This is a genomic window from Agrococcus terreus (genome assembly GCF_014645235.1).
Taxonomy (GTDB): domain Bacteria; phylum Actinomycetota; class Actinomycetes; order Actinomycetales; family Microbacteriaceae; genus Agrococcus; species Agrococcus terreus.
The window spans coordinates 555,658-782,559 of record NZ_BMLM01000001.1; the positions used below are offsets into that span (position 1 = coordinate 555,658).

Annotated in this window: 202 protein-coding genes, 5 tRNA genes and 1 riboswitch (2 of these 208 cut by a window edge); of the genes, 127 read left to right on the forward strand and 80 right to left on the reverse strand. The window is 73.2% G+C overall.

What is annotated here, in order from left to right; translation table 11 throughout:
• The 9 genes from glmS to IEW90_RS02825 all read left to right on the forward strand — a co-directional run.
• A protein-coding gene (glmS, locus tag IEW90_RS02775; protein ID WP_188715814.1) for a glutamine--fructose-6-phosphate transaminase (isomerizing) crosses the window boundary here: on the forward strand, window positions 1-1,052 show its 3' portion. 793 nt of this gene lie to the left of the window's left edge; 1,052 of the gene's 1,845 nt are visible here — the last part of the coding sequence; the start codon falls outside the window, past its left edge; it ends in the stop codon at window positions 1,050-1,052.
• A 65-nt stretch (window positions 1,053-1,117) separates the two neighbouring features.
• Window positions 1,118-1,483 (forward strand): holo-ACP synthase, encoded by a 366-nt coding sequence (locus tag IEW90_RS02780; protein ID WP_188715816.1) that lies wholly within the window; start codon window positions 1,118-1,120, stop codon window positions 1,481-1,483.
• Window positions 1,483-3,345 (forward strand): tRNA (adenosine(37)-N6)-threonylcarbamoyltransferase complex ATPase subunit type 1 TsaE, encoded by a 1,863-nt coding sequence (tsaE, locus tag IEW90_RS13780; RefSeq protein WP_229679461.1) that lies wholly within the window; start codon window positions 1,483-1,485, stop codon window positions 3,343-3,345. The genes IEW90_RS02780 and tsaE overlap by 1 nt, the downstream gene beginning before the upstream one ends.
• Window positions 3,342-3,920: a tRNA (adenosine(37)-N6)-threonylcarbamoyltransferase complex dimerization subunit type 1 TsaB gene (tsaB, locus tag IEW90_RS02800; RefSeq protein WP_188715819.1), complete on the forward strand. Its 579-nt coding sequence runs from the start codon at window positions 3,342-3,344 to the stop codon at window positions 3,918-3,920. Before tsaE ends, tsaB begins: the two co-directional genes overlap by 4 nt.
• Window positions 3,917-4,360 carry a ribosomal protein S18-alanine N-acetyltransferase gene (gene rimI, locus IEW90_RS02805; RefSeq protein WP_188715821.1) on the forward strand — a complete coding sequence of 148 codons (444 nt, stop codon included), beginning with the start codon at window positions 3,917-3,919 and terminating at the stop codon, window positions 4,358-4,360. Before tsaB ends, rimI begins: the two co-directional genes overlap by 4 nt.
• Window positions 4,357-5,421, forward strand: coding sequence for a tRNA (adenosine(37)-N6)-threonylcarbamoyltransferase complex transferase subunit TsaD (gene tsaD / locus IEW90_RS02810; RefSeq protein ID WP_188715824.1), 1,065 nt, complete (start codon window positions 4,357-4,359; stop codon window positions 5,419-5,421). The genes rimI and tsaD overlap by 4 nt, the downstream gene beginning before the upstream one ends.
• 257 nt (window positions 5,422-5,678) lie before the next feature.
• Window positions 5,679-6,056: a DUF4190 domain-containing protein gene (locus IEW90_RS02815; protein ID WP_188715826.1), complete on the forward strand. Its 378-nt coding sequence runs from the start codon at window positions 5,679-5,681 to the stop codon at window positions 6,054-6,056.
• 156 nt (window positions 6,057-6,212) lie between these two features.
• Window positions 6,213-7,295, forward strand: coding sequence for a hypothetical protein (locus tag IEW90_RS02820; protein WP_188715828.1), 1,083 nt, complete (start codon window positions 6,213-6,215; stop codon window positions 7,293-7,295).
• A gap of 3 nt (window positions 7,296-7,298) precedes the next feature.
• Entirely contained in the window at window positions 7,299-7,580 is a 282-nt protein-coding gene (locus IEW90_RS02825; RefSeq protein WP_188715830.1) for a hypothetical protein, read from the forward strand.
• Window positions 7,581-7,669: 89 nt separating this feature from the next.
• Here the strand turns inward: IEW90_RS02825 and IEW90_RS02830 are convergent, their stop codons facing one another.
• Window positions 7,670-8,833 carry a class I SAM-dependent methyltransferase gene (locus IEW90_RS02830; protein ID WP_188715832.1) on the reverse strand — a complete coding sequence of 388 codons (1,164 nt, stop codon included), beginning with the start codon at window positions 8,831-8,833 and terminating at the stop codon, window positions 7,670-7,672.
• 172 nt (window positions 8,834-9,005) lie between these two features.
• Here IEW90_RS02830 and groES point away from each other — a divergent pair, with 172 nt between their 5' ends.
• A complete protein-coding gene (gene groES, locus IEW90_RS02835; RefSeq protein ID WP_188715834.1) occupies window positions 9,006-9,302 on the forward strand; it encodes a co-chaperone GroES in 297 nt (98 codons plus the stop codon).
• A 101-nt stretch (window positions 9,303-9,403) separates the two neighbouring features.
• On the forward strand, window positions 9,404-10,321 hold the full coding sequence (gene rarD, locus IEW90_RS02840) for an EamA family transporter RarD (RefSeq protein WP_188715836.1): 918 nt from the start codon (window positions 9,404-9,406) through the stop codon (window positions 10,319-10,321).
• A gap of 14 nt (window positions 10,322-10,335) precedes the next feature.
• Here the strand turns inward: rarD and IEW90_RS02845 are convergent, their stop codons facing one another.
• Entirely contained in the window at window positions 10,336-11,484 is a 1,149-nt protein-coding gene (locus tag IEW90_RS02845; protein WP_188715838.1) for an AI-2E family transporter, read from the reverse strand.
• Between the two features lie 228 nt (window positions 11,485-11,712).
• On the opposite strand from IEW90_RS02845, the gene IEW90_RS02850 reads away from it, so the two are divergent.
• On the forward strand, window positions 11,713-12,984 hold the full coding sequence (locus IEW90_RS02850; protein ID WP_188715840.1) for an ABC transporter substrate-binding protein: 1,272 nt from the start codon (window positions 11,713-11,715) through the stop codon (window positions 12,982-12,984).
• A gap of 340 nt (window positions 12,985-13,324) precedes the next feature.
• Here IEW90_RS02850 and IEW90_RS02855 read toward each other — a convergent pair whose 3' ends face one another.
• From IEW90_RS02855 to IEW90_RS02870, 4 genes are read right to left on the reverse strand one after another with little or no spacing between them, the layout of a single operon-like run.
• On the reverse strand, window positions 13,325-14,104 hold the full coding sequence (locus tag IEW90_RS02855) for an ABC transporter ATP-binding protein (protein ID WP_188715842.1): 780 nt from the start codon (window positions 14,102-14,104) through the stop codon (window positions 13,325-13,327).
• The gene (locus IEW90_RS02860) at window positions 14,101-15,120 is read right to left on the reverse strand and encodes an ABC transporter ATP-binding protein (RefSeq protein ID WP_188715844.1); all 1,020 of its coding nucleotides are present in this window, start codon (window positions 15,118-15,120) and stop codon (window positions 14,101-14,103) included. Before IEW90_RS02860 ends, IEW90_RS02855 begins: the two co-directional genes overlap by 4 nt.
• Window positions 15,113-16,129: a branched-chain amino acid ABC transporter permease gene (locus tag IEW90_RS02865; RefSeq protein WP_188715846.1), complete on the reverse strand. Its 1,017-nt coding sequence runs from the start codon at window positions 16,127-16,129 to the stop codon at window positions 15,113-15,115. The genes IEW90_RS02860 and IEW90_RS02865 overlap by 8 nt, the downstream gene beginning before the upstream one ends.
• A complete protein-coding gene (locus IEW90_RS02870; RefSeq protein ID WP_188715847.1) occupies window positions 16,129-17,502 on the reverse strand; it encodes a branched-chain amino acid ABC transporter permease in 1,374 nt (457 codons plus the stop codon). The genes IEW90_RS02865 and IEW90_RS02870 overlap by 1 nt, the downstream gene beginning before the upstream one ends.
• Window positions 17,503-17,745: 243 nt before the next feature.
• Between IEW90_RS02870 and guaB the strand changes: the two genes are divergently transcribed.
• A complete protein-coding gene (guaB, locus tag IEW90_RS02875; RefSeq protein ID WP_188715849.1) occupies window positions 17,746-19,254 on the forward strand; it encodes an IMP dehydrogenase in 1,509 nt (502 codons plus the stop codon).
• 126 nt (window positions 19,255-19,380) lie between these two features.
• Here the strand turns inward: guaB and IEW90_RS02880 are convergent, their stop codons facing one another.
• Window positions 19,381-20,205 carry a hypothetical protein gene (locus tag IEW90_RS02880; RefSeq protein ID WP_188715851.1) on the reverse strand — a complete coding sequence of 275 codons (825 nt, stop codon included), beginning with the start codon at window positions 20,203-20,205 and terminating at the stop codon, window positions 19,381-19,383.
• A gap of 230 nt (window positions 20,206-20,435) precedes the next feature.
• Here IEW90_RS02880 and IEW90_RS02885 point away from each other — a divergent pair, with 230 nt between their 5' ends.
• The 4 genes from IEW90_RS02885 to IEW90_RS02900 all read left to right on the forward strand — a co-directional run bounded on the left by IEW90_RS02885 (window position 20,436) and on the right by IEW90_RS02900 (window position 25,208).
• Window positions 20,436-21,320, forward strand: coding sequence for a DUF4097 family beta strand repeat-containing protein (locus tag IEW90_RS02885; RefSeq protein WP_188715853.1), 885 nt, complete (start codon window positions 20,436-20,438; stop codon window positions 21,318-21,320).
• Entirely contained in the window at window positions 21,317-22,129 is an 813-nt protein-coding gene (locus IEW90_RS13960) for a PadR family transcriptional regulator (RefSeq protein WP_188715855.1), read from the forward strand. Before IEW90_RS02885 ends, IEW90_RS13960 begins: the two co-directional genes overlap by 4 nt.
• Window positions 22,130-22,239: 110 nt before the next feature.
• Entirely contained in the window at window positions 22,240-23,364 is a 1,125-nt protein-coding gene (locus tag IEW90_RS02895; RefSeq protein WP_188715857.1) for a GuaB3 family IMP dehydrogenase-related protein, read from the forward strand.
• Between the two features lie 53 nt (window positions 23,365-23,417).
• The gene (locus IEW90_RS02900) at window positions 23,418-25,208 is read left to right on the forward strand and encodes a glycerol-3-phosphate dehydrogenase/oxidase (RefSeq protein WP_188715858.1); all 1,791 of its coding nucleotides are present in this window, start codon (window positions 23,418-23,420) and stop codon (window positions 25,206-25,208) included.
• Window positions 25,209-25,316: 108 nt separating this feature from the next.
• Here IEW90_RS02900 and IEW90_RS02905 read toward each other — a convergent pair whose 3' ends face one another.
• Entirely contained in the window at window positions 25,317-25,742 is a 426-nt protein-coding gene (locus IEW90_RS02905) for a DUF4259 domain-containing protein (protein WP_188715860.1), read from the reverse strand.
• Between the two features lie 121 nt (window positions 25,743-25,863).
• Here IEW90_RS02905 and IEW90_RS02910 point away from each other — a divergent pair, with 121 nt between their 5' ends.
• The 3 genes from IEW90_RS02910 to guaA are packed head-to-tail and all read left to right on the forward strand — an operon-like array spanning window position 25,864 to window position 28,816.
• On the forward strand, window positions 25,864-26,715 hold the full coding sequence (locus tag IEW90_RS02910; RefSeq protein ID WP_188715862.1) for an SURF1 family protein: 852 nt from the start codon (window positions 25,864-25,866) through the stop codon (window positions 26,713-26,715).
• A gap of 11 nt (window positions 26,716-26,726) precedes the next feature.
• Complete coding sequence (locus tag IEW90_RS02915) at window positions 26,727-27,245, forward strand: DUF3817 domain-containing protein (protein WP_229679462.1); 519 nt, start codon at window positions 26,727-26,729, stop codon at window positions 27,243-27,245.
• A complete protein-coding gene (guaA, locus tag IEW90_RS02920; RefSeq protein ID WP_188715865.1) occupies window positions 27,245-28,816 on the forward strand; it encodes a glutamine-hydrolyzing GMP synthase in 1,572 nt (523 codons plus the stop codon). The genes IEW90_RS02915 and guaA overlap by 1 nt, the downstream gene beginning before the upstream one ends.
• 179 nt (window positions 28,817-28,995) lie before the next feature.
• Here guaA and IEW90_RS02925 read toward each other — a convergent pair whose 3' ends face one another.
• Window positions 28,996-29,955 (reverse strand): ATP-grasp domain-containing protein, encoded by a 960-nt coding sequence (locus IEW90_RS02925; protein WP_229679463.1) that lies wholly within the window; start codon window positions 29,953-29,955, stop codon window positions 28,996-28,998.
• Between the two features lie 154 nt (window positions 29,956-30,109).
• On the opposite strand from IEW90_RS02925, the gene IEW90_RS02930 reads away from it, so the two are divergent.
• The 7 genes from IEW90_RS02930 to IEW90_RS02960 all read left to right on the forward strand — a co-directional run bounded on the left by IEW90_RS02930 (window position 30,110) and on the right by IEW90_RS02960 (window position 36,069).
• Window positions 30,110-30,772, forward strand: a complete 663-nt coding sequence (locus IEW90_RS02930; protein WP_188715868.1) for a hypothetical protein — start codon at window positions 30,110-30,112, stop codon at window positions 30,770-30,772.
• An 81-nt stretch (window positions 30,773-30,853) separates the two neighbouring features.
• Entirely contained in the window at window positions 30,854-31,288 is a 435-nt protein-coding gene (locus IEW90_RS02935; protein WP_188715869.1) for a YciI family protein, read from the forward strand.
• A gap of 15 nt (window positions 31,289-31,303) precedes the next feature.
• Window positions 31,304-32,584: an RNA polymerase sigma factor gene (locus IEW90_RS02940; RefSeq protein WP_188718002.1), complete on the forward strand. Its 1,281-nt coding sequence runs from the start codon at window positions 31,304-31,306 to the stop codon at window positions 32,582-32,584.
• Window positions 32,585-32,725: 141 nt separating this feature from the next.
• The gene (locus tag IEW90_RS02945) at window positions 32,726-34,018 is read left to right on the forward strand and encodes an aminotransferase class V-fold PLP-dependent enzyme (RefSeq protein WP_188715871.1); all 1,293 of its coding nucleotides are present in this window, start codon (window positions 32,726-32,728) and stop codon (window positions 34,016-34,018) included.
• Complete coding sequence (gene sufU / locus IEW90_RS02950) at window positions 34,015-34,458, forward strand: Fe-S cluster assembly sulfur transfer protein SufU (RefSeq protein ID WP_188715874.1); 444 nt, start codon at window positions 34,015-34,017, stop codon at window positions 34,456-34,458. The genes IEW90_RS02945 and sufU overlap by 4 nt, the downstream gene beginning before the upstream one ends.
• Before the next feature lie 96 nt (window positions 34,459-34,554).
• Entirely contained in the window at window positions 34,555-35,544 is a 990-nt protein-coding gene (locus tag IEW90_RS02955) for a bile acid:sodium symporter family protein (RefSeq protein ID WP_188715876.1), read from the forward strand.
• A gap of 126 nt (window positions 35,545-35,670) precedes the next feature.
• Window positions 35,671-36,069, forward strand: a complete 399-nt coding sequence (locus tag IEW90_RS02960) for a VOC family protein (protein WP_188715878.1) — start codon at window positions 35,671-35,673, stop codon at window positions 36,067-36,069.
• Between the two features lie 51 nt (window positions 36,070-36,120).
• Here the strand turns inward: IEW90_RS02960 and IEW90_RS02965 are convergent, their stop codons facing one another.
• Window positions 36,121-37,089 (reverse strand): Bax inhibitor-1/YccA family protein, encoded by a 969-nt coding sequence (locus IEW90_RS02965; protein ID WP_188718003.1) that lies wholly within the window; start codon window positions 37,087-37,089, stop codon window positions 36,121-36,123.
• Window positions 37,090-37,272: 183 nt separating this feature from the next.
• Between IEW90_RS02965 and IEW90_RS02970 the strand changes: the two genes are divergently transcribed.
• The gene (locus IEW90_RS02970; protein ID WP_188715880.1) at window positions 37,273-38,250 is read left to right on the forward strand and encodes a glycerophosphodiester phosphodiesterase family protein; all 978 of its coding nucleotides are present in this window, start codon (window positions 37,273-37,275) and stop codon (window positions 38,248-38,250) included.
• Window positions 38,251-38,350: 100 nt separating this feature from the next.
• Complete coding sequence (locus IEW90_RS02975; protein ID WP_229679598.1) at window positions 38,351-40,687, forward strand: ATP-dependent helicase; 2,337 nt, start codon at window positions 38,351-38,353, stop codon at window positions 40,685-40,687.
• Window positions 40,688-40,873: 186 nt separating this feature from the next.
• On the opposite strand, the gene IEW90_RS02980 is transcribed toward IEW90_RS02975, so the two are convergent.
• Window positions 40,874-41,044, reverse strand: coding sequence for a hypothetical protein (locus tag IEW90_RS02980; RefSeq protein WP_188715881.1), 171 nt, complete (start codon window positions 41,042-41,044; stop codon window positions 40,874-40,876).
• 156 nt (window positions 41,045-41,200) lie between these two features.
• Here IEW90_RS02980 and IEW90_RS02985 point away from each other — a divergent pair, with 156 nt between their 5' ends.
• Genes IEW90_RS02985 through IEW90_RS03005 form a run of 5 tightly spaced genes read left to right on the forward strand, consistent with a single transcriptional unit; the run spans window position 41,201 to window position 47,385 of the window.
• Window positions 41,201-42,367, forward strand: coding sequence for a peroxidase-related enzyme (locus tag IEW90_RS02985; RefSeq protein ID WP_188715884.1), 1,167 nt, complete (start codon window positions 41,201-41,203; stop codon window positions 42,365-42,367).
• Between the two features lie 47 nt (window positions 42,368-42,414).
• The gene (locus IEW90_RS02990; protein WP_188715886.1) at window positions 42,415-43,491 is read left to right on the forward strand and encodes an ABC transporter substrate-binding protein; all 1,077 of its coding nucleotides are present in this window, start codon (window positions 42,415-42,417) and stop codon (window positions 43,489-43,491) included.
• A gap of 2 nt (window positions 43,492-43,493) precedes the next feature.
• Entirely contained in the window at window positions 43,494-44,606 is a 1,113-nt protein-coding gene (locus tag IEW90_RS02995; RefSeq protein WP_188715888.1) for a FecCD family ABC transporter permease, read from the forward strand.
• Window positions 44,603-45,385, forward strand: coding sequence for an ABC transporter ATP-binding protein (locus IEW90_RS03000; RefSeq protein ID WP_188715890.1), 783 nt, complete (start codon window positions 44,603-44,605; stop codon window positions 45,383-45,385). Before IEW90_RS02995 ends, IEW90_RS03000 begins: the two co-directional genes overlap by 4 nt.
• A 14-nt stretch (window positions 45,386-45,399) precedes the next feature.
• On the forward strand, window positions 45,400-47,385 hold the full coding sequence (locus tag IEW90_RS03005) for an FAD/NAD(P)-binding protein (RefSeq protein ID WP_229679465.1): 1,986 nt from the start codon (window positions 45,400-45,402) through the stop codon (window positions 47,383-47,385).
• A 225-nt stretch (window positions 47,386-47,610) separates the two neighbouring features.
• Here the strand turns inward: IEW90_RS03005 and IEW90_RS03010 are convergent, their stop codons facing one another.
• From IEW90_RS03010 to IEW90_RS03025, 4 genes are all read right to left on the reverse strand, one after another.
• Window positions 47,611-48,003 (reverse strand): VOC family protein, encoded by a 393-nt coding sequence (locus tag IEW90_RS03010; protein ID WP_188715892.1) that lies wholly within the window; start codon window positions 48,001-48,003, stop codon window positions 47,611-47,613.
• A 110-nt stretch (window positions 48,004-48,113) separates the two neighbouring features.
• Complete coding sequence (locus IEW90_RS03015) at window positions 48,114-49,784, reverse strand: tripartite tricarboxylate transporter permease (protein ID WP_188715895.1); 1,671 nt, start codon at window positions 49,782-49,784, stop codon at window positions 48,114-48,116.
• Complete coding sequence (locus tag IEW90_RS03020; RefSeq protein ID WP_188715898.1) at window positions 49,784-50,329, reverse strand: tripartite tricarboxylate transporter TctB family protein; 546 nt, start codon at window positions 50,327-50,329, stop codon at window positions 49,784-49,786. Before IEW90_RS03020 ends, IEW90_RS03015 begins: the two co-directional genes overlap by 1 nt.
• Window positions 50,326-51,351 carry a Bug family tripartite tricarboxylate transporter substrate binding protein gene (locus tag IEW90_RS03025; RefSeq protein WP_188718006.1) on the reverse strand — a complete coding sequence of 342 codons (1,026 nt, stop codon included), beginning with the start codon at window positions 51,349-51,351 and terminating at the stop codon, window positions 50,326-50,328. The genes IEW90_RS03020 and IEW90_RS03025 overlap by 4 nt, the downstream gene beginning before the upstream one ends.
• Before the next feature lie 193 nt (window positions 51,352-51,544).
• On the opposite strand from IEW90_RS03025, the gene IEW90_RS03030 reads away from it, so the two are divergent.
• The 4 genes from IEW90_RS03030 (at window position 51,545) to IEW90_RS03045 (ending at window position 55,362) form a co-directional block, all read left to right on the forward strand.
• Window positions 51,545-53,128, forward strand: coding sequence for an ATP-binding protein (locus IEW90_RS03030; RefSeq protein WP_229679466.1), 1,584 nt, complete (start codon window positions 51,545-51,547; stop codon window positions 53,126-53,128).
• Window positions 53,125-53,796 carry a response regulator gene (locus tag IEW90_RS03035; protein WP_188715903.1) on the forward strand — a complete coding sequence of 224 codons (672 nt, stop codon included), beginning with the start codon at window positions 53,125-53,127 and terminating at the stop codon, window positions 53,794-53,796. Before IEW90_RS03030 ends, IEW90_RS03035 begins: the two co-directional genes overlap by 4 nt.
• A gap of 73 nt (window positions 53,797-53,869) precedes the next feature.
• Complete coding sequence (locus IEW90_RS03040; RefSeq protein ID WP_188715906.1) at window positions 53,870-54,364, forward strand: transporter substrate-binding domain-containing protein; 495 nt, start codon at window positions 53,870-53,872, stop codon at window positions 54,362-54,364.
• Complete coding sequence (locus IEW90_RS03045; protein WP_188715908.1) at window positions 54,361-55,362, forward strand: cation diffusion facilitator family transporter; 1,002 nt, start codon at window positions 54,361-54,363, stop codon at window positions 55,360-55,362. The genes IEW90_RS03040 and IEW90_RS03045 overlap by 4 nt, the downstream gene beginning before the upstream one ends.
• Here the strand turns inward: IEW90_RS03045 and IEW90_RS03050 are convergent.
• The gene (locus IEW90_RS03050; protein WP_188715909.1) at window positions 55,359-56,069 is read right to left on the reverse strand and encodes a VIT1/CCC1 transporter family protein; all 711 of its coding nucleotides are present in this window, start codon (window positions 56,067-56,069) and stop codon (window positions 55,359-55,361) included. The two genes, IEW90_RS03045 and IEW90_RS03050, sit on opposite strands and share 4 nt — an antisense overlap.
• A 202-nt stretch (window positions 56,070-56,271) precedes the next feature.
• On the opposite strand from IEW90_RS03050, the gene sucC reads away from it, so the two are divergent.
• The 3 genes from sucC to IEW90_RS03065 all read left to right on the forward strand — a co-directional run bounded on the left by sucC (window position 56,272) and on the right by IEW90_RS03065 (window position 58,823).
• The gene (gene sucC, locus IEW90_RS03055) at window positions 56,272-57,438 is read left to right on the forward strand and encodes an ADP-forming succinate--CoA ligase subunit beta (RefSeq protein ID WP_188715911.1); all 1,167 of its coding nucleotides are present in this window, start codon (window positions 56,272-56,274) and stop codon (window positions 57,436-57,438) included.
• A gap of 14 nt (window positions 57,439-57,452) precedes the next feature.
• Window positions 57,453-58,352, forward strand: a complete 900-nt coding sequence (sucD, locus tag IEW90_RS03060; RefSeq protein WP_188715914.1) for a succinate--CoA ligase subunit alpha — start codon at window positions 57,453-57,455, stop codon at window positions 58,350-58,352.
• Window positions 58,353-58,514: 162 nt separating this feature from the next.
• Complete coding sequence (locus IEW90_RS03065) at window positions 58,515-58,823, forward strand: hypothetical protein (protein WP_188718117.1); 309 nt, start codon at window positions 58,515-58,517, stop codon at window positions 58,821-58,823.
• A 69-nt stretch (window positions 58,824-58,892) separates the two neighbouring features.
• On the opposite strand, the gene IEW90_RS03070 is transcribed toward IEW90_RS03065, so the two are convergent.
• Entirely contained in the window at window positions 58,893-59,714 is an 822-nt protein-coding gene (locus IEW90_RS03070; protein WP_188715916.1) for an MBL fold metallo-hydrolase, read from the reverse strand.
• Between the two features lie 169 nt (window positions 59,715-59,883).
• Between IEW90_RS03070 and IEW90_RS03075 the strand changes: the two genes are divergently transcribed.
• Window positions 59,884-60,711, forward strand: coding sequence for an endonuclease domain-containing protein (locus tag IEW90_RS03075; protein ID WP_188715918.1), 828 nt, complete (start codon window positions 59,884-59,886; stop codon window positions 60,709-60,711).
• A 108-nt stretch (window positions 60,712-60,819) separates the two neighbouring features.
• Here IEW90_RS03075 and IEW90_RS03080 read toward each other — a convergent pair whose 3' ends face one another.
• Window positions 60,820-63,042, reverse strand: coding sequence for an NADP-dependent isocitrate dehydrogenase (locus IEW90_RS03080; RefSeq protein WP_188715920.1), 2,223 nt, complete (start codon window positions 63,040-63,042; stop codon window positions 60,820-60,822).
• A 177-nt stretch (window positions 63,043-63,219) separates the two neighbouring features.
• Here IEW90_RS03080 and IEW90_RS03085 point away from each other — a divergent pair, with 177 nt between their 5' ends.
• From IEW90_RS03085 to IEW90_RS03110, 6 genes are all read left to right on the forward strand, one after another.
• The gene (locus tag IEW90_RS03085; RefSeq protein WP_188715922.1) at window positions 63,220-64,905 is read left to right on the forward strand and encodes a cell division protein PerM; all 1,686 of its coding nucleotides are present in this window, start codon (window positions 63,220-63,222) and stop codon (window positions 64,903-64,905) included.
• Window positions 64,906-64,915: 10 nt separating this feature from the next.
• Window positions 64,916-65,527 (forward strand): phosphoribosylglycinamide formyltransferase, encoded by a 612-nt coding sequence (purN, locus tag IEW90_RS03090; protein WP_188715924.1) that lies wholly within the window; start codon window positions 64,916-64,918, stop codon window positions 65,525-65,527.
• Window positions 65,524-67,248 (forward strand): bifunctional phosphoribosylaminoimidazolecarboxamide formyltransferase/IMP cyclohydrolase, encoded by a 1,725-nt coding sequence (gene purH / locus IEW90_RS03095; RefSeq protein WP_188715926.1) that lies wholly within the window; start codon window positions 65,524-65,526, stop codon window positions 67,246-67,248. The genes purN and purH overlap by 4 nt, the downstream gene beginning before the upstream one ends.
• Before the next feature lie 25 nt (window positions 67,249-67,273).
• Window positions 67,274-67,831 (forward strand): P-loop NTPase family protein, encoded by a 558-nt coding sequence (locus IEW90_RS03100; protein WP_188715927.1) that lies wholly within the window; start codon window positions 67,274-67,276, stop codon window positions 67,829-67,831.
• A gap of 365 nt (window positions 67,832-68,196) precedes the next feature.
• Window positions 68,197-70,068 (forward strand): ABC transporter ATP-binding protein, encoded by a 1,872-nt coding sequence (locus tag IEW90_RS03105; RefSeq protein ID WP_188715928.1) that lies wholly within the window; start codon window positions 68,197-68,199, stop codon window positions 70,066-70,068.
• On the forward strand, window positions 70,065-71,870 hold the full coding sequence (locus tag IEW90_RS03110) for an ABC transporter ATP-binding protein (RefSeq protein ID WP_188715929.1): 1,806 nt from the start codon (window positions 70,065-70,067) through the stop codon (window positions 71,868-71,870). Before IEW90_RS03105 ends, IEW90_RS03110 begins: the two co-directional genes overlap by 4 nt.
• A 65-nt stretch (window positions 71,871-71,935) precedes the next feature.
• Here the strand turns inward: IEW90_RS03110 and IEW90_RS03115 are convergent, their stop codons facing one another.
• Complete coding sequence (locus tag IEW90_RS03115; RefSeq protein WP_188715930.1) at window positions 71,936-72,382, reverse strand: GNAT family N-acetyltransferase; 447 nt, start codon at window positions 72,380-72,382, stop codon at window positions 71,936-71,938.
• Between the two features lie 52 nt (window positions 72,383-72,434).
• Window positions 72,435-73,418: a 1-phosphofructokinase family hexose kinase gene (locus IEW90_RS03120; RefSeq protein WP_188715931.1), complete on the reverse strand. Its 984-nt coding sequence runs from the start codon at window positions 73,416-73,418 to the stop codon at window positions 72,435-72,437.
• A gap of 109 nt (window positions 73,419-73,527) precedes the next feature.
• Here IEW90_RS03120 and imuA' point away from each other — a divergent pair, with 109 nt between their 5' ends.
• From imuA' to IEW90_RS03150, 5 genes are all read left to right on the forward strand, one after another.
• On the forward strand, window positions 73,528-74,199 hold the full coding sequence (imuA', locus tag IEW90_RS03125; RefSeq protein WP_188715932.1) for a DnaE2-dependent mutagenesis accessory factor ImuA': 672 nt from the start codon (window positions 73,528-73,530) through the stop codon (window positions 74,197-74,199).
• Between the two features lie 121 nt (window positions 74,200-74,320).
• On the forward strand, window positions 74,321-75,433 hold the full coding sequence (locus IEW90_RS03130) for a hypothetical protein (RefSeq protein ID WP_188715933.1): 1,113 nt from the start codon (window positions 74,321-74,323) through the stop codon (window positions 75,431-75,433).
• Between the two features lie 83 nt (window positions 75,434-75,516).
• Window positions 75,517-77,787 carry a collagen-like triple helix repeat-containing protein gene (locus IEW90_RS13790; protein ID WP_229679467.1) on the forward strand — a complete coding sequence of 757 codons (2,271 nt, stop codon included), beginning with the start codon at window positions 75,517-75,519 and terminating at the stop codon, window positions 77,785-77,787.
• A 118-nt stretch (window positions 77,788-77,905) separates the two neighbouring features.
• The gene (locus IEW90_RS03145; protein ID WP_188715936.1) at window positions 77,906-79,516 is read left to right on the forward strand and encodes a DNA polymerase Y family protein; all 1,611 of its coding nucleotides are present in this window, start codon (window positions 77,906-77,908) and stop codon (window positions 79,514-79,516) included.
• 105 nt (window positions 79,517-79,621) lie between these two features.
• Window positions 79,622-83,011, forward strand: a complete 3,390-nt coding sequence (locus IEW90_RS03150; protein WP_188715937.1) for an error-prone DNA polymerase — start codon at window positions 79,622-79,624, stop codon at window positions 83,009-83,011.
• A gap of 60 nt (window positions 83,012-83,071) precedes the next feature.
• On the opposite strand, the gene IEW90_RS03155 is transcribed toward IEW90_RS03150, so the two are convergent.
• From IEW90_RS03155 to IEW90_RS03165, 3 genes are all read right to left on the reverse strand, one after another.
• Window positions 83,072-85,600, reverse strand: coding sequence for an ExeM/NucH family extracellular endonuclease (locus tag IEW90_RS03155; RefSeq protein ID WP_188715938.1), 2,529 nt, complete (start codon window positions 85,598-85,600; stop codon window positions 83,072-83,074).
• A 123-nt stretch (window positions 85,601-85,723) separates the two neighbouring features.
• The gene (gene purU, locus IEW90_RS03160) at window positions 85,724-86,578 is read right to left on the reverse strand and encodes a formyltetrahydrofolate deformylase (protein WP_188718007.1); all 855 of its coding nucleotides are present in this window, start codon (window positions 86,576-86,578) and stop codon (window positions 85,724-85,726) included.
• 6 nt (window positions 86,579-86,584) lie between these two features.
• A complete protein-coding gene (locus IEW90_RS03165) occupies window positions 86,585-86,884 on the reverse strand; it encodes a DivIVA domain-containing protein (protein ID WP_188718008.1) in 300 nt (99 codons plus the stop codon).
• Window positions 86,885-86,927: 43 nt separating this feature from the next.
• Here IEW90_RS03165 and IEW90_RS03170 point away from each other — a divergent pair, with 43 nt between their 5' ends.
• Window positions 86,928-88,157, forward strand: a complete 1,230-nt coding sequence (locus IEW90_RS03170; RefSeq protein ID WP_188715939.1) for an MFS transporter — start codon at window positions 86,928-86,930, stop codon at window positions 88,155-88,157.
• 5 nt (window positions 88,158-88,162) lie between these two features.
• On the opposite strand, the gene solA is transcribed toward IEW90_RS03170, so the two are convergent.
• Complete coding sequence (gene solA, locus IEW90_RS03175; RefSeq protein WP_188715941.1) at window positions 88,163-89,347, reverse strand: N-methyl-L-tryptophan oxidase; 1,185 nt, start codon at window positions 89,345-89,347, stop codon at window positions 88,163-88,165.
• A gap of 160 nt (window positions 89,348-89,507) precedes the next feature.
• Window positions 89,508-89,586: riboswitch (ZMP/ZTP riboswitch) on the forward strand.
• A gap of 51 nt (window positions 89,587-89,637) precedes the next feature.
• Between solA and glyA the strand changes: the two genes are divergently transcribed.
• Both glyA and IEW90_RS03185 read left to right on the forward strand, forming a co-directional pair.
• Window positions 89,638-90,969: a serine hydroxymethyltransferase gene (gene glyA / locus IEW90_RS03180; RefSeq protein WP_308421849.1), complete on the forward strand. Its 1,332-nt coding sequence runs from the start codon at window positions 89,638-89,640 to the stop codon at window positions 90,967-90,969.
• Window positions 90,966-91,853 carry a bifunctional methylenetetrahydrofolate dehydrogenase/methenyltetrahydrofolate cyclohydrolase gene (locus IEW90_RS03185; RefSeq protein ID WP_188715945.1) on the forward strand — a complete coding sequence of 296 codons (888 nt, stop codon included), beginning with the start codon at window positions 90,966-90,968 and terminating at the stop codon, window positions 91,851-91,853. The genes glyA and IEW90_RS03185 overlap by 4 nt, the downstream gene beginning before the upstream one ends.
• 269 nt (window positions 91,854-92,122) lie before the next feature.
• Here IEW90_RS03185 and IEW90_RS03190 read toward each other — a convergent pair whose 3' ends face one another.
• Together IEW90_RS03190 and IEW90_RS03195 are read right to left on the reverse strand one after the other, a co-directional pair.
• Window positions 92,123-92,617, reverse strand: a complete 495-nt coding sequence (locus IEW90_RS03190) for an SRPBCC domain-containing protein (protein WP_188715948.1) — start codon at window positions 92,615-92,617, stop codon at window positions 92,123-92,125.
• Window positions 92,618-92,700: 83 nt separating this feature from the next.
• Window positions 92,701-93,240 (reverse strand): gamma carbonic anhydrase family protein, encoded by a 540-nt coding sequence (locus IEW90_RS03195; protein ID WP_188715949.1) that lies wholly within the window; start codon window positions 93,238-93,240, stop codon window positions 92,701-92,703.
• 63 nt (window positions 93,241-93,303) lie between these two features.
• Between IEW90_RS03195 and IEW90_RS03200 the strand changes: the two genes are divergently transcribed.
• The 3 genes from IEW90_RS03200 (at window position 93,304) to IEW90_RS03210 (ending at window position 95,755) form a co-directional block, all read left to right on the forward strand.
• Window positions 93,304-93,681, forward strand: coding sequence for an A1S_2505 family phage non-structural protein (locus tag IEW90_RS03200; RefSeq protein ID WP_188715951.1), 378 nt, complete (start codon window positions 93,304-93,306; stop codon window positions 93,679-93,681).
• 191 nt (window positions 93,682-93,872) lie between these two features.
• Window positions 93,873-94,778, forward strand: a complete 906-nt coding sequence (locus IEW90_RS03205; protein ID WP_188715953.1) for a carbohydrate ABC transporter permease — start codon at window positions 93,873-93,875, stop codon at window positions 94,776-94,778.
• Window positions 94,775-95,755, forward strand: coding sequence for a carbohydrate ABC transporter permease (locus tag IEW90_RS03210; RefSeq protein ID WP_188715956.1), 981 nt, complete (start codon window positions 94,775-94,777; stop codon window positions 95,753-95,755). The genes IEW90_RS03205 and IEW90_RS03210 overlap by 4 nt, the downstream gene beginning before the upstream one ends.
• Window positions 95,756-95,823: 68 nt before the next feature.
• On the opposite strand, the gene IEW90_RS03215 is transcribed toward IEW90_RS03210, so the two are convergent.
• On the reverse strand, window positions 95,824-97,188 hold the full coding sequence (locus IEW90_RS03215) for an ABC transporter substrate-binding protein (RefSeq protein ID WP_188715958.1): 1,365 nt from the start codon (window positions 97,186-97,188) through the stop codon (window positions 95,824-95,826).
• A gap of 132 nt (window positions 97,189-97,320) precedes the next feature.
• Window positions 97,321-97,397, reverse strand: a tRNA-Leu gene (locus IEW90_RS03220).
• Between the two features lie 79 nt (window positions 97,398-97,476).
• On the opposite strand from IEW90_RS03220, the gene IEW90_RS03225 reads away from it, so the two are divergent.
• On the forward strand, window positions 97,477-98,409 hold the full coding sequence (locus tag IEW90_RS03225) for an aldose 1-epimerase family protein (RefSeq protein ID WP_188715960.1): 933 nt from the start codon (window positions 97,477-97,479) through the stop codon (window positions 98,407-98,409).
• 138 nt (window positions 98,410-98,547) lie between these two features.
• Here IEW90_RS03225 and IEW90_RS03230 read toward each other — a convergent pair whose 3' ends face one another.
• Both IEW90_RS03230 and IEW90_RS03235 read right to left on the reverse strand, forming a co-directional pair.
• On the reverse strand, window positions 98,548-98,751 hold the full coding sequence (locus IEW90_RS03230) for a hypothetical protein (protein ID WP_188715962.1): 204 nt from the start codon (window positions 98,749-98,751) through the stop codon (window positions 98,548-98,550).
• A gap of 362 nt (window positions 98,752-99,113) precedes the next feature.
• Window positions 99,114-99,186 (reverse strand) — tRNA-Lys (locus tag IEW90_RS03235).
• A 108-nt stretch (window positions 99,187-99,294) separates the two neighbouring features.
• Between IEW90_RS03235 and IEW90_RS03240 the strand changes: the two genes are divergently transcribed.
• The 8 genes from IEW90_RS03240 to pstB all read left to right on the forward strand — a co-directional run bounded on the left by IEW90_RS03240 (window position 99,295) and on the right by pstB (window position 105,901).
• On the forward strand, window positions 99,295-99,486 hold the full coding sequence (locus IEW90_RS03240; RefSeq protein ID WP_188715964.1) for a hypothetical protein: 192 nt from the start codon (window positions 99,295-99,297) through the stop codon (window positions 99,484-99,486).
• Between the two features lie 187 nt (window positions 99,487-99,673).
• On the forward strand, window positions 99,674-100,093 hold the full coding sequence (locus IEW90_RS03245; protein ID WP_188715966.1) for a hypothetical protein: 420 nt from the start codon (window positions 99,674-99,676) through the stop codon (window positions 100,091-100,093).
• A 68-nt stretch (window positions 100,094-100,161) separates the two neighbouring features.
• On the forward strand, window positions 100,162-100,794 hold the full coding sequence (locus IEW90_RS03250; RefSeq protein ID WP_188715968.1) for a DNA-directed RNA polymerase subunit beta: 633 nt from the start codon (window positions 100,162-100,164) through the stop codon (window positions 100,792-100,794).
• A 68-nt stretch (window positions 100,795-100,862) separates the two neighbouring features.
• Window positions 100,863-101,456, forward strand: coding sequence for a hypothetical protein (locus tag IEW90_RS03255; RefSeq protein ID WP_188715970.1), 594 nt, complete (start codon window positions 100,863-100,865; stop codon window positions 101,454-101,456).
• A gap of 437 nt (window positions 101,457-101,893) precedes the next feature.
• Window positions 101,894-102,997, forward strand: a complete 1,104-nt coding sequence (pstS, locus tag IEW90_RS03260; protein WP_229679468.1) for a phosphate ABC transporter substrate-binding protein PstS — start codon at window positions 101,894-101,896, stop codon at window positions 102,995-102,997.
• Between the two features lie 103 nt (window positions 102,998-103,100).
• Window positions 103,101-104,024 carry a phosphate ABC transporter permease subunit PstC gene (gene pstC / locus IEW90_RS03265; protein ID WP_188715975.1) on the forward strand — a complete coding sequence of 308 codons (924 nt, stop codon included), beginning with the start codon at window positions 103,101-103,103 and terminating at the stop codon, window positions 104,022-104,024.
• Window positions 104,025-104,027: 3 nt separating this feature from the next.
• A complete protein-coding gene (gene pstA, locus IEW90_RS03270) occupies window positions 104,028-105,116 on the forward strand; it encodes a phosphate ABC transporter permease PstA (protein WP_188715977.1) in 1,089 nt (362 codons plus the stop codon).
• A gap of 5 nt (window positions 105,117-105,121) precedes the next feature.
• A complete protein-coding gene (pstB, locus tag IEW90_RS03275) occupies window positions 105,122-105,901 on the forward strand; it encodes a phosphate ABC transporter ATP-binding protein PstB (RefSeq protein WP_188715979.1) in 780 nt (259 codons plus the stop codon).
• 139 nt (window positions 105,902-106,040) lie between these two features.
• Here the strand turns inward: pstB and IEW90_RS03280 are convergent, their stop codons facing one another.
• The 4 genes from IEW90_RS03280 to IEW90_RS03295 all read right to left on the reverse strand — a co-directional run bounded on the left by IEW90_RS03280 (window position 106,041) and on the right by IEW90_RS03295 (window position 110,751).
• Complete coding sequence (locus IEW90_RS03280; RefSeq protein ID WP_188715981.1) at window positions 106,041-106,994, reverse strand: NUDIX hydrolase; 954 nt, start codon at window positions 106,992-106,994, stop codon at window positions 106,041-106,043.
• A complete protein-coding gene (locus tag IEW90_RS03285) occupies window positions 106,991-109,243 on the reverse strand; it encodes an RNA degradosome polyphosphate kinase (RefSeq protein WP_188715983.1) in 2,253 nt (750 codons plus the stop codon). The genes IEW90_RS03280 and IEW90_RS03285 overlap by 4 nt, the downstream gene beginning before the upstream one ends.
• 78 nt (window positions 109,244-109,321) lie before the next feature.
• On the reverse strand, window positions 109,322-110,113 hold the full coding sequence (gene mshD / locus IEW90_RS03290; protein ID WP_188715986.1) for a mycothiol synthase: 792 nt from the start codon (window positions 110,111-110,113) through the stop codon (window positions 109,322-109,324).
• A complete protein-coding gene (locus IEW90_RS03295) occupies window positions 110,110-110,751 on the reverse strand; it encodes a winged helix-turn-helix transcriptional regulator (protein ID WP_188715988.1) in 642 nt (213 codons plus the stop codon). The genes mshD and IEW90_RS03295 overlap by 4 nt, the downstream gene beginning before the upstream one ends.
• Window positions 110,752-110,868: 117 nt before the next feature.
• Between IEW90_RS03295 and IEW90_RS03300 the strand changes: the two genes are divergently transcribed.
• From IEW90_RS03300 to ygfZ, 4 genes are all read left to right on the forward strand, one after another.
• Window positions 110,869-111,129 carry a hypothetical protein gene (locus tag IEW90_RS03300; protein WP_188715989.1) on the forward strand — a complete coding sequence of 87 codons (261 nt, stop codon included), beginning with the start codon at window positions 110,869-110,871 and terminating at the stop codon, window positions 111,127-111,129.
• Between the two features lie 64 nt (window positions 111,130-111,193).
• Window positions 111,194-111,316 (forward strand): hypothetical protein, encoded by a 123-nt coding sequence (locus IEW90_RS13905; RefSeq protein WP_268236810.1) that lies wholly within the window; start codon window positions 111,194-111,196, stop codon window positions 111,314-111,316.
• A 2-nt stretch (window positions 111,317-111,318) separates the two neighbouring features.
• Window positions 111,319-111,936: a nitrobindin family protein gene (locus tag IEW90_RS03305; protein ID WP_188715991.1), complete on the forward strand. Its 618-nt coding sequence runs from the start codon at window positions 111,319-111,321 to the stop codon at window positions 111,934-111,936.
• The gene (gene ygfZ, locus IEW90_RS03310; protein WP_188715993.1) at window positions 111,933-112,991 is read left to right on the forward strand and encodes a CAF17-like 4Fe-4S cluster assembly/insertion protein YgfZ; all 1,059 of its coding nucleotides are present in this window, start codon (window positions 111,933-111,935) and stop codon (window positions 112,989-112,991) included. Before IEW90_RS03305 ends, ygfZ begins: the two co-directional genes overlap by 4 nt.
• A 210-nt stretch (window positions 112,992-113,201) precedes the next feature.
• Here ygfZ and IEW90_RS03315 read toward each other — a convergent pair whose 3' ends face one another.
• The 3 genes from IEW90_RS03315 to IEW90_RS03325 form a co-directional block, all read right to left on the reverse strand.
• Complete coding sequence (locus IEW90_RS03315) at window positions 113,202-116,012, reverse strand: glycoside hydrolase family 30 protein (RefSeq protein ID WP_188715995.1); 2,811 nt, start codon at window positions 116,010-116,012, stop codon at window positions 113,202-113,204.
• Window positions 116,013-116,266: 254 nt separating this feature from the next.
• Complete coding sequence (locus tag IEW90_RS03320) at window positions 116,267-117,277, reverse strand: LacI family DNA-binding transcriptional regulator (protein ID WP_188715996.1); 1,011 nt, start codon at window positions 117,275-117,277, stop codon at window positions 116,267-116,269.
• Between the two features lie 31 nt (window positions 117,278-117,308).
• Window positions 117,309-118,145: a class I SAM-dependent methyltransferase gene (locus IEW90_RS03325; RefSeq protein WP_188715998.1), complete on the reverse strand. Its 837-nt coding sequence runs from the start codon at window positions 118,143-118,145 to the stop codon at window positions 117,309-117,311.
• A gap of 112 nt (window positions 118,146-118,257) precedes the next feature.
• Between IEW90_RS03325 and IEW90_RS03330 the strand changes: the two genes are divergently transcribed.
• Entirely contained in the window at window positions 118,258-119,007 is a 750-nt protein-coding gene (locus tag IEW90_RS03330) for a phosphoglyceromutase (protein ID WP_188716000.1), read from the forward strand.
• A 66-nt stretch (window positions 119,008-119,073) separates the two neighbouring features.
• Here IEW90_RS03330 and phoU read toward each other — a convergent pair whose 3' ends face one another.
• The gene (gene phoU, locus IEW90_RS03335; RefSeq protein WP_188716002.1) at window positions 119,074-119,763 is read right to left on the reverse strand and encodes a phosphate signaling complex protein PhoU; all 690 of its coding nucleotides are present in this window, start codon (window positions 119,761-119,763) and stop codon (window positions 119,074-119,076) included.
• 173 nt (window positions 119,764-119,936) lie between these two features.
• Here phoU and IEW90_RS03340 point away from each other — a divergent pair, with 173 nt between their 5' ends.
• Together IEW90_RS03340 and IEW90_RS03345 are read left to right on the forward strand one after the other, a co-directional pair.
• Entirely contained in the window at window positions 119,937-121,082 is a 1,146-nt protein-coding gene (locus IEW90_RS03340; protein ID WP_188716004.1) for a sensor histidine kinase, read from the forward strand.
• Window positions 121,079-121,759 carry a response regulator gene (locus tag IEW90_RS03345; protein WP_188716006.1) on the forward strand — a complete coding sequence of 227 codons (681 nt, stop codon included), beginning with the start codon at window positions 121,079-121,081 and terminating at the stop codon, window positions 121,757-121,759. Before IEW90_RS03340 ends, IEW90_RS03345 begins: the two co-directional genes overlap by 4 nt.
• 65 nt (window positions 121,760-121,824) lie before the next feature.
• Here IEW90_RS03345 and IEW90_RS03350 read toward each other — a convergent pair whose 3' ends face one another.
• Window positions 121,825-122,367 (reverse strand): hypothetical protein, encoded by a 543-nt coding sequence (locus tag IEW90_RS03350; protein ID WP_188716008.1) that lies wholly within the window; start codon window positions 122,365-122,367, stop codon window positions 121,825-121,827.
• 234 nt (window positions 122,368-122,601) lie between these two features.
• Here IEW90_RS03350 and IEW90_RS03355 point away from each other — a divergent pair, with 234 nt between their 5' ends.
• Together IEW90_RS03355 and ispD are read left to right on the forward strand one after the other, a co-directional pair.
• A complete protein-coding gene (locus IEW90_RS03355; RefSeq protein ID WP_188716011.1) occupies window positions 122,602-123,090 on the forward strand; it encodes a CarD family transcriptional regulator in 489 nt (162 codons plus the stop codon).
• A 171-nt stretch (window positions 123,091-123,261) separates the two neighbouring features.
• Complete coding sequence (gene ispD / locus IEW90_RS03360; RefSeq protein WP_229679469.1) at window positions 123,262-124,425, forward strand: 2-C-methyl-D-erythritol 4-phosphate cytidylyltransferase; 1,164 nt, start codon at window positions 123,262-123,264, stop codon at window positions 124,423-124,425.
• A gap of 22 nt (window positions 124,426-124,447) precedes the next feature.
• Here the strand turns inward: ispD and IEW90_RS03365 are convergent, their stop codons facing one another.
• A complete protein-coding gene (locus IEW90_RS03365; protein ID WP_188716013.1) occupies window positions 124,448-124,738 on the reverse strand; it encodes a DUF4287 domain-containing protein in 291 nt (96 codons plus the stop codon).
• Window positions 124,739-124,793: 55 nt separating this feature from the next.
• Here IEW90_RS03365 and cysS point away from each other — a divergent pair, with 55 nt between their 5' ends.
• Both cysS and rlmB read left to right on the forward strand, forming a co-directional pair.
• Complete coding sequence (cysS, locus tag IEW90_RS03370) at window positions 124,794-126,203, forward strand: cysteine--tRNA ligase (RefSeq protein ID WP_188716015.1); 1,410 nt, start codon at window positions 124,794-124,796, stop codon at window positions 126,201-126,203.
• On the forward strand, window positions 126,200-127,186 hold the full coding sequence (gene rlmB / locus IEW90_RS03375; RefSeq protein ID WP_188716017.1) for a 23S rRNA (guanosine(2251)-2'-O)-methyltransferase RlmB: 987 nt from the start codon (window positions 126,200-126,202) through the stop codon (window positions 127,184-127,186). Before cysS ends, rlmB begins: the two co-directional genes overlap by 4 nt.
• A 13-nt stretch (window positions 127,187-127,199) precedes the next feature.
• Here the strand turns inward: rlmB and IEW90_RS03380 are convergent, their stop codons facing one another.
• Both IEW90_RS03380 and IEW90_RS03385 read right to left on the reverse strand, forming a co-directional pair.
• Entirely contained in the window at window positions 127,200-128,519 is a 1,320-nt protein-coding gene (locus tag IEW90_RS03380) for a DUF4032 domain-containing protein (RefSeq protein ID WP_188716019.1), read from the reverse strand.
• Window positions 128,520-128,617: 98 nt separating this feature from the next.
• Window positions 128,618-129,694: an ABC transporter ATP-binding protein gene (locus IEW90_RS03385; protein ID WP_188716021.1), complete on the reverse strand. Its 1,077-nt coding sequence runs from the start codon at window positions 129,692-129,694 to the stop codon at window positions 128,618-128,620.
• A 174-nt stretch (window positions 129,695-129,868) separates the two neighbouring features.
• On the opposite strand from IEW90_RS03385, the gene IEW90_RS03390 reads away from it, so the two are divergent.
• Window positions 129,869-130,759 (forward strand): DsbA family protein, encoded by an 891-nt coding sequence (locus tag IEW90_RS03390; protein WP_188716023.1) that lies wholly within the window; start codon window positions 129,869-129,871, stop codon window positions 130,757-130,759.
• On the forward strand, window positions 130,759-131,742 hold the full coding sequence (locus IEW90_RS03395; RefSeq protein ID WP_188716025.1) for a DsbA family protein: 984 nt from the start codon (window positions 130,759-130,761) through the stop codon (window positions 131,740-131,742). The genes IEW90_RS03390 and IEW90_RS03395 overlap by 1 nt, the downstream gene beginning before the upstream one ends.
• Here IEW90_RS03395 and IEW90_RS03400 read toward each other — a convergent pair.
• Window positions 131,742-131,814, reverse strand: a tRNA-Thr gene (locus tag IEW90_RS03400). The two genes, IEW90_RS03395 and IEW90_RS03400, sit on opposite strands and share 1 nt — an antisense overlap.
• A gap of 38 nt (window positions 131,815-131,852) precedes the next feature.
• Here IEW90_RS03400 and IEW90_RS03405 point away from each other — a divergent pair.
• Together IEW90_RS03405 and IEW90_RS03410 are read left to right on the forward strand one after the other, a co-directional pair.
• The gene (locus IEW90_RS03405) at window positions 131,853-132,380 is read left to right on the forward strand and encodes a GNAT family N-acetyltransferase (protein ID WP_188716026.1); all 528 of its coding nucleotides are present in this window, start codon (window positions 131,853-131,855) and stop codon (window positions 132,378-132,380) included.
• Window positions 132,380-133,309, forward strand: a complete 930-nt coding sequence (locus IEW90_RS03410; protein WP_188716028.1) for a DMT family transporter — start codon at window positions 132,380-132,382, stop codon at window positions 133,307-133,309. The genes IEW90_RS03405 and IEW90_RS03410 overlap by 1 nt, the downstream gene beginning before the upstream one ends.
• A 37-nt stretch (window positions 133,310-133,346) precedes the next feature.
• Here IEW90_RS03410 and msrB read toward each other — a convergent pair whose 3' ends face one another.
• On the reverse strand, window positions 133,347-133,745 hold the full coding sequence (gene msrB / locus IEW90_RS03415) for a peptide-methionine (R)-S-oxide reductase MsrB (protein WP_188716030.1): 399 nt from the start codon (window positions 133,743-133,745) through the stop codon (window positions 133,347-133,349).
• A 72-nt stretch (window positions 133,746-133,817) separates the two neighbouring features.
• Here msrB and IEW90_RS03420 point away from each other — a divergent pair, with 72 nt between their 5' ends.
• The 4 genes from IEW90_RS03420 to groL all read left to right on the forward strand — a co-directional run bounded on the left by IEW90_RS03420 (window position 133,818) and on the right by groL (window position 136,912).
• Complete coding sequence (locus IEW90_RS03420; RefSeq protein ID WP_188716032.1) at window positions 133,818-134,168, forward strand: DUF3263 domain-containing protein; 351 nt, start codon at window positions 133,818-133,820, stop codon at window positions 134,166-134,168.
• A complete protein-coding gene (locus IEW90_RS03425) occupies window positions 134,165-134,728 on the forward strand; it encodes a LytR C-terminal domain-containing protein (protein WP_188716034.1) in 564 nt (187 codons plus the stop codon). The genes IEW90_RS03420 and IEW90_RS03425 overlap by 4 nt, the downstream gene beginning before the upstream one ends.
• Window positions 134,729-134,861: 133 nt before the next feature.
• Window positions 134,862-135,110 carry a cold shock domain-containing protein gene (locus IEW90_RS03430; RefSeq protein WP_373284702.1) on the forward strand — a complete coding sequence of 83 codons (249 nt, stop codon included), beginning with the start codon at window positions 134,862-134,864 and terminating at the stop codon, window positions 135,108-135,110.
• A 182-nt stretch (window positions 135,111-135,292) separates the two neighbouring features.
• Window positions 135,293-136,912 (forward strand): chaperonin GroEL, encoded by a 1,620-nt coding sequence (gene groL, locus IEW90_RS03435; protein ID WP_188716035.1) that lies wholly within the window; start codon window positions 135,293-135,295, stop codon window positions 136,910-136,912.
• 88 nt (window positions 136,913-137,000) lie between these two features.
• Here the strand turns inward: groL and IEW90_RS03440 are convergent, their stop codons facing one another.
• From IEW90_RS03440 to IEW90_RS03465, 6 genes are all read right to left on the reverse strand, one after another.
• Window positions 137,001-137,291 carry a WXG100 family type VII secretion target gene (locus tag IEW90_RS03440; RefSeq protein ID WP_188716037.1) on the reverse strand — a complete coding sequence of 97 codons (291 nt, stop codon included), beginning with the start codon at window positions 137,289-137,291 and terminating at the stop codon, window positions 137,001-137,003.
• Window positions 137,292-137,351: 60 nt separating this feature from the next.
• Window positions 137,352-138,884: a sensor histidine kinase gene (locus IEW90_RS03445; protein WP_188716039.1), complete on the reverse strand. Its 1,533-nt coding sequence runs from the start codon at window positions 138,882-138,884 to the stop codon at window positions 137,352-137,354.
• 75 nt (window positions 138,885-138,959) lie between these two features.
• The gene (locus IEW90_RS03450; protein ID WP_188716041.1) at window positions 138,960-139,655 is read right to left on the reverse strand and encodes a response regulator transcription factor; all 696 of its coding nucleotides are present in this window, start codon (window positions 139,653-139,655) and stop codon (window positions 138,960-138,962) included.
• A 54-nt stretch (window positions 139,656-139,709) separates the two neighbouring features.
• The gene (locus IEW90_RS03455) at window positions 139,710-141,365 is read right to left on the reverse strand and encodes a DNA repair helicase XPB (RefSeq protein ID WP_188716043.1); all 1,656 of its coding nucleotides are present in this window, start codon (window positions 141,363-141,365) and stop codon (window positions 139,710-139,712) included.
• A gap of 113 nt (window positions 141,366-141,478) precedes the next feature.
• Entirely contained in the window at window positions 141,479-143,134 is a 1,656-nt protein-coding gene (locus IEW90_RS03460; protein WP_188716045.1) for a helicase-associated domain-containing protein, read from the reverse strand.
• A gap of 13 nt (window positions 143,135-143,147) precedes the next feature.
• Complete coding sequence (locus IEW90_RS03465; protein ID WP_188716047.1) at window positions 143,148-143,459, reverse strand: hypothetical protein; 312 nt, start codon at window positions 143,457-143,459, stop codon at window positions 143,148-143,150.
• Window positions 143,460-143,555: 96 nt separating this feature from the next.
• Here IEW90_RS03465 and IEW90_RS03470 point away from each other — a divergent pair, with 96 nt between their 5' ends.
• Window positions 143,556-143,936 carry a cold-shock protein gene (locus tag IEW90_RS03470; RefSeq protein ID WP_188716049.1) on the forward strand — a complete coding sequence of 127 codons (381 nt, stop codon included), beginning with the start codon at window positions 143,556-143,558 and terminating at the stop codon, window positions 143,934-143,936.
• Window positions 143,920-144,723 (forward strand): DUF3027 domain-containing protein, encoded by an 804-nt coding sequence (locus IEW90_RS03475; RefSeq protein WP_188716051.1) that lies wholly within the window; start codon window positions 143,920-143,922, stop codon window positions 144,721-144,723. Before IEW90_RS03470 ends, IEW90_RS03475 begins: the two co-directional genes overlap by 17 nt.
• A 77-nt stretch (window positions 144,724-144,800) precedes the next feature.
• Here the strand turns inward: IEW90_RS03475 and serC are convergent, their stop codons facing one another.
• Complete coding sequence (gene serC / locus IEW90_RS03480; RefSeq protein ID WP_188716054.1) at window positions 144,801-145,904, reverse strand: phosphoserine transaminase; 1,104 nt, start codon at window positions 145,902-145,904, stop codon at window positions 144,801-144,803.
• A 74-nt stretch (window positions 145,905-145,978) separates the two neighbouring features.
• On the opposite strand from serC, the gene IEW90_RS03485 reads away from it, so the two are divergent.
• The 7 genes from IEW90_RS03485 to IEW90_RS03515 all read left to right on the forward strand — a co-directional run bounded on the left by IEW90_RS03485 (window position 145,979) and on the right by IEW90_RS03515 (window position 153,977).
• Entirely contained in the window at window positions 145,979-146,650 is a 672-nt protein-coding gene (locus tag IEW90_RS03485; protein ID WP_188716056.1) for an iron-dependent transcriptional repressor DtxR, read from the forward strand.
• 223 nt (window positions 146,651-146,873) lie between these two features.
• Complete coding sequence (locus tag IEW90_RS03490; protein ID WP_188716058.1) at window positions 146,874-147,644, forward strand: C40 family peptidase; 771 nt, start codon at window positions 146,874-146,876, stop codon at window positions 147,642-147,644.
• 100 nt (window positions 147,645-147,744) lie between these two features.
• Window positions 147,745-148,512 (forward strand): NlpC/P60 family protein, encoded by a 768-nt coding sequence (locus tag IEW90_RS03495; RefSeq protein ID WP_188716060.1) that lies wholly within the window; start codon window positions 147,745-147,747, stop codon window positions 148,510-148,512.
• 121 nt (window positions 148,513-148,633) lie between these two features.
• A tRNA-Arg gene (locus IEW90_RS03500) sits at window positions 148,634-148,708 on the forward strand.
• A gap of 109 nt (window positions 148,709-148,817) precedes the next feature.
• Window positions 148,818-149,867 carry a lipid II:glycine glycyltransferase FemX gene (locus tag IEW90_RS03505; protein WP_188716068.1) on the forward strand — a complete coding sequence of 350 codons (1,050 nt, stop codon included), beginning with the start codon at window positions 148,818-148,820 and terminating at the stop codon, window positions 149,865-149,867.
• Window positions 149,868-149,949: 82 nt separating this feature from the next.
• A complete protein-coding gene (locus IEW90_RS03510; protein WP_188716069.1) occupies window positions 149,950-153,726 on the forward strand; it encodes an AAA family ATPase in 3,777 nt (1,258 codons plus the stop codon).
• Entirely contained in the window at window positions 153,723-153,977 is a 255-nt protein-coding gene (locus tag IEW90_RS03515) for a hypothetical protein (RefSeq protein ID WP_188716071.1), read from the forward strand. The genes IEW90_RS03510 and IEW90_RS03515 overlap by 4 nt, the downstream gene beginning before the upstream one ends.
• Window positions 153,978-154,567: 590 nt before the next feature.
• Here the strand turns inward: IEW90_RS03515 and mscL are convergent.
• The 3 genes from mscL to IEW90_RS03530 are packed head-to-tail and all read right to left on the reverse strand — an operon-like array spanning window position 154,568 to window position 155,847.
• Window positions 154,568-154,981 (reverse strand): large conductance mechanosensitive channel protein MscL, encoded by a 414-nt coding sequence (gene mscL, locus IEW90_RS03520; protein ID WP_188716073.1) that lies wholly within the window; start codon window positions 154,979-154,981, stop codon window positions 154,568-154,570.
• Window positions 154,982-155,020: 39 nt separating this feature from the next.
• A complete protein-coding gene (locus IEW90_RS03525) occupies window positions 155,021-155,245 on the reverse strand; it encodes an FmdB family zinc ribbon protein (protein WP_188716075.1) in 225 nt (74 codons plus the stop codon).
• A 2-nt stretch (window positions 155,246-155,247) separates the two neighbouring features.
• The gene (locus IEW90_RS03530) at window positions 155,248-155,847 is read right to left on the reverse strand and encodes a 5-formyltetrahydrofolate cyclo-ligase (RefSeq protein WP_229679470.1); all 600 of its coding nucleotides are present in this window, start codon (window positions 155,845-155,847) and stop codon (window positions 155,248-155,250) included.
• A gap of 97 nt (window positions 155,848-155,944) precedes the next feature.
• On the opposite strand from IEW90_RS03530, the gene IEW90_RS03535 reads away from it, so the two are divergent.
• The 4 genes from IEW90_RS03535 (at window position 155,945) to IEW90_RS03550 (ending at window position 162,761) form a co-directional block, all read left to right on the forward strand.
• On the forward strand, window positions 155,945-156,610 hold the full coding sequence (locus tag IEW90_RS03535) for a GNAT family N-acetyltransferase (RefSeq protein WP_373284704.1): 666 nt from the start codon (window positions 155,945-155,947) through the stop codon (window positions 156,608-156,610).
• 75 nt (window positions 156,611-156,685) lie between these two features.
• Complete coding sequence (locus IEW90_RS03540) at window positions 156,686-157,804, forward strand: coiled-coil domain-containing protein (protein ID WP_188716080.1); 1,119 nt, start codon at window positions 156,686-156,688, stop codon at window positions 157,802-157,804.
• Window positions 157,805-157,971: 167 nt separating this feature from the next.
• A tRNA-Ala gene (locus IEW90_RS03545) sits at window positions 157,972-158,047 on the forward strand.
• 217 nt (window positions 158,048-158,264) lie between these two features.
• Window positions 158,265-162,761 carry a lamin tail domain-containing metallophosphoesterase family protein gene (locus tag IEW90_RS03550; RefSeq protein WP_188716082.1) on the forward strand — a complete coding sequence of 1,499 codons (4,497 nt, stop codon included), beginning with the start codon at window positions 158,265-158,267 and terminating at the stop codon, window positions 162,759-162,761.
• A 46-nt stretch (window positions 162,762-162,807) separates the two neighbouring features.
• Here IEW90_RS03550 and IEW90_RS03555 read toward each other — a convergent pair whose 3' ends face one another.
• On the reverse strand, window positions 162,808-163,194 hold the full coding sequence (locus IEW90_RS03555) for a hypothetical protein (protein ID WP_188716083.1): 387 nt from the start codon (window positions 163,192-163,194) through the stop codon (window positions 162,808-162,810).
• A gap of 111 nt (window positions 163,195-163,305) precedes the next feature.
• Here IEW90_RS03555 and IEW90_RS03560 point away from each other — a divergent pair, with 111 nt between their 5' ends.
• Window positions 163,306-163,941, forward strand: a complete 636-nt coding sequence (locus IEW90_RS03560; RefSeq protein ID WP_188716086.1) for an arsenate reductase/protein-tyrosine-phosphatase family protein — start codon at window positions 163,306-163,308, stop codon at window positions 163,939-163,941.
• A gap of 98 nt (window positions 163,942-164,039) precedes the next feature.
• Here IEW90_RS03560 and IEW90_RS03565 read toward each other — a convergent pair whose 3' ends face one another.
• The 3 genes from IEW90_RS03565 to IEW90_RS03575 form a co-directional block, all read right to left on the reverse strand.
• Window positions 164,040-164,630, reverse strand: a complete 591-nt coding sequence (locus IEW90_RS03565; protein WP_188716088.1) for an NADPH-dependent FMN reductase — start codon at window positions 164,628-164,630, stop codon at window positions 164,040-164,042.
• 94 nt (window positions 164,631-164,724) lie between these two features.
• A complete protein-coding gene (galE, locus tag IEW90_RS03570; RefSeq protein ID WP_188716090.1) occupies window positions 164,725-165,735 on the reverse strand; it encodes a UDP-glucose 4-epimerase GalE in 1,011 nt (336 codons plus the stop codon).
• Between the two features lie 105 nt (window positions 165,736-165,840).
• Window positions 165,841-166,596, reverse strand: a complete 756-nt coding sequence (locus tag IEW90_RS03575; RefSeq protein ID WP_188716092.1) for an HAD-IIB family hydrolase — start codon at window positions 166,594-166,596, stop codon at window positions 165,841-165,843.
• 162 nt (window positions 166,597-166,758) lie between these two features.
• On the opposite strand from IEW90_RS03575, the gene IEW90_RS03580 reads away from it, so the two are divergent.
• Entirely contained in the window at window positions 166,759-167,427 is a 669-nt protein-coding gene (locus IEW90_RS03580; protein WP_188716094.1) for an arsenate reductase/protein-tyrosine-phosphatase family protein, read from the forward strand.
• On the opposite strand, the gene IEW90_RS03585 is transcribed toward IEW90_RS03580, so the two are convergent.
• Genes IEW90_RS03585 through IEW90_RS03595 form a run of 3 tightly spaced genes read right to left on the reverse strand, consistent with a single transcriptional unit; the run spans window position 167,415 to window position 170,515 of the window.
• The gene (locus tag IEW90_RS03585) at window positions 167,415-168,416 is read right to left on the reverse strand and encodes an LCP family protein (protein WP_188716096.1); all 1,002 of its coding nucleotides are present in this window, start codon (window positions 168,414-168,416) and stop codon (window positions 167,415-167,417) included. The two genes, IEW90_RS03580 and IEW90_RS03585, sit on opposite strands and share 13 nt — an antisense overlap.
• Before the next feature lie 40 nt (window positions 168,417-168,456).
• Entirely contained in the window at window positions 168,457-169,977 is a 1,521-nt protein-coding gene (locus tag IEW90_RS03590; RefSeq protein WP_188716098.1) for a hypothetical protein, read from the reverse strand.
• A gap of 49 nt (window positions 169,978-170,026) precedes the next feature.
• On the reverse strand, window positions 170,027-170,515 hold the full coding sequence (locus IEW90_RS03595) for a VanZ family protein (protein ID WP_188716100.1): 489 nt from the start codon (window positions 170,513-170,515) through the stop codon (window positions 170,027-170,029).
• A gap of 153 nt (window positions 170,516-170,668) precedes the next feature.
• Here IEW90_RS03595 and IEW90_RS03600 point away from each other — a divergent pair, with 153 nt between their 5' ends.
• A complete protein-coding gene (locus IEW90_RS03600) occupies window positions 170,669-172,549 on the forward strand; it encodes a glycosyltransferase family protein (RefSeq protein WP_188716102.1) in 1,881 nt (626 codons plus the stop codon).
• Window positions 172,550-172,579: 30 nt separating this feature from the next.
• Here IEW90_RS03600 and IEW90_RS03605 read toward each other — a convergent pair whose 3' ends face one another.
• Both IEW90_RS03605 and IEW90_RS03610 read right to left on the reverse strand, forming a co-directional pair.
• Window positions 172,580-172,777 carry a hypothetical protein gene (locus IEW90_RS03605; RefSeq protein ID WP_188716105.1) on the reverse strand — a complete coding sequence of 66 codons (198 nt, stop codon included), beginning with the start codon at window positions 172,775-172,777 and terminating at the stop codon, window positions 172,580-172,582.
• 83 nt (window positions 172,778-172,860) lie between these two features.
• Window positions 172,861-173,634: a DUF6270 domain-containing protein gene (locus IEW90_RS03610; RefSeq protein WP_229679471.1), complete on the reverse strand. Its 774-nt coding sequence runs from the start codon at window positions 173,632-173,634 to the stop codon at window positions 172,861-172,863.
• A gap of 167 nt (window positions 173,635-173,801) precedes the next feature.
• Between IEW90_RS03610 and wecC the strand changes: the two genes are divergently transcribed.
• The 9 genes from wecC (at window position 173,802) to IEW90_RS03655 (ending at window position 186,066) form a co-directional block, all read left to right on the forward strand.
• Complete coding sequence (gene wecC / locus IEW90_RS03615) at window positions 173,802-175,046, forward strand: UDP-N-acetyl-D-mannosamine dehydrogenase (RefSeq protein WP_188716109.1); 1,245 nt, start codon at window positions 173,802-173,804, stop codon at window positions 175,044-175,046.
• Between the two features lie 42 nt (window positions 175,047-175,088).
• Window positions 175,089-177,341 (forward strand): glycosyltransferase family 4 protein, encoded by a 2,253-nt coding sequence (locus tag IEW90_RS03620; protein ID WP_188716110.1) that lies wholly within the window; start codon window positions 175,089-175,091, stop codon window positions 177,339-177,341.
• 138 nt (window positions 177,342-177,479) lie between these two features.
• Complete coding sequence (locus tag IEW90_RS03625) at window positions 177,480-178,880, forward strand: glycosyltransferase family 61 protein (RefSeq protein WP_188716112.1); 1,401 nt, start codon at window positions 177,480-177,482, stop codon at window positions 178,878-178,880.
• 172 nt (window positions 178,881-179,052) lie between these two features.
• Window positions 179,053-180,291, forward strand: a complete 1,239-nt coding sequence (locus IEW90_RS03630; protein ID WP_188716114.1) for a glycosyltransferase family 4 protein — start codon at window positions 179,053-179,055, stop codon at window positions 180,289-180,291.
• Between the two features lie 70 nt (window positions 180,292-180,361).
• Window positions 180,362-181,687: a nucleotide sugar dehydrogenase gene (locus IEW90_RS03635; RefSeq protein WP_188716122.1), complete on the forward strand. Its 1,326-nt coding sequence runs from the start codon at window positions 180,362-180,364 to the stop codon at window positions 181,685-181,687.
• Between the two features lie 24 nt (window positions 181,688-181,711).
• Window positions 181,712-182,407, forward strand: coding sequence for an acyltransferase (locus IEW90_RS03640; protein WP_188716124.1), 696 nt, complete (start codon window positions 181,712-181,714; stop codon window positions 182,405-182,407).
• The gene (locus IEW90_RS03645) at window positions 182,404-183,513 is read left to right on the forward strand and encodes a DegT/DnrJ/EryC1/StrS family aminotransferase (protein ID WP_188716126.1); all 1,110 of its coding nucleotides are present in this window, start codon (window positions 182,404-182,406) and stop codon (window positions 183,511-183,513) included. The genes IEW90_RS03640 and IEW90_RS03645 overlap by 4 nt, the downstream gene beginning before the upstream one ends.
• A gap of 2 nt (window positions 183,514-183,515) precedes the next feature.
• Window positions 183,516-184,538: a Gfo/Idh/MocA family protein gene (locus tag IEW90_RS03650; protein WP_188716128.1), complete on the forward strand. Its 1,023-nt coding sequence runs from the start codon at window positions 183,516-183,518 to the stop codon at window positions 184,536-184,538.
• Between the two features lie 121 nt (window positions 184,539-184,659).
• Window positions 184,660-186,066: a glycosyltransferase gene (locus IEW90_RS03655; protein WP_188716130.1), complete on the forward strand. Its 1,407-nt coding sequence runs from the start codon at window positions 184,660-184,662 to the stop codon at window positions 186,064-186,066.
• A 22-nt stretch (window positions 186,067-186,088) separates the two neighbouring features.
• Here the strand turns inward: IEW90_RS03655 and wecB (IEW90_RS03660) are convergent, their stop codons facing one another.
• Complete coding sequence (gene wecB / locus IEW90_RS03660; protein WP_188716132.1) at window positions 186,089-187,153, reverse strand: non-hydrolyzing UDP-N-acetylglucosamine 2-epimerase; 1,065 nt, start codon at window positions 187,151-187,153, stop codon at window positions 186,089-186,091.
• A 274-nt stretch (window positions 187,154-187,427) separates the two neighbouring features.
• On the opposite strand from wecB (IEW90_RS03660), the gene IEW90_RS03665 reads away from it, so the two are divergent.
• From IEW90_RS03665 to IEW90_RS03680, 4 genes are all read left to right on the forward strand, one after another.
• Complete coding sequence (locus tag IEW90_RS03665; protein WP_188716134.1) at window positions 187,428-189,173, forward strand: hypothetical protein; 1,746 nt, start codon at window positions 187,428-187,430, stop codon at window positions 189,171-189,173.
• A gap of 70 nt (window positions 189,174-189,243) precedes the next feature.
• Window positions 189,244-190,614: a glycosyltransferase gene (locus tag IEW90_RS03670; RefSeq protein ID WP_188716136.1), complete on the forward strand. Its 1,371-nt coding sequence runs from the start codon at window positions 189,244-189,246 to the stop codon at window positions 190,612-190,614.
• Window positions 190,615-190,670: 56 nt separating this feature from the next.
• Complete coding sequence (locus IEW90_RS03675) at window positions 190,671-191,996, forward strand: D-glucuronyl C5-epimerase family protein (protein ID WP_188716139.1); 1,326 nt, start codon at window positions 190,671-190,673, stop codon at window positions 191,994-191,996.
• A 256-nt stretch (window positions 191,997-192,252) separates the two neighbouring features.
• The gene (locus IEW90_RS03680; RefSeq protein WP_188716141.1) at window positions 192,253-195,228 is read left to right on the forward strand and encodes a glycosyltransferase; all 2,976 of its coding nucleotides are present in this window, start codon (window positions 192,253-192,255) and stop codon (window positions 195,226-195,228) included.
• A gap of 147 nt (window positions 195,229-195,375) precedes the next feature.
• On the opposite strand, the gene IEW90_RS03685 is transcribed toward IEW90_RS03680, so the two are convergent.
• From IEW90_RS03685 to IEW90_RS03705, 5 genes are all read right to left on the reverse strand, one after another.
• The gene (locus IEW90_RS03685; protein WP_188716143.1) at window positions 195,376-196,893 is read right to left on the reverse strand and encodes a hypothetical protein; all 1,518 of its coding nucleotides are present in this window, start codon (window positions 196,891-196,893) and stop codon (window positions 195,376-195,378) included.
• A 311-nt stretch (window positions 196,894-197,204) separates the two neighbouring features.
• Window positions 197,205-198,356: a non-hydrolyzing UDP-N-acetylglucosamine 2-epimerase gene (gene wecB / locus IEW90_RS03690; RefSeq protein WP_188716145.1), complete on the reverse strand. Its 1,152-nt coding sequence runs from the start codon at window positions 198,354-198,356 to the stop codon at window positions 197,205-197,207.
• 20 nt (window positions 198,357-198,376) lie between these two features.
• Complete coding sequence (locus tag IEW90_RS03695) at window positions 198,377-199,213, reverse strand: ABC transporter ATP-binding protein (protein ID WP_188716147.1); 837 nt, start codon at window positions 199,211-199,213, stop codon at window positions 198,377-198,379.
• The gene (locus tag IEW90_RS03700) at window positions 199,206-200,168 is read right to left on the reverse strand and encodes an ABC transporter permease (protein WP_188716149.1); all 963 of its coding nucleotides are present in this window, start codon (window positions 200,166-200,168) and stop codon (window positions 199,206-199,208) included. The genes IEW90_RS03695 and IEW90_RS03700 overlap by 8 nt, the downstream gene beginning before the upstream one ends.
• Before the next feature lie 75 nt (window positions 200,169-200,243).
• Window positions 200,244-201,992 (reverse strand): glycosyltransferase, encoded by a 1,749-nt coding sequence (locus tag IEW90_RS03705; RefSeq protein WP_188716152.1) that lies wholly within the window; start codon window positions 201,990-201,992, stop codon window positions 200,244-200,246.
• Between the two features lie 28 nt (window positions 201,993-202,020).
• Between IEW90_RS03705 and galU the strand changes: the two genes are divergently transcribed.
• The 4 genes from galU to rfbA all read left to right on the forward strand — a co-directional run bounded on the left by galU (window position 202,021) and on the right by rfbA (window position 205,554).
• The gene (galU, locus tag IEW90_RS03710; RefSeq protein WP_188716153.1) at window positions 202,021-202,914 is read left to right on the forward strand and encodes a UTP--glucose-1-phosphate uridylyltransferase GalU; all 894 of its coding nucleotides are present in this window, start codon (window positions 202,021-202,023) and stop codon (window positions 202,912-202,914) included.
• Window positions 202,915-203,007: 93 nt separating this feature from the next.
• Complete coding sequence (locus IEW90_RS03715) at window positions 203,008-203,352, forward strand: histone-like nucleoid-structuring protein Lsr2 (RefSeq protein WP_188716155.1); 345 nt, start codon at window positions 203,008-203,010, stop codon at window positions 203,350-203,352.
• Window positions 203,353-203,497: 145 nt separating this feature from the next.
• Window positions 203,498-204,664, forward strand: a complete 1,167-nt coding sequence (locus IEW90_RS03720; protein WP_188716164.1) for a nucleotide sugar dehydrogenase — start codon at window positions 203,498-203,500, stop codon at window positions 204,662-204,664.
• Window positions 204,665-204,678: 14 nt separating this feature from the next.
• Window positions 204,679-205,554 carry a glucose-1-phosphate thymidylyltransferase RfbA gene (rfbA, locus tag IEW90_RS03725; protein ID WP_188716166.1) on the forward strand — a complete coding sequence of 292 codons (876 nt, stop codon included), beginning with the start codon at window positions 204,679-204,681 and terminating at the stop codon, window positions 205,552-205,554.
• A gap of 5 nt (window positions 205,555-205,559) precedes the next feature.
• Here rfbA and IEW90_RS03730 read toward each other — a convergent pair whose 3' ends face one another.
• From IEW90_RS03730 to IEW90_RS03760, 7 genes are all read right to left on the reverse strand, one after another.
• Window positions 205,560-206,297 (reverse strand): SGNH/GDSL hydrolase family protein, encoded by a 738-nt coding sequence (locus IEW90_RS03730; protein ID WP_188716168.1) that lies wholly within the window; start codon window positions 206,295-206,297, stop codon window positions 205,560-205,562.
• Window positions 206,294-207,622, reverse strand: a complete 1,329-nt coding sequence (locus IEW90_RS03735; protein ID WP_188716170.1) for a maltokinase N-terminal cap-like domain-containing protein — start codon at window positions 207,620-207,622, stop codon at window positions 206,294-206,296. The genes IEW90_RS03730 and IEW90_RS03735 overlap by 4 nt, the downstream gene beginning before the upstream one ends.
• Before the next feature lie 45 nt (window positions 207,623-207,667).
• Window positions 207,668-209,371, reverse strand: a complete 1,704-nt coding sequence (locus IEW90_RS03740) for a CAP domain-containing protein (RefSeq protein ID WP_188716172.1) — start codon at window positions 209,369-209,371, stop codon at window positions 207,668-207,670.
• An 89-nt stretch (window positions 209,372-209,460) separates the two neighbouring features.
• Entirely contained in the window at window positions 209,461-210,510 is a 1,050-nt protein-coding gene (locus IEW90_RS03745; RefSeq protein WP_188716174.1) for a DUF4349 domain-containing protein, read from the reverse strand.
• Window positions 210,511-210,606: 96 nt separating this feature from the next.
• Window positions 210,607-211,632: a TetR/AcrR family transcriptional regulator gene (locus tag IEW90_RS03750; protein ID WP_188716176.1), complete on the reverse strand. Its 1,026-nt coding sequence runs from the start codon at window positions 211,630-211,632 to the stop codon at window positions 210,607-210,609.
• Entirely contained in the window at window positions 211,629-212,462 is an 834-nt protein-coding gene (locus tag IEW90_RS03755) for an aldo/keto reductase (protein ID WP_188716178.1), read from the reverse strand. The genes IEW90_RS03750 and IEW90_RS03755 overlap by 4 nt, the downstream gene beginning before the upstream one ends.
• A gap of 235 nt (window positions 212,463-212,697) precedes the next feature.
• A complete protein-coding gene (locus IEW90_RS03760) occupies window positions 212,698-213,885 on the reverse strand; it encodes an MFS transporter (protein WP_308421852.1) in 1,188 nt (395 codons plus the stop codon).
• 134 nt (window positions 213,886-214,019) lie between these two features.
• Here IEW90_RS03760 and IEW90_RS03765 point away from each other — a divergent pair, with 134 nt between their 5' ends.
• Window positions 214,020-214,535 carry a hypothetical protein gene (locus IEW90_RS03765; protein ID WP_188716182.1) on the forward strand — a complete coding sequence of 172 codons (516 nt, stop codon included), beginning with the start codon at window positions 214,020-214,022 and terminating at the stop codon, window positions 214,533-214,535.
• Here IEW90_RS03765 and hrpA read toward each other — a convergent pair.
• The gene (gene hrpA / locus IEW90_RS03770) at window positions 214,526-218,437 is read right to left on the reverse strand and encodes an ATP-dependent RNA helicase HrpA (protein ID WP_188716184.1); all 3,912 of its coding nucleotides are present in this window, start codon (window positions 218,435-218,437) and stop codon (window positions 214,526-214,528) included. The two genes, IEW90_RS03765 and hrpA, sit on opposite strands and share 10 nt — an antisense overlap.
• Window positions 218,438-218,851: 414 nt before the next feature.
• On the opposite strand from hrpA, the gene IEW90_RS03775 reads away from it, so the two are divergent.
• Both IEW90_RS03775 and IEW90_RS03780 read left to right on the forward strand, forming a co-directional pair.
• Window positions 218,852-219,637 (forward strand): hypothetical protein, encoded by a 786-nt coding sequence (locus tag IEW90_RS03775; protein ID WP_188716186.1) that lies wholly within the window; start codon window positions 218,852-218,854, stop codon window positions 219,635-219,637.
• A gap of 80 nt (window positions 219,638-219,717) precedes the next feature.
• On the forward strand, window positions 219,718-220,191 hold the full coding sequence (locus tag IEW90_RS03780; RefSeq protein WP_188716189.1) for a cupin domain-containing protein: 474 nt from the start codon (window positions 219,718-219,720) through the stop codon (window positions 220,189-220,191).
• A 109-nt stretch (window positions 220,192-220,300) separates the two neighbouring features.
• Here IEW90_RS03780 and IEW90_RS03785 read toward each other — a convergent pair whose 3' ends face one another.
• Window positions 220,301-221,260 carry a hypothetical protein gene (locus IEW90_RS03785; RefSeq protein WP_188716191.1) on the reverse strand — a complete coding sequence of 320 codons (960 nt, stop codon included), beginning with the start codon at window positions 221,258-221,260 and terminating at the stop codon, window positions 220,301-220,303.
• 151 nt (window positions 221,261-221,411) lie between these two features.
• Between IEW90_RS03785 and IEW90_RS03790 the strand changes: the two genes are divergently transcribed.
• The gene (locus IEW90_RS03790) at window positions 221,412-223,202 is read left to right on the forward strand and encodes a DEAD/DEAH box helicase (RefSeq protein ID WP_373284705.1); all 1,791 of its coding nucleotides are present in this window, start codon (window positions 221,412-221,414) and stop codon (window positions 223,200-223,202) included.
• Window positions 223,203-223,205: 3 nt separating this feature from the next.
• Here the strand turns inward: IEW90_RS03790 and IEW90_RS03795 are convergent, their stop codons facing one another.
• Together IEW90_RS03795 and IEW90_RS03800 are read right to left on the reverse strand one after the other, a co-directional pair.
• Window positions 223,206-223,853, reverse strand: a complete 648-nt coding sequence (locus tag IEW90_RS03795; protein WP_188716192.1) for a hypothetical protein — start codon at window positions 223,851-223,853, stop codon at window positions 223,206-223,208.
• A gap of 114 nt (window positions 223,854-223,967) precedes the next feature.
• A complete protein-coding gene (locus IEW90_RS03800) occupies window positions 223,968-224,588 on the reverse strand; it encodes a hypothetical protein (protein WP_188716195.1) in 621 nt (206 codons plus the stop codon).
• A 211-nt stretch (window positions 224,589-224,799) separates the two neighbouring features.
• Here IEW90_RS03800 and IEW90_RS03805 point away from each other — a divergent pair, with 211 nt between their 5' ends.
• The 3 genes from IEW90_RS03805 to IEW90_RS03815 all read left to right on the forward strand — a co-directional run.
• Window positions 224,800-225,570, forward strand: coding sequence for a GVDTG sorting domain-containing protein (locus IEW90_RS03805; protein WP_229679472.1), 771 nt, complete (start codon window positions 224,800-224,802; stop codon window positions 225,568-225,570).
• Window positions 225,571-225,584: 14 nt separating this feature from the next.
• On the forward strand, window positions 225,585-226,250 hold the full coding sequence (locus IEW90_RS03810) for a sortase domain-containing protein (RefSeq protein ID WP_188716196.1): 666 nt from the start codon (window positions 225,585-225,587) through the stop codon (window positions 226,248-226,250).
• Between the two features lie 66 nt (window positions 226,251-226,316).
• On the forward strand, window positions 226,317-226,902 hold the 5' end (the start) of the coding sequence (locus IEW90_RS03815; protein WP_188716198.1) for an MmgE/PrpD family protein. The gene runs 920 nt beyond the window's last position; 586 of the gene's 1,506 nt are visible here — the first part of the coding sequence; it begins with the start codon at window positions 226,317-226,319; its stop codon lies beyond the right edge, outside the window.

The following is a 226,902-nucleotide window of genomic DNA, read 5'->3' on the forward strand; positions in this document are numbered from 1 at the left end:
CCGTCGCGAACACGCTTCGCGGCCGCCTCGTCGACGACTCGGTCGCGCTCGAGCTGGGCGCGCTCGACGACGCGGTGCTCCGCGACCTCGACCGCATCGTCATCGTCGCGTGCGGCACGGCGGCCTACTCCGGCCTCGTGGGCAAGTACGCCATCGAGACGTGGGCGCGCATCCCGGTCGAGGTCGACCTCGCGCACGAGTTCCGCTACCGCGACCCCGTGCTCACGCCCCGCACGCTCGTCATCTCGATCTCGCAGTCGGGCGAGACGATGGACACGAAGATGGCCGTGCAGCACGCCCGCGCGCAGGGCGCCCGGACGCTCTCGATCTGCAACACGCAGGGCTCGACCATCCCGCGCGAGTCGGACGCCGTGCTCTACACGCACGCCGGCCCCGAGGTCGCGGTCGCGTCGACGAAGGCGTTCCTCGCGCAGGTGATCGGCCAGCTGCTCTTCGGCCTGCACCTCGCGAAGGTGCGCGGCACGATCGACGACGCGGCGATCGCCGAGGTCGTCGGCGAGCTGCGGGAGCTGCCGGACGAGCTGCGCCAGGTGCTCGCCGAGCAGGACCCCATCAAGGAGCTCGCGCACTGGATGAGCGACACCCGCTCGGTGCTCTTCCTCGGCCGCAACGTGGGCTACCCCGTGGCGCTCGAGGGCGCGCTGAAGCTCAAGGAGATCAGCTACATCCACGCCGAGGGCTTCGCCGGCGGCGAGCTGAAGCACGGCCCGATCGCGCTCATCGAGCCCGGCCAGGTCGTGTTCGTCGTGGTGCCGAGCCCGCGCCACGAGCCGCTGCTGCACTCCAAGATCGTCTCGAACATCCAGGAGATCCGCGCCCGCGGCGCCCGGGTCATCGTCGTCGCCGAGGCGGGCGACGCGGCGGTGCTGCCGTACGCCGACATCGTGCTGCGCGTGCCGCTCACGCTGCCCATGCTCGAGCCGGTGCTGCAGGTCGTGCCGCTGCACATCTTCGCCCTCGAGCTCGCCACCGCGAAGGGCCTCGACGTGGACCAGCCGCGCAACCTGGCGAAGTCCGTCACGGTCGAGTGAGCGCCCGGCGCGAGGCATGACGGAGCGCCGACGATGATGGAGCACCGGATGGCGGAGGCCCGCGGATGATCGTGGGTCTCGGCGTCGACGTCGTCGACCTCGCGCGCTTCGAGCGGGCGGTGTCGCGCACGCCGCGCCTCAAGGAGCGGCTGTTCGCGCCCGACGAGCTCGTCGTCGACGGCCGCGAGCGGCCGCTGCGCTCGCTCGCCGCCCGCTTCGCCGCGAAGGAGGCCGCGCGGAAGGCGCTCGGCGCGACCGCGGGGATGCGCTGGGTCGACCTCGCGGTCGTCACGGGCCCGGAGGGCGAGCCGATCCTCGACCTGCGCGGCACGGCGGCCGAGCGCGCCAGGGCGATCGGCGCGGCGCGCGTGCACGTCTCCATGAGCCACGACGCGGGCGTGGCGACCGCGACGGTCATCGCGGAGTCGTGATGCGCGTCGAGGTGGACCCGGCCGCGATCGCGGCGAACGTCGCGCTGCTGCGCGAGCGCGTCGGCGTGCCGGTCTGCGGCGTCGTGAAGGCCGACGGCTACGGGCACGGCGCGGTGCTCGCCGCGCGGGCGATGCTCGAGGGCGGCGCGACGATGCTCGGCGTCGTCGACCTCGCGGAGGCCGTGGCGCTCCGCGACGCCGGCATCGACGCCCCCGTGCTCGCGTGGCTGCACGCGCCGGGCGTCGACCTGCGCGTCGCCGCCGACCGCGACGTCGAGGTCGCGGTGAGCTCGATGGCGCAGCTCGAGGCCGCCGCTGCGGCCGGCGCGGCCATCCACCTCAAGCTCGACACCGGGCTCGGCCGCAACGGCGTCGCCCGCGGCGACCGCGCCGAGGTGCTCGCGCGCGCCGCGGCGCTCGCGGCCGGCGGCGCGCGCATCCGCGGCATCATGTCGCACCTCGCAGGCACGAGCCGCGAGGCCGACCGCGCGCAGGTCGCCGACCTCCTCGCCGCCGTCGGGCTCGCCGGCCTCGGGCCGGTCGTGCGGCACATCGCGAACTCCGCCGGCGCCATCGCGCTGCCGGAGGCGCGGCTCGACATGGTGCGCATCGGCATGGCCGCGTACGGCGTCGATCCCGAGGGGCCGAGCGGCGGCTGCGGCGCCGCCGAGCTGGGCCTGCGCCCGGCGATGCGCGTCGTCGTCGACCTCGCCGGCGGCCGGGCCGACGCGGGCCTCGACGCCGGGCTGCTCCCGGCGATCGGCGCCCCGCTGCTCGTCGGCTCGCGGCGCGCGCGCGTGCTCGCGGTCGACCCGTGCGGCCTCCAGGTGCAGCCGCTCGACCGCTCCGCGCTGCCGCTCGACGGCGAGGCGGTGCTGTGGGGCGACCCGGCCCGCGGCGAGCCGAGCGTCGACGACTGGGCCGAGGCGGCCGGCACGATCGGCTACGAGGTCGTGACGCGCATGGGCGCCGCGGCGCGCGGCGCCGACGTCGTCCGCCCCGCCGAGGGCCTCGCACCCCGACGGGCGCTCGAGCTCGGGCTCGACGGCGAGCCGCGCCGGCTGCTCGGCGAGCTCGTGGGCGTCAAGCGCGTCGAGGGCGGCCTCGGCGTCTCCTACGGCGGCACGTACGTCACCGCCGCCCCCACGACGCTCGCGCTCGTCGGCCTCGGCTACGCCGACGGCGTCACCCGCAGCGCCACCGGCCGACCGGTCGCGCTCGACGGCGCCGCCCGCCCCGTCCGCGGCCGCATCGCGATGGACCAGCTGGTGCTCGACCTGGGCGGCGCGGACGCCGCGGTCGGCGACCCGGTGGCGATCGAGCACGCCTCGGCGCCCGAGCTCACGGGCATGATCGGGCCGCGCGTCGCCGTCGAGCTCGCGGGCACCGTGCACGACGCCGACGCGATGGAGGCGCTCGGCGAGCGGATCGGCGCGGCGCTCGTCGCCGGCGACGCCGTGCTGCTCGTCGGCCCGCTCGGCGCGGGCAAGACCACCCTCACGCGCGGCATCGGCCGAGCGCTCGGCGCGCGGGGCACCGTGCAGAGCCCGACCTTCGTCATCGCGCGCACGCACCGCACGGAGGCCGGACCCGACCTCCAGCACGTCGACGCGTACCGGCTCGGCGACGAGGCCGAGCTCGACGACCTCGACCTCGACCTCGAGGGCGCCATCACCGTCGCCGAGTGGGGCGCTCCGCTCGAGCACGCGCTCGAGAGCCGGCTGCTCGTCGAGATCGCCCGCGGCTCGGGCCCCGACGCGGACGACGAGGAGGACTCGCCGCGCGAGGTGCGCATCAGCGGGCGCGGGCCCGCGTGGGACGGGGCGCGCATGCGCGCGCTCGCTCGAGGAGGAGCATCGTGATCCTGGCCGTCGACACCTCGCTGGGCACCTCGGTCGCCGTGCTCGACGGCGACGAGGTGGTGTTCGCCGAGCGCGCGGACGACGCCCGGCGCCACGCCGAGCACCTGGGCGGCATGCTCGAGCGCGCGCTCGAGGGCCGCCGCGACCGCATCGAGCTCGTTGTCGCCGGCATGGGGCCGGGCGCGTTCACCGGGCTCCGCGTCGGCATCGCGGCGGCCCGCGCCGTCGCCCTGGGCCTCGGCGTGCCGTGCGAGGGCGTCGCGAGCCACGCGGGCGTGACCCAGGGCGACGCGCAGGTCACCACCGACGTCCGCCGCCGCGAGCGCGCCTGGAGCCTCGTCGAGGCCGGGCTCGTCGTCGACGGGCCGCACCTCGCCCCCGCCGACGCCGTGCCGGATCCCGGGCGCCCGGGCCTCGCGCGCATCGACGCCGACGCGATCGACGCCGCGCTCCTCGCCCGCGCCGCCGCGCGCGGCGCCGCCCGCATCGAGCAGGCGCTCTACCTGCGCGAGGCCGACGCGGTCGCCTCCGCCGGCCCCAAGCGCGTCAGCCAGCCGACGGCGGGGCGATCGTGATCCTCCGCACCGCCGACCCGGCCGACCTCGATGACATCATGCGGATCGAGCAGGCGTCGTTCGGCCCGAGCGCGTGGGACCGCTCCACGATGGCGCAGGAGCTCGCGAGCGAGTGGGGACGCTACGTCGTGGCCCTCGACGAGCACGGCAGGATCCTCGGCTACGCGGGCCTGCGCGCCGTCGGCGTCGAGGGCGACGTGCAGACGATCGCGGTCTCGGAGGAGGCGCGCGGCCGCGGCGCGGGCCGCGCCCTGCTCGAGGAGCTGCTCGCCGAGGGAGGCCGGCGCGGCGTGCGCGAGCTCTTCCTCGACGTGCGGGCCGACAACGACGTGGCCCGGCGCCTCTACGCATCCGTCGGCTTCCGCGAGATCGGGATGCGGCCGCGGTACTACCAGCCGGAGGACGTGGACGCCGTGGTGATGAAGCGGGAGGCGCGATGAGCGCGGAGCAGCGGGCGCCGGTGGTGCTCGGCATCGAGACGAGCTGCGACGAGACGGGCGTGGGCATCGTGCGCGGCACCGAGCTGCTCGCGAACCGGATCGCGTCGTCGATGGACCTCCACGCCCGCTTCGGCGGCGTCGTGCCCGAGATCGCTGCCCGTGCGCACCTCGAGGCGATGGAGCCCACCATCCGCGCCGCGCTCGACGACGCCGGGCTCGACCTCGACGAGGTCGACGCGATCGCGGTCACCGCGGGGCCGGGCCTCGCGGGCGCGCTCATGGTCGGCATCGGCGCCGCGAAGGGCCTCGCGACCGCGCGGGACCTGCCGCTGTACGGCGTCAACCACCTGGTCGGGCACGTCGCCGCCGACGTCCTGTCGGGCGAGCCGCTCGAGCTGCCGACCATCGCGCTGCTCGTCTCGGGCGGCCACACCTCGCTGCTGCTCGTGCGCGACCTCGCGGGCGACGTCGAGCTCCTCGGCGAGACCATCGACGACGCGGCGGGCGAGGCCTTCGACAAGACCGCGCGGCTGCTCGGGCTCAGCTACCCGGGCGGGCCGTCGATCGACGCCGCCGCGGTCGGCGGCAACTCCGCGGCCGTGCGGCTGCCGCGCGGGCTGACGGCGCCGAAGGACCGCGAGCGGCACCGCTTCGACTTCTCGTTCTCGGGCCTCAAGACCGCGGTGGCGCGGCACGTCGAGCGCGCCGAGGCCGCGGGGGAGCCGCTCGCGACCGCCGACGTCGCGGCGAGCTTCCGCGAGGCGGTCGTCGACGTGCTCGTCGCCAAGGCGCTCGACGCGTGCGCCGAGCACGGCATCCCGCGCCTGCTGCTCGGGGGCGGCGTCGTCGCCAACCGGCGCCTCCGCGAGGTCGCGGTCGACCGCTGCGCCGCCGCCGGCGTCGCGCTGCGCATCCCGCCGCTCGACCTCTGCACCGACAACGGCGCGATGATCGCCGCGGTCGGCGCGATGCTCGTCGCGCGCGGCGACGGCCCGAGCCCGCTCGGGTTCGCGGCCGAGTCGACGCTCGACGCGAGCGTCGTGCAGGTCGTCGACGCCTGAGCGCCACGGCGCGGCCGACGCTGGCGCGACGCACAGGCGTCCGTGGGAGGCTGGAGCGGCAGGCCGGGCGGACGCCCGGGGAGCGCGAGCAGGGGGAGCGGATGAGCGCGTCGTGGCAGCCGGGACCGCAGGGGGCCGGGCAGCAGGCCGCTGCGCAGCACGCGCCGGGTCCACCGATGCCGGTGCAGGCGCCGCCGCCCCAGCAGGCATGGGCGCCCGCCCATCCGGGTCAGGCCGGTCCTCCGCAGGTCGGCCGGGTGCAGGGCGCCTGGCCGCAGCACGGCGTGCCCCTCGGTGCGCCGCAGCCCGGCTGGCAGCGGCCGCAGCAGCCCGCGCAGCGCTGGAGCTCGCCCACGCACCCCGGCCCCCGCACCGACCTGCTCGCGGTGCTCGCGATCATCGCCTCGGCGACCGGCACGACCGTGCTGCTCGGCCTCGGCAGCATCGCCGGCATCGTGCTGGGCGCGATCGCGCTCGGCCGCATCCGCCGCTCCGGCGAGGACGGCCGGCTGCTCGCGATCTGGGCCATCGCGCTCGGCGGCGCGACGATCGTCGGCATCGTGTCGATGGCCGTCACGGGCGTCTCGCTCTTCACCCGCCTCATCGAGCAGCTCGGTCCCGCGCTCGGCGTCTGACCGGCGGGCGCCGCGGCGCGGTCCGGCCGGCGTGACGACGCGTGACGATCCTCGGCCCGGATCCAGGCTTCCGCCGACGGACGCGCGGTACGGTGGCCTCGCGCAGCCGTGCCTCGGCCCGTGCGACGCGCAGCCCGTGCGCCCCAGGAGGATCTCGTGAGCGATCAGCACCCCCCGACCGACGACCGCTTCCGCCGTCCCGACGGCCAGGACGGCGAGGCGCAGCCCGCCGCCGACTTCGGGCAGCAGCCGGAGCAGGCGCCGTCGTTCGGCCAGGCGCCCGAGGCGCCCGCGCCGCAGCAGGCCGAGCAGCACTGGTCGCAGCCTGCCGCCGAGCAGACCGCCGCCGGGCACGAGGCACCTGAGGCGGCCCAGCCCGCGGCGCCGCAGCAGCCCGACTACGGCCAGCACTGGGGCCAGCCCGCGCCCGAGCAGGCCGCGCCCGCCTCCGGCTCCCACGGCCAGGCGTACGGGCAGGAGTCGCAGAGCGCCCCCGCCTACGGCCAGGCCCCGCAGCACTCGGCGCCGGGATACGGCGCTCCCGAGCAGGCGTCGCACGCGCAGTCGGAGGCCGGACAGGCCTCGGCCCCGTACGGGCAGGCCGCGCCCGCCTACGGCCAGGACCCCTACGGCCAGCAGGCCTCGCCCGGCTACGGGCAGCAGTCCGCGCCGGCCTACGGGCAGCAGTCCGCGCCGGCCTACGGGCAGCAGTCCGCGCCGGCCTACGGGCAGCAGTCCGCGCCGGCCTACGGGCAGCAGAGCGCGCCCTACGCGCAGCCCGGTCAGGGCTACGACCAGGGCGCCTACGGCCAGCAGGCGCCCGGTCAGCAGGCATACGGCCAGCAGCCCTACGACCAGAGCGCGCCCGCCGATCCGGCCTACAGCCAGTCGTACGGCCAGCCCGCCTACGGGCAGGCGGCTGCCTACGGCGATCAGGGCTTCGGCCAGCAGGGGTACGGCCAGGCGCCGGCGCAGCGCAGGTTCAAGGGCATCACCGTCTGGGCGCTCGTGCTCACGGGCCTCGGCGTGCTCGGCACGCTCGCGTTCGGCCTCGGCCTCCTGCCGGCCCTCGCGGGCGCGATCCTCGGCTTCGTGGCCGTGCGCAAGAACCCCGAGGCCAAGCCGTGGCCGCTCATCGCCGGCATCGTGGGCGCCGTCGCGGCGCTCGCGTCGGCGATCCTCTTCACCGTGAACATCGTCAACGCGATCGCCTGGATCGAGTACTACTCGGCGTTCTGAGCCGTGCTCGATCCCGCTCCGGCCGCTGGCGGCAGGCTGTCGTCGCTCACGGCGCTCGCGCTCGTGCTGTCGGGGCTCGGGCTCCTCGCGTCGTTCGCGAGCGGGCTCGGGCTGCCGCTCGCGTTCGCCGGCGCGGTGTGCGGTGCGGTCGGGCTCGTCGACCGCCGCGAGGACCGGCCCTGGCCGCTCGTCGCGGTGCTGGCCGGAGCGCTCGGCACGGTGGTGGGGCTCGTGCTGCTGATCCTGGCCGTGGCCGCGTTCCTCGAGCCGCTGCGCGCCGCGTAGGCGCGGGCGGTCCGTCGAGGGCGGGCTCCTCGGGGCCGGTCGCCTCAGGGCCGGTCGCCTCAGGGCCGCTCGGTTCAGGGCCGCTCGGGTCAGGGGCGGTCGGCGAGGATCGCGCGGTGCCGCCCGGCGATGCGCGTCGCGATGAGCGTCGCCCGCGCGTCGCCGCGCAGCTTGAGCCGCTTCCGCAGCGCCGCCGGGTCGAGGTCGGCGCCGCGCTTCTTGATCTCGAGCTCGCCGATGCCCAGCTCCCGCAGCCGCTGCGCGATGCGCCGCTCGTCGAGCGGCATCGTCTCGCGCACGCGGAAGGCCTGCGCGAGCGGCGTCTCGACGTGGGCGTCGGCCGAGAGGTAGGCGATGCCGTCGCTCACGCCGCGCGCCCCGATCCGCTCGGCGAGCGCGCCGATGAGCTCGGCCCGGATCACGGCGCCGGCCGGCTCGTAGAGCCACTCGCCGAGCTCGCCCTGCTCGGGGTGCTGCGGCTCGCCGACGAGCTCGGCCGCGCCGGCGTCCGAGAGCACGAGGGCGCTGCGCGGCACGCCGGCGCGCGCGAGGGCGCCCGTCCACACCACCGTCTCGACCGTCTCGCCCGCGTCGGTCACCCACTGGAGCTCCGCGTCGGCGGGCAGCAGCGCGCGGTCGATGCCGGGGGCCAGCTTCACGCCGGCGGGCCGCTCGGCGGCGCGCGCGAGGACCGCGTCGAGCGCGGGCGACCAGTCGGCGGGGTCGGCGAGCCGGGTCGCGCCGTCGCGCCGGGCCGGGTCGAACCACAGCGCCTCCGCGTCGACGGGGGTCTCGAGCGCGTCGCCGTGGACCACGCGCGCCGACCAGGGCGCGAGGTTGTACGCGGCGAGCGCCGCGGTGGCCTCGTCGCGCTCGACGGCCGTCACCTCGAGGCCGAGCGTCGCGAACGCGAGCGAGTCGGCGCCGATGCCGCAGCCGAGGTCGGCCACCGAGCGGATGCCGGCCTCGCGCATCCGGCCCGCGTGGTGCGCCGCGACCCGCAGGCGGGTCGCCTGCTCGAGCCCGGCCTCGGTGAAGAGCATGGCGCCGGCGAACTCGCCGAACCGCCCGGCGGCGCGACGGCGCAGGCGCGCCTGGGTGAGCACGGCGGCGACGAGCCGCGGGTCGTGGCCCTCGGCGCGCAGCCGCGCGACCTCCCGCACGACGTCGCGCTCGCCGAGCCCCGCCTCCACGCGGTCGAGCAGCGCGAGGCCCTCGCGGGTCAGCAGCAGCCGCAGCTCGTCGACGTCCATCGCACCATCCTGGCATCGCGCGCCGGCCTGCCCGCGGGGCGTCCGCGCGCGAGGTCCGCCGCGGGCGAACGGCTGGCACTCATGTTGACCGAGTGCCAGCGCGCGGCGTAGGCTCGCTCTGGTGTCCGGCCCATCCGGACGCGCCCCACAGTCTGACAAGAAAGAGGCAACCGTGTCGGTTTCCATCAAGCCGCTCGAGGACCGCATCGTCATCCGTCAGGTCGAGGCCGAGACGACGACCGCCAGCGGCCTCGTCATCCCTGACACCGCCAAGGAGAAGCCCCAGGAGGGCGAGGTCGTGGCCGTGGGCCCCGGCCGCTTCGACGACAACGGCAACCGCGTCCCCGTCGACGTGGCCGTCGGCGACCGCGTGCTCTACTCGAAGTACGGCGGCACCGAGGTGAAGTTCGGCGGCGACGAGTTCCTCGTCCTCTCGGCGCGCGACGTGCTCGCGATCGTCGAGCGCTGACAGCCAGCAGCAGCTGACGCGGCGGCGCCCCCGATCGGGGGCGCCGCCGTCGCGGTTCCACCCGGAGCCGCGGCAGGCCCGGATGCGCGTGAGGAGCGACGATGGGAGAGCCGGATCGGACCCGGGCCGGGATCGGCTACGCGGTCTTCGCCTACGCCTTCTGGGGCGTCGTGCCCGTCTACGTGCAGCTCATGCGCGGCATCGACGGCTTCGAGCTCATCGGCTGGCGGCTCGTCGCCTCCGTCGTCGTCGCCGTCGCGCTCGTCATGATCACCCGGGGCTGGGCCAGGCTCGCCGCCGTCGCGCGCAGCCGCCGAGACCTGGGCCTCCTGTCGCTCGCGGGCCTCACCGTGCTCGCCAACTGGACGGCCTTCGTCGTCGGCATCCTCAGCGACAGGGTGCTCGAGACGAGCCTCGGCTACTTCCTCAACCCGCTCGTGAGCGTCGTGCTCGCCGTGCTGTTCCTCGGCGAGCGGCTCAGGCCGCTGCAGTGGACCGCGGTCGCCGTCGGCGCGGTGGGTGTGCTCGTCATGGTCGTCGCGTACGGCGAGGTGCCGTGGGTCGGCCTCACGGTCGCCGTCTCGTTCGGGTTCTACGGCCTCATCAAGAAGCGCCTCTCGGGCGAGGTCGACGCCCTCTCCGGCTTCACGATCGAGACCGTGGCGGCGCTGCCCGCCGCGCTCGTCATGATGGGGGTCGCCATCGCCCTCGGCGGCGTCACGCTCGGCGCCAACGGCGCGGTCGGCGTGTGGGCGACGGCCGGCTTCGGCCTCGTCACCGCGGTGCCGCTGCTCGCCTTCGCGGCCGCCGCGCGCCGCGTCTCGCTCACGGCGCTCGCCTTCACGCAGTACCTCGCGCCGATCATCTCGTTCCTCTTCGGCGCATTCGTCATGCACGAGCCCATGCCGCTCGAGCGCTGGATCGGCTTCGGCCTCGTCTGGGCGTCGCTCGTGCTCGTCTCGATCGAGCTGCTCCGGCGTCGGATGCGCAGGCCGCGGCCGGAGCCCGCGGCCGCGTAGCGCGGACCAGGGGCCTAGGCGATCTCGGGGCGCTTCTGCCGGAACATGCGGGCGGGCCGGTCCTCGCCGTCCCACACCTGCACGATGCCCCACGCCACGGCGGCGACGGGCACCGAGAGCACGGCGCCGACGATGCCACCGAGCACCGTGCCGATCGTGAGCGCGATGAGCACGACGAGGGCGTGCAGCTTGAGGGTGCGTCCCATGACGACGGGCTGCAGGAAGTTGCCCTCGAGCTGGTTCACGGCAATCACGGCCGCGAGGATGACGAGCGCGACGATCGGCCCGTTGGCGACGAGCGCGACGAGCGTCGCGAGCGCGCCCGCGAGCGTCGCGCCGACGATCGGGACGAAGGCGAGCAGGAAGACGAGCACGGCGAGCGGCAGTGCGAGCGGCACCTGCGCGAACGCGAGCACGACGCCGATGCCGACCGCGTCGACGAGCGCCACCGTGGCGGTGCCCCGCACGTAGCCGCCGAGCGTGTCGACGGTCCGGCGGCCGATGCGCGTGCCGCGCTCGTAGGCCGCGCCCTCGAACGGCCGCAGCAGGAACTCCCAGATGCGCGGCCCGTCCTTGAGGAAGAAGAACAGCACGACGACCATGAGCACGAGGCCCGTGACGAAGCTCGCAGCGGCGCTCACGCCCGCGACTGCGCCGGACCCGAACTGGGCGCTCGTGAGGAACTCCACGATCGCGTCGCGCGCCTGCTGGATCTGCTCGTCGGTCGGTGCGAAGGGCAGCGTCGAGACCCATTCGAGCACCCGGTCGAAGCCCTCGGTGGCCTGCTCGGCGAGCTCGCCGAACTGCGAGCGCACGGCGCTGACGATGAGCCAGACCACCCCGCCCAGCACGACGACGATGCCGAGCAGCGCGAGCGTCGTGGCGAGCAGGCTCGGCACGCCCTTCGCACGCATCCAGCGCATCGCCGGCTCGAAGGCCGAGGCGAGGATGAGCGCGATGGTGACGGGGATGATGACGAGCGAGAGCTGCGTCATCGCGAACACGACCGCGGCGACGGCGATGAGGACGATGATGCCCTGCAGGGCGCGCGTCGCGAACCTGCCGAAGCCGTCCTGCCACAGGGAGGCTGCTGCCTCCGACGGCACGGCGGCCGCGGCCGTCGATCCTGCCTCGCGCCTCGTGGCGCGGCTCCTCCAGAACATGCGTGCCCCCTTCGTGCGGTCGACGCTATCCGGGGTCGCCTGAACCTCCCGCTGGGTCAATCCTGAGCCCGCGGGAGGAGGCCGCTCCGACCGGGCCGGAAGGGTCCGCGCGTGCGCCAAGACCGTTACCAGGACGTAACGCAAACCTGCGTTCCCACGAGTGTTCCTCGCCTACTGTGAATGCAACCGTCCGCGCCAGCGGACGAACTCCAGCACATGAGGAGCACCATGCAGTCCTTCCTTCGCACCACGGGCAAGCCCCGTCGGCTCGCGGCGCTCGGCGCCGCGACCGCCGGCGTGCTGCTGCTCGCCGCCTGCTCCGGCGGCGGCGCGCCCGCACCGTCCGGTTCCGCAGGCCCCGACGAGGGCGGCGAGGTCGACACCTCGCTCGTCATCGGCTCGATCCTGCCCCAGACCGGCAACCTCGCGTTCCTCGGCCCGCCCGAGTTCGCGGGCGTGAACCTCGCGGTCGCCGACCTCGAGGCCGCGGGCTACGAGTTCGACGTGACGCACGAGGAGCGCGACTCCGGCGACACCACGACCGACATCGCCACGCAGTCGGCGGGCGAGCTCATCCAGGCCGGTGCCGATGTCGTCATCGGTGCTGCGTCGTCGGGCGTCTCGTTCACCTTCATCGACCAGCTCGTCGACGCGCAGGTCGTGCAGATCTCGCCGGCGAACACGTCGCCCGACTTCTCGGACTACGAGGACGACGGGTTCTACTGGCGCACCGCGCCGTCGGACGTGCTGCAGGGCCGCGTGCTCGGCAACCTCATGGTCTCGGACGGCGCCGCGAGCGTGGGCTTCATCACGCTCAACGACCCGTACGGCACGGGCCTGCAGTCGAACGCCCAGGCGGCGGTCGAGGCGGCCGGCGGCGAGGTCGTCGCCAACGAGCTGTACAACCCGGGCGACACGAACTTCCAGACCGTCGTCCAGACGGTCGTCAACGCGCAGCCCGACGCGATCGCGATCATCGCCTTCGCCGAGACGGCGCAGATCGTGCCGGAGCTCGTGACGAACGGGTTCCCGTCCGCCGGCATGTACTTCGTCGACGGCAACCTCTCGAACTCGTACGAGTTCGCGGAGGGCACGCTCGAGGGCGCCAAGGGCACGCTGCCCGGCAACCCGGCCGACGACACCTTCCAGGACCGCCTGCTCGAGATCGACCCGTCGCTGACCGACTTCTCGTACGGCCCCGAGTCGTACGACGCGGTCATCCTCGCTGCGCTCGCCGCGGCGCAGGGCGGCTCGGCCGACTCGATCACCATCCGCGACAACCTGCAGTCGGTCTCCGAGGGCGGCACCGAGTGCACCGAGGTGGCGGAGTGCCTGCAGCTCATCGCCGATGGCGAGGACATCGACTACAACGGTCCGTCCGGCCCCATCACTTTCGACGAGAACGGCGACCCGACCGAGGCGTACATCGGCATCTACCAGTACGGTGCCGACAACCAGTACACCTTCCTCAACGCGGAGTTCGGCTCGCTCAACGAGTGATCTGACCTGCACCACGAGAGGGCCCCGCTCCGGCGGGGCCCTCTTCGTGCGTGCGCCGTCGGTCGCTCCTCCGCTGGATGCCCTTCCGCACCGCTGACCGCCCCCAGCGGTCGCCGTACCGCTGTTCGTCTCGCTGGTCGAGGAGCTGCCGGCCGCGTCTCGAGACCACCTGCGCCTCTCCGCTGGTCGAGGAGCTGCCGGCGCTGCCGGCCGCGTCTCGAGACCACCTGCGCGGCGAGGTCTTCGCGGAGCTGCGGCTTCGCTCAGCCGGCGGAGCGCAGGGCGGCCGCACACGCAGGAGGGGCCTCGCCGCGGCGAGGCCCCTCCGTGCGATCCGAGGTCAGGCGTTCGGGTCGACCACCGGATGCGAGGTCGTCCTCGCCTTCTCCTCGACGTCGGTCGCGAGCGTGCCGAGGTACAGCTGGATGACCTTCGGGTCGTTGAGCATCTCGCGGCCCGTGCCCGTGTACGCATCCTTGCCCTGGTCGAGCACGTACGCGCGGTGCGCGATCTGCAGGCAGCGGCGCGCGTTCTGCTCGACCATGACGATCGTGACGCCGTGGCTGTTGATCTCGGCGACCCGCAGGAACGTCTCGTCCTGGCGCACCGGCGAGAGACCGGCGCTCGGCTCGTCGAGCAGCAGCACCGCCGGGTCCATCATGAGCGCGCGGCCCATCGCGACCATCTGGCGCTCGCCGCCCGAGAGGCTGCCGGCGCGCTGGCGGCGCCGCTTCACGAGCTCGGGGAAGAGGCCGCCGACGAACTCGAAGCGCTCCTTGAACACCTTCGGCTGCTGGAACAGGCCCATCTCGAGGTTCTCCTCGATGGTGAGCGAGGGGAACACGTTGTTGTTCTGCGGCACCATGCCGACGCCCTTGCCGACGAGCTTGTCGGCCTTCAGGCCGGTGATGTCGTCGCCGTTCAGCACGACGCTGCCGCCGCGGATGCTCACCTGCCCGAAGACGGCCTTGAGGAGCGTCGACTTGCCGGCGCCGTTCGGGCCGATGATGCCGATGAGGTCGCCCTGGTTGGCCACGATCGAGCAGCCGTTGAGGATGTTCACGCCCGGCAGGTAGCCGGCCACGAGGTCCTTCGTCTCGAGGACGGGGGTGGGGGTCATCGCTGCTCCTCCTCGGGGCGCTGCTCGGGCGCGGCCTCGGCCGCGGGCGCCTCGGGCTCGGGCGTCGCGGCCGGCTCGTCGCCCGCCTCGATGCCGTCGGCCTCGAGCTCCGCGTCGCGCTCGGCGTCGGCCTCCTCGTGGATCTGGGCGACCTGCTGGTTGGTGAGCGTGCCGAGGTCGGTGTCGTGGTGGGCGCCCAGGTAGGCGTCGACGACGGCCTGGTCCTGCATGATCGTCTCGGGCGGGCCCTCGGCGACGACCTTGCCCTCGGCCATCACGATGACCCAGTCGGAGATGTGCCGCACCATGTGCATGTCGTGCTCGACGAAGAGCACGGTCATGCCGTCGTCCTTGAGCCCCTTCACGTGGTCGAGCAGCGACTGCGTGAGCGCTGGGTTCACGCCGGCCATCGGCTCGTCGAGCATGACGAGCGTCGGCTCGCTCATGAGCGCCCGGGCCATCTCGAGCAGCTTGCGTTGGCCGCCCGAGAGCGACGCCGCGTAGTCCTCGCGCTTCGCGTCGAGCTTGAAGCGCGCGAGCAGCTGGTCGGCGCGCTCGACGTTGGCAGCCTCCTGCGCCTTCCACAGCGGCTTCAGCAGCGCCGCGAACAGCCCTTCGCCGCGCTGGTCGCGCGCGCCGAGCAGCATGTTCTGCAGCACCGTGAGGCGGCCGAGCGACTTCGTCAGCTGGAACGTGCGCACCATGCCCTTGCGCGCGACCTTGTGGCTGGGCACTCGGGCGAGCGACGAGCCCTCGAACGACCACTGGCCCTGGTTGGGCCGGTCGAAGCCGGTGAGCAGGTTGAAGAAGGTCGTCTTGCCGGCGCCGTTCGGCCCGATGAGGGCCGTGATGTGCCCGCGCGGGATCTCGACGTGGGCGACGTCGACGGCCGTGAGGCCGCCGAACTGGCGCACGACGCCGTCGGCGACGACGATCGGGTCGACCTTCTTGCAGCCCGGTCCGACCTCGCCGTCGACGAGGGGATGGGTCCTGGGAGTCGTGGTCGTGTCAGACATTGAACGACAGCTCCTTCTTGTTGCCGAGGATTCCCTGTGGTCGGAAGACCACCAGCGCCATGAGCGCGAGGCCGACGAGCACGAAGCGCAGCTGGCCGGCCTGCGAGCCGGTCATGGCGCCGAAGATGCCGAGGCCGTGCAGGAGGTTGATGAGGCCGCCGGTGAACGACAGCAGCACCCAGAAGAGGATCGAGCCGAGCAGCGGGCCGAGGACCGTGGCCGCGCCGCCGAGCAGCAGCGCCGTCCAGATGTAGAAGGTCATCGTCGTCGCGAAGTTGTCCGGCTGGACCGCCCTGGGGAGGATGAACATCACGCCGGCCAGGGCGCCCATCGTGCCGCCGAGCACGAGCGCCTGCATCTTGTAGCCGTAGACGTTCTTGCCGAGCGAGCGCACGGCGTCCTCGTCCTCGCGGATGCCCTTGATGACGCGGCCCCACGGGCTGCGCATGAGCAGCCAGACGAGGATGAGCGCGACGATGACGAGGCTCCAGGCGATGATGCGCACCCAGGTGTCGTAGGCGGTGGCCGTCCACGGCCCGAACCCGTAGGTCGTGCCGGTGAGCGGGTTCATCGCGTCGATGTCGCCCTTGTAGTCCTGGCCGCGGAGGCCCTGCGAGCCTCCGGTGACGGCCGTGAGGTCCTGCGTGCGCACGGTGAACCGGATGATCTCCGCCGCCGCGATCGTGACGATCGCGAGGTAGTCGCCGCGCAGGCGCAGGGTCGGGATGCCGAGGATGAGCGCGAAGATCACCGCGGCGACGATCGCGACGAGGATCGCCGCGATGAAGGACAGCCACGAGGGCCAGCCGAGCGTCGCCGTCGGGTCGACCATCATCGTGAAGATCGCGAACGCGTACGCGCCGATCGCCATGAAGCCGGCCTGGCCGAAGTTCAGCAGGCCCGAGTAGCCGAAGTGGATGTTCAGGCCGATCGTGGCGAGCGCGAAGGCCGCCGTCGTCGGCGAGAGGATCTCGCCGGCTGCGGTGTTGAGGATGGAGAGGAAGTCCATCAGCCGATCCTTTCCCGACGACCGAGGATGCCCTGGGGACGCACCAGGAGCACGAGGATGAGCACCAGCAGGGCCACCGCGTAGCGGAGGTCGGGTGCGATGAACAGGGTCGCGAGCTCGGTGACGAGGCCGATGACCAGGGCGCCGACGAGCGCGCCGAACGCGCTGCCGAGGCCGCCGAGGGTCACGCCCGCGAAGAGCAGCAGCAGGATCGTGAAGCCCACGTCCCACTTGATGTTCGCGCCGATGAAGTACGTGTAGAGGATGCCGGCGAGGCCAGTGAGCACGCCCGCGAGGACCCACACGATCCGGATCACGCGGTCGACGTCGATGCCGGATGCCGCGGCGAGGCTCGCGTTGTCGCTCACCGCGCGCGTGGCCTTGCCGATGCGGGTGCGCGTGAGGAACAGGCCGACGCCCAGCAGCACGACCACCGAGACGGCCATGCCGACGACGTTCGACATGGTCATGTTGACCGGGCCGACCTGCACGACGATGCCGCGGTCGACGCGGAGCTGCTCCGTGCCGCCGCCGATGAGGAACTGGTAGAAGTACCGCAGCGCGATCGAGAGGCCGATCGTCACGATGAGCACCTGCACGAGGCCCACGCGCCGCCTGCGCAGCGGACGGAAGATCGCCGCGTCGTGGAACCATCCGAACGCGGCGGCCGCGACGAGCGTGAGCACCACCGAGATCCAGACCGGGAGCCCCACGAGGGTGGTCGCCGCGTAGAACGCGATGCCGCCGAAGGTGAGCATCTCGCCGTGCGCGAAGTTGTTGACGCCCGTGGTGCCGAAGATGAGGGTGATGCCGATCGCGGCGAGCGCGAGGAGCAGGCCGAAGCTGACGCCGGAGATGATGCGCGCGAGCAGCTTGGAGCCGAAGTCGTTCGACGCGGCGCCCGTGGAGGCCTCGCCGCTGCCGGCGTCGCCGCCGGGGTCGGAGCTGCCGGTGCCGCCGGTGCCGCCCTCGCCGCCCGTGCCCGTGTTGCCGCCGGTGCCGCCCGACGGCGTCGGCGCGGAGCCGCCGCCCGTCGGCTCGCCGAGCGGGAAGAGCACGCCGTTCGCCGAGGACGAGGCCGTGAGCTCGCGGCTCTCGAAGGAGGGGTCGCGGAGCGTGACGCCCTCGGGGAGGGTCGACGGGTCGATCGAGACCGTGTACGTGCCCTGCTCCTGGAGGCCCACGAGCCAGCGCCCGTCGGCGCCGGTGGCGACCGTCTCGTCGACGCCGTTGCCGCTGACGGTGATCTCCACCCCCTCGAGCGGCGTCTGGCCGTCGCGGACGATGCCGTTGAAGTTGTACGGCGCGGGCTGGCCGGTCTCGGCCAGGGGGGCCGCGGCTGCTGCGGTGGCACCGCCTGCCGCCATGGCCATGACGGCCAGGGCGACGGCGATCGCTCGCCGCAGCCCGCTCCGTCGCGGTCTGCTGGACGTCTTCACGTGTCCTCCATGCTGTGGGGCTGCGGCGCACAAGGGAATGCGGCTCGCACGATGCCCGTTACATCGGTGGTGACACAGTAGCGGCGCCGGAGGCCGCCGCTGACCGAAACTCGACGTTCCCTTGGCCTTGTCACGGTGATGCCGCGGGACCGTAACCGAATCGATACGATGAGAGCGATGGAGATGCGCAATCCGTTCGGCCCGATCGGCCTGACCTACGACGACGTCATGCTGCTGCCGGGCCGCACCGATGTGATCCCGAGCGAGGCGGACACCGGCACGCGGCTCTCGCGCCGCATCCCGCTCGCGATCCCGCTCGTGTCGAGCGCGATGGATACCGTGACCGAGGACCGCATGGCGATCGCCATGGCGCGCCAGGGCGGCATCGGGATCATCCACCGCAACCTCGGCATCGCCGACCAGGCCGCGATGGTCGACCGGGTGAAGCGCTCGGAGTCGGGCATGATCACCGACCCCGTGACGACGCATCCCGACGCGACGATCGAGGAGGTCGACCGCGTCTGCGGCGAGTACAAGGTGTCGGGCCTGCCGGTCGTCGACGCCGAGGGCACGCTCGTCGGCATCGTCACCAACCGCGACATGCGCTTCGTGCCGCGCGACGAGTTCGCGACGACGCTCGTGCGCGACGTCATGACGCACGCGCCGCTCGAGACCGCGCCCATCGGCATCAGCCGCGAGGACGCGTTCGCGATCTTCCACCGCACGAAGCTCGAGAAGCTGCCCCTCGTCGATGAGCAGGGGCGCCTCGGCGGGCTCATCACCGTCAAGGACTTCGACAAGACGGAGCAGTACCCGCACGCCACGAAGGACGCGCACGGCCGACTCCGCGTCGGCGCCGCGATCGGCTTCTTCGGCGACGCCTTCGATCGGGCCGTGGCGCTCGCGGAGGCCGGCGTCGACGCGATCGTCGTCGACACCGCGAACGGCGAGAGCCAGGGCGTGCTCGACATGGTCGCCAGGCTCAAGGCCGACGAGCGCTTCGCCGAGATCGACATCATCGGCGGCAACATCGCCACCTACGAGGGCGCGAAGGCGCTCATCGAGGCGGGCGTCGACGCCGTGAAGGTCGGCGTCGGCCCGGGCTCCATCTGCACCACCCGCGTCGTCTCGGGCGTGGGCGTGCCGCAGGTGACCGCGATCTACGACGCGGCGCGCGCCGCGCACGACCTCGGCAGCGACGTGCCGATCATCGCCGACGGCGGCCTCCAGTACTCGGGCGACATCGCGAAGGCGCTCGTGGCGGGCGGCTCGTCGGTCATGCTCGGCTCGCTGCTCGCCGGCACGAACGAGAGCCCCGGCGACCTCGTGCTCGTCAACGGCAAGCAGTTCAAGTCGTACCGCGGCATGGGCTCGCTCGGCGCGATGCAGACGCGCGGCAAGAAGACCTCCTACTCGCGCGACCGCTACTTCCAGGCCGACGTGCCCTCCGACGAGCAGCTCATCGCCGAGGGCATCGAGGGCCAGGTGCCGTACCGAGGCGGCCTCGCGACGGTGGCGTACCAGCTCGTCGGCGGCCTCCGGCAGTCGATGTTCTACGTGGGCGCCCGCACGATCGGCGAGGTGAAGGCGAAGGGCCGCTTCGTGCAGATCACCGCCGCCGGCCTCAAGGAGAGCCACCCCCACGACATCCAGATGGTCGTGGAGGCCCCGAACTACCGGCGCTGACCCGGCCGCCTCGCGAGAGGTACGCATCACCGACAGGTGCCCCGCTGGACGGCGGGTGCTGGTCCACCAGCACCCCTCGTCCCGCGGGGCACCTGTCGTTCTCCACACCACGGTCGGACGGGTGCATCAGCGACGCTCGGCGCCTGGCACGGTGCGCGCATGGACCTCCCGCTCATCCGCTCGCGCGGTGCCGAGATCGTGCGCGTCGATCGCGACGCGCGACTCCGGCGGGTCCGCCGCGGCTGGTACGTCGACGCCCGAGATCACGAGATGGCGGATCGGCGCGATCGGTACCTGACCGCGATCGCGGCGGTGGCCGCCGCGAGGCCCGCCGTTATCTTCGCGAGGGAGTCCGCGCTCGCCCTCGCGGGCCTCCCGTTCGGCGCGCCCGTCGACGTGTTCACGATCGGCGACCCCGCGACGTCCGGCCGGAAGGCCGGCGTGCGGCACTCGCACGTGCAGGTCGACGGGGACCACGTCGTGGTGGAGGACGGGATCGCGCGTTGCTCGTCCGGCTTCGCCCTGGCGGACCTGGCGCGTCGCGGGCGACAGGTGGATGCGGTCTCCGCGCTCGACGCGGCCCTGGCAGGTGGCCTCGTCGAGCTGAGTGCGGTCGCGGCGGCGCTCGAGCTCCAGGGTCCGCGCGGGCAGCGTCGCGCCTCGTGGGTGCTCGAGTTCGCCGACGCACGATCCGAGTCGGTGGGGGAGTCCTGGAGCCGCGTCCTGCTGCACCGGCTCGGTGCGCCGACGCCGGAGCTGCAGGTGCGCATCCCGACCGTCCTCGGCGATCGCTTCGCCGACTTCGGGTGGGAGCGTCGCGACCGACGCCTGCTCGCCGGCGAGTTCGACGGCTTCGTGAAGTACGGCAGGCTCGCCGAGGGGCGCGGCGAGCTGCCGGCGGACGCGCTGTTCTGCGAGAAGCGCCGCGAGGATGCGATCCGAGCGTCGCACGATGTCGGGCGCTGGGTCTGCAGCGACCTGCTCGCGCCCACGAGGCTCGCTCGCATCCTCGTTGCTGCTGGCCTTCCGGTGCGCTCGACGCCACTCCCGGGCTGTCGGCAAAGGGGCGTCAGGGAGCGCCGGCGCGGGCGAGAAGTGGGGGTTGCAGGGGGCGGAGACGCGATATATCGTGAGTTGCAGCAAGACGCGATATATCGCAAATGGAGCCTAGGGAGGCGAGCATGGAGCAGCAGGACGGCCGCTGGGGCCAGCAGGGCGACGGCGACACGAGGCCGCGCAGCGCATCGGGCGCCTCGGCGTCGGGTGCCGACAGCATCACCGAGCGGTGGACGATCCAGGAGGGCCAGAGCCGGGTCATCGACATCGACGCCGTCCACGCGCTCAAGGTCGGCATCGTCGGCGGCAGCGTCGACATCGTCGGCCACGACGAGGCGACCGCGCGCGTCGAGGTCCACCGCGTCGAGGGCCCGGACCTCGCGGTCTCGCTCGAGCAGGGCCGCCTCCAGGTGGCGCACATGCGGATGTCCTGGGACGACGTGTGGTCGTCGATCCGCTCGCTCGCGGGCGGCCGGGCGCGCGTCGAGCTCTCGATCCTCGTGCCGCGCGACGTCGACCTCACGCTCGGCCAGGTGACCGCATCCGGGCTCATCTCGGGCCTCCAGGCCCGCGCGAGCGCCAGCACGGTCTCGGGCGCGCTGCAGGTGGAGTCGCACCGCGGCCCGCTCGACGTCAACACCGTCTCGGGCGACGTCGAGGCGTCCGATGTCGCGGGCCGCGTGAACGTGCACAGCATCTCGGGCGAGGTGGCGATCTCGGGCGCGCTCGAGGAGGCCGGCGTCGACACCGTCAGCGGCGACGTGCTGCTCGACGTGCACGGCTCGCCGCGCGCCATCTCGGTGAACGCCGTCTCGGCCGACGTGGCCGTCCGGCTCGACGCCGACCAGGGCGCGCGCGTCTCGACCCGCACCGTCTCGGGCCGCGGCACGGTCGGCGGCCGCGCGCTCCCGAAGCGCGGCGGCAACGAGTCGCTCGAGGGCCGCCAGCCGTTCGGGCTCTCGGCCAACACCGTCTCGGGCGCCGTCACGGTCGTCCGGAGGGACGTGTGAGCCCCGCGGTCTTCGGCCACGGCGCGCTGCGCCTGTACCTGCTGAGCCTGCTCGCCGACGCGCCGCGCCACGGCTACGAGCTCATGCAGGCGCTCGAGCAGCGCTTCGGCGGCACGTACTCGCCGAGCGCGGGCACGATCTACCCGCGCCTCGCGAAGCTCGAGGAGGAGGGGCTCGTCACGAAGACGGTGGAGGGCCGGAAGGCCACCTACGCCATCACCGACGCCGGCCGCGCCGAGCTCGCCGCCCGCGAGCACGAGCTGCGCGACCTCGAGGCCGAGATCACCGACTCCGTGCGGCGCATGGCATCGGAGGTGCGCGAGGGCGTGCGCAGCGCGATGCGATCGCTGCGGGCCGACCTCGCGGCGGCCGAGCGGGATGCGCGCGACGACGCCCGGGATGCGGCCAGGGATGCGCGGCGCGACGCCCGCGATGCCGCGCGCGACGCGCAGGACGCGGCACGCGACGCCCGCCCCGGCGCCGACGAGCCGTGGACGTTCGGCTTCACGTGGGGCACGGGCTCCGGCTCCTCCGCCCCTGTCGCGGACGGCTTCGTGCCGAACCCCGGCTCGCCGCCCGCGCCGAGCCCCGGTCCGCGGCCGGCGCCGCCCTCGGCGCCCGACCCCGACGACCGCCTCGGCGCGCGCCTCGCCGCCCACGACATCGACCTCCGCCTCGCGGCGTTCCGGCAGGAGGTGCGCAGGCTCGCTCGGCGCGACCGGGCCGAGCGCCTCTCGGCCGACGCGGCCGCCCGCGTCGCCGCCGAGCTCGACGGCGCGCTCGCGCGGATCCGCGACATCCTGCGCTGAGCCGCTCCGAGCCGCCCGCCGTGCCGTCGCCCGCCCCACCGCGCCGCGCCGCCTCCGAGGCAGCCGTGAGCCTGGGCGTCGGCGTCGGGAGGCGGCGATAGGCTGGGCGGGTGACGGAGATCGAGATCGGCCGCGGCAAGCGGGCACGCATCGGCTACGGGTTCGACGACATCAGCGTCGTCCCCTCGCGCCGCACCCGCGACAGCGACCTCGTCTCGCTCCAGTGGCAGATCGACGCGTTCAAGTTCGAGATCCCGGTGCTCGGCGCCCCGACCGACTCGGTCATGAGCCCCGCGACCGCGATCGCCCTCGGCCGCTCGGGCGGCCTCGGCGTGCTAAACCTCGAGGGCGTCTGGACCCGCTACGACGACCCGGAGCCGCTGCTCGCTGAGATCGCGGGCCTCCCCGCCGACCTCGCGACGAACCGGATGCGCGAGATCTACGCCGAGCCCATCAAGCCGGAGCTCATCACCGCGCGCCTCCAGGAGGTGCGCGACGCCGGCGTCGTCGTCGCCGGCAGCCTGAGCCCGCAGGCCGTGCAGGAGCACTACGAGACCGTGCTCGCCGCGGGCGTGGAGCTCATGGTCATCCGCGGCGCCACCGTGAGCGCCGAGCACGTCTCGGCCGACGCCGCGGCGCCCCTCAACCTCAAGCAGTTCATCTACGAGCTCGACGTGCCGGTCGTGGTCGGCGGCGTCGCCACCTACACGGCCGCCCTGCACCTCATGCGCACGGGCGCCGCGGGCGTGCTCGTCGGCTTCGGCGGCGGCGCGGCCTCGACGAGCGAGAAGGTGCTCGGCGTCGCGGCGCCGATGGCGACCGCCGTGAGCGACGTCGCCGCGGCCCGCCGCGACTACCTCGACGAGTCGGGTGGCCGCTACGTGCACGTCATCGCCGACGGCTCGCTCGGCACCTCCGGGCAGATCGTCAAGGCCCTCGCGGTCGGCGCCGACGCCGTCATGCTGGGCACCGCGCTCGCCCGCGCCACCGACGCCCCCGGGCGCGGCTGGCACTGGGGCCCGGAGGCGCACAACCAGAAGCTCCCGCGCGGCAACCGCGTGCAGGTCGACCAGGTCGGCCCGCTCGACGTCGTGCTGGGCGGCCCCGCCCCCGTGGCGGACGGCACCGCGAACCTGATGGGCGCGCTCCGCAAGGCCATGTCGACCACCGGCTACAAGGACCTCAAGGAGTTCCAGCGGATCGACGTGGTGCTGGAGGCGAACCCGCCGCGGTAGAGGCATCGCCGCTCCGACCCGTCGGGCCGGGCGACGCAACGGATGGAGGATCCATGGCTGAGACCACCAACAGCGTCAGCCGGTCGAGGAAGCTCGGCCCGGAGGAGCGCGCGGCCGCGATCGCGTCGATGCGCGAGCGCGAGGTCGACGTGCTCGTCATCGGCGGCGGCATCGTCGGCGCGGGCGCCGCGCTCGACGCCGTCACGCGCGGCCTGCGCGTCGGCCTCATCGAGGCGCGCGACTTCGCGTCGGGCACGTCGAGCCGCTCGTCGAAGCTCATCCACGGCGGCATCCGCTACCTGGAGCAGCTGAACTTCGGGCTCGTGCGCGAGGCGCTCATCGAGCGCGGCCTGCTGCTGCAGCGCATCGCGCCGCACCTCGCGAAGCCCGTGCGGTTCCTGTACCCGCTGAACACGCCGCTCATCGAACGCGCCTACATCGGCGCCGGCATGGCGATGTACGACGCGTTCAGCTACACCGGCTTCATGAAGCCCGGCGTGCCGCTGCACCGCCACCTCACGAAGAAGCAGGTGCTCAAGCAGATCCCCTCGCTCGACCCGAACGCCTTCGTCGGCGGCCTCACGTACTACGACGCGCAGGTCGACGACGCGCGCTACGTCGCCGAGCTCGCGCGCACCGCCTCCTTCTACGGCGCGCACGTCGCGAGCCGCGTGCGGGCGGAGGGCTTCCTCAAGGTGGGTGAGCGCGTCGTGGGCGTGCAGGCGCACGACTACGAGACGGGCGAGCAGTTCGAGATCCGCGCGAAGCAGGTCGTGAACGCGACGGGCGTCTGGACCGGCGAGACGCAGGCGATGGTCGGCGCGCGCGGCGAGTTCAAGGTGCGGGCGTCGAAGGGCGTGCACCTCGTCGTGCCGCGCGACCGCTTCCACTCCGAGATGGGCATGATCCTCCGGACCGAGAAGAGCGTGCTCTTCGTCATCCCGTGGGGCCGGCACTGGATCATCGGCACGACCGACACCGACTGGAACCTCGACCTCGCGCATCCTGCAGCGACGGCGGCCGACATCGACTACATCCTCGACCACGTCAACGAGGTGCTCGCCGCCAAGCTCACGCGCGCGGACGTCGAGGGCGTCTACGCCGGCCTCCGCCCGCTGCTCGCCGCCGGCGACGGCTCGTCGACCGCGAACCTCTCGCGCGAGCACCACGTCTCGCACACCGTGCCGGGCCTCGTGCTCATCGCGGGCGGCAAGTGGACGACCTACCGCGTGATGGCGAAGGACGCGATCGACGAGGCCGTGAGCGCGATGGACGGCAAGGTGCCCGAGTCGTGCACCGAGCAGATCCCGCTGCTCGGCGCCACCGGCTACCGCGCGGCGTGGAACAAGCGCGCCAAGATCGCCCGCGCGTTCGGCGTGCACAAGCACCGCGTCGAGCACCTGCTGAACCGCTACGGCGTGCTCACCGACGAGCTGCTCGACATGATCCGCCAGGATCCGCAGCTCGCCGAGCCGCTGCCGGGCGCCGACGACTACATCGGCGCGGAGGTCCGCTACGCGTGCACGCACGAGGGCGCGCTGCACCTCGACGACGTGCTCGCCCGCCGCACGCGCATCTCGATCGAGTCGTGGGACCGCGGCGTCGCCGCCGCTCCCGTCGCGGCGCGGATCATGGCGGATGCGCTCGGCTGGGACGAGGAGCGCGTCGAGCGCGAGATCAACACGTACAACAAGCGCGTGGCCGCCGAGCTCGCGAGCCAGGAGCTGCCGGACGACGCGTCGGCCGACCGGGCGCGCCTGGAGGCGCCCGAGATCGTGCCGCTGAGCGCGCTCCCGACCGCCGCCGACACCGTCGGCACGCGGCCGGAGCCCGCCCAAGGGTGACGACCAGCGGTGACGTCCTGCGCTGACGACCAGCGCTGAGGAGGCCCGAGCACGACGGAGGGCGGCCCCACCGGGTGGGGCCGCCCTCCGTCGTCGTCGCGGGCACGCTCAGGGGGCGTCGGCGCCCTCGTCCGGCTCGCCGCGCAGCCGGTCGCGCAGCCGCTCGGCTGCGGCGATCGGGGCCGTCTCGTCCTCCTGGGCCCAGGCCTCGCGCCACCCGGAGCCCTCGGCGAGCGCGGCGTCGAGCGCGGCGACCGCGGCCGCCCGCAGCTGGTCGTCGATCGCCGGCGGCGTCGGGTGCGGCGGCTCCTCCGCCCAGTCGACCTCGACGGCGTCCCCGCCCGGCATCCCGGACGCCAGCCAGGCCGCCGCGGCCACGGCCGTGCTCGCCTCCGGCAGGTCGGCGGGCGCCTCGCCCGTCGCGGCGGCGAACGTCTCGAGCAGCAGCGCGGTCCGGTCCTCCGCGGCCTCCAGCTCCCACGCCCAGTCGGCCGCGTCGTCGTTCTCGAACGGTCCCGTGCCCCATGCACCCATGTGCGCTCCTCGCTCGGTGGCGGCATCGCAGCCGCCTTCGCCGCCATCGTGCCGCGCCGCCCGCCCGGCCGCCCCGCGCCACGCTGGCGCGCCCGCCGCGCCGGTAGGATGGGGGGTGCTGATGCGCGCCCCCATCCCCACCTTCAAGCAGGTCGCCCTGCGACCGCAGTGGATCGGCGTGCTCATCGGGTGCCTGCTCGTCTCCGGCATCTTCGCGCTCCTCGGCCAGTGGCAGATCGAGCGGGCCGTCGAGCAGGGCCAGCGCGACGAGCGCGACACCGAGACGGCCGTGCCGCTCGCGACGATGGCGCAGCCGGGGGAGCCGCTCACGACCGACGCCGGCGGCCGGATGGTGTCGCTCGTCGGCGACGACACCGCCGACTACCGGGTGCTCGCCGGCCGCAGCCAGGAGGGCCGCGTCGGCTGGTGGATCACCGGCCGCGCGCTCGTCGAGCAGCCGACGGGCGAGCCCGCCTCTCTCGCCGTCGCGTGGGGCTGGAGCGCCTCCGAGGCGGACGCCCGCGAGACCGCCGAGGCGCTCGCCGCCCACGCCGGCACCGTCGGCCCCGGCACGATCGTCGGCCGCTACCTGCCGTCCGAGGCGCCCACCGACGGCGACATCCGCGAGCACACGCGCGAGGCGATGAGCGTCGCCGCCCTCGTCAACGAGTGGCCCGGCTGGAACGCGCGCGCCTACACCGGCTACCTCGTCGTCGACCCGGCCGCGTCCGAGGTCGCCGTCGTCGGCGACGAGCCGATCGTCTCCCGCCCGCCCGAGCAGAACACCCAGCTCAACTGGCTCAACGTCTTCTACGCGATCGAGTGGATCGCGTTCATGGGCTTCGCCCTCTACCTCTGGTACCGCCTCGTGAAGGACGCCCGCGAGCGCGATATCGAGGCGATCGAGGAGGCCGAGCAGGCGGAGGCCGCAGCAGCAGCGCCCGGGCCGGGCCCGGACCGGGCCGACGGATAGACTGGAGCACCGTGCCGAAGCCCATCGACCAGATCCCGCAGATCCGATCCGCCACCGCCCTCTACCGCGTCATGTCGTGGGTCACGGGCGTGTTCCTGCTGCTGCTCGTCATCGAGATGGTGCTGAAGTACTCGCCCACGCACGTCGAGCTGTTCGCCGGCGGCTCCGGCGGGCTGCTGTGGTTCGCGCAGGTGGTGCCGCTGCCCACCTGCGAGTGGTGGTCGCTGTTCGTGCCCGGCGGGCAGGGCTGCGAGATCCAGTCGCTCGGCGACGGCTTCAACATCTCGCTCGCGATCCTCATCGTCCACGGCTGGATCTACGTCGTCTACCTCGTCGCCTGCTTCCGCCTCTGGAGCCTCCTGCGCTGGCCCTTCGGCCGCCTCATCGCGATGGCCCTCGGCGGCGTCGTGCCGTTCCTTTCGTTCTTCGTCGAGCACAGGATGCACCGCGTCGCGCTCGACGACGTCGCGCGCCTCGAGGCCCAGCGGGCCGCGCGCGCCGACGCCGCGCCCACGCCCCAGGAGGCCTGATGTCCGACACCGCCCAGCGACCCGTCCTCGTCGTCGACTTCGGCGCCCAGTACGCGCAGCTCATCGCCCGCCGCGTCCGCGAGGCCGACGTCTACAGCGAGATCGTGCCCCACTCGATCACCGCCGAGGAGGTGCGCGCGAAGGACCCCGTGGGCATCGTGCTCTCCGGCGGGCCCTCGAGCGTCTACGCCGAGGGCGCCCCGCGCCTCGACCCCGAGATCCTCGAGCTCGGGGTGCCGACCTTCGGCATCTGCTACGGCTTCCAGGTGATGGCCGCGCAGCTCGGCGGCGAGGTCGCCCGCACCGGCAACCGCGAGTACGGCTCCACCGCCGTCACGGTCGGCGACGCCGGCAGCCTGCTCGCCGGCCAGCCCGACGCGCAGACCGTCTGGATGAGCCACGGCGACGCGGTCGCGAAGGCGCCCGAGGGCTTCGAGGTGCTCGCCTCCACCGTCGACACCCCCGTCGCCGCCTTCGAGGACCGGGACCGCCGCATGGCCGGCGTGCAGTGGCACCCCGAGGTGCGCCACTCCGAGCACGGCCAGCGCGTGCTCGAGTCCTTCCTCCACGACATCGCCGGCATCGACCGCGACTGGCGCACCGGCAACGTCATCGAGGAGCAGGTCGCCCGCATCCGCGAGCAGGTCGGCGACAGCAAGGTCATCTGCGGCCTCTCCGGCGGCGTCGACTCCGCCGTCGCCGCCGCCCTCGTGCACCGCGCCGTCGGCGACCAGCTCACGTGCATCTTCGTCGACCACGGGCTGCTGCGCCAGGACGAGCGCGAGCAGGTCGAGCAGGACTACGTCGCCTCCACCGGCGTCCGCCTCGTCACCGTCGACGCGCGCGAGCAGTTCCTCACCGCGCTCGCCGGCGTCACCGACCCCGAGACGAAGCGCAAGATCATCGGCCGCGAGTTCATCCGCGCGTTCGAGGCCGCCGAGCGCGACCTCGCCGCCGAGGCCGCCGCCGAGGGCGAGCCCATCCGCTGGCTCGTGCAGGGCACCCTCTACCCCGACGTCGTCGAGTCCGGCGGCGGCGCCGGCACCGCCAACATCAAGAGCCACCACAACGTCGGCGGCCTCCCCGACGACCTGCAGTTCGAGCTCATCGAGCCGCTCCGCGCCCTCTTCAAGGACGAGGTGCGCGCCATCGGCCGCGAGCTCGGCCTCCCAGAGGTCATCGTCGGCCGCCAGCCCTTCCCCGGGCCCGGCCTCGGCATCCGCATCATCGGCGAGGTCACCGAGGACCGCCTCGACACCCTCCGCCGCGCCGACGCCATCGCCCGCGCCGAGCTCACCGCCGCCGGCCTCGACGGCGAGATCTGGCAGTGCCCCGTCGTGCTCCTCGCCGACGTGCGCTCCGTCGGCGTCCAGGGCGACGGCCGCACCTACGGCCACCCCATCGTGCTGCGCCCCGTCTCGTCCGAGGACGCCATGACCGCCGACTGGACGCGCCTGCCCTACGACGTGCTCGCCCGCATCTCGAACCGGATCACGAACGAGGTGGAGGAGGTCAACCGGGTCGTGCTCGACGTGACGTCGAAGCCGCCGGGGACGATCGAGTGGGAGTGAGGTGTGTGGGCCGGCGCTGATCGCCTGGTCTGCTCCTCAGCTCAGACAATGACGAAGTCCGGAAGCCCCGTTGGGGCCTCCGGACTTCGTCATAACTCGCACCCCGCAGACCAGGCGATCAGCGCCTCCGTGCTGGCTGGGGCGTCGAGCACGCCCCGGTTGTGGGGAAGGGAAGGGGATCAGGCGGCGCGGAGCGCCACCTGATCCCTGGCGAGGGCGGCGAGGAAGGTGGCGACGGCCTCGGCGGCGCCTCGCTCGCCGAGCTCGGCCTCCACGTCGGGGGAGTAGTTCGTGTTCGTGTTGATGTCGTAGGGGACCGTGCGGCCGTCGATCGTCTCGATGAACTCGACACCGGCGATCTCGACGCCCTCGCGCGCCAGCAGCGCCTCGAGGTCGCGGATGAGCGGATGCTCGGCCGTGACCTCCGGGCGCAGGCGGAAGAGGGAAGCGGGCTCCGCCTCGGCGGCGTCGTCGGCGCCCGGCACGCGGCAGGCGTCTGCCGGGCACAGCTCGAAGCCCTGGCTCGTGTCGACGCGCACCGCGTACCGGAAGCGGCCGCCCACGAACTCGGCGCGCGTGATCGACGCGTCGCGGCCGACGAGCAGCTCCTGCACGAGCGCGATGCCGTCGACCGGCCGCTCCAGCTCGCCCGCGGCGAGCGCCGCGTCGAGCTCCTCCGGGGTGTCGAAGCGCCGCACGCCGAGGCCCTTGCCGCCTCGATTGTGCTTCGTGATGAAGGGGCTGCCGATCTGCCGGGCCGCGGCCGCGAGCGCGGCGTCCGAGGTCGCGGCGATCGTGCGCGGCACGTCGAGCCCCGCTGCCCGCAGCAGCGCGTGCTGGCGCACCTTGCTCACCTCGAGCGCGGCCACCCGGCTGCCGTTCACCACCCGACGGCCCTGCGCCTCCGCCCACGACAGGATCGCCGTGGCCGTGTCGAAGGCGTGCGGCACGCCGCGCGTGTGCGCCGAGGCGCTCAGGCGCGACCACACCACCGCATCCGGCGCGACGCCGTCGAGGTCGATCGCGCGCTCGCCGAGGTGCCACGGCTCGAGCGCGACCCCCTCGGCCTCGAACGCGCGGCGGAACGGCGGCAGCCACTCCTCGTTGTCGTGGAGCACGACGACGGTCGGTCGGGTCACGGGGTCCTCCTCGGATCGCGATCGGGATCCTCCAGCCTGCCGCGCACCGCCTGGGCGCGCGACCGGCGTGACGAAGCGTGACGGCGCCGGCCCGCCCGAGCCGGATGCGCGTCCGTCGTCGCGCGTCGCCGCCCGCGAGGAGCATGATGGGCGCATGAGGCCGCACCCGGCGCGCGTGCGCTCGGGTCGCAGGGCGGCCCGGCGCCTGCTCCTCGTGGGCTTCGCCGCCTGCGCCGTGCTGAGCCTCGTGCCCGTCGACTGGATGCGCGAGCGCCTCCGCGTCGGCTGCTCGCTCGAGGGCCGCGACTGGGTGTGCGGCCCGACCACCGACTACGTCGGCTCGGCCATCGGCGTCGTCGTGCTCGCCGCGGCCGCGCTCACCTGGTCGTGGCTCGTGCTGCGCGCGACCGCCGAGGCGCCCCGGCTGCGCGCCGGCCAGCTCGCCGTCGTCGGGGTGCTCGCGGTCGCGCCCGCGGTGCTGCAGTGCGCCGGGCTGCTGCTCGACGCGATCCTGCGTCCCTCCGGAGCGGAGGGGCTCGAGGCCGACCGCATCGCCATGTGGGTCGAGCGGGGGATGCTGCCCATGCTCGTCGTGGCGGGGGCCGGCGCGCTCGGCTTCGTCGGCCTCCGCGCCCGGGCGTCCGGCGTCGCGCCGAAGGTCGCCGCCATCCAGCTCGGCGGCAGCATGGGACTGCTGCTCGCCGCCGCCGTGATGTCGTCGCTCGGCACCCTGCCGACCGGGGTCGCCGCGGCCGCCGCCATCGGCGCGGGATGGCTCGTCGCGAGGGCCCAAGGACGGGATCCGAAGCATCTCTGACACGGATGTCGATCCGGTGCCGTGCCGTTCGACGCAATGGTGAGAGGGTGGCGAGGGCGGCCCGGGACAGGAGACGGAACCATGCAGTACATGCTCATCATGCGCGACAGCGACGAGGCGATCGAGGCGTCGAAGGACATCCCCTTCGAGCAGATCATCGAGGCCATGGGGAAGTACAACGAGGCGATGATGCAGGCGGGCGTGCTCATCGCCGGCGAGGGCCTCACCGACGCGTCGGAGGGCTTCGTCGTCGACTTCTCGCACGAGACGCCGCTCATCACCGACGGCCCCTACGGCGAGACGAAGGAGCTGTTCAACGGCTTCTGGATCCTCGAGGTCGCCTCGCGCGAGGAGGCCGCCGAGTGGGCCTCGCGATGCCCGCTCGGCCCCGGCTCGAAGCTCGAGGTGCGCCGCGTGCACGGCGTCGAGGACTTCCCGGCCGACAACGAGTGGATCGAGAAGGAGATCGGCTGGCGCGAGGAGCAGGCCGAGCGCAGGGCCGCCCAGCAGGGCTGACCGCACGTGGACGACGTGACGGCGCGCCGGGCGGACTCCGCCCGGCGCGCCGTCGTCGCCGTCTGGCGCATCGAGGCTGCGAAGATCGTCGCGGTGCTCACCCGGTACACGGGCGACTTCGCGCTCGCGGAGGACCTCGCGCAGGAGGCGCTCGCCGAGGCGCTCGAGCAGTGGCCCGAGCGGGGCCTGCCGCGCAACGGCGCCGCCTGGCTCACGCAGGTCGGCAAGCGCCGGGCCGTCGACCACTGGCGGCGGCAGGAGCGCTACGCCGACCGCATCGCGGCGCTCGGCCACGACCTCGAGCGCGAGCAGGACGCGGCGGCCGACGCCGTGCCGTGGGATCCCGACGAGATCGCCGACGACGTCCTCCGCCTCGTGTTCACCGCCTGCCACCCGGCGCTGCCGCAGCAGGCGCGCGTCGCGCTCACCCTGCGGGTCGTCGGCGGCCTCGAGACGGCCGAGATCGCGCGCGCGTTCCTCGTGCCGGTCGCCACGATCCAGCAGCGCATCGTGCGGGCCAAGCAGGCGCTCGCCGACGCCGGCGTGCCGTTCGAGACGCCGTCGCGCGCCGAGCGCCCCGCGCGCATCGCGGCGGTGCTCGGCGTGCTCTACCTGATCTTCACCGAGGGGCACGCGGCCACGGAGGGCGACGACTGGATGCGGCCCGACCTCGCGCTCGAGGCGCTGCGGCTCGCCCGCATCCTCGCCGCGCTCCAGCCGGACGAGCCGGAGGTGCACGGCCTCCTGGCGCTGCTCGAGCTCACCGCCGCGCGCTTCCCCGCGCGCGTCGACGCGCAGGGCGCCCCGGTGCTGCTCGCCGATCAGGACCGGCGCCGCTGGGACCGCGGCGCCATCCGCCGCGGGCGCGCGGCGCTCCGCCGCGCCGAGGGCTTCGGGCGGGGCCTCGGCGCCTACGGGCTGCAGGCCGCGATCGCCGAGTGCCACGCGGTCGCGCCGAGCGTCGAGGCGACCGACTGGCGCCGCATCGTCGCCGCCTACGAGGGCCTCGAGCGGCTGCGGCCGTCGCCGGTCGTCGCCCTGAACCGCGCGGTCGCGCTGTCGATGGCCGACGGGCCGGATGCGGGGCCGGCGGCGGCGCTCGCGATCGTCGACGGCCTCGCGGGCGAGCGGGCGCTCGCCGCATCCCACCTGCTGCCCTCGGTGCGCGGGGAGCTGCTCGCGCGGCTCGGTCGCGATGCGGAGGCCGCGGGGGCGTTCGCGCTGGCCGCCGAGCGCACCCGCAACGCCCGCGAGCGCGCGGTGCTGCTCGCCCGCGCCGCCTCGCCCCGCCGCTGACGGCGTTCGCCCACAGCGCGGGTCACGCGGCGCAACGCCCGCGCCGGAGCGGGGCGGAGCGAGTAGCGTGGAAGGTCGGGATCGACCGGCAGGACCGGAACGACCGGCACGGCCGGGATGCGAGCGGAGCGGGGGAGCGGCATGGGCACCGAGGTGGAGCAGGGGACGACGATCGACGCCGAGCGGCTCGCGGCCATCCGCGCCGACTTCCCGATCCTCGCCGCCGAGCCCGCGGGCGTGCCGCTCGTCTACCTCGACTCCGGCGCCACGAGCCAGCAGCCCCGCCAGGTGCTCGACGCCGAGTGGGCGTTCCGCACCGGCCGCAACGCCGCCGTGCACCGCGGCGCCCACACCCTCGCGGGCCTCGCGACCGACGACTACGAGGCCGCGCGCGAGCGCATCGCCCGCTTCGTCGGCGCGCGCCCGGAGCGGCTCTCGTGGGCGATGAACGCGACGGATGCGCTCAACGAGGTCGGGCTCTCGCTCGCGGAGGCGAACCGCGCCCCCGCCGTCGACCCGCGCCTCCGCATCGGGCCCGGCGACGAGATCCTCATCACCGAGGCCGAGCACCACGCCAACCTGCTGCCGTGGCAGCGCCTCGCCGACGAGACCGGCGCGACCCTCCGCTGGATCGCCGTGGACGACGACGGCGTGTGGACCGAGGCCGACGCGCTCGCGGCCATCACCGGGCGCACGCGCCTCATCGCGATCGCGCACGTCTCGAACGTCACGGGGCTCGTCGCGCCCGTCGAGGCGATCGTCGCCGCCGCGCGGGCGCACGGCGCCCTCGTCGTGCTCGACGCCTGCCAGTCGGTGCCGCACCGCCCCGTCGACCTCGACGCCCTCGGCGTCGACGCCGCCGCCTTCAGCGGCCACAAGATGCTCGGCCCCGGCGGCATCGGCGTGCTCTACCTGCGCGCCGAGCTCGGCGACGCCCTGCCGCCGGCGCGCGTCGGCGGCTCGATGATCACGACCGTCACGATGACCGAGCGCGACTTCCTCCCAGCGCCGCAGCGCTTCGAGGCGGGCACGCAGCCCGTCTCGGCGATCGTCGGCCTCGCCGCGGCCGTCGACTACCTCGAGGGCGTCGGCATGGCGGCGATCGACGCGCACGAGCTCGCGCTCGGCCGCCGCCTGGCCGAGGGCGTCACGGCGATCGACGGCGTCCGGCTCGTCGGCCCGCGGCCCGGCGCGGAGCGCGCCGGCGTCGCGAGCGTCATCGTCGACGGCGTGCACGCGCACGACGTCGGCCAGGTGCTCGACGCGCAGGGCATCGCGGTGCGCGTCGGCCACCACTGCGCGCAGCCGCTCCACCGGCGCCTCGGCGTCGCGGCGACGACCCGCGCATCCGCCTACCTCTACACGACCGAGGGCGAGGTCGACCGCTTCCTCGACGTGCTCGCGGGCGTGCGCGACTACTTCGGAGCACGATGAGCGATCCGCTGGCAGGGCTGTACCAGGAGCTCATCCTCGAGCACGCGAAGCGCCGCGAGGGCGAGGGGCTCATCGAGCCCTACGACGCCGAGCGCTTCCTGAAGAACCCGACCTGCGGCGACGAGATCCGCCTGCGCGTGCGGCTCGAGGACGGCCGGATCGCGGCGCTCGGCTGGGAGGGGCAGGGCTGCTCGATCTCGCAGGCCTCCGCATCCGTGCTCGCCGAGGAGGCGCCGGGCCTCGCGGTCGCCGACGCGCGCGTGCGCATCGAGGCGCTGCGCGAGCTGCTGCGCTCGCGGGGCGCCGCCGAGCCCGACGAGCAGCTGCTCGGCGACGCGGTCGCCTTCGCAGGGGTCGCGAGGTTCCCGATGCGGGTGAAGTGCGCGATGCTCGCGTGGGTCGCCCTCGAGGAGGCCCTGCTGGAGGCCGAGGCGCGCTGACCGCGCGGGCGTCCCGCCGGACGCCCGTCACGCGCGCCGCCGCACAGCGGCATGCGCGACCTGATGGGATGGGTGCCGTCCCCGAGGAGGTCAGACATGTCCAGCACGTCCGCAGGCGAGCGCATCAGCCGCGTCGCCGGCACCTGGTTCCCGCTCGTCGTGCTCGCCGCCGGCGCCATCGCGATCGTCGTCCCGCAGGCGTTCCTGCCGATCGCCCCGTGGATCAACCTGCTGCTCGGCATCATCATGCTCGGCATGGGCCTCACGCTGCAGCCCGTCGACTTCGCCGTCATCGCCAAGAAGCCGTTCGCGTTCGTCGTCGGCGTCGTCGCGCAGTACGTGATCATGCCGTTCACGGCGATCGGCCTCGCGCTCGCCTTCCAGCTGCCGCCCGAGCTGCTGGTGGGCGTCGTGCTCGTGGGCTCCGCGCCCGGCGGCACCGCCTCGAACGTCATGGTCTACCTCGCCAAGGGCGACACCGCGCTCTCGGTCGCGATGACCACCGCGTCGACCCTCATCGCGCCCGTGCTCACGCCGCTGCTCGTGCTGCTGCTCGCCGGCTCGTACCTGCCGGTCGACCCGTGGGCGCTCTTCCAGTCGATCCTGCTCATCGTGCTCGTGCCCGTGGTACTGGGCGTGCTGCTGCGGCGGTTCGCGACGCGGCTCGTGGAGCGGGTGCTGCCGTGGCTGCCGCTCGTGTCGGTCGTGGGCATCGCGCTCGTCGTGCTCGCGGTCGTCGCCGGCAGCGCCGCCGCGATCCTCTCGGTCGGCCTGCTCGTCGCCGTGGTCGTCATCCTGCACAACGGCATCGGCTACGGCCTCGGCTTCCTCGCTGCGAAGGCCGTCGGGCTCGACGAGAGCGCCCGCCGCGCCGTCGCGATCGAGGTCGGCATGCAGAACTCCGGCCTCGCCGCCGGCCTCGCGCGCACGCACTTCACGCCCGAGTCGGCCCTGCCCGCCGCGATCTTCTCGGTGTGGCACAACGTGTCGGGCTCGCTGCTGGCCGCGTACTGGTCGCGCCGCCCGCCGCGCGACGCCGCACCCGCATCCGCGGTCGACCCCGCCGACGCCCCCGCCGCCTCCTAGCGGCAGCGCCCTGCACCGAACTTCCCTGAATCCCCGCTTTCTCCCGCAGAAGCGGGGATTCGGGGAAGCTCGGCGTCCGGTGGGCGGGGGATCGTAAGGTGGCGGCATCCGAACGAGGAGGCAAGGATGCCGCTGCGCTGGTACACGAACGTGATCGAGACGACCGACCCCCGGAGGCTGGCCGGCTGGTGGGCGCAGGCGCTCGACTGGCAGACCGCCTACGCGTCCGACGACGAGATGGTGCTCATCCCGAAGTGGGCCGAGGAGCTGCTGCCCAAGCTCGAGTTCCACCAGGTGCCGCCCGGGCTCGTGTTCGTGAAGGTCGACCACGAGAAGCAGACGAAGAACCGCATCCACATGGACCTCGCGCCGCATACGAGCGACGACCGCGACGCCGAGATCGCCCGGCTCGAGGCGCTCGGGGCGACGCGCGTCGACATCGGCCAGGGGCCCGACGTGCCGTGGACCGTGCTCGCCGACATCGACGGCAACGAGTTCTGCGTGCTGTCGAGCCGCGAGGAGTAGGCGCACGACGAAGGCCCCCGGCTGGCGCCGGGGGCCTTCGTCGTGGTCGCCCTAGTTGTTCGAGCGCAGGATCGCGATGATGCGGATGATCTCGACGTAGAGCCAGATCACCGTCATCGTGATGCCGAACGCCGCGGACCAGCCGAACTTGGCGGGGACGCCGCGCTTCACGCCGAGCTCGATGCCCTCGAAGTCCATGACGAGCGAGTAGGCGCCGAGCAGGACGGCGAGCACGCCGAGGATCACGCCGAGCGGGATGCCGGCGATCTCGACCGAGCTGCGCCAGCCGAACATGCCGGTCGGTGCGACGAGCATGCCGACGAAGTTCGCGAGCGAGAACAGGCCGTAGCCGATGATCACGATGAAGAAGATCTTGTTCAGCTTCGGCGAGGTGCGGAACACCCGGAACGCGTAGCCCGCGAGCGTGACGCCGAAGACGCACGCGGTGGCGAGCAGCGCCTGGAAGATGATGCCCTGCATCGGCTGGCCGAAGGCGCCGAACTCGAGCATGCCCGAGAAGCCGCCGAGGAAGAGGCCCTGCGCCGCTGCATAGGCGAGCACGAGCGTGCGGCTCGGCTCCTTCTTGAAGATGTTGACGAGCGCGAGCACGAAGCCGACGAGTGCGCCGCCGTAGGTGAGGGCGAAGAACGGCAGCGTCGTGCCGCTGACCCACAGCATCGCGAGCGTCACCGCGAAGCCCACCGCCGTGACGCCGAGCGTCGCGACCGTCTTCATGATCACGCCGTCGTACGTGAGGCGCTCGGTGTCGAGCGGCGTCGCCGACGGGCGGCCGTACTGCTGCTCGAGCTGGTCGGGGCCGCCGAAGCCGGGCTGCTGCTGGCCGTACGGGGCGCCGTAGCCCTGCTGCTGACCGAACTGCGGTGCCTGCGGTGCCTGGCCGTACGGCTGCTGCCCGTAGGCCTGCTGGCCGTACTGCTGCTGTCCGAACTGCCCGGCTCGCTGCGGGTTCGAGGAGAACGCGGGCGAGTTGCTGAACGCCGGGTTGCCTGCCAAGGGGATCGCTCCTGTCGAAGTGATGGGTGCCCGCCACGTCGGCGGACGGCCCCAGAGTAGCGGCAGAACCCCTTGATCCCCCTGTGATCCCGCGGATGTTCGCCTCCGGCAGAGCCCTGCGCCGGCCATGTCCGCGCACGGCCACCGCGCCGTCACCGCGCGGCCACCTGACGCGCCTAGCCTGCCCACGTGACCGACCCCGCGAGCCAGACCCGACTCATCGCCCACCGTGGCGCCTCCGGATGGGCGCCCGAGCACACCGAGGCGGCCGTGCGGCTCGCCGCGACGCTCGGCGCCGACGCCGTCGAGCCCGACCTCGTCGCGAGCCGCGACGGGGTGCTCGTCGTGCGCCACGACGTCGAGCTGGGCGAGACGACCGACATCGCCGACCGGCCCGAGTACGCCGACCGGCGCGCGACCCGCACCGTCGACGGGCACGAGGTGACGGGCTGGTTCGCCGAGGACCTCGACTGGGCCGAGATCGCGACGCTCCGCGCCCGCGAGCGGCTGCCGCGCCTCCGCCCGCTGAGCGCCGCGCGCGACGGCGAGCAGGGCGTGCTGCGCCTCGAGGACCTGCTGCGGATCGCCGACGAGGTGGGCCTCGACGTGGTCGCCGAGCTCAAGCACGGCGACCACCACGAGCGGATCGGTCTGCCGCTCGACGCGCTGCTCGCCGACGCGGTCGCCGGCACGCACTGGGCCTCGAGCGGCCGGCTCGTGCTCGAGAGCTTCGAGGAGCGCACGCTGCACGCCTGCCGCGAGCGCGGCATCGACGCGCGGCTCGTCTACCTCATGGCCGACGGCGGCACCGCGGTCGACCTCGGCGCCGACGGCCCGAGCTTCGCCGAGCAGCGGACGGATGCGGGGCTCGCGGCGCTCGCGGGCCGGGTCGACGCGATCTCGGTCGAGAAGGCCGCGCTGTTCGCGCGCGACGAGGAGGGCAGGATCGGCCCGAGCGTCCTCGCGGCGCGCACGGCGGAGGCGGGGCTCGGCCTCATCACGTGGACGCTGCGGCCCGAGAACGCGTTCCTCGAGCCCGAGCACCGCCTGGGGGAGCACCCGGCGGCGTGGGGCGACTGGACGACGGAGTGGCGGATGGTCGCGGCGCTCGGCCTCGAGGCGGTGTTCGTCGACCACCCCGACCTGTGGCGGCGCGTCGCCGGCTGACCCGCCCTCCGCGGTCGCACGGCACGGCGTGTGGGCCGCCCCGCCTAGGATCGATCCAGTGAGCGATCTCTGGGGACTGGGCGACGAAGGCTTCGGCGACGTGCAGCGACCGACGCCCATCGGGCCGCGCGGCGACACCATCCCCGAGCACCTGCTCGCCGGCATGAACCCGCCGCAGCGCGAGGCCGTCGAGCACCGCGGCCCCGCCCTCCTCATTGTCGCCGGCGCCGGCTCCGGCAAGACCCGCGTGCTCACGCACCGCATCGCCGGCCTCCTCGCCACCCGCGAGGCGTGGCCGAGCCAGATCCTCGCGATCACCTTCACGAACAAGGCCGCCGGCGAGATGCGCGAGCGCGTCGAGCACCTCGTCGGCGAGGAGTCGCGCGGCATGTGGATCTCGACGTTCCACTCGGCGTGCGTGCGCATCCTGCGGCGCGAGGCGGAGGCGTTCGGCTTCAAGCAGACGTTCACGATCTACGACTCGGGCGACGTGCGCGCGCTCATCAAGCGCCTCATCAAGGAGCGCGGCGCCGACATCCAGGGCCTCACGCCCGGCGGCGTGAGCGCCCGCATCTCGAAGGCCAAGAACGAGCTGCACGACGTCGACTCGTGGGCGCGCACCGCCAACCTCGAGAACCCGCTCGACGCCGCGTTCCTCGAGCTGTGGCGCGACTACGAGAGCCAGAAGCAGCGCGCGAACGCCTTCGACTTCGACGACCTCATCTCGCAGACCGTCTTCCTGCTGCGCGCCTTCCCGCAGGTCGCCGCGCAGTACCGCAAGCGCTTCCGGCACATCCTCGTCGACGAGTACCAGGACACGAACGCGGCGCAGTACGCGCTCATCCGCGAGCTCACGCGGCCCGTGACGCGCGGCGAGCTGCCCGACCTGCGCGGCGACCTCGAGGGCGCCTCGCTCACCGTCGTCGGCGACTCCGACCAGTCGATCTACGCGTTCCGCGGCGCCGACATCCGCAACATCACCGAGTTCGAGCGCGACTTCCCCGGCGCCCGCGTGATCCTGCTCGAGCAGAACTACCGCTCGACGCAGACGATCCTCTCGGCGGCGAACGCGGTGATCGGCAACAACTTCGACCGCCGCGAGAAGCGGCTCTGGACGGATTCGGGCGACGGTGACCGCATCGTCGGCTTCACCGGCTACTCCGGCCACGACGAGGCGCAGTTCGTCGCCGACGAGATCGTCGAGCTCACCTCCGGCGGCATGGCCTACAGCGACGTCGCGGTGTTCTACCGCACGAACGCGCAGACGCGCGCGCTCGAGGAGGTGCTCATCCGCTCGGCGATCCCGTACCGCGTGATCGGCGGCACGAAGTTCTACGAGCGGGCCGAGATCAAGGACGCCATGGCGTACCTCATCACGGTCGCCAACCCCGACGACAGCCTGAGCCTGCGCCGCATCATGAACGTGCCGCGGCGCGGCATCGGGCCCGCGACCGAGGCGGCGCTGCAGGCGTTCGCCGACGAGCAGGGCGTCTCGCTCCGGGATGCGATGCGGCGCGTGGGCGAGATCGCGCTCGGCCCGAAGGTCGCGACGGCGATCACCGACCTCGCGGCGCTCCTGGACGAGTGGACGGCGAAGCCCGAGGCCGACCCGGGCGAGGTGCTGCGCGAGCTCATGAGCCGCTCCGGCTACACCGACCAGCTGCGCCGCTCGCCCGATCCGCAGGACGCCGCGCGGCTCGAGAACGTCGAGGAGCTCGTGGCCGTCGCGCGCGAGCACCGGCGCCAGAACCCGAGCGCGAACCTCATCGACTTCCTCACCGAGACCGCGCTCGTCGCCGCCGCCGACGAGCTCGACGACTCCGGCGGCCAGGTCTCGCTCATGACGCTGCACACGGCGAAGGGCCTCGAGTTCGACGCGGTGTTCATCACCGGCATCGAGGAGGAGCTGCTGCCGCACCGGATCGCCGCGATGGAGCCGGGCGGCCCCGCCGAGGAGCGGCGCCTGTTCTACGTCGGCATCACGCGCGCCCGGAAGCGCCTGCACCTCTCGCTCGCCATGACCCGCGCGCAGTTCGGCGAGGTCAACCCCTCGGCGCCCAGCCGCTTCCTCGAGGAGATCCCCGCCGAGCTCATCGACTGGCGCACGCCGCCGACCGCGGTGCGCTCGAGCCCGCAGCGCGCGCTGGGCAGCCGGTGGTCGGATGCGCCGCGCGAGCAGTTCGTGACGGGCTACCGCGACCCGAAGCCGCTACCGGCCGGGCGGCCGAAGGGCACGTTCGCGAACACGGTGACCGAGGTGCGCGACAACTCCTCGATGGAGCTCGCGCCGGGCGACCGCATCCGCCACAAGGACTTCGGAGAGGGCCGCGTGGAGGCCGTGTCGGGCGCGGGGGCGAAGCGGATCGCGGAGGTGCGGTTCGACGCCGCGGGCCGCAAGCGCCTGCTCATCAAGATCGCGCCGATCGAGAAGCTGTAGCGGCGCGGGTGGTCTCGAGACCGCGCTCCTCGACCAGCGGGTGCCCCCTCCGCTGGTCGAGCCGGACGGCGCCGGAGGCGCCGTCCGAGTCGAGACCACAGCACGGCGAGCGGTCCGCCGCGCGGTGGTCTCGTGACGCGTGCGGCCTGCGGCCGCGCGCTCCTCGACCAGCGGAGGGGTGGCGGTCTAGAAGGTCGGGAGCAGGGCGAACGCCGCGAGCGTCACGAGCGCCACGACGATGATGAGCGGCCGGAACCGCCGCGACATCGTCCGCGGCGGACGGCCGTCGTCGAAGCGCTCGAGCTCCGGGTCGAGCTCCGGCGGGATCCGCTCGCGGTCGTGCATGCCCTGCTGCATGCCCCCAGCCTCGCATCCCGATCCCGCCCGCGTCGACGCCTGGCCCGCCCGCGGCGCGCTCGTCACATAACGTCGCACGATGTCTGACGGCATCCCAGGTTCTGGCATGCTGTGCGAGGCGACAATCCGTCGCTCTGCCGGACAGAAGGAACGATGATGCCGACCTCGGAGCGCACGAGCAGCCTCGCCGCCGTCCTCGACCTGCCGAGCGACCCGATCGCCGGCCACCGTCCGGAGGCTGCCGCCGAGGCCGACGCCGGCGTCCGAGCCCTCTTCGAGGAGCCCCAGCGCATCCCCTCGCCCGTGCTCCACGCGCTCGCCGCGCGCGTCGCCCGGCACCAGGGCAGCCGCGCGCTGCTCGACCACCACGCCGCCGAGGCGCTCGCCGACCCCGTCGCCGCGACGCTCCTGGGCGATGCCCTGCCGACGGACCATCGCCTCCGCGCCCTCGTCGAGCACGTCGACCTCATCACCGTCTCGCCCGCGCTCGTCGACCGCGACGACCAGCTCGTGCTGCCGCACGCGGGCGTCACCGCCGACGACGTCGTGCTCATCAGCCAGGTGGTGGCGCTCACGAGCTACCGCATCCGCGCGGCCCACGGCGCCCAGCTGCTCGCCGGCGTCGTGCCCGAGCGGGCCGACGGGTTCGAGCGCCCCACCGTCGGCCGTGGCCGTGCCCACGCGCGCCCCGATCGCACGACCTCCGGCACGCCCGCTCCCACCGCGTTCACGCGCGAGGTGCTGCAGTGGGAGCCGTGGGTGCCGTCGATCCCCGAGGTCGAGCTGACCGAGGCGCAGGCCGCGTCGTTCGCCGCGAAGGCGACCCGCAACTCCGTCTACTTCCGGCTGCTCGCGCGCGTGCCGGGCGTGCTCCGCGCCCGCAGCGCGCTCGACAACGCCGTGTTCCAGGGCGAGGGCGGCCTGCCCAAGGGTGAGCGCGAGCTCGCCGCCGCGGTCGCCAGCAAGGTGAACGACTGCATCTACTGCGCCTCGGTGCACGCGCGCCGCGCCGTGCACCACACCGAGCGCGCCGCCGACGTCGACCGCCTGCTCGCGATCGAGCTGCCGCGCGACGCCGATTGGGTCGCCTCGGACGTCGAGGCGCTCGCCGAGGGCCAGGACGCGCGCTGGGCCGCGATCGTCCGCTTCGCCGCCCGCCTCTCGGCGCTCGTGCCCGTCGCCGACGCCGCCGACCTCGAGGCCCTGCGCGCCGTCGGGCTCGACGACGCCGAGGTCGCCGACCTCGTGCAGGCCACCGCGTTCTTCGCCTGGGCCAACCGGCTCATGCTCAGCCTCGGCGAGCCCGCGCTCCCGCAGGCCTGAGCCGCAACCATTCCACCCCAGCACCACCCCGCCAGGAGAGGCACCCCATGTCCCGTTCCGCCCCCGCCGCCGCGCTCGGCGCAGTCGCCGTCGCAGCCCTCGCGCTCACCGGCTGCGGCACCGTCGTCGCCGCCGAGCCCACCGGCTCCTCCGCCGCCGCCCAGATCACCGTCACCGACGACCAGGGCCGCGAGGTCGTGATCGACGGGCCCGTGGAGCGCGCCGTCGTGCTCAACAGCTACGCGAACGAGTTCGTGCGCGCCATCGGCGCCGGCGACACCGTGGTCGGCGTCGACCGCTCGTCGCTGAACCGCCTCCCGTACCTCGAGATCACCGACGACGAGGTCATCGCCGAAGGCCTCGACCAGATCAACTACGAGGCCGTCGCCGCGCTCGAGCCCGACGTCGTCGTGCTGCCGCGCAACGCCGTCTGGCAGGAGGCCGCCGAGCAGCTCGAGGGCTTCGGCATCCCCGTGGTCGTCGCGACCGCCTGGGACTACGCCGTCTTCGACGACACCGTCGACCTCCTCGGCGAGGTCTTCGGCGCCGAGCAGGAGGCCGACGGGTTCCAGGCCTTCGCCGACGAGATCCAGGAGGTCGTCGCCGAGCGCGTCGAGGGCCTCGACACCGTGCCCGTCTACTGGGAGACCGCGGAGCCGTACCTGACGGTGCTGCCCGGATCGGGCTTCCACGCCATCATCGAGGCGGCCGGCGGCGAGAACGTCTTCGCCGAGGCCGGCGGCGGCGACGTGCAGCAGGAGATCACGGTCGACCCGGCGGAGGTCGTCACGCGCGACCCCGCGGTGATCGTCCACGAGTACGAGCCTGCCGCGACGCCCACCGAGGCGTCGGCGTTCGAGGCGACCCGTGACGAGCTCACCTCGCGACCCGGCTGGTCGGCGATCCAGGCGGTCGAGGACGACCAGGTCTACGTCGCCAACGGCTGGGCGACGAGCGCGATCGCGAAGTCGATCGGCGCGCTCTACCTCGCCACCTGGCTCCACCCGGAGGCCTTCGAGGACGTCGACCCCGACGCCTACCTCGAGCGCTGGGTGACGGAGTTCCAGGGCACCGACTTCGCGGGCGTCGACGGCTACATCAGCGCACCGGGCGACCAGGGCTGAGCATGACCACCTCTCTCGCAGAGCGCGACGCCGGCACGCCCCCCACCGGGCGCGGGCCGGCGCCCGCGCGCGACGACCGCCCCCGCCGCGCCGGCGCGTGGCGGCCCGTCGCGCTCGCCGCCGGCGCCGTCGTGAGCGTGCTCGCGATCGTCGTCGCCGTCACGATCGGCACCGCGGGCGTGACGCTCGCCGACGTGTGGGGCGCGATCCTCCTCGCCACCTTCGGCGGCACCCTCCAGCCCGACTTCTCGCAGGCCTACTCGATCGTCACCGAGCTGCGGCTGCCGCGCATCCTGCTCGCCTTCGGCGCGGGCGCGGCCCTCTCGGTCGCGGGCGCGATCATGCAGGGCCTGCTGCGCAACCCGCTCGTGAGCCCGTTCACGCTCGGCGTCTCGCCGGCGGCCGCGTTCGGCGCGGCGCTCGCGATCACGCTCGGCGGCGCCACGACGCTGCCCGCCTGGGTCATCATCCTCAGCGCGCTGGGCATGGCGCTCGCGGTCTCGGCCTTCGTGCTGAGCCTCGCCTCGGCGAAGAAGATGGCCGTCGCGACCCTGCTGCTGCTCGGCATCGCGGTCACGCAGCTGTTCGAGGCGCTCACCTCAGCGCTGCAGTTCGCGGCCAACGAGAACACCCTGCAGGCGATCGTGCGGTGGACGTTCGGCTCGGTGAACGACGCGAACTGGGGCGACGTGCAGATCGTCTGGATCGTGCTGCTGCTCTCGCTGCCGCTCGTGCTGTGGTTCGCGAAGGACCTCAACGCCATCGCGTTCGCGGGCGACGACGCGGCGAAGAGCCTCGGCGTCAACGTGGGCCCGCTGCGCGTCGGCCTCATCGTGGTCTCGGTGCTGCTCGCCTCCGTCGTCGTCTCGTTCTGCGGCGTCATCGGCTTCGTCGGCCTCGTCGGCCCCCACATCGCGCGCCTCGTGATCGGCGCCGACCACCGCTACCTGCTGCCCGCCTCCGGGCTCGCCGGCGGCCTCCTGCTGCTGCTCGCCGACACCGTCGGCCGCACGGTGATGGCGCCCGCCGTGATCCCGGTCGGCATCGTCGTCGCGTTCATCGGCGCGCCGATCTTCATCAACCTGATCCTGACGAGGAAGACGGCCCTGCGATGAGCCTCGTGATCGACGACGTCCGCTTCAGCTACGGCAAGCACCTCGTGCTCGACGGCGTGAGCCTCGAGGTTCAGGAGGGCACGTTCTGCGCCCTGCTCGGCCCGAACGGCTCCGGCAAGTCGACGCTCACGAAGGTCGTGGCGGGCGTGCACCGCCCCGCGAGCGGCGGCGTGCGCTTCCGCGGCGACGACGTGCTCGGCCTCGGCCGGCGCGCGCACGCGCGGCTCATCGGCTACGTGCCGCAGAGCGCCGAGGTGCCGTTCGACCTCACGGTGCGGGAGGCCGTGCTGCTCGGCCGCACCCCGCACTTCGGCATCGGGCCCGGCCGCGCCGACTGGGAGCGGGTCGACGAGGCGATCGGGCTGCTCGGCCTCGAGGAGCTCGAGGGCCGCAGCATCTCGCAGCTCTCCGGCGGTCAGGCGCAGCGGGTGCTCGTCGCGCGGGCGATCGCCCAGGACACGCGGGTGCTGCTGCTCGACGAGCCCACGAGCGCCCTCGACCTGCGCTACCAGATCGAGACGCTGCAGCTCGTGCGGCAGATCACCCGCTCGCACGGCATCACGGCGCTCATCGCCATCCACGACCTCAACCACGCGGGCCGCTTCTGCGACCAGGCGGTGCTGCTGCACCGCGGCCGCATCCAGCGCGCGGGCACGCCCGCCGAGGCGTTCGACGAGGCGGCGCTCGCCGACATCTACGGGCTCGACGTCACGGTCGAGGAGCGCGACGGCTACGTCGAGGTGCGTCCCGTCGTGCACGAGCTCGAGCTGCAGCGCTGACCGTGGGCGGATCCGTGGCCGAGGCGATGTTCGATGCGGGGGCCGAGCCCTTCGACGCCGTCGTCGTCGGCGGCGGCCCGCGCGCGGTGTCGTTCGCCGAGCGGCTGTCGGCGCGGCTGCTGCGCGAGGGCGGCACGGCCTCGATCGCGATCGTCGACGCCGTCGAGGTCGGCCCCGGCGCCACCTGGCGCACCGACCAGACCCCGTGGTTCCTCAACAACACGACGTCGGCCGCGACGACCATCCACCCGGATGCGTCGACGGGCCTCGACGACGTGCCCGCCGACGGCGAGACGCTCGTCGCCTGGGCGGCGCGGGTCGTCGCCGAGGGCGGCGCCGGGCGACCCGCGTGGGTGCTCGAGGAGGCGCGCGAGATCGCGCCCGCATCGTTCCCGTCGCGCCGCGTGCAGGGCGTCTACTACCGCGAGCAGCTCGCCCGCGTCGAGGCCCGCGGCCCGCTGCGCATCGAGCGGGTCGTCGGCACGGTCGTCGACCTCGACGAGTCGCCGGAGGGCGTGGAGGCGGTGCTCGCCGACGGCCGTCGCATCGCCGCCGCGTCAGCCGTGCTCGCGCAGGGCATGGTGCAGACCCGGCCCGACGCCGAGGTGCGGGCGCTCGCCGACGCCGCCGCGCGGCACGGACTCGTCTACGTGGCGTCCGGCATGCCGGCGGAGCGCGACTGGTCGTCGGTGCCCGAGGGTGAGGACGTCATCGTGCGCGGCCTCGGCGCGAACTTCTTCGACGTCGTCGCCGAGCTCACGGCCGGCCGCGGCGGCCGCTTCGAGCCCGTCGACGGCGATCCGCTCGGGCGGCTGCGCTACCTGCCGAGCGGCCGCGAGCCCCGCATCCACGCCGGCTCGCGCCGCGGCGTGCCCTACCGCTCGAAGCCCGACCTCACCCACGAGCGGCCGACGCCGCTGCGGCCGCGCTTCGCGACGCCCGAGTGGTTCGCCGAGCTCGCCGAGCGCTCGCCCGGCAGCGTCGACATCGCCCGTGCCGTGTGGCCGGTCGTCGCGCGCGACCTCGCGTTCGCGGGGCTCGTGGCGATCGAGGCGCGGCACCCGGGCGCGGTGCCCGGCGGGCTGGAGGAGGCGGAGGCGGCGCTCGCGGCGCTGCCGCTGCCGCATCCGGCCGACCCGTCGCCCCGCGACGCCGCCGAGCGGGCCATCGACGAGGCGATCGGCGCGCGCCTGGCTGCGCCGCACCGGCTGCGGCTCGACGACCTGCGGCGCCCCACCGGCGGCGTGCCGGTGGGGGAGCAGGCATGGGCGGCGCACGTCGCCGCGCTCGTCGAGGACGAGCTCGACAGCATCGGTCGCCCGGCGTCGAGCCCCCGGCAGGCGGTGAACCAGGCGATGTCGGCGCTCCGCGGCCCCGTGGCGCGGCTCGCCGCGACCGGGGTCGTCGAGGGCGGCTCACGGGTGCGCGACCTGCTCGGCTGGTTCGACGCCGACGGGCTGTTCCTCGCGAGCGGGCCTCCGGCGACGCGCACGCGGCAGGTGCTCGCGCTCGTCGAGGCGGGCGTCGTGCGGCTCATCGGGCCCGAGACGACGATCGGCGTCGACGAGGACGCGGGGATGTTCGTGGCGCGCTCGCCCATCAGCGGCGTCGAGGTGCGGGCGCGGGCGCTCGCGGAGGCGCGGATGTCGAAGGGCAAGGTGCCGGGGACCGACGACCCGCTGCTGCGCGCCCTGCTCGACTCCGGCCGCGCCCGCATCCACGCGTTCGACAGCGCGCGCGGCCGGGTGGCGAGCGCGAGCCTCGACGCCGTCCCGCCGAGCGCGGGGGAGCGCGACGGCCTCGCGCTCGTCGACGGCGCGGGCGAGCCGTCGCGCCGCGTGCTCGTGCTCGGCATCCCGGCGTCGAGCACGCAGCCGGGCAGCGCGATCGGCGCCTCCCCGGGGCTGCGGTCGCCGCTGCTCCGCGGTGCCGACCTCGCCGCGCGCCGCGTGCTCGCGCTCGTGGCGGCAGAGGCGGAGCCGGCGCCAGCCGTCGGCTGAGCGTGTCGAAGCCGCGGCGTGGCGAGCGGTTCGCCGTGCTGGTGGTCTCGACTCGGTCAGCGCGCTGCGCGCGCGGACCGGCTCGACCGGCGTTGGGGGAGCCACCCGCTGGTCGAGGAGCGCGCGGCGCAGCCGCACGCGTCACGAGACCCACCCGGCCATCGGGGTCTCGTGACGGCAGCGCCCTGTGGGCGCGGCCTCCTCGACCAGCGGAGGGACGGCGGGTCAGTCGCCGTCGGCGGCGGCCGCACCGTAGTCGGGGAGCTCCTGCAGGGTCCAGCGGTTGCCGTCGGGGTCGGCGAAGGTGACGAAGCGCCCCCACGCCTGGTCGTCGACGTCGCTCGCGCCCACGCCGGCCTCGACGAGCGCCGCCCGCGTCGCATCCGCGTCGTCGATCACGACCTGCACGTTCCGCATCGATCCGGGCTCGTCCTCCGTCAGCCCCTCGCCGAACGCGATCGAGCACGCCGAGCCGGGCGGCGTGACCTGCACGAACCGCAGTCCGGGCTGCACGGTCTGGTCGTGGTCGACGTGCCAGCCCAGCTGGCCCTCGTAGAAGGCCTTCGCGCGGTCGGCATCGGTCACGGGCACGAAGATGAGCTCGATCCGGTAGTCCATGGGGCACCTCTCGTCGTCGCGATCACCGTCGACCGCGTGCCCCGCACGCTACGCCGCACCGCCGACATGCGGGAGGGGGAGGCTCGCGCCTCCCCCTCCGTGCCGCGGCCCTACCCGTCGGAGCCCGTCCCCGGACCCTCGGGCGGGTCGGCCGAGCGCCGCTGGATCGGCGTGATCTGCGTCGACAGGCGCCCGCGGTCCTGCTGCGGGTGCGGCTGGTGCGACTCGATCTCCTCGTCGAGCGCCGCGATCGCGACGGTGTCGACGGGCGGCAGCTGCGCCTCGTAGCGCGCGCGGCGGCGCTTGAGCCACAGCGCGAGCACGACGATGAGGATCATCAGGCCGTAGGCGACGATCGCGAACGGGCTGTGCACGAGGTACGCCGGGTCGCCCTGGCCGATCTGCATCGCCTTCCGCAGCTGCTCCTCGGCCATCGGTCCGAGGATCGCGCCCACCACGAGCGGCGCGATCGGGAAGCCCTGCCGCCGCATGAAGAAGCCGAGCACGCCGAGCACGAGGATGACGCCGATGTCGAACACGGTGAAGTTCGCCGCGTACGCGCCGAGCCCCGCGAAGGCGAGGATGCCCGCGTAGAGGTACGGCCGCGGGATCTGCAGCAGCTTCACCCACATGCCCACGAGCGGCAGGTTGAGCACGAGCAGCAGGATGTTGCCGATGTAGAGGCTCGCGATGAGCGCCCACACGAGCGCCGGCTGCGTGTCGAACAGTCGCGGGCCCGGCTGCAGGCCGTACGACTGGAACGCGCTGATGATGATCGCCGCCGTCGCCGACGTCGGGATGCCGAGCGTCAGCAGCGGCACGAGCACGCCCGCCGCGGCCGCGTTGTTCGCGGCCTCCGGCCCCGCGACGCCCTCGATGGCGCCGCGCCCGAACTGCTGCTTGTACTCCGGCTTCGCGAGGCTCCGCTCGGAGGCGTAGGAGAGGAAAGTCGCGACGTCGGCGCCGCCGGCCGGGATGGTGCCGATCGGGAAGCCGATCGCGGTGCCGCGCAGCCACGGGCGCCACGAGCGCGCCCAGTCGGAGCGGCGCATCCAGGTGCGCCAGCCGCGCGTGATGGGGATGAGCGGGATCTCGCCGTTCCGCAGGCGCGAGCCCACGTACAGCGCCTCGCCGAGGGCGAAGAGGCCGACGGCGACGATGACGACGTCGATGCCGTCACCGAGCTGCGGCACGCCGAAGGTGAACCGCGACTGGCCGGTGAGGGTGTCGACGCCGATGAGGCCGATGAAGAGGCCGAGCGAGAGCGAGACCATGCCGCGCCAGAGGCTGTCGCCGAGCAGGGCGCCGACCGTGAGGAACGCGATGACCATGAGCGCGAAGTAGTCCGCAGGGCCGAGGCCCACGGCGAGCCGGGCGATCGTCGGCGCCAGGAGCGTCAGCAGCACCGTCGCGATCGTGCCGGCCACGAAGGATCCGATGGCGGCGGTCGCGAGGGCGGCGGCGCCGCGGCCCGCGCGGGCCATCTTGTTGCCCTCGAGCGCCGTGACGATCGACGCGGACTCGCCGGGCGTGTTCAGCAGGATCGACGTGGTCGAGCCGCCGTACATGCCGCCGTAGTAGATGCCGGCGAAGACGATGAACGCTGCCGTCGGCTCGAGCGCGTACGTGATGGGCAGCAGCAGCGCGACGGTCATGGCCGGGCCGATGCCGGGCAGCACGCCCACGGCGGTGCCGAGCATGACGCCGAGCAGCGCGTACAGCAGGTAGATCGGCTGGAGGGCGGTGGCGAAGCCCTCGAGCAGGAGCGTCAGGGTGTCCATCAGAGGCCGATCCAGGAGGTGAGGGCGCCGGTGATCGGCAGCGAGAGCCCGAGCAGCTCGCCGAACACGACCTGCGTCACGACGCCGATGGCGAGGCCGGCGAGCACGGCGGCCCACCAGCGCTTCGCGCCGAGCGCGAGCGCGGCGCCCGCGAACAGGATCGTGACGCCGAGCGGCCAGCCGAGCATCGGGATGGTGATGATGAGAGAGAGGAACGAGAGCACGACGATGCCGGTGGGCAGCCACGCGGTGCCGTGCTCGAGGTCGACGTCCTCGCCCTCGTCGGCGCTGCCGAAGCGGCCGCGCAGCTGCTGCACGAGCACGACGAGCGACGAGACGAGCATGAGGCCGCAGACCGCGTAGGGGACGACGCGCGCGCCGAGGCCGTTCGTGGAGCCGGCGGGCTCGCGGATGGACGAGGTGACGACGAGCATCGCGATCGACAGCACGACGAGGAGGCCGACGAAGGCGAGGGCCTCGATGCGCGCCGAGCGCGACGCCGCCGGCGCACCCTGCTCGGGTGCGCCGGTCGGCGCCGTGGTCATTCGATCAGTCCGATCGTGCGCAGGGTCTCCTGCGTGGTGGCGATCTCGTCGGTGAGGAAGGCGTCGAACTCGTCGCCGGCGACGAACGCGTCCGTCCAGCCCTTCTCCTCGACCTGGGCCGTCCACGCCTCGCTGTCGTGCAGCTCGGTGACGAGGTCGATGAGGGCCTGGCGCTCCTCGTCCGAGATGCCGCCCGGCGCGATGACGCCGCGCCAGTTGGTGACGGCGAGGTCGATGCCCTCGTCCTGGATCGTGGGCACGTCGGGCAGGGCCGCGGCGGGCTCGGCGCTCGAGACGGCCAGCGCGCGCAGGTCGCCCGAGAGCACCGACTCCGAGAACTCGCCGACGCCCGAGATGCCGGCCTGCACGGTGCCGCCGAGCAGCATCGTGAGCGCCTCGCCGCCGCCCGAGTTCGGCACGTAGTTGAGGGTCGAGGGCACCTCGGCCGCGTCGACGCCCGCGTTCGTGAGCAGCAGGCCCGCGAGGATGTGGTCGATGCCGCCGGCGGAGCCGCCGGTGATCGTCACGCCCTGCCCCTGCTCGACGACGGCGTCGACGAGGTCCTGGAGGCTCTGGAACTCGGAGTCGGCGGGGACGACGACGACGAGCGGCTCCTCGGTGAGCTTCGCGATGGGCGTCATGTCCTCGATGCGCGAGTCGGAGGCGTTGGTCTCGACGGCGCCGACCATGACGGAGCCCATCACCATGAGGGTGTTGGCGTCGGTCTCGGTGGCGAGCGAGGCGAGGCCCACGGTGCCGCCGGCGCCGCCGATGTTCTCGACAGGTGCCTGGCCGACGAGGCCGTCCTCGGTGAGGGCGGCGCTGACGGCGCGGGCGGTCTGGTCCCAGCCGCCGCCCGGGTCGGCCGGGGCGATGACGTTCACGGCCTGGATGGCGGCGGCCTCGCCGTCGCCCGAGGCGCCGGGGGCGCCGCCGTTCGACGAGCAGGCCGCGAGCGCGAGGGCCGCGGCCCCCGCGAGGCCGATGCGGACGATGGCGCTGGTGCGCGTGCTGCGGTGCATGGATCGCACGTCTCCTCCTTGAGCGCCCGGCGCCGGTGCCGGGTCGCGATCGTGGGATGACGGTAGCCGCGCCGCCGCCGTCGGCCGCGCTTGTGGTCGTTGCGGCCGTTTCGGTCGTTGCGGTCAGCCCCGGACGACCTCGTGGCGCCGCGGCGGGCCGCCCGCGCCTACCATGGCGCTCGTGAGGAGAGCGATGAGGCTTCGCACCCAGCTGGTGCTGCTCCAGAGCGCCATCATGCTCGTCGTCATCCTCGGCACGGGCGCGGCGGCCGCGTGGATCCAGGAGCGCACGCTGCGCGACGCGTACGTCGACCGGATGGTCGGCATCGCCGAGTCGGTCGCGCAGCTGCCGTCCGTCGTCGACGCCTACGACGACCCGGATCCGTCGCGCGTCATCCAGCCGATCGCCGAGACCATCCGCGTCGCCTCCGGCATGACGTACGTCGTCGTCACCGACCGCGACGGCATCCGCTTCTCGCACCCGAACCCGGCGCTCATCGGCGAGCGCACCTCCACCGAGCCGACGACGGCGCAGACGGGCGACCGCTTCGTCGGCACGCAGGAGGGCACGCTCGGCGTCTCGTGGCGCGCGAAGGTGCCCGTCTACGCGGGCGACGGGACCCTGCTCGGGCAGGTGTCGGTGGGCATCCTCGAGTCGGAGCTGCGCTCCGACTGGCTCGACGACATCTGGGTGCTGGGCGTGTGCCTCGCGGTCGCGGCCGTGCTCGGCGTGGTGCTCGCGACCTGGGCGGCGGCGGTCGTGCGCCGGCGCATCCACGGGGTCGAGCCCGACGAGATCCGCGCGATGCTCGAGATCCGCGACGCGACGCTGCACGGCATCGGCGAGGGGCTCGTCGTGCTCGACGAGGATGCCCGCATCGCGCTGAGCAACGATGCCGCGCTGCGGCTGCTCGGGCGCACGGGCGACGACCTCGTCGGCGTGCCCGTCGCCGACGTGCTCGACGCCGCCGTCGACCCGCTGCTCGCCGACCCGGGCGAGCAGCAGCTCGTGCTCGCGGGCGAGCGCGTGCTCGTCGCGCGCGCCGACCCGGTGGTCGTCGACGGCCGCACCGTGGGCACGGTGCTCATCCTGCGCGACCGCACCGAGCTCGACGCGGCGCTCCGCGACCTCGCGGGCGCGCAGGGCATGACCGAGACCCTGCGCGCGCAGCAGCACGAGTTCGCCAACACGCTCCACACCCTCGGCGGGCTCATCGAGCTGGGGGAGTCGGCGGCCGCGATGCAGGTGCTCGCGCGGGCGGGCGCCGGCGGGGCGCTCGCCGACGAGCACGCGACCGGCGTGCGCGAGCTCGAGGTGGCCGCGCTGCTGCTCGCGAAGCGCGCGCAGGCGCGCGAGCACGGCGTCGAGCTCGCCGTGCGCGAGGACTCGCTGCTGCGCCCCGCGCCCGCGGGCGACGCCGGCGACTGGGTGACGGTGCTCGGCAACCTCGTCGACAACGCGATCGACGCCGCGGCCTCCGCGGTCGAGGTGGGGATCGACGACCGCGACGGCCCGCTCGGCCGCGCGGTCGAGGTGACGGTCGACGACGACGGCGCGGGCGTGCCGGAGGCCGAGCGGGCCGCGATCTTCGACCTCGAGGTCTCGACGAAGGCGCACGCCTCCGGTCTCGCCCGCGGCTACGGCCTCACGCTCGTCCGCCGAGTCGTCGAGCGGCTGGGCGGCGAGGTGCGCGTGGAGCGGTCGCCGCTCGGCGGCGCGCGGTTCGTCGCGACGCTGCCGGTGCCCGCGCCCGCCTCTGCAGGGGCCGAGCGGTGAGGCCGCTGCGCGCGCTCGTCGTCGAGGACGACAAGGCGGTCGCGATCGTCACGCGCGGCTTCGTGGAGCGGCACGGCGCGTTCGTCGTCGCGGGCGAGGTCGGCACGGGTCGCGCCGCGCTCGAGGCCATCGAGGCCCTCCGCCCCGACCTCGTGCTGCTCGACGTGCACCTGCCCGACGCCTCCGGGATCGAGGTGCTGCGGGTGGCGCGCGCCCGTGGCTTCGCGGGGGAGGTCGTCGCGGTCACGGCGGCGCGCGACCTCGAGACCGTGCGGGCCGCGCGCGCGTTCGGCGTGCGCCACTACCTGGTGAAGCCGTTCGGGCTCGAGGCGATGCGCGAGCGGCTCGAGGCGATCCGCGCCGAGATCGCGCAGGCCGAGGCGATCGGCGAGCGGCGGCTCGACCAGCGGGCGGTCGACGCCATGCTGCAGCCGGCCGACCGCGCGAAGCCCGTGGGCAGCTCGCAGCTCACGCTCGACCGCGTCGCCTCCCTCCTCGAGCAGCTCGACGACACCGCGAGCGCGGCCGAGGTGGGGGAGCGGCTCGGCATGTCGCGGGTCAGCGCCCGCCGCTACCTCGAGCGGCTCGTCGTCGACGGGCGGGCGGAGGTCGCGCCGCGCTACGGCGGCACCGGCAGGCCCGAGCTGCGGTACAGCGCGCGGCGCTGAGGCGGCGGCGCGCCCGGCCCGCTCGGAGCATCCTCGCGGAGAAGTGGGGGACAACGGGGCTAGCATCCGGGCCATGGTGCTCTCCCGTGCGCGAGCGCCGCGGGCGGTGGTCGCCGCGGCGGCGGCCGCCGTGCTGCTCGGCGGCTGCGCGCTGCTCGAGCGGATCCCCGCCGACCCCGACGGCACGCTCGAGACGGTCAGCGGCGGCGTGCTCGAGGCCGGCGCGAGCCTCAGCGACCCGCACGTCATCCTCGAGGACGACGGGAGCCTCCGCGGCGACGAGGTGGCGCTCGTCGAGTCGTTCGCCGACGAGATCGATGCCGAGGTCGACTGGACGGTCGGCGGCGAGGAGGCGCTCGTGGGCTCGCTCGAGGCGGGTGAGCTCGACCTCGTCGTCGGCGGGATCACGGATGCCACGCCGTGGGCCGACCGCGCGGCCGTCACCCGTCCGCACGACGAGGTCGTTCGTCCCGACGGCTCCACCGACCGGTTCGTCGTGCTCCTGCCGATGGGCGAGAACGCGCTGCTCGCCGCGCTCGAGCGCCACATCGACGGAGGGCTCCCGTGAGGCGCATCGGCCGCACCGACCTCCCGCGCGCGCAGCGGGAGGCGCTGCGGCGCGCGACCGTCGTCGAGTGGATCAGCCTCGGCTACATCGCGATCGCGATCACGCTCGTGGGCACCGTCATGGGCGGCTCGCAGGCGATGCGCACTGCGTGGATCGAGGACATGCTCTCGACGGTGCCGCAGATCGCATTCCTCGTGGCGCTGCTCGTCATCCGCCGCGCGCCGACCCGCAAGCACCCCTACGGCTACCACCGCGCGATGGGCGTCGGCCACCTCGTCGCCGGCGTCGCGCTGCTCGCCGTCGGCGCCCTGCTCGCCTTCGAGGCGGTGAGCGGCCTGCTGCGGCAGGAGCATCCGTCGATCGGCACGGTCGAGCTCTTCGGGCAGACGGTGTGGCTGGGCTGGCTCATGGTCGGCACCATGCTGCTCATCCTCGTGCCGCCGATCGTGCTCGGGCGCATCAAGCAGCGCCTGGCGAGGCAGCTGCACAGCAAGCTGCTGCTCGCGGACGCCGACATGTCGAGGGCCGACTGGACCACGCACGTCGGCTCGATCGTCGGCGTGCTCGGCGTGGGGATGGGCATCTGGTGGCTCGACGGCGCTGCGGCCGCCTTCATCTCCGCGGGCATCCTGCGCGACGGCGCCCGCAACACCCGCGCGGCGATCCTCGACCTCATGGACATGCGGGCGACGACCGTCGACCAGTCCGAGCCCGAGCCGCTCATCGAGCGCATCGACGCGACGCTGCGGCGGAAGCCGTGGGTGCGGCGCGCGGCGAGCCGCGTGCGCGACGAGGGGCACGTCTTCCACGTGCAGGCGTTCGTCGTTCCGCGGCGGTCGAAGGTGCGGGTCGAGGACGTCGACCGCGCCGTGCAGTCGGTCGTCGACCTCGACTGGCGCGTGCAGGACGTCGCGATCGCGATCGTCTCGGAGCTGCCCTCGCCCGAGTCGGACGGCGGGCGCAGCCTGCGCGGCGGCGGGGAGCGCGCCTCCGGCTAGTGGACCGGCGAGCCGATGAGCGCGCCGATCGCCCAAGTGGCCGCGAGCGCGAGCGTGCCGCCGACGATGACGCGGAGCGTGCCCAGGCGCTTGCCCGAGCCGCCGATGCGGGCGGAGACGACGCCCGTGAGCAGGAGCGCGAGGAGCGTCGCGACCACGATCGGCCATGGACCCCATGCGTTCGGCGACAGCGCAGCCGCGAGCAGCGGCACGAGCGAGCCGGCCGTGAAGGCCGCCGCCGACGCGAGCGCCGCCGCCCACGGGCTGTTGAGGTCGTCGGGGTCGAGGCGGTACTCGACGTCGAGGTGCGAGCGGAGGTCGTCGTGCTCGGTGAGCTCGACCGCCACCTGGTGCGCCGTGCGCGGCGAGAGGCCGCGCAGCTCGTACATGTGGGCGAGCTGGTCGACCTGCCCCTCGGGGTCGAGGTCGAGCAGCGCCTGCTCGCGACGGATCGCGGCGCGCTCGCTGTCGCGCTGCGACGAGACGGAGACGTACTCGCCGACCGCCATCGAGAACGCGCCCGCGACGAGGGCCGCGACGCCCGCGGTGAGGATGCCCGCTGGTCCCGTGCCCGCGCCCGCGACGCCGACCATGAGCGCCGAGGTCGAGACGATGCCGTCGTTCGCCCCGAGCACCCCTGCGCGCAGCCAGTTCAGCTTCGCCGTGAGCGACTCGATGGGCGGCGGCAGGTCCGGCCGTCGCTGCATCGCAGGATCCATGGTTCTTCCTCTCCTCCACCATGGTCGAGCCGCGGAACACCGTCCGCAAGCAAGGCGCGGCTCTGCGAAACCGCGCAAGAACGCCGAATCTTCGCCCTTCGGAGGGCCGAAAGCGGACGAGGCGCACACGTGCGCGGGTCTAGGCTGGACGGCGGCGAATCCCCACCCAAGACATCGATTGGATGACGCTTTGGATCTCTACGAGTACCAGGCAAGGGACCTGTTCGAGCAGCACGGCGTCCCCGTGCTGCGCGGCATCGTCGCCGACACCCCCGAGCAGGCAGAGGCTGCGGCCGCTGAGCTCGGCGGCGGCGTCGTGGTCGTGAAGGCACAGGTCAAGACCGGCGGACGAGGCAAGGCCGGCGGCGTGAAGCTCGCCAAGAGCCCTGCCGAGGCGAAGGAGGCCGCGGAGGCGATCCTGGGCCTCGACATCAAGGGCCACACCGTCCACCGCGTGATGGTGGCCGAGGGCGCGCAGATCGAGGAGGAGTACTACTTCTCCGTCCTGCTCGACCGCGCCAACCGCTCCTACCTCGCCATGTGCTCCTACGAGGGCGGCATGGAGATCGAGCAGCTCGCCGAGGAGCGCCCCGAGGCGCTCGCGAAGGTCGAGGTCGACCCCGCCGTCGGCATCGACGCGGCGAAAGCCGAGGAGATCGTGCGCGCCGCGAGCTTCCCCGAGGAGCTCGTCGCGAAGGTCGCCCCCGTGCTCGTGCAGCTCTACGGCGTCTTCGCCGCCGAGGACGCCACGCTCGTCGAGGTGAACCCGCTCGTGCGCACCGCGTCCGGCGACATCGTCGCGCTCGACGGCAAGATCACGCTCGACGAGAACGCCGGCTTCCGCCACGAGGCGCACGCCGGGCTCGAGGACAAGGCCGCGGCCGACCCGCTCGAGGCGAAGGCCAAGGAGTCCGACCTCAACTACGTGAAGCTCGAGGGCCAGGTCGGCATCATCGGCAACGGCGCGGGCCTCGTCATGTCGACGCTCGACGTCGTCGCCTACGCCGGCGAGCAGTTCGGCGGCGTCAAGCCCGCCAACTTCCTCGACATCGGCGGCGGCGCCTCGGCCGAGGTCATGGCCGCGGGCCTCGACGTCATCCTGAACGACGCCGACGTGAAGAGCGTCTTCGTCAACGTCTTCGGCGGCATCACCGCGTGCGACGCCGTCGCGAACGGCATCGTGAAGGCCCTCGAGATCCTCGGCGACGAGGCCTCGAAGCCGCTCGTCGTGCGCCTCGACGGCAACAACGTCGAGGAGGGTCGTCAGATCCTCGCCGACGCCGGCCACCCGCTGGTGACGGTCGTCGACACGATGGACGAGGCCGCGGCGAAGGCCGCCGAGCTGGCTGCGGCGTAAGGGAGCACCGAGACATGTCGATCTACCTCAACAAGGACAGCAAGGTCATCGTCCAGGGCATCACCGGCGGCGAGGGCTCGAAGCACACCGCCCGCATGCTCGCGGCCGGCACGCAGGTCGTGGGCGGCGTGAACGCCCGCAAGGCGGGCACCACCGTCTCGCACACCGCGAAGGACGGCTCGGCCGTCGAGCTCCCCGTGTTCGGCTCCGTCGCCGAGGCGATGGCCGAGACCGGCGCCGACGTCTCGATCGTCTTCGTGCCGCCGGCCTTCGCCAAGGACGCCGTCATCGAGGCCGTCGATGCGGGCATCGGCCTGCTCGTCGTCATCACCGAGGGCATCCCCGTGCAGGACTCGGCCGAGTTCTGGGCGCACGCCAAGGCCAAGGGCACGACGCGCATCATCGGCCCGAACTGCCCCGGCATCATCACGCCCGAGGAGTCGCTCGTCGGCATCACGCCCGCGAATATCACGGGCAAGGGCCCCATCGGCCTCGTCTCGAAGTCGGGCACGCTCACGTACCAGATGATGTTCGAGCTGCGCGACATCGGCTTCTCGACCGCCATCGGCATCGGCGGCGACCCGATCATCGGCACGACGCACATCGACGCGCTCGAGGCCTTCGAGGCCGACCCCGAGACGAAGGCGATCGTCATGATCGGCGAGATCGGCGGCGACGCGGAGGAGCGCGCGGCCGACTTCATCAAGGCGAACGTCACGAAGCCGGTCGTCGGCTACGTCGCGGGCTTCACCGCTCCCGAGGGCAAGACGATGGGCCACGCCGGCGCGATCGTGTCGGGCTCGTCGGGCACGGCCGAGGCCAAGAAGGTGGCCCTCGAGGCCGCCGGCGTCAAGGTCGGCAAGACGCCGTCCGAGACCGCCCGCCTCATGCGCGAGGTCATCGAGTCGCTCTGACGCGACCTGCGGGCCCGGTCCCGCATCCGTCGGAGGCCCCCGGCATCGCGCCGGGGGCCTCCGTCGTGCTCGGCGGATGTCCGGGGGACGCCCCGGAGGCTCCTCGGCGGGCGGCCTAGGGTGGCCGGACCGCCCGAGCCGCGGGCGGGGGAGGAGACGACGATGAGCGAGTTCGACACGCACGACCAGGCATCCGACGGCACGGGATCCGAGGGCACGCAGGAGCCGGGCGGGCTCGGCCCTGACGGCACGATCCCCGACGACCCCGATGGCCTCGGCGCGACCACGACCGACGAGCCGTCGACCTTCGAGCCGGAGGAGGACGAGGCGGCCGACGGCCAGGCGGCCGACGCGTCGACGGCGGGTGCCGACGACCGCCCCTCGGAGCCCACCGGCGACGGGCCCTCAGGTGCTTCCGCGGCGGAGGGCGGCGACGCCGACCCGATGCAGGACGCCGGGCTCGGCGTCTGACGCGAGCTGCGAGGCCCGGCCCTGCGTGGCCGGGCCTCCGCGCTGCGCGGGCTCGTGCGCCCGACGGCCTCAGGTGAGGTGGTCGAAGTCGCCGAGCACCCACCGGATGTGGCGCACCGCGGAGCGCTCCACCGCCTCCGGCCCATTCTCGACGAGCTGCCCGGGGATGTTGCCGTACAGGCGGCGGTAGCGGAGCGCCGCGGCGGCGTCGGCGATGCGGCGCACGACGCGATGGCTGAGCGGCAGGTCGTTCGGGTAGCTGCGCATGAAGGCGACGTGCTGCCGGTCGGGCTTCGGCTGGATGGTGTCGCCTGCGAGCATCGAGCCGAGGCCGTCCGATCCCTCGGCCCAGATCGCGACGGCGGCGCCGGGGAAGTGGCCGCCGAGGGTGTGGAGCGCGAGCCCGGCCGCGAGCTGCCGCGTGCCGGTCCAGCGGTCGATGAGCTCGTGGTCGCGTTGCAGCCACTCGCCGTCGGCGTCGTGGACGAGCACGCGGGCGCCGAGCGCCTCGGCCCACGCGACCTGCGCGCCGTACATGTGCGGGTGGGAGGCGACGACCCAGTGCGCGCCGCCGAGGTCCCGGATGCGCTCGATCGCCGCGTCGGTGACGACGCCGAGTGGATCCCACAACAGGTGCCCCGGCACCAGGATCGCGCGCTGGCCGATGCCGACCGCAGGATCGCTCGTGAGGCCCCAGAGGCCCCGCTCAAGCTCCTCGAACCGGATCTCGCGGGTCGCCGCGAGCTCGTCGAGGCTCGTCCAGACCTGCCCACCCGCCGGCACCCATTGCCGCTCGTCGGCGCAGATGCGGCACGTCTCGGGCAGGGGCTCCGCGTGCTCGACTCCGCACGTCGCGCACACCGGCGCGTCCGACCACCGTCGCTCGCTCATGCGCGCCATGATGCCGCGCCTCGCTCCGAACCGCCCGGAGGATTCCGCCCTGAGCGGGAAGCCAGGTGGATAGTCCACGTGGCTCTCCGCTGCTGGCCGATTCCTCCGGGATCCACAGGCGGTCGCAGACGTCGCGCGCCGGGGCGGCAGGCTCGGCCATGGTGCGCGCATGCCCGATCCCATCGCCCTCAGCCTCGGCATCGCCACCACCCTTCAGCTCTCCGTCCTCGGCTGGAGCAAGTGGCGGATCGAGCGCGCCGTGCGCGACGGCGTCCTGGCGCGCGTGCGGCCGGGATGGTTCGCGCACGCGTCAGCCTCGGCGGATGCGCTCGAGGCGGTCCGGGCGGGTGGCTGCGTCTCGTGCTTCAGCGCCCTGCGCCTCCGCGGCGCCTGGGTGCCGGAGGTCCAGCGGCACCACGTGAGGAGGGCCGCGCACCGTCAGGGCGGCTGCAGGGCGTTCGGAGCGCAGCCGCCGGTCCTGTCCGCGGTGGACGACCTCGAGTCGGCCTTCCGGTGCGCCCTGCGCTGCGGCTCGGCCGAGGATGTGCTCGTCGTCCTCGACTCCCTGCTCCACCGGAGGCTCGCCTCCGTCGACGAGCTGCGCTCGTGGATGCTGTCGGCACCGCTCCGGCTCCGACGGCTGCTCGAGCTCGCCGACTGGCGTGCGGAATCCGGGACGGAGACGATGGTGCGGGTGCGGCTGCGGTCGCTGCAGATCGGTGTGCGGATCCAGGTCCGGGTCGTCTCCGGAGTGCGCGTCGACCTGCTCGTGGGAGAGCGGCTCGTCATCGAGTGCGACAGCCGCGAGCACCATGCCGGTCGCGCGTCGTACGAGGCAGACCGTGCACGGGACCGATGGCTGCTCGCCCACGGCTTCCTGGTCCTCCGACTCAGCTATCGCCAGGTCCACGACGACTGGCCCGAGATCGAGCGGGACATCTTGGCGATCGTCCGCCGCGGCGACCATCGGTTCGCGCGCCGGAGGAATCGGCGCTGAGCGGAGGGCCAGCTGGATATTCCACTCGGCCCACCGCTCAGGGCCGAATCCTCCGGGCGGACGAGAGCGGGGCCCGGCAGATGCCGGGCCCCGCTCCTGTGCCGCTCGTCAGCCGCGCAGCTGCGCGACGATCGCGTTGAGCGATGCGCTCGGGCGCATCGCGGCGTCGGCGAGGTCGGTGTCGACGCGGTAGTAGCCGCCGAGGTCGACAGGGCCGCCCTGCGCGTCGACGAGCTCCTGCTCGATCGTCGCGGTCTGCGCCACGAGCGCCTGGGCGACCGGCGCGAACGCCTCGGCGAGCGCGGCGTCCTCGGTCTGCGCGGCGAGCTCCTCGGCCCAGTAGCGGGCGAGCCAGAAGTGGCTGCCGCGGTTGTCGATCTCCCCCACCTTCCGCGAGGGCGACCTGTTCTCGTCGAGGAAGGTGCCTGTGGCGGCGTCGAGCGTCTCGGCCAGCACGCCCGCGCGGGCGTTGCCCGTCGCGGTGGAGAGGTGGCGGAACGACTCGGCCAGCGCCATGAACTCGCCGAGCGAGTCCCAGCGCAGGTGGTTCTCCTCGACGAGCTGCTGCACGTGCTTCGGCGCGGAGCCGCCGGCACCGGTCTCGAACAGCCCGCCGCCGTTGAGCAGCGGCACGACCGACAGCATCTTGGCCGAGGTGCCGAGCTCGAGGATGGGGAAGAGGTCGGTGTTGTAGTCGCGCAGCACGTTGCCCGTCACCGAGATGGTGTCGAGGCCCTCGCGGATGCGCCGGATCGACAGCTTCGTCGCCTCGACGGGACTGAGGATCTGGATGTCCAGGCCCTCGGTGTCGTGCTTCGGCAGCTCGTCCTGGACCTTCTTGATGAGCTCGGCGTCGTGGGCGCGGTCGGCGTCGAGCCAGAACACGGCGGGCGTCTCGGAGGCGCGGGCGCGCGTCACCGCGAGCTTGACCCAGTCGCGCACCGGCACGTCCTTCGTCTGGCAGGCGCGCCAGATGTCGCCGGCCTCGACCTCGTGCGAGAGCAGCACGGCGCCCGACGCATCCACGACCTCGACGCGGCCGTCGGCGGCGATCGTGAAGGTCTTGTCGTGCGAGCCGTACTCCTCGGCCTTCTGCGCCATGAGGCCCACGTTCGGCACCGAGCCCATGGTGGTGGGGTCGAAGGCGCCGTTGGCCTGGCAGTCCTCGATGACGGCCTGGTAGATGCCGGCGTAGGAGGAGTCGGGGATCACGGCGAGCGTGTCGGCCTCCTCGCCGTCCGGGCCCCACATGTGGCCCGACTGGCGGATCATGGCCGGCATCGACGCGTCGACGATGACGTCGGAGGGCACGTGCAGGTTCGTGATGCCGCGGTCGGAGTTCACCATGGCGAGGCGCGGGCCCTGCTCGAGGCCGTCCTCGATCGCCTGCTTGACGCCCGCTGCGGTCGCCTCGTCGAGCTCCGAGAGGCCCGAGAGGATCGCGGCGAGGCCGTTCTCGCCCGTGAGGCCGGCGGCGGAGAGCTGCGCGCCGTAGCGCTCGAAGACCGCGGGGAGGAACGCGCGCACGACGTGGCCGAAGATGATCGGGTCGGAGACCTTCATCATCGTGGCCTTGAGGTGCACCGAGAAGAGGACGTGCTCGTCGCGGGCGCGCTGCACCTGCGCGGCGAGGAACGCGTCGAGCGCCTTCGCCGAGAGGAAGGTGGCGTCGACGATCTCGCCCGCGAGCACCTGCAGGCCGTCCCTCAGCACCGTCTCGGTGCCGTCGGCCGCGATGTGGCGGATGGTGAGGGTGTCGTCGGCGGCGATGGTCACCGAGCGCTCGTTCGAGCGGAAGTCGTGCTCGCCCATCGTGGCGACGGCCGTCTTCGAGTCGGCGGCCCAGGCGCCCATCGAGTGCGGGTGCTTGCGGGCGTACTCCTTCACCGAGCGCGGGGCGCGGCGGTCGGAGTTGCCCTCGCGGAGCACCGGGTTGACGGCCGAGCCCTTGACGGCGTCGTAGCGGGCGCGCACGTCGCGGTCCTCGTCGGTGACGACCTCGTCGGGGTAGGCCGGCAGGTCGATGCCCTGCGAGCGCAGCTCGGCGATCGCGGCCTTCAGCTGCGGCACCGAGGCCGAGATGTTCGGCAGCTTGATGATGTTCGCCTCGGGCGACTTCGCGAGCTCGCCGAGCTCGGCGAGGGCGTCGGCCTCCTGCTGGTCCGCCGGGAGGCGGTCGGCGAAGGCGGCCACGATGCGGCCGGCGAGCGAGATGTCGCGGGTGTCGACCTCGACGTCGGCGGCGGATGCGAACGCCTGGATGATCGGCAGGAACGAGTGCGTCGCGAGCATCGGCGCCTCGTCGGTGTACGTGTAGATGATCTTGGCCATGCGGCTCGAACCCCTCGCGGTCTGTGTGGACGGCGGCGCGCGACTGCGGGCGCGGCCGCGCCGTGCGCCTCCCAACCTATCGCGCCCCGCCTGGCCGCGCGTCCGGCCCCGGGCCCATCGACGGGAGCGCGGCGGGGCGGCTCCGGCCAGCGGAAGCGCGTCGGTACAGTGCCCGTCGTGCGTCGCGTGTGGGCCGGGATCGGCCAAGCCATCGAGTCCGCCGCCATCGCGGCGATCGGGCTCGTCGTCGTCGCGCTCGTGCTGCTCGCGGTGTGGGGCGTCGACCAGGGCTTCGAGGGCGACCCGCTGCTCCAGTGGCGCGTCGCGGTCGACGCGTGGATGCTCGGCCACGGCGTCGACGTCGGGGTGACGCTCGCGACCGACGCGGTCGTCGCGGTCGGGATCGAGGAGGCGAGCCGGTCGTTCGTGCTCGGCATCGGCGCGTGGGGGATCGGGCTCGTCACGCTGTGGCTGCACTGGCGCGCTGGCCGCCGCCTCGCGGAGCTGCCGGCGGTCGACGCCGGCATCGCGACCGCCGCGGGCGCGATCGCCACGGGTCTCGTCGGCCTCGCCGCGGGCGCGAGCGCGCAGCACGCGACGGCCGCGCCCGACCTCGGGCAGGCGTTCGCGCTGCCGGCGCTCGTCGCGCTCGCGGGCATGGCCGGCGCGGTGCTCGCGCGCCGCGGCCACGAGTGGGTGGTCGCCTCCGGTCGCGCGCTGACGGTCGACGAGCCGTGGGTCCGCGCGGCGCGCGCCGCGCTGCGCGCCGGCCTCGCGAGCACGATCGGCGTGCTGGGCGTGGGCGCGCTGCTGCTCGGCGCGGGCCTGCTGCTGCGCTTCACCGACGCGATCCTGCTGCTGGAGTCGCTCGAGCCGACCGGCCTCGGCGTCGTCGTGCTCTTCCTCGTGCAGCTCGCGCTCGCGCCGACCGCGGTCGTCTGGGCGTCGTCCTGGGCGATCGGCCCGGGCTTCGAGCTCGGCACCGGCTCGAGCGTCTCGCCGCTCGGCACCGAGCTCGGCCCCGTGCCGTCGCTGCCGCTGCTGGCCGCGATCGATCCGTCGGCGCAGCCGTGGATGCTCGCGGTCGTCGCGCTCCCGGTGCTCGCGGGCGTCGCGGCGGGCGTGCTCGCGCGGCAGACGGTGCTGGCGGGCACGCGCGAGCGGCCCGCCCACTGGTGGGAGCTCGCGGCGGCCGCCGCGGGCGGCGCGCTCGTGGCGGGCATGCTGCTCGGGGTGCTCGCGGCGCTCTCGGCGGGCGCGATCGGCCCGGGCAGGCTCGCCGACGCGGGGCCGGACGCGGTGCTCGTCGCCGCGTGGGGCGCGCTCGAGGTGGGCGTCGGACTCGCCGTCGGCCTCTTCGCCGGCGCGCGGGTCGGCGGTCCGATCGCGGTCGGCGAGGCCCTGCCGCTCGCGACGGAGGGCTCGGCGACGTCGGTGCGCGGCGTGCTCGGCCTGGGCGGCGCGGGCCGCGGCCGCGGCACCGGCGACGATCCCGACCCGGACGACCTCGACGACGAGGACAGCCGCCCCGATGCCGGCGACGAGCACGACGGCGAGGAGCGCGGACGTCGCACCGAAGGCGCGGAGCCGGCCGCCGACGATCCGGATGCGCAGGTGACCGAGGCGGTCGAGCCGGTCGTCGTCGAGCGCGCGGCCGACGCGCGGCAGACGGAGGCCGTCGGGCCCGTCGAGCCCGCAGCAGGCGAGCGCGCCACCGACCGGGGCGAGGTCGAGGCGGCGGACGATGAGCGCGACGAGCCCCGGCCGTCCGACGGCGGGCGCGCAGCGGACACCGCCGACGACGGGCTCGCAGCGGACACCGCCGCCGACCGCGAGCCCGGAGGCGACCGGGCGCCTCGGTAGGATGGAGCCCGTGCTGCGCCTCGTCGTCCTCGTCTCCGGCAGCGGCACCAACTTCTCGGACCTGCTCGAGCGCACCCGCGCCGGGAGCGTGCCGGCCGAGATCATCGCCGTCGGCGCCGACCGCGAGTGCACCGGCCTCGACATCGCCCGTGCCGCCGGCATCCCGACCTTCGTCGAGCCGTTCACGAGCCCGCGCGCCGAGTGGTCGGCGCGGGTCGCCGACCGCATCGAGGCGTTCGAGCCCGACCTCGTCGTGCTCTCGGGCTTCATGCGGCTGCTGTCGCCCGAAGCTGTCGCGCGCCTCTCGCCCGCGCTGCTCAACACGCATCCGGCCTACCTGCCCGAGTTCCCGGGCGCGCACGGCGTGCGCGACGCCCTCGCCGCGGGCGTGGCGCAGACGGGCGCCTCGGTCATCGTCGTCGACGCCGGCGTCGACACCGGCCCGATCCTGGCGCAGGAGCGCATCGCGGTCGAGGACGACGACGACGAGTCGAGCCTCCACGACCGCATCAAGCCCGTCGAGCGCGAGCTGCTCGCCCGCGTCATCACCGACATCGCCGAGGGCGCGATCGACCTCCACGAGGTCGGCGCCCGCACCCCGAAGACCCAGGAGCCCTCATGAGCGGACCCCAGCACGACCCGAGCCTCTACCGCCCGCGCGACCAGGTGCCCTTCCGCCGGGCGCTGCTCTCGGTGAGCGACAAGGCCGGCGTCGTCGAGCTGGGCGAGGCGCTCGCGGCCGCGGGCGTCGAGCTCGTCTCCACCGGGTCGACCGCGAAGCTGCTCGCCGACGCGGGCCTGCCGGTCACCGAGGTCGCCCGGGTGACGGGCTTCGCCGAGGCCCTCGACGGCCGCGTCAAGACCCTCCACCCGGCCATCCACGCGGGACTCCTCGCCGACCTCCGCCTCGAGCACCACGAGCGCCAGCTCGTCGAGCTCGGCATCGCGCCGTTCGAGCTCGTCGTCGTCAACCTCTACCCCTTCGTCGAGACCGTGCGCTCGGGCGCCGAGGGGGATGCGGTGGTCGAGCAGATCGACATCGGCGGGCCCGCGATGGTGCGCGCCTCGGCGAAGAACCACGCGAACGTCGCGATCGTCACCGACCCGCGCGTCTACCCGCTCATCGCGCGGGCAGCGGGCACGGGCCTCACGCTCCTGCAGCGCCGCGCCCTCGCGCGCGACGCGTTCGCCCACACGGCCGCCTACGACGGCGCCGTCGCCCGCTGGTTCGCGGGCGAGCCCGTCGAGGCGCCTGCGGCACCGGCCGCGCCGGCGCCCGCAGCTCAGGCCGAGCCGCCCGCGCTCGTCGAGCCGATGCCCGGCGGCACGCCGGCCGCGCCGCCCGCCCCGGCGCCCGAGCCGGCCGCGGCCGACACCTCGAGCGCCTCGGGCCTCCTGCGCGCCGTCGGCGCCGCGACGCTCGTGCAGGGCCTGCGCTACGGCGAGAACAGCCACCAGCACGCGGGCCTGTTCGCGCTGCCCGGCGGCCGCGGCATCACGCAGGCCGAGCTGCTGCACGGCAAGCCGATGTCGTTCAACAACTACGTCGACGCGGACGCCGCGCTCCGCGCCGCCTACGACTTCCACGAGCCCGCCGTCGCGGTCGTGAAGCACGCCAACCCCTGCGGCATCGCGATCGCCGCGCCCGGCGCGGCCGACCCCATCGCCTCCGCGCACGAGCGCGCCCACGCGTGCGACCCGGTCTCGGCGTTCGGCGGCGTCATCGCCGCGAACCGCACGGTGACGCTCGCGATGGCCGAGACGGTCGCCGGCATCTTCACGGAGGTCGTGGTCGCCCCCGACTTCGAGCCCGAGGCGCTCGAGGTGCTCTCGCGCAAGAAGAACGTGCGCCTGCTGCGCCTGCCGGAGGGCTACGCCCGCGAGGGCTCCGAGCTGCGCCAGGTCTCGGGCGGCCTGCTCGTGCAGCAGCCCGACACCTTCGACGCGTTCTCGTCGCACACGTGGCGGCGGGCCTCTGGCTCGCACGTCTCGGACGCCGTGCTCGCCGACCTCGAGTTCGCGTGGCGCGCCTGCCGCTCCGTGAAGTCGAACGCCATCCTGCTGGCCTCGGGCGGCGCCTCGGTGGGCGTCGGCATGGGCCAGGTCAACCGCCTCGACTCGTGCCGCCTCGCCGTGGCGCGGGCGGGGGAGCGGGCGGCCGGCTCGGTCGCGGCCTCCGATGCCTTCTTCCCCTTCGCCGACGGCCTCCAGATCCTGCTCGACGCGGGCATCTCGGCCGTGGTGCAGCCGGGCGGGTCCGTGCGCGACGACGAGGTCATCGCCGCGGCCGAGGCCGCCGGCATCACGATGTACCTCACGGGCGAGCGCCACTTCGCGCACTGACCGGGCGGCTCGATAGGGTCGGCGGATGAGCGCGGGGACCGTCGACGACGTCGCCCGCGCGCGGCGCATCCTGTGCTTCGGCGCGACCGGCTCCGGCAAGTCGACCCTGGCGCTCGAGCTCGGTGCCCGCCTCGGCCTGCCCGTGACGCTCGTCGACGACCTGTGCTGGGACCCGGGCTGGACCGAGGCGCCGGGCGAGGAGCAGGACCGCCGCGTGCTGCCGCTGCTCGAGCGCGACGCGTGGGTCTTCGACTCCGTCTACTCCCGACAGGCGCCGCGAGCGTTCGAGCTCGTCGACGTGATCGTCGCCCTCGACTACCCGCGGCTCGTCTCGCTCGCGCGCCTCGTGCGCCGCACCGCTCGTCGCATCCGCACCCGTGAGCGCGTCTGCAACGGCAACGTCGAGACGCTGCGCCTCGCCCTGGCGCGCGACTCGATCATCCTGTGGCACTTCCGCTCGTGGCGGTCGAAGCGCGAGCGGATGCGGCGCTGGCACGCCGACCCGGACGCCCCGCCGGTGCTCCTGCTCCCGCGGCCCGCCGACGCCGACGCGCTCCTCGCCGCACTTCCCGGATCACGCTGACCGCCTTCGGCGATGGGGGACACCGGCCGACACGCCGAGCGATTGGGAATCGCGGATCGGCACTGGACGCGACGCTGTGAGCCTGCTTAGACTGGAGGGCTGACCGCGCCCGACCGGGGTACGGCCGACGAAGGAGGATGCCATGAGCTCGACCACGACCGCCACGCTCGCCGCCGCGCCCGCCCTCCTCGTCGCCGTCCGTCCCGTCGGACGCCGCTAGGGAGCACGGGCACCGCCCGGCCGCGAGCACCGCTCGCCCGTCGCGTCGGCGGCAGCGCCGACCATCGAAGCAGCACCCCCTTCCGCGGCCACGAGCCGCAGCCATCGCAGCGGGCGCATCACGCCTGCGCCCTCGAAGGATCACCATGCCCCCCGCATCCTCGGCGCCCCAGCCGCATCAGCGCCCCAAGATCATCCCCGCGCTGTCGCGCGTCATGCCGTTCCTCCGGCCCGTCATCGGCCGCTTCATCGCCGGCATCGCTACCGCGCTCGTCGCCGCGGTCGTCGCGCTCCTCATCCCCGTGGCGCTCCGCTGGCTCGTCGACGGCCCGCTCACGAGCGGCGACCAGGCGCTCATCTGGATCGGCGGCATCGCCATCCTGCTGCTCGGCCTCACCGAGGCCGTGTTCGTGTTCCTGCGCCGCCTCTTCGTGACGCTGCCCTCGACCGCGGTCGAGGCGACGATGCGCCAGACGCTCTACGCCAAGCTGCAGCGACTCCCCATCGCGTTCCACGACCGCTGGCAGTCGGGCCAGCTGCTCTCGCGCGCCGTCGGCGACCTCGGCATGATGCGGCGCTTCTTCGCGTTCGGCGCCGTCATCTTCATCACGAACCTGCTGACGCTCGTGATCGGCCTCGGCATCCTGCTCGCGTGGAGCCCGCTGCTCGGCGCGCTCTTCATCGTGACGTCGATCCCGATCGTCGTCATCGCGTTCCGGTTCGAGCAGAGCTACCACCAGGTGGCGCGCCGCGCGCAGGACCAGCAGGGAGACCTCGCGACCGCCGTCGAGCAGTCGGTGCACGGCATCCGCGTGCTCAAGGCCTTCGGCCGCGGCCGCACGGCGCTCGAGGGCTTCGAGCGGCAGGCCGAGGCGCTGCGCTCGACCGAGCTCACGAAGGCGCGCAGCGAGGCCATGCTCTGGATGTGGCTGACGATCATCCCGTTCGTCAGCTACGCCGTGTGCCTCGTCGTGGGCATCTGGCTCGTCGCCGAGGGCCAGCTCACGGTGGGCGAGCTCGTGGGCTTCCTCTCGACCGCGGTCGTGCTCAACTGGCCGATCGAGTCGCTCGGCTTCCTCTTCGCCTTCGCGATCGACGCGGCGAACGCCTCGGTGCGCCTGTTCGAGGTGCTCGACGCGGAGGAGGACATCGTCGACCCGGAGGAGCCCCGCACGATCGCGGCGCCGCGGGGCCGGCTCGTCTTCGACGACGTGCACTTCCGCTACCAGGACGCCGCCTCGGGCGAGCGCGACCTCGTCGACGGCGCGACCCTCGCGATCGAGCCGGGGGAGACGATGGCGCTCGTCGGCGTGACCGGCAGCGGCAAGACCACCCTCACCGCGCTGCCCGGCCGCCTCTACGACGTGACCGACGGCCGCGTGACGCTCGACGGCGTCGACGTGCGCGACCTCTCGCTCGAGGAGCTGCGCACGCACGTCGCGATGGCCTTCGAGGACGCGACGCTGTTCTCGGCCTCGGTGCGCGACAACGTGCTCATGGGCGCGCGCGAGCGCACCGACGAGGTCGTGGCCGAGGCGCTGCAGGTGGCGCAGGCGTCGTTCGTGCACGACCTCCCGGAGGGGCTCGACACGACGATCGGCGAGGAGGGCCTCTCGCTCTCCGGCGGCCAGCGCCAGCGGCTCGCGCTCGCGCGCGCCGTCGCGGCGAAGCCCGCCGTGCTCGTGCTCGACGACCCGCTCTCGGCGCTCGACGTCGAGACGGAGGCGCTCGTCGAGGACGCGCTGCGGCACGTGCTCGCGTCGACGACGGCGCTCATCGTGGCGCACCGCCCCTCGACCGTGCAGCTCGCCGACCGCGTCGCGCTCATGCGCGACGGCCGCATCGACGACGTCGGCACGCACTCCGAGCTGCTCGCGCGCAACGACCACTACGTGCACGTGATCGCGAGCCTCGAGGAGGCGCAGCGCGACCGGCAGGACCTCGAGCAGGTCGCGACCGGCGCGTTCCAGCAGGTGGACGCATCCGTGGATGCCGCACGACGGGAGGAGGACCGATGACGATCCAGGGAGTGCAGGGCGAGGAGCGCGACGACTACACCAAGGAGGAGTCGCGGGCGCTCCGCACGCGGTCGCAGCGGCTGCTGCTCGAGCTCGTGCGGCCCCACCGCGCGAAGCTCGTGGGCATCGCGGCGCTCGTCGTCGTCGCCACCGGCATGACGGTCGCGGGCCCCGCGATCCTCGCGTTCGGCATCGACGTGGCGCTGCCGGCGCTGCAGCGCAGCGACGCGACCCCGCTGTGGGTCGCGGGCGGCGGCTACATCGTCGCGGCGATCGTGTCGGGCATCGCGTTCTACGCGTTCACGGTGGGCACGGCCCGCGTGAGCCAGGCGGTGCTGCTGACGCTGCGCCGGCGGCTGTTCGACCACACGCAGCGGCTGAGCCTCGAGTTCCACGAGCAGTACACGTCGGGCCGCATCATCGCGCGCCAGACGAGCGACCTCGAGTCGATCCGCGACCTGCTCGACCAGGGCCTCAACGAGCTCGTCCGCGGCGTGCTGTTCATGACGTTCACGGCGATCGCGATGATCGCGCTCGACCCCACGAGCGGCCTCGTGATCCTCGCGGCGCTCGTGCCGGCGATCCTCCTGACCCGCTGGTTCCAGTCGCGCTCGACGGTGCTGTTCCGCGAGACGCGCACGACGAGCGCGCAGATGATCGTGAAGTTCGTCGAGACGATGACGGGCATCCGCGCCGTCAAGGCGTTCCGCACCGAGCCCGAGAACGAGCGCGACTTCGGCGGCAAGGTCGAGGCGTACCGGGATGCGAACTTCCGCACCATCCAGATCTTCGGCATCTACGAGCCGGGCATCATGGCGATCGGCGCGCTGACCATCGCGGCCGTCGTGACGGTCGGCGCGTTCCGGGTGGTGAACGGCGACCTCGCCGTCGGCTCGCTGCTCGCGGTCGCGCTCTACGCGCGCACGTTCTTCCAGCCCATCCAGGGCATCGGCATGTTCTTCAACGGCTACCAGTCGGCGGCCGCCGCGCTCGAGAAGATCTCGGGCGTGCTCGAGGAGCGGCCGACCGTGCCCGAGCCGAGGGCGCCGCGGGCGCTGCCGGAGGCGCGCGGCGCGATCGACTTCGACGAGGTCGAGTTCTCGTACGCGACCGGCAAGGTCGTGCTGCCCGGCTTCGACCTCTCGATCCCGGCGGGTCAGACCATCGCGCTCGTCGGCACGACGGGCGCGGGCAAGTCGACGCTCGCGAAGCTCGTCTCGCGCTTCTACGACCCCTCCGCGGGGTCGGTGCGGCTCGACGGCGTCGACCTGCGGGAGCTCCCGGACGACGACCTGCGCCGCGCGGTCGTGATGGTGACGCAGGAGGCGTACCTGTTCTCGGGCACCGTCGCCGACAACATCGCGCTCGGCAAGCCCGACGCGACCGACGACGAGATCGAGGCGGCCGCGCGCGCGGTGGGCGCGCACGAGTTCATCGAGGCGCTGCCGGACGGCTACGGCACCGACGTGAACAAGCGCGGCGGCCGCGTGAGCGCCGGGCAGCGGCAGCTGCTGTCGTTCGCGCGCGCCTTCCTCGCCGACCCGCGGGTGCTCATCCTCGACGAGGCCACGGCCTCGCTCGACATCCCCTCGGAGCGGCTCGTGCAGGAGGGCCTCACGACCCTGCTCGCCGACCGCACGGCCATCATCATCGCCCACCGGCTCTCGACGGTCGCGATCGCCGACCGCGTGCTCGTCATGGAGCACGGCCGGATCATCGAGGACGGCAGCCCGACCGAGCTCATCGAGCTCGGCGGCAAGTTCGCCTCGCTGCACCGGGCGTGGCGCGACTCGCTCGTCTGAGCCGCACGACCGAGGCCCCCGAGCTGCTGCTCGGGGGCCTCGGTCGTGCGTGCGGGGGAGGCCGGTCAGAGGACCTTGCGGCCGATGCTCTCGCCGTACTCGTTCTCGCCGATGACCTCGAAGCCGACGGCCTGGAAGAAGCGACCCGGACCTTCGTCGCCCTCCTCCCAGACGGCGTAGAGGCTGTCGAAGCCCTGCCGGCGGGCCTCCTCGGCGACCTGGTCGACGGTGTACGTGCCGACGCCCTTGCGCTGCGCGGAGCCGGCCACGTACATCCGGAGCACGCTCGAGCGGTACTCCTCGCGGTCGACCTCGGGGTCGAAGTAGGCCATGACGAAGGCGACCGGCTCGTCGCCGTCGAAGACCACCCGCTGCCACGCGCTCTGCACGTTGACGAACTCGTCGAGCCGCGCGTTGGCGGCGAGGAACGCCTCCTGGCCGCGCTTCAGCGTCATGCCGTTGGCCGCGACGACGTTGCCCGCGGAGAGCTCTTCGAGGCGCAGGGTGTCCATGCGGTCACCGTACCAGCGCGGCTCGGGAGCCGCCTCATCCCGGAGGCGGAGGTCAGCCGATGGGGGTCACGCGGATGCGGTCGCGGAGCGCCTGGGGCGGCGCGATCGAGCCGGCCTGCGGGTCGAGCACGGCGGCGGCCGACCACGCGGTCGCGCGCACGAGCTGCTCCTCGAGCGTGACCCCCTCGAGGAGCGCCTGCGCGAGCGCCGCGACGGCGGCGTCGCCCGCGCCGGTGGGGTTGCCGTCGAGCACGCGATCGAGGCGCGCGTGCCAGGCGCGGCCGTCGGGCAGCACCGCGAGCATCCCCTCGACGTCGAGGGAGGCGAAGACGGTGCCGGTGCCCTCGGCCGCGAGCCGGCGGGCGGCGTCGAGCGGGTCGGAGCCGCCCATCGCGTCGAGCAGCTCGTGGCGGTTGGGCTTCGCGGCGGTCGCGCCGCACGCGACGGCGTGGCGCAGCTGGTCGCCGCCGACGTCGACGACGACGGGCAGGCCGGCGTCGGCCGCGAGCTCGACGACGGCGGCGCACAGGCCCTCCGGCGTCTCGGGCGGGAGCGAGCCGGAGCTGACGACGACGCGGGCGCCGGGCAGCTCGGCGCGCGTCGCCTCGAGGACCGACGCCCAGTCCTCGGCACCCAGCGCCGTGCCGCGCTCGTTGAGGTTCGTGGTGCTGGCGAGCGTCACGATCGCGGTCGTGCGTCGCGTGGGCGCCTCGACGTCGACGAGGCGGTGGGGGATGCCCGAGCGGTCGAGGTCGTGCACGAAGATCGAGCGCACCGGCCCGCCGACGGGCGCCACGACGAGCACCGGCTCGCCCTGCTGCTGCAGCACCCGCGCCACGTTCACGCCCTTGCCGCCCGCGCGCGCGAGACCGGTCGGCACGCGATGGCTCGAGCCGAGGCGCAGCTCGTCGATCGTGTACGTGATGTCGATCGCGGGATTGGTGGCGAGGCAGAGGATGCGGGAGGCGGCGGGACCGCTGCGAGCGGTCGCGTCAGCCGCCCGTGCGACGCTCTCGGCATCGGCGGTGGTGGCCATCGGGTCCTCCTGGTGGCTCGCGCTCGACGGCTTCGATCATGGCACGCGGCACGCCGGGAGCACGCCGCGCGGCATTGACGGATTCGAACACACGTTCGATCATGGAGGGATGGAGATGCGCACGACGAGGCTCGAGCGTCGCACGGGGGAGGACCGCACGGCGACGGTGGAGGCGCTGCGCGCGCGCCTGCGCGGCATGCAGCAGGCGGTGCCCGAGCGCGCGGCGCCCGTGCCGCTCGGGCTCGGCGAGGTCGTGCAGGGGCTGCGCGGCGGCGCCGCCCACAGCATCGAGTCGCGGAGCCTCGCGCTCGCGTGCCTCGGCGCCGCGCTGCCGGCCGGCGCCTGGGGCGCGATCGTCGGCATGCCCGACCTCGGCATCGAGGCCGCGCGCGACCTCGGCGTGCCCATCGAGCGCATCGCGCTCGTGCCGCATCCGGGCCGCGCGTGGTTCGACGTGGTGGCCAGCCTCGCCGAGGCGATGCCCGTGGTGCTGGCGGCGTCGCCGGGCCGCGTCGCGCCCACCGACGCCGTCCGGCTCGCCGCCCGGCTGCGGCAGGCATCCTCGACCCTGCTCGTCGCGGGGCCGTGGCCTGGCGCGGCGACGGTCGTGCGGAGCGTGCGCGCGGAGTGGCAGGGGCTCGCCGCGGGCGACGGCAGGATCGCCGAGGGCAGCCTCGTCGTCGAGGCGTCGACGAGCGGCGCCGCGCGCGTCGCGCGCGTGCCGCTCACGGGAGCCTCGCCGGCCGTCGATGGGGTCGGCGCCGACGAGCTCGTCGCCTAGCCTCCGTGCATGCCCCGTGCCGGGCCGCTGAGAGCTCGCTGAGGGGTCTTCACATCTTCGCGATCCCCAGGTACGGTGCTGGGCAAGACGGTCCGATGAGTCACGACTTCGGAGGTGCGACATGGGGGCGACCGCAAGGTTCACGACCCGCGTGGTGCGCCTCGCGCTCGCATCCGGTGCCGCATCGATCGGCGTCGTGGGCATCGGCCTCCTGCTCGGCGGGTCCGCCGCGAGCGCGTCGGAGGACGAGCCGAGAGGCCTCCTCTCGGGGATCGTCCACGACGTCGCCCACACCGCCGGCTCCGGCGTCGAGGTCGTCCTCGATCCCGTCGACCAGGTGCTGCACGAGGTCGACCGCGGCCTCCGGCCCGTCGAGGCCGCGGTGCGGCCCGTGACGGAGCCGGTGGTGCGGCCCGTCGCGCCCGTGGTCGAGCGGGTGCTCGACGTGCCCGTGCAGGTGACGGCTCCCGTCGCCACGGCGGTCGAGCCGGTCGTCGACGTCGTACGACCCGTCGTGGCGCCGGTCGTCGCCCCGCTCGAGCCCGTGACCACCCCGGTCCGCGAGCTCGTCGGCGACGTCGTCGACCCTGTCGTCGGCACCGTCGACCGCGCTGTCGGCGCGCTCCCGGTCGTCGACGACCTGCTCGGCGAGGAGCCCGTCCGCGGCGTCGTCGAGCCGGTGGCCGACGCGGTCGCACCGGTGGTCGACGTCGTCGTGCCCGCGCCCGGCGCGCCCGGGGCGAGCGACCCCGGCGCCGAGCAGCCGGGCGCAGGAGCGCCGAGTCCGAGCGGCCCGGACACCACGGACCCCGAGGAGGTCGCGCCCGCCGATCCTGCGCAGGACGCGGACGATCCGGCGGCCGAGATGCTCCCCGAGCCTGCCCCGGCGGAGACCGAGGGCGATGCGCGGCGTGCGGTGACCACCGTGCCGTTCGCGCTGCGCGCCGTCGGGCCGACCGAGGCGCCGAGCGCGTCCGAGGAGGCCATCGAGGCCGACGCCTCGCAGGAGCGCGCGCTGAACGACGGCGACGGGCACGGCGGCCGCCATGGCATGCTGCCCGCGCCGTCCGGCGCGCCGACCGGCTCGAGCGGTGCGGGCGGCGGCGCTGCCGCCTCCGCCGCAGACGCCGCAGACCACCTCGAGCTCGCGATCGCGGGCGGCGAGGCCTGTGCGATCGAGCACGATCGCGCCCCCGGTTCCCTCGCAGAGGAGCCCGGCTCCAGCCCCGACTGAGCGATCCCGGCACCGCGCCATCGCGCGGCAGCAGCCGTCCCGGACCGGGATGGCGGATCACTCAGTCGAAAGGGAATGGAACCATGAACAAGCTCGCAGTGCGGGCGCTGTACGTGACAGCGCTCGCGGGAGGCCTCTGGGCCGCAGGCACCGGCGTCGCCAGTGCCGCAGGGACCGACGACCACGGCGGCGTCGGATCGGAGAACCAGGCGGTGGTGGGCGTCTCGCTGCCGATCACCATCGGCGGCAACGCCGTCGGCGTCGCCGGCGACGCGTCGTCGACCGGCGCATCATCGGAGTCGTCGGCCACGCAGCCGTCGGCGGGCGTCTCGACCTCGGGCCTCGACGGCCTGCTGTCGGGGAACGCCGCACTCGTGTCGGTCGCCGCACCGGTGACGGTCTCGGGCAACGCGATCGGCGTCGCCGGCGACGCGACCAGCCACGGCTCCGAGGCGACGTCCTCGAGCAGCGGCTCGAGCGGCCCCGCGACCACCTCGGGCGACGACGGCATCGCCTCGGGCATCCAGGGCGTCATCGACGTCGCGGCGCCCGTGACGGTCTCGGGCAACGCGATCGGCGTGCTCGGCGACGCGACGAGCGAGGGCTCGGAGGCCACGGCCTCCAGCAGCTCGGGCTCGAGCGGCACGGCGACCACCTCGGGCGACGACGGCTTGCTGTCGGGCACGCAGGTGCTCGGCGACGTGGCGGCGCCGATCGTCGTCGGCGGCAACGCCGTCGGCGTGCTCGGCGACGCGTCGAGCGAGGGCTCGTCGACGGGCGCGGAGGCGTCGACCGGCGGCTCGACCGGCTCGACCTCCGGCGACGACGGGCTGCTCTCGGGCGGCCTGCTCGACCTCGACGCGGTCGCGCCGGTGGTCGTCGGCGGCAACGCCGTCGGCGTCGCGGGCGACGCGTGGAGCGAGGGCTCGCTCGCGTCGTCGGAGGCGACGACCGGCTCCGGTTCGGGCTCGTCGAGCTCGGGCGATGACGGCATCCTCGGCGGCATCGTCGGCGACGTCGACGCTGCGGCGCCCATCACGGTCGGCGGCAACGCGGTCGGCGTGGTCGGCGACGCGGTGAGCGAGGGCTCGACCTCGGGGTCGATGACGGGTTCGACGGGTTCGGGCTCGTCGAGCTCGGGCGATGACGGCGTCCTCGGCGGCCTGGTGGGCGACGTCGACGCTGCGGCGCCCATCACGGTCGGCGGGAACGCTGTCGGCGTGGTCGGCGACGCGGTGAGCGAGGGCTCGACCTCGGGGTCGATGACGGGTTCGACGGGTTCGGGCTCGTCGAGCTCGGGCGATGACGGCATCCTCGGCGGCATCGTCGGCGACGTCGACGCTGCGGCGCCCATCACGGTCGGCGGGAACGCTGTCGGCGTGATCGGCGACGCCGTGAGCGAGGGCTCGACCTCGGGCTCGATGACGGGTTCGACGGGTTCGGGCTCGTCCAGCACGGGCGATGATGGCCTGCTCGACGGCATCGTCGGCGACGTGGATGTCGCGGCTCCGATCACGGTCGGCGGGAACGCTGTCGGCGTGGTCGGCGACGCGGTGAGCGAGGGCTCGACGTCGGGTTCGACGACGATGCCCGGCAGCGGTTCGGGTTCGGTCGGGACCGGTGGTGATGGCCTCCTCGGTGGGATCGTCGGCGACGTCGACGTGCAGCTGCCCGTGACGGTCGGCGGCAACGCGGTCGGCGTGGTCGGTGACGCGGTGAGCGAGGGCTCGACGTCGGGTTCGACGACGATGCCCGGCAGCGGTTCGGGTTCGGTCGGGACCGGTGGTGATGGCCTCCTCGGTGGCATCGTCGGGGACATCGGCGTCCAGCTGCCCATCGTGGTGGGCTGCAACGCGGTCGGCATCCTGGGAGACGCGGGGTCGGGCGACTGCGCCGCGGCCGCTGAGCCGGGTACGCCCGGTGAGCCCGGCACGCCCGGTGAGCCGGGTACGCCCGGTGAGCCCGGCACGCCCGGTGAGCCCGGCACGCCCGGTGAGCCGGGTACGCCCGGTGAGCCCGGCACGCCCGGTGAGCCGGGTGCGCCCGGTGAGCCCGGCACGCCCGGTGAGCCGGGTACGCCTGGTGAGCCCGGTGCGCCCGGTGAGCCGGGCACGCCTGGTGAGCCCGGTGCGCCCGGCATGCCGGGTGAGCCCGGTGGGCCCGGTGAGCCGGGGTCCGAGATGGACGACCCGAAGGCCGACCTGCCCGTGCAGCGCGACGCCTCCGCGGGTGCGGAGGCGATGCTGCCGCAGACCGGCGCCTCGGTGACCGGTCTGCTGCTGCCCGCCCTCGCGCTGCTGCTGCTCGGCGCGATGCTGACGCTCGTCGGTCGCCGCACGCGGTCGACGCGGTGATGCTCGGCAGCTGATCCACGGCCTGGCGCGGGATGCCCGAGCGGCATCCCGCGCCTCGCCGCGCCACGCCGCACGGCGGTGGCTTGCGCAGGATCGAACGTATGTTCGATCATGGACCGTGGGGATCGAGCAGACGAGCAGCACCACCCGGCCGGCACGGCCGGGCGCGGCGTCGACGTCGCCGAGGCGCCCGGGCGGGCGGCGGCTCGGCGTGCTGCGGGTGCCGGACTGGCCGGTGGTGGTGGCCCGGCAGACGGGCGCGCTGCCCGCCGGTGGCGCATCGGGCGCGCCTGGCGCCGTGGTGCACGCGCTGCGCATCGTCGCGTGCGACGAGGGCGCCAGGGCAGACGGCGTGCGGCCCGGCATGCGGGTGCGCGACGCGCAGGCGGCGTCGCCGATGCTCGCGCTCGCCCCCGCCGACCCGGTCGGCGAGGCCCTCGCGTTCGAGCGGGTGCTGCGCGCGGTGCTCGCGGTCGTGCCCGTCGCGGAGCCGATCGGCGACGGCGGCCTCGTCCTCCGGATGCGCGGCGCGAGCCGCTTCTACGGCTCCGAGCCCCGCGCGCTCGAGGCGCTGCGGGAGGCGCTCGCGCCGCTCGGGCTGCAGGTGGCGCTCGGGGTCGCCGACGACCGGTTCGCGGCCGAGCTCGCCGCCGCCGCGGGCGGCGCATCGGGCGGCGCCGCGATCGTGCCGCCCGGCGGCAGCGCGGCCTTCCTCGCGGGCCTCCCGGTCTCCGTGCTCGGCGACGGCGAGCTGCCCGGCATGCTCCACCGGCTCGGCGTGCACACGCTGGGCGGGTTCGCGCAGCTGCCCGAGGCGAGCGTGCGCGACCGCTTCGGCGAGGCCGGCCTCGTGGCGCTCGCCCGTGCGCGGGGGCTCGACGACCGAGGGGTCGACGATCCGGGCATCGGCGAGGAGCGGGTGCTGCGGCTCGAGTTCGAGCCCGGCATCGAGGGCACGGCGGAGCTCGCGCTCGCGGTGCGCGAGCCCGTCGAGCGGTTCGTGCGGCAGCTCGCCGAGGCGCGCCTCGTGTGCAGCGAGATCCGCATCGTGCTGCGCGGCGAGGAGGGCCGCATCAGCGAGCGGCTGTGGCGCCAGCCCGGCTTCCTGCGCGCGCCCGACATCGTCGACCGGATGCGGTGGCAGCTGGCCGAGAGCGACCTCGGCTCGGCGCTCGTCGAGGTGCAGGCGCTGCCCGAGCGGCTCGACCAGGACGCCGAGCACATGCCGGGCCTGTGGGGCGGCGGGGGCATCGACGACCGCGCGAAGCACGCGCTCGAGCGGCTGCAGGGCATGCTCGGCCGCGAGGCGGTGCTCACCGCGGCGCCCGGTGGCGGGCGGCTGCTCGCCGAGCGCGGCGTGCTCACGCCCTGGGGCGACGCGCCGGCGGTGCGGGCGCAAGGGCCGTGGCCGGGTGCGCTCCCGCCGCCGCGCCCCGCGACCGTCTTCCGGCCGCCGCTGCCGGTGCGGCTGCTCGGCGAGGCGGGCGAGCCCGTCGAGGCCGCGGTGCTCGACGCGCGCGAGGGCGCGCCCGTCCGGTTCGCGCCGCCCGCATCCGGGGCGCCCTCATCCGGACCGCGCCGCGTGGTGGCGTGGGCGGGGCCGTGGCCCATCCGGCGGCGCGAGCTCGGCGACGTCGTGCACCGCATCCAGCTGCTCGACGGCGAGGGCGACGCGTGGGTGCTGCTGCACGCTGACGGCGCCTGGCTCGCGGAGGGCTGCTACACGTGACCGCCCGATCTCGACCGGGCCAGCGGTCGGGCATCGAGCTGAGGTGGATGCCCGACCGGCTGGCCGGTTGAGACCAGGACCAGGACAAGGGGGAGAGGAGGAGCGATGGCCGGTTGGAACAACCCGGCGATGCCCTGGCGCGAGCTCGAGGGCATCCTGTCCGACCGCGACGTCGGCTCCGGGCGCGCGGCGGGACCCGCGGCGGCCGAGGCCGACGACGCGCGGCGACCGCGCGTCCGCGTGCCGGCCGCGGGCGCCGCGACCCCCTATGCCGAGCTGCACGCGCACTCCCACTACTCGTTCCTCGACGGCGCCTCGAGCCCCGCCGAGCTCGTGAACGAGGCGCGCGCGCTCGGGCTCGAGGCGCTCGCGCTCGTCGACCACGACGGCCTCTACGGCGCGGTCCGGTTCGCCGAGGCCGCGGCGGAGGCCGGGCTGCCGACCGTCCTCGGCACCGAGTTCTCGCTCGGCCTCTCGGCACCGCAGAACGGCGTGCCCGACCCCGAGGGCAGCCACCTCGTGGCGCTCGCGACCGGTCCGAGCGGCTACTCGGCGCTCGCGACGGCGCTCACCGACGGCTACCTCGCCGTCGACCGCTACGGCGAGCCGGGCGAGAAGGGCCGGCCGGTCTTCGAGCTCGAGCGGCTCGCCGAGACGGCGCGCGGCGAGTGGCTCGTGCTCTCCGGATGCCGGAAGGGTGCGGTGCGCCAGGCGCTCGAGGCGGGTGGGGCGGATGCCGCGCGCGCCGAGCTCGACCGGCTCGTCGCGCTCTTCGGCCGCGACCGCGTCGTCGTCGAGCTGAGCGACGTCGGCGACCCGCGCGACTTCGAGCGCAACCGCGCCCTCGCGGGGCTCGCCGGCGACCTCCGGCTGCGCGCGATCGCCACGACGAACGCCCACATCGCCTCCCCGCGCCGCCAGCACCTCGGCGACGCCGTCGCCGCCGTGCGCGCCCGCCGCTCCATCGACGAGCTCGACGCCTGGCTGCCCGCGGGCGGCGTGCCGTCGCTGCGCTCGGGCGCCGTCATGGCGCGCCGCTTCGCCGCCTTCCCGGGCGTCGTCGCCGAGGCGGCCGCGCTCGGCCGCGAGCTCGCCTTCGACCTGCGCGCCGCATCCCCGCGACTGCCCGCCACCGAGGTGCCCGAGGGGCACACGCAGATGTCGTGGCTGCGATCGCTCGTCGCCGAGCGCCTCCCGCGCGTCTACCCGACCGCCGACGGCCGCGTCGAGGAGCACGTGGCCCGCCGGCTCGACCACGAGCTGGGACTCATCGAGCAGAAGGGCTTCGCCGGCTACTTCCTCATCGTCTTCGAGATCGCCGACTTCGCGCACTCCCGCGGCATCCTCTGCCAGGGGCGCGGCAGCGCCGTGGCGAGCGCCGTCTGCTTCATCCTCGGCATCACGGCCGTCGACCCGATCCTCTACCGGCTGCCCTTCGAGCGCTTCATCTCGATGATGCGCGAGGAGGAGCCCGACATCGACATCGACTTCGACGCCGGCCGCCGCGAGGAGGTCATCCAGCACGTCTACGAGCGCTACGGCCGCCGCAACGCCGCGCAGGTCGCGAACGTCATCACCTATCGGCCGAAGTCGGCGGTGCGGGATGCGGCGAAGGCGCTCGGCTACGCGGTCGGGCAGCAGAACGCGTGGTCGAAGTCGGTCGAGTCGTACTCGAGGCCCGACGTGGAGGGCATCCCGCAGGAGGTCACCGACCTCGCGGGCGAGCTGCTCCACGCCCCGCGCCACCTCGGCATCCACTCGGGCGGCATGGTGCTCACCGAGGAGCCGGTCGGCGGCGTCTGCCCCATCGAGCCGGCCCGCATGGAGGGCCGCACGGTGCTGCAGTGGGACAAGGACGACTGCGAGTGGATGGGGCTCGTGAAGTTCGACCTGCTGGGCCTCGGCATGCTCGGCGCGCTCTCGCACACGCTCGACCTCGCGGCCGAGCACACGGGGGAGCGGTGGACGCTCGCGACGATCCCCGCCGAGGAGGCGGGCGTCTACGACATGCTCTGCGAGGGGGATGCGGTGGGCGTCTTCCAGGTGGAGTCGCGCGCCCAGATGGCGACCCTGCCGCGGCTGAAGCCGCGCTGCTTCTACGACCTCGTGGTCGAGATCGCGCTCATCCGCCCCGGCCCCATCCAGGGCGACGCCGTGCACCCGTACCTGCGCCGACGCGCGGGCACCGAGCCGATCACGTACGCGCATCCGCTGCTCGTGCCCGTGCTCGAGCGCACCCTCGGGGTGCCGCTCTTCCAGGAGCAGCTCATGCAGATGTCGGTCGCCGTCGGCGGCTTCGACGCGGGCGAGGCCGATCAGCTGCGGCGCGCCATCGGCTCGAAGCGCTCGAAGGAGCGCATCGAGGCGCTGAAGGCGAAGCTGTTCGAGGGCATGGCGGCGAACGGCATCGCGCCCGACGTGGGCGAGGCGATCTACCGCAAGATCGAGGCGTTCGCGGGCTTCGGCTTCGCGGAGTCGCACTCGCTCGCGTTCGGCAAGCTCGTCTACGCCTCCTCCTGGTTGAAGCTGCACTACCCGGCGGCGTTCCTCGCGGGGCTGCTGCGCAGCCAGCCGATGGGCTTCTGGTCGTCGGCGTCGCTCGTCGCCGACGCCGCCCGGCACGGGGTGGAGACGCTCCGGCCGTGCGTCGTGCGCTCGGGCGCCGAGGCGGGCCTCGAGGTGCACGGCGAGCGCCGTGCCGGCGACCTCTCGTGCCTCGACCGCGTGCAGCCGCCCGTGCCGCGCGAGGCGACCGAGACGCGGCGGATGCGCGAGCGGCACCGCCGGGACGCGGGCCTCGCGGTGCGGATGGGCCTCACCGAGGTCGCGGGCCTCGGTGCGGCGTCGGCGGCGCGGATCGTGGCGGCGCGGGAGGAGCGGCCGCTGCGCGACCTGCACGACCTCGCCCGCCGCGCCGAGCTCGACCGCGGCGAGCTGGAGGCGCTCGCGACGGCGGGCGCGCTCGAGGCGCTGGGCGTCGGCCGCCGCGAGGGGCTGTGGCTCGCCGGGCCCGCCTCGACCGAGCGGGAGGACCAGCTCGAGGGCTCGCAGGTGTCGCTCGAGGTGCCGCTGCTGCCGCTGCTCACGGCCGAGGAGCAGGTTGCGCTCGACGTGTGGTCGACGGGCGTCGCGACCGACGACCATCCGGTGCGGCACGCGCGGGCGATGCTCGACGCGCGCGGCGTGCTGCCCATCGAGTCGCTCGCGCGCGCCGAGCCCGGCCGTCGCATCGAGGCCGCCGGCATCGTCACGCACCGGCAGCGCCCGCGCACCGCGCAGGGCGTCACCTTCATGAACCTCGAGGACGAGACGGGGATGCTCAACGTCATCGTCTCGAAGGGGCTGTGGATGCACGCGCGGCAGGTCGCGCGGCACGCGCCCGCGCTCGTGGTGCGGGGGATGCTGCAGCGCACGCCCGAGGGGGTGGTGGCGCTGCTCGCCGACCGGCTCGACCGCTTCGACGTGCCGAGCCCGCGCTCGCGCGACTTCCAGTGATGCGGCGAGGGCCCCGCCTCGAGCCTCGCGGCTCGGGACGCGGCCCTCGTCAGGGGCGGATCAGCGGACGAAGGGGCCGCCGCGGGGGCCCTTCCCCTTGCCGGGGTGGCCGCCTTCGCCGAACACCGGGTGGTTCGAGCCGTGGCCGGGGTGGTCGTCGCCGTGCACCGGGTGCCCGCCGCCCGTGCCTGGGCCGGGGACCTCGGGCTCGTCGGCAGTCAGGTCGAGGCCGATGACGACGGCATCGTGGTCGCTGGCGCGGTAGGGGTCGGGCGCGAAGAGCGCGTCCTGCGCCGGCTGCTTGAACTGCATCGAGTAGTCGATGAGGCTCACCTCGTCGGCGTTCGCGTGCCACGCCTCGGTGCCCACGACGTGCGGCGCGAGCGCCTCGTCGGCCAGGCCGTAGTCGAGCGTGCCGAGCATCCCGTCGAAGACGTACGTGTACGCCTCGTCGCCCTGGAACGCCTCGAGCAGGTCGGTCCAGCCGGCCGCCTCGAGCGTCGTGATCGGGTCCTCGTTCGCGTAGGAGTTGAGGTCGCCGATGATGAGCGAGCCGTCTGCGCCCGCACCGGTCGGGTCGCCGGCCAGCCAGTCGGCGAGCGCGGCGGCCGCCTGGGTGCGGACGGCGTTGCAGTTGCCCTGCTCCGGCGTGCCGGAGTCGCCCTCGCACGCCGAGCCCTTCGACTTCAGGTGGTTCACCGCGACGGTGAGCACCTGGTCGCTCGCGAGGTCGACGAACGACTGCGCGAGGGCGGGGCGGTTGCGGGAGGTGTCGAAGCGCGGGTCGACGGTCTCGTCGAGCACGGCGTGCTCGCCGGCCGGCGCGACGAGCGCGGGCTGGTAGATGAGCGCGGTCGTGATCTCGTCGGTCCCGAGGTCGCCGGTCTCGATGCCGGCCCAGCGGTCGGCGTCGTCGGCCTCGGCGTTCAGCGCCGCGACGAGCGTGTCGAGGGCTGCGCCGTCGTTGTTCTCGATCTCGAGCAGGCCCACGATCGCGGAGTCGAGCTCGGTGATCGCGGCGACGATCTTCGCCTCCTGGCGCTCGAGCTCCTCGGCGGTGATGGCGCCGCGGCTGCCGAGCGTCGTGAAGTAGTTCAGCACGTTGAACGACGAGACCTCGAGCGTGGCGCCCTCGATCGACGGCGCCGCGGGGCGCTCGTTGACGGCCGCGTAGGTGCCGGCTCCCGTGGGCTGGATCGCCCAGGTGTCGAAGCGGTAGTCGAGCACGCCGGTGATGCCGGTGATCGTGTCGCCGCCGCGGAACCCGTTCTCGAGGGTGAACTCCTCGAGGTTGCCGGGGTGGATGGCCGGGTCGGGGTTCTGCGACGAGCGGCCGTCGTCGATCGTGATGCGATTCGCGGCGTTCGCCGTGGCGATGGCGGCGGCCTGGGCCGAGCCGGGCGCGGCGACCTGCGTCGGCTGGAACTGGCGGTCGGTGCCCACGACGACCTGGCCGTATCGGCCGTAGTCGTAGTACTCGAGGATCGACAGCTCCTGCGGGAGCGTGACGAGCATGCTCTCGAAGCGCTCGTGGTCGTCGATCGGCAGCTCGAGCTCGACGGGGGCGATGACCGGTCCGGCCTCGCCGCAGTCGACGATCGTGGCGCTCGCCAGCTGCGTCATGCCGAAGTGCTCGGTCGCGGTGCCCGTGACCTGCACGAGATCGCCGGCCGAGACGTCGGGGGCGCCGGGCGCGTAGACGAAGATGCCGTCGCTCGTGGCGGGGTCGCCGTCGCCGGCGTCCTGCACGGTGATGCCGTTGAAGCCGCCGCTCTGGTGGTCGCCGGTCACGGTGCCGCGGATGGTGACAGCCTGGCCCGAGACCGGGGTGGACGCACCCGAGCCCTGGACGGATCCGATGGTGACGGCGTCGGCGTCGCAGGTGCCGACGACGGGCGGCTCCTCATCGCCGGGGTCGCCCGCCTCGACGATGCGGTTCGGTGCGCCGGGGGTGTGGAAGGCCTCGCCGGCCTCGGGCGTACCGGGGCGGTCGGGCAGGCCGGCGCCGTGGAAGTCGTTGCGCACCCAGTCGCTGGGGCTGTCGGTGTCGGTGCCGTCGGCGATGCGGCTCGCGCCGCCGACGGTCGCGCCGCGCCCGTCGAAGTCCCGCTCGAGGACGGTGCCCCAGGCGAGGTCGCTCGCGCCGCCGTCGTGCACGCCGACGGCGTCGACGACCGTGAACGCGAGGCCGGCGTCGAGCTGGCCGTCCTTGTCGCCGTCGACGACGGTGCCCGCCGCGGGCGCGTCGCCCTCGACGAGCAGGAACGAGGCGGAGCCGTTCTGGATGCCGTTGACCGGGTACTGGACGACGGCGAAGCCCTCGGCGTTCGCGGCCGGGACGGCGTCGGCGCGCAGCACCTTGCCCTGGTTGCTGTTCTCGTCGCCCTCGACGATGACGATCGAATGGCCGGAGAGGTCGGTGCCGGGGGCGGCGAGCACCTCGACGAACTCGTGCGCGTCGGTGCCGTCGATGTCGGCGTTGAACTCGTTGATGACCGGTGGCTCGGCCGCGTGTGCGGGTGCCGCGACGAGCCCGGTCAGGGCGATCGCGACAGCCGAACCGGCGCCGAGCAGCGTGCGTGCGTGCATGGTTCCACTCCGTCGGGGTGCAGGGGGTCGTTCGCCAACCTAGCGATCCCCTGTGACGCGTGCCCGGCGTGTCGGTGAACAGCGCGTGTCGAAGTGGAACGGATCTCCGACCGCTGCCGCTCGTCAGCGGAAGATGATGGTGCGCTGCCCGTCGAGCAGCACGCGGTCCTCCGCGAACCACTGCACGGCACGCGAGAGCGTGCGCGACTCCTCGTCCTGGCCGATCGCGATGAGCTGCGCGGGCGTCGCCGCGTGGTCGACGCGCACGACCTCCTGCTCGATGATCGGCCCCTCGTCGAGGTCGGGCGTCACGAAGTGCGCCGTCGCGCCGATGAGCTTCACGCCGCGCGCGTGCGCCTGCCGGTACGGGTTCGCGCCCTTGAAGCCGGGGAGGAAGGAGTGGTGGATGTTGATGACGCGGCCCTCGAGCGCGGCGCACAGGTCTGGCGAGAGCACCTGCATGTAGCGGGCGAGCACGACGAGCTCGATGCCCTCGGCCTCGACGACCTCGAGCACGCGGCGCTCGAACGCGGCCTTCGACTCGGCGTCGGTGACGGGCGCGTGCTCGAAGGGCACGTCGTAGAACGCGGCGAGCGAGCCGAGGTCGGGGTGGTTCGACATGACGAGCGGGATCTCGACGGAGAGCTGGCCCGCGCGCTGCCGGAAGAGCATGTCGTTGAGGCAGTGCGCGGCCTTCGAGACCAGCACGAGCGTCTTCAGCGGGCGGCCGACGTCGTCGAGCTGCCACTGCATCCCGTACCGCTCGACCACGGGCGCGAGGCGCGCCTCGAAGTCGGCGCGCGAGGCCTCGGCCTCGACCTGCAGCCGCATGAAGAAGCGGTCGGTGTCGGCGGACGAGAACTGCTGCGACTCGGTGATGTTGCCGCCGCAGTCGACGATCGCGCCCGAGATCGCGTGCACGATGCCGGGCTGGTCGTCGCACACGAACGAGAGGATCCAGTGGTTCGCGGTCACCAGGAGATCCTACGAGGCGGCGGAGCCTCCGGATGCGCGGCGCTCGTGAGCGCGGAGGGTCGCCTCGAGGCGGGCCAGGAAGTCGTCGACCGGCAGCATCGCGTAGCCCTCGCGGAAGCGCGTCGTCGTGAAGGACGCCGAGGCGACGTCGTCGGCGAGCAGGTCGATCGCGTCGCCGTCGCCCTCGAGGTGGCCGCGGAGGGTGCCGACGGCGCGGTCGAGGAGGTCGTCCACCTCGTCCTGCTCGTAGCCGGCGGAGAGCCGGGTCGAACCGAAGCGGACATGGACGATGTCGTCGGGGGTCAGCACGACGCGAGCATAGGCGCGCGGCCCGCGGCTAGGCTGTCCCGTCGTGAGCGGGCAGGCGACGGAGCAGCGGCGCGAGGCCCCTGCGCGCTTCCCGATGGCGGCGCTGCTCGTGCTGGCGCTCGCGATCTTCACGAACATCACGGTCGAGATGCTGCCGATGGGCCTCCTGCTGCCCATGAGCCGCGAGCTCGGCGTCGCCGAGAGCGCCGTGGGGCTGCTCGTGACGATCTTCGCGTTCACCGTCGTCGCCTCGTCGACGACGCTCATCCGGCTCACGCGGCGCGTGCCGCGGCACCTGCTCGTCGTCACGGTGCTGCTCGTGTTCGCGGGCTCCGCCTTCGGCTCGGCGCTCGCGCCCGACTACGGATGGTCGATCGCCTTCCGCGTGCTCGGCGGCCTCGCGCACGGCATCTTCTGGACGGTCGTCGGCGCCTACGCCGCCTACCTCGTGCCGCCGCAGCAGCTGGCGCGGGCTGTCGCGATCACCTCGGCGGGCGGCTCGTTCGCCTACGTGCTCGGCCTGCCGCTCGCGACCCTGCTCGGCCAGCTCGTCGGCTGGCGCTGGTCGTTCGCGCTGTTCGGCATCGTCTGCCTCGCGGTCGCGGCGGCGGTGTGGCGGCTGCTGCCGGCCGTCGACCACCTGAAGGACCAGGCGACGACCTCCACCGGATCCATCGCCCTCCCCATCCCGGAGCCCGGCAAGAGCGTGCGGGGCGTCGCGATCGCGATCGTCTCGACCACGGTCGTGATGCTCGGCCAGTACGCGATGTACACCTACGTGTCGCCGTTCCTCGTGCAGCACGCGGGCCTGCCGGAGTCGTGGCTCTCGCCCGCGCTGTTCGCCTACGGTGCCGTCGGCGCAGCCGCGGTGCTCGCGATCGCCCTGTGGCTCGGCCGCCGGCCCACCGCCTCGACGCTCTCGATGATGGCCGCCGGCATCGCGGCGATGGCGGTGCTCGGCGCCGCAGGGAGCCTGCCGCTCACGTTCGCGGCGGTGCTGGTGTGGGGCTTCGCGCTCGGCGCTCTGCCGGCCCTGCTGCAGACGCGGCAGCTGCAGGCGACGCCGGAGCGGCTGCTCCAGCAGGCGACCGCCTGGTACACGACCGGCTTCAACGTCGGCATCGGCGGCGGCGCGCTGCTGGGCGCGCTCGTGCTCGACGGCGTCGGCATCCAGGCGCTCCCGTGGGTGCTGTGCGCGGGCCTCGTCGTGGCGCTCGTGCTCGTCGGCGGCGACGTGCTCGCCGGCCGCCGGCGCGCCCGCGCCGCAGGCTGAGCGCCTCAGCCGAGGGCGAGCGAGCCGCGCGGCTCCGCGCCGCCGAAGCGCGCGGGATCGAGGAACCAGACGTCGGTCGCGGTCGCCCCGTCGAGCGCGAGCTCGGCCGCGACCGCGCCGAGCGACGACGCCATCTTGAAGCCGTGCCCCGAGAAGCCCGCGGCGACGACGACGCCCGGCATGCCGGGCACCGCGCCCACGACGCCGTCGCCGTCCTCCGTGTAGCCGTCGGCGCAGACCGCGATCCGCACCGGGTCGGGCACGAGGCTCGGCAGGAGCTCACGCACCCACGACCGCACGGGGTCGATGTGGTGGGGGTCCCAGGCGATCGGCCGCTCCATCGACGGCACCTCGTCCATGTAGACGCTGCCGGCGACCTTCACCGTGAAGCCGTCGGCGCTCGGGAAGCCGTAGAAGCGCGCGCGGTCGGCGCGGCCCTCCTCCTCGGAGCGGCGCATGAACACCGGCTGGTCCTCGCGGGTGAAGGCGCCGGGCTCGCGCACCGGGAACCACGTGAGCACCTGCGGGCGGATGCCGAGCCGGATCCCGAGCGACGACAGCAGCGCCCCCGCGCCGGTGCCGGGGGAGAGGATGACGCGGTCGGCGACGACCTCGTCGCGGTCGGTGCGCACGAGCCAGCGGTCGCCGTGCGGCTCGACGACGAGCGCCTTCCGGTCGCCGAGGAACGCGGCGCCGAGCCGCTCGGCCTCGGCGAGCGCCGCGACGACGGCCCTCTCCGAGCTGAGGTAGCCGCCGGCGGGGTCGAAGACGGTGACATCGCCGTCGCGGATGACGTGCTCGGGGTAGCGCGCGCGGGCCTCGTCGCCGCGGAGCAGCTCGTGCGGGTAGCCGTGCGCCTCGCCGGCGGCGAGCAGCGGGCCGAGCGCGGGGTTGTGCTCGTCGTAGATGGTGACGGCGCCGCCGGCGGTGTGGAGGAGGGAGGCGCCGCTGCGCTCCTCGAGCTCGCGCCACAGCGCCTCGGCGCGGTCGAGCAGCGGCGCGTAGTGGCCGCCCTCGACGTAGACCTTGCGGAACAGTCGCGACTCGCCGCCGTAGCCCGAGAACGGTCCGGGGATCGAGAACCGGTCGATGCCGACCACGCGGAGCCCGCGGGCGGCCGCCTGCCAGGCCGCCATGCTGCCGACCGAGCCGGCGCCGACCACCACCACATCCGTCTCGAGCGCTGCCACCGGGACTCCCTGCCGTCAGATCGTAAGATTGTCTACGACCGATCGTAGGGGATCGGGGGGACGCGTCGAGCACCGGTCCGTGGTCGCCGCCGCGGCCGGCCGATCCGTGTGACGGCGCGAGACCCGGATCCCTCCCGCAGCGCATCCCGGCGGCTACGATGGACCCGGCCGTGACTGGCGCATTGGTGGAGCACCACCGGGGAGCGGCCGATCACGAGCCGCGCGCCTGGGCGACACCGCAGTGTCCATCCCCGATGTGCGCCGCCCGTGCGCGAAGCGAAGGAGCACCCGTGACCGACCGCCTGCCCAGCACGTTCAACGCCCCCCTCGCCGAGGTCGATCCCGAGATCGCCGCGGTGCTCCAGCAGGAGCTGGACCGCCAGCGCGACTACCTCGAGATGATCGCGAGCGAGAACTTCGTGCCCGTCGCCGTCCTCGAGTCGGCCGGCTCCGTGCTCACGAACAAGTACGCCGAAGGCTACCCCGGCCGCCGCTACTACGGCGGCTGCGAGTACGTCGACGTCGCCGAGTCGCTCGCGATCGAGCGCGCGAAGGCCCTGTTCGGCTCGAAGCACGCCAACGTGCAGCCGCACTCGGGCGCCTCGGCCAACGCGGCCGTGCTGCACGCGATCGCCCGCCCCGGCGACACCATCCTCGGCCTCTCGCTCGACCACGGCGGCCACCTCACGCACGGCATGAAGATCAACTTCTCGGGCCGCCTCTACGACATCGTCGCCTACGGCGTCGACGCCGAGACGAGCCGCGTCGACATGGACGAGGTGCGCCGCCTCGCCGTCGAGCACAAGCCCAAGGTGATCATCGCCGGCTGGTCGGCCTACCCCCGCCAGCTCGACTTCGAGGCCTTCCGCGCGATCGCCGACGAGGTCGGCGCGCTGCTGTGGGTCGACATGGCGCACTTCGCGGGCCTCGTCGCCGCGGGCCTCCACCCGAGCCCCGTGCCGCACGCGCACGTCGTCTCGTCGACGGTGCACAAGACCATCGGCGGCCCCCGCTCGGGCTTCATCCTCACGAACGACGACGACATCGCCAAGACGCTGAACTCGGCCGTCTTCCCGGGCCAGCAGGGCGGCCCGCTCATGCACGTCATCGCCGCCAAGGCGACGGCGTTCAAGCTCGCCGCCACCGAGGAGTTCAAGGAGCGCCAGGAGCGCACCATCCGCGGCGCGCAGATCCTCGCCGAGCGCCTGCAGCAGCAGGACGTGGCGGATGCGGGCATCTCGGTGCGCTCGGGCGGCACCGACGTGCACCTCGTGCTCGTCGACCTCCGCGACGCCGCGATCGACGGCAAGCAGGCCGAGGACCTCCTGCACGAGATCCGCATCACGGTCAACCGCAACGCGGTCCCGAACGACCCGCGCCCGCCGATGGTGACGTCGGGCCTCCGCATCGGCACGCCCGCGCTCGCGACGCGCGGCTTCGGCGACGAGGAGTTCACCGAGGTCGCCGACGTGATCGCGCTCGCGCTGCAGCCGGGCGCCGACCTCGCCGCGCTCCGGGACCGCGTCGCTGCGCTCGCCGGCGCGTTCCCGCTCTACCCGGGCGTCGGCCCCTCGGGCCAGCCGGCCGTCGAGCACGAGCTGCCCTCGAGCATCCAGGCGTGACCGCGCGCGTCCTCGACGGGGTCGCGACCGCGGCCGCCGTCAAGGACGAGCTCCGGGCACGGGTGGCGGCGCTGCGCGAGCGCGGCGCCGCCCCCGGTCTGGGCACGCTCCTCGTGGGCGACGACCCGGCGAGCGCCTCCTACGTGCGCGGCAAGCACCGCGACTGCGCCGAGGTGGGCATCGCGTCGATCGAGGCGACCCTGCCCGCCGATGCGTCGCAGGCCGACGTCGCGGCCGCGATCGCGGCGCTGAACGCCGACCCGCGCGTCACCGGGTTCCTGGTGCAGCTGCCGCTGCCTCCCGGCATCGACGAGCGCGCGTGCCTCGAGCTCGTCGACCCCGCGAAGGACGCCGACGGCCTCCACCCCACGAACCTCGGGCGGCTCGTGCTCGGCGTCGACGGCCCCATCGCGTCGCCCCTGCCATGCACGCCCGCCGGCATCGTCGAGCTGCTCGCCCGGCACGGGGTGCCGCTCGAGGGCGCGCACGTCGCGGTCATCGGCCGCGGCCTCACGGTCGGCCGGCCGCTCGGCCTGCTGCTGACGCGCCGCGGCATCGACGCGACGGTCACGCTCTGCCATTCCCGCACGCCCGACCTCGCGGCGCGCGTGCGCGAGGCGGACGTCGTCGTCGCCGCCGTCGGCCGGCCCGGGCTCGTGCGCGCCGACTGGGTGCGGCCGGGCGCCGCCGTGCTCGACGTCGGCATCACCCGCGGCCCGTCGGTGCCCGGCTCGTCGAAGGTGCGCCTGCTCGGCGACGTCGACCCCGCGGTCGACGCGGTGGCCGGCTGGCGCTCGCCGGTGCCGGGCGGGGTCGGCCCCATGACGCGCGTCATGCTGCTCGCCAACGTCGTCGCGATGGCCGAGGCGGCGCTCCGCCCCTGACCGCAACGCGGCCGCCCTGCTCCCTGTGGTGCTGGTCGCTACGGCGCTGCTCGCTGTGGCGCTGCTCGCTGTGGCGCTGCTCGCTGTGGCGCTGCTCGCTGTGGTCACAGATGGCCCGCTTCGGCGCCGCGTCAGGGCGCTCTGTGACCACAGTCCCGCGCAGCTCGGCTCGCTGTGGTCGCAGAAGGCCCTCGCGGCGGCCGTCTGGGGGCGTTCTGTGACCACACCTCGCTCGCCTCGCGACGAGCGGCAGGAGCGCCGAGCCCGCGTCAGCGGGCGTAGGCGTCGCGGAGGGCGGGGTAGTAGTCGTCCCAGTCGGGCATCGGCGCGTCGGCCAGCGCCGCGACGAGCCGGTCGAGGTACCACTCCCAGCCGGTGGCGATGTCGGGCAGCTGCGCGAGCGGCAGGTCGTGCTGCGTGAAGCGGATGGTCGAGCCGCTGCCGGGCTCCGGCCCGCCGTCGACGACCTCCACCTCGAGGCTCCACGAGCCGCTCTCGTCGGTCGAGAGCACCGCGAGGTGCTCGGGCGCCGAGCAGTCGAGGATCTCGATCGCGCTCGTCGCGTCGCCCTCCTCGGCCGTCATCGACAGCACGACCTCCCCGGAGTCCGGATCGCCCGCGTACACGCCGAACCAGCGGCCGAGCTCGCGCGACTCCGTGAGGAACGGCCACACGGCGATCGCGTCGGCGTCGACGCGGCGCTCGAGCGTGAGCTCCGCGGCCTCGCCGTGGGGTGTGACCGTGCCGGTCGGCGTCTCGGGCATGCAGCTCCCTCCGGTGCCGCCGAGCCTACGCATGCGCGCTGTGCGACGCCAGAGGGCCGGGTCGCCGAGCCGACGGCGGTCCGTCAGCGGCCGTGGAACGCCTCGACGTACACCGCGATCCGCGCCGTGTAGGCGGATGCGTTGCGCGCGATCGCGTCGCGCTCGGCGTCGGTGGTCTCCCGTCGCACCTTGCCGGGCACGCCCGCGACGAGCGAGTTCGGCGGCACGACCATGCCCTCGGTGACGAGCGCGCCGGCCGCGATGAGCGAGCCGCTGCCGACGACGGCGCCGTTCATGATCGTCGCGTGCATCCCGATGAGCACGTCGTCCTCGATGGTGCAGCCGTGCACGACCGCGTTGTGGCCGATGGAGACGCGCTCGCCGATCGTGAGCGGGGAGCCGTGGTCGACGTGGAGCGAGCAGGAGTCCTGCACGTTGGAGTCGTCGCCGACCGCGATCGGCTCCTCCTCGGCGCGGAGGCTCGCACCGGGCCAGACGCTCACGCGCTCACCGAGCGACACCTGGCCGGCGATGACGGCCCCCGGCATGACGAGGGCCGACTTCGGCAGGTGCGGCACGTGGCCGGGCAGCGGGACGACGACGGCGCGCTCGTGGACGGTCATGGCGTCAGCGTACGCCCAGCCTCCGAGGTGCCGGCAGGCAGGCGCCGGTGGCAGGCTGGCGCCATGCGCACGTCCCCCGACCGCATCGAGCGGCTCGAGCCGCACGAGGTCTTCGTCTTCGGCTCGAACCGCGACGGCTCGCACGGCGCGGGCGCCGCGCGGCTCGCCGAGGAGCGGTTCGGCGCCGTGCCGGGGGAGGGGCGCGGGCACCACGGGCAGTCGTACGCGATCGTGACGATGAGCGGCATCGAGGTGATCCGCCGCGAGGTCGCGGCGTTCCTGGCGTACGCCGCCCAGCATCCCGAGCACGACTTCCTCGTCACCGAGCTCGGCTGCGGGATCGCCGGCTACGAGCCCGTGGACATCGCGCCGCTGCTGCGCGGCGCGGGCGAGAACGTGCTGCTGCCGCGCCGCTTCGCCGCGGTGCTCGCCGAGGCGTAGCACCGCGGGCTGGAGAAGCGCTCGTGCGCTTCTCCGAGAAGTGGGGTACCAAAGGACCAGCGGTGCTCCTGTCCCCCGACCGGGGAGCGGGCCCGCCGGACCGAGGAGGCCCCGTGTCGTCGACGACCGCAGCGCCCAGCGCAACCGCTCCACCGAAGGGCAGGCGCCGCGCGAAGCCGCCGCGTGTCCGCATGACGAAGCTCCAGCGCCGCGAGGCGATCGCGGGCTACCTGTTCATCTCGCCCTGGATCATCGGCTTCCTCGTCTTCACGCTCGGCGCGATGGTCTACAGCCTCGTCATCTCGTTCAGCCACTACCAGCTCGCCACCGACACCGCCCGCCCGGCCGGCCTCGCGAACTACCAGGCGCTCATCGAGGATCCGAAGATCGTCACGGCGCTCAGCAACACGCTCTACTACGCGGTGCTCGCTGTGCCCCTCGAGGTGGCGCTCGCGCTCGGCCTCGCGATGCTGCTGAACAGCGTCCGCCGCGGCGCAGGCTTCTTCCGCACGCTGTTCTACCTGCCCAAGATGACCCCGGTCGTCGCGACGGCCTCCGTGTTCCTGCTGCTGCTCAACGGCAGCCAGGGCGCCATCAACCGGGGCCTCGGCGCGCTCGGCATCGACGGGCCGCAGTGGCTGCTCGACCCCGCGTGGATCAAGCCGTCGATCGTGCTCATGACCCTGTGGGGCGTGGCGGGCACGATGGTGATCTTCCTCGCGGCGCTGCAGAACGTGCCGCGCGACCTCTACGAGGCGGCGCAGCTCGACGGCGCCGGCGCCTGGCGCCGCTTCTGGAACGTGACGCTGCCGCTCATCTCGCCCGCCGTGTTCTTCAACGTGCTCGTGCTCACGATCGCGGCGTTCCAGGTCTTCGACCAGGCCTACCTGCTCTTCCACCGCGACACCGCGCAGGGATCGTCGGATGCGTCGCTGTTCTACGCGATCTACCTGTTCCAGCAGGCGTTCCGGCAGTTCGACTTCGGCTTCGCCGCCGCGATGGCGTGGCTGCTGTTCGTCATCATCCTGCTCATCTCGATCGTGCAGATGAAGGTCGGCAACCGGTTCGTCCACTACGAGAGCGGGGACCCCCGATGAGCGCCGACCTGCAGGCTGGGCCCGTCCAGACGGGCATCGCGATCGCCGCCTCCGACGAGCCGGAGGAGCGCGCCGACGAGCGCCTCGGCCGGCGCCGTCCGCAGCGACGACGGCGGCGCGGTCCGGCGCTGACGCCGTGGGGCTGGGTGGGGCAGATCGTGCGCTGGGCGCTGCTGCTCGCCTGCTCGGCGCTGTTCCTCTACCCGTTCGCGTGGTTGCTCGCCGCGAGCTTCAAGCCGCGCGGCGAGGTGTTCGACAACCGGCTGATCCCGCAGACGTTCCAGCCCGAGAACTACGTGCAGGTGTTCAGCGAGCTGCCGCTGTTCGCGTGGCTGGGCAACAGCGTGCTCATCGCCCTGCTGGCCGCGACGTTCGTGACGATCTCGAGCTCGCTCGTCGCCTTCGGCTTCGCGTACTTCCGCTTCCCGGGACGGAACGTGCTCTTCGGCGTCGTGCTCGCGACGATGATGCTGCCGGGCGCCGTGACGCTCGTGCCGCAGTACCTCATCTGGAACCAGCTGGGCTTCGTGGGCACGAACGTGCCGCTCTGGGGCGCGACGCTGTTCGGCTCGGCGTTCTACATCTTCCTGCAGCGGCAGTTCTTCCTCAGCCTGCCGCGCGACCTGTTCGAGGCCGCCCGGCTCGACGGGCTGAACGCGTGGGGGCAGTTCTGGCGCATCGCCTTCCCGCTGTCGGTGCCGTCGTTCGTGATCGTGTTCCTGTTCGAGTTCCAGTCGAGCTGGAACAACCTGCAGGCCGCGCTCATCTACCTCAACGCCGGCTCGCCCGAGGCCTACACGGTGCCGCTCGGCATCGCGAGCGCGATGACGAAGTACAGCCCCGCAACCGGCGGCCAGGGCGACTACCAGTACGTCATGGTGGCGGCGCTCATCGTCACGCTGCCGATGCTCATCCTCTTCGCGTTCGGGCAGCGCTCGTTCATCGAGGGCATCGCCACCACCGGCACGAAGGGCTGAAGGGCACGAGCCGGACACGACGGAGGGGGCGGATGCATCGCATCCGCCCCCTCCGTCGTGCGTGACGGTCAGCCGCCGGAGACCTGGTCGTACGCGCGCTGCGCCGCGGCCTGCGCCTCGCCGAGCGCCTCCTCGGGCGACCGCTCGCCGAGCAGGGCCGACTGCACCGCGCCCTCGAGCTCCGACTGGATCTGCTGGCCGGCGGGCGAGCCGCCGAGCGAGGTGCCCTCCGCCGCGACGTCGTAGTAGGCGTCGATGGCCTGCTCGAAGCCCGGGTAGCCCTCGGCCGACGCGTACTGCTCGCGGATGGTCGTGTCGTTCTCGGGCGTGCCCGTGAAGAGGCCCGCGTTGATGCCGTTGCGGTCGGACTCCTCCTCGGTCGTCTGCGCGCGGGCGTCGGCCGCCGCGATCCACGCGTCGGGCGAGGTGAGCGCGATCGCCCACGCGCATGCGGCCGACGGGTTCTCGGCGCTCGCGGGGATCACGAACGACGAGCCGCCCGAGGCCGTGAAGGGGTCGCCCTCCTGGTTCCGCACCGGCACCGCGCCGATCTCGACCTCGTCGGCGTAGGGCGTCAGCACGTTGACGTACCACTGGTCGAAGACGGCCGCCGCGACGAGGTCGTTCGAGTACGGGTTGCCGTCGCCGAAGATGTCGAACGAGTCGACGAGGCCGGTCACCTCGGCGAAGCCGCCCTGCGCCTCGTAGATGCGCTGCAGGAACTCGACGGCCTCGACGTTCTCGGGCCGGTCGAGGGTGGGCGCGCCCGACTCGTCGACGATGCCGCCGCCGAACGAGAGCATCCACATGGCCGCCTTCGAGACGCCCTGGGGGTCGAGGCCCAGGCGGCTCGGGGTGGAGCCGTCCATCTCGGTGAGCTGCTCGACCGCCGCGAGCAGGCCCTCCTGGTCGCTCGGGTCGAGCTGGTCGGCGCTCACGCCGGCCTCGGCGAGCACGCGCTCGTTCGTGAGGATGAGCGGCGGCTGGTAGAACTGCGGCACCGCCCAGACCTGGTCCTGCCAGGTCACGTCCTGCGTCACCTGCGGGTAGTAGTAGGTGGCCGGGTCGACGTCGTGGGCCGCGAAGCACGCGTCGAGCGGCAGCAGCAGCCCCTGCGCGGCGTACGTGGCGACGAACTGGCGGTCGATCTGCACGACGTCGGGGATGTTGCCCGACGCGGCGAGCGTCGTGAACTTCTGGGCGTCGAAGGCCGTCTGGTCGAGCTCGACCGTCACGCCCGAGAGCTGCTCGGCGGCGTGGTCGAGGCGTGCCTGCCCGACGTCGTCGGTGTTCTCGAAGCCCCAGCCGCTCAGCGTGCCGGTCGCCTCGCCCTCGAAGTCGGCCTCCTCGGCGGCCGGGGCGCCGCCTCCGCCGCAGCCCGTCAGCAGCAGCGCCGCCGCGGCGACGCCCACCAATCCCGCTCGTGCTCGCATGTGCGTGCCCTCCTGTCAGGGTGGCCGGACGCGGCGATGCGCCGACCGTTCTGATCCGGAGCGTACCCCGATCGTGTACCCCGGACCGAGGGGGCACTTCTCAGGGTGGAGGGGTACAGGCGAGTGCAGGGATGGTGCCCCCGCTGGGGTTCGAACCCAGACTGGGCGGAGTTTAAGTCCGCTGCCTCTGCCGGTTGGGCTACGGGGGCGCGCCCTGACTCTACGGCTCGGCTCTGGCTCGGCCCTGCGGCCCGGCATCGGGGCGCGTGGGCTCGGTAGGCTCGCCGCATGCGCCCGCCCACCGGTCAGCAGTTCACCCTCGCGCGCACCGTCGACGGCCGACGCGTGCGGGCCACGATCACCGAGGTCGCCGCGACGCTCCGCGAGCTCACCGTCGACGACGTCGACCTCGTCGAGCCGTTCCCCGAGGATCAGCGCCCCGCGAAGGGCCAGGGCATCGTGCTCGCCCCGTGGGGCGGACGCGTCGCCGGCGGCGACTGGACGCACGACGGGCAGCCGCAGCGGCTCGCCATCACCGAGCGCGACCTCGGCAACGCCAGCCACGGGCTGCTCCGCTACGCGCCGTACCGGATGCTCGAGCACGACGAGTCCAAGATCATGCTGCAGGCGACCATCCACCCGCAGACGGGCTGGCCGTTCCTCATCGACACGTTCGTCACGTACGAGCTCACCGACGACGGCCTCGTCGTGACGCACGAGGCGATCAACGCCGGTCGCGAGCGCGCGCCCTGGGCGATGGGCGCGCATCCGTACCTCGCGGTCGGCGACGTGCCCGCCGACCGGCTGACGCTCACGGTCCCGGCCGCCACCGTCTTCAACGCCGTCGACCTCATCCCCACCGAGGAGGTGCTCGTCGACGAGATGCGCGCGAGCGCTCCCGACCTCCGGCACGGCCGCACGCTCGCCGAGCTCGACATCGACCACAACTACGGCGGCGTGGAGTCGGTGGGCGGCGTCACGACGTCGACGCTGCTCGACCCGGAGGGCCGCGGCGTCGCTCTCTGGCAGGACGCCGCGTTCCCGTACGTCGTCGTGTTCACGCCGCGCGACTTCCCGGCCGTCGGCGGTCCGCGCCACGCGGTCGCGGTCGAGCCGATGAGCGCGCCGGCGAACGCGCTGAACTCCGGGCAGGGGCTCGTCTGGCTCGAGCCGGGCGAGACCTGGCGCGGCCAGTGGGGGATCGCGCCCGTCGGCCTCTGAGGCGCACGCGGGTAGCGTGGCCGCATGGACATCATCTGGTGGATGCTCGCGGGCGTGGCGCTCGCGGCGGTCGCGTTCCGCGGCTACCGGATCGAGCGCCGTCGCCGCGACCGGCGCTGAGGGATCGGTCCCGGCGGCTCAGCCCGTGCCGCCCAGCTGTCGCCAGCGCTGCTCGAGCGTGAGGTCGGCGTCCTCGACGGGCTCCCGGAGGCGGTGCGCGAGGTCGGGGCGTCCCATCCGCCGGGCGTAGAGGGCGAGCGAGACCTCGTCGAGCTCGACGAGCCTCGCGCGGCCGACCTCGGAGAGCGGGGTGCGCGGGTCGATCGGGGTGGCGGCGGGCATGCTGCGGTCCTCCGTTCCTCCGCTGCGCCGATGGATCGGCGCATGCATCCGCACGCTACGTCGTTCGCCTGGACGGCGAATAGGTAGCCGCTTCGGAGAAGTTCTGAGCGCGGAGCGGTCAGGGCGGAGCCATTACGAGTCGAGGAAGGGAGCGGTGGGCCCCGTGGGGCTCGAGCCCACGACCAGCGGATGAAAGAGTCCGATGCACTCAGGTTCGACGACGGTGGGCCCCGTGGGGCTCGAACCCACGACCAGCGGATGAAAGAGTCCGATGCACTCAGGTTCGACGTCGGTGGGCCCCGTGGGGCTCGAACCCACGACCAGCGGATGAAAGAGTCCGATGCACTCAGGTTCGACGTCGGTGGGCCCCGTGGGGCTCGAACCCACGACCAGCGGATTAAAAGTCCGATGCTCTACCGACTGAGCTAGAGGCCCCTGGGTCCAGGGTAGTCGGGCGCCGGTGTTCCCGAACGACCGCTCAGGATCGGCTTCAGCGATTTTCGCAACACCGTGATGCTTGGGAGGCGCCGCTAGCGTCGCGGCATGGATCTCGTCCCTACGGTGGAGCACGGCTCGGACGGCGCTCGCCTCCGCGCGCTGCTGGCGCGCATCGACGCGCTCACCGATCGCCGCAAGGGCGAGGACGTGGAGCTGCGGATGGCGCTGTGCGCCGAGGTCGAGGCGCTGCTGCAGGTGCGCTACGCGGCGCGCGCCGCCCGCCGGTCCGCCGCCTGACCGGGCCGTCCTGCCCGATCCCGTCGTCGCGCTCGATTCCCGACGGAACGCGGCGAAACGCAGTGCTTGCCAGGAGCGGCTAAGCAAGTCAGAGTGAGGGTACAAGCCGGCCGACCTCCTCGCAGGCCAGTCTCACCGCGCTGCACCTCCGGGCCGAGCTTCGAAGCGGAACCGCAAGGATCCGACCGTGCACCCTGACATCGACACCCGCGCCGCACGACGAGCCATCGTCGGCGACGACACCGACCCGCCGGTCACCGCGCAGATGGAGGACGCGCTGCTGCGCAGCGGCGATCCCGTCACGCTGCACATGGCCGCCGTCTCCTCCCGCGTCTCGCCGGAGTTCCTGCAGGAGCTGTGGGACTCGGCGCAGGCGATCCTCGAGGAGGTCGCGAGCAACGCCCACTGCCCGCTCGAGATCGTCGCCGGCTCCCGCGTGCGCGACCTCGACGACCTCGACATCGCCGGCTTCGCGCACCGCATGGGCCGGCCCGACCTCGTGGTCGAGCTGCTCGACGTGCACGAGGACTCGGACCAGACGGTCGGCGAGCGCTGGGCGGAGCTCGGGGGCGATCCGCTGCCGAGCGCGGACGACGCCGTGGCCTGAGCCGGACGGCCGGGCGCGCGAGCTGCGGCATCGAGCGCGCGCGGCATCCGTGGGAGGATGCCTGCGCCATGGCAGACGCGCGATTCAGCAAGCCCACCCGCTTCTCGAACGACTGGTTCGAGAGGATCGAGGGCGACGTCGATCCTGCCGTGCGGCTCCAGCTCGCGAGCGAGACGGCGCACGCGCTGCTCGCGCGGGTGCGCGACGGCGCCGACCCGGGCGTCGTCGAGCGGATCCTCGCGGTCGCGCGCGAGGACGGCATCGACACCGTCGCGGAGCTGTGGTCGCACGCGCGCCCCCACTCGCTGCCAGGAACGCTGTGGCGCGTGCACCTGCTGCACGCGCTCGTGACGCAGCGGGCCGATGAGGCCGCCGCGCTCTACCAGGCGGGCGCCGACGCGCTGCCGACCGCGGCGCCCGTGATCGCGGGCGTGGCGGCGCCGGCGACGCCCGACGAGCTGCGCTCGCTGTCGGACACGATCCTCCGCGGCGTCTTCGCGGGCGACTTCGCACTCGCGCTCGAGCGCGCGGCGGCGTTCGCGATCGTCACCGCGCAGGGCGCGGTCCGCGCCGCGCACGCCGACGAGGCCGCGCACCCCGAGCGCGCGAGCGCCCGAACGCGCCTCGCGGCGCAGCTCACCGACATCGCGGGCGACCTGCGCATCTGCGCGGGCATGTGGCGGGCCGACAACCTCGTCTGAGGCCGCGTCGCCGCCGTAGGATCGAGGCAGCGGCGGAGCGCCGCGGCAGCACGACGTCGGAGCCCGCCATGAACCACACCTCGCCCACCCGCCGCGCCCTCGCCGCGGTCGCGATCCTCGGTGCCGCAGCGCTCGCGCTGAGCGGCTGCCTGGCGTCGCCGCCCGCGCTGCCCACCGAGGCGCCCCCGCAGCCGACCGAGACGCAGGCGGTGCCCGAGACCGAGGCGGCCGAGCCGACGGAGTCGCAGGAGACCACGCCGCCCGCGGCTGGGGAGTACGCGTACACGGTCGACGACGGGCTCGGCGACATCTGGTCGTTCAGCGTCACGAGCGTCGACGACGACCCGCCCATGGAGTCGGGGGAGCCCGAGCCCGGCACCCGCTTCGTCGCGATCCGCCTCGACGGCGACCACGACGAGGGCGACGTGAGCTTCCACGGCTGCTTCGAGATGCTCGTCGTCGGCAGCGACGGCGAGACCTACGACTGGGCCGACACGGTCGCGGTGACCGCGGAGGACGACATCTTCTACGCGGGCGACACCTTCCAGGGCGCCCGTGCGGTGGTGCAGCTGCCGGAGGACGTCGACCCCGCGCAGATCATCATCCGCTCCACCTACGGCTCGCCGGAGGTCGAGGACATCGTGCTCGACGTCGAGCAGTAGCAGGATCCGAGCAGGAGCAGGATCGAGCAGGAGCGGCGGCCGACCACGAGCGGCGGCATCGAGCGGCCCGGGCGACGCGCCCGGGCCGCTCCGGCGTTCGCGGGGAGCGCACGCGCCTGCGCCGGATGCCCGACCTCGCTACCCTGGTGGAGCCGGGCCGCGAAACCCCGGGCTCCAATATTCGCCGCTTCGAGCGGCCTTCCGCCGAGAGGCGTCTCGCGGCCCGGCTCTTCCATGTCCGGGCTCGCCGCGCGAGCCCGCGATCGTCGCCGCGACGCCGTCCTGAGCCGACGCCTCGCCGCCGTTCACCTCGCGTTCACCTTCGCGGATCCTGGCCGACACCCTCGCTCCCTACCGTGGGCCACGGCCTGCTCGACGCGGGCCCACCCGCCGGGCGCCCGCCGCCCTCGCACCGCACAGATCCCGAAGGGAACCCCGTGAAGCTCACGAAGCTCGGCCGCACCGCGGTCGTCGCCGCCGCCGGCGCGCTCCTCCTCAGCTCCTGCGCCGCCAACGAGCCCGCCGCCCCCGCCGGCTCGGAGTCCTCGGCCCCCGAGTCGACCCTCTCGGGCGACCTCGCCGGCGCCGGCGCGTCGTCGATGGGCGCCGCCCAGGAGGCCTGGATCGCCGGCTTCCAGACGGCCAACGAGGCCGTCAACATCACGTACGACCCCGCCGGCTCCGGCGCGGGCCGCGAGCAGTTCATCGCCGGCGGCGTCTCGTTCGCCGGCTCGGACGCCTACCTGGACGACGAGGAGCTCGCGGGCACCTTCGGCGCCTGCGTCGCCGACACCCTCCCGGTCGACCTGCCCGTCTACATCTCGCCGATCGCGATCATCTTCAACGTCGAGGGCGTCGACTCGCTCAACATGGACGCCGCGACCATCGCCGGCATCTTCTCGGGCGAGATCACGAACTGGAACGACGAGGCCATCGCCGCGCAGAACGAGGGCGTCGAGCTGCCCGACGCGCGCATCACCGCCGTGCACCGCTCCGACGACTCGGGCACCACCGAGAACTTCACGCAGTACCTCGCGGCGAACGCGGCCGACGCGTGGACCGAGGGCGAGTTCGAGACGTGGCCCGCCGCGTACGGCGGCGAGGGCGCGCAGGGCACCTCGGGCGTCGTCGACGCCGTGACCAACGGCACGAACACGATCGGCTACGCCGACGCCTCGCGCGCCGGCGACCTCGGCACCGTCGCGCTCCAGGTGGGCGAGGAGTACGTGCCCTTCACCGCCGAGGCCGCGGCTGCCGCCGTCGACGCCTCGCCGCTCGTCGAGGGCCGCCACGAGGGCGACATCGCCGTCGAGCTCGACCGCACGACGACCGAGAACGGCGCCTACCCGCTCGTCCTCATCTCGTACGCGATCGCCTGCACCGAGTACAACGACGCCGCACAGGCGGAGCTCGTCAAGGCGTACCTCTCGTACATCGCCTCGGAGGAGGGCCAGCAGGCCGGTGCCGACAACGCCGGCTCGGCCCCCATCTCGGACGACCTGCGCGCGCAGATCGAGGCCTCGATCGAGATGATCAAGTAGGGCTGCTGCCTGATAGCGTCTGGCCGGGGCGGCTCCGAGAAAGCGCCCCGGCCAGACGCACGCAGTGCCCATCGCCCCCTCACTCCATGCACCTGGGAGCTCCATGACCACCGCAGTCCAGCCAGTCGCCAAGCAGCGCCTGGCCGACGTCGTCTTCAAGACCGTCTCGACGACCGCCGGCGTGCTGATCCTGATCGCCCTCGCGGGCGTCGCGATCTTCCTCGTCGCGCAGGCCGTGCCGGCCATCATCGGCCCGCTGCCCGGGATCGACGGCGGCTTCTTCGCCTGGGTCTGGCCGCTCACCTTCGGCACCATCTGGTCGGCGTTCCTCGCGATGGTCATGGCCGTCCCGGTCGCGGTCGGCATCGCGCTCTTCATCACGCACTTCGCGCCGCGCCGGCTCGCGCAGGGCCTCGGCTACGTCGTCGACCTGCTCGCCGCCATCCCCTCGGTCATCTACGGCCTCTGGGGCATCACGGTGCTCGCGCCCTTCATGCAGCCCGCCTACACCTGGCTCACCCAGAACCTCGGCTGGCTGCCGCTCTTCGCGCCGCCCGCCTCCGGCACCGGCCGCACCATCCTCACCGCCTCCATCGTGCTCGCCGTCATGGTGCTGCCGATCATCACGGCCCTCTGCCGCGAGATCTTCCTGCAGACGCCGCGGCTCAACGAGGAGGCGGCCCTCGCGCTCGGCGCGACCCGCTGGGAGATGATCCAGATGGCGGTGCTGCCGCACGGCCGCTCGGGCATCATCGCCTCCTCCATCCTCGGCCTCGGCCGCGCCCTGGGCGAGACGATGGCCGTCGCCATGGTCCTCAGCTCCTCCGGCATCATCTCGTTCGCGCTGACGGCGCAGCAGAACCCCTCGACGATCGCCGCGAACATCGCGCTGCGCTTCCCCGAGGCCCACGGCATCACCGTGAACATGCTCATCGGCTCGGGCCTCGTGCTGTTCGCCATCACGCTGCTCGTGAACGGCATCTCGCGCTGGATCATTGCGCGCACCACCGTGAAGGGAGGTCGCTGAGCCATGACCGCCACGACCACCGCACCCGCTCGCCGCGAGGCGGCGAACCCGCTCACCGCCGGCCAGCTGCCCCTGTGGGGCCCCTGGGCGCTCATCGGCGTCGCGCTCGCGATCGGCGCCGCCGTGTCGGCGCTCGTCGCCGGCGCCTCGGGCACCGACTTCAGCATCGTCGCGGCCGTCCTCATCGCCTACGTGCTCTACCTCGTGGCGATCACGGTCGTGAGCCAGCAGATCGAGGGAGGCCGGAAGGCCGCCGACCGGCTCGTCACCGGCGTCGTCGTGGGCGCGTTCGTGCTCGCGCTCGTGCCGCTCGTGTCGCTCGTCTCCACGGTCATCATCAACGGCGCCGCCCGCTTCGACCTGCAGTTCTTCACCTGGACGATGCGCAACGTCGTCGGCGAGGGCGGCGGCGTGCTGCACGCCATCATCGGCACGCTGCTCGTCACGCTGTGGGCGGCGATCATCTCGGTGCCGGTCGGCATCTTCACCGCCATCTACCTCGTGGAGTACGGCCGCGGCCGCCTCTCGCAGGCGATCACCTTCTTCGTCGACGTCATGACGGGCATCCCGTCGATCGTCGCCGGCCTGTTCGCCTACGCGCTCTTCGCACTGTTCGCAGGCGAGGGCGTGCGCGCGGGCATCGGCGGCGCCGTCGCGCTCAGCCTGCTCATGATCCCCACGGTCGTCCGCTCGACCGAGGAGATGCTGAAGCTCGTGCCCAACGACCTCCGCGAGGCGTCGTACGCGCTGGGCGTGCCCAAGTGGCTCACGATCGCCAAGGTCGTGCTGCCGACGGCCCTCGCGGGCATCGTCACGGGCGTCACGCTCGCGATCGCCCGCGTCATCGGCGAGACCGCGCCGCTGCTCATCATCGCCGGCTTCACGACGAACATGAACTACAACGTGTTCGACGGCCGCATGATGACGCTGCCCGTCTTCGCCTACAACCAGTACGTCAGCCCGGGCGTGCAGGAGCAGGCCTACTTCGACCGCGCCTGGACGGCGGCGTTGGTCCTCATCCTGATCGTCATGCTCCTCAACGTCATCGCTCGCATCATCGCCAAGGTCTTCGCACCGAAGGCCGGGAGGTAACCCACATGTCCAAGCGCATCGAGACCAACGACCTCGACGTCTACTACGGCGACTTCAAGGCCGTCGAGGGCGTCACCATCGACATCGAGCCCCGCTCGGTCACCGCCTTCATCGGCCCCTCCGGCTGCGGCAAGTCGACGGTCCTCCGCACGCTCAACCGCATGCACGAGGTCATCTCGGGCGCCTGGGTGGACGGCGAGGTGCTGCTCGACGGCGCCAACCTGTACGCGCCCGGCGTCGACCCCGTGAACGTCCGCCGCCAGATCGGCATGGTGTTCCAGCGCCCGAACCCGTTCCCGACGATGTCGATCCGCGAGAACGTGCTCGCCGGCGTGCTCCTCAACAACCGCCGCATGTCGCGCTCCGACCAGGACGACCTCGTGGAGCGCTCGCTGCGCGGCGCGAACCTCTGGAACGAGGTCAAGGACCGCCTGAACCTGCCGGGCTCGGGACTCTCGGGCGGCCAGCAGCAGCGCCTCTGCATCGCCCGCGCTATCGCGGTCAGCCCCGAGGTGCTCCTCATGGACGAGCCGTGCTCGGCCCTCGACCCGATCTCGACGCTCGCGATCGAGGACCTCATCGAGGAGCTGAAGCAGGAGTACACGATCGTGATCGTGACCCACAACATGCAGCAGGCCTCGCGCGTGAGCGACCGCACCGCGTTCTTCAACATCGCGGGCACCGGCAAGCCCGGCAAGCTCATCGAGTACGACGACACCACGACGATGTTCTCGACCCCGAAGGTGCAGGCCACCGAGGACTACGTCTCCGGCCGCTTCGGCTGATCCGCCACCCGCTGGACGAGGAGGCCGTGCCTCCCGCTGGTCGAGGAGGCCGCGCAGCGGCCGTCTCGAGACCATCACGACGAAGGGCCCCGCACCGAGCGGGGCCCTTCGTCGTGCCAGGTCAGAGACCCCGACCGCCTCAGCGGTGCGGCGGCCCGTGCGTCTCGAGCGCGACGAGCGCCGGCCGCTCGCCCGCGCTCACGTGCAGCACCGTGAACTCGGCCGTGTGGAGCATCGACGCCCGGTGCGTCCGCTCCGTCTCGGCGGCGCTCGTCGCGTGCACGACGGCGGTGACGATCTCGGGGATGACGGGCGCGTGGCTGCAGAGCACCGTGCCGCGGCGCTTCAGCACGGCCTTCGCGATGCGCGCCTCGATCGCCGCGCGCGGGTCGACGGGCGACTCCTGGCTGAGCTCGGCGGTCGCCTTCGCCGCGACGCCGAGCACGCTCTCGAGCGGCGCGACCGTCTCGCGGCAGCGCACGGCGTCGGAGGTCGCAACGCGGCTCGGTGCGTAGGCGGCGATGCCGGGCGCCACCGACAGCGCCTGCGCGCGGCCGCGCTCGGTGAGCGCGCGGGAGGCGTCGTCGCCGTCCCACGAGAACGGGTTCGCCGCCTTCGCGTGCCGCAGCGCCACGATCGGGAACGTGGTCTCGTGGCCGGCCCCGAGCCGCTCCTCGAAGCGCTCGACGATCGCGACGTCGTGGCGGTAGGTGCAGGCGCTCCGCGCGTCGTCGAGCGACGCCCAGTGCAGCGCGAGGATCTCGTCGTTCGGCGAGAACGAGGCTGCGGCGAGCGCGGCCTCCGTCGCCTCCGCCTGCCAGTAGTAGACGACCTTGTCGCGCCCGTCCGGCAGCCGGTACTCGCTGTGCCCGAGCGGCGCGCCCAGCACGACCGCGAGGCCCGTCTCCTCCTCGAGCTCGCGCACGGCGCACTCGGGGAGCGTCTCGCCCGGGTCGAGCTTGCCCTTCGGCAGCGAGATGTCGCGGTGCTGGGTGCGCTCGACGAGCAGCACCTCCACCTCGCCGCGCACGCGCCGCCACACGAGGGCGCCCGCGGCGAGCACGGTGCCGGCGGCCGTCGCCGCCTGGCTCATCGCTGGCGCTTCCTGCGCTGGATCTGCAGCATCCGGTCGCGGTGCAGGTCGTCGAGCGGCGTGCCGTCCTCGGCGTACGCGTGCCGAGTCCAGGTGCCGTCGGGCTCCGCCCACCAGGAGGCGGTGGTGTCGGCCATGGCCTTGTCGAAGTGCTGCGAGATGTCGCGCATGTGCTCGGTCGAGGTGAGCTGGATGAGCGTCTCGACGCGGCGGTCGAGGTTGCGGTGCATCATGTCGGCCGAGCCGATGAACACCTCCTCGTCGGCGTCGTTCCAGAACGCGAACACGCGCGAGTGCTCGAGGTAGCGGCCGACGATCGATCGCATGACGACGTTCTCGGAGAGGCCGGGGACGCCGGCGCGCACCGACGAGATGCCGCGCACCCAGATCTGCACCTCCACGCCCGCGTTGCTCGCGCGGTAGAGGGCGTCGATGATCTGCTCGTCGACGATCGAGTTGACCTTGAGCCGGATGCGCGCGCGGCGGCCGGCGCGGGCGGCCTCCGTCTCGCGCTCGATGCGCGAGAGCAGGCCCTTGCGCAGGTGGCGCGGCGCGACGAGCAGGCGCTGGAACGACTTCTCGATCGCGAAGCCGGAGAGCTCGTTGAACAGGCGGGTGATGTCGCGGCCGACCTGGTCGTTGTCGGTGAAGAGGCCGAAGTCCTCGTAGATGCGGCTCGTCTTCGGGTTGTAGTTGCCCGTGCCGATGTGGCAGTAGTGCCGCAGGCGCCCGTTCTCGCGGCGCACGACCATCAGCAGCTTGCAGTGGGTCTTGAGGCCCACCATGCCGTAGACGACGTGGACGCCGGCGCGCTCGAGCTGCCGCGCCCAGCGGATGTTGGCCTGCTCGTCGAAGCGCGCCTTCACCTCCACGAGCGCGAGCACCTGCTTGCCGACGGCGGCGGCGCGGATGAGCGCCGCGACGACGGGGGAGTCGCCGGAGGTGCGGTACAGCGTCTGCTTGATGGCGAGCACGTCGGGATCGTCGGCGGCCTGCTCGAGCAGCGCCTGCACGCTCGTCGCGAAGGACTCGTACGGGTGGTGGACGAGCACGTCCTTGCGCGTGATCGACTGGAACAGGTCGTCCTGCTCGTTCTGGTCGTTCGGCAGGAACGCGGAGGGGGTGACCGGCACGCGCTTCGTGTACCGCAGGTCGGGCCGGTCGAGGCCCGCCACCTGGAACAGGCACGTCAGGTCGAGCAGCCCGGGCAGGCGGTAGACCTCGCGGTCGGTGATGCCGAGCTCGTCGACGAGCAGCTCGAGCGTGTCGTCGTCGATGTCGTCCGAGACCTCGAGGCGGATGGGCGGGCCGAACTTGCGGCGGGACAGCTCCTGCTCGAGCGCCTGGATGAGGTTCTCGGTCTCGTCCTCGTCGATCGTGACGTCCTCGTTGCGGGTGACGCGGAAGACGTGGTGGTCGACGATCTCCATGCCGGGGAAGACCTCGTCGAGGTTGTTGGCGATGAGCTCCTCGAGCGGCAGGAACCGCTGGCGGCCGCCCTCGTGGCCGAGGGAGATGAAGCGGGGGAGCACCGCGGGCACCTTGAGGCGGGCGAACTGCTCCTCCTCCTCGTCGGGCACGCGCACGCGCACGGCGAGGTTGAGCGAGAGGCCGGAGATGTAGGGGAAGGGATGCGCGGGGTCGACCGCGAGCGGCATGAGCACCGGGAACACCTCGGCCTCGAAGCGCGCGGAGAGCGCCTCGCACTCGTCCTCGCTGAGGTCGCCCCAGCGGACGACCTCGATGCCGGTCTCCCGCAGGGCGGGGTGCAGCGAGTCGATCGCCACGCGCGCCTGCCGGTCCTGCAGCTCGTGCGCCTTCGCGACGATCTCGTCGAGCAGCTCGACGGGGCCGCGGCCGACGTTCGTCGGCACGGCGAGGCCCGTGACGATGCGCCGCTTGAGGCCAGCGACGCGCACCATGAAGAACTCGTCGAGGTTCGAGGCGAAGATCGCGAGGAAGTTGGCGCGCTCGAGCAGTGGCACCGCCTCGTCCTCCGCGAGCTCGAGCACGCGCTGGTTGAACGCGAGCCACGACAGCTCGCGGTCGACGAAGCGGTCGGCGGGGAGGCCGTCGTCGGTGTCGCCGCCCTGCTCCTCGGCGCTCCAGCCGGGCTCGTCGTCATCGTCGTCGGCGAGGTCGGCGACGGCGGCGTCCTGGAGGCTGCGCTCCTCCTCGAGGGTGCGCTCGCGCTGCTCGCGCCGCAGCTCGTCGAGGGGGCCGGCGGCCGAGGAGGCGGTCTCGTTCATGCACCCATCATGGCGAACGAGCGTGAACGTCGCGTGACGCGGATCGCGGTGCGTCGGCGCGCCGGTCGCGGCGCCCGCTCAGGCGTCGAGGCGCCAGCGCACGTCGATCGCCCAGCGGCGGAAGCCCGCGCGCTCGTAGAGGGCGAGCGCGGCCGCGTTGTCGCCCTCGACGTAGAGGTGCGCGGTCGTGCGGCCGATGGCGCGCATCCGCGCGAAGGCGGCCTCGAGCATCCGTCGGCCGAGGCCCGCGCCCTGCCTGCCGGGCGCCACGCCGAGCACGTAGAGCTCGGCGACGTCGTCGTCGACGGGCTTCACCCAGCTGAAGGCGTCGAGGCCGTCGGGGCCGGGGAGCAGCACGAGGTTCGCGTCGTCGTGCCAGGGCTCGGCGCGGCGCGCGGCGAGGTCGTCGGCCGTCATCCGTCCCTGCTCGGGGTGGTCGGCGAAGGAGGCCGCGTTGAGCGCGAGGAGGGCGTCGGCGTCCGCGTCGGCGAAGGCGCGCGCCCCCTCGGGCATCGCGGCGTCCGGCACGGGCGCGCGCAGCTGCAGCAGCGTGCGCACGCGGCGCATGCTCAGCCGCTCCGCCGTCGCGGTCGCCGAGGGGAGGTCGCCGTGCGCCCATGCCTCGAGCGGCGCCCCGAGCTCGCCGACGACGCGCGCCGCGAGCGCGGTGCCGAGGCCGCGGCCGCGCGCGTCGGGGCGCACGGCGAGCTCCGCCTCGCGCTCCGTGTCCGACACGATCGCGAGGGCGGTCGCGTCGCCGATCGCGCGCCGCTCGCCGCGGGCGAGCTCGACGAGCGCCTGGTCGCTGAACGGGGGCGTGCCGTCGGCGGCCGCACAGGCGGCGGCGAGGGCGCGGGCGGCCTCGATCACGCCTCGACCAGCTCGAAGCGGTAGCCGACGCCGCGCACCGTGCCGATCACCGACTCCAGGTCGCCGAGCTTGGCGCGCAGGCGGCGCACGTGCACGTCGACGGTGCGCGTGCCGCCGAAGTAGTCGTAGCCCCACACCTCGCTGAGCAGCTGCTCGCGCGTGAACACGCGGGCCGGGTGCGAGGCGAGGAATCGGAGCAGCTCGAACTCCTTGTAGGTGAGGTCGATGGGGCGGCCGTCGATCTTCGCCTGGTAGCTCGCCTCGTCGATCGAGAGGCCGCTCGCGACGATGGGGCCGCGCGAGCGGGCGTCGGCCGCCGCGAGGCGGATGCGCGCCTCGAGCTCGGCGGGGCCGGCGCCGTCGAGCACGATGTCGCTCACGCCCCACTCGGGCGTGACGGCCGCGAACCCGCCCTCCGAGAGCACGAGCAGCACGGGCGTCGGATCGTGCTCGAGCAGGCGGCAGATGGCCTTGGCGGCGGCGAGCTCGACCGCGCCGTCGACGACGATGAGGTCCGACTCGGGGGCGTGCGCGAGCGCCTCTGCCGTGCCCGGCAGCGTGGTCACGCGGTGCTCCAGCAGCTCCAGGCTCGGCAGGACGCCGCGATCGCGGCGCGTGAAGATCACGATGGTCGACATGCGCCCTCCTGCCAGAGGACATCCTACGGCGGCCGGAGGCGAGGTCTGACACCGCCGCCCGAGGGCCCCGAGGCGCGCCCGGAGCAGCCGCGGATCGGGATGCGCGATGATGGCCCCATGACCTGGCAGTGGGCGAGCGTGTGGCCGATCTGGCTCATCGCGGCCCTCGGCGCCGTCGTCGTCGGCGTCGCGCAGCCCCAGGACGCGCTCGTGTGGCTGCCGATCGTGCTCGGCGTCTGCACGCTCACCGCCTTCGCCGTGCAGCTCGGCGGGCCGACCGTGCCGGGGCTCGTCGACCGCCTGGCGGCGGCCGTGCTCGGGTCGATCGTCATCCTCGCGATCGCCACCGCGGCGCTCGTGCTCCTCGCTCTCCTCTGAGGCGCGGCCGACGGCTCCTCGGGCACGCGACGCGCGGGCAGGCGCGGGCGGATAGGATCGGGGCATGGCAGGTATCCCCGTCGTCGCCCTCGAGATCTTCTTCATCGGCCTGCTCGGCCTCGCGATGATCGCGATCGGCGGCGTCTCGTTCGTCGTGCTGCGCAACCTCTTCCGGGGCCAGCGCTAGTCGTGCTCGAGCTCGACCCCACGCTCCCCGCGGAGCTCGGCCCGCTCCAGTGGCTCATCGGCGGGTGGGAGGGCACGGGCGTGCTCTCGTTCCCGGTGGGGGAGCGCACCATCGAGCGGGAGTTCGGGCAGCGCGTGTCGTTCGCGCACCACGGCCACCCCTACCTCGCGTACGAGGCGTACGCCTGGATGCTCGACGACGAGCTGACGCCGCTCGCCGCCGAGACCGGCTTCTGGCGCCTCGCGCGCGACCCCGCGCAGAGCGACGCCGGGCCCGGCATGCTGCCGCCCGAGGGCGAGCCCGCGTACGGCACGGCCGAGGCGGTCGAGACGCTCCGGCGGCCCGACGGCGCCTTCGACATCCAGGCGCTCATCTCGCACCCCGCGGGCGTCGCCGAGCTCTACCTCGGCACCATCGCGGGCCCGCGCATCGACCTCGCCACCGACGCCGTCATGCGCGGCGCCGGCGCCAAGGAGCACACCGCCTCCACCCGCATGCTCGGCCTCGTCGAGGACCACCTGCTGTGGGCGTGGGACCTCGCGGCGCTCGGCCAGGGCCTCGAGAGCCACGCCTCCGCCCGGCTCGCGCGCGTCGTGCCGAGCGAGGCGTCCGACCAGTGACCCGCCTGCCCGCGATCCCGGGCGCCGTCGCCGGCCCCGACGGCCTGCCGCTGCACGTGGGCAGCCCCATCGCCGAGCAGCGCCGCCTGCGCGCGGGCGCGCCCGTGCTGCTGCCGCGCGACGTGCTGCGGCTCACCGGCCCCGACGCGCTGCCGTGGCTCGACTCCATCACGAGCCAGGCGATCGCCGAGCTCGCGCCCGGCGCCTCGACCGAGTCGCTCGTGCTCTCGCCGGAGGGGCGCATCGAGCACGCGATGCGGCTGCACCGCGACGCCGAGGGCGCGCTGTGGATCCTCGTCGACGCCGGCACGGGCGACGCGCTCGAGGCATGGCTGACCCGGATGCGGTTCTTCAAGCAGGTCGACATCGAGCGGCCGGAGGCGATCGTCGTGGGCAGCGCCGCGGAGCCCGCTGGCGAGATCGCGTGGATCGACGGGTGGCCCGAGGTCGCACCCGGCGGCGTCCGGTACGGCGAGCCGACGGGGGAGCCGTGGCGCTGGTCCGAGGCCGTCCTCGGCCTCGAGCACGCGGCCGCGCTCGACCCGTCGTCCTTCGTCGGCACGCTCGCGGTCGACGCGCTCCGCATCGCGGCCGGACGCCCCTCGCTCGCCGAGGTCGACGAGCGCACCATCCCGCACGAGCTCGACTGGCTGACGACCGCGGTGCACCTCTCGAAGGGCTGCTACCGCGGGCAGGAGACCGTCGCCAAGGTGCACAACCTCGGCGCCCCGCCGCGCCGCATCGTGCTGCTGCACCTCGACGGCAGCGAGGGCGCGCAGGTCGCGCACGGCGACGAGGTGCTCACCGGCGACGCCGTCGTCGGTCGTGTGACGTCCGCCGCGATCCACGACGAGCTCGGGCCGGTGGCGCTCGCGGTCGTGAAGCGCTCGGCGCCCGCCGACGCCGACCTGATCGTGCGTACGGCCGAGGGCGTCGACGTCGCGGCCGCGCAGCAGTTGCTCGTGCCGCCGAGCGCCGGCCACGCGAACCGCCCGCCGCGCCTCCCGCGCCTCGGAGCGGTCCGCCGCCCGAGCGCCCCGCCGCCCGCCGGCTGACCCGCCGCGCCGACTCGCCGCGCTGGCCCGCGGCCGAGCCTCCGCATCCGTCGAACTTCCCCAAATCGGTACTTTCGGGTCGAAAAGTACTGATTCAGGGAAGTTCGATGACGAGGACGGGGTCTTGGCGAGCGGATTTAAGCGGCGAGCGGGCTGCCGCACGCGCAGGAGCGGGGCCGGCGACGCCCGACCCCGCTCCCTCCGACGTCGCTACGGGTGCACCACCGCCCGGTCGACGTTGATCGTGCCGCCGCCCTCGACGGCGGTGAGCGTCAGCTCGTGCGCGCCGGGCTCGAGCGCCGCGCTCTCCCAGATGAGCTGGTTGCCGAGCCTCGGGTTGCCGCGGAAGTCGGCGGTGCCGACGAGCTCGCCGTCGACCCGCACCTCAGCCACGCCCTGGTTCGAGGCGCGGAGGCCGTACAGGTCGACCGAGGTGCCCACGAACCGCAGGGTCGCGGTGTCGCCCGGCACGCCCGACGACATCACCGAGGAGTGGAAGAGCTGCGTGCGGTTGATGCAGCCGGGGCAGGACAGCCAGTCGCCCTGGTAGTCCCAGCGGTAGAGCCCGACGCCCTCGACCTGGTCGTCGATCGACGACGGCCCGCCGTTCGGCGGCACGACGTCGAGGCCGTCGATCGCCACCCAGCCGCGGTCGCCGCGGTCGGTCGAGGTCACCTCGATGCGCAGCGTGTGCGCGCCGTCGGCGAGCACCGGCGTGCGCCACACGTGCTCGCCGACCTGCCCGCCCGCGCGCAGGGAGAGCGCGACCGGCGCGTTGCCGTCGACCGACACCTCGAGCGTGCCGCCGCGCGGCGACGTGAACGAGGTGAGCGCGGCCTGCGTGCCCTCGAACGAGAGCTCGAGCACGTCGCCCGCGGTGCGGGACGCGTGGACGGTGCCGTCGCGCGCCTGGCGGATCGCCGGCGGCGTCAGCCCGCCGCACGCGCCCCGCGCGTCGCCGCACTGCACCCATCCGCCGCCCGTCGTCGTCGCGTCGGCGTCGTCGAGCTCCATGATCGGCGCGAGCGGCTCGATCGCCAGGTCGGCGAACTGCAGGCGCGAGTAGTCGCCCGAGAGGCCGGCCATGCCGGAGGTCCAGGTGCTGTCGCGCACCTCGCCCACCTGCTCGCCGTCGACCTCGGCGACGATGCGGTCCTCGTCGAACGAGATCGCCAGCTCGTGCCAGCCGGCGCCCGCGTCGACGGTGCCGCTCGCGAGCTCGACCCAGGCCTTGCCGCCCAGCTCGCCGCGGCCGATCGACCACGTGCCGTCCGACGACAGGCTCGCGCCGTAGCCGTTCGGCACGGGCTGCATGGCGTCGTTCGAGACGCGGCCGAGCACCTGCGCGGTGCCGCCCTCGGGCACGTAGGCGTCGACGCCCACGCGGTAGTCCGACCAGCCGAGGTCGCCGATGATCGTCGTCGGCTGCTTCCACGCCGCCCACGAGATGGCCGGCTGCGGCGAGACCTGCGTGAGGCAGGTGCCCTCGCGCTCCTCGCAGTCGCGGATCTCGTACGCGCCCTCCATCTGCGACAGGTACGGGGTCTGGCCGCTCGGCCCGCCGTCAGCGAGGTCGTCCGTGTACGGGAAGGGGAAGCCCGACTCGGGCTGGCCCACGGCGTCGCCCTTGCCCTGGCCCGTCGTGGTCGTCACGGTGACGACCGAGTCGGCGGGCACGGTGACCTCGTAGCTGCCGTCGCCGGCGGGCACGAGGTCGGGCTGCTGCACGAACCAGGAGTCCTCGGTGGACTGCCACACGTGGAGGTCGCCCGCGGTGAGGCCGTCGGCGACCTCGATTCGCACGGTCTGGGACTCGGTGGTGCCGATCCGCTCGATGACGGTCGACCAGTCGCCGGAGTCGGGGGCGCGGCGGGTGACCATGCTGCCCTGCAGCGGGTCGGTGCCCACGAGGAAGCGGCTCGCGCCGTCGACGTGGATCCAGCCGGGCTCGACGAACTGCGTCGTGTGCGCGACCGTCCAGATCGCCGACTGTACCTGGTAGGCGCCCGACCACGGCGTGTTCGAGCGCATGAGGCCCGCGTCCGAGATGCTGAGGCCGTCGTAGTAGGCGGTGAGCAGGTTCCAGAACTGGACGCCGGTGATCTTGCCGCGCAGGTACGCGTTGTTGATGAGCGACGGCACGGCCTTCGGCGCGCCGCCGGCGCCCCACTCTGCCGACCAGGGCCCGCCCTCCGAGATCCACAGCGGCTTGCCGAGCGCCTGCGCGTTGGCGGAGCTGGGGCCGGTGGAGTAGTGGTTGCCGAGCAGGTCGACGGCGTCGAACAGCTCGGGGTTCGCCGCCATGTCGACCGCGATCGGCCACTCGCCCTTCACGGCCGCCTCGTCGGAGGCGATGATGCGCACGTCCTCGTAGCCGGCCGCGTCGAGCGCGGCGCGGAAGTCGATGATCCAGTCGATCTCGTAGTGGCGCTCGTTGCGCACGCCCATGTTGTCGATCGTGAGGCCGTGCTGGTCGGCGCAGCCGAGCCACTCGAGGAAGTACCGGATGCTCGCCTCGGAGTAGTAGCCGCCCGCGTCCTGGATCCAGCCGGGCGCGGCCCAGGCGAGGCCGCCGAGGTTGATGTCGGGGTTGCGCTCGACCGCCTCCTCCATGAGCCACCACTCGTAGCCGGCGTCGCAGTCGACGACGTCGGCGGTGTGCATGTGACTCGACTCGGAGCCGTCGGTGGTGTTGGAGTCGCCGGCGATCTCGACCTTGAGCATCTCGAGCGAGGCGCCGTAGCCGGGGCGGAACAGGTAGTCGAGGATCTCGTCGCGCTCGGCCGCGGGGTAGTCGAGCAGGAGGCGCGAGGTCGCGCCGCCGCCGGAGACCGCGCCGACGCCGTCGTAGGCGCGCCCGTCGGTCGAGGTGCCGACGACGACGTCGACGGGCTCGGCCGCGAGGGCCGCGGGGGCGCTCATGAGGGCGGAGCCCGCGACGCCGATGGCGGCGATCGCGGCGAGGCCGGTGCGTGCGCGCAGCGGCGGCCTGGGTCGGGTGGTGCTTCGGGTCTCGTGCATCGGTCGCATACCTCCTCGTATGGACGCGCCGCGAGCGGCGCCCCGCGGGTCCGACCTCGTCGTCGACCCCGTCGCGGGCGATGTTAACGGTAACATTCGTGAGGGTCAAGGCTTGGCCGATCCTGAGGTCGCGCACAGGTCGAGCGGGCATGCACCGCCGGCCCACTGCATCGGAGGCGTCCGCGCGGACGGTCGTCGACACAGCACTCGGTCCGCCGACGGCGGAACGAGCACGCTGCCGGCGTCCGCCCGGCTCAGGCCGCGGCGGCCCCCGCCGTCGACGCCCGAACCACGAGCGTCGGCGCGATCGGCGCCACCGACGTCGCGCCGTCCCCGCGGAGCGCGGCGACCACCGCCGCCACGGCGCGCTCGCCGAGCTCGGCGAAGTCCTGCCGCACGGTCGTGAGCGGCGGCGTGAAGTGGCGCGACTCCGGGATGTCGTCGAAGCCGACGATGCTCACGTCCTCCGGCACGCGCACCCCGCGCTCGCCGAGGCCGTGCAGGATGCCGAGCGCGATCTGGTCGTTCGCGGCGAAGACCGCCCCGCGATCGAGCTCGGCGCCCGCGGCGAAGGCGTAGCCGGCGTCGGCGGTCCAGGCGTCGAGCTGCGCGACCTCGGGCTCGAGGCCCGCCGCGGCCATCGCGGCGCGGTACGCCTCGGTGCGGGCGGTCGCGTCGAGCCAGTCGTCGGGGCCGGCGGCGTGGACGATCCGGCGGTGGCCCAGGGCGAGCAGGTGCTCGACGGCGAGCCGCGCGCCCGCGGCCTGGTCGACGCCCGCGGTGGGGAAGTCGTCCTCGGCGTGCGACGAGAGCACCACCGCCGGCACGCCCCGGTGGGCCGCGCGGAGCAGCCCGATCGACGACGCCCGGGGCGCGATGAGCAGCAGGGCGTCCACGCCCTGCGCGAGGGCGTGGTCGACGGCCGCGGTGGCGTCCGAGGCCCGCGCCCCGCCGATGCTCACCGCCGCGACGGCGTACCCGGCCGCATGCGCGGCCTCCTCGATGCCGCGCAGCGTGCTCGCGGGCCCGTACTCGACGGCGCTGTCGACGATGACGCCGATGCGGTCGGAGCGCCGCGTCGCGAGCGCCCGGGCCGCGCGGTTGGGCGTGTAGTCGAGCCGCGCCATCGCCTGCAGCACCCGCTCGCGGGTCGCGGGCCGGATGCTCGGATGGCCGTTGAGCACGCGCGAGACGGTCATCGCCGAGACCTGGGCGGCCTGGGCGACGTCGCGGATGCTCGCGCGAGCGCGCTCGGTGCCGGCCATGCTCGGATCGTAGGGCCTGCGGCGCGGCCGGTCAGGCAGGCGCGACCGCCGACCAGGCGAGCGTGAGCTCGCCGAGCCGCCACCGCGCGGGGCCTCCGGCCACCGGCCAGCCGCCTGCCCGCAGTGCCCCCACGGCCGCGACCCAGCGCTGCGTGGCGCTCAAGTCGGCGAGCGGCGCGTGCGTCGCCCACGCCCGGTCGAGGTCGACGAGCAGGGCGTGGATGCGCTCGCCCGGCACGTTGCGGTGGATGAGCGCCTTCGGCAGCCGCTCGGCGACGACCGAGGGCGCGGGGCAGGGCTCGGTGCCGAGCTCGTCGACCTTCAGCGCGATCGTGAGCGAGCGGGGCCCGCCCGCGTCGAGCGCCACCCAGGAGGCGACGCGGCCCACCTCGTTCGAGGTGCCCTCGACGAGCAGCCCGCCCGGGGCGAGCCGCGCGAGCATCGTCGCCCAGTGCCCCGCGACCTCGGCCTCGTCGTACTGCCGCAGCACGTTCATCGCCCGGATCACGTGGGGGCGCCGCGCGGCGGGCACCTCGAAGCCGCCGCGCGCGAACGCGACCCGCGCATCCGCCGCGATCGCCCGGCCGTACCGCTCCGGCCCCGCCGCCCGCGCCGCCGCGAGCTCGGCGGTGGCGAGCGCCACCCGCTCGGGGTCGATCTCGAGGCCGAGCACCTCGACGTCCGGGTTGCCGCGCGCGAGCCGCTCGTGCAGCTCGAGGCTCGTCGTGGCGCTCGCGCCGTAGCCGAGGTCGACGACGAGGCACCCGGGCACGCGCGCCGCGGGCTGCGCCGCGATCCAGCGGTCGACGCGACGCAGGCGGTTGACGCCCGTCGTCCCTCGCGTGATGCGACCCACCGGCTTCGCCACCCGTCCATCCTGGCGGACGCCCGAGCGTCCGGTGCTCGGATCCGGCGCGTCGGGTGGTCGAGGCGCACTTCGCGGTCACGCCGCGGCAACCTGCGCTGGCTAGGCTGGCGGCATGACCGAGCGCACCCTCATCCTGCTCCGCCACGGCCAGTCGACGTGGAACGAGAAGAACCTGTTCACCGGATGGGTCGACGTGCGGCTCACGCCTAAGGGCGAGGAGGAGGCCCGCCGCGGCGGCGAGCTGCTCGCCGAGCACGGCCTGCTGCCCGACGTGCTCTACACGTCGCTCCTCACCCGTGCGATCCAGACCGCGAACCTCGCGCTCGACGCCGCCGACCGCGCGTGGATCCCGGTGACCCGCTCGTGGCGCCTCAACGAGCGCCACTACGGCGACCTGCAGGGCAAGGACAAGGCCGAGACGCTCGAGCAGTACGGCGAGGAGCAGTTCATGCTCTGGCGCCGTTCGTTCGACGTGCCGCCGCCCGTCATCGCCGACGACAACGAGTACTCGCAGGCCGGCGACGAGCGCTACGCGGGCATCGACGGCGACGTGCCCGCCACCGAGTGCCTCAAGGACGTCATCGAGCGCTTCCTGCCCTACTGGGAGTCGACGATCTCGAAGGACCTCGACGCGGGCCGCACCGTGCTCGTCACGGCGCACGGCAACTCGCTGCGCGCGCTCGTGAAGCACCTCGACGGCATCTCCGACGACGACATCGCGGCGCTGAACATCCCCACGGGCATCCCGCTCGTCTACAAGCTGGGCGACGACAACATGCCGCTCGGCCCGGGCGAGTACCTCGACCCGGAGGCCGCGGCCGCGGGTGCGGCGGCGGTGGCGGCGCAGGGGAACAAGCACTGACCTCCTCGCACGCATGGCGAAGGGCCCCCGCCGCGGCGGGGGCCCTTCGTCCTGCGGTCCGGAGGCTCAGGCCTCGGGCTGCACCGGCTCGAGGTCGTGCTCGTGCGGCTCGGCGCCCACCCAGTCGCCCGTCGCGAGGTACTTGACCTTGCGGGCGATGCCGACCGCGTGGTCGGCGAAGCGCTCGTGGTAGCGGCTCGCGAGGGTCGCGTCGACCGTCGCGTGCGCCGCGCCCTCCCACGCGGTGCCGAGCACCTGCGCGAAGACCTGGCGGTGGAGGCGGTCGACGTGCTCGTCGGCGGCCTCGATGCGCTCGGCGATCGAGAGGTCCTGCGTCTCGAGCAGCTCGCGCAGCAGCGTCGCGACCTCGATGTCGTGGCGGCCCATCTCGGCGAACGTCGGCTGCAGCGACTCCGGCACCACCTGCATCGGGAAGCGGTAGCGGGCGAGCATGGCGATGTGGCGGGCGAGGTCGCCCATGCGCTCGAGCGATGCCGAGATCCGCAGGGCCGACACGACGATGCGGAGGTCGCGGGCGACGGGGGACTGGCGCGCGATGATGTCGATCGCGAGCTCGTCGAGCGCGGCGGCCTTGTCGTCGATGAGCGGGTCGCTCGCGATCACCTGCTCGGCGAGCTGGACGTTCGACTCGCCGAACGCCTGCACCGCGGTGCTGATCGAGACGACGACGTGGCCGGCGATGTCGACGAGGCGCTCCTGCACCTCGGCGAGCTCCTGCTGGAAGACTTCGCGCATGGCTCCTGCTCCTTGTGCTGGTCCGGACCGACGGGACGCGGGCACGGTTCGGATCCCGAGTGTTGCCGGGCAAGGTTACCGCCGGGTGACGGCTCGCTGAACGCATGGGGCCGGTGCGGCGCGCAGCCGCCGCGTGGCCGGGAGGGCCTCCGGGGCGCCGCTAGATTGGTCGCGTGGATGCCGCCTGGTACGTCCTCCTCTCGCTCCTGCTGGGCTTCGCCGTCGGAGCGCTCTCGGTGCACCTGCTCGGCGTCGCCGCGCAGCGCGGCCGCCGCGTGATGGCGATCGCGAGCGAGCCCGTGCCCGACGGCATCGCCTCGATGGTCGGGGTGCTGGAGTCGGCGGGCGTCGTGCTCGACGGCTCGAACCAGGTCATCCTCTCCTCGCCCGGCGCCGAGGCGCTCGACCTCGTCGAGGGCCGCCACCTGCGGGTGCCGGCGCTCGTCGAGCACGCCCGCCGCATCTGGCGCACCGGCGAGGCCGAGACCTTCGAGCTCGCGCACCGCCGCGGCCGCATCGGCACCGGCACCGAGCTGCAGCTGCGCGTGCGCATCACGCCGCTCGGCAATCGCTTCCTGCTGCTGCTCGCCGCCGACCGCACCGAGGAGGTGCGCCTCGCCGGCGTGCGCCGCGACTTCGTCGCGAACGTCAGCCACGAGCTGAAGACGCCCATCGGGGCGGTCGCGGTGCTCGCCGAGGCGATCGAGGCGGCCTCCGAGGACCCGGAGCGGGTGCGCGCCTTCTCGAAGCGCATGCAGGTGGAGGCGGAGCGCCTCGGCCGCATGACGAAGGAGATCATCGACCTCTCGCGCATCCAGGCCGACGACCCGCTCGAGGACGCGGCGCGCGTGCCGATCGCGCGGGTCGTCGACGTGGCCGTCGACCGCAACCGCGTGGCCGCCGACGCGAAGCGGATGCGGATCATCCCCCGCGTGCTCGACGACGTCGAGGTGCTCGGCTCGGAGGAGCTGCTCACCACCGCGCTGCAGAACCTCGTCGCGAACGCCGTGCAGTACTCGCCGGAGGCGACCCACGTCGGCGTCGGCGTGCGGGTGCAGGACGGGATCGTCGAGATCGCGGTCACCGACAAGGGCGTCGGCATCGCGCAGGAGGACCGGGAGCGCGTGTTCGAGCGCTTCTACCGCGTCGACCCCGCGCGCAGCCGCGTCACGGGCGGCACGGGCCTCGGCCTCAGCATCGTGAAGCACGTCGCCGTCACGCACGGCGGCGAGGTCACGCTCTGGTCGCGTCCCGGGCAGGGCTCGACCTTCACCCTGCGGCTGCCCGCCGCATCCCATCACCGCGAGGAGACCGCATGACGCGCATCCTGATCGTCGAGGACGAGTCCGCGCTCGCAGAGCCGCTCGCCTACCTGCTCGAGCTCGAGGGCTACGAGACCGCCCACGCGCCCGACGGCGACGAGGCGGTCCGGATGTTCGACGAGGAGGGCGCCGACCTCGTGCTGCTCGACCTCATGCTCCCCGGCCAGTCGGGGACGGAGGTGTGCCGGCAGATCCGCGCGAAGTCGCAGGTGCCGATCATCATGGTCACCGCGAAGGACAGCGAGGTCGACACGATCGTCGGCCTCGAGCTCGGCGCCGACGACTACGTGACGAAGCCGTACTCGTCGCGCGAGCTCGTGGCGCGCATCCGGGCCGTGCTGCGGCGCCGCTCGGTCGAGGAGGACGAGGACGACGCGGTCGTCGAGATCGGCCGCGTGCGGCTCGACGCCGACAGCCACACCGTGACGGTCGACGGCGACGAGGTGCCGATGCCGCTGCGGGAGTTCGAGCTGCTGGAGTTCCTCATGCGCAACGCCGGCCGCGTGCTCACGCGCGGCCAGCTCATCGACCGCGTCTGGGGCTCGGACTACTTCGGCGACACGAAGACGCTCGACGTGCACATCAAGCGCCTGCGGGCGAAGATCGAGGAGGACCCCTCGAACCCCGTGACGGTCGTCACGCGCCGTGGGCTCGGCTACCGCTTCGAGCGCTGACGCCGGCCGCTTCCACGAGCGAGGGCCCGCTGCCGGTCGGCAGCGGGCCCTCGTCGCTCGGAGCGCTACGGAGCGGCGGTCTCGGTGGGCTCGGGGGTCGCCGTCGCCGGGGCGGTCGGCTCGGCCGACTCGGTGGTCACGGGCTCGGCCTCGGGGGCGACCGGGCCGAGCGTCTCGTAGCCGGCGAACTCCGTCGAGATCATCTGCACGGGCACGCCGGTCGGCTCGGCGCCGTCGGCCTGGAACGAGACGTTGCGGTGGCCGCCGAACTCGATCGTGGGGGCGGCGAAGATGAGCTGCTGGTCCTCGAAGCCGAAGGTGGTGCGCCCGCTGGGGAGGCGGACCTCCTGCGCCTCGTCCTCCACGCGCACCTCGACGAAGGTCGCCTCGCCGGGGTTCGTGAAGGTGACGACGAGGCTCAGCTGGTCGCCGTCGGGCTCGCCGACGAGAATGGCGTTGTGCGCCTCGACCTGGCCGGTCGTGGCGGAGATGCCGTCGGACGGGTCGTACTGGATGGTCGTCGCCTGCGGCGTCAGGATGTTGCATCCGGTGGCGACGAGCGCGACGACGGCTGCGGCTGCTGCGGCGGCGACGGTGCGGAGCTGCACGAGGACCCTTTCGACGGTGGCCGGCGGGCGCAGGACGGACGCGCACGCGGTCGCCGTCGAGTCTAGTACGGGCCGCGGGAGGGGCGCGCCCGGGCGGCCGGCCGGCGGTCGCGGAGCGGCCGGGAGGGCCCTCGGCGAGCGGGCAGGACCGACGATCCAACCACTCCTCGTTCGGCGTCCGTACACGACACGCTGTGATAAAATCAAGGTTCTGGCTACGACGAGGAGCGTTCGATGAACTTTGAGGTCGGAGAGACGGTCGTCTACCCCCACCACGGCGCAGCGACCATCACCGAGGTGAAGGTCCGCAAGATCAAGGGCGTCGAGACCACCTACCTCAAGCTGAACGTCGCGCAGGGCGGTCTCACCATCGAGGTGCCCGCGCAGAACGTCGACATGGTGGGCGTCCGCGACGTCATCGGCGAGGAGGGCCTCGACCGCGTGTTCGAGGTGCTGCGCGCCGACTTCACCGAGGAGCCCACGAACTGGGCGCGCCGCTACAAGGCGAACGTCGAGAAGCTCGCCTCGGGCGACGTCATCAAGGTGAGCGAGGTCGTTCGCGACCTCTCGCGCCGCGACCAGGACCGCGGCCTGTCGGCCGGCGAGAAGCGGATGCTCGTGAAGGCCCGCCAGATCCTCGTGTCGGAGCTGGCGCTCGCCGAGCACACCGACGAGGACGCCGCCGCGGTGCGCCTCGACGAGGCCCTCGCGCCCGCGAGCTGAGACCTGCGGCCCCGCGCCGCGCAGACCGAGGCGCCCTGTCCCCAAGGCAGGGCGCCTCTTCTGCGCGCTGGAGCTGCAGCCACCCGCCGGTCGCGCGCTGGAGCTGGATGCGGAGGCGCTTTCGCGCCTCCGCATCCAGCTCCAGCGCGCGACCCGCCTAGGCTGGCCCTCGTGACCGCCACTGCCCTCATCGTCGTCGCCGCCGGCAGCGGCACCCGCCTCGGCCGCGGCGTCCCGAAGGCCTTCGCGACGCTCGCGGGCGCGACGATCCTCGAGCACGCGCTGCGCGGCCTCGTGGGCGTCGACGCGCGGATCGTCGCGGTCGTCCCGGCGGGCGCCGAGGCGGACGCCCGCGCGATCGCCGAGCGCGCGGGCGTCGACGCCGCGGTCGTCGCGGGCGGCGCGACCCGCGCGGACTCCGTCGCCGCGGGCCTCGCCGCGGCCGGCGACGCGCGCCGCGTGCTCGTGCACGACGCGGCCCGCGCGCTCGCGCCCCGGGCGCTCGTCGAGCGGGTGCTCGCCGCGCTCGATGCGGGCGCCGGCGCGGTCGTGCCCGTGCTGCCGGTCGTCGACACGATCCGGTCGGTCGACGGCGCCGCCGACGCATCCGCCGAGGCCCTCGGCGCGATCGTCGACCGCTCGGGCCTCCGCGCCATGCAGACGCCGCAGGGCTTCGACGCCGCGCTGCTGCGCCGCGCCTACGAGGCGGCGGGGGAGGGCCGCGCGGCCTCGACCGACGACGCGCAGCTCGTGCAGGCGCTCGGCGAGGCGGTCGTCGCGGTGCCCGGCGACGAGCTCGCCTTCAAGATCACGACCGCAGCCGACGCCGGCCGGGCCGAGGCGCTCCTCGCGCCGACCCGCGCGGTGCCGGAGCTGCGCACGGGCATCGGCGTCGACGTCCACGCCTTCGGCGGCGACGGCCCGCTGCGCGTCGCGGGGCTCGAGTGGGAGGGGCAGGGGCTCGCCGGGCACTCCGACGGCGACGTCGTCTGCCACGCGATCGTCGACGCGCTGCTCGGCGCCGCGGGCCTCGGCGACATCGGCGGCCTCGTGGGCGTCGACGACCCGCAGCACGCTGGCGCGCGCGGCGAGGTCTTCGTGCGCCTCGCGGTCGAGCGGCTCGCGGAGCACGGCTGGCGGCCGCAGAGCGTGGGCGTGCAGGTGCTCGGCGTGCGGCCGCGCATCGGCAGCCGCCGCGAGGAGGCGCAGGCGGTGCTCGGCGCGATGGTCGGCGCGCCCGTGAGCGTGTCGGGCACGACCACCGACGGGCTGGGCGCGCTCGGCCGCGGCGAGGGCCTGCAGGCGATCGCGACCGCGCTGGTCGCGCGCGGCTGACGCGGCGCCGACGACGCGCGCCTCAGCGGTCCGGGTTCGACGCGGCCCCGTCGAGCCACAGCTCGTCGCTCGCGTCGGCGTGCGTGCCGCCGCTGCCGACGTGCTTCGCGCTGATGCGCGGCCCCTTCGTGATGACGTGCACCATCGCCATGCCGTGGCCGCGGCCGAGCCCGTAGTCGTGCTTCAGCCACTCGAGGATCGGCGTCGCCTTCGTCGACGCGTCGAAGCCGCGCTCGCGCGCCAGCTCGAGCAGCTGCCGGGGCGTGAGCCCCGTCTTCGCCTCGACCGCGTCGAGGTAGGCCTGGAACGACATGGATGCTCCTTCGCGTCTCCGTGCTGGGCCCCAGCATCCCACTAGCCTTGGGGCCGTGACCGTGCGCATCCACGACTCGAGGCAGCAGGCCGTCGTCGACCTCCGTCCCCTGCGGGACGGCGAGGTGTCGATGTACGTCTGCGGCCCCACCGTGCAGTCGTCGCCGCACGTCGGCCACGTGCGCAGCGCGGTCGCCTACGACGTGTGGCGCCGCTGGCTCGAGCACCGCGGGCACCGCGTCACCTTCGTGCGCAACGTCACCGACATCGACGACAAGGTGCTCGTCAACGCCGTCGACGAGCCCTGGTGGGCGCTCGCGTACCGCGTCGAGCAGGAGTTCGCGGCCGCCTACCGCGCCGTCGGCGTGCTGGCGCCCACGTACGAGCCGCGCGCCACCGCGTCCGTGCCCGAGATGCACGCGCTCATCGCGCTGCTCGTCGAGCGCGGCCACGCGTACCCGGCGCTCGACGGCTCCGCCGACGTGTACTTCGACGTGCGCTCGTGGGAGCGGTACGGCGCCCTCACCCGCCAGTCGATCGACGCGATGGAGCCGGCAGCCGACGCCGACCCGCGCGGCAAGCGCGACCCGCGCGACTTCGCGCTCTGGAAGGCGCGGAAGGACGACGAGCCGGCCGACGCCTCGTGGGACTCCCCGTGGGGCCAGGGGCGTCCGGGCTGGCACATCGAGTGCTCGGCGATGGCGCGCCGCTACCTCGGCGACGCGTTCGACATCCACGGCGGCGGCCTCGACCTCCGCTTCCCGCACCACGAGAACGAGCTCGCGCAGTCGAGCGCCGCGGGCCTCGGCTTCGCGAGCGTGTGGAGCCACAACGGCCTCGTGCACGTCGACGGCGAGAAGATGTCGAAGTCGCTCGGCAACTCGATCCTCGCCGCCGACCTCGTCGCCGCCGTGCGGCCCATCGTCGTGCGCTACTTCCTCGTCGCGCCGCACTACCGCTCGACCATCGACCTGCGCACCGACGCCGGCAGCCTCGCGGGCGGCTCGCTCGCCGAGGCCGAGGCGGCGTTCGGCCGTATCGAGGGGATGCTCGAGCGGGCCGCCCGCGCGGGCGCGCTGCCCGACGCGGCCGTGCCGGACGCGTTCGCCGCGGCCATGGACGACGACCTCTCGACCCCGCAGGCGGTCGCGGTGCTGCACGACACGACGCGCGCCGCGAACGCCGCCCTCGACGCGGGCGACACCGCCGCGGGACTCGCCCGCGCGGGCGAGGCGCTCGCGATGCTGCGCGTGCTCGGGCTCGACCCGCACGACGCGATGTGGCAGTCTGGAGCGTCGGCCGAGGCCGCGGCGCTCGACAGCCTCGTCGCATCGCTCCTCGCGGAGCGCCGCGAGGCGCGCGCCGCCCGGGACTTCGCCGCATCCGACCGCATCCGCGACGCGCTGGCCGCCGCGGGCATCCTCGTCGAGGACGGCAAGGACACGACCACCTGGAGCATCGCATGAACAAGCCGAGCCGCCCGGCCCGCAAGAAGGGCCCTTCGAAGGGCACCGGCGGCAACGGCCGCCGCGCGCTCGAGGGCAAGGGACCCACGCCCAAGGCCGAGGACCGCTCCTGGCACGTCGCCGGCAAGCGGAAGGCCGCCAAGGAGCGGCTCGACGCCGCCAAGGCGCGCACCGGCAAGGCCGGCGCCTCGCAGCCGCCGCGGCACCGCAAGCCCTCGTCGGCGAAGGACGAGTCGGAGCTCGTGACCGGCCGCAACGCCGTGCTCGAGGCGCTCCGCACGAGGATCCCGGCGACCTCGCTCATCCTCGCCGCGCGCCTCGAGATGGACGACCGGGTCAAGGAGATCCTGTCGCTCGCCAACAAGCGCGGCGTGCCCGTGCTCGAGGTGATGCGCCCCGAGCTCGACCGCATCTCGGGGCACGACACCGTGCACCAGGGCGTCGCGCTCAAGGTGCCGCCGTACCAGTACGCGCACCCGATCGACCTGCTCGAGCAGATCGTCGACCGCGACCAGACGCCGCTGCTCATCGCGCTCGACGGCGTGACCGACCCGCGCAACCTCGGCGCGATCATCCGCTCGGCGGCAGCGTTCGGCTCGCAGGGCGTCATCGTGCCGCAGCGCCGCTCGGTGGGCGTCACCGCGAGCGCGTGGAAGACGAGCGCGGGCGCCGCGGCGCGCGTGCCGGTCGCGATGGCCTCGAACCTCACGGCCACGCTCAAGGAGCTGAAGAAGCAGGGCGTGTTCATCATCGGCCTCGACGGCGACGGCGACGTGCCGCTGCACGAGCTCGACCTCGCCGCGGGCCCGCTCGTGATCGTGGTCGGCAGCGAGGGCAAGGGCCTCTCGCGCCTGGTGGCCGAGACGTGCGACGCGATCGTGTCGATCCCGATCTCGGGGGCGACGGAGTCGCTGAACGCCGGCATCGCGGCGTCCGTCACGCTCTACGAGGTCGCGAAGCGCCGGGCGGCCTCCGGGCGCTGAGCCCGAGCGCGGCTCAGACCTTGTCGCGCCAGTCCGGGTCGTCGTCCTCGTCCGAGAGGTCGATCGCCCCGGTCTCGATCGGGACGATCGGCATCGTGACCGTCACCGGCACGCCGAGCAGCGCAGCCTCGTCGCGGCGGTGCGCCAGCTGCGTCTCGATGTAGGCCGTCGCGGCCTCGGCGAGCGGCACCTCGCGCCGTTCGCGCTCCGACAGGTACCAGCGGTGCTCGAGCACCTCGTGGAACACCTCCGGCGGCTCGAGCTTGCCCGCGAGGTCGCGCGGCACCGCCTGCACGATCGGCAGGTAGACCTGCTCGAACCACTCGTTCGCGAGCGCGTCGTCGCCCGCCGCCGGCCGCACCTCGCGCTCGTGCGCGACGTACTGGTCGAGGTCGTTGAGCATCCGTCGCGCCTGGTTCTCCTCGGCGTCGATGCCCGTGAGCGAGTTGAGGCGGCGGTGGTGGTGGCCCGGGTCGACGACCTTCGGCTGGATGCGCACCGTCGTGCCGCCGTCGCCCGTCGACATCGACAGCTCCTCGATGTCGTAGCCGAGCGCGTTGAGGCGCTCGAGGCGCGCGTTGATGCGCCACCGCTCCGTCGAGGGCACGAGCTCGTCGCTCGTGATCGTGTGCCACAGCTCGCGGTACTGCTCGACGATCGAGCCGGCGACGGCGACCGGATCGATCGAGGGGTCGAGCCGGTCGCCGGCCGCGAGGTCGAGCAGCTCGCCGGCGATGTTGACGCGCGCGACCTCCAGGTCGTCCTCGCGCCGGCCGTCGGACAGGCCGCCCGCCTCGATCGTGCCGGTCTCGGCGTCGACGAGGTAGGCGGCGAACGCGCCCGCGTCGCGCCGGAACAGCGTGTTCGAGAGCGAGACGTCGCCCCAGTAGAAGCCCACGAGGTGCAGGCGCACGAGCAGGCCCGCGAGCGCGTCGACGAGCCGCTGCGCGGTGGAGCGCTTCAGCGCCGACGAGTAGAGCGCCCGGTAGGGGAGCGAGAAGCGCAGGTGCCTCGTCACGAGCGCCGTCGGCAGCGGCTCGCCGAGCACCGTCGCGCGGCCGGCGATGACCGCGACCGGCTCCACGCACGGCACGTCGAGGCGCTGCAGCCGCCGCAGCATCCGGTACTCGCCGGTCGCCATCTCCTCGGTCGTCTCCTTGATGGCGACGACGCGGCCGCCGAGCCGCGCGAAGCGCACGAGGTGGCGCGAGATGCCCTTCGGCAGCGAGACGACGGTGTCGTCGGGCCACTCGTCGAGCGGCAGGTCCCACGGCAGGTCGAGGAGCGTCGCGTCCATCATCGCCGAGGTGATGCGCAGGTCGGTGGTGGCCATGCGGCCATCGTAGGCGCGCCCGTCCGCGCGCCGAGGGGTGGATGCGCGCAGACGACGACGGCCGGGGCGCAGTGCCCCGGCCGTCGTGCGGATCGGTGTCAGACGCGCTTGCCCGACTCCTTGTCGAACAGGTGCACGTGCTCCTGCGCGGGCGAGATGTGGACGGTGTCGCCGGCCGACGCGTGCGCGCGCCCGTCGACGCGCGCCACGATGTCGACGCGCTTGCCCTCGACGTCCGCGTGGCCGTAGAGGTAGCCGTCGGCGCCGAGCTCCTCGACGAGGTCGACGACGACGGGCAGGCCGTCGGTGCCGTCGGCGTCGACGCTCACGTCCTCGGGGCGGACGCCCACGATGAGGCCGGAGCCCGCGGCCGAGAGCTGCTCGCGCGAGACCGGAGTGAGGTGCTGGCCGAAGCGCACGCCGCCCTCGCTGACGGGCAGCTCGAGCAGGTTCATGGCCGGGCTGCCGATGAAGCCGGCCACGAACACGTTCTGCGGGTTCGCGTACAGCTCGCGCGGGGTGCCGACCTGCTGCAGGACGCCGTCCTTGAGCACCGCGATGCGGTCGCCCATCGTCAGGGCCTCCGTCTGGTCGTGCGTGACGTAGACGGTGGTGACGCCGAGGCGGCGCTGCAGCGAGGCGATCTGCGTGCGCGTCTGCACGCGCAGCTTCGCGTCGAGGTTCGACAGCGGCTCGTCCATGAGGAAGACCTGCGGCTGGCGCACGATCGCGCGGCCCATGGCGACGCGCTGGCGCTGACCGCCGGAGAGGGCCTTGGGCTTGCGGCCCAGGTACGGCTCGAGGTCGAGCAGCTTCGCCGCCTCCTCGACGCGCTTGGCGCGCTCCTCCTTGGCGACGCCGGCGATCTTCAGCGCGAAGCCCATGTTCTCCGCCACGGTCATGTGGGGGTAGAGGGCGTAGTTCTGGAAGACCATCGCGATGTCGCGATCCTTGGGCGGCACATCGGTGACCTCTCGATCTCCGATGAGGATGCGGCCGTCGTTGACCTCCTCGAGGCCCGCGAGCATGCGCAGGGTGGTGGACTTGCCGCAGCCGGAGGGGCCGACCAGCACGAGGAACTCGCCGTCGGCGATCTCGAGGTCGATCGCGTCGACCGCAGGGGTCGTCGCTCCGGGATACAGCCGGGTTGCCTTGTCGAAGGTGACAGACGCCATCGTGTGCTCCATTCACCGGCAGGAACGTGCCGGACGATCCGTTGTGAAGGCAGGCGACGGTGCCTGCTCCGTCGACATCCTGGCACGTCCGGGTGCCAGTACCCTAGGTTTCGGCGCATATCCCGTCGCGCCGCACCGCCGACCACCACGGCCGAGCCCTCAGGACAGGACCGCATGAGCGAGAAGCTGACGAAGAACGAGCGCCGCGCGCAGGCGCGCGAGCAGGCCCGGAAGATGCAGGAGCAGCGTCGCCGCAAGGAGCGCGTCCGCAGGGGCCTCACGATCGGCGGCATCATCGTCGGCGCCGTGGCGATCGTCGCGATCGTCGCCGTCGTCATCGTCAACAGCATCCGCCCGGCCGGCCCCGGGCCCGAGAACATGGCCTCGAACGGCATCGTCATCGGCCAGGACTTCGTGGCCGAGCGCACCGCCGCGACGCCGCCCGAGGGCGAGCCGACGCCCACCGAGCCGCGCGACGACATCATCCAGATCGAGATCTACCAGGACTACATGTGCCCGGTGTGCGGCGCGTTCGACGAGGCCAACCGGGCGACGCTCGAGCAGCTCATGTCCACCGGTGCCGCCACCGTCGAGATCCACCCGATCTCCATCCTCGACCGGGCGTCGCTCGGCACGAAGTACTCCACCCGCTCCGCCTCGGCCGCCGCGTGCGTCGCGGAGTTCGCGCCGGACCAGTTCTGGGACTTCAACAGCGCGATGTACGACCAGCAGCCGGCCGAGAGCACGGCGGGCCTGTCGAACGACGAGATCGTGGGCGTCGCCGAGGGCGCCGGGATCGACGTGTCGGGCGGCCTCGCCGACTGCATCCGCGAGACCCGCTTCGGCAGCTGGGCCGAGGACGCCACGGTGCGCGCCGGCACGCAGCCGCTGCCCGGCACCGACGGCGTCGTCGCCGACCGCACGCCGACGGTGATCGTCAACGGCCAGCAGTACCCGGGCTCGCCGAGCGACGCCGCCGGCTTCCAGGCCTTCGTCACCGCAGCGGCCGGCCAGCTGTCCGGCGGCACGGGCGCCACGGAGACCCCCGCTCCGAGCGAGGGCTGATGCGGGCGCGCGCCTGGCTCGCCGGGTGCGCGGTGCTGGCGCTCGCCGCGTGCGCGGCGCCGGCACCGCCGCCCCAGATCACCACGATCGGCGAGCTGGGCGCCGCCTACGTCGCCGCCGGCGGCGCGTGCACCGACCTCGTCGAGCAGTACCGCGCCTCCGACGAGGACCCGGTGGTCGCGGCGTGCGGCAGCGACACCGAGCTCGTGCTCGCGGCCGACGCCGACCAGGCGCAGGCCGTCGCGACCCAGCGGCAGCTGCAGGAGCAGACCGTGCTCGTGCACGACCGCTGGGTGATCCGCGACGCCGACCTCGAGGGGCTCCAGGCGGAGCTCGGCGGGCAGATCCTCACGCTCGCGCCCGCCGACGGTCCCGCGAACATGGCGGATGCGATCGCGTTCGACGCGGGCGGCGTCGTGCCGGCCGAGCCCGTGCCCGCCGAGGGCGAGCCCGCGGCGCCCGCGCCCGCGGAGGGCGTCCACGACGTGCTCGTCGTCATCGACCCGGACTGCGAGTTCTGCGCCCGCGCGCTCCAGGCGAGCAGCGGCCTGCTCGCCTCGCTCGCCGACACCGGCCAGGCACGCGTCTCGTACCTGCCCGTCTCGCTCGGCGACCGGATCGACAACGGCTACGCGTCGACGCTCGGCGCCAACGCGCTCGCCTGCGTCGCCGACGCGGCGCCCGAGGCGTACCGGCCGTTCCAGGACGCGCTCGTCGCGCACCTGCAGGAGGAGTCGTTCGAGGCGGCCGCGGTGTCGGCGCTCGCCGCCGAGCAGGGCGCCGACGTCGCCCCGTGCATCGAGCAGGCGTCGTTCGCCTGGTGGGTGCGGCAGGCCACGGTGCGCGCGATCGAGCAGCCGCTGCAGGGCGTCGAGCCGCTGCGCGGGGTGCCGACGATCCTCGTCGACGGCGCGACGTTCGCGGGCGACGTGGGCGATGCGGAGGCGCTGGCCGCCTTCGTCGCCGAGCAGCCGGCGGGGTGAGCCCCCTGTCGGGTTCGAACCGACGACCCCTGCTTTACAAGAGCAGTGCTCTACCAGCTGAGCTAAGGAGGCGTGCGCCGAGAGGCGCTCGGCCATTCTAGGCTTGTCCGGTGCGCCGCCTCCGTCCCTGGCCCCCGATCCAGGACGCGCCCGCCGTCCTCGCCGCGTTCCTCGCGAGCGACGACCTGCACCGCCAGGCGCCGCCCATCCGCGACCTCGCCGAGGCCCGCGCCCACCTCGAGGCGATCGTCGACGAGGGCTGGGCGATCGACGACGGCACGCCCGACGACCCGCGCGCCGTCGGATGCGTGCTCGCCTCCGAGCGCGACGCCCGCCACGGCACCGCGTGGCTGTCGTACTGGCTCGCGCCGGCCGCGCGAGGGCACGGGCTCGCGAGCGCGGGCCTCGACGCCGCATCGCGGCTCCTCCTCGCCGGCGGCCTCCACCGCCTCGAGCTCGGCGCCCGCGCGAACAACCCGGCCTCCATCGCGGTCGCCGAGCGCGCCGGCTACGTGCGCGAGGGCGTCGAGCGCGAGCGCCTGCGCTACGGCGACGAGCGGTTCGACGTCGTGCGGCTCGCGCGCCTCGCGACCGACCCGGCCCCCGCATCCGACCCGCTTCCCGTCGAGGAGGCCTGATGCGCACCACGATCGTCTGGGCGCTCGTCGCCGTGCTCGCGGGCGCCGGCATGGCCGTGCAGTCGCGCGTCAACGGCGAGCTCGGCCTCGCGCTCGAGCACGGCATGCTCGCCGCGCTCATCTCGTTCGGCATCGGCCTCGCGGTGCTCGGCGTCATCGCGCTCTGCTCGCCCGCGCTGCGCCGGGGCCTCGCGCGGCTCGTCGCGGCGATCCGCACGGGCGAGATGCCCTGGTGGTACGCGACGACCGGCCTCATCGGCGCCTTCTTCGTCGCCGCGCAGGGGCTCGCGGCAGGCATCACCGGCGTCGCGCTCTTCACCGTCGGCGTCGTCGCCGGCCAGACGATCAGCTCGCTCGCCGTCGACCGGATGGGCCTCGGCGGCCTCGCGCGGAAGCCCGTCACCGCGCCGCGCGTCGCGGGCGCGCTGCTCGCGCTCTGCGCCGTGGTGCTCGCCGTCGGCGGGCAGGGCGGCACGCCCTCCTGGCTGCTCGTGCTGCCGTTCGTCGCCGGCCTCCTGCAGTCGCTCCAGCAGGCGATGGGCGGCGTGGTGCAGCGCACCTCCGGATCCGCGCTCGCACAGGCGACCTCCAACTTCCTGCTCGGCACGGCGGCGCTCGCCCTCGTCGTGCTCGTGCAGACGATCGCCGGCATGCATGCGCAGCCCCTGCCGACGAACCCCGTGCTCTACGTCGGCGGCGCGCTCGGGGTGGCGTTCATCGCCACGGCCTCCATCGCGGTGCACCACCTGGGCGTGCTGACGCTCGGCCTCGCGACCATCTGCGGCCAGGTCGTCGCCTCCGTGCTGCTCGACCTGCTGCTGCCGGTGCACGGCGCGGGGGTCACGCTGCCCGCGATCGGCGCCGCGGCGCTCACGATCGTGGCGGTCGCGGTCTCGGCGCTCCGCCGTCCGCGGCGCCCGCGCGCCTGACGCGGCGGCCGACCGCCCGCAGGGGGACGGACGGCGCTCAGTCCTCCGGGCGGAACTCCATGGCGAGCGAGTTCATGCAGAAGCGGTCGCCCGTCGGGGTCTGCGGCGCGTCCTTGAAGACGTGGCCGAGGTGGCTGCCGCACTTCGCGCAGCGCACCTCGGTGCGCACCATGCCGAGCGAGCGGTCCTCGATGAGCTCGACCGCGTCGTCACGCGCGTCGAAGAAGCTCGGCCAGCCGCAGCCGGAGTCGAACTTCGTCTCGTCGTCGAAGAGCTCGTTGCCGCACGCGCCGCAGGCGTACACGCCCTGCCGCTGCTCGTCGAGCAGCGCGCCCGTCCAGGGGCGCTCGGTGCCGGCCTCGCGCAGCACGCGGTAGGCGTCGGGAGAGAGGGCTTCGCGCCACTCGGCGTCGGAGCGTTCGATGCGGTCCGTCATGCTCCGATCGTACGCCCGTCGCGCTCGCGTTTCGCGGCGGGCGAAGCGCCCGGCAGTGCCTAGGATCGAGCCATGCCGATCGAGCCGCGCGAGCGCCGGGAGGGGACCGCCGACGAGGCGGCCGCCCTCGCCTTCGCCGCGGCCGTCGACGCGGATGCGGAGATCGGCCCGCTGGACGAGGCCGCCGAGCCCAGCGCCGACGAGCTCGCGTCCGCGCGCGAGGCCCGCATCCGCCGCATCCTCGACTTCGAGGGGGCGTGGACGAGCCACGGCGGTGCGAAGGCGCGTGCGATCCGCGCGGAGTTCGGCTGGACGCCCACCCGCTACTACCAGGTGCTCGACGGCCTGCTGGAGACCGCCGAGGCGGTGCGGCACGACCCCATGCTCGTGCGACGCCTGCTCCGCCTGCGGGAGGCGCGATGAGCCGCGGCACGCAGCAGCGCGTCGGCGCGCACCGAGCGCCTGCCGAGCGCGGATGGCCGTGGTGGGCGATCGCCCTCGCCGCCGTCGCCGCGGTGGTGCTGCTGACCGCCGCGGGCGTCTTCGCGCTCGAGCTCGCGCGCCCGCGAGCCACGGCGCCCACGATGCCGGTGGAGACGGCCCAGGCCGCGATCACCGACCCCGCGCAGATCGACCCGGCGCTCGACGCGTCGATCTCGGTGCTCGACGCCTCCGGCGAGCCGGGCCTCGCCGCGGGCGTCGGCCAGGCGCTCGCCGATGCCGGCTGGGACGTCGCGGCGACGGGCGGCTCGACCGAGCAGGGCGAGGCGACCGTGGTCTGGTACGACAGCCCCGAGCTCGAGCCGGTGGCGCTCGGCATCGTGGGCGCCCTCGGCGTCGGCGAGGCGCAGCCGTCGGCGGGGCGCATCTCGGGATCGCCCATCACGATCGTGCTGGGCGCGGATGCGCCGGGCAGCGTGCCGAGCGTCGCGCCGAGCGACGACGGCGACATCACGAGCTCGCCCGCGCCTCCCGCCCCCTGACCCCGTCGTCGGGCGGTCGATTCTGCGCGACCCTCCGGTTGGGGTACATTCAAGGGGTACAGGAAGGCGCGGCCGGCGGCCGCACTCGGCCTGCCGCAGCGCGGCGCCGAGCGAGGTCGGGGGAATCGCGCAGATGAGCATGGACACGTCGGCGAGCGACGAGCGGCTGCTCGGCACCGTCAAGTGGTTCGACCGCGAGAAGGGCTTCGGGTTCATCCGCGTCGACGAGACGGACGCCGAGGTGTTCGTCCACTACTCCCAGATCCGGATGGACGGCTTCCGCGTCCTCGACGAGGGCCAGCGCGTCTCCCTCGCCATCGGCCAGGCCCCCGGCGGCCCCCAGGCCGAGCAGGTCGAGCCGCACCCGCTCGCGCTCGACTGAGCGCGGCCGCGCTCGCCCTCGGCCGCTCGCCTCCGCGCCCGACGCAGCGCGCCCGTCCGCCCACGGCGGATCGCCCTCCGCTCGCTTGCACTCCCATGCGGCGAGTGCCAGACTTGCCCCTGGCACTCCCTCCGGTGGAGTGCCAGTGAACGTGATTGCGTCCAGGAGGGACGAAGACTGCTATGGCAAAGATGATCGCTTTCGATGAGGAGGCCCGTCGCGGTCTCGAGCGTGGTCTGAACACGCTCGCCGACGCCGTGAAGGTGACCCTCGGCCCGCGCGGCCGCAACGTCGTGCTCGAGAAGAAGTGGGGCGCCCCCACCATCACGAACGACGGCGTCTCGATCGCCAAGGAGATCGAGCTCGAGGACCCGTTCGAGAAGATCGGCGCGGAGCTCGTCAAGGAGGTCGCCAAGAAGACCGACGACGTCGCCGGCGACGGCACCACCACCGCGACCGTGCTCGCCCAGGCGCTCGTGCGCGAGGGCCTGCGCAACGTCGCGGCCGGCGCCGACCCGATCAGCCTCAAGCGCGGCATCGAGAAGGCCGCCGCGAAGGTCGCCGAGCAGCTGCTCGCGAACGCCAAGGAGATCGAGACGAAGGACGAGATCGCCGCCACCGCGTCGATCTCGGCCGCCGACGAGGAGATCGGCGCGCTCATCGCCGAGGCGATCGACAAGGTCGGCAAGGAGGGCGTCGTCACCGTCGAGGAGTCGAACACCTTCGGCACCGAGCTCGAGCTCACCGAGGGCATGCGCTTCGACAAGGGCTTCCTGTCGCAGTACTTCGTGACGGACCCCGAGCGCCAGGAGACGGTCTTCGAGGACCCGTACATCCTGATCGTCAACTCGAAGATCTCGAACATCAAGGACCTCCTCCCGATCGTCGACAAGGTGATCCAGGCGGGCAAGCAGCTCGTCATCATCGCCGAGGACGTCGAGGGCGAGGCGCTCGCGACGCTCGTCGTGAACAAGATCCGCGGCATCTTCAAGTCGGTCGCCGTCAAGGCCCCGGGCTTCGGCGACCGCCGCAAGGCGATGCTCGCCGACATGGCGATCCTCACGGGCGGCCAGGTGATCTCCGAGGAGGTCGGCCTCAAGCTCGAGAACGCGACGCTCGACCTGCTGGGCCGTGCGCGCAAGGTCGTCATCACGAAGGACGAGACGACGATCGTCGAGGGCGCCGGCGAGGCCGACGCCATCGCTGGCCGCGTGCGCCAGATCCGCTCGGAGATCGACAACACCGACAGCGACTACGACCGCGAGAAGCTCCAGGAGCGCCTCGCGAAGCTGGCCGGCGGCGTCGCCGTCATCAAGTCGGGCGCCGCGACCGAGGTCGAGCTCAAGGAGCGCAAGCACCGCATCGAGGACGCCGTCCGCAACGCGAAGGCGGCCGTCGAGGAGGGCATCGTCCCCGGTGGTGGCGTCGCGCTCATCCAGGCTGCGAAGTCGGTCTTCGACACGCTCGAGCTCCAGGGCGACGAGCAGACCGGCGCGAACATCGTCAAGGTCGCGGTCGACGCGCCCCTGAAGCAGATCGCGCTCAACGCCGGCCTCGAGCCGGGCGTCGTCGCCGAGAAGGTGCGCAACCTCCCCGTCGGCCACGGCCTGAACGCCGCCACGGGCGAGTACGTCGACATGCTCTCGGCGGGCATCTCGGACCCGGTGAAGGTGACGCGCTCGGCGCTCGCCAACGCCGCGTCGATCGCCGGCCTCTTCCTCACCACGGAGGCCGTCGTCGCCGACAAGCCCGAGAAGGCGCCGGCCATGCCGGCCGACCCCACGGGTGGCATGGACTTCTGATCCACCGAGCGAAGGGCCCCGGCGAACGCCGGGGCCCTTCGTGGTCTCGAGACGGGCCTGCGGCCCTCCTCGGCCCGCGGGTGGGGGCCTACGCCGCGAAGAGCCTCGTGTTGCCCGCCTCCACCTCGTCGTACTGGCGGCCGGCGAGCGCGAGCGCCTCGGTGATGCCGGCGAGCGACTCCTCGACGCGCAGCTGCGTCGCGCGCCAGTCGTGCAGCACCCCCTGGAAGGCGACCGACGCCTGCCCGCTCCAGCTGTCCTGCAGCGCCTGCAGCTGCGCGTGCATGGAGGCGACCTCCGACTGCACGCGCGCGGCCGTGCCGCGCACCGCGATGTGGGCGCCCTGGATGGCGTCCGCGTCGACGATGTACCTGCTCATGATCCCTCTCCTCCCGCGCGGAGCCTCCGCGCTGGACGGCACCGTAGGGGAGCGGGCCCGTCAGCCGCGGCGGGCGGCGCGACGCTGTGGATCGTCGAGGGGCGTCGCCGTCGGCAGGTCGCGCCGCAGCCGCTCGCTGAGCGCGATGACCGCGTCGTCGCCGGCCAGCGGGATGGCGATGCGGAAGGTCGCGCCGCCCCCCTCGGTCTCGACGACGTCGATGCGGCCGCCGTGCGCCCGCACGATGCCCTGCGCGATCGCGAGGCCGAGGCCCGAGCCGCCCGTCTCGCGCGTGCGGGAGGTGTCGGCGCGGAAGAAGCGCTGGAAGATGCGGCGGCGGATCTCCTTCGGCACGCCGTCGCCGTGGTCGATGACGAGCGCGACGGCCTGCCGGCGGCGCGGCGAGACGCCGACGCCCAGCTCGATCGGGGAGCCCTCGGGCGTGTAGCGCATGGCGTTGCCGATGAGGTTGGCGATCACCTGCCGCAGCACGTGCTCGTCGCCCAGCACGATCGCGGGCGGCGTGAGCGGCGGCGGCGTGAAGAGCGCGGTGGGCTGGTCGTCGTCGCCGTCCTCGATGGGCCCCATCTGGTCGGGGTCGATCGCGAGCACGGCGATGCGCCGGTCGGGCGCCTGCACGCGCGCGTCGCTCGCCGCGTCGTTGACGAGCGGCACGAGGTCGAGCGGCTGCAGGTCGAGCGGCCGCCGCTCGTCGAGCCGCGCGAGCTGCAGCAGGTCCTCGACGAGGCGCGCCATGCGCTTCGCCTCGCCCTCGATGCGCTCCATGGCGTTCTGGACGTCCTCGGGGCGCGTGATGGCGCCCATCCGGTACAGCTCGGCGTAGCCGCGGACCGACACGAGCGGCGTGCGCAGCTCGTGGCTCGCGTCGCCTACGAACTGGCGCATCTGCGCCACCGAGGCGTCGCGCTGCTCGATCGCCGCCTCGATGCGGTCGAGCATGGTGTTGAGCGAGAGCTGGAGGCTGCCGACCTCAGTGCGCGGGTGCGCCCCGGTGACGCGGGTGTCGTAGTCGCCGTCGGCGAAGCGCTGCGCCTGCGCGGCGACGCGCCGCAGGCCGCGCAGGGTCGACCCGGCGAGGATGCGGGTGAGCGCCGCGCCGAGGATGATCGCGAGCACCGAGAAGCCCGCGAAGACGAGCATGAACGTGCCGGTCGTCTGGTCCTGCGACCTCAGGTCGACGGCCACGATCGAGACGAGCAGCTCGCCGGTGCCCTCGACGGTCGACGGCGACAGCAGCATCCGGTACTGCGTGAGCCCGTCGTTCGAGAGGGTCGTGAACGCCCGCTCCTGCTGCGCGACGGTGCCGATGGAGAGCTGCGAGATGTCGGGGTTCGACGGGTCGGGCAGCTTGTTGTCGCACAGGATCGTGCCCTGGGCGTCGGCGACGCCGAGGTAGTAGGTGTTCGGCATCCGCTGCGCGAGGTCGCACTGCTCCGGCCGGTCGGAGCGGGTGATCGGCTCGCTCGTGAAGGCGCGCATGGCCTGCTCGAGCTCGCCGTCGGCCTCGGCGACCTGCGAGTCGCGGATGATGCTGAGCGTGCCGACCCCCGCGAGCGCGAGCCCGAGGGCCATCACCACGACGATGAGTCCGCTGATGCGCCCGGCCAGGGAGGTCCGGGCGAGGAGCTCGCGGAGGCGGGCGAGCACCTACGCCTTGGGGGACTTCAGCATGTAGCCGAAGCCGCGCTTCGTGACGATCATCGGCTCGGAGGTGGAGCCGTCGATCTTGCGACGCAGGTAGGAGATGTACGACTCGACGATGCCGACGTCGCCGTTGAAGTCGTACTCCCAGACGTGGTCGAGGATCTGCGACTTCGAGAGCACGCGGTTGGCGTTGAGCATGAGGTAGCGGAGCAGCTTGAACTCGGTGGGGGAGAGCTCGACCTCCTCGTCGCCGACGCTCACCTCGTGGGTGTCCTGGTTCATGACGAGCTCGCCGACGCGGATGGTGGCGTCGTCGGTCTCGGCCATCGTGCGACGGAGGATCGCCTTGATGCGGGCGATGATCTCGTCGAGCGAGAAGGGCTTCGTGACGTAGTCGTCGCCGCCGACGGTGAGGCCGGTGATCTTGTCGTCGGTGTCGTCCTTGGCGGTGAGGAAGAGGATGGGCGAGGCGAAGCCCGACGCCCGCAGCCGCTTCGTGACGCCGAAGCCGTTGATGTCGGGCAGCATCACGTCGAGCAGGATGAGGTCGGGCTCGTCCTCGAGGACGGCCGAGATCGCGGCGGCGCCGGCGCCGACGGCGCGGACGTCGAAGCCTGCGAAGCGCAGGCTCGTGGACAGCAGGTCGCGGATGTGGGGCTCGTCGTCGACGACGAGGATCTTGGCGTTGGGCTCCGTCATGCGTTCAGTCTCTGACCGTTCTCTGTGACGTTCCTGAACGTCACCGGAATCCGCTCAGGCGACGCCCGCGCGGTCGGCCGCGCCGAGCTCGTGCTCGTCGAGGATCGTGTACGCGTAGCCCTGCTCGGCGAGGAAGCGCTGGCGCCCCAGCGCGAACTCCTGGTCGACCGTGTCGCGCGCGACCACGGTGTAGAAGCTGGCCGTCCGGCCGCCCTTCGGGCGCAGCAGGCGGCCGAGGCGCTGGGCCTCCTCCTGGCGCGAGCCGAACGAGCCGGAGACCTGCACCGCGAGCGAGGCATCCGGCAGGTCGACCGAGAAGTTCGCGACCTTCGAGACGACGAGCACCCGCTCGCGGCCCTCGCGGAACGCCTGGAAGAGCACCTCGCGCTCGGCCACCGGCGTCTCGCCGGTGATGAGCGGCGCCCCGAGCGCCTCGGCGAGGTCGTCGAGCTGGTCGAGGTACTGCCCGATCACGAGGGTCTGCTCGTCGGGGTGCTGCTCGAGCACGCGGCGCACGGTCTGGATCTTGCGCGGGCTCGAGGCCGCGATCCGGTAGCGGTCGCGGTCGCCTGCGGCGGCGTACTCGAGCCGCTCGTCCTCGTCGAGGTCGATGCGCACCTCGTAGCACTCGGCCGGGGCGATGAAGCCCTGCGCCTCGATCTCCTTCCACGGGGCGTCGAAGCGCTTGGGGCCGATGAGGCTGAAGACGTCCGACTCGCGGCCGTCCTCGCGCACGAGCGTCGCGGTGAGGCCCAGCCGGCGGCGCGCCTGGAGGTCGGCGGTGAGCTTGAAGACGGGCGCGGGCAGCAGGTGCACCTCGTCGTAGACGATGAGCCCCCAGTCGAGCGCGTCGAGCACTCCGAGGTGGGCGTACTCGCCGCCGCGCTTCACGGTGAGGATCTGGTAGGTCGCGATCGTGACCGGCTTGATCTCCTTGCTCTGCCCGGAGTACTCGCCGATCTCGTCCTCGGTGAGGCTCGTGCGGGCGAGCAGCTCGGCGCGCCACTGTCGCGCGGAGACGGTGTTCGTCACGAGGATGAGCGTGGTGGTGTCGGTCGCGGCCATGGCGGCGGCGCCGACGATCGTCTTGCCGGCGCCGCAGGGGAGCACGACGACGCCCGAGCCGGCGTCGGCGAAGTGCTGCACCGCATCCGCCTGGTACGGCCGCAGCTCCCAGCCGTCCTCGTCGAGGTCGATGTCGAGCGGCGTGCCGGGCGTGTAGCCGGCGAGGTCCTCGGCGGGCCAGCCGAGCTTCACGAGCTCCTGCTTGAGCTCGCCGCGCGCCCAGTCGACGACGCGGATGCCGCCGTCCGCGGGTCCCGCGAGGAGCGGCTGCACCTTCTTCGAGCGGCGCACCTCCTCGAGCACGGGGCGGTCCTGGCTGCGCAGCACGAGGCCCTCGTCGTCCCGCTCGATCGTGAGCCGGCCGTAGCGGCCGATGGTCTCGCGGATGTCCTGCGCGACGCCCGCCGGCACCGGGAACTTCGCGAACCGGTCGAGCGTGCCGACGATCTCGTCGGCGGTGTGGCCGGCGGCGCGGGCGTTCCACAGCCCGAGCCGCGTCACGCGGTAGGTGTGGATGTGCTCGGGCGCGCGCTCGAGCTCGGCGAAGACCTGGAGCGCCTGGCGCGCGGCCGTGGCATCCGGGTGGGCGACCTCGAGCAGCACCGTCCGGTCGGACTGCACGATGAGCGGGCCTGGGAGCGTCACAGCCGACCAGCCTACTCCCGCGTCCTCCGGGGGCCGAGGGGCGCTCGCTGCGGGCGGACGCTCCGGGCGGGGGAGGGAGGGCGCGATGCGTGGGCGGATGTCGGCGCGCCGGCTCAGGAGGCGACGCCGAGGCCCGCGACGCGCGTGATGGCGCTCAGCGGCAGGGTGCGCTCCACGTCGCGCGCCGCGTCGCGGGCGCGGAGGCGGCCGTTGGCGACGGCGAGCGGCACGAGCTCGACGTCGACGGGGTCGGTCGAGGTCGTGACGGTGAGCCGCACCGGCAGGCGGTCGCGGGCCGCCGCGACGAGCTGGCGCTCGAGCCAGGCGCGCTCCTGCTCGCCGACGTCGAAGCCGGTGTCGCGCAGCCTGGCGACGAGGCGGCTCGGCTCGCGCTCGCGCGCGGGCGCGCGCTCGGGGAGCCGCACCACCAGCTCGCCCGCCTCGTCCTCGAGCACGGCGGGGTAGCGCTCCTCGAGGAGCGCCTCGAGGGTCTCCTCGGCGCTGGTGCGGAACGTCGCGCGGTGGGGACCCGCGGCGGCGGCGCCGGTGGCGGCGAGCGCGCGGTCGACGGCGACGGTGCGGATGAGCTGGGCGTCGTCCGAGCGTGCCTGGGAGCGCGCGCCGCCCTCGGCGAGCGGGTCGACGGCTCGCACGCGCACGGCCCCGAAGCGCGCGGCGGTGTCGCGCACGAGGTAGGCGACCGGCTGCGGGAGGCCCGTGAGCGAGGCCGCCTCGAGGAACGCCAGCACGTCCTCGACCGACTCGCCGGCGGCGAGGCCCGCGGCGACCGACCGCGCGGTGATGCGCCACTGCGAGGCGATGCCCGCTCGCTCGATGGCGGCGATGCGGCGCAGCCGGCCCTCCACCTCGGGGGCGAGCGGACCGGGGGCGACGGCCGAGAGGTCGGGCTGCAGGTAGACGGATGCCGTGGCCGGCGGCACGTGGGTCGCGAGCGCGGCGCGTGCGGCATCCGGATCCTCGACCGCCTGGACGGCGAGCGTCGTGGGCGCGCCGCGGTCGGCGAGGCCGAGGGCGCGCGCCTGGCGGGCCTGGCGCTCGCGGACGGCCAGCACCTCGGCGTCGGCGAGCGGGAAGGCGGCGCGGAGGTCGTCGGCGGCGACGGCCGCGGCGTCGGGCACCGCCGCGAGCCAGGCGCGCGCGAGGGCGAGCCAGCGATCGGGCACGGGCGCGGCCAGCCAGTCGTCGGCGGCGGTGGTGGCGAGCAGGCGGCCGTCGCGGCGGTCGAGGAGGCCCGCGAGCAGCACGGGCTCGAGCCGCTCCTCGAGCAGCGCGGCGTCGGCGTCGATCGCGCCCGCGAGCTCGCGGGCGGTGGCTGCGGGCAGCTGCGCGCGGCTGCGCAGCCGCACCGGGCGGTCGGCCACTCGGTGCACGAGCTCGCCCGCCTTGATCGCCTCGTCGATCGCCGTGTGCGGCGCGGTCGGGCTCTCGGCGGGGGCGGGCGGCGCCGGCGGCTCGGGGAGCCGATCGGTCGCGACGGCCGCGGCCTCCGCGACCGCCGGCAGCGCGGCGCCGTCGACGCCGAGCATCAGCGCGTCGAGGCGGGCGCTCGAGCCGCCCTCGGCGAGCGTCCGGAGCTCGGACGCGGTGCGCCAGCGCAGCGCCCGCTCGATCGAGGCGGGGGCGACGAGGTGCTCGGCGAGGTCGAAGGTCGAGCCGAGCTGCGGCGGCGCCTGCCGCTCGACGACGAGCAGGTCGAGGGCCTCGTCCGGGAGCGCCTGGATGCGCGCCGCGAGGGCGACGACGTCCATCAGGCCGGCTCCATCAGCGCCCGCGCGCCTTGCCCGAGGCGCTGACGAGCACGAGGGTCACGAGCGTGACGACGGCGAGCGGCAGCGAGACGAGCGGCAGCCAGAACGCGTACTGCCACGCGACGCCCGCGAAGAACGGGTTGCCGTCGCGGAAGGCGATGTGGAGCAGCGTCGCCGCGAAGCCCAGCACCGCGATGCCGCCGAAGGCCACGACCAGGGCGGCGAGGGCGCGCTCGACCCCCTCGCGGCGCGATCGGGGCCGCGCCTGCGCGGGGCGCGTGCGCGGCTTGGGACGCTGCGTCGGGTTGCTGCTCGCCTTCGGCATCCGACCAGGATATCGCGGGACGGGGCCCCCAGGCCCCGCCCACTACGCTGGGAGCCTGCGGCAGGGCGCCGCGCGACGGACACCATGGAGGGTGCGATGCCGAGCGGCAGGGTGAAGTTCTTCGACGAGGCCAAGGGCTTCGGCTTCATCGCGGGCGACGACGGCGTCGAGGTCTTCCTCCACGCCTCCGCGGTCCCCGAGGGCACCCGCATCGCGCCGGGCGCGCGCGTCGAGTACGGCATCGCCGACGGCCGACGCGGCCCCCAGGCGCTCTCGCTGCGCGTGCTGGGCGCGCCGGCGGGCGCCGCGCGGGCGCAGCGCCGCGACACCGAGGACATGGCGATCATCGTCGAGGACCTCGTGCGCCTGCTCGACACGATCGGCAACGACCTGCGCCGCGGCCGCTACCCGAGCGCCGCGCACGGCTCGACCATCGCCCAGATGCTGCGGAAGGTCGCCGATGACCTCGACGCCTGACGCCCCCGCTGAGCAGGACCCCGCCGTCGCGGCCGAGCCGATCGACGAGGCCGTCGCCCGCATCGACGAGGCGGAGGCGCGGGCCGACGAGCCTGCCGCGCCGCTGCTGGAGGTCGCCGACGTCGACGCCGCGGTCGAGGCGGCGCCGCTCGACGCGCCCGCCCCGGAGGCGGCAGCCGAGGACGACGCCGATGCCGCTCCCGCCGAGGAGGGCTCGCCGGCCTCGGAGGCGGCTCCTGCTCCCGAGCCGGAGCCCGAGCTCGAGCCCGAGCCGCGGCCGGAGCCGGTGCCCACGACGCCGACGATGGAGGAGCTCGCGCTCGCCGTCGCCGCGCTCGACGAGATCGCTCCGAAGGGCGCCGTCGGCGAGGTGCTCGACGCGGTCGCCGAGGGCGAGCACGTCGTCGCCATCCGGCACGCGTCGCTGCTCTCCGGCTACCCCGACTGGACCTGGACCGTGCTGCTCTCGCGCGGCGTCGAGGGCAGCCCGACCGTGCTCGAGGCCACGCTCCTGCCCGGCGCCGGATCGCTCCTCGCGCCGGCCTGGGTGCCGTGGGCCGACCGGCTCGCCGACTACCTCGCCGCGAAGGAGGCCGCCTCGGCCGACGGCGACGCGGACGACGACGAGCTCGAGGAGGACCTCGAGTCCGACCTCGACGCCGACCTCGACGACGACTTCGACGACGACTTCGACGAGGACGAGGACGAGGACGACGAGCACGAGGTGGCCGACGGCGACGCCGACGCCGACGACGACCACGAGCCGTACGCGGCGCGCGGGGACTGACGCGCCGCAGCTGCGGCCCGCCCCGCCCGTGCGAGAGGCCCGCGACGCCGGAGCGTCGCGGGCCTCTGCGCGTACGGCTAGCGCCGGTCGAGCAGCCAGTCGAGGCTGCGCGTGAGCTGCACGACGTCGGCGGGCTCGATCGCCGCGAAGGTCGCGACGCGCAGCTGGTTGCGGCCGAGCTTGCGGTACGGCTCGGTGTCGACGACGCCGTTGGCGCGCAGTGCCTTCGCGAGCGCGGCCGCGTCGACCGAGTCGTCGAAGTCGATCGTCGCGACGACGTTCGAGCGGTGCGCGGGGTCGGCGACGAACGGCGTCGCCTCGGCGCGCCCCTCCGCCCAGCGGTAGAGCGTCGACGACGACTCGGCCGTGCGCGCGGCCATCGCGTCGAGGCCGCCCGAGGCGAGCATCCACCGCACCTGCTCGTCGAGCAGCAGCAGCGTCGCCAGCGCCGGGGTGTTGAGGGTCTGCTCGAGGCGCGAGTTCGTCACCGCCTGCTGCAGCGAGAGGAACTCCGGGATGTAGCGGCCGGAGGCGGCGACGCGGTCGATGCGCTCGATCGCGGCCGGCGAGGCGATCGCGAACCAGATGCCGCCGTCGGAGGCGAAGTTCTTCTGCGGCGCGAAGTAGTAGAGGTCGGCCTCGGAGACGTCGACGGCGAGGCCGCCCGCCGCGCTCGTCGCGTCGACGACCGTCAGCGCATCCGCCTGGCCGCGCACGACCGGGTGGAAGACGCCCGTGGAGGTCTCGTTGTGCGGGTACGCGACGACGTCGACGCCGTCCACGGCCTCGAGCACGGGGCGCGAGCCCGGCTCGGCCTTCGCGACGCTCGGCGCCTCGAGCCACGGCGCCGACGCCGCCTTCACGAACTTCGCGCCGAACTCGCCGAACGCGAGGTGGTGCGAGCGGCGCTCGATGAGGCCGAACGCGGCGGCGTCCCAGAACGCGGTCGAGCCGCCGTTGCCGAGCAGCACCTCGTAGCCCTCCGGGAGGGAGAAGAGGTCGGCGAGGCCCTGGCGCACCGAGGCGACGAGCGACTTCACGGGAGCCTGGCGGTGGCTCGTGCCGAGCAGGTCGAGGCTGCTCGAGAGGCGGGCGACCTGCTCGGGGCGCACCTTGGAGGGGCCGCATCCGAAGCGGCCGTCGGCGGGGAGGAGGTCTGCGGGGATGACGATGTCGGTCACGCGTCGATCCTACGAGCGGGCACGGGAACAATAGGGTGGGTGCGACGCAGGCGGCCGACGGACGGGAGTCGAGGGTGACGGATCTCGTCGACACCACCGAGATGTACCTCCGCACCATCCTCGATCTCGAGGAGGAGGGCATCACGCCCCTGCGCGCCCGCATCTCGGAGCGGCTCGGCCATTCCGGCCCCACCGTCTCGCAGACGATCGCGCGCATGGAGCGCGACGGTCTCGTCGTCGTCGCCGCCGACCGCCACCTCGACCTCACCGAGGAGGGGCGCGCGCTCGCGACGCGCGTGCTGCGCAAGCACCGCCTCGCCGAGCGCCTGCTCACCGACGTCATCGGCCTCGACTGGACGCTCGCGCACGACGAGGCGTGCCGGTGGGAGCACGTGATGAGCGAGCAGGTGGAGCGCCGGCTGCTCGCGCTGCTCGGCAACCCCACCGAGTCGCCCTACGGCACCCCGATCCCCGGGCTCGCGGAGCTCGGCCTCGCACCGGCTGCGGCGTTCCTCGACGGGGTCGTGCGGGCGACGGAGGCGCGCGGCGCCCACACCGTGCGGCGGCTCGGCGAGCCGATCCAGTTCGACGTCGAGGGCCTCGCCGAGCTGCAGGCGGCGGGCGTGCTGCCCGGCGCGCGCGTCGACGTGGCGGCGGCGGGCGACCGCATCCGGATCGCGGTCGAGGGCGGCGCGGCGATCGACCTGCCGGTCGAGCTCGCCCAGCACGTCTACCTCGCCGCCTGACGCGGGCCGTCCGGGCCAGGTCCGGCGCGGAGGCCCATTCCGTCCAGGGCGCTCCCAGGTGCCGCTGAGGCTCGCCGTGGCTGCGTGGGGGATTGTGACGAAACGGTAACGGTGGGCTAGTCTCCTCGGCAGTCAGCCCCGCACCGGAGCGTGCGCGGGACACCTGATGGAGGACCAGCGCCACATGACCCAGCAGCACTCGACGGCCATCGCCGTCCCTTCGATGGCTGATCGACCTGCGCCCGTCTCGCACGCCCTGCGCCGCGGGGCCAAGAGCGTCGGCGTCGTCGGGATCGCGGCCGCCCTCATCGGAGCCCTCTCGCTCCCGGCCGCCGCCTTCCAGCCCGCCTCGCCGCAGTTCTCCGAGGGCGAGCTCGCCGCGATCGTCGCCGAGAACTCGCAGACCGTCACGGTCGACGCCGACGCCCGCATCGAGGGCATCGCCCGCGCCGGCATCGCCGGCACGACCGCCGACGAGCTCGCCGAGCTCCAGGCGGCCGCGCAGGAAGCCGAGGAGGCCCGCCAGGCCGAGCTCGCCGCCGCCCGCGAAGAGGCTGCTGCGAACACCGCCGCCGCCGGCACGGCACAGGCCGCCGGGTCGGGCCAGACCACCGCCGCGGCGCCCGCCGCGGTGAACGTGCCGTCGAACGGCTCCATCGTCGGCATCGCCCAGTCGCAGCTGGGCGCCCCCTACGTGTGGGGCGGCGCGAGCCCCTCGACCGGCTTCGACTGCTCGGGCTTCACGATGTGGGTCTACGGCCAGGCGGGCTACTACCTGCCGCACTCGTCGAACGCGCAGGCCGGCTACGGCACGCCCGTCCCCGCCTCCGCGGTCGCCGCAGGCGACCTGCTGGTGTGGAGCGGCCACGTGGCCATCCACGCGGGCGGCGACTCGATCATCCACGCCGCGACGAGCGGCAAGCCCGTCAAGTACTCGAGCTACTCGGCGATGGTCGCCGCGTTCGGCACCCCCGAGGTCCGCCGCTTCGGCTGATCTGGGCGACTGGTGACAAGACGATAACGATTTGGTAACGTAGCCGGATGTGCCGCCGCGGCGGCCGCATACGGAACGAGATCTTCAGGAGCATGCAGCAGTGACGACCACCCACGAGACCCAGGCCCAGGAGCCGACCGGGCGTTCGCGCGCCTCGCGCGCTTCGTTCGTCCGCGGTGCGCGCCGTGTCGGCGTGATCGCCGCAGCGGCGGCCCTCGCCTCCCCCCTCGCCCTGCCGGCGTTCGCCTCCGGCTCCGGCGCCTCCGAGCAGTCGATGTCGGCGCTCGTCGCGCAGGACGCCCAGACCGTGTCGGGCGTCGTCACGGCGGGTGAGCCCGCCGACGGCCAGCGCCTCGACGTGCAGGCGACCACGCCGCAGGAGCTCGAGCAGATCCGCGCCGAGATCGAGGCCGAGCTCGAGCGCCAGGAGCAGGCCCGCCAGGAGCAGGCGGCGGCCGCCCAGCAGGCCTCCTCCTCGTCGTCCTCCTCGTCGGCCGCGTCCTCGTCGGCCGCCTCGACCGGCGCCGGCGCGTCGGCCGGCGCCTCCGGCTCGGTCATCGCCAACGCCGCGCTCGCCCAGGTGGGCGTCTCGCAGGACTGCGTCGCGCTCGTCCGCAGCTCGATCGCGGCGGCTGGCCTGCCCTACTCGGGCATGGGCTCGCTGTTCAACCTCGGCCCGACCATCCCGATGTCGGCGGCCTCGCCCGGCGACGTCATCTACTACTCCGACGGCGGCACCGGCCGTGCCCACGTCGCGATCTACATCGGCGGCGGCCGTGCGGTGCACGGCGGCTGGAGCGGCTACAACACGGTGGTCGCGGGCGTGAACATCGGCGGCTCGGCCCCGGTCTTCATCGACGTCACCTGAGACGCGTGATCGAGCGCCCGTCCCGCATGCCGGGGCGGGCGCTCGGCCGTCCCGGCCCCGCTGCGCGCGGCAGCAGGGCCGCGGATGCCCCGAGGCGCTCAGGGTAGGATCGTCCGGTCCGGCCTCTGTAGCTCAATGGAAGAGCATCTCCGTCCTAAGGAGCTGGTTGGGGGTTCGAGTCCCTCCAGGGGCACCACGCCGGCGCGGGGGCGCGCCGCATCCCGCCGCTACGATCGACCGCGGTGCCGCCGCATCCCGATGCCCGCACCACCACGCAGCAGCCACCCACGCAGAGAGCGAGCGAGATGAGCGCGACCGAGCCGAAGCCCTTCCGCACCACCGACGGGACGGCCTGGGACGCGCAGGTGCTCGAGGGCCAGGACCGCGGCCACTACATGCAGTCGGACGCGTGGGCCCGCACCCGCGAGGAGTCGCCGTGGCGGGGACTCCGCGACGTCGTGCCGGTGCCCGCCGAGGGCCGCGAGCTGCCGATCCAGCTGTTCGAGCGCACGGCGCCGCTCGCCGGCCGCATCATCTTCCTGCCGCGCGTCAGCGGCATCACGCCCGCCGCGGTCGACGCGATCACCGCACGCGCGAAGGCCTACCCGAAGCGCTGGTTCGGGCTGAAGATGGAGACCTTCCAGGCCGAGACGCCCGAGCTCGTCGAGGCCTTCGAGCGCAACGGCTGGGTGCCGGCCGCGTCGAGCCAGTACCAGCACGCCGTCGCGGTCGACCTCACCGGCACGCTCGACGAGGTCGCCGCCCGCTTCAAGAAGCGCGCCCGCAACTCCTACCGCGCCGCCGAGAACAAGTTCGGCGTCACCGTCACAAAGGTCGAGATGACGCCCGAGAACGAGGCGGAGATGCACCGCCTCATCGGCGAGACGAAGGTGCGCTCGGGCGGCTACTTCCGCCACCCGGAGTACTTCCAGCGCATCTGGGACGTCTACAAGACCGTCGGCCAGGGGCACTTCTACGTCGCACACTACGAGGGCGAGGTGCAGTCGATGGCGTTCGTGATCCGCTTCGGCGACACCGCCTGGTACAAGGACGCCGGCAGCATCCGCGAGAACGCGAAGATCTTCGCGCCGTACCTGATGCAGTGGAAGATCATGCAGGACCTCCACGAGCAGGGCGTCACCCTCTACGAGCTCGCCAACATCCCCGACCCGGCGTCGTGGGAGACGAGCGACATCAAGGGCCTCTACACGTTCAAGACCGCGTGGGCGCCCGAGCCGGTGCGCTACATGCCGACCTACGAGCTGCCGCTCACCGGCCGCTACGCGCTGTGGGCGAAGGCCGGCCGCTGGCTGCGCGCCGTCTACACGCGCCGCACCGGCGACGCCTGGTTCTAGGCGGCATCCCGCGCGCCGCCGATCCGGCCGACTCCCGCCGCGCCGCCCGCCCTCTCCGGCACCGGGTGACTATCGTGACGATGTGCGTGAGGACGAGGACGAGACCCGGGGCGAGGTGCCCGAGGCGCTGATCGACCCCGCCGGCGAGCACGACGACCGCGTGACGGGCGACGACCTCGACGACGCCGCTCCGGCGGAGGACGAGGGCGCGCCCCTCCACCTCGGCCCCGACCGCTCGCGCACCGGCGCACCGGCCCCCGCCTCGCCGCCCGCGCCGCCGTCGCGGCGGCAGGGGGAGTGGCAGGCATGGGCGGATGCGCTGCGGCGCGTCGGCGGCCGCAGTCCGCTCACCGATTTCATCGACACGACCGCGACGCGCGTCGAGCTCTCGACCACGCACCCCGGCGGGCTCGCGCAGTTCATCACCGGCCGGCCGACGGCGCTGTCGAGCCTCATCCGCGACGACCTCGCCCTCCGCGCCGCCCGCTCGGCCGCCGCATCGATCGCCTCCAAGGGCATCGAGCTCGCCGCCGCCCGCTCGATCGACGCCGTGCACCTCGGCATCGGCATGGCGCGCTTCCCGCGCGGCGATCGCGAGGTCTACGGGCCCGTCCTGCTGCGCCCGCTCATCGTGCGCCGCCGCGGCCGCGACTTCGAGCTGCAGCTGCTCGGCCAGCCGTTCCTCAACCCGCGCATCGCCCGCATCCTCCGCGAGGAGCACGGCGTGCGCCTCGACGACCGGCAGCTCGTCGAGCTCGCCTCGGGCGAGGGCACCTTCACGCCCAACGCGGTGCTCGACGCCGTGCGGCTCGCCGCCGCCCACGTGCCCGGGTTCGCGCTCGAGGCGCGGCTGCTCGCCTCCACGTTCGCCGACGTGGGCGAGCCGATGGCCGCCGACCTCGAGCAGCAGCCGCACGACGTGCTCGACGCCGTGCGCGGCGACGAGCAGGCCGCCTGGCGGGTGCGCGAGGGCCGCAACGGCATCGACGAGACGCCGCAGGACCAGCGCGACCCCGAGGTGGACCGGCTCGTGCTCGACGCCGACGGCGAGCAGGACGCGGTGATCGCCGAGGCGGGCGCCGGCAACTCCATCGTCGTCGAGGCGCTGCCCGGCACCGGCCTCACGCAGACGATCGTGAACGTCGTCGCCGCGCTCGTCGGCGACGACAAGCGCGTGCTCGTCGTGAGCCCGCGCCGCGCGACGCTCCGCGACATCGCCGACCGGCTCGCGGCGACGAAGCTCGAGGCGCTCGCCGTCGGCGAGGCGACCCTCCGCCGCGACCTCATCGCCGCCATCCGTCGCATCGAGCGCACCGAGCGCCCGGACACCGGCGAGATCGACGAGGCGATGCTGCGCCTGCGCAAGGTGCTGCTCGACTACCGCGCGGCCCTGCGGCGCGTGGACGGCGAGCTGCAGGTCTCGGTGCTCGACGCCCTGAAGGAGCTCTCGCGCCTCGCCATGCTGCCGACGCCGCCGTCGACGCGCGCGCGGCTCTCGGAGGCGTCCACGCGGGCGCTCGCCACCGACCGTCCGCGCGTGGCCGCCACGATGCGGAAGGCGGCCGAGCTCGGCCAGTTCCGCTACGGCCCGAGCGACACCCCCTGGTACGGCGCGACGTTCGCGAGCTCGGCCGACGCATCCACCGCCTACGCCGACGCCGGCGAGCTCGACCGCGAGCTGCTGGGCGCGCTCGTGGAGCAGGCGCGCGAGGTCGTCGGCTCGACGAAGCTGCGGCCCGCCGCGACGCTCGCCGAGCTCGGCATCCAGGTGGCGCTGCTCACCGACGTGCGCTCGACCCTCGACGTCATGACGCCCGGCATCTACGACCGCCCGCTCGGCGAGCTCATCACCGCCACGGGCCCGCGCCGCGAGGCGCTGCAGGCGCTCGGCGCGATGCAGCGTCGCCGCCTGCGCAAGCTCGCCGAGGAGTACGTGCGCCCCGGCGCGCACGTGCCCGACCTCCACGACGTGCTGCTCGCCGCGCAGCAGCAGCGGCGCCTCTGGGCGAAGTTCGCGCCCGACGGCTCCATCCCGTCGGTGCCCGCGGGCCTCGCGGCGCTCGAGGCGCGCCTGCGCGACGTCGTCGCGCGGCTCGACCGGCTCGACGCGGGCCTCACGCCCGACGCGCGCAGCGTCGACCTGCCGCTCGACGAGCTGCGCGACCGCGTCGCGACGCTCGCGGCGCCCAGCGACGCCCTCCAGAACATCCAGGAGCGGGCCGAGCTCATGGGCTCGATCGAGCGCCTCGGCCTCGACGCGCTGCTCGCCGACCTCGCCGACCGGCACGTCGCCGACGACGAGATCGAGCACGAGCTCGACCTCGCCTGGTGGCAGTCGGCGCTGCAGGCGATGCTCGGCCGCGAGCGTGCGCTGCTGCGCGGCAACACCGAGGTGCTCGGCCGCCTCGAGCAGGACTTCGCGCTCGTCGACGAGGCGCACGTCGACGCCTCGAGCGCCCGCCTCGCGCACCAGCTCGCCGAGCAGTGGCGGCTCGCGATCGACGACCACCCCGACGAGGCGCAGGCCGTGCGGCAGCTCATCCGCGCCGGCGGCGTCGCCTCCGACGAGCTGCAGCGCCACGCGCCGCACCTCACGCGCGCCGTCGCCCCCGTCTGGCTCGCCTCGCCCTACGACCTGCACCGCGTGACGCGCCGCATCCCCTTCGACGCGGTCGTGCTCGCCGACGCGGGCGCCATCACGATCGCCGAGGCCGCGGGCGCCATCAGCCGCGCGCGCCAGGTGATCGCGCTCGGCGACTCGACGACGCAGACCCCCTCGCCGTTCGACGTCGGCATCTCGACGCTCGGCGTGCGCCCCAGCGAGGAGCTCGCGACGCCCGACGAGCTGCACGCGGAGTCGGCGCTCTCGCGCCTCGGCCAGGTGCTGCCGAGCCGTCGCCTCACCCGCTCGTACCGCACGGGCGGCGCCGACCTCGTCGCGGCCGTCAACGACCGCTTCTACGAGGGCCGCATCGAGGCGCTGCCGTGGGCGGGCACGTACCTGGGCCACGCATCCCTCACCGCCTCCGTCGTGCACGGCGCCCACGGCCTGCCCGAGCAGGGCATGGCGACGGTCGAGAGCCCGGATGCCGAGGTCGACCGCGTCGTGCAGCTCGTCGTGCAGCACGCGCGCTCGCGCCCGCAGGAGTCGCTCATGGTCGTGACGGCCAACGAGCGGCACGAGGTGCGCATCCAGCAGTCGATCATGGCCGCGCTCGCCGCGAGCGGGCCGCTCACGGACTTCGTCGTCGCGGACCGCGAGGAGCCCTTCGTCGTCGTCGACGTGACGCACGCGAGCGCGCTGAGCCGCGACCGCGTGATCTTCTCGGTCGGCTACGGCCACACGAAGCACGGCCGCAACGTCGACTTCGGCTCGCTGGGGGAGCCCGGCGGCGAGCGGCTGCTCGCGGTCGCGATGACGCGCGCCCGCAAGGCGATGCAGATCATCACCTCGTTCGACGCGGCGGAGCTCGACCCGGAGCGGCTCGCGCACGGCGCGGCCCAGCTGCGCGAGATCCTGCTCGACGCCGCATCGCCCCAGCGGCCGCAGCAGCGCTTCGGCGGCGACCCGCTCATGGTCGACCTCGCCGCGCGCCTGCGCCGCCGGGGGCTGCGCGCCGACGTCTCGTACGACGGCGCGCTGCCGCTCGTCGTCGCGAACGGCGGCGTGTGCGCGGCCATCGAGGCCGACCACGACGACGGCGACCGCACCCTGCGCGAGGCGCTGCGGCTGCGGCCCGAGGTGCTGCGCCGGTTCGGCTGGCACACGATGCGTGTGCACGCCTTCGAGCTGTTCACCGACCCGGAGGCCGTCGCCGATCGCATCGCGGAGCTCGTCGGCGCCGACGCGGCGCGGTGAGCGGCGAGCAGAGTCCGGGGGAGCAGTCGGCGCCTGAGGCGGCGGCCGAGGCGGCCGCCGAGCCTGCGGCCGAGCCAGCTGCGGCCGAGGCGCCGGATGCGGCGCCCGCCCCGCTCGTCATCCGTCGCCGCGGGCGTCGCGTGACGACGGAGCCGTCGCCCGGCTGGATCGGCGAGCCCGAGCAGGAGCGCACCCAGTCGCGCGAGAACGACGACCGCCTGCGCGGCGACGTGCCGCCGCACTGGGGCTGACGCCCCCGGCTGTCCTCCCCGCTGCGCCTCCCGCTGGTCGAGGAGCTGCCGGCGCAGCCGGCCGCGTCTCGAGACCACCAGCGCGGCGGGGCGTCCGCAGTGCTGTGGCTTCGACTCGCTCAGCGCGCTGCGCGCGCGGAGCGGCTCGACCAGCGGGAACGCCCCCGCTGGTCGAGGAGCTGCCGGCGGAGCCGGCCGCGTCTCGAGACCGCCGCGTGGCGAGCTGCTCGCCGTGCTGTGGTTTCGACACGCTCAGCGCGCTGGGCGCGCGGAGCGGCCCAACCAGCGGGTGGCTCGTCCGCTGGTCGAGGAGCTGCCGGCGGAGCCGGCCGCGTCTTGCGCGCGGTTCGCCGTCCTGTGGTTTCGACACGCTCAGCGCGCTGCGCGCGCGGAGCGGCCCAACCAGCGGGTGGCTCCCCCGCTGGTCGAGGAGCTGCCGGCGGAGCCGGCGGCGTCTCGAGACCACTGCGCGGCGCCCCGTCCGACATGCAGTGGTTTCGACTCGCTCAGCCGCCTGCGGCGGCGGAGCGGCTCAACCAGCGGGTGGGGTGCGGCCGCGGAGCGGCGCAGCCTGCTGTGGGTCGCAGTGCCTACGGGGCAGGCGAAGCGGGCGGGGCCGCCGGGTTCGCGTCCGCCTGCTGCTCGCGCAGCAGGTCGCGGATGTCGCGCAGCACGTCGACGTCGGTCTCGGCCGGCTCCTCGGGCGTGACGCCGCGCAGGCGGTCGTGCGCCTCGGTGAGCTTCTGCATCGGGAGGATCAGCACGAAGTAGCAGATCGCCGCGATGATGAGGAAGTTCAGCACGGCGGCCAGCACGAGGCCGATCTTCACGCCGCCGACCTCGAACGCCTCGAGCTCGTCGACCTGGAACGCGTTCGCCAGCAGCGGGTTGATGATCGCCTCGGTGAACGCGGCGACGATCCCCGTGAACGCGGTGCCGATGACGACCGCGACGGCCAGCTCGACCACGTTGCCGCGCATCAGGAAGTTCTTGAAGCCCTGCATCGGATCCTCCTCGGTGGTACTCGGTGAAGGGAGCGGCCGTCAGTCGGACGAGCCGCCACCGCTGCTCGCGGTGGTCTTCGAGGCGCTCGCGCGCGAGTCGGTGCGGTAGAAGCCCGCGCCGTTGAAGGTGACGCCGACGGCGCCGTACTGCTTGCGCAGCGCGCCGCCGCACTGCTCGCAGACGGTGAGCGAGGGCTCGCTGAACGACTGCCGGGCCTCGAACGCGTGGCCGCAGGTGGTGCAGGCGTAGGCGTAGGTGGGCATGGTCAGCTCCTCGGAGTCAGGGTCAGGATGCCGGACGGGGTGACGACGCCGTCGACGGGCTGGTCGTACGCGGCGTGCGGCACGGAGTCGAAGAGCTCCTCGTCGTGCACGATCGCGTACACCGGTGGACATTCTGCCATCGCGGCGATCGTCCTGTCGAAGAATCCGCGGCCGCCGCCGATGCGGGAGCCGTCGCGGCCGACCGCGGTGGCGGGGATGAGCATGAGGTCGACCTCGTCGAGCGCCGTCGGCGGCAGCGCGTCGCCGGTCGGCTCGGGCATCCCGAGGGTGTCCTCGATCGCCTCGGTGCCGTCGTGCTCGGCCCAGTCGAGCAGGCCGTCGGTGCGGATGATCGGCAGCAGCACCCGGAGGCCCTCGGCCTCCGCCCAGCGCAGCAGGCCGCGGGTGTCGGGCTCGCCGGGCAGCGACAGGTAGGCCGAGACGGTGCGCGCCCCGAGGGTGCGCACGAGGTTCACGAGGTGCGCGGTGAGCGCTTCGGAGCCGGCGGCCGAGAGCGTCGCGCCCTGCTCGGCGCGGGCGGTGCGCAGGCGCCGCCGCAGGGCTCGCTTGGCGTCCTCGATGGCTGCCTCGTCCTCGCTCACGGGTGCGAGGCTATCGCGGCGCCCTGGCCGGCCGTCCCCGCCGGGCCGCGCTCGCCGCCGCGGCGCGCGCCTCCGTGCGGCGGCGGGCCATAGGCTCGTGCTCGTGTTCGACACCGCGCCACGGCTCAGCAGCGGCGCCGTGAGCGTGCGCGGCATCCGGATGCGCGACGCGAAGGCGCTCGAGGCCGAGCTCGTCGGCAACCGGCAGTGGCTCGAGCCGTGGGAGGCGACGCTGCCCGGCTCGCGCTCGAGCGGCCGCTTCGACACCCGGTCTTCCATCCGCTCCCTGCTCGAGAGCGAGCGCGACGGCACGGGCCTCGCCTTCGCGATCGAGGTCGACGGGCAGTTCGCGGGGCAGCTGAACGTGGCGGGCATCAGCGGCGGCGCGCTCTCGTCCTCGACGATCGGCTACTGGGTCGCGCAGCGGTTCGCGGGCCGCGGCGCGACGCCGACGGCGGTCGCGCTCGTCGCCGACCACCTGCTCGGCCCGGCCGGCCTCCACCGGGTGGAGATCTGCATCCGGCCCGAGAACGAGGCGAGCCTGCGCGTGGTCGAGAAGCTCGGCTTCCGCTACGAGGGGTGCCGCCGCCGCTACATCCACATCGACGGCGACTGGCGCGACCACCTGTGCTTCGCGCTCGTGCGCGAGGAGCTCGCGGAGTCGATCCTGGAGCGCTGGCAGGGTGGCCGGGTGCCGCCGTTCGACCGCTCCGTCTACCCCGTGCCGGTCGGCGGCGACCCGCGGCGACGACCTTCGCGCTAGACCTCGTCGTCGTCCACCGGCGCGAGCGGCGCGCCCTCCGCGGAACCGGTCTCCGCCGCCACTACCGTGCAGGGCATGCCGGAGTTCGCAGGTCTCGGGACGACACTCGTCCTCGTCGTCGCCGTCGTGCTCTGGATCGCGTACCTGGTGCCGGTCTGGACGCGGAAGCGCGAGTACCTGGCGACCGAGCGCAACGCCATCCGCCTGCAGCAGACGCTGCGCATCATGGCCGAGTCGGCGGAGGCGCCCGAGGAGGTCCGCATCGAGGCCGACGCCCGCACGATCGCCGTGCAGCAGCGCGCGGTCGCGAAGGAGGCGCGCCTCAAGCAGGCGATGGAGCACGCGAAGGCCGTCGCCCGCGCCCGCGAGCTCGACGACCAGATCAAGGCGGTCGAGCGCGAGGTGCGCGCGGCCGTCCGCACCACCGTCTCGCGCGCGCAGCGCCTGCGCCGCACGCGGCTCGCGTGCTTCGCGCTCGTCGTCGCGGCGATCGCCGCGGTCGTCGCCGGCGCGCTCGTGCCGGGCCTGCAGCTGCTGCTCGTCGCCGGCGGCGCGGTCGCCGTGCTGGGCGTCGCGGGCCTCGTGGCCGTGAACGCCTCCGCAGCCCGGATGCGCGTCGTCGCGGCGCGCACCGCGCCGAGCGTCCGCACGCTCGTCGAGGCTCGCGCGGTGGCGGCGCAGGCCGTCGCCGCCGAGGAGCGCATCGCCGAGCACGTCGTGGCCCGAGCCGGCCGCACCGAGGAGCTGCTGCGCTCGCGCTCGTGGACGCCCGCGCCGGTGCCCGAGCAGCGCGCCGCGCCGCAGCACCGGGTCGGCGACGACCTGCTGCAGCGGGCCCGCGCGCAGCTCGCCGAGGACCGCCGCGCGCTCTCCGGGCCGCTCGCGCGCGTCTCGCGCATCAGCTTCGACGAGCTCGTCACGGGCGAGGTGCCCGACACCGACATCGAGCGGCGCCTCGCGCCCACCGCGCCCGCCGTGCCGATCCGTCGCGTCGAGGTGGGGGAGGCGGTGGAGGCCGCCGTCGCGCTCGACGTGGTGCGGGCGGAGGATGCGGCGGCTGCGCCCGCTGCGGAGGCGCCCCCGGCACCCGAGCCGGCGAAGCGCGCGCCGTCGCGGTTCGCGGCGATGGGTGTCATCGAGGACGACCTCGACGGCATGGACGTGCAGGCGGCCTTCCGCCGCCGCGTCGGCTGACGCCGCCTCCACGGCTGGTCGAGGAGCGCGCGGCCCTCTCCGCTGGTCGAGGAGCGCGCGGCGGAGCCGCACGCGTCTCCAGACCACAGCTCGGCGGGCTCGACCAGCGGCGCAGGGGCGTCGCGATTTCGCACCGGACAGCATCGTCCGGTATGGTGATCCGGTCCGGGCCCATGGCGCAGTTGGTAGCGCGCTTCGTTCGCAATGAAGAGGTCGGGGGTTCGAATCCCCCTGGGTCCACCAGCACCGGTCCACCAGCACTGGTCCATCAGCACCGGCTCGAAGGCCCCGCCAGCAGGCGGGGCCTTCGGCGTGTCGGGCCGCCTCGCTCCGGTCGCCCGCCGCGGCCCGCCGCGGCGCCGGGCGCGGCGTTGGCCCACCGGCCTCCCGCCGTTCACCCGCGGGCCACCTCCGGTGCCTAGGTTCGCGGCGTCCCCCTTCCCCTCGCCGAGGAGCACCCGTGACGCCGCGCACCCCATCCGTCCGTCGAACGAGGACGGGGGCCGCCGCGGTCGCCCTCGTCGCGCTCGGCGCCAGCCTGCTCGTGCCCGCCACCGCGGCCACGGCCGCGCCCGCGGCCACCTGGCCGCTCGTGGTCACCGAGATCGTGCCGAACCCGACCGGCGCCGACCACTTCGAGTACGTCGAGGTCGTGAACACGACGGATGCGCCGCTCACGCTCGGCGACGGCGGCTACGAGCTGGCGTACGGCTACGCCGACGACGACGACACCTCGCGCGACGTGCCGCTCAGCGCTCCCGCCGGCACCGTGATCCCCGCGGGCGGCGCGGCCGTGCTGTGGCTGTCCTACACGAGCTCGAACGGCTCGGTCGACTCGCCGTCGTTCAGCGAGGACGACTTCCGCGCCTTCTGGGCCGAGCGCGGCGGCGCTGAGGACTACCAGCTCGTGCGCGTCACCGGCCAGGCCGGGATGGCGAACGGCGGCGGCCGCTCGATCCGCGTGCTCGGCCCCGACGGCGCGATCGTCGGATGGTCGTTCTACCCGTCCGGCTCGACCGGCGAGGACGAGGCGGCGCAGTTCCGCACGCCCGAGGACGCCGGCGAGCGCTCCATGCCGCTGCTCGCGGGCAACGCCGCGCCGAGCCCCGGCATCGTCGACCCGGCGCAGCTCGAGGACCGCAGCCCGGCGCCGGAGCCGGAGCCCGAGCCCGAGCCGCAGCCCGAGCCGGGCGAGCCCATCCCCGGCCCCGCCCCCGACTCGACGGTCGGCACGCTCCTGCTCACCGAGCTCGTCGTCGACTCGACGAACGTCGGCGGCAGCGACGGCTACGAGTTCATCGAGCTGTACAACACCACGACCGAGCCCGTCCCGATGGCCGACCACCGCCTCCGCTACCTCTACCCCGACAGCGGCAGCTCGGCGCTCTGGGCGCTCGAGCCCTCGGATGCGGTCATCGCCCCGGGCGGGGCGCTCGTGATCTGGGTGAAGAACGGCGGCAACGCCGACCTCGACCGCGACGACTTCAACGCCTTCTGGGGCACGAGCATCCCGGAGGCGGGGCTCGTCGAGACCGCCGTCGGCGGCATGGCGAACGGCAGCGCGCGCGGCATGGAGGTCATCACCGCGACCGGCGTGCCCGTGAGCACCGGCTTCTACAACATGGGCGGCGCGCGCGACGTCGAGACCGACCGCGGCCTCGCGTACGGCGTCGACCCGGAGGACTTCGGGCAGCAGCGGCTGCTCGGCTCGCGCGCGGCGACGCCGGGCGCGGTCGAGGCCGATCAGGTGCCGACCGAGCTCACCGTGCCGGCGCCCGACGCTGCGGCGCCGACGGTGGACGACCGCACGGTCGACCGCATCCAGCCCGGCGAGGCCTTCGCGATCGAGGCGACCATCGCCGACGACACCCTCGTGCGCCGCGTCACGCTGCAGCTGCGCTCCGACCTCGACGAGGGCTTCACGGACGTGAACCTCGAGCGCGGCGAGGGCGACGCCTACGCGCACGCGATCGAGGCCGTCGACCTCACCGGCAAGGCCTGGTACGAGTACCGCTTCGTCGCGAGCGACGGCCGGAACGTCGCCGAGACCGAGGTCGTGCGCGTCCCGGTCGAGGGCGTCGACACGTCGCCCGTGCGCCTGAGCGTCGAGGACGGCGACCTGCTCTCGGGCACCGCCTCCGTCTCGGCGGCGGGGGAGTCGTACCCGTCGGGCGTCGAGCTCGCGATCGACGGCGCCGCCGTCTCGCCGACCGCGCCGCAGCTCGAGCGCGCGCCGGTCTTCGCGATCGACGTCACCGCGACCGACGCGCGCTTCCGCAACGCGATCGTGCTGCCCGGCGAGGGCGCCACGGTCGACGAGCGCTGCCGCGCGGGCGATGTGCTCACGATCTTCGAGCGCGGCACCTACGCCGCGACCGAGACGATCACCGCGGAGGTGCCGCTCGACGCGATCGCGCTGGGCGAGGGCCTCGAGCTGCTCGTCTCGGCCGGCACGAAGGCGTGGCCCTGCGAGGACGCGAACGAGAACAACGACGACTTCTCGTTCTCGAACCCGCGCCTCGTGCTGCCCGACGGCCGCACCCTGCAGCCCGACGGCTACGCGGGCGGCTCGATCGCGATGGGCGACTCGAACGACGGCCAGTACGACACCTACCCGGCGTCGTTCGCCATCCCCGACGACGCGTTCGTCGCGGTCGCGCATGCCTGGGACACGACCGTCGCGGCCGACGGCGAGCACGTCGTCTCGGCCACCGACGGGTCGGCGAGCGCAGAGGCGCACGTCGTGGTCGACAACACGGCCCCCGAGGTGACCACGACGGCCACCGCCGACCGCGTCGACGGCGAGCGCCTGCAGGGCGCGATCGTGCTCGACGCGGAGGCGACGGATGCGACGAGCGAGGTCGCCGAGGTCGTCGCGACCCTCGACGGCGTCGAGGTGGCGCTGCCGCACGAGACGTCCACGACCGAGCTGGCGGCGGGCGAGCACCGCCTCGTCGTGACCGCGACCGACGCCGCGGGCAACGCATCCGAGGAGACGCGCACCTTCACGACCGCGGTCGAGGACCCGGCGGTCGAGCTGCTCTCGCCCGCGGACGGCGCGACGGTCGCCGGCGACGAGGTCGAGCTCTCGGCGCGCGCCACCGACCCCACGGGCGACGACCTCGACGTCGTCTTCCGCGAGGGCCACGCCTTCGACGCCGCCGATGCGGCCGTCACGGCGAGCGCCGGCGAGACCCGCGACGCGCTCGCGCCGCCCGCGGACCGCGAGGGCGTCGAGCTCGACGCGGCGCAGCGCGAGGCGCTCGCCGCGATCGGCGGCGGCACGGTGGCGACGGCGAGCGCCGACGCGCTGCCGTACCAGGCGTTCGACGTCGCGGTGCCCGAGGGCGCCTCGGATGCGACGCTGCGCGTGCGCTGGGACGGCTCGGCGAACGCCGGCGCGAAGGTGCTCCTCCACGTCTGGAACGCGGCTGGGGGGGCCTGGGAGCGGGTGGACGAGCACAGCACGACCGCCGAAGGCGAGACGTTCGCGCTCGCGGCCGAGGTTGCCGCCGCAGACCGGGTCGTCGACGGCACCGCGCGCTTCCTCGTGCAGCACTCCGAGGGCTGGGCCGGCGCGCCGCAATCGGACCGCGGCACGGCGGTGACGCCCGCGCATCCGGACGACACCCCGCGCGGCGACTACGACTTCACGCTCGGCTGGGAGTCGGACACGCAGTACTACAACGAGGAGTTCTACGACCACCAGCTCGCGATCCACCAGTACTTCCTCGAGCAGCGCGAGGCGATCGACCTGCAGTACGTGTTCCACACCGGCGACATCGTCGACGAGCGCGACCAGGGCTACCAGTGGGAGAACGCGGATGCCGCGTACCGGATGCTCGACGAGGCGCGCCTGCCGTACGGCGTGCTCGCCGGCAACCACGACGTCGGCAACTTCGAGGAGGACTACGGCACCTACGGCCAGTACTTCGGCGAGGCGCGGTACGCGGGCAGCCCCTGGTACGCGGAGTCGTACGAGGACAACCGCGGCCACGTCGACCTCTTCACGGCGGGCGGCATCGACTTCGTCGTCGTCGCGATGAGCTGGGATCCGGGCGACGCCGAGATCGCCTGGATGAACGAGGTGCTCGCGCAGCACCCCGAGCGCGTGGGCATCATCAACCTCCACGAGTACCTGCTCACGACGGGTGGGCTCGGCCCCGTGCCGCAGCGCGTGCAGGACGAGGTCGTGGCGACGAACCCGAACGTCTCGATGGTCATGTCGGGGCACTACCACGACGCCTACACGCGCTTCGACTCGTTCGACGACGACGGCGACGGCGTCGACGACCGCACGGTCACGCAGATGCTGTTCGACTACCAGGGCCTGCCGGAGGGCGGCCTCGGCTACCTGCGGCTGCTGCAGTTCGACAACGAGGGCGCTGAGATGCGCGTGCGCACGTACTCGCCCTCGCTCGAGGACTACGACGCCGACGACCCCTCGCTGCCGGCCGAGGACCAGGACTTCGTGGTCTCGTACGAGACGCTCGGCATCGAGCCGCGCGACAAGGAGCTCGTCGGCGACGGATTCCGCGCGGAGGTGCTCACGGGCGCCGCGATCGACGGGGCGGATGCGGCGGAGGACGGCGCCGTGATCGGCGAGGCGCTGGATGCCGCGAGCGGCGAGGTGGTCTCGGTCGCCTGGGCGCCGGGCGAGGGCACGCACGGCTGGTACGTGACGGCGACGGACGCGTTCGGCGGCGAGGTCCGCTCGGAGGTGCGCACCGTGACGCTCGAGGCGGGCGACGGCGGGCCCGGCGGCGGCGACCAGGGCGGTGACGACCAGGGCGGCGGCGACCAGGGCGGCGGCGACCAGGGCGGCGTCGGCTCGGACGCGCAGGGCGAGGACGGGCTGCCGCGCACGGGCGCGGAGCCGTGGGGCCTCGGGCTCGCGGTGCTGCTGCTCCTCGCGGGGCTCGCGCTCGTGCTCTCGCGCAGGCTGCGCCGCAGCTGAGCGCACGACGACGGGCCCGGCGATCGTCGCCGGGCCCGTCGTCGCGTCAGAGCACGAAGGGCAGGAACGAGACGAGGAGGCCCAGGAGGCCGACCGCGGCGAGGATCGTGCCGATGATCGCGATCGCGCGCGCCGCGGGGGAGTGCGGCGCGAGCTCCATGCGCCACGGGCGTCGGCTCGCGAACCAGGCCGGGCCCTCGTCGCCGAGCCGCTCGCGCTCCTCGCCCGTGATGCCGCGCTCGTGGAAGTCGCCGCCCGCGAACCAGCGGCCGAGCAGGCGCCCGCCGCGCTCGACCACGACGACGTCGACGGGCAGCCACTCGCCGTCGCGGAGCCGCAGGAGCCACGCGATCGCGAGCGCCGGGAGACCCAGCAGCAGGCCGATCCACGAGACGAGCTCGCCGACCGACCCTGCGGCATCGATGAGCTCCACGCTGTCACGCTAGCGGCCGTGCGGCCCGTGCCGCGCATCCGGCCTGCAGGCGCGCAGGGATCGTCCGGCGCGCTCTATGCGAACACTGTTGTGAAACTGTATCGTTCGTCCATGTCGCACGCAGCGCCGACGGGGCAGCGAGGGGCCGGGCAAGCGTTCCGGGTGCTCGTGGTGTGCTCCGCCGACCGCTGGAGGGCGCCGCTCGCCGCGAGGCTCCTCGCGCGCGAGCTCGAGGGCGTCGAGGGCGTCGAGATCGCGTCGGCCGGCACCGCGGCCGAGCCGGGGGTGCCGCTCGAGACGCTCGCGGCCGCGGAGGCCGCCCGGCTCGGCGTCGAGGCCGCAGGGCACACGAGCCGCCCGCTCCTGCCGGCGGAGGTCGAGCGCGCCGACCTCGTCATCGCGCTGGAGCGCGAGCATCGGGCGGTCGCGGTCACGTTCGCGCCGTCGGCCGCGCGGCGCACGTTCACGCTCGTCGAGCTCGCCCGCGCGCTCGCCGCCGTCGCGACGAGCAGCGACGGGACGGGGCCGGGTCGCGCGCTGGGGCTCCAGGACGCCGTCGCCGCCGCCGCCGACATGCGCGGCCTGCTGCCGCCGGTGCGGGGCCCGGAGCTCGACATCCCCGATCCCATGCGCCGCTCGCCCGTAGGGCACCGACGGACGGGCGACGCGATCCGCGCCCGGGTCGCCGAGGTCGCGGCCGCCCTGCGCGCGCTGCGCGCGCTCCCGGGCCACGTGCCCCCGACGTGACGTGATCGAAGGGGCCTCGGCCGCATCGCGAGGCAGCGGGCTCCGCCGGATCTGCGGACGGCGCCGGCCACCGTCCGATCCGGATCCGGCTGCGCCCGTCAGTCCTGCGGCACCACGGTGAGCACGCGACGCACGAAGCCGTCGAACGAGCGCATGTAGTCGGTGAGGAATTCGCGGGTGGAGTCGACCGTCACGCGGTCGTCGTCGTCGACGAGCCCGTCGGCGTACTGGACGTACGCCTCGATCTCGTTCATGAGCGGCGCGTTGCAGTAGGCGAGGATGGACTTGAGGTGCTGCTGCCCGACCGCCGTGGCGATCCCGCCGGGCGAGGTGCCCACGATGCCCACCGGCTTCCGGCTCAGCGCGTTCTCGCCGTAGGGCCGCGACGCCCAGTCGATGGCGTTCTTCAGCGTGCCGGGGATGGATCGGTTGTACTCGGGCGTCACGAAGAGCAGGCCGTCGGCCTCGTCGATGGCGCGCTTCAGCTCGCGCGCCTCCTGCGGGTAGTCGTCGTCGCGGTCGCGGTCGTAGAGCGGCAGCCGGTCGATCTCGATGAAGTCGCACTCCAGCGCGGCGGGGGCGAGCGCCATGAGGGCGCGGGCGAGGCGACGGTTGATCGAGGAGGCGGCGATGCTGCCGACGATCACGCCGATGCGGTACGGGGGCTCGTGGTGGTAGGTCTCAGCCATGGGCCGAGGATGCCGTGCCCGCTCCAGCGCCAGGTGGCAGCGGCCTGTGCGAGGGCCGGGAAGACGTGCGCGCGCTCGGGCGCGAGCGGCGTGCTCAGCCCCGGTAGCCGCGCGGGTTCGCGGACTGCCACCGCCATGCATCGGCAGCGGCGTCCTCGAGCGATCGCGCGGCCCGCCAGCCGAGGCGCTCGTGCGCGAGCGACGGGTCGGCGGTGCTGACCGCGGCGTCGCCCGGCCGCCGTGCGACGACCTCGTGCGGGAGGGCCCGCCCGACCGCGGCCTCGAACGCGGCGAGCACCTCGCGCACGCTCGCGCCGCGACCGGTGCCGAGGTTGACGGTCAGCACCCCGGGCTCGAGGGCCTCGAGCGCGGCGACGTGGCCCTCGGCGAGGTCGACGACGTGGATGTAGTCGCGGACGCCCGTGCCGTCGGCCGTGGGGTAGTCGTCGCCGAAGATCCGCAGGCGCTCGCGCTCGCCGCTCGCCACCTGCGCGATGAAGGGCGCGAGGTTGTTCGGGATGCCGTGGGGGTCCTCGCCGATGCGGCCCGACTCGTGCGCGCCGATCGGGTTGAAGTAGCGCAGCACCGCCGCCTCGAGCGCCGGGTCGGCGGCCGCGGCGTCGGCGACGACCGCCTCGATCATCGCCTTCGTGCGCCCGTAGGGGTTCTCGAGCGCGATGCCGACAGGGGCGTCCTCGCGGAGGTCTGGCCCGGGCTGCTCGTACACGGTGGCCGACGAGCTGAACACGAAGCGGCGCACCCCGTGCTCGGCCATCGCCTCGAGCGTCGCGACCGCCGAGCCGACGTTCACGCGGTAGTACTCGAGCGGCTTCGCCACCGACTCGCCGACGGCCTTCCTGCCGGCGAAGTGGATGACGGCCTCGATGCGGTGCTCGGCGAGCAGGCGGCCGACGAGCTCGCGGTCGCCGGCGTCGCCGACGACGAGCGGGATCTCGCGCCCGGCGAGCTCGGACGCGCGCCGCACGGCCTCGGCGCTGGCGTTCGAGAGGTCGTCGAGCACCACCGGCTCGTGCCCGTGCGCGATGAGCGCGATGGCGGTGTGCGATCCGATGTACCCGGCTCCGCCGGTGAGCAGCACGCGCATGGATCTCCCGTCCTCCGATGCCGTCGCCAGCCTACTGGCGCCGTGGCGCGCGGGACGTCGTCCGGCCTCGCACGACCGGCGCCGGGGATGCCCGGCGTGCGCTCGTCAGGCGCGCTCGAGCAGCTCCTCGATGATCTGCACCGTGTGCTCCCAGCCGGTCACGGCGAGCGTGGGCACGCCCGTGCCGACGACCGGGTAGTCGTTGCCGTCGGGGTCGAGGCGGTCGCCGATGAACAGCATGTCGGTGAGCGGGATGCCGGTGGCGATCTCGAGCTTGCGCATGCCGTAGGCCTTGTCGATCCCGCGGCGCGTGATGTCGACCGACGTCGAGCCGCCCGAGCGGACCTCGAGGTCAGGCACGTCGAGGGCGACCGCGTCGCGCAGGCGGCTCTTCTTCTCGCCGGTGGGATCCCACGCGGTCTTCGCGTCGACGGGCGCCGACTGCCCGAGGGCCGAGAACGTCACCTGGGTCTGGCGGTCCTCGATGCGAGGGCCCCACGTCTCGGGCTCCCACAGGCCGAGCTCCTTGGCGCGGCGCTCGACCGCCTCCGAGGCGCGATCGATCTCGTCCTGCGTCAGCAGCTCCGCGTACACGCGCTGCCACTCGCCGTCGACGGAGCGGAAGTACTGCGTGCCGCAGGTGGGCATCAGGTGGAGGTCCTCGAGGCCCGTCGCGCCGGCCGCCGTGAGGGGCTCGACGACCTGCTTCTGGAACTGCGCGTAGTTGCCGCCGGAGATGATGCAGACCGGCGTGCTCGCGACGAGGCGGCCGAGCGCCTCGATCATCGGCTGCTCGAGCGGCGACTTCGAGGGGGCGAGGGTGTCGTCGAGGTCGAAGGCGATGAGGGCGGGGAGCGGCACAGGGGGTCCTGACGGAGGGGAGCGGGGGACGGGCGACCACGATACCGTCGGCCGGCCGGTGCTGGAGAATGGGGGCCGCCCGGGCCGTCCATGACGGATTCCTCGACGGCAGCACAGGGAAGCCTCGGCCGGAGGGTGCGCGGGGCGGGCTATCGTCGGCCCATGCCCCCGGTGAGCCGTCGCGAGACCGAGCTCGACGGCGCGTCGGCGCCCTTCGAGGTGCTGGTCGTGTGCACCGGCAACCTCTGCCGCTCGCCCCTGGCGGCGCTGCTGCTCGAGGCGCGGCTGCCGGGCGCTGCGGGCCTGCCCGGACGGGGGCTGCGCGTGGCGAGCGCCGGGACGCTGGCGCGTCCGGGCGCGCCGATGGATCCGGCTGCGGCCGTCGAGGCCGCGCGACTCGGGCTCGACCCGTCGGCGCATCGCGCCCGCCGGCTCTCCGCGCAGGCGGTGGAGCGGGCGGACCTGGTCGTCGGGCTCGCGCGCGAGCATCGGGCGGCCGCGGTGCGGCTCGCCCCTGCGGCCGTGCGGCGCGCCTTCACGCTGCTCGAGCTGGCGGACCTCCTGCGAGGCCTGCCCGTGGAGGGCGCGGTCGCGTCAGCGTCGGAGGACCCGGCCACCCGGCTGCGCAGCCTCGTGGAGGCCGCGGCCATGCGCCGCTCGCTCGCGCCGCTCGACGACCCGCACCGGATCGACGTGCCCGATCCGTACCGGCGCGGCGCGGCCGCCTACGGTCGGTCGGCGCGCGAGATCGCCTCGGCGATCGATGGCGTCGAGGGCGCGATCCGCCGGCTCGTCGCGGATCCGCTCGCCCTCCGAGGTCACGGCGCGTAGGACGTGCCGAAGCGCTCCACGTAGGGCTGGATGTCGCCTGCGCGGAGCGCGTCGCCCAGCGCAGCGGTCTGCGCCGCGTCGACCTCGTTGACCGACTGACCGCCGCGGCTGCCGAAGCCCTCGATGGGCGCCATGAGGCTGACGACGTCGTCGCGCTCGAGGTCCTGGCTGATGCTCGCGAGCGCGATCATGTCGTCGATGCTGAGCTCGCCCGTGATCTTGAGCCGGCCCGCGAAGTGGCCGAAGAGCTCGGGCAGCGCGCCGGGGTCGTCGGTCGCGATCTCGTCGATCCGCTCGAGCATGCCGATCACGGCGGCGCGCTGCCGCTCGGCGCGGTCGAGGTCGCCGAGGGGCAGGCCCTTGCGCTGGCGCACGTAGATGAGGCCGTCGGTGCCGGAGAGGTGCACCGGGTCGGCGGTGAGGTCGACGACGCGGCCGGTGCTCTGCACGGTCACCCGCGTGGGGTGCTGGTTCTCGGCGTCGAAGCCGTCGAGCGCGCGCGTGAGGCCGATGAAGCCCTCGAAGTCGGCCTGGACGACGTAGTCGATGTCGATGCCGCCGAAGAGCCCGGAGACGGTGTCGCGCATGAGCGGCGTGCCGCCGATCGCGAAGGCGGCGTTGATCTTGCCCTCGCCGGCGCCTGGGATCGCGACCCAGGTGTCGCGCGTGATCGAGACGAGCGTGAGCGACTGCCGGTCTGCGGAGATCTGCGCGAGCATGATGGCGTCGGCGTTGCCGGTCATCGCGCCCGGGGTGCGCGAGTCGGTGCCGAGCAGGAGCGCGGTGACCGCGCCGTCGGGGAGCGGATCGGCGGGCTCCGTCGGCGTCGGCGTCGGGGCGGGCGCCGTGGGGCTGGGGCGTGCGTCGGCCGTCGCGGTGGGCGTCGGCTGCGGCTCCGCCTCCGGGCCGCACGCCGACAGGGCGAGCACGGCCACGACGGCGCCTGCGAGGATCGTGCGCGCTCGGCGCGTCCCGGTCCGGTGGGTCATGCTGCGTCCTCTCGCTGGGGCCATCGTGGTGCGGGGCGGGTCAGGCGTCGGCATCCACCAGGCCCGCCGCGAAGCGGTAGACCTCGGCCGATTCGCGCTGCGGCTTGGGCAGCGACAGCGCCGCCACGAGGAGCCGCCGCGAGCTCAGCACCGGGGCGGGCGTGGTGGCGAGGTCGTACTCGGCGTACCCGGCGCCGCCCCACTTCGTCATGCGGTGCTCCCAGTGGTACAGGTCGTAGAAGTCGTAGCCGCGGAGGCGGTCGACCGAGAACCCGGTGTGGTCCATCCAGCGCGCGAGCTCCTCGTGCAGCTGCGGGTCGCGGTGGAAGGCGGAGTCGGTGTACTTCGCGGCGAGCAGCTCGGGGCGCAGGTGCCGGTCGGAGGTGTCGCGCCACATGCCGGTGATGATGGCGCCGCCGACGCCGAAGATCGTCGACGCCTTGGCGGGGGAGTGCAGGTAGAGGGCGTTCGCGAGGTTCGCGTAGCGCTGCCAGGCGGGGAAGGTGGCGCCGTAGAGCCGTGCCATCGCGGAGCCCGGCTTCATGGGAGCCACGTCGATGCCGAGGTGCGGCAGCCCGGCCGCGGCCGAGATCCTGCCGGCCGAGAGCATGTCGTCGTAGGTGCTCTTCCTGGCGAAGTGGAACGGGTGGTAGGTCATCGTGAGCGCGTCGGCCGCCTGCAGGTCGGGCAGGCCGGCCTCCAGGATCGCGCGGGAGTCGCGGCCCGCGGTGAGGGTGAGCACCGTCACGGGCGAGACGTCGATCCAGCTGCGGATCTGTCGGCGCAGGTCGTCGACGAAGCGCTCGCCTGCCTCCTGGGTCGTGAGCTCGGCGCGGTCGGCGGCCGGGAAGAACCGCTCGCCGGTGACCGCGGTGCCCTCCACGGTGAGTCGCTGGTTCGCGTAGATCTGGCCGACGCCGTCGTGGGGCGTGATGAGCCCCGGCAGCCAGCGGCCGGCGGGCGAGCGGTAGTCGGGGTGGTCGAGCACCCAGCGGAGGCGGCTGCTGTCGAGCCCGCCGGCGAGCTCGGCGAGCAGGGCGGAGTGCGAGGCGAGGGCGACGCCGTGGTCGCCCCGGCGCCAGTAGAGCGAGCGTGTGGCGAGCGGGTCGCCCCAGGCGTCGAGCCGGTCGCCGCGCGCGACGAGCACGACGTAGCGGCCGGACAGCCAGGTGACGGCCTCGTCGAGGGCAGCCGTCTGGGCCGTTTCGCCGCCCGGCGCGTCGGCGGCCCGCAGCAGCCGCTCGGCGACGCGATGCCGCGTGCCCGCGCCGCCGTCGTCGAAGGCATGGCCGAGCACGAGCACCGCGGCGCTCGCGGATCGGGCGGCGGCATGCTCCAGGACCGGATCGCGTCGGATGTGCCAGGAGCCGAGCGCCTCGTCGACCCACCGCTGCGGTCCCACCGTCGTCGGCGCGCGCGTGACGAGGAACCCCTTGGCGAAGTCGTTCGTGTAGCCCCACACCTTGTAGCCGGGCCGGAGCAGCTGCTCGCGGCGCCGCATGCCCTGCAGCGCGATGCGCCGTCGTCGCTCGTCGCGGTCGCGGCGCAGGCGATCGAGCATGGGGTCCCCTCGGTCGGCGGCCCGCCCGAGACGAGTCGTCCTCAGGAGGCTAGCGGACGCCCGCGCGCGGGGATCCGGCGCGGCGAGCCCGAGCCCACCGCTCGAGCGCGAGCGCGAGGAGCGCACCGAGGAGGGCGCCCGCGGAGTTCGCGACGACGTCGAGCGGCGAGGCGATCCGGCCGGGCATGGCGTGCTGCGCCAGCTCGACGGCGAGGCTGAGGCCCGCGCAGGCCGCGACCGCCAGCAGCCAGCGGCGGCCGCCGATCGCGAGCACGAGCGCGAGCCCGACCGGCACGAGCATCGCGACGTTGGCGAGCACCTCGAGGCGCACCCAGGTGAGCGGCTCGAGGATGCCGCGGTCGTGCAGCGCGGTGAGCCCTCGCACGACGACGGGCTTGAGGCGCAGCAGCGCGTGGGTGGGCCAGAGGGTGATGAGCAGCACCACGGGCAGGAGCACCAGCAGCCCCGTGATGCCCGCGCGGCGGAGCGGCGCCACGGCGTCCGCCGTCGCGCTCGGACGCCTCGCGGTCTCGGTCACGCATCCAGCCTGCCGCGCCCGGCTGTGCGGGCGCCCTGCCTAGGATGTTCGGAGCACCCGGCGCCGTCTCCGGCGGGACGGGGCGGGCGCGACCCGGTCGGGCGCGATGACGAAGGGGATCCCGATGGCAGCCGCTCCCGCAGGAAAGCGCCGATGAGCCTGCGCACCGTGCGCACGGGGCTCTGGCACCTGCGCACCGGCGGTGTGCCGCAGCTGCGCCGCTGGCTGCGTCGGCGCGGCACGTCGGCCCGGAACGCCGCGATCGCGCCGGCGCCGCTGGCCCTCACGCTCGAGGAGCGGTTCCCCGTCTGGCCCGTCGCCGACCGCCCGACGCGACGGCCCGGACTGCGCGTCGGCGTCATCATGGACACCTTCTCGGCGAGCGCCTGGGGCTACGAGTTCGACGTCGTCGAGCTCACCCCCGCCGGCTGGCGCGAGGAGCTCGAGCGCACGCCGATCGACCTCCTCTTCGCGGAGTCGGCCTGGGCCGGCTCCGGCGGGGCGTGGCGGTACCAGCTCACCGGCTCGAAGGCGCCGAGCGAGCCGCTGCGCGAGCTCGTCGCCCACTGCCGCGAGCACGGCATCCCGAGCGCGTTCTGGAACAAGGAGGATCCGCCCCACTTCGACGACTTCCTCGACACCGCGCGCATCTTCGACCTCGTCTTCACGACCGACGAGGCGCTCCTCGACCGCTACCGCGAGGCGCTGGGCCACGACCGCGTCGACGTGCTCGGCTTCGCCGCGCAGCCCGCCCTCCACCACCCGATGCGGCAGCAGGGCATGCACCAGGTGGGCGACGTGGCGTTCGGCGGCAGCTACTGGTCGCACAAGTTCCCCGAGCGGCAGGCGCAGATGGACCTGCTGCTCGGCGCGGCCGCTGCCGTGGCGGAGCGCCGCGGCATCGGGTTCGACATCTTCTCGCGCTTCGAGAGCGACCCGAAGTACCGCTTCCCCGAGGCGTTCCAGGGCTTCGTGCGCGGCTCGCTCGACTACGACCGCATGCTCACCGCCTACCGCGGCTACAAGGCGATGCTCAACGTCAACTCCGTCGTCGACAGCCCCACGATGCTGGCGCGCCGCGTGTTCGAGGTGCTCGCGTCCGGCACGCCCGTCGTCACGACGCGCAGCCCGGCGGTCGAGCACTGGTTCCGCGACGGCGAGGTCTCGATCGTCGACTCGCACGAGGAGGCCGAGCTCGTGCTCCGCGCCCTCGTGCGCTCCCCGCAGCTGCGCGACCGCCAGGTGCACCTCGCGCAGCGCCGCATCTGGCGCGAGCACACGTTCTCGCACAGGGCCGCGCAGGTGCTCGGCGCGGCCGGCATCGCGGATCCGGCCCCGCCGCGGCAGCCTCGAGTGAGCGCGATCGCGCCGACGATCCGGCCGCACCTCGTGCGCGGCATCGTCGAGACCGCTGCGCGCCAGGAGGGCGTCGACGTGCAGCTGGTGCTCCTCGGGCACGGCTTCGAGCCCGACGAGTCGGAGCTGCGGGCGCTGGCGCGCGAGCTCGGGCTCGCCGAGCTCGTCGTGCTCACCGCCGACCGCAGCACGTCGCTCGGCACCAATCTCAACCGCCTCGTCGCGGCGAGCGACGGCGACGTCATCGCGAAGCTCGACGACGACGACCTCTACGGCCGCCACTACCTCGCCGACTCCTGCTTCGCGCTCGACTACTCCGGCGCCGAGCTCGTGGGCAAGGAGGCGCGGCACCTGCACCTCGCATCGTTCGACGCGACCGTGCTGCAGAACCCGCACCGCGAGCACCGCTGGGCCGACCTGGTCGGCGGGCCGACGATGGTGGGGCCGCGCTCGACCTTCCTCGCGCATCCGTTCGAGGATCGGACGCTCGGCGAGGACACGGCCTTCCAGCGCGCGATCGTCGAGGCCGGCGGCGGCATCTACAGCGCCGACCGCTTCGGGTTCATCCAGATGCGCGGTGCGGGCTCGGGCCACACCTGGCACACCGAGGACGAGCGGATCCTCGCCAACAGCGACGTGATCGCCTACGGCCTCGCCGAGGCGCACGTCATGGTCTGAGCGCTCAGGCCAGCGCCTTACGCTGACCGCTCAGCCGGCGAGCGCGCGGAATCGGGCGCGCACGCGCTCCGCCTGCTCGGGCGCGAGCTCCCAGCGCTGCCGGTAGAGGTGACCGGTGAATTCGCCGCCGCCGTCGTCGGGGTGGCGGAGGAAGCGGCGGATGGCGTAGCCGCCGTCGATGTGCCCGAGCTCGTAGGCGAGCTGGACGGGGTTCACGGTGGCGTCCATGCGGTCAGGGTAGCCCTCCGGTCGGGCGATGTCAGATCCGGGATGTCACGGAGCGACGCGCAGCGGAGTCGGCGACGAGCTGCTCACTCCGCGGGGCGCAGGGTCGTCAGCCCGTGCTCCTCGCGGAGCTGGCGGAGGATCTCGCGGTAGGCGTCGGGGGAGTAGTGGAACGGCGCGAGCCCCCACCGATGCGAAGGGTCGGCGAGCACCTGGTCGTCGCGGAGGGTGACCATGCGGTGCCCCCGCCGACGCAGCAGGTCGTAGTAGCGGCGGTACAGGGCGTTCGCATCTTTCGCCCGCACGCCCATGCTCCACGGCGACGGCTTGCCCTCGGTCGTGCGCACCGCCCACGGCACCTCGAGCACGACGAGCCGGTCGAGCAGGTCGTGCTCGCGCAGGAACTGCTCGAACGCCTCGACCCGCTGCGACCACAGCGCGAAGTGCTCGTCGGTGCCGAACGCGAGGTGCTCCGCGGCGTCGACCGCCTCGACGACCGCGTCGGCCTTGATCGTGTCGATGCTCCGCGTCACGAATGAGCTGTCGGCGAAGCGGTGCACGCCGTGACGCTCGTCGGCAAGATCCCAGATGATCGCGTCGGTCTCGGTGCCATCGGTCGCGAGTCGCTCGAGGAGCGTCCCTGCGAAGTCAGCACGGATCATGCGCGCCTGAAACTTCGATGGAACACCAAGCTCGCGAGGCAGGTGCTCGGATGCATCCGACCCGGCTGAGAGCAGCGATTGTCGTGCGATGTAACCGACGAGATCGACACCAGCCGACTCCGCGAACTCGACCGTGTCGCGGGCGACGCAACTGCCGTAGACGAGGATCCGCGCGGGGCGGTCGTCGGGTTCTGGCACGGTGCTCCGGACTTTGGGTGGCAAGTCTCCAGGGTAGCGGCCGCTCTTCGAGCTTCACCGCGACGACCTGGGCGACGGCCTGATCACACGAAACCTGTAGGTTCGACGTGCGGGGGCCTCAGCGCCCCCGGTGCCAGCGCTCAGGTCATGCAAGGGATTGCTCGCTTATGGATCACACACAGACAGTCTGCGTCGTCGGCCTCGGCTACATCGGCCTCCCCACTGCTGCGATCCTCGCGTCGCACGGTCACGACGTGATCGGCGTCGACGTCAACCCGCGCCATGTCGACGAGGTCAACGAAGGCCGTGTCCCGTTCATCGAGCCGGACCTCGAGACTGTCGTTGCTGGCGCGGTCGCCCGTGGCCGGCTTCATGCGCAGGCTCACATGCCATGGGCCGACGCCTACATCGTCGCGGTCCCGACCCCCTTCGCCGATACCTACGACGTCGACCCGAGGCACATCAAGGCCGCAGCCGAAGCTATCGCTCCGCAGCTGCGGGGTGGCGAACTCATCATCCTGGAGTCGACGTCTCCTCCTGGCCTCACAGAGCAGATGGGTCAGTACATACTCGACGCGCGCCCCGACCTGACGCTTGAGCCCGGCGAGCACAACACCCTGTACCTCGCGCACTGCCCGGAGCGGGTGCTGCCTGGACGCGTGATGATCGAGATCGTCGACAACGACCGCATCATCGGCGGCGTCACGGACGAGGCGGCGATCAAGGCGCGCGATCTGTACGCGACGTTCTGCAAGGGCGAGCTGCTCATCACGGATGCCCGCACAGCCGAGATGGCGAAGCTGGTCGAGAATTCGTACCGCGACGTCAACATTGCCTTCGCGAACGAGCTCTCTATCATCAGCGATCGCCTCGGCATCGACGTGTGGGAGCTCATCGAGCTCGCCAACCACCACCCGCGCGTGAACATCCTGCAGCCCGGTCCCGGTGTCGGCGGGCACTGCATCGCCGTCGATCCCTGGTTCATCGTCGCGGCTGCGCCGGAGGAGGCGAAGCTCGTCCGCCTCGCGCGCGAGGTCAACGACGCGAAGCCCGACTTCGTGCTCGAAAAAGTCATGTCGAAGGCGGCGAAGTTCCGCGAGCCGGTCATCGCTGCCCTTGGCATCGCGTTCAAGGCCGACATCGACGACCTTCGCGAGTCGCCCTCGAAGGCGATCGTCGAGCGGCTCGCCGGCGAGGTCGAGCACGCGAAGCTGCTCATCGCCGAGCCCAACGTCGACGCGCTACCGTCTTCGCTCGCCGACCGCCCCAACGTCGAGCTCGCTTCGGTTGAGGACGCGATCGAGCGCGCAGACATCGTGCTCGTGCTTGTGGACCACCACGAGTTCAAGACCCTCGACCGCGAGCTGCTCGCGGAGAAGATTGTGGTGGACACGAAGGGGCTCTGGCGCTGAGCGCGCGCTGCTGCCGGTTCGATGAAGCAAAGCGGGGCTAGCGTGAGCACCGCAGCAGACGAAGGTCGAAGCATGAAATCTCGCATCCTGTTCTTCTCGGCCGTGGCGATCGCCTTCGCGGGTGCGGCGCTCGTGATGTTGCTCAGCTGGAGCGAGCCGCTGTCGGCCCGCGCCGTTTCCGCGCTCGCGGTCGCGTCGCTGACGCTCGTGGCCCTGCTCGGGCTTGCAGCCGCTTGGGGTTTCGGCGTGCGCCGGAACGTCAACGAGCGAGCGACGAGGCTCGCCAACGTCGAGCGTCGGATGACGGCGCTGCAGGATCGGATGTTGGCGCTCGGAGCAGCCCAGATCGAGGCGGACTCGTCGACGGCTGTCAAGTCCGAGGTGCGGCAACTGAGGGGACAGGTCGAGACGCTTCGGCGGCTCGGTGATGAGCGTGTCGTCGCTCAAGCGGCGGTGTCGAGCGATCTCGCTGCTTCCGTGCTCGTGCTCGCGCGATCGCATGCTTTGCCCCTTGCCGATCTCTTATCGCCGTCGCAGGCGCTCAACTGCATCCGATCCGCCGTCACGGCACGGCGCATCCTGGATGCGATGCCGTACGTCGATGCGTTTCCGACGGCGCTCCCAGAGCTTGACGACGCAGTTGCGAAGAAGCTGTTCGGCGGCTTGCGTCGCCTGGGCTACTTGAGCCGATCGGTCACGGTCGCGGAAGCGATCGCCGCTCGCTCCGGTGATGCCGCCGATGAGCGTGCGGCCGCGATCTACGCGTCGGAGCTCGCTCTGTACCGTGGCGAGATCGAGCTCGACATTGAGCTGCCCCCGCTCAGGGACGACCCCCGCAGTGACGTGGTGCTCCACCTCGTCGGCAAGGCGCTGCCCGAGACCCAGTCGGGGTATACGCTGCGAACGCAGTACACCGTCGAAGCGCAAAGGCGCGCAGGTATGGAGCCCGTCGTGGTCGCGCAGGCCGGGTCAAGCGAGAGGGTGCTCGATCGCATCGAGACCTACGAGCACGGCGGTATCCCGCATTACCTACTGGCTGGGCCGCAGCGGGGCTCGGTTACTTGGGACGAGTGGCTCCGGGCGAACGTAGTTTCGCTCGCCGAGGTGGTGCGGCACGTGCGCCCGGCTGTCATCCATACGCACTCCGACTTCGTGAACGCGACGATTGCGCTGCCCGTGGCTCGGATGTACGGCATCCCCGTTGTGAACGAGACTCGTGGCTTCTGGGAGGAAAGCTGGCTCTCTCGCGTAGCTGCGGCAGAGGGCTGGGTGGACGTCGATCAGATCGCCGCCCGATATGGAGAGCCCGACATGCACCGGCTCCGAGTAGAGCGCGAAGCAGACACGCGCAGCCGATCCGACGCTGTCGTCACGTTGGCACGCGTGATGCAGGAGCACATCGAGAGGACGGGCGAACGGCTCGGCATGGCCGCTCCGGCGATCAGCATCGCGCCGAACTCCGTGCGAGCCGCCGACTTCCCGGTCGTGGAGCCCGATCACGATGTGCGGGAGACGCTCGGTCTGCCAGTCGGCGGCCTCGTGGTCGGATACGTCTCCTCCATCGTCGAGTACGAGGGCATCGACACACTCATTCGCGGCATGTTCGAGCTCGAGATCGCGATGCGCGCGGCCGGTGCGCTCGAGGCACAGGCGAGCTCCGCCGACCGGGCGAGCGCGGATGCTCTCAGCCTCCCCGAAGAGGCGCTCACCGGCCTCATCGCGCAGCTTCGACTGGTGCATCCGAGCATGCACGACGGCCAGCTGCGGGACGCCGCGGAGGCGCTGGTCGGTGCGGTGCAGCCGTTCTCCGGGACGCCGCTGCACCTGCTCATCGTGGGTGACGGCCTCGAACTCGCCAACCTCCGAGCGCTCGCGAAGGGGCTCGGTTTGAGGAGCGTGCACTTCACGGGTCGAGTCCCGCACGAGGAGGTGCTCTCCTACTACAGCCTGATCGACCTGTTCGTCGTGCCTCGCAAGCACTCAGCGGTGACGGAGCTCGTCACGCCGCTGAAGCCGTTCGAGGCGATGTCGACAGGCCGCCCGTGCGTCTTCTCGGATGTGTCGGCACTCGCCGAGATCGCCCGGGATAGCGGGTGCGTCGCGATGTTTCGCGCGGACGACCATCATGACTTGGCACTCACGGTCGCGCGGCTGCTCAGTGATCCCGAGCAGCTCGAGCAGATGGCGACGGAGGGTGCGCGCTGGGTCCGGGAGGAGCGGACCTGGGACGACAACGCTCGCCGCTACCTCGACGTGTACCGGCGGCTCGGTCTCTGGATGGCTTCCAGTGCGTAGCCGACAGCTGCGCATCCTTGCGGTCGCTCGAGCGGCCGCGTCTTTCGGCGTGCGAGCCGGCAATGGCGAGCGCTGTCATCGATGCAGTGAGCGAGCGCACCGGTTCGACGTCGCGAGGCGACGATGATGTCGCGCCATGTGCACGAGATCGTTCCGTCGGATCGGTTTCACCCCGAGACAGTGAAGCCGTCGGACTGGGGGATCGATCAGGACTGCTTCGTGAGGCTCCACGAGCCGACCACGAACGTCATCCGCGTGCAGCGGTTCGCCGGCGCCGGAGAGAGCGTCTCGTGGCAACATGACGGCAGCGACGATCGGCTCGTCCTCACGTTCCGGCGAGTGGATGCGACCCGCCGACCCGGATCCGCGATCGGCCATCCGCACGCGTGGGTGCCTCGAGGGCTGCGGGGCGCCATGCCGGCGGACATCCTCAACCCAGACGGGGCGCTGCGCGCGAGCGTCCGCCGAGACGTGACGCTGGCGCGCCTCGTGTCGCGCGCTCTGGGGTCCGGGACGCTGACCTCGCGCGGATTCGTCGGGGCTTGGGTCGACGGGGAGCCGGTCGTCGAGGTGCTCGACTTCGCGCTCGGTCGGCAGTATTACCACTTCCGCCCGTCGGTCGATGCCCGTGAGCGGCTGGACGGCCCAGTCATCTACCTCGGAGGCACTCGAAAGGGCTGGGGGCACTTCCTCACCCAGGGCCTCGCTCGCATCTGGTTCGCCCTCGAGCATCCGGAGATCCCCGTCCTGTGGGACGGCTCGCGACTCCTCCCGTACCAGCAGGAGGTCCTCGACCTCATCGGGCTCCGAAATCCGCAGCGGTTCCTCAAGGGCCCGGTGTCGTGCGCGGAGCTCATCATCCCGTTTCCGGGCCTCTGCATCGGGGAGTTCGCGCTGCCCGAGTTCACTCGAGCCATCGGTCGCGTCGAGCCCAGCGCCCAGGTGCCCGGCAGGCGAGTATTCCTGTCCCGCTCCGCCCTGGGCGAGGCTCTCTCCGACGACGAGGTCCGGCTCGACGAGCTGGCGGTCCGCTTCGGCTTCGAGATCTTCCGACCGGAGCAGCACACGGTGCGTGAGCAGCTCGATGCGATGTCGTCCGCGGAAGCGGTCCTCGGCATCGAGGGGTCAGCGTTCCACACCCCGCTCTTGCTGCAGGACCGAGTGCAGACACGATTTTGGGCACTCACTCGGCACCGAGGGGGCTCGGGCGTCTTCGAGCACATCCGGCGCGCGAAGGGCCTCAGGTACGAGACCCTCAACTTCTCGAGGTCGATGCAGCTGGGAGGGCATCGGTCGCCGATCGAGCTCGACGTCGAGGCGCTCGAGGCAGCGTTGCACGCGACGGACGGTCTCACCTCAAGCTTCGAGAGCGTGCGAGACCGCATCGAACGCCCATGGTCAGGGCAGACGTCCTTCGAGACCCATCTGCAGCACGCCCAGGTGCGGCCAAGCCGCTCCGTGGATGTGATCATGCGAGCGCATCTTGCTCTGCACGACAGGGAGCCGGACGTCGCCGCCCTCCTCGCGGCGGCCCTCTGATGGTCGAGGAAGATTCGTGCGGGCGCGCCGCAACGGTTCGGGGCGGGAGGCGACCATCAGAGGGGTCGGCATGGCCGTTGCGTTCCCAAAGGGCTATCGTGTGCTTGACGAATTCTCGCGAAAGGACCGCTGCGTCCGGTGACCATCACGGTGCCGGCGTCCGCCCACATCGATGCAGATCCTCCTCCTGACGCACTACTTCGAGCCCGAGAACGGCGCCCCGCAGCGGCGCTGGAGCGCGCTCATCGAAGGGCTCGTCGCGCAGGGGCACTCGGTCCGAGTCATCGCCCCCGTCCCGCACTACCCGACCGGTCGATCGCCGGCGCAGCTGCGCCCTCATCTTCGACCGGGCGCGACGAGCGTCGGTGTGCACGGCGCCTCGGTGCTCCGAGTGAGCTTCCTCAGGCACAACAGCTCGATCGTCTCGAGGACCGTCGATCACGTCTGGGTGGCATGGCAGAGCGTCCGCGCGGCGATTCGCCTCGTCGAGGCGGGGCTGCTCAGTCCGGATGTCGTCATCGCGACCGCGCCGGGCTTGCCGACGCTGGCGGCGGGACGAGCGGTCGCTCGCCGCCTCGGCATCCCGCTCGTCGCCGAGATGCGAGACGCATGGCCCGACCTGGTCTCGCACACCCCTGGGCTAACAGAGGCGCGCGGGCTGGTGGCTCGGGTCAAGCGGAGCGTGCACGAGGCAGTGACGGGATTGCAACGGGGTGCTGCGACGGTCGTGACGACGACCGAGAGCTTCGCGCGCGTGCTGCGGAGTCGAGGCGTCGACAGCGTCCACGTCATTCGCAACGGCACGCTCCTCGAGCGCTATGCGAGCATCCCTGCGACCGTGCACGACCACGACGAGTTGCGTGTGCTGTACATGGGAACGATCGGGCGGAGCCAGGGGCTCGAGCTGCTCATCCGCGCCGCGGCGCGCGCGCGGGGTCGCGGTCTGCCTGTCGACGTGCGGATCGTGGGCTATGGGGCCGACTTCAAGCACTTGAGCGAGTTGAACGTCTCGCTTGGTTCGCCCGTCGACCTCCGAGGCAAGGTCGACGCCGACGAGGTGTTCGATCACTACGTCTGGGCCGACACGACGGTCGTCTCGCTGCGCGCATGGGAGCCCTTCGAATGGACAGTGCCGTCGAAGCTCTACGAGCTCATGGCGACCGGGAAGCACGTGAGTGCAATGGTCGCTGGAGAGGCTGCGGACCTCGTGCACGCGTCGGGCTGCGGCGACGTCCTGGCGCCCGGTTCGGTCGAGGCGATCGTCGCGCTCTGGGAGCGTCTGCTCGCTGACCGGCAGATGGTCAGCAGCCGCAAGGGAGGGCGCGCGTGGGTAGCTGCGAACGTCGACTACGACATCCTCGCCGAGCGCTACGAGCGAGTGCTCGAAGACGCCATTCGCTCGGGACGCTGAACCGCGCTCCACTCTCGACTATCGTCGAACCTGCGCCTAGTCGCGCACAAAAGCCGTTGGAAGGACCTCCGTGAGAGTTGCCGTTGTCGCCTTGGGCAAGATCGGACTGCCGCTCGCGGTGCAGTTCGCCGATGCAGGGCACGAGGTCATCGGGGTCGATGTGAACCCCCGTCAGGTTGCGTTGATCAATCAGGCCCTCGAGCCATTCCCCGGTGAGGCGCTCCTGCAGGACAAGCTCTCCGAGCTTGTCCCGGCCGGGAGGCTTCGCGCCACCACCGACTACGCCGAGGCGATCCCCGGGGCGGACGCGGTCGTGATCGTGGTGCCGCTGTTCGTGGACGACGCCACGTGGGAGCCGGACTTCGCGTGGATGGATGCCGCGACCCGATCGCTCGCAGAGCACCTCACTCCCGGCACCCTGGTCTCCTACGAGACCACGCTTCCCGTGGGAACGCTGCGCACCAGGTTCGTGCCGATGATCGAGGAGATCTCTGGGCTGAAGGAGTCCGAGGGGTTCTTCGCCGCTTTCTCGCCGGAGCGGGTACTGACCGGTCGCGTGTTCGAGGACTTGCGCAAGTACCCCAAGCTCGTCGGCGCACTCTCCGAGGCTGGCTCGGCTCGAGCGCGGGACTTCTACGAGTCGGCTCTGACCTTCGACGAGCGGCCCGACCTGCGGCGCCCGAACGGAGTGTGGGACCTCGGGTCGCCCGAGGCGTCCGAGCTGGCCAAGCTCGCCGAGACCACGTACCGAGATGTGAACATCGCGCTGGCGAACGAGTTCGCCCTCTTCGCGCAGGACCACGGGATCGATGTGTACCGGGTCATCGAGGCGTCGAACTCCCAGCCCTATTCACATATCCACCGACCCGGCATCGCCGTTGGCGGCCACTGCATCCCCGTTTACCCCAGGCTGTACCTGTCCACCGACCCTGATGCGACGACGGTCCGGACCGCGCGCACCCTCAACGCCTCGGTCCCGGCCTTCCTCGTGCAGCGGGCCGCGAGTCTGCTCGGCTCGCTGTCGGGGCTGAGGGCGGTGGTGCTCGGCGCTTCCTACCGGACAGGGGTCAAGGAGACCGCCTTCTCCGGCGTGTTCCCGGTCGTGGAGGCGCTGCGGGAGCAGGGCGCCGAGGTCGCGGTCCACGACACCTACTACGACGACGATGAGATCGCGGGCTTCGGCTGGGCGCCCTACCGCGTCGGCGATCCGGCCGACCTGGTGATCGTCCAGACCAACCATCCGGAGTATGCGCAGTTGTCCGCGAGCGATGTTCCTGGCGTCAAGCTCCTCGTGGACGGGCGCAACATCACCACTGCCGAGTACTGGGCAGGCACCCCCCGCCTCGTCCTCGGCGACGGCTCCGCCTCCACCCACGAACAGGCTGATCGGGCCTGAGGTCGTGCGGAAGAGCGACGATCGATGAACGGACCTGGAGTCCCTCCCAACGCTCGTGCCTACCGGGTCGCCCCGGGTGCCGACATCGCTGATAGCGCGATCATCGGCGCCCGCAGCTCCGTGTGGCACCTGGCGCAAGTGCGCGAGCATGCACGGCTCGGCACCGACTGCGTGGTCGGCCGGGGCGCCTACGTCGGGTCCGGCGTGCAGATGGGCAACGGCTGCAAGGTGCAGAACTACGCGCTCGTGTATGAGCCCGCGAGGCTTGCCGACGGTGTCTTCGTCGGCCCGGCCGCGGTCTTCACCAACGACCACTTCCCGCGCGCGGTCAACCCCGATCTCACCGCGAAGTCAGCCTCCGACTGGGAGCCCGTCGGCGTGACGTGCGAGATAGGAGCCTCGATCGGGGCCCGTGCGGTCTGCGTCGCCCCGGTGACGATCGGCGCCTGGGCGATGGTCGCCGCCGGCGCCACCGTGGTGAAGGACGTCCCGCCGCACGCGCTCGTGGCAGGCGTGCCCGCCCGCCGCCTGGGGTGGGTCGGCCGCTCCGGGGCGAGGCTTGTCGCGGCCGCGGACGGCAGCGACGCCTGGACGTGTCCCACGACGGGGGAGCGCTACATCCCCGACGACTCGACAGGCGGGCTGCTGCTCGCCTCATCGCCGCGCTCGGTAGCGCCGCGCGCGAGCGCCCACGACGATCAGGACGGACCCGCAGCATGACCAGTGAACTGACCATGATCCCTCCGGCGAAGCCGGTCATCGGGCAGGAGGAGCGGGATGCGGTGGACCGCGTCCTCGCCTCGGGCATGGTGGCGCAGGGGCCGGAGGTCGCGGCGTTCGAGCAGGAGTTCTCCGCGGCGCTCGCCGGTGGCCGCGAGGTGGTCGCGGTGAACTCGGGCACCTCCGGGCAGCACCTGGGGATGCTCGCGCTGGGGCTGCAGCCCGGCGACGAGGTGATCGTCCCGTCGTTCACCTTCGCGGCGACCGCGAACACGGTCGCGGTGTGCGGCGCGACGCCGGTGTTCGTCGACGTGGATCCCGAGACGTTCACGATCGATCCCGCGGCGATCGAAGCGGCGATCACGGAGCGCACGGTCGGCATCCAGCCGGTGCACCTGTACGGGCACCCGGCGCCGATGGACCGGATCCTCTCGATCGCGCAGGAGCACGGCCTGTGGGTGTTCGAGGATGCGGCGCAGGCGCATGGTGCGACGTGGCAGGGTGCTCAGGTCGGCACGTTCGGGCAGGGCGGCATGTTCTCGCTGTACCCCACGAAGAACATGACCTCCGGCGAGGGCGGGATGGTCTCGTGCGCGTCGCCCGAGCTCTCCCGCCAGGTGCGGCTGCTGCGGAACCAGGGCATGGAGAAGCAGTACGCGAACGAGGTCGCGGGGTTCAACAACCGCATGACCGACATCCACGCGGCCATCGGGCGTGTGCAGCTCGGCAGGCTACCGGGCTGGAACGCGACGCGGCAGAAGAACGCGGCCTTCTTCGACGCGAACCTGCAGGGCGTGGTGACGCCCGTGGTGCGCGACGAAGCTTCGCACGTCTACCACCAGTACACGATCCGGATCGAGGGCGCATCCGCTGAGGAGCGCGACGCCTTCGCGACCGCGCTGCGGGAGGAGCACCGGGTGGGGTGCGGCGTGTACTACCCGACCCCCGTGCACCGGCTCGCGACCTTCCGCTCCGAGGCGGATCTCCCGGTGACGGAGGTGCTGGCCCGAGAGGTGCTCTCGCTGCCGGTGCACCCGAGCCTGTCCGAGGGCGATCGCGAGCGGATCGTCGCGGCCGTCAACGACGTCGCGAAGGCAGGTGCGTGAGCATGGCGAAGGACCTCAGGGCCGGGCTCATCGGTCTCGGCATGATGGGGCGGCATCACGCCCGCATCCTGCAGGGGCTCGACGGCGTGGAGCTGGTCGCCGTCTCGGACGCCCAAGGCGATCCGCACGGCGCTGCTCCCGGTCTCGACGTGCTGCCGGATGTGCAGTCGCTCATCGCCGCGGGCGTCGACTACGCGGTCGTCGCGGTGCCCACGCAGTTCCACCGCGACGTCGCGCTGACCCTCGCGGAAGCGGGCATCCACACGCTGGTGGAGAAGCCGCTCGCCTTCGACGTTGAGGAGGCCGAACAGATCGCCGAGGCCTTCGAGAGGGCCGGCCTTGTCGGAGCGGTCGGCTACATCGAGCGGTACAACCCGGCGCTGCAGGAGATGCGGAAGCGCATCGCCGACGGGCAGCTGGGGGAGATCTACCAGATCGCCACGCGCCGTCAGGGCGTGTTCCCCGCCCGGATCCGCGACGTCGGGGTGGTCAAGGACCTCGCCACCCATGATCTCGACCTCACGGCGTGGGTCGCGCAGTCCCAGTACGAGACGGTGTCAGCGGCGGCCACTCGCCGCTCCGGCCGCGAGGACGAGGACATGGTGTCGATCGCCGGCGTGCTCGTCGACGGGACGATCACGAGCCACCTGGTGAACTGGCTGTCGCCGTTCAAGGAGCGGATGACCGTGGTGACGGGCGAGAAGGGCGCGCTCGTGGGCGACACCATCAACGCGGATCTCACCTTCCACGCCAATGCGGAGGCCGCCACCAACCTGTGGGAGCCGATGGCCTCGTTCCGCGGCGTCAGCGAGGGCGACGCAGTGCGCTACTCGCTGCGCCGCACCGAGCCGCTCGCCGCCGAGCACGAGAGCTTCCGCGATGCGGTCCTCGGCGACAGCTCGAACATCGTCACGATGCGCGAGGGGCTGCACACCGTGCACGCCGTCGAAGCGGTCCTGGAATCGGCTCGGACGGACAGCACCGTCGGCCTGGCCCGGTTCGCCGGAGCCACCACGACGCCCTGATCGGGCGACCGTCGAGGCCCGCGACGCGGGCGTGCGACAGCGCGAGCAGATTGCGACACCGATGACCGAACTGCCTTCCCGGCCCGAGCCCCGGAGCGGGCTCCGAGCCGTCGTCGTCGCCATGAAGCCGCAGATCGCGGGTAGGATCCGGCGCAACATCCTGACGCTCCTCGAGCTCGGCTTCGAGGTGACCGTGGTCAACTCCACGCCGCGCCCGGACTTCTTCCAGGGTCTCGAGCACCCCCGGTTGAGCGCCGACTTCGTGGAGGTTCGGTCGTTGGCCGTCCGCTACCAGGCCCGCATGACGCGCAAGAAGGACGAGCGGCAAGCCAGGTGGGAGCGGGAGAAGGAGCGGCGCGCCCAGAGCCTTCGCGCACCGGCACCGGACGCGCCCGGATGGATGAAGGGCGAGCTGCCCTGTGCCGAGACCATCTACCGGGCATGGACCTCTAAGCGGGTCCGCCAGGTCAGGAAGGAGTTCGATGCCGCTCGGAGGAAGGCCGACCGGCGCGCCACCAAACTGCTCAGGTCGACCCGCCGGAAGCGCGACCTGACGATCCGCGACCAGCTGAAGCAGATCCACCTCGTGAATCGCTTCGTCGAGTTCTGGCGGCTCTCGCCTGATCGGATCGCCGAGCACCGGCCGGATCTCGTGGTGAGCTCCGACCTGCCGGGTCTCGTCGGCGCGAGCATCGCCGCCCGACGGCTCGGGGTCCCGCACTTGCACGACTGCCATGAGCTCTACCTCGAGAGCACGACGCTACGGCCCTTCGAGAAGAAGGTGCTCGAGCCGGTCGAGAAGGCGTACATGAGGCGGGCGGATGCCGTCGTCGTCGTCAACGAGACGATCCGCGACGAGTACGAGCGGCGCTACGGTGTCCGAGGGACCGTGCTCCGGAACGCGGCTCCCGCCGTCCCGGAGAAGGTGCGAGCCGATCCCGTCGACCTCCGCGCACGGGCAGGCATCCCCGAGAGCTCGAATGTGGTCCTCTACCAGGGCGGGCTCGTGCCGGGGCGCGGGCTCGACGTCTGCGTCCGCGCGGCCACCGGCTTCGCCGACGGAGTGCACCTGATCCTCATCGGCAGGGGGAAGTCGCTCGACGAGCTCACCGCTCTCGCCCACGAGCTCCGCGTGACCGATCGCGTCCACTTCCTGCCCGCGGTGGAGCCGGCCGAACTGCCGGCGTACACGGCCGCCGCCGATGTCGGCGTCATCCCGTACCAGCCGGTGTCGCGCAACAACGAGTACGCGCTGCCCAACAAGGTCTTCGAGTACACCGGTGCGGGGATCCCGTTCGTCGCCGCCGACCTGCGGGAACTCCGCCGCGTCGCGACGACGGCGCGTTGCGGCGAGGTCTACGACCCCTTCGACTCCGAGGCGCTCGCGGCAGCGGTGGGTGCAGTGCTGGATGGGGACGCGTACTCGACCTACCGACGGAATGCGGTGGCGTTCGGTCGGGAGAATACCTGGGAGACCGAGCGGACGATCCTCGTCTCCGAGATCGAGCGCCTCACCGCCCGCGGATGATCCGCCCGTCTGCGAGCGCGGCTCAGGCGCGGTCGACGAGCGCCGCGACGCTGCGCGCGGCGGCCCTCCCGTCGCCGTAATGCGGCGCGCGTGCCGCGGTGGGGGCGGGGCGCATGACGGCGCCGGCCAGAGCGGCCGGATCCGCGACGAGCTGGTTCCAGCCGTCCTCGAGCGTCTCGACCCACTCGGTCTCGGTGCGTACGGTCGAGCAGGGCGTGCCGAGGAGGTAGGCCTCCTTCTGCAGGCCGCCTGAGTCGGTGACCACGGCGCGTGCGCGCTTGACCGCGTTGACGAGATCGGGGTACGCGACCGGGGCACCGACGTGGACCGCGCCGCCCACCAGCTCGATGCCGGCCTCCTGCGCCTTAGCCACGAGCCGGGGGTGCGCGAAGAGCGCCACCGGCATCGCAACCGCCTGGAGCGACTCAATGATGTCCCGCAGCCGCTCCGGGGAATCGGTGTTGTCGGCGCGGTGGATGGTCGCGACCGCGAAGTCCCCTGTGGGGTCGATCCCGGCGGGCAGGGCGAGCTCGGTGCTTTGGACGGAGGCTGCGACTCGCAGGCAGACGTCGGTCATGACGTCGCCCGTGACGAGGGTGCGATCGGCGAGGCCCTCGTCGGCGAGGTGCTGACGAGCGACCTCGGTGGGCGCGAGCAGCAGATCTGCGGCGTGGTCCGTGACGACGCGGTTGTGCTCCTCGGGCATGCGTCGGTTGAACGAGCGCAGTCCGGCCTCGAGGTGCGCGACCTTGAGATGCATCTTCACGGCGGAGAGCGTCCCGGCGAGGGTCGAGTTCGTGTCCCCGTAGACGAGGGTCCAGTCGGGGAGGTGCTCCTCGAGCACCTCGTCCATGCCCGCGAGCATCGCGCCGGTCTGGCGGCCGTGGGAGCCGGAGCCGATGGCGAGGTTCACGTCCGGAGCCGGGATCCGCAGGTCCGCGAAGAAGACGTCGCTCATGGCGGTGTCGTAGTGCTGTCCGGTGTGGACGATGACGTGCTCGACGTCGTCCCGCTGCGCGACCGCGTCGGCGATCGCGGCGAGCTTGACGAACTGCGGGCGGGCGCCCACGACTGACAGGATCTTCATCGGGTGAACCTCTCGAGAAGCGAAAACGACGTCGTCATGAAGAAGACGCGAAGCGGCACATGTCCATTTTTGCCCATGATTGGCTCTTCAGCCTCGCGCCGCTCCGCCGCGCGGTCGCCCGCGGTAAGACGAGGAGCGCCGACGCTAGCTGCAGCCCCTGTGGCGGCTTCGCTCCGCGCCATTTCCCCGCCGCGCATCATTCCTGCCGTATGGTCGGCATTCGGAACCCGGTCTTCGACGGACGGCGGGAACCCGAGGGAAGAGGCGAGGTTTCTTGAACATCAATTTCGGCGTGGCTGCGATCTCAGAGCGCGGCCGATCCCTTCTAAGCCCGTTGTGGGATGCCGCGATGCGCATGGCTGGCGAGGCGTACGACATGCATCGTGCCATCGTGGAGAAGACCGAGCGGCGGGCAGTCGTCAACGCGCGCTCACTCGAGGAGACCTGGCAAGCACCGACCTGGCTCGAGGACGAGCACGGCGTGCTGGCGCTCTCGCAGCCCCCGGTGTCGTTCGTGACCGACGTGGGCCAACCCGCATGGTCGGCGTGGGCGCTGGCGACGCTTCGGAGCGATGAGGGGCGTCGCGGCGTTCACCCGGGCTACACGGGCATCTCCCTCTGGCGTGATGGGGGGATGGAGATGTGGTGCGACGTCTTCGGCTTCTCGCGCAACTACATCGTGCAGAACCACGACTTCGTCGCGGTCGGCAACCACATCGGCATGGTCTCGCTGTTCTCGTCCGACCGGCTCGAGGTCGATCAGTTCGGTGCCGACGTCCTGTCGCAGGTCGGATTCTGGCCGTTAAACAACTCGCCGATCAAGAGCGTCCGTCGGCTGGGGCCGGCTGAGGTCGTCGCCATCGGCATGCACGACGAGGTCTCGCGGCGGAGCTACGCGACGGAGGAGGAGTTCTTCGGATACGGGGACCCCGGCCCCGACCTCGACTCGGTCGCGGCGTCGCTGGCGCTCTCGACCTCGAATGCGGGAGCCCTGATGGTGAGCGTCCCGACCATCCATCTCTCCGGAGGCCAGGACTCTCGGCTGACCGCTGCGGCTTGGATCGCTGGCGGGCGGCCCGGGCGGCTCAGCACGGTCGGCAATCTGCAGGGGGAGACCGACGTCGCAACCTCTCTGGTGGGCGCCCTGGAGGCGGAGAAGTCGCTGACGGCGAGAGGTCTCACGCACCGGATCACGACGACCAACCCGAAGCGCACGGCCACGTTCTCCATCGAGGAGCGTCTGGTGGCCGGTCTCCGGCAATGGGACGGCGACTTCGCACCCGGCAACCTTCGAGCACCGATCGTACGGCCTCCGCGCAAGAGCGTCCTGACGATCGGGGGTGGCAACGGCGAGATCATGCATCCGATGTACTACGGCAACGAGCGGATCTTGAGCCTCGTCCGTGCCATGGATCATCCTGTGCTCCGCATCTCCAAGGCCTTCGCCCCGCGATACAACGTCACACGCGTCGCGGAGAGCACGCAGGGCTTCCTGGAAGACAGGGCGCAGTTCATGCGCGGCATCGGCCAGAATGATGCGACGGCGCTCAACGTGTTCCAGATGATGTCGAAGTATCGACGGTGGCTGAACTCGCAGCTGACCGGCACCTCCTTCGTGCTCTTGGCCAATCCTCTCTTCGTGCGGGCGGCGATGTCGCTCACACCGGAACAGAGGCTCGAGCGCTTCATGCAGGGAGAGATGGCGAGGAGGCTGGTGCCGCAGTGGGAAGGGCATGCCTACTACAAGGCGTCTCCGGGTGACTTCAAGCAGTCCGACATCGTGCAGGACAGCCGGATCTGGAAGACATCGCCAGGGTCGATGGAGCGGATGCTGCAGGACGACGAGGCGTGGAAGATGTGGTTCGACGAGTCACTGATGCTTGCGCTGCAGGAGGAGGTTCGGTCGGGGAACGGTGCGACTGTCCACGAATCCACACTGTCGAAGGCTTTCGTGGTGAACGGTCTGCCTTCACACGTGGGCGCGCTCGAGGGGGTCAGGCGCGGCCTCTGGGATCACTGATCCTGACGGCTTCCGGGTGCGGCTGTATGATCGGAAGCGGTGACCAGGTCGGCCCCGATCTGCGTGCGCCATGACGAGAAGAGATCAGAACATGCGTATCGCGGCTGTCGTACACAACGAGGTTCGGCACGACGCGAGAGTACTCAAGAGTGCCTCGACGATGAAGGCCCGGGGGCACGACGTTCGCTTGTTCGGACTCACCGCGGGTGAATCGGAGAGCTTCTCGCTCCCCAATGGGATCCCCGTACGACTCGAGCATCGAGACCTCTCGGACCGGACCCCGAGAATCGTTCGTGAGCAGCTCCCGAGGGGGCGCGACAGCGCGATCTGGACATCGTTCCGGATCCAGGGCGAGACGGTGTTCCAGGCTGTGAAGGCCGAATTCGTTCCGGACATCGTGCACATCCATGATCACCTCGCTCTCGCGGCAGCAGGCCTCTACAAGGAGGCGTTCGACTGTCCGTTGATCTGGGATGCGCACGAGATCTACGAGGACCTCGCCAGCATCGAAGATGTTCGCGCTGTGGTGAACGCTCGGATCATCGAGCAGAACGCCGGCCATGTCGACGGCTTCGTCACGCTCAACCGGAGCATCGCTCAGTTCTACCGGGAGCAGTACGCCTCACTTCCGGAAGCAGTGCTGGTGCCGAACGCTGTCGAACGAGTCGCCCAGACGAGCTACGACGGCCGTCTGCACGCTGCGGCTGGAGTCGAGCCTGGTCAGAAGATCCTGCTGTTTCAGGGTGGGTTCTCGCCGCACCGAGGCATTCCAAACCTGCTGGAGGCAGCGGCGCTCCTCGACGAGCAGTGGACGGTCGTCTTCATGGGATGGGGCAAGCTCGAAGAGGAGATCCGCGCTGTCGCGGAGGAGACCTCGTCGCGCCCAGCCGGGCGGCCTCGGGTGGCGATCGTGCCTGGAGCTCCCCAAGACGAACTGCTGAGCTGGACTGCCGGCGCCGCTCTCGGCGCCATCCCCTACGAGAACACCGGACTCAATCACCTCTACTGCTCACCGAACAAGCTCTGGGAGTACCCGGCAGCGGGAGTGCCGATCCTCGCCACCGACATGCCCGAGATGAAGCACAAAATCGAGACGCATGGGATTGGTTTCACGGTGGGCCGCGAGCTCGACCCGCGTGAGATCGCCGCCAAGGTCAACGCGCTCACGGATGACGAACTCGCAACCCTTGCTCTCAACTGCGGGAGCTTCGCGGACGTCGACAACTGGCAGCGCTATGAGTCGCGCCTTGAGGGGCTGTACGCGAAGCTCGCCGGACCGCCGACCCTCGATGAACCGAGGCGCGCGCACGATGCTGCTGTCCCGACTGCCGGAGATGGCCGGGGCGCCCCGGAGGATCTCCCAGGCGATTCTCCGGCACGGGAAGAGGGGCTGCTGCAGAGGGTGTCGGCGGGCATCGCGCGACTCTTCACCGGGAAGTAGGAGTCGATGTCGAACGTGGGAGTCCGCATCTGCGGCGACGTCGCCGGAGGACGCGTGTGAACGACGAGAAGATCTACATCACCAACGAAGCCGAGGTCGGGTTGCCTCCGTTGCAGCTCGCTCGCAAGGCGGTGTGGGACTACTACCGCATCGAGTTCCTGCCGAGCGGGTATCCGGGGCGGCGGACCGATGACGTTCTCTACGCCCACCCGATCTACGGGCCGTACGTGATCGCCGACTACGTCGCGCAGTATCGTTCGACGGGCGATCAGGCATACCTGGACGCCGCATGCAGGGTCGCCGACGCGGCGGTCGCGCAGATGACCGAGATCGGCGGGGGGCTCGCGTTCGTCTACAGCCCCGAGTCGACGAGGGTCTCCAGTCGCATGCGGCCGTTCTACAGCGGGTTGACGCAGGCCCGGTATGTGGATGTGTTCACCAAGCTCCTCGCTCAGCCAGGCACCGATCGGTTCCACGAACCGCTCGCGAAGATCCTCGACAGCTTCCTCGTCTCGACCGAGGAGGGTGGCGTCGCGCGCTTCACGAAGGGTGGAGGTCTGATCATCGAGGAGTACCCGGGCGAGGCCCCGGATTGCACGCTGAACGGATGGACGACGGCGACGGTCATCCTGCGCGACTACGCCCGCGCGAACGATGACGAGCAGGCTTGGGACCTGTTCCGGCAGTCCGTGAAGGGCATCGAGGACCTTATCTCCCTGTTCGACGCGCCGGACTACGCGAGCTCGCGCTACAAGCTGAGCGGGCGGGCGACGTTCAAGCTCACCGCTCTCGACACCGACCTGGAGCTCACCGCTGCGGCCGTGGAGATGCCGGGGAGCGGCACCTATGCGGGCAGCCGTGCTGGGGATGCCGCGGGCGAGGTCGTTAAGGATGGGCCGAAGCGTATCGGCTCAGGCCGATCCGTCTCGGTGAACCTCCTGCTCAGCCGAGTCACGTGGCCTGCGCCCAACAGAATCCACTTGAGCGTCCGCGCCGACGGCGCGGGCACTCTGCGGACCGAGATCGGGGACGCCGTCTACGAGCCTCTGACGAGTGTGCTTCCGGTCCGCTTCCACCACCACATCGCTGATGTCGAGGTGGTCGACGGGGACAACGAGCTCGACATCGAGGTGCCCTGGGTGCACGCCGAGCATGTGGCGTACCCGACCAACTTCGGCAAGAAGATCGCCGGACGGCAGGTGAATCAGTACCACTGGATCCATGTCGACACCTTGGCGAAGATCGCCGAGGAGACCGGCAGCGACATCCTCCGCTACTACCGGGATCGCTGGGCGAAGGGCCCTTCGAGATGGGCAGACCTGCCCGGCTACCAGGACGAGCGCATCATGCTCGAACGCTTCGATCCGAAGAAGCACAAGTAGGGGTGCCCCGAGCCCGTGCAAGGACTTGAGTGGAGGATGCGGCCGCTGTTCAAGGGTCGCGAAACGACATCGGGATGGTGTGCCGATTCAGGGTTGGGGCGCGCGAGTCCGGACCCGGGCCTGCCGCCTGTGGTGCGCAGGACTATCGGATCCGGTTGAGCGTGGGTTCTGTCGGACGTGACAAGGAAAAGAAGATCCGTACTAGCAGCGATGAGGACGTGAGATTCGTTTGGTTGCCTCGCACGACTCGGCCGACATGAGCAGCCACGGGCCCGCCCGGGATGACGCAGCCGACATCCCGTTCGATCACCACGGGGTGGCGCCGAAGGTCTCGGCTTCCAGCCACGGTTCCGGTGCCTTGGGATTGGTCGATCGTGACGCGGGGCCCGCGACCCGAGTGAGTGTGCTCGAGGAGCGGCTGCAACGGGCCGAGGGTCGGTTGCAGCGGTCCGCGGAACGCCTGCAGCGGTCCGAGGAGCGGTTGCAGCAGGCCAGGGCTGGCCTGGAGAGGATGCGCTCGTTGCGGGACGCGGCGGCGTCGCGGGGCGCCCAGGCGCGTGAACAGCTGACCGCGTTGCAGGCGTCGGCGCGGGAGACGGTCGCGCAGTTGAGGGCGGAAAAGGCCTCTCTGCGTGAACAGGTTCGGCAGCAGCACGCGTCCTCCTCGTCGTTGCTGGCGGAGAACAAGGCGCTGCGCAAAGAGGTCGCGGCGTCCGCGGCTGGGGTCGGTGCGCTCGAGGGGCGCCTGCAGCGGTCCGAGGAGCGGTTGCAGCAGGCCAGGGCTGGCCTGGAGAGGATGCGGTCGTTGCGGGACGCGGCGGCGTCGCGGGGCGCCCAGGCGCGTGAGCAGCTGACCGCGTTGCAGGCGTCGGCGCGGGAGACGGTCGCGCAGTTGAGGGCGGAAAAGGCCTCTCTGCGTGAACAGGTTCGGCAGCAGCACGCGTCCTCCTCGTCGTTGCTGGCGGAGAACAAGGCGCTGCGCAAAGAGGTCGCGGCGTCCGCGGCTGGGGTCGGTGCGCTCGAGGGGCGCCTGCAGCGGTCCGAGGAGCGGTTGCAGCAGGCCAGGGCTGGCCTGGAGAGGATGCGGTCGTTGCGGGACGCGGCGGCGTCGCGGGGCGCCCAGGCGCGTGAGCAGCTGAACGCGTTGCAGGCGTCGGCGCGGGAGACGGTCGCGCAGTTGAGGGCGGAGAAGGACTCTCTGCGTGAACAGGTTCGGCAGGAGCACGCGTCCTCCTCGTCGTTGCTGGCGGAGAACAAGGCGCTGCGCAAAGAGGTCGCGGCGTCCGCGGCTGGGGTCGGTGCGCTCGAGGGGCGCCTGCAGCGGTCCGAGGAGCGATTGCAGCAGGCCAGGGCTGGCCTGGAGAGGATGCGGTCGTCGCGGGACGCGGCGGCGTCGCGGGGCGCCCAGGCGCGTGAGCAGCTGACCGCGTTGCAGGCGTCGGCGCGGGAGACGGTCGCGCAGTTGAAGGCTGAACTGGTCGCTGTTCGAGAGCGCGCTCGCGCGGAGCAGGCCGAGATGCGCGAACAGGTCCAGGCTGCGAAGGCGTCCTCCTCGTCCCTCGCGGTGGAGCTCGTTGCGATGCGCAAGGAGATGGCCGCTCTGACGAAGCAGCGCTCCGCGCTCGAGGGTCGTGTGGAGCGCTCTGAGGGCCAGCGCGAGCAGGTCAGGGTTGCTCTGGAGAAGATGCGGGTGCAGCGCGATGCGGTGGCGTCGCGGCACGCGTTGGTTCGCGAGGAGCTGACCGCACTGCAGACCTCGACTCGGGAGGCGGCGGCGAGGTGGAAGGCCGAAGCGGCAGAGCTTCGGGCGCAAGTGCGCGCCGAGAAGGCCTCCTCGTCGTCATTGTTGGCCGCGAACACGAAGCTGAAGAAGGGGGCGGCAGCGGCGGCGACCCGGATCGGTGCGCTCGAGACCAAGGTGCAGCATTCCGAGGAGCGGTCGCAGCAGACGAGGGATGCACTGAAGAAGTCCCGCGACGGTGCGGCCGAGAAGCAGGGAGTCCTGGTCGAGCGGCTCGCTGTGTCGAGGGAGCGGATCGCGTCGCTGGGTTCGCTCTGGACCAGCGCACGGAGATATGCCGCGCTGTACCGCCAGGGGCTTCTCTACGACGAGATCTCGAATGCAGACATCGATCTGAGCGCAGACACCTATCTGTGCCTGTTGCCGAGCACCGTACCGGCAGCGATGACCCTGAACCGGATGCACGGAGGTGGCGCGAGGATCATCTGCGATGCCGTCGAGAACGTCGAGGTGCACAAGCACTCCCTCGCTCCGAACCTGCACCCGCCGACCTTGGACCTGGTGAACCTCGGCGCTTACGGCGCGCTCACGCAGGTGGACGGGATCATGACGGTCAGCAACTCCGTGGCGAAGACCCTCTCCCGCTTCGGTCCGCCCGTCCGGCTCCAACCCAACTATCGTCGCTACGAAGAGCCGGCTCCCGCGGGCGGCCTGAGACGGCGGCTGGGCCTCGATGCGGAATCGACGCTCCTCGTGACGACCGGCAACGTCGTCAAGGGCTTCGACACCGTGATCGACGCTCTGGCGCTCCTCCCGCCGACCGTCCACCTGGTCGCGTTCGTGAAGATGAGCCCGCCGCCGTACGAAGCGAGCATGCGCGCCTACATCGAGAGCAGGGGTCTCTCGGGGCGTGTTCATGTCCTGGGCTTCGTGCCGTACGACGAGCTGGCGGGGGTGCTCTCGGAAGCCGACCTCGGCCTGATCACGTTGGATCCAGAGAACCCGAACCACTCGGTGTCACTGCCGAACCGCGTCTTCGACTTCACGACTGCCGGCCTGCCGTTCGTAGTGCCGCCGCTCGCCGAGATCTCCGCCCTCGTGGAACAGCACCGCTGCGGTGCTGTCATACCGGAGGTCTCCGCGGAAGCATGGGCAACGACCATCCGGGAGGTGCTGTTGAACATCTCCGACTACCGGGATGCCATGCGCATCGCTCGGAAGAAGCTGACCTGGGAGAGTCACGACGACGGTCTCATCGAGTTCCTGGGGAATCCGAAGTCAGTGACGCTCCTCGGCTTCCGCGACCTGTCTCGATACCAACGCTTCCTCCGCGTCACCGACTCGCTCACACAGCGCGGCATCCACGTCAAGGCTGCCTTCTTCTCCGAAGATCCATTGCCGCTGAAGAACAAGGATGCTGAGTTCTACTACTTCTCAGATCGATACGGCAAGTCACCCGGGCTCAAGCGAGTCCCTTCGGTGGGTGCCTGAAGCGTTGGAGCGACCGCTCTGTGACTCGGAGAGAGTCGCCGACCTCTGCAGGTCCTGTCTTCCGGCTCCGCAGGGTGCGACGTGGCCGCTGCCGCACTCCACCAGAACACGATGGTGTCGGACGCCCTTGCACGCCTTCGAGCGGCTTCAGCGGGGTCGATTCGTCCTGGGTCCCCGAACTGCGCGCCGCCCCCGCGTGTTCACGGCGGTGATCTCCGCGGCCGAGAGGATCGTCGCGCCGAATAGGCGCTCCGGCGGTCGGCGGGATGCCAGCGCGTTGACGATGCGCTTGACGGAGGGGTCCCATGGCGACAGCCTGGCCCAGGCTCCGGGGTAGGAATCGGCGTACCCGAGCCTCCAGCCTGCCGAGGCAGTGTCTGCATGCCGAGGGAGCCAACGCAGGCTGTAGGCATTGCGATCCTTCGTGATGAACTCCTGCCTGAGTGTCGCCGCGACGACTCCCAAGACTTCAGGTCCCACCAGTTCGGGATCAGCCGCATGCCAGTCGTGCAACGCACGAAGCCTCATCGTCGCGTGCGAACTGTCCTCAGCTCGAGGAACCCCGGGCACCTCGCGTTCCGCGATCGGAGCATCTCTGGACACCCCTATGAAGGAATCGCTGCCTTCTGGATAGTAGAACCAAGGATGCGGAAGGTCGCCAGCCTGGTATCTGGAGATCTCCTTGAGCCAGGGACCGGTGAGAGACGCACCGCGCTTCCAAAGGCGCTCGTCCTCGTCGCGTCGCCCGATCAGCAGGAAGGACGTGGCCACGTCAGCCACGTGATTGTGAGGGAGTTCGACGGCGAGGCGCCTTCCTGGAAAGTCCGCGGGAGTGATATACCACTGATAGTCCTGCCCGCTTCGCAACTGATCATCATGATGAGTGAGCGCTTCACGTCCGGCGTCGTACAGCTCGTCGGGCGTCACGGCCGCGAGGATGTGCCCGCCGCCCGCTTCCTCGAGGGCGTCCGCTGTCTCGATGAGAGCCCGGACTATCAGTCCTGTGTGCACGAGGTGGGGCGCACGTTGCGCCTCGACCGCGAACTCGCCAGCCGGGAGGAAGCTCAGATCGATGGGCTCCTTGAGGCCCTGGATCCGGACGGAATACGCGGAAGCCCTGCGAGCGAGTACGTCGGGAAGGTAGTCGTTGGACGACGGGTCGAGCGACGCCTCGGGTGATGACCACGAGGTGCCATCGTCTCGGATCGCATGGACGATGGCAGTGCCAGGCTTAGGCCTCTCGATCCTCACCGCTGCTGCCGCCGCCTGCAGCGTGACGGCCGGAACGGTGTTCTCTCCGAGACGGACGGTGCCCGCGGTGTAGCGCGAGCCGGCGGACCAGACTGCCCCACGCCGTCCTCGCCAGTCAGTGATGCCGCGAGCCGCGTCGGTGCGTTCGATGACGTGCTGAGACCAGTCCGCGGCCTGATGGAGGTGAGTAGCGCTCCCTGAGTACCGCCACGCAACGCAGGCGGCACGGATCATTAGTGAGACGTCCCACGCGAAATGCCCGGATTCGTTTGACGAATACGTTGCATCCTGCGATACCTGCTCACCCAACGACCGCAGTCCTTCTGTGGTGAGGTTCTCATAGGTGGAACGTACGTCGGATGCTCGACGGGTCATGTCCGTGGGTAGACCGTGGGGGAGGGCGTCGTGGTCCACGTCTCCCTCTCTCGCCGGCCCTACTCGCGAGTCCTGGCGCTCCCATCGGTGAGCGTTCACCGCCGGTCAGTCTAGCCCTGCCTGGCGGGAACGGCTCCGGCACTCTCGCGAGTGGCTTCAACTGGCCCGGAACGGACTCCTAATGCGTTCGAAGTGACCGAGCCAAGTCGCTATTAGGGCCGCCGCCCCGGTTCCCCTGCACAACCGCTGCTGCGGATCACTCACGCTGGGGCAACGCCTGCGGCAACGCCGCATCGCATGAGACTGTGCCAGGGTCGCGCGAGTGTCGCGGCTTGGATGCGAGATGCGCCTTACTTGACGGCGAAATCTGGCTCACGCTCGCCGACGCCAAGCAACGCTGCGATCGCTGCAACTGACCGAGCCGACGCCTTGCCGTCGCCGTAGGGGTTTACGGCGTTCGCCATCGCGGCGTACGTCTCCTCGTCTTCGAGCAAGTGGTTCGCTTCGAAGACGATGCGGTCGTAGTCGGTGCCGACGAGGCGCACCGTGCCGGCGTCGACGGCCTCGGGACGCTCGGTGTTGTCGCGCATGACGAGCACCGGCTTGCCGAGGCTCGGCGCCTCCTCCTGCACGCCGCCCGAATCGGTGAGGATGATGCGCGCAGCGGCCATGACCTTCGTGAACTCGGCGTAGGGCAGCGGCTCTGTCACGATCACGTTGTCCTTCCGCTCCAGGTGCGGCAGCACAGCCTCGCGCACTGCTGGATTGCGATGCATGGGGAGAATGACGATGTGGTCTGGATGCTTCTTCGCGAGCTTCGCAAGGGCGCGGGCGACTGCGCCCATGCTGTCGCCGAGGTTCTCGCGCCGGTGCGTGGTGGCAAGGATGATGGGCCTGCCGCTCGCTATCGCCTCGGCGACGGCGGGGTCGCTGGGAACGGTGTCCCACGAAGACGCCTCGAGCAGCGCGTCGATGACGGTGTTGCCCGTGACGACGATCGTCGACGGCTCCACCGATTCGTGGAAAAGGTTGTCGCGCGACCTCTTCGTCGGCGCGAGGTGAAGCGTAGCGACCTGACTGATGAGCTTGCGATTCGCCTCTTCGGGGAAGGGCGAATCGATATTCCCGGTGCGGAGGCCCGCCTCGAGGTGCACGACCGCCACCTGCCGGTTGAACGCGGCGATCGCCGCGGCCATGGCGGTCGACGTGTCGCCCTGCACGATCACGATCTCGGGCTGCTCCTCGACGAGCAGAGCATCGATGCCCGCTATCGCGCGGGACACGATGCCGTTGAGCGGCTGCCCGGGGATCATGAGATCGAGGTCGTGCTTCGGCGTGATGTCGAACATCGTGTTGACCTGGTCGAGCATCTCCCGGTGCTGACCGGTGACCACCGGGATCGACTCGAAGCGCTCATCTCGCTTGAGCATTTCGATGACGGTGGCGACCTTGATCGCCTCCGGTCGAGTCCCGTAGATCGTCATGACCTTGGGTTTCACCATGATGGTCGTTCCGTGTCTTGTCAGGTTCCGGAGAAGAGGGGAGGGTGGGACTCGGTCGCGCTGACGAGCGCCTTCTTCGCAGCCCTGTCCTTGCCGAGCGCGATGCTGTGCGCGTAGTAGCGGTACATGTTGGCGACCTCTCCGGCAGGGCCGTCGGCGATCAAAGTTCCGGCGTCGAGCCACAGAGCTCGCGTGCACATGTCCTCGATCGTCTGGGCCGCGTGGCTCACGAGGAACACGGTGCCGGCGCGAGCGATCAGGCCATGCATGGCCTCCTTCGCACGTTCGGTAAACGAGGCGTCGCCAGTCGAGAGAGCCTCGTCGATCATCAGGATCTCCGGGTCCGCGGCCACCGAAATCGCGAAGCGCAGCCTTGCTGCCATGCCGGACGAGTATGTGCTCATGGGTTGCTTGATCGCTTCGCCGAGGTCGGCGAGCAGCTCGATGCGCTCCCGCGCGAAGTACGCCTCGTCAGGCGTCATGCCCATCGCGAGGGTGCCGAGCCAGATGTTCTCCAGTCCCGACAGCTCGGGCACGAGGGCAGCGCTGACGCCGAGCAGTTGCGGTTGCGCGCTCGCGACCACGGTGCCCGATGTTGCGGGCTGCAGGCCGGCGAGCACGCGCAGCAGCGAGCTCTTGCCTGAGCCGTTCAGACCCACTAGCCCGACCATCTCGCCCTCGCGTGCGGCGAGCGAGACGCCGCGCAGCACTGGGCCACTCACCGGCCGCTTCCCGAGGATCGAGCGGAACGAGCGCGGGCCCGAGCGCTGCACGCGGTAGCGCAGGCGCACGTTGTCCGCCGCGATCGTCACCTTGGGGTCGCTGCTGAGGTGCCAGCCGGTCTGGAAGTCACTCACGGGTGTAGCGCTCCTCGTCGAGCCAGAACACGGTAAAGCCGATCGTCAATGCACCAAGGGCCCACGCCGCGAGCATCGTCCATTCGGCGAGGGGGGGTACTGCGCCGTCGATGAGCACAGTGCGGTAGAGGTCTAGTACGACGTAGATCGGATTCGCCTCGATGACGGCCATGATCGTCGGGTGGTCGATGAAGCGGTCGATCGGAAAGATGACTGCAGACGCATACATGAGGAACCGGCTGACGAAGCTCATGGCCTGCGCCAGGTCAGGGAGGACGGCGCCAAGCCAGCCAAAGAGGAGCGAGAGCCCGAGGTTGAGCGTCGTGTGCAGCAGAAGGATGACGGGGAAGAGCGACCAGGTCACGCTCGGGATCTCGTGCGGCGGCACGAGCACGATGCCTCCGAGCATGACGATGATTGCAGGCATCGCCATCATGAGCTCACGCACCGTCAGGGATACTGCGACGGAAGCACGAGGGAAGGCGAACGCTCGGAGCATCGCCTTCGATCCTCGGATGAGGCCCACCCCGCCCGTGATGGCTCGACTCGTCAGCCGATACATGAATATGCCGACGACGATCCATGCGAGGAAGTTCTCCATGCCGCGAGACGCCTGGAGGATCAGCCCGAAGACGATGCCGTAGAACGCGGCGTCGAGGAGGGGGCGCAGGACGTACCAGAGCGCGCCGAGGCGTTCGTTCGAGTAGCGGGTGACCGCCGCGCCGCGGGCCCCTGCCCAGATGAAGTGGCGCCGATCCCACAGCTCGGTGAAGTACTCGCGCAGCGGCGGCCGGCTCCCGACGCGCCGGAGGTGGCTGAGGTCGCCGTAGCGGCTCTCGAGGTCGCGCCGGAGCGGCGTGGAGAGCAGCTGGGCGCCCGACTTCCGCGTTGACCACGCTCGTCGCCACTGCGTCCGGAGTCCCTGCGACTCGCGGCGCGGCGATGAGCGAGTCATGCGGATTCCTGTGCAATCTGTGCGAGTAGGGAGCGGAGCGCGGGCGACGCTCCGTGCACGATGCTACCCGCCCGGTCAGACACCCAGGCGTCCGTAGGCGTCGCGATACGTCTGCGCGACCGAGCCCCAGGTGCGCTCGGCCGCTCGGCGCTTGCCCGCGTCGGCCAGCTCCTCGCGCGCGGGGGGCGTCCTCGCGATCTCGGCCAGGCGCTCGGCGAGCGCCCCCGCGTCCCCCGGAGGCACGGTCGCTCCGGCCGCGACCATGCCCGGTCCGACGGACTCGACCAGCGGCGGCAGGTCGCTCACGAGCAGCGGCGCCCCCGCGGCCATCGCCTCGATCGGCTTGAGCGGTGCGACGGTGCGGGTGACCTCGCGGTCGACGCGCGGCACGACCACGACGTCGAGCGCGTCGAGCCACTGCGCCGCCGCCTCCCGTGGCACGCGACCCGGGAGCACCGCGGCGCCGTCGAGGCCGAGCTCGGTCGCGAGCGTGAGCAGCGCCGGCCGCGCTGTGCCGTCGCCGATCAGGAGCGCACGGATGTCGTGGCCGGCCGCGCGGGCCTGGGCGACCGCGCGGAGGAGCACGTCGAACCCCTCGTAGTCGACGATCGACGACGCGGCGCCCACCCAGAAGCCCTCGCGCGGCAGGCCGACGCCGAGGCGCGCGTCGGCCGGGGCGGGGCGCTCGCGCTCGAGCAGCGCCGCGTCGATGCCGTTGGGCACGAGCTCGATGCGCTCCCGCGGCACGCCCCGCTCGACGAGGTCGTCGCGCATCCGGTCGGCCAGCGTGAAGACCGCGTCGGCGGCGGCGGCGAGCTCGGCCTCGCGCGCCCGCACCAGCGCATAGCGCTCGCTCGAGCGAGCGCGTTCTCGCGCCTCGTCGCTGGCCAGCCCCGAGAGCCAGGTCTGCTCGAGCATGCCGCGCACCTCGTACGCCCAGGGCAGGCCGAGGGCCTCCGCCACCTCGCGGACGACGACGGCATTCGGGTAGTGCGTCGTCGTCTGCAGCGCCGCGGGACCGATCCGGGCCGCGAGCGCCGCCAGCGCATCGGCCTGCTGTCGGAGCCGCCCGTCGGGCGTCGACGCGAGCGCGACGGGGAGCGCGCGGTGGTACGCGATGCCGTCGATGACGTCGATCGCGCGGGCGCCGAGCCCGCCGACCACGACCGGATAGCCGACCCGCGTCATCGCGACCGGCGCGAGCCCCGCGTCGCGCTGCGCGCGCAGCACCGCGTGCGATCGGATCGTGTAGCCCGACTGCGTGTGCGGCAGCGAGTTCGTCAGGAGGTGCAGCACGCCATGGCCGTCGACGGTCGGCGCTCCGGCGTGCGTCCAGCGCAGGCGCGTGCCCGGCGTCATGAGCGCCCGCTCCGCACGCAGCACGCGCCGGAGCCTCGGAGCCCGAACGCCGTCGAGCAGCGCGATGGCGGTCGTCGCCTCTCCGAGCTGCCACGCGGCACGCGCTCGCGCGACCGGATGCGCGGTGGGGTCGTCGACGACCAGCTCGGGGCGGCCCGCCGCCTGCGCGACCTCGGCCGCGAGCCGCGAGAGCCCGGGGCCGGACGTCTCGTCGAGGATGCCGCGCACGGCATCCAGCTCGCCCCGCATCCACGCGCCGAGCAGCGCCGCGTCGGCGCCGCGCGCCGATGCCGCCGCCCGCACCAGGGCGCGCCGGGCGAGCGGGAAGCGGCGCGCCAGCTGGATGCCGAAGAGCGTCGGGTCCTCGCCGAGCGAGCGGGCCGCGGTCGCCGCCGCCATCGCCGCGTTGCCGACGAGCCGGAGCGGCAGCGCATCGCTGAGGATTCGACGCGATCGGGAGGCCACGGCACGATCCTCCCATTAGCCTGGCGGCATGCCGCACTCTGTCACGAAGGCCGTCATCCCCGCCGCGGGCCTCGGCACACGATTCCTCCCCGCCACGAAGGCGCTCCCCAAGGAGATGCTCCCGGTCGTCGATCGCCCCGCGATCCAGTACGTGGTGGAGGAGGCGGTGCACGCCGGGCTCAACGACGTGCTGTTCGTCACGGGGCGCAACAAGAACGCGCTCGAGAACCACTTCGACCGCGCGACGGAGCTCGAGGCGATCCTCATGCAGAAGGGCGACGCCGAGAAGCTCACCAAGGTGAACGAGTCGACAGCGATGGCCGACATCCACTACGTGCGGCAGGGGGATCCGAAGGGCCTGGGCCACGCCGTGCTGCGCTCGAGGGCCCACGTCGGGCAGGAGCCCTTCGCGGTGCTCCTGGGCGACGACATCATCGATGCGCGCGACCCGCTGCTCGAGCGCATGCTCGAGGTGCACGGCGCGCGCGAGACGACCGTGGTCGGCCTGATGGAGGTCGACCCCGCGCAGGCGCACCTCTACGGCATCGCCACGGTCGAGCCGACCGACGAGCCCGACGTCGTGCGCGTCACCGGGCTCGTCGAGAAGCCGGCGCCCGGGACGGCGCCGTCGAACCTCGCGATCGTGGGCCGCTACGTGCTGCGCCCCGAGATATACCCGGTGCTGGAGCGCACCGAGCCGGGCAAGGGCGGGGAGATCCAGCTGACGGATGCGCTGCTGGCGCTCGCCGACGACGACGCGGCGGGCGGCGTGCACGGCGTCGTGTTCCGCGGCCGCCGCTACGACACGGGCGACCGGCTCGACTACATCAAGGCGAACGTGCAGCTCGCCGTCGATCGCGACGACCTCGGGCCCGGCCTCAAGGAATGGCTCCGCGAATTCGTCGCCGATCTCGACGGCTGAATTCCCCCGCATTCGTACCCCGTTCCGCGTCCGGGGGCAATTCCGGCGTGGGCCTGTGCATTCTCCTGAGGAATCGCCGCTACAGTTCCTCGCATGGCAAAGCAGACATTGGTGCAGCTCGTCGACGACTTCTCGGGCGAGCCGATCGAGGACGGCGCGGGCCGCACGGTCCGCTTCGCGTTCGACGGCGCGGAGTACGAGATCGACCTCACGAACTCGCACATCGAGGAATTCTCGAACTCGCTCGAGAACTACATCCGCGCGTCTCGGCGCGTCTCCGGCCGGAAGGCCGCGACGCGCAATTCGGGTGGCGCGAAGAAGTCCGGCGGCGCGAACGACACCGCGGCGATCCGCGAATGGGCCGAGGCGAACGGCATCCCCGTCGCGACCCGCGGGCGCATCTCGGCGGAGATCGTCGAGCAGTACCGCAACCGCTGAGCTCTCCGGACGGGGCGCGGCGCCGAGGCGCGGCGCCCCGTCCGTCTGCGGGAATCCTCCGCCGCCGCGGGCCGTTAGCCTGGCCGGGGCGCCACCGCGCCCTCGGGATCATCGCCGGCGCCGCCGGTAGGAAGCAAGGTGCAACGTGAAGATCGTCGTCGTCGGCACGGGCTACGTCGGCCTGTCGAATGCAGTCGTGCTCGCGAAGCACCACGACGTCGTCGCGGTCGACATCGACCAGCGCAAGGTCGACCTCGTGAACGAGCGGCGCTCTCCCATCGTCGATGCCGAGCTCGAGCAGCACCTGCGCGAGCAGCCGCTCAGCCTCACCGCCACGACCGACGCGGCCGCCGCCTTCGAGGGCGCGGAGCTCGTCGTCGTCGCGACCCCCACCGACTACGACCCGGTCGAGAACTTCTTCAACACCCGCTCCGTCGAGGCTGTCATCGCGCAGGTGCTCGAGGTCACGCGCGACGCGACGATCGTCGTGAAGTCGACCGTGCCGGTCGGGTTCACCGAGCGGCTCCGCGGCGAGCACCCGGGCGCCCACATCGTGTTCTCGCCCGAGTTCCTGCGCGAGGGCCGCGCGCTCCACGACAACCTGCACCCCTCGCGCATCGTCGTCGGCGACACCGGCGAGCACGGCCGCCGCTTCGCGGAGCTCATGCTCGAGGGCGCCGACGAGGACGACGTGCCCGTGCTGCTCACGCACGCCACCGAGGCGGAGGCGATCAAGCTCTTCGCCAACACGTACCTCGCGCTGCGCGTCGCGTACTTCAACGAGCTCGACACCTACGCGGCCACGCACGGCCTCGACGCCGCGCAGATCATCGAGGGCGTCGGCCTCGACCCGCGCATCGGCGGCCACTACAACAACCCCTCCTTCGGCTACGGCGGCTACTGCCTGCCCAAGGACACCAAGCAGCTGCTCGCCAACTACAGCGACGTCCCGCAGAACCTCATCGCGGCGGTCGTCGCGGCGAACACCACCCGCAAGGACTTCATCGCCGACGACATCCTGCGCCGCGGCCCGAAGGTCGTCGGCATCCACCGGCTCATCATGAAGTCCGGATCCGACAACTTCCGCGCCTCGTCGATCCAGGGCGTCATGAAGCGGATCCGCGCGAAGGGCGTCGAGATCGTCATCTACGAGCCCACGCTCGCCGAGGACGAGTTCTTCGGCTCGGAGGTGATGCGCGACCTCGACGCGTTCAAGGCGCGCGCCGACGTCATCGTCGCGAACCGGCAGTCGGCCGAGCTCGACGACGTCGCCGACAAGGTCTACACGCGCGACATCTACGGCCGCGACTGAGGCCGGGAGCAGCGATGAAGGGCATCGTCCTCGCCGGAGGCTCCGGCACCCGCCTGCACCCGATCACGCTCGGCGTCTCGAAGCAGCTCGTGCCGGTGTACGACAAGCCGATGGTCTACTACCCCCTCGCCACGCTCATGCTCGCCGGCGTGCGCGAGGTGCTCGTCATCACGACCCCGCACGACGCGCCGCAGTTCGAGCGGCTGCTCGGCGACGGCTCGCAGTTCGGCATCTCGATCGAGTACGCGGTGCAGCCCGAGCCGAACGGCCTCGCGCAGGCCTTCGTGATCGGCGCCGACTTCATCGGCGACGACAGCGTCTGCCTCGTGCTCGGCGACAACATCTTCTACGGGCCCGGCATGGGCTCGCGGCTCTCGCGCTTCGCCGACATCGAGGGCGGCGCCGTCTTCGCGTACTGGGTGGCGGACCCCACCGCCTACGGCGTCGTCGAGTTCGACGACGACGGCCGCGCCATCTCGATCGAGGAGAAGCCGGCCGCGCCGCGCAGCAACTACGCGGTGCCCGGCATCTACTTCTACGACAGCAGCGTCGTGCAGATCGCCCGCGACCTCGAGCCCTCCGCCCGCGGCGAGTACGAGATCAGCGACGTCAACGCCGCCTACCTCGCCCAGGGCCGGCTGCGCGTCGAGGTGCTCCCGCGCGGCACCGCGTGGCTCGACACCGGCACCTTCGACTCGATGTCCGAGGCGGGCGAGTTCGTGCGCACCATCGAGCGCCGGCAGGGCCTGAAGATCGGCGCGCCCGAGGAGGTCGCGTGGCGACGGGGCTGGCTCTCGGACGACGAGCTGCGCGAGCGCGGGGCCGCGCTCGCGAAGTCCGGCTACGGCCGGTACCTGCTCGAGGTGCTCGCGCGCGGCGACCGCGGGTAGCGGCGCTAACCTGCGCCCAGCGCCTCGTCGATCCGCTCCGCGATGAGCCGGAGGCCGGCCGCGTTCGGGTGCAGGTCGTCCGGCGCGATGAGCTCCGGCCGCCCCGCGAAGAGGTCGCCCAGATCGACGAGCTCGGCGCCCACGCGCCGCGACTCCCGCGCGACGGTCTCGCGCATCGCGACGAGCTCGGGCGGCGTCGCGGAGTCGTCCCACAGCGGCGAGGTCACGACGATCCGCGCCTCGGGCAGCGCGGCGCGCAGCTGCTGGAAGAAGTCGGCGACGGCCGCGTCGATGCCCTCGAGGCCGAGGTCGTTGCGGCCGCCGGAGACCACGACGACGTCCGGATCCGCGGCGACCGCGTCGTCGATCACGCCCGCGTAGGCCGGGCAGCCGCCCTCGGGGCAGTAGCCCGCCGCGTGCGCGCGCACGTAGCCCGTGCCGGACACGGCGAGGTTGACGACCTGCCAGCCGCGCGCCTGGCCGAGGATGGCGGGGAACCCGCTGCCGGCGATCTCGGATCCGGCGCCCACGGTGTACGAGTCGCCGATGAAGACCGCGACCGGCGCATCGGCGCCCGCCTCCGGCGACGCGGGCCCGCCGGACGGCGACGGCGCGGGAGCCGGGGCCGGTCCCGTGCGCAGCGTCGACAGCGCCAGCGAGGCGGCGATGGCGAGCGCCGCGACGGCCGCGACGACGAGCACGAGCCGCCGACGGCCCCCCGCGCTGCCTCGCACCAGGCTCACCCCACCAGTGCGCGGACGGCGGCGAGCGGCACGGGCAGCCAGTCGGGGCGGTTGCGCAGCTCGTAGACGACCTCGTACAGCGCCTTGTCGAGCAGCAGGGCCCGCAGCACGGGGTCGTGCGGATCGACGGCGCCGAGCTCGATCCCGTAGCCCTCGAGGAACTCGGCCTGCCGGGCGACCACCCAGTCGCCGGCGGCCGACGGCTCGCCCTCGGGCGACTCCTGCAGCGCCGAGCCGGCGGCGTAGTCGAACGAGCGGAGCATCCCGACGACGTCGCGGAGCCTCGGCTCGCGCACCATGCGCTCGTGCAGCGGCCGCAGCGGCTCGCCCTCGAAGTCGAGGAGGATCCAGCGGCCGTCGCGGTCGCGCAGCACCTGGCCGAGGTGGAGGTCGCCGTGGATCTGCTGCAGCGCTCCCAGGCCGTCGAGCGCGCGCAGCGCCTCGGCCGCGCGCGACAGCCCGACATCGAGCGGCTGCAGCACCTCCGCCGCCTCGTCGCGCGCCCAGGCGAGGCGCTGCTCGAGCCCCGCGACGAAGCGCGCCGTGTCGTCCGTCCCGGCCTCGGCGGTGCCCAGCGCCGAGGCGAGCTCGCGATGCACGGTCGCGACGGCGGTGCCGAGGGCGCGCGCATCGGGGGCGTCGCCGCGCTGCGCCTCGTGGCGCACGGTCGCGAGCGCGTGCGCTCGGAACAGCGCCCAGGCGTCCTCGCCGCCCTGCACGAACGCCGACACCGCGACCAGGTGCCCCGTCACCTCCGCCGCGCCCGCAGGCCAGGAGCCCGACAGCGACGCGAGCAGGTGGGGCACGGATGCCGTGCCCTGGCGGGTGAGCGCACCCGTGACGACGACGTCGGGGTTGTCGCCCGGCGCGACCACGCGGAACACCTTCGCGATCCAGGTGCCGTCGCCGCCGATGATCGAGGTGTTCGACTGCTCGCCGGAGACCACCCGGACGGCGCCGTCCGCCGGTCTGCGCGACGCCTGGCCGGTGAGCCCCGGCACCGTGCGACCGCCGGCTGCGACGTCGAGCAGCGCCGCCACCGCCGCAGGGTCGGCGCAGCCGTCGACGAGCCACCGTCCGTCGAGCTCGGCGATGGGGGCGGCCCCCGGCTCCGAGCGCCATGCCACGGGCACCTGCAGCAGCAGCTCGCCCGCGCGCAGCAGCAGGATCGCGGTCTCGTCGCCGAGGTGCCACGTCCGCTCGAGCGAGACGGCCGCCTCGACGCCCTTCAGCGGATACCAGCGGGTGCCCGGCATCCATCGCTCCACGGCGGCGATGACGGCCGGATCGTCGAGCGGCATGGGGGCGGTGTCGTCGGCGGGCATGGCGACATCCTGCCCGCCGCAGGTGTGAGCGGGCGGAGGATCCGGTCAGCGGCGCGCGAAGTCGAGCACGTAGTACCAGGAGCCGTTGGAGCCCCGCTCGACGCCGATGCCGATGTGCGTGAACGTGGCGTTCAGGATGTTGTTGCGGTGTCCGGTCGACGCCATCCACGTGCGCATCATGCTCGTCGGATCCGGGTTCGTCGTCATCGTGCGGCCCACGTTCTCGCCCCAGCCGCGAGCGGCGCAGGCGCGCATGTCGGCATCCAGCGTGGGGTTGTGGGCGCTGCCCGCGAGCGAGTCGCGCGCCATCGTCGCGGCCCAGCGGCCGGCGACGCCCGAGAGGCACGTGTCGATCGCGAGCGGTGCCTGGCCGGCGGTGCGGCGCTCCGCGTTGATCGAGTCGAGCAGCGACCGCAGCACGGCAGGGTCGGGCGCGCCGCTCGTGGAGCCGATCGGCGTGGTGTGCAGCTGGGTGCCCCAGACGGTGCTGAAGAGGTCGGCGACCGGTGCGATCAGCCCGGTCGGGCCGCAGCCGTTGACGGGGGTGCCCCGGATGCCGGACACGACCGCGACCGCGGTCGCGCCCTCGCCGTTGGGGTGCGAGACCACGGGGCCGCCCGAGTCGCCCAGGCAGAAGGCGCGACCGGTGCTCGAGGTGACCAGCTGCACGTTCATGCACTCGGAGCCCGCGGAGGAGGAGTAGCACGCCACGTACGGCGCGCCCGCCCGCAGGTCGCACTTCCAGCCGGTGACCTGACCGGACGAGCACAGGTAGTAGCCCGAGGGCGGCGCGGTCGTCATCGCGGACGTGATGGGCACGGTGCCGGTCTGCGACTGGTAGATCCGCGGCAGCGTGCGCGCCTCGTAGTCGAGGGCGATGATGCCGAGGTCGGTCGCGCGCGCGCCGTCGTTGAGCTCGGCGACCAGGTCGGAGGTGCCGATGCCCGCGCCCGCGTAGTTGCGGACGGCGCGCGAGTCCATGTAGTCGCTGCAGTGGGCCGCGGTGAGGATGAACGGGCGGTGGCCCTGCACGCCGGTGAACCCGGAGGTGCACGAGACGAAGGCACCGCTGCGGAACTGCGTCAGGACGCGCATCCCGCCCGACAGCTCGGTGCGGTCGTCGGTGCGGCCGGTCTGGATCGGCGCTCGGCCCGCGGGGTCGACGCGCGCGGCGGAGAGGGGCACGTCGTCGGTGCGCTCGACCACGAGGTCGACGCCCAGGGCCGCCGCGTCGGACTCCGCGCGCTCCAGCACCCGCTGCACACCGGCGTCGTCGAGCGGGATCGCCACGTCGCCGGCCGCCTCGGCCGCCTCCTCGGTGGGCACCTCGACCGTGAGGCCCTCGTCGCCGATCTGCACGCCGAAGGCGCCCTCGACGGGGAGCGAGGCGGCGACGCCCTGGGCGACCTCGGTGAGCGCGGCGGCCGACGCCGCCTGGGGCACGAAGCGCACATCGATGCCGTCGATGGCCGCGTCGTCGGCGATCCGCTGCACGTCGCCCGGCACGTCGCCCACCCAGCCGACGTCGATCGTGCCGGCCTCCGGGTCTCCGGCGACGGTGCCCATCCGGTGCTCGGCGGCGAGCGCGTCGAGCTCGCTGATCTTCGCGATGATGTCGAAGTGCGCCTCCTGCACGGCCGGCAGGTCGCCCGCCGCTGGCGTGCTCGCGACGCTCGGCGCGGCGAAGGGGGCGAGCGTCGCGACGCCGACGCCGAGGGCGGCGACGGCGGCGAGGATGGAGCGGTGCATGCGGGAACCTCGTGACCGGTGGGCAGAACCGGATTCCGATGCTAGCGGAGAGTCTCAACCTCACCTAGAGGGTCTTCGCACGCGAACGCTCAGTCGCGCGCGACCGGATCCCGCTCGTCGGTGGCGACGCCCTCGTCGGTGCGATCCTCGGCGAGCGCGGTGCCGTCGTCGGCCGCGGAGGCTCGCCCCGCGGGGTTGCCGATCGCGGGACCGGCGGTCGGGGACGTGGGACGCCGGCGCAGGATGCGACGCACCACCAGCCAGATCGCCAGGCCCAGCAGCACCAGCAGCACGAGCGCCGGCAGCGCCTCGCCGAAGCCGTAGAGGGCGGCCGCGCCCCAGGCGAGGAACGCCGCCCAGCCGGCCACGAGGCCGTCCCAGAAGGTCGGCGTGCCCGTGGGGCCCTGCACCGTCGTCGAGCGGATGTCCACCTGCAGGGTCGACATCGCCACCTGATCGGCGAGCGAACGCTGCTCCGAGAGCAGCTGCTCCAGCTCGCCCGTGCGCTGCGTCAGCTGCGCCTCCACCTCGAGCAGCGTCTCGGTGTCGGCGGCGCTCGCGAGCAGCTCGGTGAGCCGCTCGACCGAGGCGCGGGTCGCGTCGACGCGCACCTCGAGGTCGCGCACCTGGGCGGTGACGCGCTGCTCGCCGAGGTCGACCCGCGTCACGTCGCCGAGCGCGCGGAGCGCCGTGAGCATCGGCTCGACCTCCTCGGCCGGCACCCGCACGACGAGCGTCGACCACGCCGGCTCGAAGTCGGTGGAGGCGCCCTCGGAGCGCTGGTCGACGCCGCCGTCGCGCTGCTCCGCCTCGTCGGCGACCCGGTCGGCCGTCGCGATCGGATCCGCCACCCGCATGCTCAGCGCGCCCGAGACGATGACCGCCTCGTCCTCGCTCGGGGCGACACCCGGCATCCCCTCGCCGCCCATCCCGTCGCCGCCGGATGCGGCCTCCTCGGCGCCGGCGTCGAAGCCCGGGTCGACGCCGGGCATGCCGACGTCGGGTACGGCGACGTCGGGCACGGCGACGCCCGGCACCTCGCGCTCGGGTGCACTGGCGGCGCCGCCGAGGGCGCCGCATCCGGCGAGGAGAGTGCCGGCGAGCACGATGCCGGCGATCGCAGCGAGTCGTCTGGTCATGCTCCCAGCGTGCGCCGCGGGCGGCAGAAGCACAGCCCAACGTTCGCGACGACTCGCTCGTCAGCCGCGCCGCGGCCGCGGCCCGACGGCGATGCCTCAGCGGCTCGAGGGCTCCTTGCGGCGGGCGCGCTCGGCCTTCGCGTCGGCCTTCGCCTGCTCCTTCGCCTCCGCCTTCGCCCGCTGGTCGGCCTTCGCCTCCGCCTTCGCGGCCGCCTTCGCGTCGGCGGCCCGGTCCTTCGCCTCCACCGCCTCCAGCCGCTCGCTCGCGCGCGCCACGGCCTCGGCGGCCTTCGCCTCCGCCTGCCGCAGCCGCGCGCGCGCCTCGTCGACGACCTTCGCCGCCTCGCGCACCTGCTTGTCGGCGACGATCGAGGCGGGGAGGCGCCCGATGTCGTCGCCGTCGGCGCCCGCGCGCTCGATCCAGCGTTCGATGCCGTCGAGCAGGCGCGACAGGCCGAAGCGGAAGCCGGACTCCGGCTCCGCCACCGGCTCCTCGAACAGGCCCGCGCGCACGGCGGGAGCGAGCGCGGGGAAGCGCTCGTCGGTGACGAGCTCGGGCAGCGCCGCGCGCACGGCGTCGTCGACGCCCGCGTCGCTCGACGCCCGCGCGTACAGGCCGATGTAGCCGAGCAGCAGCAGGAGCGTCGCGAGCTTCATGCGATCCGGGGCGTCGACCTCCTCGAGCGCGATGAAGCCGGCCTCGACGACCGCGAGGCGGTTCGGGGTCGTCGGCGTCGACGAGGGCGGGAGGTCGGCGAGCCACGGATGCGCGTCGTAGCTCGCGCGCACGAACACCGCCCAGTCGCGCAGCCGCTCGCGCCAGCCCTCGCCCGTCGACGGCATCGCGATCTCGCTCGCCGCGTCGTACATGAGCAGGAGCAGGTCGTCCTTGCCGGTGACGTAGCGGTAGAGCGACATGGGGGTGAACCCGACGGCCGCGGCGACGCGGCCCATGCTCACCGCATCCAGCCCGTCGGCGTCGGCGATCTCGATGGCCGCCTCGACGATCCGCTCGGTGCTGAGCTCGCGCTTGGGGCCGCGGTGCGGCAGCGCCGCGACGCCCCACGTGACCGCGTGGGCGTGGGGGAGGGGCGGCGCCTGGCCGTCGGGCGCGTCGCTCACTGGCGGTCGTCCGGGTGGGTGCCGGTGCGCTCGCCGGTCTCGAGCGCGGCGATGGCGACCAGGTCGTCGGCCGTGAGCTCGAGGTCGTCGACGTCGAGGTTCTCGCGCAGCCGCTCGGGCCGCGACGACTTCGGGATGGCGGCGCCGCCCAGCTGCAGGTGCCAGCGGATGATGACCTGCGCGGGGCTCGCGCCGTGCTCGCGCGCGATGCGCACGACCTCCGGATCCTCGAGCACGCGCGAGCGGCCCAGCGGGCTCCACGCCTGCGTGACGATGCCGTGGCGCTCGTGGAACGCGCGCAGGTCGTGCTGCGGGAGCCACGGGTGCGACTCCACCTGGTTCACGACCGGCACGACGCCCGTCTCGTCGACGATGCGGGCGAGGTGCTCCTCGGTGAAGTTCGAGACGCCGATGGAGCGCACGCGGCCCTGCTGCTGCAGCTCGACGAGCGCGCGCCAGGCCTGCGGGTACTCGCCGCGGGCGGGGCGCGGCCAGTGGATCATGTAGAGGTCGATGCCGACGCCCGCGCCGAGCGCGTGCTCGCTCGCGTCGAAGGCGCGGAGGGTGGCGTCGCGAGACTGGTCGCCCTCGCCCCACGCCTTGCTCGTGACCGTGATCGCGGTGCGCTCGAGGCCCGAGTCGAGCGCGCGGCGGATGCCGTGGCCCGCCTCCGTCTCGTTGCCGTACAGCTCGGCGCCGTCGACGAGCCGGTAGCCGGCCGCGAGCCCGGCCTCGACGACGCCCGCGGCGTCCTCCGGCGCGACCTTGTAGAGGCCGAAGCCGAGCGCGGGGAGCGCGTGTCCGTCGTGGAGCGTGAGGTTCTCGGGCACGGGTCGATTCTGCCAGCGCGGGGCGGCGGGGCGGATCCGTCGTGCGGGGGAGCGCGGTGCGGGTGCGGCGCTGCGGTCGTGGCGGCAGCATGGGTGGTCGCTTCGTGCATCGAGTGGTCACGATCTGCTGCACGGAGCGACCGATCCCAGCACGACGCGACCACCGATCGCGCGAAGTGACCACTCGGAGCGCCCGGCATCGAGCGGGCGGCGCCGTTCGGCGGCAGCCGCAGCCTCAGCGCGGCAGCTCGACCGGCGCGGTCTCCGGCGGCTCGCCGATGCCCTCGCGCAGGTCGGGCTGGTGGCGCCGGAAGACGGCAGCGACGAGCGCCGCGATCGCCACCATCACGACGGCCACGTACACGCCGCCCACGCCGCCGCCCGTGCCGTCGATCGCGACGCCCGCTGCCGCCGAGCCCACCGCTGCGCCCAGCAGCTGGCCCGTGCCGATCCAGCCGTACGCCTCCGGGGTGTCGGCGAACTTCACGGTGCCGGCGATGATCGCCGAGAAGGCCGCCAGTGCGGGCGCCGTGCCGAGGCCGGCGACGAACAGCGCGGCCGAGAGGCCGATGACGTCCTGCAGCGGGATCGCGACGACGAAGCCGACGAGCACGATGGACAGCCGGACCGTGATCGACCACGGCCCGATCCCTCGATGCCCCACGGCGAAGCCGCCGACGAGCGAGCCGAGCGCGCAGATGCCGAGGATCAGCCCCGCCTCCAGCGCGCCCTCGCCGAAGCTCGCGATGATGCCCGCCTCGACCGCCGAGAAGCCGCCGATGAACAGCGCCGAGACGACCACCGACAGCAGCACCGGGGGCTTCCGCAGCACCCGCCCGAGCTTGCGGGAGGTGGGCGGGATGCGCAGCTTGCGCACCTCGGGCGAGAGGATGAAGAAGGCGCCGCCGACCACCTGGATCGCGATCGTCACGAGCAGCGCCGGGCCGGTGCCGAGCGTGGCGACGAGCGTCACGAGCAGCACGGGGCCGAAGACCCAGATGATCTCCTGCAGGGCCGCGTCGAACGAGAACAGCGGCTGCAGCATCCGCTGCTGCACCATGCGCGGGTAGAGCGTGCGCACCGTCGGCGTCACCGGCGGCATCGCGGCACCCGCGACCGCGCCCGCGACGAGGTCGACCCACAGCGGCACGTGCTGCGTGGCGATGGAGAGGAGGGCGAGCACGGCGACGATCGTGGTCACCGAGAGCACGGGCACCGTGCCGAAGCGGCTCATCAGCCGCGTGACGATGGGGCCGGCGACCGCCATGCCGATCGAGAACGCCGCCAGCACGAGGCCGGCTGGCGTGTAGGAGCCGTGCTCGTGCTCCATGTGCATGAGGATGCCGAGCGAGTACATGCCGGCGGGGAACCGGGCGACGAGCTGCGCCGCGATGATGCGCGCGAGCCCCGGGACCCTCAGCACCTCCGCATACGACCGCACCAGAGAACACTACGACTTCGGCGGACGGCGTCGGCGGAGGCCGAGGCCGATCACGGGTCTTCCGCGCTGCGTCCGCGCGGCGTAGCGTGCGCGCAGGCGCAGCACGAGGAGGTGCGATGGCTCGATCGGTCCGATCCAGGCAGCTGGTGATCGCGGCGGCCGTCGTGGCGCTGTCGTCGCTCCTTGGCGGGTGCGCGTCGACGCAGCAGGCGCTGCGCGGACCGATCCGCTCGCTCGTGCAGTCCAACGCCGACGCGCTGGTGGCGCTCGACAGCGCGGCTGCACGGCAGGCCCGCGTCGCCGCCCTGCTGGCGGAGGCGCGGGCAGCGGCGGCAGCCGCCTACCGCGAGGCCGCCGATGCGCGTGCGCAGCTCGTCGCGACGCCCGAGGGGGCGGAGGCGCTCTCGGATGCGTGCGGTGTCCTCGTGGACGCGGCGACCGGCCAGGTGCCTGTCGGTGCCGAGGAGCGCGTCAGGTACCTCTTCGAGGTCGCCCGCGTGCGCAGCCCCGCGCAGAGCCTCCTCGATGACGTGGCTGCCGTCGAGGAGGTCATCATGGCCTATCGCGACGGTCGCGCCGATGCGGCCGCCCTGCAGCTCGCGACGCTCGGCTTCACGAGCGTCTACTGCTGAGGCTCCGGCGCGAGCGCCTTCCGGATGCGCTGCAGCGACACCGGCCCGGCCGCACCGAGCGGCTGCGCGAAGAGCGACACACGCAGCTCCTCCAGCAGCCACCGCGCGGTCACGAGCCGCTCCGGCGCGTCCGCCGCGGGCGGCAGCTGCCCGCCCGCATCCCGGTACAGGGCCGTCGCCTGCTCGACCTCGCCCATCCACACCCGGTCGCGGTGCGCCGTCTCGGGCAGCCGCCGCACGCGGTGCTCGATGGCCTTGAGGTACACCTCGAGCCGCGGCAGCCGCTCGAGCCCCGTGCGCGAGACGAACCCGTCGAAGACGAGCGCGTCGAGCTGCGCGCGCGCGTCGGCGAGCGCCGACATGTGCGCGAGCGACTGCCCCTCGCGGATCGCGCGGTCGGCCGCGCGGTGCGCCGCCAGGATCGCGGCCACCCGCGATGCCAGGGCGAACATCCGCTCCACGACGCCATCGGCCACCCGCGCACGCAGCGCCTCGAACTCGGCCACGCCCGTCACCGGCGCCAGCTCGGCGTCGATGAGCGCGAGCATCAGGTCGTCGAAGAGGCGGTTCGTCGACGGGTAGGGGCTCGAGCCGATCGCGAGCCGCTCGGCCTGCGTGAGGTTCGACTGCACGTACGGCGCCGGGCTCGGCACCTGCGCGAGCAGCAGCTGCCGCACGGCCTCGCGCTGCGCGGCGGCCTGCGCCTCCTGCGTCGCCGCGAGCCGGATGCCGATGCGGCCCTTGCCGGTCACCGCGTAGCCGGGGAACGCCCGCACCCGCGAGCGCCCCTGCTGCACGTCGATGTGGGCGGGCAGGTCGGTGTCGAAGCCGGCCACCTCGTCGCGCTCGAGGTCGCTCGTGACGCGCTCGGCGACCTTCGCGACCTGCTCGCGGCTGCGCTCGGCGAAGCGCCGCTGCAGCGCCTCGAGGTCCTTGCCGGCGCCGAGCCTGCGGCCGCGGCCGTCCTCGACCGCGAACGTCGGCTTGAGGTGGTCGGGCACGCGCAGCATGTCGACGTCGGTGCCGGATGCCTGCACGTGCGCCGTGCGGGCGATGCGGGCCGCGAGCACCTCGGCGAGGCTGCGCTCGCCCGGCTCCGCGGGCAGGTCGGCGAGCATGCCGCGCGCCCAGTCGGCGGCCGGCACGACGTGCTTGCGGACGTGCTTCGGGAGCGCCTTGATCATCGCCGTCAGCAGCTCCTCGCGCATGCCCGGCACGAGCCAGTCGAAGCCGGCGGGGCTGAGCCGTGGCAGCACCGCGACGGGCACGTGCACGGTGAGGCCGTCGTCGGCGGCGCCCGGCTCGAAGCGGTAGGTGAGGCGCAGCTGCTGCTCGCCCTGCCGCCACCGGCCGGGGAACGCGCGCTGGTCGATCGTCGCGTCCTCGCCGACGAGGTCGGCGCGCGTCATCGTGAGGAGGTCGGGGCGCGCCTCCCGCTCCTTCCGCCACCACCCCTCGAACGAGCGCGTCGACGCGACGTCGGCCGGGATCCGCGCGTCGAAGAACGCGAACACGGCCTCGTCGCCGACGAGCAGGTCGCGGCGGCGCTGGCGGTCCTCGAGGCGCTCGAGCTCGCGGATGAGCTCGCGGTTGCGGCGCTCGAACTCCTGCGGCGAGTCCCACTCGCCCTCGACGAGCGCGTGCCGGATGAAGAGCTCCCGCGCGTGCTCCGGGTCGATGCGCTGGAACTGGATGCGGCGGCGCTCCACGATCGGCACGCCGAACAGCGTCACCTTCTCGTAGGCGACGACGGCGCCCTGCTTGCGTTCCCAGTGCGGCTCCGACACCTGCCGCTTGGCGAGGTCGCCCGCGAGCGGCTCTGCCCAGGCGAGGTCGATGGATGCGGCGGTGCGGGCGAAGAGGCGGCTGGTCTCGACGAGCTCGGCCGCCATGACCGCGCGCGGCGGCTGCTTGGCGAGGCCGGAGCCCGGGAACAGCTGGAAGCGGGCGCCGCGGGCGCCGAGGTACTCGGCGCGCATCCGCTGGCGGCGCTTCGACTCCCCGGGGCGGGCCTGCTGCTGCTTGCCGCTCTCATCGACCACGCCGATCCGGCCGAGGAGGCCCGCGAGGAGCGCCTTGTGGACGGCATCGGCGTCGACGCTCGTGGCGAGCGAGCCGGGGGCGCCGTCGGCCGCTGCCGCGGCGCGCTCGGCGAGGGTGCCCCTCGCTGGTCGAGGAGGCCGCGCAGCGGCCGTCTCGAGACCATCCCCGACCCTGGTCTCGAGACGCGCCCCGCCTCCGGCGGCGCGCTCCTCGACCACCGGAGGAGCCTTCGGCAGCCGCAGCGCCCTGCTCAGCTGCCGCACCACGTCCTGCCACTCCCGCACCCGCAGGAACGAGAGGTGCTCGGCCTTCAGCGTGCGCCGGAACTGGTTGCCCGAGAGCGTCGCCTGCCGCTCCTGCAGGTAGCGCCACAGCGCGAGCATCGTGATGAAGTCGCTCGTCGGGTCGACGAAGCGCGCGTGCTGCCGGTCCGCCTCCTCGCGGCGCTCGACGGGGCGCTCGCGCGGATCCTGGATCGTCAGGCCCGCGACGATCGCGACGACGTCGTGGGCGACCCCCGCATCCCGCCCGGCGATGGCCATGCGGCCGAAGCGGGGGTCGACGGGGAGGCGCGCGAGGTCGCGGCCGATGCGCGTCACGTCGCCCTTGGGCGAGAGCGCGCCGAGCTCGCGCAGCAGGTCGCGGCCGTCCTTGAGGCCGCGCGGGTCGGGCGGCTGGAGGAACGGGAACTCCTCGAGCGGCCCGAGCCCGAGCGTCGCCGCCTGCAGGATGACGGCGGCGAGGTTGGTGCGCAGGATCTCGGGGTCGGTGAAGGCGGGCCGCTTCTCGAAGTCGCTCTCCGCGTAGAGGCGGATCGCGATGCCGGGCGCGACGCGCCCCGCGCGGCCGGAGCGCTGGTCGGCGCTCGCCTGGCTGATCGCCTCGATCGGCAGCCGCTGCACCTTGGCGCGCGCCGAGTAGCGCGAGATGCGCGCCGTGCCGGTGTCGATGACGTGCCGGATGCCGGGCACCGTGAGGCTCGTCTCGGCCACGTTCGTGGCGAGCACGACGCGGCGCTGGATGCCCGCACGGCTCGAGCGCTCGAAGACGCGGTGCTGCTCGGCGGCGCTCAGGCGGCCGTAGAGCGGCAGCACCTCGGTGCGGTCGCCGAGCCTGCCCTCGAGCTGGCGCTGCGCCTCCCGGATCTCGGCCTCGCTGGGCAGGAACACGAGCACGTCGCCGCTGTCGTCGCGCGCGATCTCGGCGAGCGCCTGCTGGATGCCGTCGATCGGGTCGAGATCGGCGGCCGGCCCGTCGCCCTCCTCGTCGTCCATCGCTTCCGCCACGAGCGGGCGGTAGCGCACGTCGACGGGGAACGTGCGGCCCGACACCTCGATGATCGGGGCGCCGCCGAAGTGCCGCGAGAACGACTCCGGGTCGATCGTCGCGGAGGTGACGATGACCTTGAGGTCGGGGCGGCGGGGGAGGAGTCGCTGCAGGTAGCCGATGAGGAAGTCGATGGTGAGGCTGCGCTCGTGCGCCTCGTCGATGATGATCGTGTCGTACGCCGCGAGGTCGCGGTCGCGGTGCATCTCGGCGAGCAGGATGCCGTCGGTCATCACCTTGACCTTGGTGTCCGCGCCCACGACGTCCGTGAACCGCACCTTGTAGCCGACGGTGCCGCCGAGCTCCTCGCCCAGCTCCTCGGCGATGCGTTCGGCGATGGTGCGCGCGGCGATGCGGCGCGGCTGCGTGTGGCCGATGCTCGTGCGGCCGAGCTCGAGGCACATCTTCGGCAGCTGCGTCGTCTTGCCCGAGCCGGTGGCGCCGGCGACGATCACTACCTGGTGGTCGCGGATCGCCGCCATGATCTCGTCGCGCCGAGCGGAGACCGGCAGGTCCGGGTACTCGATGCGCATCCCGCCATTCTCGCGCACGTGCGCGGGGCGCCGCTGCGCGCCGCGGTGGCCCTCTGACGCCGCCTCCGAGGTCCGCGGACCCTCTCGTGCATCCGGGACCCGCTCGTGGGGGTCTCGGATGCACGGAGGGGTCCCGGATCGACGGCGGCGCGTGACGCCGGGCGCGTCCACAGGCGGGCGTCGAGCCACGACGCGCAAGCGGCGCCGGATGCGATGCTCCGCTGCATGCAAGGGCCATGGGACGACCGCGTGCCGCTGCAACGAGCGCGGGACCTCCGAGCGGACGACCCGCGCAGAGCCCCGGCGCGGGAAGCCGCGCTCGAGCCGATCCGACGCGGCGTGTACGCGCCGTCGACGGCACTGGTCGGTGCCGGTCGAGAGGCCCGCTACCTCGCGCGGATCGAGGCGGTGTCGGTGGCCCGAAGCGCGCCCATGTTCGCCCGGGAGTCGGCGCTCGCGCTCCACGGCATCCCCTACGGCGCGGAGCCCGAGCGCGTCTTCACGACCGGCGACCGCAGGACCGCCGGGCTGAAGGCCGGCGTGCAGCACGCGCGCGTCGACCTGGATCCGGAGGACGTGACCACGGTCCACGGCCTCCGGGCGTGCACGCTGCCGTACGCGCTCGCGGACGTCGCCCGTCGTCGCGAGCCGCGCGTCGCGGTCGCCGCGATCGATGCGGCGCTGCACGCGGGCCTCGTGCAGCGCGGTGCGATCCTCACGGCGCTCGACCGCCAGGGACCGACCGGACGATCGAGAGCGGCGGCAGCCGTCGCGTTCGCGGACGCCGCGGCGGAGTCGGTCGGCGAGTCGTGGTCGCGCGTCACGATCCGGCTGCTCGGCTTCGAGGCGCCCGAGCTGCAGGCGGTCGTCGCCGGAGGGAGCGGACGGCTGTGGCGGGGCGACTTCCGCTGGCGTCGACCGGGGCGGCGTCCTCTGCTCGGCGAGTTCGACGGCATGCAGAAGTACGGGGAGCTCGCTGCGCGTGAGGGGCGCTCCGGAGCGTCGGCGCTCGCGGCCGAGAAGCACCGCGAGGACGACCTGCGCTTCGAGCACGATGTCGCCCGCTGGGTGTGGCTCGACGTGCTGCGCCCGGAGCGGCTGGAGGCGATCCTCGACAGGCACGAGGTGCCCCGCATAGCGCGTCGATCGCTCTGGCTCCCGGATCCGGGACCCCTTCGCGCATCCGGGACCCGCAGGTGAGGGTCCCCGATGCGCGAAGGGGTCCGCGATCGCGGGCGGCGCTCGGGGGACGCTCAGCGCGCGGCGGCAGGATCGCCCGCATGGACATCACGGACAACGGCCCGGAGCCGAACGCGTTCGACATCGAGGCCGCCACGAAGCAGAACGGCGCCTACCGCCGCGTCGCATGGACGGGCAAGCACCTCCAGGTGACGCTCATGTCGATCGAGCCCGGCGGCGCGATCGGCCTCGAGGTGCACTACGGCACCGACCAGTTCCTGCGCGTCGACGCCGGCCGCGGCGTCGTCGTCATGGGCCCCGACAAGGACGACCTGAGCTTCGAGCAGGAGATCTCGGACGGCTGGTCGATCCAGGTGCCCGAGGGCACGTGGCACGACGTGCGCAACACCGGCGACGAGCCGCTGCGCCTCTACTCGATCTACGCGCCCACCCACCACGCGCAGGGCATCGTGCAGGAGACCGCCGACGACGCCGAGGCCGACGAGGACGCGGGCCGCGACGAGCCGCCGTCGTGGGTCGAGGAGGTCGACGAGAAGGGCGAGGACTCGGCCTAGGCCGGGTGCCGCCCGGAGCGGCAGCCCGGAACGCCAGAGCGCCCGGCCCCTCGAGGGGTCGGGCGCTCTGCTGCGTACGGTCCCGCGGATCGCGGCGACGCGGATGCGGTCAGTGCCTGCCGTCGTCGGCCGGTCGGTGGTCGTCCTCGGCGCCGGCGGGGCCGTCGATGCGGTCCTCCTCGGCCTCGGCGCGGATGGCCTCGTCGCCGTCGGGCGTGGCGATGTCGGGGTCGGCGCCGACGACGACCGTGCCGTCGACCGGCTCCGGGCCGCCCGTGTCGCCGCCCGCGGGCGCGGTGCCGCCGTGGCCGTCGTGCTCGTCGTGGTGCATGTGCGCTCCTCCGTCGGTCGGGTGCGGGTGCCCCTCGTGGTGGCCGTGGTGGTCGTCGAGGCCGTGGCGCGCCTCGTGGGCGTGCTGCTCCCCGTGTCCGTCCACCGCGATCGGCGGGAGCCCCTCGTCGCTCGTGCGCGGCAACGCCGCGCCGCCGACCTGGCCCGGCACGGCGCCGAGGCGCGCATCCGGCACCGGGTCGCCGTCGTGGGGGAGGGGCGCGGCGGTGGAGTCGCCCGCGCGCGGGCCGGCCACCTCGACGTGCGGGGTCGTGCCGCGCTCGGCGGCCGCGGCGCCGGCGGCGCCCGCCGCGCCAGCGGCGCCGACCAGCCCGGCAGCGCCGACCGGCCCGGCGGCAGCGGCGGCCCCGGGGCCCGGACCCGCCGGAGCACCCGCCGGCGCCGTCCCCGGCGCGGGGTCGTCGCTGTCGTCGGTGTCGCCGTCGAGCGGGTTGTCGCCGATGAGCGGGGGCAGCTCCTCGCCGCGCGGGCCGCGCCGCTCGAGCACGAACACGGCCGAGAGCATCGTGATGAGCGCGAGGCCCACGTAGATCCAGCCGATGACGTTGAGCGTCACGATGCCGAGGCCGTCGGTGACGCGCGCGAAGCTCAGGATCGCGAAGAGCGCACCGAGGCCGACGAGCACGCTCGTGACGATCACGAACCATCCGGGCCGCGTGCGGCGGGTCGCGATCACGGCGCCCAGCACGAGGGCGGTGAGGCCGAGCAGGAAGTGCATGCGGTCAGCCTAGGCGCGGACCCTGGATGCTGGGCCTCCCGGATCCGAGAGGCCGCCGGGCGCGGATCCGCGCGGCGGCCGCCCGCGTCCGGAGCCCCGAGCGCGGATCCCCGGCGAGTCGGGTGGGCGCCCTCGCCTATCCTCGACAGCGATGACCCAGGAAGCCATGGCGACGCACGCGAGCGGCGACGCCCACTACGGATCCTGGGCCGCCGACCACCTGTCGCCGACCTACCCGGAGCGCGCCGCGTGGGGCACTGCGCAGCCGTTGCGCGCCTGGCAGCAGGAGGCGCTCGAGCAGTACTTCCGCACCGAGCCGCGGGACTTCCTCGCGGCCGCGACGCCCGGCGCCGGCAAGACGACCTTCGCGCTCCGCCTCGCCTCCGAGCTGCTCCGCCGCGGCGCGGTCTCGCGCATCACGGTCGTCGCGCCGACCGAGCACCTCAAGCAGCAGTGGGCCGACGCCGCGCACCGCGCGGGCATCCGCCTCGACCCCGACTTCGCGAACGCGCACGGCGACTACTCGCGGCAGTTCCACGGCGTCGCGGTCACGTACGCCCAGGTCGCGGCGCGCCCCGCCGTGCATGCGCGCATCACGACCTCAGCCCCGAGCCTCGTCATCCTCGACGAGGTGCACCACGCGGGCGACGCGCTCTCGTGGGGCGACGCGGTGCTCGAGGCCTTCGGCCCGGCCACGCGCCGGCTCTCGCTCACCGGCACGCCCTTCCGCAGCGACACCGCGCCCATCCCGTTCGTCGAGTACGTGCGCAACGAGCAGGGCGTGCGCATCTCGAGCACCGACTACGCCTACGGCTACGACGCGGCGCTCCGCGACGGCGTCGTCCGGCCGGTGCTGTTCATGGCCTACGCGGGCACGATGCAGTGGCGCACCTCGATGGGCGACGAGATGAAGGCGACGCTCGGCCAGGAGGACACGAAGGACATCACCTCGGCCGCCTGGCGCACCGCCCTCGACCCGGGCGGCGCCTGGATCCAGCAGGTGCTGCAGAGCGCCGACGTGCGGCTGACGCACGTGCGGCAGGCGGTGCCGGATGCGGGCGGCCTCGTGATCGCGACCGACCAGGCGCAGGCGCGGCAGTACGCGCAGATCCTCCGCTCGGTCTCGGGCGAGGAGCCGACGATCGTGCTCTCGGACGACACCGGCGCCTCCGACCGCATCGACGCCTTCTCGAAGGGCGACTCCCGCTGGATGGTGGCGGTGCGGATGGTGTCGGAGGGCGTCGACGTGCCGCGGCTGTCGGTGGGCGTCTACGCCACGAGCTCGTCGACGCCGCTGTTCTTCGCGCAGGTGATCGGCCGCTTCGTGCGGTCGCGGCGCCGCGGCGAGGTCGCCACCGTGTTCCTGCCGTCGGTGCCGCCGCTCATGGGCCTCGCGGCCGAGCTCGAGCGGCAGCGCGACCACGCGCTCGACCGCGAGCACGACGACGACCAGCTGCTCGACGACGACCTCATGGACGCGGCGGCGAAGGGCGACAAGGACGACCCGGAGGCGGCCCCGTTCACGTGGGAGCCGCTCGAGTCGAGCGCGACCTTCGACCGCGTGCTCTTCGGGGATGCGGAGTTCGGCCAGCTGGTCGAGCCGGCGACCGAGGAGGAGATGGACTTCATCGGCATCCCGGGCCTCCTCGACCCGGAGGAGGTCTCCGACCTCCTGAAGCGCCGCCACGCGCGGCAGGCGGCGCGCATCCGCGACCGGCCGCCGAACCAGGAGGCGCCCGAGCCGCTGTACCGCTCGATGCGCGAGGAGCGGCAGCTGCTCAACTCGCTCGTGGCGATCGTCGCGAAGCGGCGCGGCGAGGCGCACGCGCTCGTGCACGCGGAGGCGCGACGCGTGTGCGGCGGGCCGCCCGTGGCGCAGGCGTCGATGCAGCAGATGCGCGACCGCATCCACTACCTGCGGCGCGTCGTCGACCGCCGGTAGGGGTCAGCCGCCGACCACGACCCAGTCGGTCGGTGCGAGGTCGAGCCCGGTGATGCCGCGGTGCCAGTCGACGTCGTTCTCGCCGAGCGCCGGCCAGTCGAGCGGGTACGCCAGCACCGCGGTCTCGGGATCCGCGGGGTCGCCGATGCTGAGCAGGAGCGGCTCGTCACCCGTCTGCACGGCGCCGGCCGACACGGCCCACGCCCGCAGTGCGCCCTCGACGTCGTCGCCGCGCACGTAGGCCTGCGATGTCAGGGCCATCTCCTGGGCGCCGTCGGGCTGGGTCAGGAACGTCAGCGAGCAGAGCACACCGAGACCGTCGAGCGCCGCGGCGGGAGCGAACCCGGCCTCCGCCTCGCCGGCCTCGAGCCAGTCCTCGCCTCCGGGCGTCTCGGGAGGCACCATCGCCGCGGCGAGCACGACCCCGTCGCCGCAGGGCGGCGCGTCGGCGAGCGGCATGGGCAGGGCGGGCGAGAGGCTCGGCGCCGGGCTCGCCGAGGGCGTGGCCGACGTGCTCGTCCCGGCGGGCGCGGCGCTCGGCGCCTGCGAGCCGTCCGTCACGACGGGCTCCGGCGGCACGCTCGCGGTCGGCCCGCAGCCGGTCAGCGCGAGGATCGCGAGGGGCAGGGCGAGCAGGGCGCGAGCGCGCATGGCGACTCCGATCCGGGGACTCCGTCGTCTGCTCGCAGTCCAGGTCACGCCGCTGGGAGCGTGCCGAGGATCCGATCACGGCTCGGTCACGATCGCGCGGATGGCGCCGCCGGGTCAGTCGTGAGCGACCCAGCAGGTGAGCACCGCGGAGGCGACGGCGTAGGCGACGCCGTCGAGGGTGCGGTCGCCGCCGACGTCGGCCGGCAGCGCCGTCGCGTCGACGAGCAGCGTCTTGCCGTCGCGGAGGAACGCGACGACGCCCTCGTGCGTCGAGAAGGACGGGAGGCCGAGCCCCTGCAGGCCCTCGATCGTGTCCGCGCCGAGCTCGGACTGCAGCGCGTCGAAGTGCGCCTGGCCCTCGGCGGGGTCGGTCGCATCGTGCACCTCGAGCACGAGCGGCGCGCCGTCGACGTCGAACGTGCACGTGAACTCGGGCGCGGTCCAGGCGGTCGACGGCTCCGGCATGTCGGGGGCACCGACGATGAGCTTGACGGCGGTGTCGACCTGCCCGCCGCACACCATCTCGGCCGCGGCGCTCGGGCCGCTGCCGTCGCCCTCCTGCGCGTGGTGGTCGCCGTGCTCGGCGCCCTCCATCGTGGAGCCGTCGGGCATCGTGTGGCTCGCGTCCGGCGTCGCGATCGGCGTCACGCCGGGGTCGGCAGCCGTCGTCGTGCAGCCCGCGACGACGAGCGCGCCGATCGCGATCGCGGCGATGCGGATGCTGCTGCGTGGCATGGGATACGTCCGTCCTCCGGGGCGCACGGGACCCGGGCGGCCTCCGTGCCTGCACCGATGCTTCGGAACGGTCGCCCGCGCGGATTGTGCCGCGACCCTGCGACACGCCGGGAGCGGATCCGTCCAATCCGGACGCCATCACCGCGCCGAAGCAACCATCACGAGGGCGCAAGACCCCTTGCTCCCGTGAACCTCCGGAAGAGGCCCACTCATGAAGAACAAGGCAGTTCTGCTCGCCGCCCCCGCGATGGGGCTCGGGCTGGTGCTCGCCGGCGCAGCGCCGGCGATGGCTCACGACGCTTCGGGCTCGTACATGACGACGCTCGACGAGATCAACAACAGCGGCGCCTCGGGCGAGGCGTGGATCGAGCTCGACGGCTCGACCGCGACGGTGACGATCAACGCGAGCGGCCTGGCCGCCGAGTTCGACGGCGCCCCCTACCCGCACGTGCAGCACATCCACATCGGCGCGCAGGGCCTGTGCCCGAGCGACGAGGCGGACGAGAACGGCGACGGCATCATCTCGACCACCGAGGGCGGCCCGTCGTACGGCGACATCGGCACCACGCTCTCCGTCGGCGACGCCGACAAGAGCCCGGAGGCGGGCCTCGACCTGACCGTGGCGCCCGCGGGCGACACGATCTCCTACGAGGAGACCTTCGAGATGGACCACGCCACGATCGACGCGATCGCCGACGGCACGGCCGTCGTGGTCGTGCACGGCCTCGACCCGGCCACCCAGCCTGAGGCCGGCACGAGCCCGAGCGACCTCATGCCCGAGCTCCCGCTCGCGGCGACCTCGCCCGCCCTGTGCGGTGCCGTGATGGCCGCTCCGGCCGGCGGTGTCGACACGGGCGTCGGCGGCGGCGCCGAGGACGGCTCGGCTGCTGCGCTCGGCATCACGGCCATCGGCGGCCTGCTCGCCACGGCCACGGTCGCCGGCGTGTACATGCTGCGTCGCCGCGCCACCATCGAGGGCTGAGACCAGCTCGACCGATGATGCAGCGCATCCAGGGCCGTCGTCACCGCTCCGCGGTGGCGGCGGCCCTCGTGCTCGCCGCCGGCGTGGGCCTCTCGGCCTGCGCCGGCGGCTCCGGCACGCCCGCCTCGTCCGGCGAGGCGCAGCCGCCCGCCGCGACGTCCCCGGCGCCGACGCCCTCGGCCGCCGAGAGCGCCGAGCCGACCGCCGCGGCGCCCGAACCGCTCGCCGCCTCCCGCCCCGTCCGGGTCACCATCGGCGACGTCGGCCTCGACACCCCGCTCATCGAGACGGGGATGCGGGGCGACGGCACGCTCGAGGTGCCGCCCGGCGAGGAGGGCTCGCCGGCCAGCTGGTACGACGGCTCGCCGACCCCCGGCGAGCGCGGCGCCTCGATCCTGCTCGGCCACGTCGATTCGCTCTCGGACGCGAGCGGCGCCTTCTTCGAGCTCCACGACGCGCAGGTCGGGCAGCGCGTGCAGGTCGAGCGCGAGGACGGCTCGACCGCGACCTTCGAGATCTACCGCCTCGACACCTTCGCGAAGGACGACTTCCCGACCCGCGAGGTCTACTACCCGGTGCGCGACGCCGAGCTGCGGCTCATCACCTGCGACGACCTCGGGCAGGGCAACGGCTCGTTCCCGAACAATTTCATCGCCTTCGCGCGCCTCGTCGACGCCTGACCCCGGCCGGTCCGCGGCTCCCGGGCGCGGACCGGCCGCGGAGCCGCGCTCGATAGGGTCGGGACCATGCAGAACCACGAGGTCCGAGCACACCGGAGTGCCGAATCCCTGCCCCGCGAGGAGCAGCTCGCCTGGAAGATCGCGCAGGTCGCCGTCGACCCGGTCGAGGTCGACGCCGACGTCGTCGAGATGATCGGCAACCGCATCATCGACAACGCGGCCGTCGCGATCGCGAGCCTCAACCGGCCGCCGGTCGTCTCGGCGCGCGAGCAGGCGCAGCGGCATCCCTACGAGCCGGGCGCAGCGGTCTTCGGCATCGACGACCGGGTGAGCCCCGAGTGGGCCGCCTGGGCGAACGGGGTGGCCGTGCGCGAGCTCGACTTCCACGACACCTTCCTCGCCGCCGACTACTCGCACCCGGGCGACAACATCCCGCCCATCCTCGCGGTCGCCCAGCACGTCGGCCGCGACGGCCGCGCGCTCGTGCGCGGCCTCGCCACCGGCTACGAGGTGCAGGTCGACCTCGTGCGCGCCATCAGCCTCCACAAGCACAAGATCGACCACGTCGCCCACCTCGGCCCGTCGGCCGCGGCGGGCATCGGCACGCTGCTCGACCTCGACGCCGAGACGATCTTCCAGGCCGTCGGCCAGG

Bases quoted from the DNA above. Each gene is read 5' to 3' on its own strand.
- sufU (WP_188715874.1), top strand. From the start codon at position 34,015: ATGAGCGATCCGCTGGCAGGGCTGTACCAGGAGCTCATCCTCGAGCAC.
- IEW90_RS02905 (WP_188715860.1), bottom strand. From the start codon at position 25,742: ATGGGTGCATGGGGCACGGGACCGTTCGAGAACGACGACGCGGCCGAC.
- IEW90_RS02845 (WP_188715838.1), bottom strand. From the start codon at position 11,484: ATGTTCTGGAGGAGCCGCGCCACGAGGCGCGAGGCAGGATCGACGGCC.
- IEW90_RS03355 (WP_188716011.1), top strand. From the start codon at position 122,602: ATGAACTTTGAGGTCGGAGAGACGGTCGTCTACCCCCACCACGGCGCA.
- IEW90_RS03580 (WP_188716094.1), top strand. From the start codon at position 166,759: ATGCCCCCGGTGAGCCGTCGCGAGACCGAGCTCGACGGCGCGTCGGCG.
- IEW90_RS03790 (WP_373284705.1), top strand. From the start codon at position 221,412: ATGACCCAGGAAGCCATGGCGACGCACGCGAGCGGCGACGCCCACTAC.
- rarD (WP_188715836.1), top strand. From the start codon at position 9,404: ATGGGAGAGCCGGATCGGACCCGGGCCGGGATCGGCTACGCGGTCTTC.
- IEW90_RS13790 (WP_229679467.1), top strand. From the start codon at position 75,517: ATGAACAAGCTCGCAGTGCGGGCGCTGTACGTGACAGCGCTCGCGGGA.
- IEW90_RS03070 (WP_188715916.1), bottom strand. From the start codon at position 59,714: ATGAGCGAGCGACGGTGGTCGGACGCGCCGGTGTGCGCGACGTGCGGA.
- IEW90_RS03740 (WP_188716172.1), bottom strand. From the start codon at position 209,371: ATGCACCGCTCCATCCTCGCCGCCGTCGCCGCCCTCGGCGTCGGCGTC.
- IEW90_RS03240 (WP_188715964.1), top strand. From the start codon at position 99,295: ATGGATCTCGTCCCTACGGTGGAGCACGGCTCGGACGGCGCTCGCCTC.
- IEW90_RS02995 (WP_188715888.1), top strand. From the start codon at position 43,494: ATGACCACCTCTCTCGCAGAGCGCGACGCCGGCACGCCCCCCACCGGG.
- IEW90_RS03465 (WP_188716047.1), bottom strand. From the start codon at position 143,459: ATGCCGAAGGCGAGCAGCAACCCGACGCAGCGTCCCAAGCCGCGCACG.
- IEW90_RS02900 (WP_188715858.1), top strand. From the start codon at position 23,418: ATGGCTGAGACCACCAACAGCGTCAGCCGGTCGAGGAAGCTCGGCCCG.
- IEW90_RS02960 (WP_188715878.1), top strand. From the start codon at position 35,671: ATGCCGCTGCGCTGGTACACGAACGTGATCGAGACGACCGACCCCCGG.
- IEW90_RS02985 (WP_188715884.1), top strand. From the start codon at position 41,201: ATGCCGACCTCGGAGCGCACGAGCAGCCTCGCCGCCGTCCTCGACCTG.
- IEW90_RS03230 (WP_188715962.1), bottom strand. From the start codon at position 98,751: ATGCCCGCCGCCACCCCGATCGACCCGCGCACCCCGCTCTCCGAGGTC.
- IEW90_RS03460 (WP_188716045.1), bottom strand. From the start codon at position 143,134: ATGGACGTCGTCGCCCTCGCGGCGCGCATCCAGGCGCTCCCGGACGAG.
- pstC (WP_188715975.1), top strand. From the start codon at position 103,101: ATGACCACCGCAGTCCAGCCAGTCGCCAAGCAGCGCCTGGCCGACGTC.
- IEW90_RS02980 (WP_188715881.1), bottom strand. From the start codon at position 41,044: ATGCAGCAGGGCATGCACGACCGCGAGCGGATCCCGCCGGAGCTCGAC.
- IEW90_RS03225 (WP_188715960.1), top strand. From the start codon at position 97,477: ATGCGCCCGCCCACCGGTCAGCAGTTCACCCTCGCGCGCACCGTCGAC.
- IEW90_RS03150 (WP_188715937.1), top strand. From the start codon at position 79,622: ATGGCCGGTTGGAACAACCCGGCGATGCCCTGGCGCGAGCTCGAGGGC.
- IEW90_RS03395 (WP_188716025.1), top strand. From the start codon at position 130,759: ATGCGGGCGCGCGCCTGGCTCGCCGGGTGCGCGGTGCTGGCGCTCGCC.
- IEW90_RS03585 (WP_188716096.1), bottom strand. From the start codon at position 168,416: ATGACCCACCGGACCGGGACGCGCCGAGCGCGCACGATCCTCGCAGGC.
- phoU (WP_188716002.1), bottom strand. From the start codon at position 119,763: ATGCGCGAAGTCTTCCAGCAGGAGCTCGCCGAGGTGCAGGAGCGCCTC.
- galU (WP_188716153.1), top strand. From the start codon at position 202,021: ATGCCGCACTCTGTCACGAAGGCCGTCATCCCCGCCGCGGGCCTCGGC.
- IEW90_RS02850 (WP_188715840.1), top strand. From the start codon at position 11,713: ATGCAGTCCTTCCTTCGCACCACGGGCAAGCCCCGTCGGCTCGCGGCG.
- IEW90_RS03640 (WP_188716124.1), top strand. From the start codon at position 181,712: ATGAACGGACCTGGAGTCCCTCCCAACGCTCGTGCCTACCGGGTCGCC.
- IEW90_RS03345 (WP_188716006.1), top strand. From the start codon at position 121,079: ATGACGCGCATCCTGATCGTCGAGGACGAGTCCGCGCTCGCAGAGCCG.
- IEW90_RS03025 (WP_188718006.1), bottom strand. From the start codon at position 51,351: ATGCACCGCAGCACGCGCACCAGCGCCATCGTCCGCATCGGCCTCGCG.
- IEW90_RS03280 (WP_188715981.1), bottom strand. From the start codon at position 106,994: ATGAGCCAGGCGGCGACGGCCGCCGGCACCGTGCTCGCCGCGGGCGCC.
- IEW90_RS03110 (WP_188715929.1), top strand. From the start codon at position 70,065: ATGACGATCCAGGGAGTGCAGGGCGAGGAGCGCGACGACTACACCAAG.
- IEW90_RS03410 (WP_188716028.1), top strand. From the start codon at position 132,380: ATGCGCACCACGATCGTCTGGGCGCTCGTCGCCGTGCTCGCGGGCGCC.
- IEW90_RS03430 (WP_373284702.1), top strand. From the start codon at position 134,862: ATGAGCATGGACACGTCGGCGAGCGACGAGCGGCTGCTCGGCACCGTC.
- tsaD (WP_188715824.1), top strand. From the start codon at position 4,357: ATGAGCGCGGAGCAGCGGGCGCCGGTGGTGCTCGGCATCGAGACGAGC.
- IEW90_RS03300 (WP_188715989.1), top strand. From the start codon at position 110,869: ATGACCTGGCAGTGGGCGAGCGTGTGGCCGATCTGGCTCATCGCGGCC.
- IEW90_RS02865 (WP_188715846.1), bottom strand. From the start codon at position 16,129: ATGGACTTCCTCTCCATCCTCAACACCGCAGCCGGCGAGATCCTCTCG.
- guaA (WP_188715865.1), top strand. From the start codon at position 27,245: ATGTCCGACACCGCCCAGCGACCCGTCCTCGTCGTCGACTTCGGCGCC.
- IEW90_RS03380 (WP_188716019.1), bottom strand. From the start codon at position 128,519: ATGGCCACCACCGACCTGCGCATCACCTCGGCGATGATGGACGCGACG.
- IEW90_RS03470 (WP_188716049.1), top strand. From the start codon at position 143,556: ATGCCGAGCGGCAGGGTGAAGTTCTTCGACGAGGCCAAGGGCTTCGGC.
- IEW90_RS03420 (WP_188716032.1), top strand. From the start codon at position 133,818: ATGCCGATCGAGCCGCGCGAGCGCCGGGAGGGGACCGCCGACGAGGCG.
- msrB (WP_188716030.1), bottom strand. From the start codon at position 133,745: ATGACGGACCGCATCGAACGCTCCGACGCCGAGTGGCGCGAAGCCCTC.
- IEW90_RS02945 (WP_188715871.1), top strand. From the start codon at position 32,726: ATGGGCACCGAGGTGGAGCAGGGGACGACGATCGACGCCGAGCGGCTC.
- IEW90_RS03390 (WP_188716023.1), top strand. From the start codon at position 129,869: ATGAGCGAGAAGCTGACGAAGAACGAGCGCCGCGCGCAGGCGCGCGAG.
- IEW90_RS03010 (WP_188715892.1), bottom strand. From the start codon at position 48,003: ATGGACTACCGGATCGAGCTCATCTTCGTGCCCGTGACCGATGCCGAC.
- IEW90_RS03540 (WP_188716080.1), top strand. From the start codon at position 156,686: ATGCCGGAGTTCGCAGGTCTCGGGACGACACTCGTCCTCGTCGTCGCC.
- IEW90_RS03810 (WP_188716196.1), top strand. From the start codon at position 225,585: ATGATGCAGCGCATCCAGGGCCGTCGTCACCGCTCCGCGGTGGCGGCG.
- IEW90_RS03525 (WP_188716075.1), bottom strand. From the start codon at position 155,245: ATGCCCACCTACGCCTACGCCTGCACCACCTGCGGCCACGCGTTCGAG.
- IEW90_RS03080 (WP_188715920.1), bottom strand. From the start codon at position 63,042: ATGGCCAAGATCATCTACACGTACACCGACGAGGCGCCGATGCTCGCG.
- IEW90_RS03190 (WP_188715948.1), bottom strand. From the start codon at position 92,617: ATGCCCGAGACGCCGACCGGCACGGTCACACCCCACGGCGAGGCCGCG.
- IEW90_RS03285 (WP_188715983.1), bottom strand. From the start codon at position 109,243: ATGAACGAGACCGCCTCCTCGGCCGCCGGCCCCCTCGACGAGCTGCGG.
- IEW90_RS02830 (WP_188715832.1), bottom strand. From the start codon at position 8,833: ATGGACGTCGACGAGCTGCGGCTGCTGCTGACCCGCGAGGGCCTCGCG.
- purH (WP_188715926.1), top strand. From the start codon at position 65,524: ATGAGCGGACCCCAGCACGACCCGAGCCTCTACCGCCCGCGCGACCAG.
- mscL (WP_188716073.1), bottom strand. From the start codon at position 154,981: ATGCAGGGCTTCAAGAACTTCCTGATGCGCGGCAACGTGGTCGAGCTG.
- IEW90_RS03385 (WP_188716021.1), bottom strand. From the start codon at position 129,694: ATGGCGTCTGTCACCTTCGACAAGGCAACCCGGCTGTATCCCGGAGCG.
- IEW90_RS03210 (WP_188715956.1), top strand. From the start codon at position 94,775: ATGAGCGCCGACCTGCAGGCTGGGCCCGTCCAGACGGGCATCGCGATC.
- IEW90_RS03780 (WP_188716189.1), top strand. From the start codon at position 219,718: ATGGACATCACGGACAACGGCCCGGAGCCGAACGCGTTCGACATCGAG.
- wecB (WP_188716145.1), bottom strand. From the start codon at position 198,356: ATGGTGAAACCCAAGGTCATGACGATCTACGGGACTCGACCGGAGGCG.
- IEW90_RS03250 (WP_188715968.1), top strand. From the start codon at position 100,162: ATGGCAGACGCGCGATTCAGCAAGCCCACCCGCTTCTCGAACGACTGG.
- IEW90_RS03120 (WP_188715931.1), bottom strand. From the start codon at position 73,418: ATGGCCACCACCGCCGATGCCGAGAGCGTCGCACGGGCGGCTGACGCG.
- IEW90_RS03200 (WP_188715951.1), top strand. From the start codon at position 93,304: ATGCGCACGTCCCCCGACCGCATCGAGCGGCTCGAGCCGCACGAGGTC.
- wecC (WP_188716109.1), top strand. From the start codon at position 173,802: ATGGATCACACACAGACAGTCTGCGTCGTCGGCCTCGGCTACATCGGC.
- IEW90_RS02885 (WP_188715853.1), top strand. From the start codon at position 20,436: ATGGAGCAGCAGGACGGCCGCTGGGGCCAGCAGGGCGACGGCGACACG.
- IEW90_RS03115 (WP_188715930.1), bottom strand. From the start codon at position 72,382: ATGGACACCCTGCGCCTCGAAGAGCTCTCCGCGGGCAACGTCGTCGCG.
- IEW90_RS03295 (WP_188715988.1), bottom strand. From the start codon at position 110,751: ATGTCGACCATCGTGATCTTCACGCGCCGCGATCGCGGCGTCCTGCCG.
- IEW90_RS03680 (WP_188716141.1), top strand. From the start codon at position 192,253: ATGAGCAGCCACGGGCCCGCCCGGGATGACGCAGCCGACATCCCGTTC.
- IEW90_RS03505 (WP_188716068.1), top strand. From the start codon at position 148,818: ATGAGCGCGACCGAGCCGAAGCCCTTCCGCACCACCGACGGGACGGCC.
- IEW90_RS03105 (WP_188715928.1), top strand. From the start codon at position 68,197: ATGCCCCCCGCATCCTCGGCGCCCCAGCCGCATCAGCGCCCCAAGATC.
- IEW90_RS03425 (WP_188716034.1), top strand. From the start codon at position 134,165: ATGAGCCGCGGCACGCAGCAGCGCGTCGGCGCGCACCGAGCGCCTGCC.
- IEW90_RS03445 (WP_188716039.1), bottom strand. From the start codon at position 138,884: ATGGCCCTCGGGCTCGCGCTCGCGGGGGTCGGCACGCTCAGCATCATC.
- IEW90_RS03050 (WP_188715909.1), bottom strand. From the start codon at position 56,069: ATGCAGCGACGGCCGGACCTGCCGCCGCCCATCGAGTCGCTCACGGCG.
- IEW90_RS03590 (WP_188716098.1), bottom strand. From the start codon at position 169,977: ATGCTCGATCGCCTGCGCCGCGACCGCGACGAGCGACGACGGCGCATC.
- pstA (WP_188715977.1), top strand. From the start codon at position 104,028: ATGACCGCCACGACCACCGCACCCGCTCGCCGCGAGGCGGCGAACCCG.
- wecB (WP_188716132.1), bottom strand. From the start codon at position 187,153: ATGAAGATCCTGTCAGTCGTGGGCGCCCGCCCGCAGTTCGTCAAGCTC.
- IEW90_RS03015 (WP_188715895.1), bottom strand. From the start codon at position 49,784: ATGGACACCCTGACGCTCCTGCTCGAGGGCTTCGCCACCGCCCTCCAG.
- IEW90_RS03735 (WP_188716170.1), bottom strand. From the start codon at position 207,622: ATGCCCGCCGACGACACCGCCCCCATGCCGCTCGACGATCCGGCCGTC.
- IEW90_RS03655 (WP_188716130.1), top strand. From the start codon at position 184,660: ATGAAGCCGCAGATCGCGGGTAGGATCCGGCGCAACATCCTGACGCTC.
- IEW90_RS03195 (WP_188715949.1), bottom strand. From the start codon at position 93,240: ATGACCGTCCACGAGCGCGCCGTCGTCGTCCCGCTGCCCGGCCACGTG.
- IEW90_RS02780 (WP_188715816.1), top strand. From the start codon at position 1,118: ATGATCGTGGGTCTCGGCGTCGACGTCGTCGACCTCGCGCGCTTCGAG.
- IEW90_RS03670 (WP_188716136.1), top strand. From the start codon at position 189,244: ATGACGAGAAGAGATCAGAACATGCGTATCGCGGCTGTCGTACACAAC.
- IEW90_RS03565 (WP_188716088.1), bottom strand. From the start codon at position 164,630: ATGGCTGAGACCTACCACCACGAGCCCCCGTACCGCATCGGCGTGATC.
- IEW90_RS03440 (WP_188716037.1), bottom strand. From the start codon at position 137,291: ATGAGCAGGTACATCGTCGACGCGGACGCCATCCAGGGCGCCCACATC.
- IEW90_RS13905 (WP_268236810.1), top strand. From the start codon at position 111,194: ATGGCAGGTATCCCCGTCGTCGCCCTCGAGATCTTCTTCATCGGCCTG.
- IEW90_RS03330 (WP_188716000.1), top strand. From the start codon at position 118,258: ATGACCGAGCGCACCCTCATCCTGCTCCGCCACGGCCAGTCGACGTGG.
- tsaE (WP_229679461.1), top strand. From the start codon at position 1,483: ATGCGCGTCGAGGTGGACCCGGCCGCGATCGCGGCGAACGTCGCGCTG.
- IEW90_RS02855 (WP_188715842.1), bottom strand. From the start codon at position 14,104: ATGACCCCCACCCCCGTCCTCGAGACGAAGGACCTCGTGGCCGGCTAC.
- IEW90_RS03320 (WP_188715996.1), bottom strand. From the start codon at position 117,277: ATGGCCGGCACCGAGCGCGCTCGCGCGAGCATCCGCGACGTCGCCCAG.
- IEW90_RS02910 (WP_188715862.1), top strand. From the start codon at position 25,864: ATGCGCGCCCCCATCCCCACCTTCAAGCAGGTCGCCCTGCGACCGCAG.
- IEW90_RS03475 (WP_188716051.1), top strand. From the start codon at position 143,920: ATGACCTCGACGCCTGACGCCCCCGCTGAGCAGGACCCCGCCGTCGCG.
- IEW90_RS03205 (WP_188715953.1), top strand. From the start codon at position 93,873: ATGACGAAGCTCCAGCGCCGCGAGGCGATCGCGGGCTACCTGTTCATC.
- IEW90_RS03155 (WP_188715938.1), bottom strand. From the start codon at position 85,600: ATGCACGCACGCACGCTGCTCGGCGCCGGTTCGGCTGTCGCGATCGCC.
- IEW90_RS03765 (WP_188716182.1), top strand. From the start codon at position 214,020: ATGGCTCGATCGGTCCGATCCAGGCAGCTGGTGATCGCGGCGGCCGTC.
- IEW90_RS03560 (WP_188716086.1), top strand. From the start codon at position 163,306: ATGTCGCACGCAGCGCCGACGGGGCAGCGAGGGGCCGGGCAAGCGTTC.
- IEW90_RS03715 (WP_188716155.1), top strand. From the start codon at position 203,008: ATGGCAAAGCAGACATTGGTGCAGCTCGTCGACGACTTCTCGGGCGAG.
- IEW90_RS03630 (WP_188716114.1), top strand. From the start codon at position 179,053: ATGCAGATCCTCCTCCTGACGCACTACTTCGAGCCCGAGAACGGCGCC.
- IEW90_RS03065 (WP_188718117.1), top strand. From the start codon at position 58,515: ATGAGCGAGTTCGACACGCACGACCAGGCATCCGACGGCACGGGATCC.
- hrpA (WP_188716184.1), bottom strand. From the start codon at position 218,437: ATGCGCATCGAGTACCCGGACCTGCCGGTCTCCGCTCGGCGCGACGAG.
- IEW90_RS03040 (WP_188715906.1), top strand. From the start codon at position 53,870: ATGGTGCTCTCCCGTGCGCGAGCGCCGCGGGCGGTGGTCGCCGCGGCG.
- IEW90_RS03795 (WP_188716192.1), bottom strand. From the start codon at position 223,853: ATGCGCGCTCGCGCCCTGCTCGCCCTGCCCCTCGCGATCCTCGCGCTG.
- IEW90_RS03365 (WP_188716013.1), bottom strand. From the start codon at position 124,738: ATGTCGTTCCAGGCCTACCTCGACGCGGTCGAGGCGAAGACGGGGCTC.
- IEW90_RS03075 (WP_188715918.1), top strand. From the start codon at position 59,884: ATGCCCGATCCCATCGCCCTCAGCCTCGGCATCGCCACCACCCTTCAG.
- rlmB (WP_188716017.1), top strand. From the start codon at position 126,200: ATGAACAAGCCGAGCCGCCCGGCCCGCAAGAAGGGCCCTTCGAAGGGC.
- rfbA (WP_188716166.1), top strand. From the start codon at position 204,679: ATGAAGGGCATCGTCCTCGCCGGAGGCTCCGGCACCCGCCTGCACCCG.
- IEW90_RS03645 (WP_188716126.1), top strand. From the start codon at position 182,404: ATGACCAGTGAACTGACCATGATCCCTCCGGCGAAGCCGGTCATCGGG.
- IEW90_RS02860 (WP_188715844.1), bottom strand. From the start codon at position 15,120: ATGTCTGACACGACCACGACTCCCAGGACCCATCCCCTCGTCGACGGC.
- IEW90_RS03450 (WP_188716041.1), bottom strand. From the start codon at position 139,655: ATGACGGAGCCCAACGCCAAGATCCTCGTCGTCGACGACGAGCCCCAC.
- IEW90_RS02870 (WP_188715847.1), bottom strand. From the start codon at position 17,502: ATGGCCATGGCGGCAGGCGGTGCCACCGCAGCAGCCGCGGCCCCCCTG.
- IEW90_RS03600 (WP_188716102.1), top strand. From the start codon at position 170,669: ATGAGCCTGCGCACCGTGCGCACGGGGCTCTGGCACCTGCGCACCGGC.
- IEW90_RS03650 (WP_188716128.1), top strand. From the start codon at position 183,516: ATGGCGAAGGACCTCAGGGCCGGGCTCATCGGTCTCGGCATGATGGGG.
- IEW90_RS03700 (WP_188716149.1), bottom strand. From the start codon at position 200,168: ATGACTCGCTCATCGCCGCGCCGCGAGTCGCAGGGACTCCGGACGCAG.
- IEW90_RS03605 (WP_188716105.1), bottom strand. From the start codon at position 172,777: ATGGACGCCACCGTGAACCCCGTCCAGCTCGCCTACGAGCTCGGGCAC.
- IEW90_RS03800 (WP_188716195.1), bottom strand. From the start codon at position 224,588: ATGCCACGCAGCAGCATCCGCATCGCCGCGATCGCGATCGGCGCGCTC.
- sucD (WP_188715914.1), top strand. From the start codon at position 57,453: ATGTCGATCTACCTCAACAAGGACAGCAAGGTCATCGTCCAGGGCATC.
- IEW90_RS03000 (WP_188715890.1), top strand. From the start codon at position 44,603: ATGAGCCTCGTGATCGACGACGTCCGCTTCAGCTACGGCAAGCACCTC.
- imuA' (WP_188715932.1), top strand. From the start codon at position 73,528: ATGGAGATGCGCACGACGAGGCTCGAGCGTCGCACGGGGGAGGACCGC.
- IEW90_RS03020 (WP_188715898.1), bottom strand. From the start codon at position 50,329: ATGACCACGGCGCCGACCGGCGCACCCGAGCAGGGTGCGCCGGCGGCG.
- IEW90_RS03100 (WP_188715927.1), top strand. From the start codon at position 67,274: ATGAGCGCGGGGACCGTCGACGACGTCGCCCGCGCGCGGCGCATCCTG.
- IEW90_RS03255 (WP_188715970.1), top strand. From the start codon at position 100,863: ATGAACCACACCTCGCCCACCCGCCGCGCCCTCGCCGCGGTCGCGATC.
- IEW90_RS03215 (WP_188715958.1), bottom strand. From the start codon at position 97,188: ATGCGAGCACGAGCGGGATTGGTGGGCGTCGCCGCGGCGGCGCTGCTG.
- IEW90_RS02930 (WP_188715868.1), top strand. From the start codon at position 30,110: ATGAGGCCGCACCCGGCGCGCGTGCGCTCGGGTCGCAGGGCGGCCCGG.
- IEW90_RS02955 (WP_188715876.1), top strand. From the start codon at position 34,555: ATGTCCAGCACGTCCGCAGGCGAGCGCATCAGCCGCGTCGCCGGCACC.
- IEW90_RS02990 (WP_188715886.1), top strand. From the start codon at position 42,415: ATGTCCCGTTCCGCCCCCGCCGCCGCGCTCGGCGCAGTCGCCGTCGCA.
- pstB (WP_188715979.1), top strand. From the start codon at position 105,122: ATGTCCAAGCGCATCGAGACCAACGACCTCGACGTCTACTACGGCGAC.
- IEW90_RS03785 (WP_188716191.1), bottom strand. From the start codon at position 221,260: ATGCACTTCCTGCTCGGCCTCACCGCCCTCGTGCTGGGCGCCGTGATC.
- IEW90_RS02935 (WP_188715869.1), top strand. From the start codon at position 30,854: ATGCAGTACATGCTCATCATGCGCGACAGCGACGAGGCGATCGAGGCG.
- groL (WP_188716035.1), top strand. From the start codon at position 135,293: ATGGCAAAGATGATCGCTTTCGATGAGGAGGCCCGTCGCGGTCTCGAG.
- IEW90_RS03490 (WP_188716058.1), top strand. From the start codon at position 146,874: ATGGCTGATCGACCTGCGCCCGTCTCGCACGCCCTGCGCCGCGGGGCC.
- IEW90_RS03130 (WP_188715933.1), top strand. From the start codon at position 74,321: ATGGGGGCGACCGCAAGGTTCACGACCCGCGTGGTGCGCCTCGCGCTC.
- galE (WP_188716090.1), bottom strand. From the start codon at position 165,735: ATGCGCGTGCTGCTCACCGGCGGAGCCGGGTACATCGGATCGCACACC.
- IEW90_RS03745 (WP_188716174.1), bottom strand. From the start codon at position 210,510: ATGACCAGACGACTCGCTGCGATCGCCGGCATCGTGCTCGCCGGCACT.
- IEW90_RS03805 (WP_229679472.1), top strand. From the start codon at position 224,800: ATGAAGAACAAGGCAGTTCTGCTCGCCGCCCCCGCGATGGGGCTCGGG.
- IEW90_RS03030 (WP_229679466.1), top strand. From the start codon at position 51,545: ATGAGGCTTCGCACCCAGCTGGTGCTGCTCCAGAGCGCCATCATGCTC.
- IEW90_RS03315 (WP_188715995.1), bottom strand. From the start codon at position 116,012: ATGCACGAGACCCGAAGCACCACCCGACCCAGGCCGCCGCTGCGCGCA.
- guaB (WP_188715849.1), top strand. From the start codon at position 17,746: ATGGAGATGCGCAATCCGTTCGGCCCGATCGGCCTGACCTACGACGAC.